General features: G+C 28.2%; 207 protein-coding genes, 2 tRNA genes and 1 pseudogene (2 of these 210 only partly in view). 72 read left to right on the top strand and 138 right to left on the bottom strand.

Annotation, left to right across the window (positions count from 1 at the left end; genetic code table 11):
• The 3 genes in view from ABIV_RS05875 to ABIV_RS05865 are tightly spaced (at most 12 nt apart) and all read right to left on the bottom strand, a layout consistent with a single transcriptional unit that may run on beyond the window.
• Positions 1-320 carry the 5' portion of a response regulator gene (locus ABIV_RS05875; RefSeq protein WP_114838976.1) on the bottom strand. It extends 253 nt beyond the left edge of the window, so only the first 320 of its 573 coding nucleotides appear in the window; its start codon is at positions 318-320; its stop codon lies off the left edge, out of view.
• Positions 317-2,110 carry a sensor histidine kinase gene (locus ABIV_RS05870; RefSeq protein WP_114838975.1) on the bottom strand — a complete coding sequence of 598 codons (1,794 nt, stop codon included), beginning with the start codon at positions 2,108-2,110 and terminating at the stop codon, positions 317-319. The genes ABIV_RS05875 and ABIV_RS05870 overlap by 4 nt, the downstream gene beginning before the upstream one ends.
• Positions 2,111-2,122: 12 nt before the next feature.
• Positions 2,123-2,908: a phosphate/phosphite/phosphonate ABC transporter substrate-binding protein gene (locus tag ABIV_RS05865; RefSeq protein ID WP_114838974.1), complete on the bottom strand. Its 786-nt coding sequence runs from the start codon at positions 2,906-2,908 to the stop codon at positions 2,123-2,125.
• Between the two features lie 208 nt (positions 2,909-3,116).
• Here ABIV_RS05865 and ABIV_RS05860 point away from each other — a divergent pair, with 208 nt between their 5' ends.
• On the top strand, positions 3,117-3,590 hold the full coding sequence (locus tag ABIV_RS05860; RefSeq protein ID WP_114838973.1) for an acyl-CoA thioesterase: 474 nt from the start codon (positions 3,117-3,119) through the stop codon (positions 3,588-3,590).
• A 24-nt stretch (positions 3,591-3,614) separates the two neighbouring features.
• Here the strand turns inward: ABIV_RS05860 and ABIV_RS05855 are convergent, their stop codons facing one another.
• The 3 genes and pseudogenes from ABIV_RS05855 to ABIV_RS05845 form a co-directional block, all read right to left on the bottom strand.
• Positions 3,615-5,207: an ABC-F family ATP-binding cassette domain-containing protein gene (locus tag ABIV_RS05855; protein WP_114838972.1), complete on the bottom strand. Its 1,593-nt coding sequence runs from the start codon at positions 5,205-5,207 to the stop codon at positions 3,615-3,617.
• 105 nt (positions 5,208-5,312) lie between these two features.
• Positions 5,313-6,122: pseudogene (locus tag ABIV_RS13785) on the bottom strand (methyl-accepting chemotaxis protein); the annotation flags it as partial.
• Between the two features lie 1,526 nt (positions 6,123-7,648).
• Positions 7,649-9,721, bottom strand: a complete 2,073-nt coding sequence (locus ABIV_RS05845) for an EAL domain-containing protein (protein WP_114838970.1) — start codon at positions 9,719-9,721, stop codon at positions 7,649-7,651.
• Positions 9,722-9,882: 161 nt separating this feature from the next.
• Here ABIV_RS05845 and ABIV_RS05840 point away from each other — a divergent pair, with 161 nt between their 5' ends.
• The 18 genes from ABIV_RS05840 (at position 9,883) to ABIV_RS05755 (ending at position 24,222) form a co-directional block, all read left to right on the top strand.
• Positions 9,883-10,647 (top strand): SDR family NAD(P)-dependent oxidoreductase, encoded by a 765-nt coding sequence (locus ABIV_RS05840; protein ID WP_114838969.1) that lies wholly within the window; start codon positions 9,883-9,885, stop codon positions 10,645-10,647.
• The gene (locus ABIV_RS05835; protein ID WP_114838968.1) at positions 10,644-11,063 is read left to right on the top strand and encodes a nuclear transport factor 2 family protein; all 420 of its coding nucleotides are present in this window, start codon (positions 10,644-10,646) and stop codon (positions 11,061-11,063) included. The genes ABIV_RS05840 and ABIV_RS05835 overlap by 4 nt, the downstream gene beginning before the upstream one ends.
• Positions 11,056-12,312 carry an MFS transporter gene (locus tag ABIV_RS05830; RefSeq protein WP_114838967.1) on the top strand — a complete coding sequence of 419 codons (1,257 nt, stop codon included), beginning with the start codon at positions 11,056-11,058 and terminating at the stop codon, positions 12,310-12,312. The genes ABIV_RS05835 and ABIV_RS05830 overlap by 8 nt, the downstream gene beginning before the upstream one ends.
• Positions 12,313-12,385: 73 nt before the next feature.
• Positions 12,386-12,916, top strand: coding sequence for a lipocalin family protein (locus ABIV_RS05825; RefSeq protein WP_114838966.1), 531 nt, complete (start codon positions 12,386-12,388; stop codon positions 12,914-12,916).
• A complete protein-coding gene (locus ABIV_RS05820; protein ID WP_114838965.1) occupies positions 12,913-14,163 on the top strand; it encodes an NAD(P)/FAD-dependent oxidoreductase in 1,251 nt (416 codons plus the stop codon). The genes ABIV_RS05825 and ABIV_RS05820 overlap by 4 nt, the downstream gene beginning before the upstream one ends.
• Positions 14,160-14,900, top strand: a complete 741-nt coding sequence (locus ABIV_RS05815) for a DUF1365 domain-containing protein (protein ID WP_114840462.1) — start codon at positions 14,160-14,162, stop codon at positions 14,898-14,900. The genes ABIV_RS05820 and ABIV_RS05815 overlap by 4 nt, the downstream gene beginning before the upstream one ends.
• On the top strand, positions 14,900-16,126 hold the full coding sequence (locus ABIV_RS05810; RefSeq protein ID WP_114838964.1) for an SAM-dependent methyltransferase: 1,227 nt from the start codon (positions 14,900-14,902) through the stop codon (positions 16,124-16,126). Before ABIV_RS05815 ends, ABIV_RS05810 begins: the two co-directional genes overlap by 1 nt.
• Positions 16,123-16,680, top strand: a complete 558-nt coding sequence (locus tag ABIV_RS05805; RefSeq protein ID WP_114838963.1) for a DUF3833 domain-containing protein — start codon at positions 16,123-16,125, stop codon at positions 16,678-16,680. The genes ABIV_RS05810 and ABIV_RS05805 overlap by 4 nt, the downstream gene beginning before the upstream one ends.
• Before the next feature lie 72 nt (positions 16,681-16,752).
• Complete coding sequence (gene thiD, locus ABIV_RS05800) at positions 16,753-17,532, top strand: bifunctional hydroxymethylpyrimidine kinase/phosphomethylpyrimidine kinase (RefSeq protein WP_114838962.1); 780 nt, start codon at positions 16,753-16,755, stop codon at positions 17,530-17,532.
• The gene (gene thiE, locus ABIV_RS05795; RefSeq protein ID WP_114838961.1) at positions 17,523-18,152 is read left to right on the top strand and encodes a thiamine phosphate synthase; all 630 of its coding nucleotides are present in this window, start codon (positions 17,523-17,525) and stop codon (positions 18,150-18,152) included. Before thiD ends, thiE begins: the two co-directional genes overlap by 10 nt.
• A complete protein-coding gene (locus ABIV_RS05790) occupies positions 18,149-18,517 on the top strand; it encodes a sirohydrochlorin chelatase (RefSeq protein ID WP_114838960.1) in 369 nt (122 codons plus the stop codon). Before thiE ends, ABIV_RS05790 begins: the two co-directional genes overlap by 4 nt.
• 84 nt (positions 18,518-18,601) lie before the next feature.
• Positions 18,602-18,868 carry a hypothetical protein gene (locus ABIV_RS05785; RefSeq protein ID WP_114838959.1) on the top strand — a complete coding sequence of 89 codons (267 nt, stop codon included), beginning with the start codon at positions 18,602-18,604 and terminating at the stop codon, positions 18,866-18,868.
• 10 nt (positions 18,869-18,878) lie between these two features.
• Positions 18,879-19,520, top strand: a complete 642-nt coding sequence (pdxH, locus tag ABIV_RS05780) for a pyridoxamine 5'-phosphate oxidase (protein WP_114838958.1) — start codon at positions 18,879-18,881, stop codon at positions 19,518-19,520.
• Between the two features lie 9 nt (positions 19,521-19,529).
• Positions 19,530-20,594 (top strand): EAL domain-containing protein, encoded by a 1,065-nt coding sequence (locus ABIV_RS05775; protein ID WP_114838957.1) that lies wholly within the window; start codon positions 19,530-19,532, stop codon positions 20,592-20,594.
• 257 nt (positions 20,595-20,851) lie between these two features.
• Positions 20,852-22,144 (top strand): ABC1 kinase family protein, encoded by a 1,293-nt coding sequence (locus ABIV_RS05770; RefSeq protein ID WP_237673229.1) that lies wholly within the window; start codon positions 20,852-20,854, stop codon positions 22,142-22,144.
• A complete protein-coding gene (locus ABIV_RS05765; protein WP_114838955.1) occupies positions 22,141-22,386 on the top strand; it encodes a TIGR03643 family protein in 246 nt (81 codons plus the stop codon). Before ABIV_RS05770 ends, ABIV_RS05765 begins: the two co-directional genes overlap by 4 nt.
• Complete coding sequence (gene uvsE / locus ABIV_RS05760) at positions 22,386-23,243, top strand: UV DNA damage repair endonuclease UvsE (RefSeq protein WP_162917980.1); 858 nt, start codon at positions 22,386-22,388, stop codon at positions 23,241-23,243. The genes ABIV_RS05765 and uvsE overlap by 1 nt, the downstream gene beginning before the upstream one ends.
• Positions 23,244-23,322: 79 nt before the next feature.
• Positions 23,323-24,222 carry an SPFH domain-containing protein gene (locus ABIV_RS05755; protein ID WP_114838953.1) on the top strand — a complete coding sequence of 300 codons (900 nt, stop codon included), beginning with the start codon at positions 23,323-23,325 and terminating at the stop codon, positions 24,220-24,222.
• Between the two features lie 31 nt (positions 24,223-24,253).
• Here the strand turns inward: ABIV_RS05755 and ABIV_RS05750 are convergent, their stop codons facing one another.
• A complete protein-coding gene (locus tag ABIV_RS05750; protein ID WP_114838952.1) occupies positions 24,254-25,795 on the bottom strand; it encodes a methyl-accepting chemotaxis protein in 1,542 nt (513 codons plus the stop codon).
• A gap of 179 nt (positions 25,796-25,974) precedes the next feature.
• On the opposite strand from ABIV_RS05750, the gene ABIV_RS05745 reads away from it, so the two are divergent.
• The 3 genes from ABIV_RS05745 to ABIV_RS05735 all read left to right on the top strand — a co-directional run bounded on the left by ABIV_RS05745 (position 25,975) and on the right by ABIV_RS05735 (position 28,517).
• The gene (locus ABIV_RS05745) at positions 25,975-27,216 is read left to right on the top strand and encodes a putative DNA modification/repair radical SAM protein (RefSeq protein ID WP_114838951.1); all 1,242 of its coding nucleotides are present in this window, start codon (positions 25,975-25,977) and stop codon (positions 27,214-27,216) included.
• The gene (locus tag ABIV_RS05740; protein WP_114838950.1) at positions 27,213-27,941 is read left to right on the top strand and encodes a TIGR03915 family putative DNA repair protein; all 729 of its coding nucleotides are present in this window, start codon (positions 27,213-27,215) and stop codon (positions 27,939-27,941) included. The genes ABIV_RS05745 and ABIV_RS05740 overlap by 4 nt, the downstream gene beginning before the upstream one ends.
• A gap of 63 nt (positions 27,942-28,004) precedes the next feature.
• On the top strand, positions 28,005-28,517 hold the full coding sequence (locus ABIV_RS05735; protein ID WP_114838949.1) for a lipocalin family protein: 513 nt from the start codon (positions 28,005-28,007) through the stop codon (positions 28,515-28,517).
• 18 nt (positions 28,518-28,535) lie between these two features.
• On the opposite strand, the gene thiI is transcribed toward ABIV_RS05735, so the two are convergent.
• Complete coding sequence (gene thiI, locus ABIV_RS05730) at positions 28,536-30,002, bottom strand: tRNA uracil 4-sulfurtransferase ThiI (RefSeq protein WP_114838948.1); 1,467 nt, start codon at positions 30,000-30,002, stop codon at positions 28,536-28,538.
• Between the two features lie 142 nt (positions 30,003-30,144).
• Between thiI and ABIV_RS05725 the strand changes: the two genes are divergently transcribed.
• Positions 30,145-31,254, top strand: a complete 1,110-nt coding sequence (locus ABIV_RS05725) for an MFS transporter (RefSeq protein WP_114838947.1) — start codon at positions 30,145-30,147, stop codon at positions 31,252-31,254.
• Between the two features lie 11 nt (positions 31,255-31,265).
• Here the strand turns inward: ABIV_RS05725 and ABIV_RS05720 are convergent, their stop codons facing one another.
• The 4 genes from ABIV_RS05720 to ABIV_RS05705 form a co-directional block, all read right to left on the bottom strand.
• Positions 31,266-32,297, bottom strand: a complete 1,032-nt coding sequence (locus ABIV_RS05720; RefSeq protein WP_114838946.1) for an NADH:flavin oxidoreductase/NADH oxidase — start codon at positions 32,295-32,297, stop codon at positions 31,266-31,268.
• Between the two features lie 17 nt (positions 32,298-32,314).
• Positions 32,315-32,944, bottom strand: a complete 630-nt coding sequence (locus tag ABIV_RS05715) for an NAD(P)H-dependent oxidoreductase (protein ID WP_114838945.1) — start codon at positions 32,942-32,944, stop codon at positions 32,315-32,317.
• A 9-nt stretch (positions 32,945-32,953) separates the two neighbouring features.
• Entirely contained in the window at positions 32,954-33,250 is a 297-nt protein-coding gene (locus ABIV_RS05710; protein WP_114838944.1) for a putative quinol monooxygenase, read from the bottom strand.
• 98 nt (positions 33,251-33,348) lie between these two features.
• On the bottom strand, positions 33,349-33,933 hold the full coding sequence (locus ABIV_RS05705) for an NAD(P)H-dependent oxidoreductase (protein WP_114838943.1): 585 nt from the start codon (positions 33,931-33,933) through the stop codon (positions 33,349-33,351).
• Between the two features lie 124 nt (positions 33,934-34,057).
• Here ABIV_RS05705 and ABIV_RS05700 point away from each other — a divergent pair, with 124 nt between their 5' ends.
• The 3 genes from ABIV_RS05700 to ABIV_RS05690 all read left to right on the top strand — a co-directional run bounded on the left by ABIV_RS05700 (position 34,058) and on the right by ABIV_RS05690 (position 36,157).
• Entirely contained in the window at positions 34,058-34,435 is a 378-nt protein-coding gene (locus tag ABIV_RS05700) for a winged helix-turn-helix transcriptional regulator (RefSeq protein WP_114838942.1), read from the top strand.
• Positions 34,436-35,335 (top strand): AEC family transporter, encoded by a 900-nt coding sequence (locus ABIV_RS05695; protein WP_114838941.1) that lies wholly within the window; start codon positions 34,436-34,438, stop codon positions 35,333-35,335.
• A 93-nt stretch (positions 35,336-35,428) separates the two neighbouring features.
• Positions 35,429-36,157, top strand: coding sequence for a DsbC family protein (locus ABIV_RS05690; RefSeq protein WP_114838940.1), 729 nt, complete (start codon positions 35,429-35,431; stop codon positions 36,155-36,157).
• Positions 36,158-36,183: 26 nt separating this feature from the next.
• On the opposite strand, the gene ABIV_RS05685 is transcribed toward ABIV_RS05690, so the two are convergent.
• On the bottom strand, positions 36,184-36,747 hold the full coding sequence (locus ABIV_RS05685; RefSeq protein ID WP_114838939.1) for a GNAT family N-acetyltransferase: 564 nt from the start codon (positions 36,745-36,747) through the stop codon (positions 36,184-36,186).
• Positions 36,748-36,764: 17 nt separating this feature from the next.
• Entirely contained in the window at positions 36,765-37,397 is a 633-nt protein-coding gene (locus ABIV_RS05680; protein ID WP_114838938.1) for a hypothetical protein, read from the bottom strand.
• Between the two features lie 126 nt (positions 37,398-37,523).
• Here ABIV_RS05680 and ABIV_RS05675 point away from each other — a divergent pair, with 126 nt between their 5' ends.
• Positions 37,524-37,943, top strand: a complete 420-nt coding sequence (locus ABIV_RS05675) for a DoxX family protein (RefSeq protein ID WP_114838937.1) — start codon at positions 37,524-37,526, stop codon at positions 37,941-37,943.
• A 21-nt stretch (positions 37,944-37,964) separates the two neighbouring features.
• On the opposite strand, the gene ABIV_RS05670 is transcribed toward ABIV_RS05675, so the two are convergent.
• The 4 genes from ABIV_RS05670 to ABIV_RS05655 are packed head-to-tail and all read right to left on the bottom strand — an operon-like array spanning position 37,965 to position 40,927.
• Positions 37,965-38,552 (bottom strand): transglutaminase-like domain-containing protein, encoded by a 588-nt coding sequence (locus ABIV_RS05670; RefSeq protein ID WP_114838936.1) that lies wholly within the window; start codon positions 38,550-38,552, stop codon positions 37,965-37,967.
• An 11-nt stretch (positions 38,553-38,563) separates the two neighbouring features.
• On the bottom strand, positions 38,564-39,037 hold the full coding sequence (locus tag ABIV_RS05665; RefSeq protein ID WP_114838935.1) for a pyridoxamine 5'-phosphate oxidase family protein: 474 nt from the start codon (positions 39,035-39,037) through the stop codon (positions 38,564-38,566).
• The gene (locus ABIV_RS05660) at positions 39,034-40,218 is read right to left on the bottom strand and encodes an acetylornithine/succinylornithine family transaminase (RefSeq protein WP_114838934.1); all 1,185 of its coding nucleotides are present in this window, start codon (positions 40,216-40,218) and stop codon (positions 39,034-39,036) included. The genes ABIV_RS05665 and ABIV_RS05660 overlap by 4 nt, the downstream gene beginning before the upstream one ends.
• 10 nt (positions 40,219-40,228) lie before the next feature.
• Positions 40,229-40,927, bottom strand: coding sequence for an MOSC domain-containing protein (locus tag ABIV_RS05655; protein ID WP_205526962.1), 699 nt, complete (start codon positions 40,925-40,927; stop codon positions 40,229-40,231).
• A gap of 95 nt (positions 40,928-41,022) precedes the next feature.
• Between ABIV_RS05655 and pdxR the strand changes: the two genes are divergently transcribed.
• Positions 41,023-42,399, top strand: a complete 1,377-nt coding sequence (gene pdxR, locus ABIV_RS05650) for a MocR-like pyridoxine biosynthesis transcription factor PdxR (RefSeq protein ID WP_114838932.1) — start codon at positions 41,023-41,025, stop codon at positions 42,397-42,399.
• Here pdxR and ABIV_RS05645 read toward each other — a convergent pair.
• Positions 42,382-43,266, bottom strand: coding sequence for a DMT family transporter (locus ABIV_RS05645; protein ID WP_114838931.1), 885 nt, complete (start codon positions 43,264-43,266; stop codon positions 42,382-42,384). The genes pdxR and ABIV_RS05645 overlap by 18 nt on opposite strands.
• 110 nt (positions 43,267-43,376) lie before the next feature.
• Here ABIV_RS05645 and ABIV_RS05640 point away from each other — a divergent pair, with 110 nt between their 5' ends.
• The 4 genes from ABIV_RS05640 (at position 43,377) to ABIV_RS05625 (ending at position 46,636) form a co-directional block, all read left to right on the top strand.
• Positions 43,377-43,982 (top strand): Crp/Fnr family transcriptional regulator, encoded by a 606-nt coding sequence (locus ABIV_RS05640; protein WP_114838930.1) that lies wholly within the window; start codon positions 43,377-43,379, stop codon positions 43,980-43,982.
• Positions 43,979-44,788, top strand: coding sequence for an AraC family transcriptional regulator (locus tag ABIV_RS05635; protein WP_114838929.1), 810 nt, complete (start codon positions 43,979-43,981; stop codon positions 44,786-44,788). The genes ABIV_RS05640 and ABIV_RS05635 overlap by 4 nt, the downstream gene beginning before the upstream one ends.
• A 71-nt stretch (positions 44,789-44,859) precedes the next feature.
• Positions 44,860-46,206, top strand: coding sequence for an SLC13 family permease (locus ABIV_RS05630; protein ID WP_114838928.1), 1,347 nt, complete (start codon positions 44,860-44,862; stop codon positions 46,204-46,206).
• 88 nt (positions 46,207-46,294) lie between these two features.
• The gene (locus ABIV_RS05625; RefSeq protein WP_114838927.1) at positions 46,295-46,636 is read left to right on the top strand and encodes a YnfA family protein; all 342 of its coding nucleotides are present in this window, start codon (positions 46,295-46,297) and stop codon (positions 46,634-46,636) included.
• Positions 46,637-46,663: 27 nt separating this feature from the next.
• On the opposite strand, the gene ABIV_RS05620 is transcribed toward ABIV_RS05625, so the two are convergent.
• The 9 genes from ABIV_RS05620 to dapE form a co-directional block, all read right to left on the bottom strand.
• On the bottom strand, positions 46,664-47,011 hold the full coding sequence (locus ABIV_RS05620; RefSeq protein WP_114838926.1) for a zinc ribbon domain-containing protein YjdM: 348 nt from the start codon (positions 47,009-47,011) through the stop codon (positions 46,664-46,666).
• Positions 47,012-47,077: 66 nt separating this feature from the next.
• Complete coding sequence (locus tag ABIV_RS05615) at positions 47,078-47,881, bottom strand: aldo/keto reductase family protein (RefSeq protein WP_228254340.1); 804 nt, start codon at positions 47,879-47,881, stop codon at positions 47,078-47,080.
• A 10-nt stretch (positions 47,882-47,891) separates the two neighbouring features.
• Positions 47,892-48,584: an aspartate/glutamate racemase family protein gene (locus tag ABIV_RS05610; RefSeq protein ID WP_114838924.1), complete on the bottom strand. Its 693-nt coding sequence runs from the start codon at positions 48,582-48,584 to the stop codon at positions 47,892-47,894.
• Between the two features lie 8 nt (positions 48,585-48,592).
• Positions 48,593-49,039, bottom strand: a complete 447-nt coding sequence (locus tag ABIV_RS05605) for a GyrI-like domain-containing protein (RefSeq protein WP_114838923.1) — start codon at positions 49,037-49,039, stop codon at positions 48,593-48,595.
• A gap of 104 nt (positions 49,040-49,143) precedes the next feature.
• Complete coding sequence (locus ABIV_RS05600) at positions 49,144-49,668, bottom strand: YbhB/YbcL family Raf kinase inhibitor-like protein (RefSeq protein ID WP_114838922.1); 525 nt, start codon at positions 49,666-49,668, stop codon at positions 49,144-49,146.
• Between the two features lie 70 nt (positions 49,669-49,738).
• Complete coding sequence (locus tag ABIV_RS05595) at positions 49,739-50,548, bottom strand: helix-turn-helix transcriptional regulator (RefSeq protein WP_205526961.1); 810 nt, start codon at positions 50,546-50,548, stop codon at positions 49,739-49,741.
• The gene (locus tag ABIV_RS05590) at positions 50,541-50,789 is read right to left on the bottom strand and encodes a helix-hairpin-helix domain-containing protein (RefSeq protein WP_114838921.1); all 249 of its coding nucleotides are present in this window, start codon (positions 50,787-50,789) and stop codon (positions 50,541-50,543) included. The genes ABIV_RS05595 and ABIV_RS05590 overlap by 8 nt, the downstream gene beginning before the upstream one ends.
• 57 nt (positions 50,790-50,846) lie before the next feature.
• The gene (locus tag ABIV_RS05585; RefSeq protein WP_114838920.1) at positions 50,847-51,386 is read right to left on the bottom strand and encodes an ORF6N domain-containing protein; all 540 of its coding nucleotides are present in this window, start codon (positions 51,384-51,386) and stop codon (positions 50,847-50,849) included.
• Between the two features lie 81 nt (positions 51,387-51,467).
• A complete protein-coding gene (dapE, locus tag ABIV_RS05580) occupies positions 51,468-52,568 on the bottom strand; it encodes a succinyl-diaminopimelate desuccinylase (protein ID WP_114838919.1) in 1,101 nt (366 codons plus the stop codon).
• Positions 52,569-52,643: 75 nt separating this feature from the next.
• On the opposite strand from dapE, the gene ABIV_RS05575 reads away from it, so the two are divergent.
• Both ABIV_RS05575 and ABIV_RS05570 read left to right on the top strand, forming a co-directional pair.
• On the top strand, positions 52,644-55,541 hold the full coding sequence (locus tag ABIV_RS05575; RefSeq protein WP_114838918.1) for a DUF748 domain-containing protein: 2,898 nt from the start codon (positions 52,644-52,646) through the stop codon (positions 55,539-55,541).
• A gap of 82 nt (positions 55,542-55,623) precedes the next feature.
• A complete protein-coding gene (locus ABIV_RS05570; RefSeq protein ID WP_114838917.1) occupies positions 55,624-56,163 on the top strand; it encodes a hypothetical protein in 540 nt (179 codons plus the stop codon).
• Positions 56,164-56,173: 10 nt separating this feature from the next.
• Here ABIV_RS05570 and ABIV_RS05565 read toward each other — a convergent pair whose 3' ends face one another.
• Together ABIV_RS05565 and ABIV_RS05560 are read right to left on the bottom strand one after the other, a co-directional pair.
• The gene (locus ABIV_RS05565; protein WP_114838916.1) at positions 56,174-57,004 is read right to left on the bottom strand and encodes a mechanosensitive ion channel family protein; all 831 of its coding nucleotides are present in this window, start codon (positions 57,002-57,004) and stop codon (positions 56,174-56,176) included.
• Positions 57,005-57,013: 9 nt separating this feature from the next.
• On the bottom strand, positions 57,014-59,218 hold the full coding sequence (locus ABIV_RS05560; protein WP_114838915.1) for an endonuclease MutS2: 2,205 nt from the start codon (positions 59,216-59,218) through the stop codon (positions 57,014-57,016).
• Positions 59,219-59,367: 149 nt separating this feature from the next.
• On the opposite strand from ABIV_RS05560, the gene ABIV_RS05555 reads away from it, so the two are divergent.
• The 3 genes from ABIV_RS05555 to ABIV_RS05545 all read left to right on the top strand — a co-directional run bounded on the left by ABIV_RS05555 (position 59,368) and on the right by ABIV_RS05545 (position 62,101).
• Positions 59,368-59,751: a PAS domain-containing protein gene (locus ABIV_RS05555; protein ID WP_114838914.1), complete on the top strand. Its 384-nt coding sequence runs from the start codon at positions 59,368-59,370 to the stop codon at positions 59,749-59,751.
• 9 nt (positions 59,752-59,760) lie between these two features.
• Complete coding sequence (locus ABIV_RS05550) at positions 59,761-61,053, top strand: methyl-accepting chemotaxis protein (protein WP_114838913.1); 1,293 nt, start codon at positions 59,761-59,763, stop codon at positions 61,051-61,053.
• A gap of 73 nt (positions 61,054-61,126) precedes the next feature.
• A complete protein-coding gene (locus ABIV_RS05545) occupies positions 61,127-62,101 on the top strand; it encodes an aldolase catalytic domain-containing protein (protein WP_114838912.1) in 975 nt (324 codons plus the stop codon).
• A gap of 232 nt (positions 62,102-62,333) precedes the next feature.
• Here ABIV_RS05545 and ABIV_RS05540 read toward each other — a convergent pair whose 3' ends face one another.
• The 10 genes from ABIV_RS05540 to ABIV_RS05495 all read right to left on the bottom strand — a co-directional run bounded on the left by ABIV_RS05540 (position 62,334) and on the right by ABIV_RS05495 (position 72,732).
• Positions 62,334-63,569, bottom strand: coding sequence for a molybdopterin molybdotransferase MoeA (locus ABIV_RS05540; RefSeq protein WP_114840460.1), 1,236 nt, complete (start codon positions 63,567-63,569; stop codon positions 62,334-62,336).
• Positions 63,562-64,542, bottom strand: coding sequence for a cysteine desulfurase (locus tag ABIV_RS05535; protein WP_114838911.1), 981 nt, complete (start codon positions 64,540-64,542; stop codon positions 63,562-63,564). Before ABIV_RS05535 ends, ABIV_RS05540 begins: the two co-directional genes overlap by 8 nt.
• On the bottom strand, positions 64,526-64,951 hold the full coding sequence (locus ABIV_RS05530) for a ModE family transcriptional regulator (protein WP_114838910.1): 426 nt from the start codon (positions 64,949-64,951) through the stop codon (positions 64,526-64,528). The genes ABIV_RS05535 and ABIV_RS05530 overlap by 17 nt, the downstream gene beginning before the upstream one ends.
• Positions 64,944-65,774, bottom strand: a complete 831-nt coding sequence (fdhD, locus tag ABIV_RS05525) for a formate dehydrogenase accessory sulfurtransferase FdhD (RefSeq protein ID WP_114838909.1) — start codon at positions 65,772-65,774, stop codon at positions 64,944-64,946. Before fdhD ends, ABIV_RS05530 begins: the two co-directional genes overlap by 8 nt.
• Before the next feature lies 1 nt (position 65,775).
• Complete coding sequence (locus tag ABIV_RS05520; RefSeq protein ID WP_114838908.1) at positions 65,776-66,726, bottom strand: cytochrome b/b6 domain-containing protein; 951 nt, start codon at positions 66,724-66,726, stop codon at positions 65,776-65,778.
• 5 nt (positions 66,727-66,731) lie between these two features.
• Entirely contained in the window at positions 66,732-67,325 is a 594-nt protein-coding gene (gene fdh3B, locus ABIV_RS05515) for a formate dehydrogenase FDH3 subunit beta (RefSeq protein ID WP_114838907.1), read from the bottom strand.
• A 9-nt stretch (positions 67,326-67,334) separates the two neighbouring features.
• Positions 67,335-70,136, bottom strand: coding sequence for a molybdopterin-dependent oxidoreductase (locus tag ABIV_RS05510; protein ID WP_114838906.1), 2,802 nt, complete (start codon positions 70,134-70,136; stop codon positions 67,335-67,337).
• Between the two features lie 18 nt (positions 70,137-70,154).
• The gene (locus ABIV_RS05505) at positions 70,155-70,379 is read right to left on the bottom strand and encodes a formate dehydrogenase (protein WP_114838905.1); all 225 of its coding nucleotides are present in this window, start codon (positions 70,377-70,379) and stop codon (positions 70,155-70,157) included.
• Between the two features lie 81 nt (positions 70,380-70,460).
• Positions 70,461-71,069 (bottom strand): TorD/DmsD family molecular chaperone, encoded by a 609-nt coding sequence (locus ABIV_RS05500; protein ID WP_114838904.1) that lies wholly within the window; start codon positions 71,067-71,069, stop codon positions 70,461-70,463.
• Positions 71,062-72,732 carry a 4Fe-4S dicluster domain-containing protein gene (locus ABIV_RS05495; RefSeq protein ID WP_114838903.1) on the bottom strand — a complete coding sequence of 557 codons (1,671 nt, stop codon included), beginning with the start codon at positions 72,730-72,732 and terminating at the stop codon, positions 71,062-71,064. Before ABIV_RS05495 ends, ABIV_RS05500 begins: the two co-directional genes overlap by 8 nt.
• A 166-nt stretch (positions 72,733-72,898) precedes the next feature.
• Here ABIV_RS05495 and ABIV_RS05490 point away from each other — a divergent pair, with 166 nt between their 5' ends.
• Genes ABIV_RS05490 through ABIV_RS05475 form a run of 4 tightly spaced genes read left to right on the top strand, consistent with a single transcriptional unit; the run spans position 72,899 to position 76,798 of the window.
• On the top strand, positions 72,899-74,044 hold the full coding sequence (locus tag ABIV_RS05490) for an ABC transporter substrate-binding protein (protein WP_114838902.1): 1,146 nt from the start codon (positions 72,899-72,901) through the stop codon (positions 74,042-74,044).
• Complete coding sequence (locus tag ABIV_RS05485; RefSeq protein ID WP_228254339.1) at positions 74,037-75,629, top strand: sensor histidine kinase; 1,593 nt, start codon at positions 74,037-74,039, stop codon at positions 75,627-75,629. The genes ABIV_RS05490 and ABIV_RS05485 overlap by 8 nt, the downstream gene beginning before the upstream one ends.
• Positions 75,629-76,294, top strand: coding sequence for a response regulator (locus ABIV_RS05480; RefSeq protein ID WP_114838901.1), 666 nt, complete (start codon positions 75,629-75,631; stop codon positions 76,292-76,294). Before ABIV_RS05485 ends, ABIV_RS05480 begins: the two co-directional genes overlap by 1 nt.
• A 9-nt stretch (positions 76,295-76,303) precedes the next feature.
• Positions 76,304-76,798 carry a Panacea domain-containing protein gene (locus ABIV_RS05475; RefSeq protein WP_114838900.1) on the top strand — a complete coding sequence of 165 codons (495 nt, stop codon included), beginning with the start codon at positions 76,304-76,306 and terminating at the stop codon, positions 76,796-76,798.
• Positions 76,799-76,813: 15 nt separating this feature from the next.
• On the opposite strand, the gene ABIV_RS05470 is transcribed toward ABIV_RS05475, so the two are convergent.
• Genes ABIV_RS05470 through ABIV_RS05460 form a run of 3 tightly spaced genes read right to left on the bottom strand, consistent with a single transcriptional unit; the run spans position 76,814 to position 79,788 of the window.
• Positions 76,814-78,295 carry a PhnE/PtxC family ABC transporter permease gene (locus ABIV_RS05470; protein ID WP_114838899.1) on the bottom strand — a complete coding sequence of 494 codons (1,482 nt, stop codon included), beginning with the start codon at positions 78,293-78,295 and terminating at the stop codon, positions 76,814-76,816.
• Positions 78,282-78,941 (bottom strand): ATP-binding cassette domain-containing protein, encoded by a 660-nt coding sequence (locus ABIV_RS05465; RefSeq protein WP_129088490.1) that lies wholly within the window; start codon positions 78,939-78,941, stop codon positions 78,282-78,284. Before ABIV_RS05465 ends, ABIV_RS05470 begins: the two co-directional genes overlap by 14 nt.
• A 1-nt stretch (position 78,942) precedes the next feature.
• Positions 78,943-79,788: a putative selenate ABC transporter substrate-binding protein gene (locus ABIV_RS05460; RefSeq protein WP_114838897.1), complete on the bottom strand. Its 846-nt coding sequence runs from the start codon at positions 79,786-79,788 to the stop codon at positions 78,943-78,945.
• A 309-nt stretch (positions 79,789-80,097) separates the two neighbouring features.
• Between ABIV_RS05460 and selD the strand changes: the two genes are divergently transcribed.
• Positions 80,098-81,132, top strand: coding sequence for a selenide, water dikinase SelD (gene selD / locus ABIV_RS05455; RefSeq protein WP_205526960.1), 1,035 nt, complete (start codon positions 80,098-80,100; stop codon positions 81,130-81,132).
• Positions 81,133-81,136: 4 nt separating this feature from the next.
• On the opposite strand, the gene ABIV_RS13600 is transcribed toward selD, so the two are convergent.
• Positions 81,137-81,235 (bottom strand) — tRNA-Sec (locus ABIV_RS13600).
• Positions 81,236-81,294: 59 nt separating this feature from the next.
• Between ABIV_RS13600 and selA the strand changes: the two genes are divergently transcribed.
• The 3 genes from selA to ABIV_RS05440 all read left to right on the top strand — a co-directional run bounded on the left by selA (position 81,295) and on the right by ABIV_RS05440 (position 87,030).
• Positions 81,295-82,644 carry an L-seryl-tRNA(Sec) selenium transferase gene (gene selA / locus ABIV_RS05450; RefSeq protein ID WP_114838895.1) on the top strand — a complete coding sequence of 450 codons (1,350 nt, stop codon included), beginning with the start codon at positions 81,295-81,297 and terminating at the stop codon, positions 82,642-82,644.
• A complete protein-coding gene (gene selB, locus ABIV_RS05445) occupies positions 82,637-84,478 on the top strand; it encodes a selenocysteine-specific translation elongation factor (RefSeq protein WP_114838894.1) in 1,842 nt (613 codons plus the stop codon). The genes selA and selB overlap by 8 nt, the downstream gene beginning before the upstream one ends.
• Before the next feature lie 95 nt (positions 84,479-84,573).
• Positions 84,574-87,030 carry a methyl-accepting chemotaxis protein gene (locus tag ABIV_RS05440; protein ID WP_228254338.1) on the top strand — a complete coding sequence of 819 codons (2,457 nt, stop codon included), beginning with the start codon at positions 84,574-84,576 and terminating at the stop codon, positions 87,028-87,030.
• A gap of 25 nt (positions 87,031-87,055) precedes the next feature.
• Here the strand turns inward: ABIV_RS05440 and ABIV_RS05435 are convergent, their stop codons facing one another.
• The 10 genes from ABIV_RS05435 to ABIV_RS05390 form a co-directional block, all read right to left on the bottom strand.
• Complete coding sequence (locus tag ABIV_RS05435) at positions 87,056-88,390, bottom strand: SLC13 family permease (protein WP_114838893.1); 1,335 nt, start codon at positions 88,388-88,390, stop codon at positions 87,056-87,058.
• An 84-nt stretch (positions 88,391-88,474) separates the two neighbouring features.
• Entirely contained in the window at positions 88,475-89,014 is a 540-nt protein-coding gene (gene mog / locus ABIV_RS05430) for a molybdopterin adenylyltransferase (protein ID WP_114838892.1), read from the bottom strand.
• Positions 89,011-89,526, bottom strand: a complete 516-nt coding sequence (gene bioV, locus ABIV_RS05425; RefSeq protein WP_114838891.1) for a pimelyl-ACP methyl ester esterase BioV — start codon at positions 89,524-89,526, stop codon at positions 89,011-89,013. The genes mog and bioV overlap by 4 nt, the downstream gene beginning before the upstream one ends.
• Positions 89,516-91,033 carry an AAA family ATPase gene (locus tag ABIV_RS05420; protein WP_228254337.1) on the bottom strand — a complete coding sequence of 506 codons (1,518 nt, stop codon included), beginning with the start codon at positions 91,031-91,033 and terminating at the stop codon, positions 89,516-89,518. Before ABIV_RS05420 ends, bioV begins: the two co-directional genes overlap by 11 nt.
• Entirely contained in the window at positions 90,987-92,252 is a 1,266-nt protein-coding gene (mtaB, locus tag ABIV_RS05415) for a tRNA (N(6)-L-threonylcarbamoyladenosine(37)-C(2))-methylthiotransferase MtaB (RefSeq protein ID WP_114838889.1), read from the bottom strand. Before mtaB ends, ABIV_RS05420 begins: the two co-directional genes overlap by 47 nt.
• 2 nt (positions 92,253-92,254) lie before the next feature.
• Positions 92,255-93,913, bottom strand: coding sequence for a mechanosensitive ion channel domain-containing protein (locus tag ABIV_RS05410; RefSeq protein ID WP_114838888.1), 1,659 nt, complete (start codon positions 93,911-93,913; stop codon positions 92,255-92,257).
• Complete coding sequence (aroB, locus tag ABIV_RS05405; protein WP_114838887.1) at positions 93,910-94,950, bottom strand: 3-dehydroquinate synthase; 1,041 nt, start codon at positions 94,948-94,950, stop codon at positions 93,910-93,912. Before aroB ends, ABIV_RS05410 begins: the two co-directional genes overlap by 4 nt.
• 132 nt (positions 94,951-95,082) lie before the next feature.
• Positions 95,083-95,727, bottom strand: a complete 645-nt coding sequence (locus ABIV_RS05400) for a DsbA family protein (RefSeq protein ID WP_162917977.1) — start codon at positions 95,725-95,727, stop codon at positions 95,083-95,085.
• 54 nt (positions 95,728-95,781) lie between these two features.
• Positions 95,782-97,392 (bottom strand): GGDEF domain-containing response regulator, encoded by a 1,611-nt coding sequence (locus tag ABIV_RS05395; protein ID WP_114838885.1) that lies wholly within the window; start codon positions 97,390-97,392, stop codon positions 95,782-95,784.
• Between the two features lie 63 nt (positions 97,393-97,455).
• Positions 97,456-98,166 carry an SIMPL domain-containing protein gene (locus ABIV_RS05390; protein WP_114838884.1) on the bottom strand — a complete coding sequence of 237 codons (711 nt, stop codon included), beginning with the start codon at positions 98,164-98,166 and terminating at the stop codon, positions 97,456-97,458.
• A gap of 120 nt (positions 98,167-98,286) precedes the next feature.
• On the opposite strand from ABIV_RS05390, the gene ABIV_RS05385 reads away from it, so the two are divergent.
• Together ABIV_RS05385 and ABIV_RS05380 are read left to right on the top strand one after the other, a co-directional pair.
• Positions 98,287-99,906, top strand: coding sequence for an EAL domain-containing protein (locus tag ABIV_RS05385; RefSeq protein ID WP_114838883.1), 1,620 nt, complete (start codon positions 98,287-98,289; stop codon positions 99,904-99,906).
• On the top strand, positions 99,906-102,089 hold the full coding sequence (locus ABIV_RS05380; RefSeq protein ID WP_114838882.1) for a sensor histidine kinase: 2,184 nt from the start codon (positions 99,906-99,908) through the stop codon (positions 102,087-102,089). The genes ABIV_RS05385 and ABIV_RS05380 overlap by 1 nt, the downstream gene beginning before the upstream one ends.
• A gap of 7 nt (positions 102,090-102,096) precedes the next feature.
• Here ABIV_RS05380 and ABIV_RS05375 read toward each other — a convergent pair whose 3' ends face one another.
• From ABIV_RS05375 to ABIV_RS05295, 17 genes are all read right to left on the bottom strand, one after another.
• The gene (locus tag ABIV_RS05375) at positions 102,097-102,447 is read right to left on the bottom strand and encodes a response regulator transcription factor (RefSeq protein ID WP_114838881.1); all 351 of its coding nucleotides are present in this window, start codon (positions 102,445-102,447) and stop codon (positions 102,097-102,099) included.
• 52 nt (positions 102,448-102,499) lie between these two features.
• Positions 102,500-104,131, bottom strand: a complete 1,632-nt coding sequence (locus ABIV_RS05370; protein ID WP_114838880.1) for a sensor histidine kinase — start codon at positions 104,129-104,131, stop codon at positions 102,500-102,502.
• Between the two features lie 58 nt (positions 104,132-104,189).
• A complete protein-coding gene (locus ABIV_RS05365; protein WP_114838879.1) occupies positions 104,190-106,295 on the bottom strand; it encodes a TonB-dependent receptor plug domain-containing protein in 2,106 nt (701 codons plus the stop codon).
• A 3-nt stretch (positions 106,296-106,298) separates the two neighbouring features.
• Positions 106,299-107,282, bottom strand: a complete 984-nt coding sequence (locus tag ABIV_RS05360) for an ABC transporter substrate-binding protein (protein ID WP_114838878.1) — start codon at positions 107,280-107,282, stop codon at positions 106,299-106,301.
• Positions 107,283-107,293: 11 nt separating this feature from the next.
• Complete coding sequence (locus ABIV_RS05355) at positions 107,294-108,529, bottom strand: NnrS family protein (RefSeq protein ID WP_228254336.1); 1,236 nt, start codon at positions 108,527-108,529, stop codon at positions 107,294-107,296.
• Positions 108,529-109,269, bottom strand: a complete 741-nt coding sequence (locus tag ABIV_RS05350; RefSeq protein ID WP_114838876.1) for an ABC transporter ATP-binding protein — start codon at positions 109,267-109,269, stop codon at positions 108,529-108,531. Before ABIV_RS05350 ends, ABIV_RS05355 begins: the two co-directional genes overlap by 1 nt.
• A complete protein-coding gene (locus ABIV_RS05345; RefSeq protein WP_114838875.1) occupies positions 109,257-110,039 on the bottom strand; it encodes an ABC transporter permease in 783 nt (260 codons plus the stop codon). The genes ABIV_RS05350 and ABIV_RS05345 overlap by 13 nt, the downstream gene beginning before the upstream one ends.
• Before the next feature lie 129 nt (positions 110,040-110,168).
• Entirely contained in the window at positions 110,169-111,617 is a 1,449-nt protein-coding gene (dgt, locus tag ABIV_RS05340) for a dGTPase (RefSeq protein ID WP_114838874.1), read from the bottom strand.
• Between the two features lie 15 nt (positions 111,618-111,632).
• Positions 111,633-112,163 carry a 3'-5' exonuclease gene (locus ABIV_RS05335; protein ID WP_114838873.1) on the bottom strand — a complete coding sequence of 177 codons (531 nt, stop codon included), beginning with the start codon at positions 112,161-112,163 and terminating at the stop codon, positions 111,633-111,635.
• A 47-nt stretch (positions 112,164-112,210) separates the two neighbouring features.
• Positions 112,211-112,570 (bottom strand): hypothetical protein, encoded by a 360-nt coding sequence (locus ABIV_RS05330; RefSeq protein WP_114838872.1) that lies wholly within the window; start codon positions 112,568-112,570, stop codon positions 112,211-112,213.
• A gap of 14 nt (positions 112,571-112,584) precedes the next feature.
• A complete protein-coding gene (locus ABIV_RS05325) occupies positions 112,585-112,890 on the bottom strand; it encodes a hypothetical protein (RefSeq protein ID WP_114838871.1) in 306 nt (101 codons plus the stop codon).
• 52 nt (positions 112,891-112,942) lie between these two features.
• The gene (locus tag ABIV_RS05320) at positions 112,943-113,224 is read right to left on the bottom strand and encodes a peptidylprolyl isomerase (protein WP_114838870.1); all 282 of its coding nucleotides are present in this window, start codon (positions 113,222-113,224) and stop codon (positions 112,943-112,945) included.
• Between the two features lie 563 nt (positions 113,225-113,787).
• The gene (locus ABIV_RS05315; protein ID WP_114838869.1) at positions 113,788-118,584 is read right to left on the bottom strand and encodes a RecQ family ATP-dependent DNA helicase; all 4,797 of its coding nucleotides are present in this window, start codon (positions 118,582-118,584) and stop codon (positions 113,788-113,790) included.
• Positions 118,581-120,062, bottom strand: a complete 1,482-nt coding sequence (locus ABIV_RS05310) for a DUF2779 domain-containing protein (RefSeq protein ID WP_114838868.1) — start codon at positions 120,060-120,062, stop codon at positions 118,581-118,583. The genes ABIV_RS05315 and ABIV_RS05310 overlap by 4 nt, the downstream gene beginning before the upstream one ends.
• A gap of 36 nt (positions 120,063-120,098) precedes the next feature.
• A complete protein-coding gene (locus ABIV_RS05305; protein ID WP_129088489.1) occupies positions 120,099-122,777 on the bottom strand; it encodes a TrlF family AAA-like ATPase in 2,679 nt (892 codons plus the stop codon).
• A gap of 16 nt (positions 122,778-122,793) precedes the next feature.
• Positions 122,794-125,955: an AAA family ATPase gene (locus ABIV_RS05300; protein ID WP_114838866.1), complete on the bottom strand. Its 3,162-nt coding sequence runs from the start codon at positions 125,953-125,955 to the stop codon at positions 122,794-122,796.
• Positions 125,955-127,145, bottom strand: coding sequence for an exonuclease SbcCD subunit D C-terminal domain-containing protein (locus tag ABIV_RS05295; protein ID WP_114840457.1), 1,191 nt, complete (start codon positions 127,143-127,145; stop codon positions 125,955-125,957). Before ABIV_RS05295 ends, ABIV_RS05300 begins: the two co-directional genes overlap by 1 nt.
• A gap of 347 nt (positions 127,146-127,492) precedes the next feature.
• On the opposite strand from ABIV_RS05295, the gene ABIV_RS05290 reads away from it, so the two are divergent.
• The 3 genes from ABIV_RS05290 to ABIV_RS05280 all read left to right on the top strand — a co-directional run bounded on the left by ABIV_RS05290 (position 127,493) and on the right by ABIV_RS05280 (position 129,838).
• Positions 127,493-128,605 carry a tyrosine-type recombinase/integrase gene (locus ABIV_RS05290; protein WP_205526959.1) on the top strand — a complete coding sequence of 371 codons (1,113 nt, stop codon included), beginning with the start codon at positions 127,493-127,495 and terminating at the stop codon, positions 128,603-128,605.
• 35 nt (positions 128,606-128,640) lie between these two features.
• Positions 128,641-129,075, top strand: coding sequence for a hypothetical protein (locus ABIV_RS05285; protein ID WP_114838865.1), 435 nt, complete (start codon positions 128,641-128,643; stop codon positions 129,073-129,075).
• 229 nt (positions 129,076-129,304) lie between these two features.
• The gene (locus ABIV_RS05280) at positions 129,305-129,838 is read left to right on the top strand and encodes a hypothetical protein (RefSeq protein ID WP_114838864.1); all 534 of its coding nucleotides are present in this window, start codon (positions 129,305-129,307) and stop codon (positions 129,836-129,838) included.
• Between the two features lie 60 nt (positions 129,839-129,898).
• Here the strand turns inward: ABIV_RS05280 and ABIV_RS05275 are convergent, their stop codons facing one another.
• The 10 genes from ABIV_RS05275 to ABIV_RS05235 form a co-directional block, all read right to left on the bottom strand.
• Complete coding sequence (locus tag ABIV_RS05275; protein ID WP_114838863.1) at positions 129,899-131,161, bottom strand: deoxyguanosinetriphosphate triphosphohydrolase family protein; 1,263 nt, start codon at positions 131,159-131,161, stop codon at positions 129,899-129,901.
• Between the two features lie 17 nt (positions 131,162-131,178).
• On the bottom strand, positions 131,179-131,622 hold the full coding sequence (locus ABIV_RS05270) for a PH domain-containing protein (protein WP_205526958.1): 444 nt from the start codon (positions 131,620-131,622) through the stop codon (positions 131,179-131,181).
• 92 nt (positions 131,623-131,714) lie between these two features.
• On the bottom strand, positions 131,715-132,023 hold the full coding sequence (locus tag ABIV_RS05265; RefSeq protein ID WP_114838862.1) for a hypothetical protein: 309 nt from the start codon (positions 132,021-132,023) through the stop codon (positions 131,715-131,717).
• A 38-nt stretch (positions 132,024-132,061) separates the two neighbouring features.
• Positions 132,062-133,510, bottom strand: a complete 1,449-nt coding sequence (locus tag ABIV_RS05260) for a hypothetical protein (protein ID WP_114838861.1) — start codon at positions 133,508-133,510, stop codon at positions 132,062-132,064.
• 145 nt (positions 133,511-133,655) lie between these two features.
• The gene (locus ABIV_RS05255; RefSeq protein WP_114838860.1) at positions 133,656-133,895 is read right to left on the bottom strand and encodes a hypothetical protein; all 240 of its coding nucleotides are present in this window, start codon (positions 133,893-133,895) and stop codon (positions 133,656-133,658) included.
• Between the two features lie 33 nt (positions 133,896-133,928).
• Positions 133,929-134,948 carry a type IV secretion system protein gene (locus ABIV_RS05250; RefSeq protein WP_114838859.1) on the bottom strand — a complete coding sequence of 340 codons (1,020 nt, stop codon included), beginning with the start codon at positions 134,946-134,948 and terminating at the stop codon, positions 133,929-133,931.
• The gene (locus ABIV_RS05245) at positions 134,938-135,186 is read right to left on the bottom strand and encodes a hypothetical protein (RefSeq protein ID WP_114838858.1); all 249 of its coding nucleotides are present in this window, start codon (positions 135,184-135,186) and stop codon (positions 134,938-134,940) included. Before ABIV_RS05245 ends, ABIV_RS05250 begins: the two co-directional genes overlap by 11 nt.
• Positions 135,179-135,325: a hypothetical protein gene (locus ABIV_RS13595; RefSeq protein WP_162917976.1), complete on the bottom strand. Its 147-nt coding sequence runs from the start codon at positions 135,323-135,325 to the stop codon at positions 135,179-135,181. The genes ABIV_RS05245 and ABIV_RS13595 overlap by 8 nt, the downstream gene beginning before the upstream one ends.
• Positions 135,326-135,426: 101 nt before the next feature.
• Positions 135,427-136,092, bottom strand: coding sequence for a helix-turn-helix domain-containing protein (locus ABIV_RS05240; protein ID WP_114838857.1), 666 nt, complete (start codon positions 136,090-136,092; stop codon positions 135,427-135,429).
• 117 nt (positions 136,093-136,209) lie between these two features.
• Positions 136,210-136,443, bottom strand: a complete 234-nt coding sequence (locus ABIV_RS05235; RefSeq protein ID WP_205526957.1) for a DNA-binding protein — start codon at positions 136,441-136,443, stop codon at positions 136,210-136,212.
• A gap of 197 nt (positions 136,444-136,640) precedes the next feature.
• Between ABIV_RS05235 and ABIV_RS05230 the strand changes: the two genes are divergently transcribed.
• Complete coding sequence (locus ABIV_RS05230) at positions 136,641-137,387, top strand: hypothetical protein (RefSeq protein WP_114838856.1); 747 nt, start codon at positions 136,641-136,643, stop codon at positions 137,385-137,387.
• 68 nt (positions 137,388-137,455) lie between these two features.
• Here the strand turns inward: ABIV_RS05230 and ABIV_RS13590 are convergent.
• From ABIV_RS13590 to ABIV_RS04910, 17 genes are all read right to left on the bottom strand, one after another.
• A tRNA-Glu gene (locus ABIV_RS13590) sits at positions 137,456-137,531 on the bottom strand.
• Between the two features lie 48 nt (positions 137,532-137,579).
• Positions 137,580-138,521, bottom strand: coding sequence for a tetratricopeptide repeat protein (locus tag ABIV_RS05225; protein WP_114838855.1), 942 nt, complete (start codon positions 138,519-138,521; stop codon positions 137,580-137,582).
• Positions 138,505-139,305, bottom strand: a complete 801-nt coding sequence (locus ABIV_RS05220) for a hypothetical protein (RefSeq protein WP_114838854.1) — start codon at positions 139,303-139,305, stop codon at positions 138,505-138,507. Before ABIV_RS05220 ends, ABIV_RS05225 begins: the two co-directional genes overlap by 17 nt.
• 8 nt (positions 139,306-139,313) lie before the next feature.
• Positions 139,314-141,533, bottom strand: a complete 2,220-nt coding sequence (locus ABIV_RS05215) for an EAL domain-containing protein (RefSeq protein ID WP_114838853.1) — start codon at positions 141,531-141,533, stop codon at positions 139,314-139,316.
• Positions 141,530-144,508: a TolC family protein gene (locus ABIV_RS05210; protein ID WP_114838852.1), complete on the bottom strand. Its 2,979-nt coding sequence runs from the start codon at positions 144,506-144,508 to the stop codon at positions 141,530-141,532. The genes ABIV_RS05215 and ABIV_RS05210 overlap by 4 nt, the downstream gene beginning before the upstream one ends.
• Positions 144,508-145,239, bottom strand: a complete 732-nt coding sequence (locus ABIV_RS05205) for a hypothetical protein (RefSeq protein ID WP_114838851.1) — start codon at positions 145,237-145,239, stop codon at positions 144,508-144,510. Before ABIV_RS05205 ends, ABIV_RS05210 begins: the two co-directional genes overlap by 1 nt.
• Before the next feature lie 15 nt (positions 145,240-145,254).
• Positions 145,255-146,400 carry a hypothetical protein gene (locus ABIV_RS05200; RefSeq protein WP_114838850.1) on the bottom strand — a complete coding sequence of 382 codons (1,146 nt, stop codon included), beginning with the start codon at positions 146,398-146,400 and terminating at the stop codon, positions 145,255-145,257.
• Positions 146,401-146,414: 14 nt separating this feature from the next.
• Positions 146,415-147,368, bottom strand: coding sequence for a hypothetical protein (locus ABIV_RS05195; protein ID WP_114838849.1), 954 nt, complete (start codon positions 147,366-147,368; stop codon positions 146,415-146,417).
• A 110-nt stretch (positions 147,369-147,478) separates the two neighbouring features.
• Entirely contained in the window at positions 147,479-148,753 is a 1,275-nt protein-coding gene (locus ABIV_RS05190; protein ID WP_114838848.1) for an HlyD family type I secretion periplasmic adaptor subunit, read from the bottom strand.
• A 3-nt stretch (positions 148,754-148,756) separates the two neighbouring features.
• Entirely contained in the window at positions 148,757-150,844 is a 2,088-nt protein-coding gene (locus ABIV_RS05185) for a type I secretion system permease/ATPase (protein WP_114838847.1), read from the bottom strand.
• Positions 150,845-150,856: 12 nt separating this feature from the next.
• Entirely contained in the window at positions 150,857-152,653 is a 1,797-nt protein-coding gene (locus ABIV_RS05180) for a tetratricopeptide repeat protein (protein WP_114838846.1), read from the bottom strand.
• Positions 152,654-152,664: 11 nt separating this feature from the next.
• Positions 152,665-179,658, bottom strand: coding sequence for a hypothetical protein (locus tag ABIV_RS13585; protein WP_129088488.1), 26,994 nt, complete (start codon positions 179,656-179,658; stop codon positions 152,665-152,667).
• 175 nt (positions 179,659-179,833) lie between these two features.
• Positions 179,834-181,147 (bottom strand): ATP-binding protein, encoded by a 1,314-nt coding sequence (locus tag ABIV_RS04930; RefSeq protein ID WP_114838845.1) that lies wholly within the window; start codon positions 181,145-181,147, stop codon positions 179,834-179,836.
• A gap of 3 nt (positions 181,148-181,150) precedes the next feature.
• On the bottom strand, positions 181,151-181,594 hold the full coding sequence (locus tag ABIV_RS04925; RefSeq protein WP_114838844.1) for a Sua5 YciO YrdC YwlC family protein: 444 nt from the start codon (positions 181,592-181,594) through the stop codon (positions 181,151-181,153).
• A complete protein-coding gene (carB, locus tag ABIV_RS04920; RefSeq protein ID WP_114838843.1) occupies positions 181,594-184,833 on the bottom strand; it encodes a carbamoyl-phosphate synthase large subunit in 3,240 nt (1,079 codons plus the stop codon). The genes ABIV_RS04925 and carB overlap by 1 nt, the downstream gene beginning before the upstream one ends.
• Positions 184,834-184,927: 94 nt before the next feature.
• Positions 184,928-185,608 carry a HesA/MoeB/ThiF family protein gene (locus tag ABIV_RS04915; protein WP_205526956.1) on the bottom strand — a complete coding sequence of 227 codons (681 nt, stop codon included), beginning with the start codon at positions 185,606-185,608 and terminating at the stop codon, positions 184,928-184,930.
• A gap of 111 nt (positions 185,609-185,719) precedes the next feature.
• Positions 185,720-186,754, bottom strand: coding sequence for a sensor histidine kinase (locus ABIV_RS04910; protein ID WP_114838842.1), 1,035 nt, complete (start codon positions 186,752-186,754; stop codon positions 185,720-185,722).
• Between the two features lie 118 nt (positions 186,755-186,872).
• On the opposite strand from ABIV_RS04910, the gene ABIV_RS04905 reads away from it, so the two are divergent.
• A complete protein-coding gene (locus ABIV_RS04905) occupies positions 186,873-187,355 on the top strand; it encodes a hypothetical protein (protein ID WP_114838841.1) in 483 nt (160 codons plus the stop codon).
• Here ABIV_RS04905 and radC read toward each other — a convergent pair.
• From radC to ABIV_RS04880, 5 genes are all read right to left on the bottom strand, one after another.
• Positions 187,352-188,014 (bottom strand): RadC family protein, encoded by a 663-nt coding sequence (radC, locus tag ABIV_RS04900; RefSeq protein WP_114838840.1) that lies wholly within the window; start codon positions 188,012-188,014, stop codon positions 187,352-187,354. The two genes, ABIV_RS04905 and radC, sit on opposite strands and share 4 nt — an antisense overlap.
• Before the next feature lie 79 nt (positions 188,015-188,093).
• The gene (xseB, locus tag ABIV_RS04895; RefSeq protein ID WP_114838839.1) at positions 188,094-188,312 is read right to left on the bottom strand and encodes an exodeoxyribonuclease VII small subunit; all 219 of its coding nucleotides are present in this window, start codon (positions 188,310-188,312) and stop codon (positions 188,094-188,096) included.
• Positions 188,312-189,418 carry a homoserine O-acetyltransferase MetX gene (gene metX / locus ABIV_RS04890; protein ID WP_114838838.1) on the bottom strand — a complete coding sequence of 369 codons (1,107 nt, stop codon included), beginning with the start codon at positions 189,416-189,418 and terminating at the stop codon, positions 188,312-188,314. Before metX ends, xseB begins: the two co-directional genes overlap by 1 nt.
• Positions 189,419-189,493: 75 nt before the next feature.
• Complete coding sequence (locus ABIV_RS04885; RefSeq protein WP_114838837.1) at positions 189,494-189,943, bottom strand: protein tyrosine phosphatase family protein; 450 nt, start codon at positions 189,941-189,943, stop codon at positions 189,494-189,496.
• Entirely contained in the window at positions 189,936-190,943 is a 1,008-nt protein-coding gene (locus ABIV_RS04880; protein WP_114838836.1) for an adenosine deaminase, read from the bottom strand. The genes ABIV_RS04885 and ABIV_RS04880 overlap by 8 nt, the downstream gene beginning before the upstream one ends.
• 99 nt (positions 190,944-191,042) lie before the next feature.
• On the opposite strand from ABIV_RS04880, the gene ABIV_RS04875 reads away from it, so the two are divergent.
• Together ABIV_RS04875 and ABIV_RS04870 are read left to right on the top strand one after the other, a co-directional pair.
• Positions 191,043-191,303, top strand: a complete 261-nt coding sequence (locus ABIV_RS04875; protein ID WP_114838835.1) for a hypothetical protein — start codon at positions 191,043-191,045, stop codon at positions 191,301-191,303.
• Positions 191,304-191,432: 129 nt separating this feature from the next.
• Positions 191,433-192,509, top strand: a complete 1,077-nt coding sequence (locus ABIV_RS04870; RefSeq protein WP_114838834.1) for a YeeE/YedE family protein — start codon at positions 191,433-191,435, stop codon at positions 192,507-192,509.
• A gap of 29 nt (positions 192,510-192,538) precedes the next feature.
• Here the strand turns inward: ABIV_RS04870 and ABIV_RS04865 are convergent, their stop codons facing one another.
• Complete coding sequence (locus ABIV_RS04865) at positions 192,539-192,895, bottom strand: DCC1-like thiol-disulfide oxidoreductase family protein (protein ID WP_114838833.1); 357 nt, start codon at positions 192,893-192,895, stop codon at positions 192,539-192,541.
• A 46-nt stretch (positions 192,896-192,941) separates the two neighbouring features.
• On the opposite strand from ABIV_RS04865, the gene ABIV_RS04860 reads away from it, so the two are divergent.
• Positions 192,942-193,556: an acyl carrier protein phosphodiesterase gene (locus ABIV_RS04860; protein WP_114840451.1), complete on the top strand. Its 615-nt coding sequence runs from the start codon at positions 192,942-192,944 to the stop codon at positions 193,554-193,556.
• Positions 193,557-193,611: 55 nt separating this feature from the next.
• A complete protein-coding gene (locus ABIV_RS04855; RefSeq protein WP_114838832.1) occupies positions 193,612-194,106 on the top strand; it encodes a flavodoxin in 495 nt (164 codons plus the stop codon).
• 14 nt (positions 194,107-194,120) lie between these two features.
• Here the strand turns inward: ABIV_RS04855 and ABIV_RS04850 are convergent, their stop codons facing one another.
• Positions 194,121-194,681, bottom strand: coding sequence for an LOG family protein (locus ABIV_RS04850; RefSeq protein WP_114838831.1), 561 nt, complete (start codon positions 194,679-194,681; stop codon positions 194,121-194,123).
• 148 nt (positions 194,682-194,829) lie between these two features.
• Here ABIV_RS04850 and ABIV_RS04845 point away from each other — a divergent pair, with 148 nt between their 5' ends.
• On the top strand, positions 194,830-195,249 hold the full coding sequence (locus ABIV_RS04845; RefSeq protein WP_114838830.1) for an FKBP-type peptidyl-prolyl cis-trans isomerase: 420 nt from the start codon (positions 194,830-194,832) through the stop codon (positions 195,247-195,249).
• A 106-nt stretch (positions 195,250-195,355) separates the two neighbouring features.
• On the top strand, positions 195,356-196,258 hold the full coding sequence (locus ABIV_RS04840) for an MBL fold metallo-hydrolase (RefSeq protein WP_114838829.1): 903 nt from the start codon (positions 195,356-195,358) through the stop codon (positions 196,256-196,258).
• 26 nt (positions 196,259-196,284) lie between these two features.
• Here the strand turns inward: ABIV_RS04840 and ABIV_RS04835 are convergent, their stop codons facing one another.
• Both ABIV_RS04835 and ABIV_RS04830 read right to left on the bottom strand, forming a co-directional pair.
• Positions 196,285-196,809 carry a hypothetical protein gene (locus ABIV_RS04835; RefSeq protein ID WP_129088487.1) on the bottom strand — a complete coding sequence of 175 codons (525 nt, stop codon included), beginning with the start codon at positions 196,807-196,809 and terminating at the stop codon, positions 196,285-196,287.
• A 74-nt stretch (positions 196,810-196,883) separates the two neighbouring features.
• On the bottom strand, positions 196,884-197,195 hold the full coding sequence (locus ABIV_RS04830) for a cupin domain-containing protein (protein WP_114838827.1): 312 nt from the start codon (positions 197,193-197,195) through the stop codon (positions 196,884-196,886).
• A gap of 84 nt (positions 197,196-197,279) precedes the next feature.
• Between ABIV_RS04830 and ABIV_RS04825 the strand changes: the two genes are divergently transcribed.
• The gene (locus tag ABIV_RS04825; protein ID WP_114838826.1) at positions 197,280-197,726 is read left to right on the top strand and encodes a hypothetical protein; all 447 of its coding nucleotides are present in this window, start codon (positions 197,280-197,282) and stop codon (positions 197,724-197,726) included.
• 42 nt (positions 197,727-197,768) lie between these two features.
• Here ABIV_RS04825 and ABIV_RS13745 read toward each other — a convergent pair whose 3' ends face one another.
• A complete protein-coding gene (locus tag ABIV_RS13745; protein ID WP_267284856.1) occupies positions 197,769-197,891 on the bottom strand; it encodes a hypothetical protein in 123 nt (40 codons plus the stop codon).
• 99 nt (positions 197,892-197,990) lie between these two features.
• On the opposite strand from ABIV_RS13745, the gene ABIV_RS04820 reads away from it, so the two are divergent.
• Positions 197,991-198,365 (top strand): hypothetical protein, encoded by a 375-nt coding sequence (locus ABIV_RS04820; RefSeq protein WP_114838825.1) that lies wholly within the window; start codon positions 197,991-197,993, stop codon positions 198,363-198,365.
• Between the two features lie 53 nt (positions 198,366-198,418).
• Here ABIV_RS04820 and ABIV_RS04815 read toward each other — a convergent pair whose 3' ends face one another.
• The 3 genes from ABIV_RS04815 to ABIV_RS04810 all read right to left on the bottom strand — a co-directional run bounded on the left by ABIV_RS04815 (position 198,419) and on the right by ABIV_RS04810 (position 200,130).
• The gene (locus ABIV_RS04815; protein ID WP_114838824.1) at positions 198,419-199,300 is read right to left on the bottom strand and encodes a sensor domain-containing diguanylate cyclase; all 882 of its coding nucleotides are present in this window, start codon (positions 199,298-199,300) and stop codon (positions 198,419-198,421) included.
• Positions 199,301-199,583: 283 nt separating this feature from the next.
• Positions 199,584-199,724 carry a hypothetical protein gene (locus ABIV_RS13580; protein ID WP_162917975.1) on the bottom strand — a complete coding sequence of 47 codons (141 nt, stop codon included), beginning with the start codon at positions 199,722-199,724 and terminating at the stop codon, positions 199,584-199,586.
• A 187-nt stretch (positions 199,725-199,911) separates the two neighbouring features.
• A complete protein-coding gene (locus ABIV_RS04810; RefSeq protein ID WP_114838823.1) occupies positions 199,912-200,130 on the bottom strand; it encodes a cold-shock protein in 219 nt (72 codons plus the stop codon).
• A 727-nt stretch (positions 200,131-200,857) separates the two neighbouring features.
• On the opposite strand from ABIV_RS04810, the gene ABIV_RS04805 reads away from it, so the two are divergent.
• Positions 200,858-201,892 (top strand): D-alanine--D-alanine ligase family protein, encoded by a 1,035-nt coding sequence (locus tag ABIV_RS04805; protein WP_114838822.1) that lies wholly within the window; start codon positions 200,858-200,860, stop codon positions 201,890-201,892.
• A 50-nt stretch (positions 201,893-201,942) separates the two neighbouring features.
• On the opposite strand, the gene ABIV_RS04800 is transcribed toward ABIV_RS04805, so the two are convergent.
• From ABIV_RS04800 to ABIV_RS04765, 8 genes are all read right to left on the bottom strand, one after another.
• Positions 201,943-202,587 carry an adenylate kinase gene (locus ABIV_RS04800; RefSeq protein WP_114838821.1) on the bottom strand — a complete coding sequence of 215 codons (645 nt, stop codon included), beginning with the start codon at positions 202,585-202,587 and terminating at the stop codon, positions 201,943-201,945.
• A 95-nt stretch (positions 202,588-202,682) separates the two neighbouring features.
• Complete coding sequence (locus ABIV_RS04795; protein WP_114838820.1) at positions 202,683-202,943, bottom strand: hypothetical protein; 261 nt, start codon at positions 202,941-202,943, stop codon at positions 202,683-202,685.
• Between the two features lie 81 nt (positions 202,944-203,024).
• Positions 203,025-204,038 (bottom strand): PQQ-binding-like beta-propeller repeat protein, encoded by a 1,014-nt coding sequence (locus tag ABIV_RS04790; protein ID WP_114838819.1) that lies wholly within the window; start codon positions 204,036-204,038, stop codon positions 203,025-203,027.
• 247 nt (positions 204,039-204,285) lie between these two features.
• Positions 204,286-205,284: a HEAT repeat domain-containing protein gene (locus tag ABIV_RS04785; protein ID WP_114838818.1), complete on the bottom strand. Its 999-nt coding sequence runs from the start codon at positions 205,282-205,284 to the stop codon at positions 204,286-204,288.
• A gap of 166 nt (positions 205,285-205,450) precedes the next feature.
• The gene (locus ABIV_RS04780) at positions 205,451-206,227 is read right to left on the bottom strand and encodes a transglutaminase domain-containing protein (protein WP_205526955.1); all 777 of its coding nucleotides are present in this window, start codon (positions 206,225-206,227) and stop codon (positions 205,451-205,453) included.
• 44 nt (positions 206,228-206,271) lie between these two features.
• Entirely contained in the window at positions 206,272-206,502 is a 231-nt protein-coding gene (locus ABIV_RS04775; RefSeq protein WP_114838816.1) for a DUF350 domain-containing protein, read from the bottom strand.
• A 65-nt stretch (positions 206,503-206,567) separates the two neighbouring features.
• Positions 206,568-206,897 (bottom strand): hypothetical protein, encoded by a 330-nt coding sequence (locus ABIV_RS04770; protein WP_114838815.1) that lies wholly within the window; start codon positions 206,895-206,897, stop codon positions 206,568-206,570.
• 113 nt (positions 206,898-207,010) lie between these two features.
• Positions 207,011-207,217 (bottom strand): hypothetical protein, encoded by a 207-nt coding sequence (locus ABIV_RS04765; RefSeq protein WP_114838814.1) that lies wholly within the window; start codon positions 207,215-207,217, stop codon positions 207,011-207,013.
• A gap of 164 nt (positions 207,218-207,381) precedes the next feature.
• Here ABIV_RS04765 and ABIV_RS04760 point away from each other — a divergent pair, with 164 nt between their 5' ends.
• Positions 207,382-207,885 carry a hypothetical protein gene (locus ABIV_RS04760; protein ID WP_114838813.1) on the top strand — a complete coding sequence of 168 codons (504 nt, stop codon included), beginning with the start codon at positions 207,382-207,384 and terminating at the stop codon, positions 207,883-207,885.
• A gap of 18 nt (positions 207,886-207,903) precedes the next feature.
• On the opposite strand, the gene ABIV_RS04755 is transcribed toward ABIV_RS04760, so the two are convergent.
• Positions 207,904-208,251 carry a rhodanese-like domain-containing protein gene (locus tag ABIV_RS04755; protein WP_114838812.1) on the bottom strand — a complete coding sequence of 116 codons (348 nt, stop codon included), beginning with the start codon at positions 208,249-208,251 and terminating at the stop codon, positions 207,904-207,906.
• Between the two features lie 128 nt (positions 208,252-208,379).
• On the opposite strand from ABIV_RS04755, the gene ABIV_RS04750 reads away from it, so the two are divergent.
• Together ABIV_RS04750 and ABIV_RS04745 are read left to right on the top strand one after the other, a co-directional pair.
• A complete protein-coding gene (locus tag ABIV_RS04750) occupies positions 208,380-208,625 on the top strand; it encodes an AbrB/MazE/SpoVT family DNA-binding domain-containing protein (RefSeq protein WP_114838811.1) in 246 nt (81 codons plus the stop codon).
• Positions 208,619-208,954: a type II toxin-antitoxin system PemK/MazF family toxin gene (locus ABIV_RS04745; protein ID WP_114838810.1), complete on the top strand. Its 336-nt coding sequence runs from the start codon at positions 208,619-208,621 to the stop codon at positions 208,952-208,954. The genes ABIV_RS04750 and ABIV_RS04745 overlap by 7 nt, the downstream gene beginning before the upstream one ends.
• 176 nt (positions 208,955-209,130) lie before the next feature.
• Here ABIV_RS04745 and ABIV_RS04740 read toward each other — a convergent pair whose 3' ends face one another.
• The 9 genes from ABIV_RS04740 to rpmJ all read right to left on the bottom strand — a co-directional run bounded on the left by ABIV_RS04740 (position 209,131) and on the right by rpmJ (position 216,063).
• Positions 209,131-209,967, bottom strand: a complete 837-nt coding sequence (locus tag ABIV_RS04740) for a hypothetical protein (protein ID WP_114838809.1) — start codon at positions 209,965-209,967, stop codon at positions 209,131-209,133.
• 190 nt (positions 209,968-210,157) lie between these two features.
• The gene (guaB, locus tag ABIV_RS04735) at positions 210,158-211,603 is read right to left on the bottom strand and encodes an IMP dehydrogenase (RefSeq protein ID WP_114838808.1); all 1,446 of its coding nucleotides are present in this window, start codon (positions 211,601-211,603) and stop codon (positions 210,158-210,160) included.
• A 22-nt stretch (positions 211,604-211,625) separates the two neighbouring features.
• Positions 211,626-212,987 carry an Asp-tRNA(Asn)/Glu-tRNA(Gln) amidotransferase subunit GatA gene (gene gatA, locus ABIV_RS04730; RefSeq protein WP_162917974.1) on the bottom strand — a complete coding sequence of 454 codons (1,362 nt, stop codon included), beginning with the start codon at positions 212,985-212,987 and terminating at the stop codon, positions 211,626-211,628.
• A gap of 173 nt (positions 212,988-213,160) precedes the next feature.
• Positions 213,161-213,511 carry a 50S ribosomal protein L17 gene (rplQ, locus tag ABIV_RS04725; protein ID WP_114838807.1) on the bottom strand — a complete coding sequence of 117 codons (351 nt, stop codon included), beginning with the start codon at positions 213,509-213,511 and terminating at the stop codon, positions 213,161-213,163.
• 14 nt (positions 213,512-213,525) lie between these two features.
• The gene (locus ABIV_RS04720; RefSeq protein WP_114838806.1) at positions 213,526-214,524 is read right to left on the bottom strand and encodes a DNA-directed RNA polymerase subunit alpha; all 999 of its coding nucleotides are present in this window, start codon (positions 214,522-214,524) and stop codon (positions 213,526-213,528) included.
• 15 nt (positions 214,525-214,539) lie between these two features.
• Positions 214,540-215,166, bottom strand: coding sequence for a 30S ribosomal protein S4 (gene rpsD / locus ABIV_RS04715; protein ID WP_114838805.1), 627 nt, complete (start codon positions 215,164-215,166; stop codon positions 214,540-214,542).
• A gap of 11 nt (positions 215,167-215,177) precedes the next feature.
• Positions 215,178-215,570, bottom strand: coding sequence for a 30S ribosomal protein S11 (gene rpsK / locus ABIV_RS04710; protein ID WP_114838804.1), 393 nt, complete (start codon positions 215,568-215,570; stop codon positions 215,178-215,180).
• A gap of 13 nt (positions 215,571-215,583) precedes the next feature.
• A complete protein-coding gene (rpsM, locus tag ABIV_RS04705; RefSeq protein ID WP_114838803.1) occupies positions 215,584-215,946 on the bottom strand; it encodes a 30S ribosomal protein S13 in 363 nt (120 codons plus the stop codon).
• A gap of 3 nt (positions 215,947-215,949) precedes the next feature.
• Positions 215,950-216,063: a 50S ribosomal protein L36 gene (gene rpmJ / locus ABIV_RS04700; protein WP_114838802.1), complete on the bottom strand. Its 114-nt coding sequence runs from the start codon at positions 216,061-216,063 to the stop codon at positions 215,950-215,952.
• 343 nt (positions 216,064-216,406) lie between these two features.
• Between rpmJ and ABIV_RS04695 the strand changes: the two genes are divergently transcribed.
• A complete protein-coding gene (locus tag ABIV_RS04695; protein ID WP_114838801.1) occupies positions 216,407-216,763 on the top strand; it encodes an HIT family protein in 357 nt (118 codons plus the stop codon).
• 8 nt (positions 216,764-216,771) lie between these two features.
• Here ABIV_RS04695 and ABIV_RS04690 read toward each other — a convergent pair whose 3' ends face one another.
• The 3 genes from ABIV_RS04690 to ABIV_RS04680 are packed head-to-tail and all read right to left on the bottom strand — an operon-like array spanning position 216,772 to position 219,280.
• Positions 216,772-217,698 carry a DHHA1 domain-containing protein gene (locus tag ABIV_RS04690; RefSeq protein ID WP_205526954.1) on the bottom strand — a complete coding sequence of 309 codons (927 nt, stop codon included), beginning with the start codon at positions 217,696-217,698 and terminating at the stop codon, positions 216,772-216,774.
• 17 nt (positions 217,699-217,715) lie between these two features.
• The gene (leuB, locus tag ABIV_RS04685; protein ID WP_114838799.1) at positions 217,716-218,780 is read right to left on the bottom strand and encodes a 3-isopropylmalate dehydrogenase; all 1,065 of its coding nucleotides are present in this window, start codon (positions 218,778-218,780) and stop codon (positions 217,716-217,718) included.
• Positions 218,780-219,280 carry a 3-isopropylmalate dehydratase small subunit gene (locus tag ABIV_RS04680; RefSeq protein ID WP_114838798.1) on the bottom strand — a complete coding sequence of 167 codons (501 nt, stop codon included), beginning with the start codon at positions 219,278-219,280 and terminating at the stop codon, positions 218,780-218,782. Before ABIV_RS04680 ends, leuB begins: the two co-directional genes overlap by 1 nt.
• Before the next feature lie 181 nt (positions 219,281-219,461).
• Between ABIV_RS04680 and rpoD the strand changes: the two genes are divergently transcribed.
• Together rpoD and ABIV_RS04670 are read left to right on the top strand one after the other, a co-directional pair.
• Positions 219,462-221,327, top strand: coding sequence for an RNA polymerase sigma factor RpoD (gene rpoD, locus ABIV_RS04675; RefSeq protein ID WP_114838797.1), 1,866 nt, complete (start codon positions 219,462-219,464; stop codon positions 221,325-221,327).
• A 9-nt stretch (positions 221,328-221,336) separates the two neighbouring features.
• The gene (locus ABIV_RS04670) at positions 221,337-222,023 is read left to right on the top strand and encodes a hypothetical protein (RefSeq protein ID WP_114838796.1); all 687 of its coding nucleotides are present in this window, start codon (positions 221,337-221,339) and stop codon (positions 222,021-222,023) included.
• Between the two features lie 10 nt (positions 222,024-222,033).
• Here ABIV_RS04670 and ABIV_RS04665 read toward each other — a convergent pair whose 3' ends face one another.
• From ABIV_RS04665 to hemL, 4 genes are read right to left on the bottom strand one after another with little or no spacing between them, the layout of a single operon-like run.
• A complete protein-coding gene (locus ABIV_RS04665) occupies positions 222,034-222,594 on the bottom strand; it encodes a hypothetical protein (protein ID WP_114838795.1) in 561 nt (186 codons plus the stop codon).
• Positions 222,584-222,889: an AtpZ/AtpI family protein gene (locus tag ABIV_RS04660; RefSeq protein WP_114838794.1), complete on the bottom strand. Its 306-nt coding sequence runs from the start codon at positions 222,887-222,889 to the stop codon at positions 222,584-222,586. The genes ABIV_RS04665 and ABIV_RS04660 overlap by 11 nt, the downstream gene beginning before the upstream one ends.
• An 8-nt stretch (positions 222,890-222,897) precedes the next feature.
• Positions 222,898-223,212, bottom strand: a complete 315-nt coding sequence (gene ppnP / locus ABIV_RS04655; protein ID WP_114838793.1) for a pyrimidine/purine nucleoside phosphorylase — start codon at positions 223,210-223,212, stop codon at positions 222,898-222,900.
• Between the two features lie 19 nt (positions 223,213-223,231).
• Entirely contained in the window at positions 223,232-224,515 is a 1,284-nt protein-coding gene (hemL, locus tag ABIV_RS04650) for a glutamate-1-semialdehyde 2,1-aminomutase (RefSeq protein WP_114838792.1), read from the bottom strand.
• 61 nt (positions 224,516-224,576) lie between these two features.
• Between hemL and ABIV_RS04645 the strand changes: the two genes are divergently transcribed.
• The 3 genes from ABIV_RS04645 to ABIV_RS04635 are packed head-to-tail and all read left to right on the top strand — an operon-like array spanning position 224,577 to position 227,066.
• Positions 224,577-225,362, top strand: a complete 786-nt coding sequence (locus tag ABIV_RS04645; protein ID WP_114838791.1) for an energy transducer TonB — start codon at positions 224,577-224,579, stop codon at positions 225,360-225,362.
• Positions 225,363-225,414: 52 nt separating this feature from the next.
• Positions 225,415-226,338: a methylenetetrahydrofolate reductase gene (locus tag ABIV_RS04640; RefSeq protein WP_114838790.1), complete on the top strand. Its 924-nt coding sequence runs from the start codon at positions 225,415-225,417 to the stop codon at positions 226,336-226,338.
• 41 nt (positions 226,339-226,379) lie between these two features.
• A complete protein-coding gene (locus ABIV_RS04635; protein WP_114838789.1) occupies positions 226,380-227,066 on the top strand; it encodes an SOS response-associated peptidase in 687 nt (228 codons plus the stop codon).
• Positions 227,067-227,084: 18 nt separating this feature from the next.
• On the opposite strand, the gene speB is transcribed toward ABIV_RS04635, so the two are convergent.
• Together speB and ABIV_RS04625 are read right to left on the bottom strand one after the other, a co-directional pair.
• On the bottom strand, positions 227,085-227,936 hold the full coding sequence (gene speB / locus ABIV_RS04630; RefSeq protein ID WP_114838788.1) for an agmatinase: 852 nt from the start codon (positions 227,934-227,936) through the stop codon (positions 227,085-227,087).
• A 5-nt stretch (positions 227,937-227,941) separates the two neighbouring features.
• On the bottom strand, positions 227,942-229,048 hold the full coding sequence (locus ABIV_RS04625) for an FtsW/RodA/SpoVE family cell cycle protein (RefSeq protein ID WP_114838787.1): 1,107 nt from the start codon (positions 229,046-229,048) through the stop codon (positions 227,942-227,944).
• A 19-nt stretch (positions 229,049-229,067) separates the two neighbouring features.
• On the opposite strand from ABIV_RS04625, the gene ABIV_RS04620 reads away from it, so the two are divergent.
• Together ABIV_RS04620 and ABIV_RS04615 are read left to right on the top strand one after the other, a co-directional pair.
• Entirely contained in the window at positions 229,068-230,054 is a 987-nt protein-coding gene (locus ABIV_RS04620) for an RluA family pseudouridine synthase (RefSeq protein ID WP_114838786.1), read from the top strand.
• Positions 230,002-230,686 carry the 5' portion of a fibronectin type III domain-containing protein gene (locus ABIV_RS04615; RefSeq protein WP_228254335.1) on the top strand. It continues 590 nt past the right edge of the window, so the window shows 685 of its 1,275 coding nt (coding positions 1-685); the start codon lies at positions 230,002-230,004; the stop codon falls past the right edge of the window. The genes ABIV_RS04620 and ABIV_RS04615 overlap by 53 nt, the downstream gene beginning before the upstream one ends.

Raw genomic sequence — 230,686 nt, 5'->3', positions numbered from 1 at the left:
TCTATTACTTTAGAAGAACTTCCATAAGCTTTTTTTTGATGTTCTATGTCATTATAGATTCCAGTTATTAACATAATTGGAATATCCTTAGTTGATTCAACTTCAGAAAGATATTTCACAAATTCAAAGCCATCAATTCCAGGCATTTGAATATCACTTAAAATTAAATCAATATCATTTTTCATTATATGAAGTAAAGCTTCTTGAACACTTAAGGCTTCTAATATTTCTATATTTTCAAAACTATCTTCAAGTAAAAGTCTTAAAGAGTAAATATTCTCTTGAATATCATCAAGAATTAAAATTGTAAAGTTTTTCATAACTTATCCTTTATAAGTTTGCAAATCTCCGTACTATCTAAAGATTTATCAATAATAATAAATTTATTCAATATCTCAGTATCTATTAGCTCTTTTCTAATTAGTAGTACAACATTTTTATTATTTAATTTTTTAATTTCATTTAAATCATTTTTATCTACATCAAGAATATATAAAACATACTCCTTATTTAAAATTCTATTTTTATAATCTTTTATTGTTGAGACTTGTTCTATTTCTATAGTTTTATTAAGCTCAATAATTGTCTTAAATAGATGAATAGGATTTTTATTTAAAAAAAGAATAGTTTTACTCTGCGTTTTCTTTTCTATAAAACTCTTTTTATTCTCTAATTCTTCTTCATTTTTTGCAATAAATACCCTAAAAGTTGTACCTTTATTAAAAATACTTTCAACTTTTATATCTCCTCCAAGAAGAGTACTTAACTCTTTACAAATTGATAAACCTAAACCTGTTCCACCATATTTTCTTGTAGTACTTTCATCAGCTTGTTTAAACCTATCAAAGATATCATCTAACTTCTCTTTTTTTATTCCTATTCCTTCATCCTTTACAATTAATTCAACAAATTTATTTCTATCTTTTACAAGTAATGTAATTTTTCCTTTTGAAGTAAATTTCAAAGCATTACTTAATAGATTTTCAACAATTTGTTTTATTCTTGTTTTATCACTATATATAAAAGTTATAGATTCATCATACTCTACAAAAAGTTGAAGTTTTTTATTTACAACTTGAGGATTAAAAGTTTCATAAATATCTCTTATTAAAAATTTTAAATCTACATTCTCTTTATTTAGAGTCAATTCTCTTGCTTCTAATTTAGAAATATCTAAGACATCATTTATTAAATAAAGTAGATCATGTCCGCATTTATTAATTACTTTTAAATTATAAATATCTTTTTCACTAAGATTTTTATTTTTATTTTTAGACATAACTGAACTAATAATATTTATTGAGTTTAGGGGTGTTTTTAGTTCATGACTCATATTAGCTAAAAAAATATCTTTTGATTTATTTGCAATAAGCAATTCTTCTTTTTGCTCTTGTAAATCTTTTGTTAGGCTATTTAAACTCTCTCTTCTTGCTTTTAAATCATGTTGCATTTTATTTAAAGAGTTAGCAAGAATCCCTATTTCATCTTTACTATTTTTATAAGGAATATCTGCTATTTTAGTCTCTCCAATCTCTTCTGCTACAGTAGATAAATTAGTAAGCATTCTTGTTAATTTTGAACCAATTAAATAAGATAATAAAGTAGAAAGAAGAATTTCAACAATAATAATAGCAATAGTATTTCTCATATTTTGTTTAATAAATAATCTATTTTCAGAAGTATCAAATACTACATATAAACTACCTAAAAAAGTCTCATCTTCTTCTATTTTTTTATATCTAATCTCATAATTCTCATCAGCAAACTCATGATTAAAACTTTTTTGATATTTGATTAATTCATTTAAAGTAAAATGTTTGAAACTATAATTTTCTGAAAGAAGTTTTCCATTTGTATCTAAAACAGCAATAGAATTTACATGGTGTAACTGTTTTGTTTTATAAAGTAGATTATCAATAGTTGCTAAATCATATATACTTAAAGGTACTTTGAGCATCTCATTTAAAAAAGTTAAATTAGATTCAATTTGTTCTTTAATAAGTTTATTAGAAGAGTTATTTATGGCAATAAAATTAATTGAAACAATTAAAATTATAAAAAAAACTTCTAACAGTACAAAAGATACAATAAATCTATATTTAAATGACATTTCGACTCTTTTTTAGTTTGCTTTTACTTTTTTTATTACTTCATACTCTTTTGAATCTGTAATAATAAAGTTTTTTATACTTAATATCTTTTTTAACTCATCTGGCATATTTAAAAATGCCTTTTGTAATTTTAAAACTACTTCATTATCTAATCTTGGATGTGCAGCAATAGGATGACTTGGATAAGCTTTTGTTTTATAAACAATAAAGATTTTATCTTTATCATTTTTATCTTGGAAATTATTATAAGTTCTAACAATTCCTCCTCCAATATCCCCAACACCTCTTGCTACACCTTTATATACAGAATCATGTGAATTTACATATAAAACTTTTGCCTTTTTGTCAATATCAAAGTTATATAAAGTTCTAAACTCAAATTTTGTTAGAAGTGTTGCTGCAAAAGCATTTGGAGCAGGAAACAAAAAAGTTTTACCCTCTAAGTAAGTTGCATCTAAACTAAAATTTTTATCTTTACTAAGTAAGATTCCCTCTATATTTTTATCTGCTCTTGTAAAAGCTTGATACTTTTGTTCTTTATTTGCAACAATAAAATGGTATGGATTCATATACGCTATGTCATAAGCACCAGAATATAATACTCTTTCAAAATCTGGTATAGATTTTTCAGTTTTAAATACAATATTTATTCCTGTCTCTTCTTGTAAATACTTTGTAATTTGATTCCATTTTTTAGAGAGTTTTAAAGGGCTTTGTTGAGGAACCACACCTAACGTAATCTCCTTTGCAAAAGTACTAATGGCAAATATAAACAATAAAAAAGCTATTTTTTTCATAGAAAATCCTTTCTTTATAAAAAGTATTATAACTGTGAAAAGTATTCAAAAAGTATCACAAGATAAGAGTTTTAGTGAGTTTTTAGAAAAACAATATGTTACTTTTTTATATAGCTTTTAATATATGATAAGAAAAATTTATAAATATGTCTTAATTTTTCTCTTTTATTACATATAATAAAATTAGAAAAATATTAAGGGCTATACGATGAGTAATAAAATAGATAAATCATTAACAATGACAATGCTTATGACACCAGACAAAGCAAATTTCACAGGAAATACAGTTCATGGTGGAGAGATTTTAAAAATGCTTGATCATGTAGCTTATGCCTGTGCTGCAAGATATTGTGGTACATATGTTGTAACTCTATCTGTAGATATGGTTTTATTTAAAGACCCTATTAAAATTGGTTCATTAGTTACTTTCCATGCTTCTGTAAACTATACAGGAAGAACTTCAATGGAAATTGGTATTAAAGTTATTTCAGAAGATATTAAAGACCATACACTTAAAAATACGAATGTTTGTTATTTTACTATGGTTGCAGTCGATGAGAAAGGTAGTCCACTACCTGTGCCAAAATTAGAACCTACAACAGAAGATGAAAAAAGAAGATATAACGACGCTATAAAAAGAAGAGAAATTAGAATGTCTTCAAGACACTCTAAACATCATTAATTAAAATCTTAAATCAAAAGAAGCTTATGCTCCTTTTGACTCAATATATTCCTCATAAGAACCTTTGAAATCTACAATAGAACCATCTGGTTGAATCTCAATAATTCTATTTGCATAAGCATCAAGTAATTCCCTATCGTGAGAAACACAAATCACAGATCCTGGATACTCTAATAATCCCTCTCCAAGTGCAATAATAGCTTCAAGGTCTAAGTGGTTTGTTGGCTCATCAAGTACCATAAAGTTTGGTTGTTCTAACATAATTTTAGATAACCACATTCTATGTTTTTCTCCCCCTGAACAAGACTCAACTTTTTTCTCTTGCTCTTGACCATTGAATAACATTCTTCCAAGACAGTTTCTGATTTCATTAATATCAGCATCTCTATCAAAACTTCTTAACCAATCATATAAAGTCATATCACCTTTAATAATATCAGTTGCATTTTGAGGGAAATAACCATTTTGGATAGTTGCACCCCAGTGAACTTCACCAGCATCAGCTTGTACATTTCCAACAAGGATTTCACAAAGAGTTGTTTTACCAATACCATTTGGACCTATTAAAGCAATTTTGTCACCTTTTTCAACTAAGAAAGAGATATCATTTAGTACTGTTTGACCATCATAAGATTTGCAAATTCCTTTAACTGTTAATAACTCTTTACCAACTTCTCTTTTTTGTCTAAAGATAATAGAAGGGTCTCTTCTACTTGAAATCTCAATTGCTCCAATATCTAACTTATCTAATTGCTTTTGTCTTGATGTTGCTTGTTTTGCTTTAGAAGCATTTGCTGAGAATCTAGCGATGAATTTTTCTAATTCTTCTTTCTCTTTTTGCTTTTTATTCATATCAGCTTGTTTTTGTTTAGCTAATACTGTTGAAGCAATATACCAATCATCATAAGTACCTGTAAACTCTCTAATTTGTTTATAGTCAACATCTAAGATATGTGTACAAACTGCATTTAAGAAGTGTCTATCGTGAGAGATTACAACCATTGTACCATCATGGTGTTGTAACTGATTCTCTAACCAACCAATTGTTTCAATATCTAAGTTATTCGTAGGCTCATCTAGGAATAATACATCTGGTTTTGGATATAAAACTTGTGCTAATAAAACCTTGAATTTATCTCCACCTGTTAATGAAGACATTAAGTTTTGATGTTCAGAAGAAGGAAAACCTAAATCTTCTAAGATTTTAGTAATCTTTACATCATACTCATAAGTTGGGTCTTCTTCAACACAAATAATCTCTAACTCTGCAAGTCTATTATTTACTTCATCAGTAAATTCTGGACTCATATATAATTCTTCTTTCTCTTTGATGGCATTATATAATCTTTTATTTCCTAATAAAACCGTATCAAAAAGAGTATACCCTTCATAAGCAAATTGGTTTTGGCTTAATGTTCCAACTTTTTTACCATTTTGAATTTGAATCTCACCTTCTGTAGCATCTTCTTCTCCAGAAAGGATTTTAAGAAAAGTAGATTTACCAGCACCATTTGCACCAATAAGACCATATCTTTTCCCTTGATCTAATTTTAAATTAATATCTTGAAATAACACTCTAGGTCCGAATGCTTTTTTAAGATTTACTACTTGAACCATAAATTAACCTTTTTGTTCTTATTTTTGGGCGATTATACCTAAAGTAAGCTATAAATAGAGTTAGAGATTTTTATAATGTAAGTTTATAATATTTTATGGAAAAGCTTAAAAGCTTTCCCATTGGTCATCATTTGTATTATTTGCAGTAATTGTCTTATTTTTTATTTCTGTTTTTAATTGTTTTACAGTAACTGTTTTAGGAGTTGATACTTCCTTTTCAGAAGTTTTATTCTCTTTTCTACCTTTTTTAATAGAATCAATATTTATACTATCTTTTCCATCAAACTCTTTTTTATCTGCATCTTCTACAATCTCTTCTGAGATTTTTGTAGTTTGAGTTGCAATTTCATATGTCTGAGAAGCAACAGAAGCATTCTCTTGTGTCTGTTTATCTAAAGAGTTAACGGCATCATTGATTTGAGAAATTCCAACTTGTTGCTCTTTTGAAGCAGATGAAACTTCATTGATTAATTCAATTGTTTTAGAGATATTACTATTTAATTGAGAATAACCATTTATCATCTCATTTGAGATTGTTTTACCTTCATTTGCTTTTATATTTGCATCTTCAACTAAATCTTTTATTTCTTTAGCAGCTTCAGCAGATCTACTTGCAAGATTTCTTACTTCTTGTGCAACAACTGCAAACCCTCTTCCGGCTTCTCCTGCTGTTGCTGCTTCTACTGCTGCATTTAGTGAAAGAATATTTGTTTGAAAAGCTATTTGGTCAATTACTGTAATTGCTTCATTAATTGCTGTAACTTTATCATTTATTTCATCCATTGAAGCAGTAGTTTTATTTGCTAATCTCTCTCCTGTAGAAACAGAAGAAGTTACATCACTTGCTAAGGTTGACATTTGGTGCATTTTTTCAGAATTATTATTAACTGTAGAAGTAATCTCTTCTAAGGCTGCTGCTGTCTCTTCTAATGAAGCTGCCGCCGTATTTGAAGCATTATTTAGATTATTAACATTTGATAATAATAAAGATGAAGAACTTTGTAAAATAAGTCCATTTCTTTTATTATCTTGTAACATTTTAGTTGTAGAATCTCCTAAATTATTTACTCCAATTGATAATTTTTCTAGATGTGCTTTAATTCCATCAATACTAACTTTTGCTCTATAATCATAATTTGAGAAGCTCTCTAATACATCTAAAACTTTATTAATATTACTCTCTAATGTTGCTCCCATTTTATTTACAACACTGATAAGTTCATTTAAACCTTTATTTGAAGTGTTAACATTTATTCTTTGAGATAAGTCACCTTTTTCAAACTCAGTCATCACATCAACAACTTGAGTTATTGCACTCTTTTCATTTTCAAGCTCTTTCTCAATGTTTTTAATATTTTGATTGATTACTTTAGACATAGTTCCAACTTCATCTTTTGAATCATTTTTTAATAACTCAATTGAATCTGTCTCTTTATTTAAATATTTAAAGAAGTTTTCTAAACCTGTTTGAAACTCTAAAATACTTTTATTTAATCCATTACTAATGTAATAACTAAAAAATAGAACTAAAAGAATAGAGATGATAATTAATGTAAAAATCATAATCTTAATTTTTGCAAACTTATCTTCAATTGCAGTTAAAATGTCAGTAATCATCTTTGCATGCATTTTTTCTGTTTTTTGAATGGTTTCTCTCATAGTTTTCATAACACCATCATTTGAAGTTAAGCCTTTTTTAACTTCTGCTTCAACTAAAGCTAAAAAATCTCTTTTATAAACTTTAAGAGCGGTAACTCTCTCTTCTGTCATCAAAGAAGAGTTTATTAAAGCATCAATTTTCTTTTTAAAGTTTTCAACATATTTTAAATCTCTTCTTAACATGAAGTCTTTTTCTTGTTTTCTTAAATCATAAACAATTGCTAATAGCTCTGTATTATTTGCTTCTTTTGCACTCTCTTGTACTTTATGTACTGAAGCTCTTAAACTACCATAAAGACCATCTTTAGGGTTTAGTCCAATTTCTTGTTGAACTGTAACAAGCTCTAAAAATATTGATTCATACTCTTTTACATAAGTTAAAAATTTTTCTACATCAGAAGTTGAGATATCTTCTTTTATTAAATCCTCAATAAGTGTTTTTTCATTTGATTCTAAATCTTTAACAGTTTTTATAAAACTATCTCTATATTTCAAATCTTTTCTAGCTAAAAAGTCTTTTTCATGTTTTCTTAATTCATAAGAGTTTGAACTTAGTCTTTCAACTAGAAGTTGACTCTCAGCTAAGATATGAAAATCATAGATTATTTTATTTATAAAAAATGCCGTTAAAAGAAATCCAAAGGTAGATACTAAAGCTATAATTACAAGCTTTAATTTTATTGTTAAGTTTTTCATGTATTCTCCTGAAATACTATTTAATAATAAAAGTTTACTAATAAATAATATCACAAAAGTAATAAAATAAAAATTTAAATAAAAAATTAGTTCAGTAATTCAGGTTCGTGGTGATAAAAGCCTTGAGAGTAGTCTATTTTTAGGGATTTAACAATATTATCAACCTCTTCATTATGAATAAATTCTGCAACAGTTTGAATATTTAAAACCTTAGCAAAATTAACTATTGTTGATACAGTTAGTTTTAAATTATCATTAATATGAATATTTTTAATTAAAGAACCATCTATTTTTAAAATATCAACTTTTAATTTAATAATATATTCAAAGTTAGAGTATCCTGTTCCAAAATCATCAATTGCAACTTTACAACCAAGTTTATGAACTTTTTGAATAAATTGTCTTACTTCATCAAATCTATCAATCCCTTCAGATTCAACGATTTCAAGAATTACTCTATTTGCAGTATTTGTCTCTTTTAGTTTTTCAATTAAATAATCAATTGTTTTTTTATCTTTTAAATCTTCAATCATAAGGTTAATAGAAAATTCAAAATCTTTATCTTTAAAATAGTTACACGCTTTTTCTATTACTGCTTTTGTCATCAGAGGGTAAAGTCTTGCTTTTTTTGCATGATTTAAAAATTTAAAAGGAGATACAATAGTTCCATCTTCTAACTCTAATCTCATCAAAGTTTCATATTTAAACTCACCTGTAAGATTATTAATAATCTTTTGCCCATATATTAAAATTTTGTCATTTTCTATTGCTTTTTTAATCTGTTTTGTTAATTCAATATTCTCTTTTAAATCTTTATAAATAGGCATATTTTCATCAAATATAACTATATCTTTATGGATTTGCTTAGCCCATTGTAATGCAACTTCTGCTTGAGTTAAAAGTTTTTCTCCCTCTCCTGCTAAACCTACACTATATGAAATATCAAACTCATATTCAGCTATTTTATATTTTTGAATTAAAGGGTTATGTATAATTGTGTCTGTAGTTTTTAATAACTCTTCTTCAGATAAATTACCAAATGCTAATAATGCAAAAACATCACCAGAAAGTCTATATACTTTTAGATTAGTTGAACGATATTTAATTAATCTTTTTGAAAGAGTTTTAAGAATTTCATCCCCTACTTCAAAGCCATATGCATCATTAATATCTTTAAATCTATCTATGTTTATTAAAGCTAATTTTGGTTTTATAAACTTCTTAATATCATCTAATAATCTTTGTCTATTTGGTAAGGAAGTTAAATCATCAGTAAACTGCTCATAAATTACTTTATCTTTTTCAAAAACTTCTGTAAGGTCATTTCTAATTCCAATAAACTCAACTATTTCATCATTTTTATCTAAAATAGGAACAATAGTAGTATCTACAAAGTATGAATCTCCATTTTTCTTTTTGTTTTCAATAACACCTTTGAAAACTTCTTTATTCATAACTTTTCGCCAAAGAGTTTTAAAGAACTCTTTTTTTGTATTTGGATGTCTAATAATATTATGACTTTGACCTATTAACTCTTCTCTTCTATATCCTGAGATTTCACAAAAGTTATCATTTACATAAGTAATAATACCTCTTTTATCAGTTTTAGAAACAATAGAACTTTCATCTAATGCTTTTCTAAACTCTTCAAGTAAAAAGATTTTGTCAATTAATTGTTCCCATTGATGGTCAGTTTTTAAGATTCTATTTATCTCTTTAAAATACTTATTTTTATTTTTTAATTTTTCATTTTGTTTTTCTAAATTTAGCTCATATGCTTTTTCTTTTTCAATACTTCTAAAAGTAGTAAAAAGCATCTGCTTTTGTTTAATAGTTACAGTTTTTAAAGTAATTTCTACTAAAAACTCTTTTCCTTCTAAATCTTTATGTAACCATTCAAATTGAATAAATCCTTCTTCTAAACACTCTTTTAATAAAGAGTTTGCTTTCTTTTCTGAATTACTACCATCTGGTTGTTCTTTAGGAGATAATTGATAAGGATGTAGTTTATAAATATCTTCTTTTGAATTTACTTTAAATATTTCTATCATTGCATTATTTGCTTCGACAATTAATCCATTATCTATCAAAAACATTGGCAGAGGAGAATTGTCAAAAAGATCTTTATAATAAGAATCTTCGATATGAGAGTAATTCAAAAATATTCCTTAATATTTAGCTATAAAGATATCCATTATACAGCTATTTTGTTTATAAGCTAGTTAAAGATAACTCTTCTATTTATTTTTCCTATAATCTAACAAAATACTCCTATTAAAAACACAAAAGAAGATATATAATAAATAAAAAAGAGTATATCATGGAAACTTCAAACAAAAAAATCTGGTTAGTTGGTGGAAGTAGTGGTATAGGTTTAGAACTTAGTAAAATTCTTTTAAAAAATAGTTTTAAACTAATAGTTAGTTCAAGAGAAACGAATAAAAATATTGAACTATTAAAACTAAAAGAAGAGTACAAAGAGAATTTATATCTACTTGATTTTGATGTATCAAACAATGAAGATACAAATAAAAAAGTGAAAGAGGCTTGGGAAGCTTTTGATGGCTTAGATATTTGGTTTTATAATGCAGGAGCATATGAAGTTATGGATATGAAAGCTTGGGATTATAATAAATTTGCTCAAATGAATAGTATTAACTATTTGGGTGCTGTAAATATTATGACAGAAGTTTCAAAATATTTTTTACAACAAAAAAGAGGTAAATGGGTTTGGAACTTAAGTCTTTCTACATATTTTGGATTACCAAAAGGTGGTGGATATTCTGCTCCTAAAACTGCTTTATTAAATCTTGCTCAATCAATTTATCCAGAATTAAAACAAGAAAATATTGATTTACAAATCATAAATCATGGTTTTGTAAAGACCAGACTTACAAGTAAAAATAGTTTTGAAATGCCTCAACTTATGGAAGCAGATTTTGCTGCACAAGAGATTTATAAAGCAATTGTAAAAGATAACTCTTTTGAGATAAGATTTCCTACTAAACTTAGACTCTTTCTACAGTTTTTAAGTATTATTCCATATAAGTTTTCCTTAGCTATCACAAAAAGGATGTTAAAATGAAAGCTCAAAATTATACCTCTTTTTTTGAATCCATAAATAAATATACTCCTTTAAAAGAGTATGCAAAATATTTTGATTTAAATGCTAAATTTAAAGACCCTTTCCATGAAGTAGAAGGGTTACAAAATATTTTTAGAATTTTTTTAAATATGTACAAAAAACTTGAAGAACCAAAATTTAAAATCGATGAAATAGTTGAAAATAGAAACATCGCTTATATCAAATGGACTTTTACTTTTAGATTTAAAAAAGACAAAGAGATTCAAAGTTTTGAAGGAGTTAGTAGAGTTGTTTTTAATGAAGAAAATAAAGTAGTCTTACATGAAGATTTTTGGGATGCAGCATCAAATCTTTATGAAAAGCTCCCTTTTGTTTCCTTACTAATAAGATTTGTAAAAAGAAAGATAAATGACTAAATTAACCCAAATATATTATAGTCTTCTTGCTATTCCACTGGCAATACTTGGACTTCCTTTATATATTTATTTACCAACTTTTTATGCTAAAGATATTGGTATTGATATGGCAATAATTGGTATAACACTTTTTTTAGCAAGATTGTTTGATGTATTTTTAGACCCTTATTTAGGTTATTTAAGTGATAAGAGTAAAGAGATTTTTAATTCAAGAAAACCTTTAATAACTATAGGTGCTATTTTATTAACTATTAGTTTTTATCTACTTATTAACCCAAAGGAAGAGTATGCAAATCTTTGGTTATTTTCTTTCTCATTTTTAGTCTATGTTGCTTGGAGTATGGTTAATATTCCTTATCTTACTTGGTCAGCTGAAATAAGTAGTGATTATCACTTTAAAACAAAACTAAATAGTGTAAGAGAGATAGGTACAATCATTGGTGTACTAATAGCTTTACTTCTTCCTTTTTTATTCTCTATTTCCAATAATACAAAAGAGGTTTTAGATTTATTATTTGTTGTTTTTCTTATACTTTTTACTTATTTTACTATTGTTTCCTTACTTAAAATAAAAACAGTTATTACAAAAGATAGTGAAAAGTTTAAACTCTCTTATATAAAAGTTGTTTACAAAAAACTACCTAAAATTAAAACCTTACAAATAGGATATTTTTTTAATAATCTTGCAAATGCAATTCCTGCGACACTATTTTTGCTTTTTGTAGAATTTGTAATAAAAGAGCCTCAATCAAGTGGTATTCTTTTGATAGTATATTTCTTAGCAGGAGTTTTAGCATTACCTATTTGGACAATTATTTCTAAAAGATTTTCTAAAAAAAGAGTCTGGATTTACTCTATTATTTTAGCTTCAAGCTCATTTATTTTTGTTCCTTTTTTAGATGAAAATAGTTTTATTGCTTTTTTAATAATCTGTATAGTTTCAGGTTTTTCTTTAGGAGCTGATTTAGCTTTTCCAACAGCAATCTATTCTGATTTGACACAAAAAGCAGAAGAAGTAAAAAAGAATTGCTCTGGTTTACTCTTTGGAATTTGGGCTATGATTACTAAATTATCACTTGCTCTAAGTGTTGCCATATCTTTTGGTATTTTAGGTTTAATTGAGTTTGACAAAAGTAACCCTAGTTCTGAATCTATTTTAACCCTTGCCTTACTTTATGGTTTAGCTCCTGTAATTTTAAAAGCCCTTGCAATTATTTTTATAAATAAATACAAAGAAGATAAACAATAGTTTATTAACTGACATTTTTTATATACAAAAATCCTTTCAATATATATAAAATAGCTATTGAAAGGAGTTTGAGATGAAAATGTTATTTCTAATAATTTTATTTACCCTACTATCATTTTCCCAAGCTTCAATTATTTCACCAAAGCCCGTTGAATATGTCAGTCCTAAAAGTTTTGCTGGGCTTTGGTATGAAATAGCAAGAACATATAATAAATTTGAAGAAAATTGTGTTGCTGCTACAGTTGAATATAAAAATATAAATGAAAATAGACTAAAAGTTTTCAATAGATGTTTTGAATATGAGATTGGAGGAAAGTTAATCTCTTATACAGGTATTGTAAAACCACTTTTAGAGAACAACTTAGCACAGCTAGATAAAACATATTATTGGATTTTTTCTAAAGAGTATAAAATTATCTATTTAGACAAATCTTACCAAACAGCAATTATGAGTGATGAATCTATGGAAAATCTATGGATTATGCATAGAAAACCTTTTATGAAAAAAGAGAATTTAGAGGAATTGCTTTTCTTTATAAAAAACTACATGGATACATCAAAATTAATATTTACAAAACAAGATAAAAATGGAAGATACAAATGAAACAAAATAGATTAAAAATAGCTGTTTTAGGAGCAGGAATTAGTGGTTTAGGCTCTGCTTATTTATTAAGTAAAAAACATCATGTAGACCTTTATGAAAAAAGTTCACGACTTGGTGGGCATGCTAGAACTACTTTTGTGAAAGAAGATAATGAAGAGTTTGGTGTAGATACTGGCTTTTTAGTATTTAACCATGAAACTTATCCATTGTTAACTAAACTATTTAGACAACTAAACGTTGAGATAGAAAATTCTGATATGAGTTTTGCATTTTGGGATACAAAGTCAAACACTGCTTATAATGGTCAAAACCTAAAAGGTATGTTCTTTCAAAAGAAAAACCTATTTAATCCAAGTCATTATATTATGATTAAAGATATTTTAAAATTTAACAAAAAAGCAAATGAAGATTTAGAAAACGATACTAAAGATTTAGACTTAAGTTTGGGTGAATATCTAAAACCTTATTCAAACTACTTCAAAGATAGATATATTATTCCTATGGGTGCTTCTATTTGGTCAACACCAACTAAAAAAATGAATGAGTTTCCAGCTAGAGCTTTTTTAAATTTCTTTAAAAACCATGGTTTATTAGGGGTTGATACTCACCATCAATGGCTAACAGTAAGTGGTGGTTCTATAAACTATGTTAATAAAATTGCCCTTGAAGTATCGGGGAAAATATATACTAACTCTACAGTTAAAAGTATAAAAAGAGAGAATGGTAAAGTAATTTTAATACATGAAGATTTAAGTGAATCAATTTATGACAAAGTAATTTTAGCTATGCATGCACCAGATGCACTTAGTATGCTAGATGACCCAAGTAATGATGAAATGAATATTCTTTCGAGCTTTAAATACAAAGATAATGATGCTGTTTTACATACTGATACAAAAGCTTTATTCCCAAATAAAAAAGCCTATGCAGCTTGGAATTATAAAACAGATGGAAAAGAAGAGAGTGTAACCCTTTCTTATTGGCTAAATACTTTACAAAACCTAAAAAAGAAAAAAGAGTATTTTGTCTCTTTAAATGAAACTCAATCTTTAGATAATGTAATTGAAAAAATAAACTATTCTCACCCTCAATTTGATTTAAAAGCTATAAAAGCTCAAGAAAAAAGAGAGCTTATAAATGGAAAAAACAATACTTATTATGCGGGAGCATATTGGAGATATGGTTTCCATGAAGATGGATTATATAGTGCAAATACTATTGCAAAAGAGTTTGGATGCCAGTTATGAAACACTTAATTTTTGATGGAATGATTTATCATAAGAGATTCCTGCCTAAAGAGCATAGTTTTAAATACAAATTTTTTATGCTTGATATTGATTTATCTTCTATTGAAAATTTAGAAAATAGACTATTTTCATATAACAAATTCAATCTATTCTCTTTTTATTCAAAAGACCATTTTGGAAATAAAAAAGAGTTTTTAGAAAATGTAGATTTTTTATTAAAAAGTTTTGCAATAAAACCTACAAAAAAGATGAGATTTCTAACTCTTCCACGAATTACTGGTTTTGTTTTTAACCCAATAAGTGTCTTAATCCTTTTTGAAAATGACAAGCCTAGCTTTCTTATTGCAGAAGTTCATAATTATAATGGAGGAAGAGTTATCTATCCTGTGAAACTAACTTCATGGAATGGCAAAATATTCCAAGGAAAAACAAAAAAAGATATGTATGTTTCTCCATTTTTTAAAAGAGATGGAGATTATGAATTTTCACTAATTTATGATGAAAGATATTTAAGTCTTGATGTAATACTTTTTGAAGATGAAAAGAAAAAATTAACTTCAACTTTTACAGCAAAATCAAAAGAGTTTACAACTCAAAACTTAACAAATCTATTTTTTAAACATACGTTTTTAACTTTTTGGGTTGTAACAAGAACAATATATCAAAGTATTAAACTAAAACTATTAGGTTTAAAATGGAATAAACCTATTCAAAAAGATACAGTAAGGAGATACTAATGGAAACTTTCTGGAATAAAATCGGAGATAAATTTTTATCTAAAATAAAAAGAGGTGACTTAGAAGTTCACTTTAGTAATGGAAATATTAAAACTTATGGTGATAAAACTTATCCTAAAGCAAAACTTATTTTAAATAATGCAAAGCTTTTTAAAAGATTAACCTTTTATGGAGATATTGGTTTTGCAGAAAGTTATATGGATAAGGATTTTGAGTGTGAGGATTTAACTTCTTTAATCAAAATTGCCCTTTTAAACTCAAATGAACTTCAAACAAAAAGTGAAGATGAAAAGAGTTTAAGCCTTTATAATCTATTTCCATTTTTTAATAAAATCAAACATTTTCTTAGAAAAAACTCTAAAACAAGAGCACAAAAGAATATTCAAGAACACTATGATTTATCAAATGACTTCTTTAAACTAATGCTTGACGATACGATGATGTATTCAGCTGCTGTTTTTCAACATGAAAATGAAGACTTATTTGAAGCCCAAAATAGAAAACTTGATGTTTTAGCAAAAAAACTAAATCTAAAAAAAGGTTCAAAAGTACTTGAAATAGGTTCTGGTTGGGGAGCTATGGCTATGCATTTAGTAAAAAAATATGAGTGTGAAGTAACCACTTTAACCCTATCAAAAGAGCAAAAGAAACTTTGTGAGGATAGATTTAAAGAGCATAAAATAGAAGAATCAATAAATATTATGCTGAAAGATTATAGAGATATGCAAGGAGAGTTTGATGCAATCATTGCAGTAGAGATGTTTGAAGCAGTAGGACGTGAGTACTTTGATATCTTCTTTAAAAAGTGTCAAAGCTTATTAAAACCCCATGGTGTTTTAGTTATGCAGATAATTACAATGCCTGATCAAAGATATAATTCATATTGCAAAGGAACAGACTTTATTCAAAAGTATATTTTTCCAGGAGGACATCTTCCAAGTGTAGGAAAAATACTTGAAACAACAACAAAACATACGAAACTAAACTTGCTTCATATGGAAGAGTTTACAGAACACTATGCAAAAACTCTAAATATTTGGCATAAAAACTTTTTAGACAATCTTGAAGAAGTGCAAAAATTAGGTTTTGATGAATACTTTATTAGAATGTGGAAAATGTACCTTTGTTATTGTGAAGCTGGGTTTTTAACAAGAAATATCAATCTTGTACAACTTGTATTTACAAGGTATGAAAATATGCATTTAAATGAAGGACTTGTAGCATGAAAAATTTAAATAGATTTTTTAGCACTATTTTTATTGCTTTAGCAATTTTATTTTTTACAGGATGTAGCAAAATGCAAATAGAAGATTTCAAAGATAAAACTCCTGAGTTTATTCCCCAAGAGTATTTTAATGGGAAATTAACTGCTTATGGTTTAGTAAAAGATAGATCAGGGAAAATTATTAGAACTTTCAAAGGAGTTCTTATTGGTTCTTGGGATGAAAATGGTGTAGGAACTTTAGATGAAGAGTTTGTTTATGACGATGGTGAAGAGCTTACAAGAGTTTGGAAGCTAGTTCCAACAGGAGATAAAACCTTTGATGCAACAGCAGGAGATATTGTAGGAACTGCAAAGATGCAAGCTTTAGGAAATACTGTTATGATTGATTATGTGATGAGAGTTCCATATAACAATAGTACTATTGATATTAGTGTAAAAGATTGGCTTCACTTACAAAAAGATGGAGTAATCATAAATCACTCAAAAATGAAAAAGTTTGGCTTTACAGTTGGTGAACTTGTAATTACTATAATAAAAGATTTTCCTAAAAAGTAATATTTAATAGATATTTTAAATTGCTTTAAAGTCAAACTTTAAGACAATAAGCAAAAAAGATGAAGGACTTTTATGAAAGTAGTACTTACAATTGCTGGAAGTGATAGTAGTGGTGGAGCTGGTATTCAAGCAGATTTAAAAACCTTTGAAGCCTTTGATACTTTTGGTTGTAGTGCCCTTACTGTTTTAACTGCTCAAAACACTCAAGGAGTAACAAATATTCAAGAGATTTCTCCTTCATTTGTGCAAGAACAGATATTAAGAGTTTTAGAGGATTTTGAAGTAAGTGCTATAAAAATAGGAATGCTTTTTTCAAATGAGATTATTGATATTGTAAGAGAAACAATTAAAGATTTAGATATTCCTATTGTTTTTGACCCTGTATTTATCTCAAAAGCTGGTTCAAAACTTCTAAATGATGATGCAATTGAGAACTTAAAAACTCTATTTCCTTATGTAAATATCATTACGCCTAATCTATATGAAGCAAAAGCTTTATTTGATTATGATGTCTTAAATGAAAAAGCAATTGAAGAAATTTCAAAACTTCCTTGCAAAGTAGTTATCAAAAATGATATTGTAAAAAAAGAAAATGAAGAGTTTAGTATGGATACTTTCTTTGATAATAAGAAAAAAAAAGTATTTTATACAAAACTAATAGAAACTACAAATAACCATGGTACAGGTTGTAGTTTTTCAAGTGCCATTACAGCAAATATAGCCCTTGGAAAAAGCTTAGAAGAAGCAATCAAAATCTCAAAAGAGTTTATCTATCAAGCAATTTTAAATGCACCAAATATAGGTCATGGAAAAGGACCAATTGCACATAAAAAAGGAAAAGAATGTCTATAAATTTAACTGGTTTATATGTAATAAGTGATGATACTTTAACTCCTAAAGAGACTATTTTAACTCAAATAAAAGAAGCCTTAGAAGGTGGAGCAACAATAGTTCAACTAAGAGATAAAATATCTTCTGATGAAGAGATTGAAAAATTAGCTTTAGAGCTACAAGAACTTTGTAGAGAGTATAAAGCTTTATTTGTATTAAATGATAGAGTTGAATTAGCCATAAAACTAAAAATAGATGGTCTTCATGTGGGAAAAAGTGATCACCATAGAGTAAAAGAAATCAGAAATAACTTTAAAGGTATTTTAGGTATCTCTTGTTATGATAGTTTAGATATTGCAAGAGAAATGGAAAAACTAAAAGTAGATTATTTAGCTTTTGGTGCTTTTTTTGCTTCAAGTACAAAACCAAATGCACCACTTGCAAATCAAGAAACTATAACAAAAGCTAAAAAAGAGTTTTCCCTTCCTATTTGTGTTATTGGTGGTATTACAAGTAAAAATGCAGAGATACTAATAAACAAAGGTGCTCATATGCTTGCAGTTATAAGTGATGTTTGGAAAAGCAAAAATATCAAGAAGAAGTGCCAAGAGTTTACAACTCTTTTTAAAGGAGAAAAATGAAAGCGATAATCTTTATAGCACATGGTAGTAAAAAAGAGAAATCAAATGAAGAGTTTTTAGCACTTGTTGATAAAATCATAGAAGAAGATAAAATCTACGATTTAAAAAAAGCTGCTTTTTTAGAACTTGCAACTCCTGATATAAAAAGTGTTGTTACTGAATTCATAATCAAAGGAGCTAATGATATTAGCTTTTATCCATACTTCTTAAATTCAGGAAGACATGTTTTATCAGATATTCCTGAAATTGTTGAAGAGTTAAAAAAAGAGCATTTAAATATTAAGTTTAGATTATTACCTCACTTTGGGGAATCAAAAAAAATAGAAAAAATCATTCTACATGATATAAGTAAACCTTTTTTATAAACTTACATTTTTTTACTACTAATATTTTCTTTTATCTAATACAATTCATTATAAAATTGTTTTATATTAAAAAAGGAGAAAGCTATGATTAAAGAATTAATTTATTCTGGTCTTGGAGCTGCCGTAATTGTTAGACAAAAAGTTGAAAATGAAATCAAAACCCTAGAAAAAAAAGGCAAAATCAAAAAAGCTGATGCAAAAGAGTTTTTAAAGACCTTAGAAAAAAAAGGGAAAATTGAAGATAAAAAAATCAAAAAGCAGATTAAGTCTTTAATCAAGGAAGTTATCAATGATTTAGATTTAGTTACTAAAAAAGATTTAAAAAAACTAAAAGAAGAGCTAGAAAAATAAAGGAATTTTAATGCCTGATTTATCGAAAATGAGACAAGAGTATGTTTCAAAAGGTTTACATAGAGAGGATTTAGAAGAAACACCTTTTAAACAATTTGAAAAATGGTTTAAGCAAGCACTTGAAGCCCAACTTATAGAGCCAAATGCTTTTACTCTTTGTACAGTTGGAAAAGATTTAAAACCTACGCAAAGAACCGTTTTACTTAAAATGTATGATGAAAAAGGTTTTGTATTTTTCTCAAATTACAATAGTAAAAAATCAAAACATATTGATGAAAATCCAAATATCTCTGCTCATTTTGCTTGGTTAGGATTAGAAAGACAAGTAAGAATTGAAGGAACTATAAAAAAGATTTCTAAAGCTGCTTCAATGAAATATTTTCTTTCAAGACCAAAAGGTAGTCAGCTGGGAGCTTGGGTTTCACACCAAAGTCAAGTTGTAAACTCAAGAAGTATTTTAGAAACTAAATTTGATGAAATGAGAAAAAAGTTTTCAAATGGAGAGATACCTTTTCCCTCTTTTTGGGGAGGTTATCAAATAGTACCTACATATTTTGAGTTTTGGCAAGGTGGATTAAATAGACTACATGATAGATTTGTTTATGAATTAAAAGATGATAATTCTTGGGATATTTACAGATTAGAACCATAAAGGAAAATTATGCCTTGTAATAGATGTGATATAAAATATGAGTTTAGTAATAAAGACTCAAAAATATACTTTATAAGTGAATTTGATGAACTTATAACTAAAGTACAAATCTTCTTAAAGAAACTAAATATCCACTTTGAAAAAATTGAAAATATAGTCTATATAGATATTGAAAATACAAAAGAGTTTTTCTATGAAAATATAGATGCTATTGAGACAACTTTTAACTCTTTAGAAAAAGAAGATATAAAAGTTTTTATTGATTATAACAATGAAGGACTATCATATAAAGCAGTTTTAAATTCAAAACCACTTCAAAGATATATAAATATGATTGAAGATGAGGAGTTCTTTGATGTAATAAAAAATCAATCTTTAACTTCACATTTTCAAGCAATAATTGATGTAAAAACTGACCAAATTTATGGATATGAAACACTAGTAAGAGGGGTAAGAGCTGATGGAACTTTAATTTACCCAAATGAACTATTTGAAAAATCCACTAGAAATGATATGAACTTTAACCTTGATAGACTTTGTAGAGAGAGTGCTTTAAAAACAGCAGCTACAAAAAAAGTTAAACAAAAAGTTTTTATTAACTTTCTTCCTACATCTATTTATGACCCAGAGTTTTGTTTAAGCTCAACGGTTAAATGGGCAAAACAACTAGAGTTTGATACTTCGAATATTGTTTTTGAAGTAGTTGAAACAGAGAGTATTAAAGATCAAAAACATTTAAAAAGAATATTAGAATTTTATAGAGAGCAAGGCTTTAAAATAGCTCTTGATGATGTAGGAGAAGGATACTCTAGTTTAAATATGATTATAGAGTTAAAGCCTGATATTATTAAAGTTGATAGAAATATCATTTCAAATATCAATAATGATGAACTAAAGCGTTCAGTTTATAAAGCTTTGTTTAATCTTGCTAGAGAAAATGGTATTGAGATATTAGCTGAAGGAATTGAAACACCCTATGAGTTAAATACTATAAAAGAGATTGGCGTTGATTATATGCAAGGATATTATTTCAATAAACCAATGCCAGAACCTATTAGAATGATATATCATTAAAAGGATTTACTATAAAATTTTATTCACCACTTAGAGTTTATAGGGTTTTTATATTTTTACTAACAGTTTATTTAGTAATAAAAAGAAAAGATAGCTTTTTATTTATTAAACCACTAAAACCTAAAAAGTTAAAACATACAATTGTTAAATTAGGTGCTTCATTTATAAAACTAGCACAAGTATTAGCTACTAGGTCTGATTTTTTTAGTGAAGAGTATTTAGCTGAATTAAAAAACTTACATGACCAGATACCTCCTATGAAAGAAAAAGATTTTGAAGAGGTTTATAATAAAGCCTTTAAAAATAAAGAAATTTTTAAAGAGTTTGATAAAACACCAATTGCTTCAGCTTCTATTGGACAAGTTCATAAAGCAACACTACAAAACAATAAAAAAGTAGCAGTAAAATTAAGACGTAAAGGAATAAAACAGCAAGTTTTAGCTGATATAAAAATTATAAATATTTTTAATTCATTATTTAAACCTCTATTTTCAAGTTATACTAAAAACTCTATTGAGGCTGTAATCTCAGAGTTTTCAAAGATGATTGTTGAGGAAGTTAGTTTAAACCAAGAACTACAAAACCTAAAAAACTTCAAAAAAGTATATAAAAAACAAAAGGTTAAGTTTCCAAAAGCATATAAAAAATATTCTTGTGATGATGCTTTAGTTATGAGTTTTGAAGAGGGATTTAGATTTGATGATAAAGAAAATATCTTTAAGCATAAAATTGACTTTAAAAAGATTATTTCAAATCTTGTTGACTTTTATACAACTCAAATGCTTATAAAGGGATATTTCCATGCAGACCCACACCCAGGAAATCTTCTTGTAAACAAAAAAGGTGAATTGATACTACTTGATTTTGGAATGGTTAAAACAGTTCCAAATGATAAAAGAATAGCAATAATAGAACTTATTAAAGCTGCAAATGAGCAAGACTTTGAGACTTATATAAATGCAAGTAAAAGATTGGGAACAGTTGCCTATGAAGCTCCAATGGGAGAGCTTACTGAGTTTACTTCAAAAATGTTTAATATCTTTTCAAATGAAAATCTAAATAGTGAATCAATGCAAAAACTAGCTTTTGAAGTTTTAGAAAGTACTAGAAATTTACCCTTTAAACTTCCAAGTGATGCAATTTATATCCTTAGAGTTAGTGCAATTATAGAAGGCTTAGGAACTACATATATTGAAAACTTCAATGGAATAAAAGATATCTTACCAATTCTAAAGAAAAACCTTCCAAAAGCTTTAGGTGCAAAAAATAGCATATATGAAACCATAATAGATGAGATAAAAGAGCTTCCTTTTATTACTAAAGATTTTAAGACTATGGTAAAAAGAGCAAGTGAAGGAAACCTTGAAGTTGAATTATCAAAAAATCAATTGGAGTATATTCAAGAGAGTGCAAAAAAGCAGTTAAAAGCCTATGGAGTTTCATTTGCTTTCTTCTTTGCTGCAATTTTCTATTTACTTTATGGCTTTGAGCCTAAAGAGATTTCCCTAGCCCTATTTCTTTTTGGTTTTATTAGGATTTTATATAAATGAAAAAAATAGATTTAAATATAGAAGATAAAAATCGTTTAATACAGATGGCTTGGCAAGATAGAACTACTTTTGAAGGAATTCAAAAAGAGTTTAATCTAAGTGAAAACCAAGTAAAAAATCTAATGAGAGAGCTTATCTCTTCACAAGCTTATAAAAGATGGCGAAAAAGAGTTCAAGGAAGAGCGACCAAACATGAAAAAAAAGTTGATTTTAAACCAATTAGATTCAAAGGACCATGGTAATGTATAGATTTGGATTTTTTTGTTCAAAAAGTGATAATAGTTTATCTACAAATAGAACTATAAATTTAAATAATTTAAACTATGAAAATGTTGAAAAAAAAGTAAAACAAAATGCAAAAGAGTTAATTGAGCTTTTAGAGTATTCAAAAACTAATAACTACCCTATTTTTAGACTTGGAAACTCTTTTGTTCCTTTTATTTCCCATAAACTTTTTGATATGGCTTGGCTTGATAAGTTAGCACCTATTTTTGATGAGACAAAAGAGAGATTAAAAGATTTTGATACAAGAATTACAATACACCCTGGACAATATACTGTTTTAAACTCTCCTAAAGAGAATGTTATAGAAAACTCATTAAGAGAATTAGAGATGTTTTTTTGGCTTTTTGATAGATTGGGAATAGATGATAATGGAACAGTTTTAATTCATGGTAGAGGAGCTTATGGAGATAAAAACTCTGCTTTAGAAAAACTTGTTGAAACCATTGAAAAAGAAGATTGGCTAAAACAAAGACTTGCTTTAGAAAATGATGAAAGAGTTTATACAGCTAAAGAAATACTTGAAGTATGCCAAACAACAAAAATACCGATGGTCTTTGATATTTATCATCACAGTCTAAATTTAAGTGAGTTTGAGCCAAAAGATATTTTAAAAACTTGGCAAAAAAAAAGACCTAAAGTTCATCTTTCTTCAAAAGGAGATGGGAAATTTGGAAATCATGCTGACTTTATTGAAGCAAAAGATTTCTTTGAACTTGAAAAAATGTTTGAAGAAGAGAGTAAAAGTATTGATATTATGGTAGAAGCAAAAAAGAAAGAACTTGCCATAGAAAAATTAAGAGATGAGATTAAATAATATTATATTACTCATTATTTTGTTAAGCTGTGTTATTATCTAATAATTTTGAATAGAAGTAAACATAGAAGGATTTATCATGTTAAATGGAATAAATAATTTTGACTTTCTAAGAATTATCTCTTTAGATAGTGCTTTTCAAGTATCGCAACAAACAGTAAGTATAATTGAAAGATTTGGTAAGTTTACAAAAATTGCCAATGCAGGTATTAATTTTAAAATACCTTTTATAGATCAAATCGTTACAACACAATCTCTTAGAATCCAGCAACTTGATGTAAGAGTTTCTACAAAAACAAAAGATAATGTATTTGTAGATGTGGTAGTATCTGCACAATATAGAATTTTAGATGATAAAAATCAAATCTATAAATCTTATTATGAACTTGAGGATGTAAAAGAGCAGATAAATAGTTACTTGTTTGATGTTGTTAGAGCTGAAGTTCCAAAAATGAAACTTGATGAAGTGTTTGAAAAAAAAGATGAAATTGCAAATGCCATAAAAATAGAACTTGGTGAGGCTATTGATGGCTTTGGATATGAGATTGTTAAGACTTTAGTAACAGATATTGATGTAGATGATAGAATTATCCAAGCAATGAATGAAATTGTTGCTAGTGAGAGGGAAAAATTAGCAGCAATTGAAAAAGCTGAGGCAGAAAAAATACTTATGGTTAAAAGAGCTGAAGCTGAAGCTGAAAGTAAAAAACTACAAGGTGAAGGTATAGCAAATCAAAGAATCGCCATAATAAATGGATTTAAAGAGAGTATTGATGAAATGAAAAAAATTGAAGGAATTCAATCAACAGAAATATTAAATTTAATTTTAATTACTCAATACTTTGATACACTAAAAGATGTAGCTGCCTCTGATTCAAATACTATTATGATGCCAAATAGCCCATCAAACTTTAGTGAAATAGGTACTCAAATTAGAGAAGCTATAATTAGTGGAAACTTAGTTGCGAAAAAAGACTAAGATTAAAAAAGATAAAAATAGAAAACTATTTTTATCTTAATTTTGTAAGTGTCTCTATTAAATCATTTGAAACTTCAATTAGCTCATTTGAAACATTTAAATTATCATTTGATTCAACATCTGTCTCTTTTGCATTAGTAGATAAAGAAGAAATATTATTTGTTACTTGATTTAGTTTATCACTATTTTGTAAAGTTAAATTTGCCACATCATTTGATAAAGATTTTTGCTCTATCATAGAATCAGAAATTTGATTTGACATAATATTCATCTGCTTTATTGTTTCATCAATATTTGTAATTGATTCTAAAGATTCTCGTACAAGATTTTGAATATATTCAATTGCAGTAGTTATCTCTTTTGTTGCTTCATCACTTCTGTTTGCTAAGTTTCTAACTTCTTGTGCAACTACCGCAAAACCTTTCCCTGCTTCTCCAGCTGTTGCTGCTTCAACTGCTGCATTTAAAGAAAGAATATTTGTTTGAAATGCAATTTGAGAAATCATTCCTATTGTTTCATCAATTTTTTCTGATTCATTATTTAATTTTTTAATAGCTTCAATTATTCTTCCCGTTTTTTCTTGTGCTTCATCAGCAACTTTTTTACTCTTTTGAGTTGATTCTGATATTTCAATAATAGATTTTTGCATTGTTTGAATTTTTTGTGAAACTTCTGAAGTTGAACTATTAACTTCAATAACAGAAGAAGATACCTCTTGTGCTTCTGTCATAGTCTCTTTTGCTCTTTGTGTTAAAGAGTATGAAGTTGTAGATAGATTATTTAAAGATGTTCCTAGTTTATTTACATCTTTATCAATTTGAATCATCATCTTTTTTCTTTCACTTATATCTGTAGCAAATTTTATAACTCGATAAGGTCTTCCATCTAAATCAAGAATCGGGTTATATGAAGCCATAATCCAAATATCTTTTCCACTTTTTGAAACCCTTTTATATTGTCCTGAATCAAATTCTCCTCTTTTTAGTTTTTCCCAAAACTTTTCATAAGCATTTGAATCAACATAACTTTTTTCACAAAAAATACTATGATGTTTTCCTACAATCTCTTCTAATCTATAACCTAAAGTATTTAAAAAGTTTTCATTTGCTGTTTGAATTATTCCATTAATATCAAACTCAATAATTGCTTGTGATTTACTTATTGCATCAATTTGACTTTGAATATATAAATTCTTTAATTTTTGCTCTGTAATATCTTGGGCAAATTTTATTACCTCATATACTTTTCCAGATGAATCTTTTACAGGACTATAAGAGGCTTGAATAAAAATAGACTCCCCATTTTTTTTAACTCTTTTGAATTCTGAAGTATTAACTTTTCCTAAAGCAAGATCACTCCAAAATTTTGTATATGAAGAACTATTTACATAGTTTTTGTCACAGAAAATACTATGATGCTTTCCAACTACTTCATTAAGTTCATAACCCATAGCATCTAAAAAAGCCCTGTTTGCCTCTTTGATAACTCCTTCAGGAGTAAAAGATATTACGGCAAAGTTTTGATTAATCGTTTCTAATTGCGCTTTTTGTTTTTTTGAAATAAAAATCGACATTAACTTCCTTCTTTAACTTACATAATATAATAAAAACCAACTCTAATATTTTAGCTATAAATGTAATAAAAAAAGTTAAGTTATTTTGTCAATTATAAGATTAATCTTTAGCTAAGAAATAATTATTGCATTTTGCAATAAAAAAAATATCAATAAATTTTTAATAGTAAAATATCTTTATGAGAAAAGATATTTATGAAAAGATGCAAATACTTGCAGATAGTGCAAAATATGATGTAAGTTGCAGTTCTAGTGGAAGTGATAACAACCATAAAACGGGGGAACTTGGAGCAACACATAATAGTGGAATTTGTCACACCTTTACTGCTGATGGAAGATGTGTTTCACTTTTAAAAGTATTACTTACAAATTTTTGTATTTATGATTGTGCTTATTGTATTAATAGAAAAAGTAATGAGATAAAAAGAGCTGCTTTTTCTCCTCGAGAACTTGCAGATATTACAATAAATTTTTACAAAAGAAATTATATAGAGGGTCTTTTTTTAAGTTCAGGAATAATTGATAGTGAAGACCATACTACAAATCTAATCTTAAGAGCTTTAAAAATATTAAGACATGAATATCATTTTAATGGATACATTCATGTAAAACTAATTCCAGGAGCAGATGAAAGACTTATAGCACAAGTAGTCTCTTTAGCAAATAGAGTTAGCTCAAATATTGAACTTCCAAGTGATAAATCACTTAAACTACTTGCTCCAAATAAAACTAAAGAAAAGGTATTGCAACCACTTAAATATGCAAGAGATATTAGCTTAGAGAAAAATAGTAAACCAATTGGAATGAGCACTCAACTAATAGTTGGAGCAACTCCAGAGAGTGATAAAGATATCTTAAAATTAAGTTCAGTTTTATATGATAAAGCTCTTTTAAAAAGAGTCTATTATAGTGCTTATATTCCTGTAAATGATGATAAAAATCTTCCAGCCATAATAAATAAACCACCTCTTTTAAGAGAACATAGGCTTTATCAAGCTGATTGGCTTTTAAGATTTTATGATTTTTCTTATGATGAGATTGTAAGTGATGAGTTTCCAAATCTTGATGAAGATGTTGACCCTAAAACTTCTTGGGCTTTAAACAACTTGCAATATTTTCCTATGGAAATAAACAAAGCTAGTAAGGATGAACTTCTTAGAATACCAGGAGTAGGAGTTAGAGGTGTATTTAAAATATTAAAAGCTAGACGCTTTAAATCTTTAGATTTTAGTGATTTAAAAAAATTAAAAATCTCACTAAAAAGAGCTCAATATTTTATAACTTGCAAAGGGAAATACCATAGTAAAATCTCTTTTTATAAAGAGAATATCAAAGAAGCAATAATAGCTCCACCAAAAAAGAAGATAATACAACCCTCACTATTTGATATAAACTATAGTCATATTACAGGTGAATTATGATTTTAATATATGATAAAAGTTTTGAAGGTTTTTTAACTTTAGTTTATGAAGTTTATTATAAAAGTTTACGCCCTTCTAAGATAGCAGATAAAATGCCAAATACCCTACTTTTAGAAGAAATAGTTGAAATTAAAACAACAAAAGAGAAGAGTTTAAAAGTTTTGGAAGCTATAAAAAAGAAGTTTCCTAAAAAATGTTTTGAACTTATATTAAACTCTTTTATGTGTGATACAAAGGAGTTTGAGCTAGCTCTTTTAAAATATATTATTTTAGGTTTTAAAGATACAAATGAACTTTTTAATATAAATAATCCTGAAGTCTTCTATTTAGAAAACCTACAAAAAGAGCTTTTTCATCATGTACATAAGATGACAGGTTTTGCTAGATTTGAAGAACTTGAAGATGGAACACTTTATGCAAAAATAGAAACTAAATTTAATGTTGTTTATTTTTTAGGTAAGCATTTTTTCAAAAGGCTAAATAATCAAAAATATATTATCCATGATATTAATAGAAAAATTGCCTTTATCAAAAATGATGATTTTATTGGAATACAAAATATTGCTTCCTTTGAAGAGCCAAAACTATCTCAAGATGAACAAAAGTTTAAAAAACTTTGGACAACTTTTTTTAAAGCAATAGTAATAGAAACAAGGGAAAATAAAAAATGTCAACAAAATTTTGTACCACTATTATATAGAACTTATATGACAGAATTTTTATAAACTACTAATTTAAAGCTACTAAAAAACAATATTTTTTTATATACTAAATAAAAAAGGAGAGTTATGAAAAATATATTTCTTAGTATTGTAGTTCTATTTTTATTTACTGCTTGTTCATACAAAGACCCAAATATCAAAAGTGTGCAAAAAGTTGATTTAGATAGATATCTTGGTTCTTGGCATGAGATAGCAAGATATGAGCATCGCTTTGAAAAAGATTGTAAAAATGTAACTGCAACTTATAGTATTAAAGAGAATAAAAAAATAAAAGTTATTAATAGCTGTACTAAAATAACAACTAACAATAAAACAGAAGCTATTGGCGAAGCCTATGCAGTTGATAATACAAACTCAAAACTAAAGGTATCTTTCTTTTGGCCTTTTTATGGAGACTATTGGATTATAATGCTTGATGAAGATTATTCTTATGCAGTAATTAGTGAGCCAAGTAAGAAATATCTTTGGATTTTATCAAGAGATAAAAGATTAACTGAAAATATAAAAGAGAAGATTTTAAAAAGATTAAAGTCTTTAGATTATGATTTATCTAAACTTATTTGGACAATTCAAGAGTAAGTTAAAAGAAGTATAGACCTACTGTGGTCTATACACTTTAATATTTTTATATCCCTTAGAATCAATTAAATATTGAGCATGTAATTGACTTAAGATACCTTTGTCACAATAAAAAAGATATTGTTTCTCTTGTGGTAATTTTTCAAACTCTGTTTTTAGCTTAAAAAATGGTAATTTGATTGTTTCACAAGAAGTTTCAATACAATCATCACTTTGTCTAATATCAATAATAGTATATTCTCCACTTGAGATATCACTTATAATATCAATCTGCCCTATACTATTTACATCGGCATCAATCTCATCTACATTGATTGTGATTGCATCTTCAACTGCTTTATCTAAAACTTCATAATTAAACTTTTTAGCCTCTTTTTCTATTCTTGAAAAAGAACCATGAGTAACTGGATTTTTAGAGATAACTCCACAATATTCTGGCATAGATTCAGCAAATCTTCTTGTTCCTATTTGATTTGCCATTTCCATAATATCTGGTTTATTCATAGTTGATAAAGGTCTTAAAACTAATTTATTTGTAACTTCATCAATTAAAGCTAAATTTCTTAGTGTTTGACTTGATACTTGAGCAACACTCTCTCCTGTAAGAAGAGCATCTATTCCCATTTTATCAGCAATTTTTTCTGAAGCCATAAGCATAAGTCTTTTTAGTGTAACACCCATATATGATTGACTTGTAGAGTTAAAGATTTCTGTTACAACATCTTCAAAAGGAACAGAAGTAAAAGTAACCCTATGAGAACTTCCAAACTTATTCCAAAGATAATATGCAACTTGTTTTACACCTATTTCATGAGCGATTCCACCAAGGTTAAAGAAAACAAAGTGTGTTTTAATTCCTCTTTTCATAGTTAAATATGAAGCGATTGTTGAGTCAAATCCACCTGACATAAGAGATAAAATATCCCCTTGTGTTCCAATAGGAAAACCTGATAAACCTTGATATTTTTGAGTGATGATATTTAACTGTTTATGAACAAGTTCAATATTTATAGTAACATCAGCATTTTTTAAAGCAACACCTTTTGTTTCTGGATTATTTGCTAACATAAATCCACCGATATTTCTCTCCATATCAGTAGATTTAAATTCATGTTCTCCACTTCTTTTTGCTCTTACTACAAAAGTTTTTCCTTGAATCTCTTTTGCTGAATATTTATTTACAATCTCTTTCATTTCATCAATTGTAGAGATATTATCAAATTGTAATGCTTCTAAAACTAATTCAATTCCTGAAGTATCTAATAATTTTTGTCTAACTTCAACTACTACTTCAATAGGAGATACTATTTCAATCTTATCAAAAAACTTTTTGTACTCAATCTCTTTGCTAATTCGCCCAAGTATTGTTTTTATGTTACTATAAAGCTGGTCAATCATTTGCCTTTTTGCTTTACTCCCTTTTACCATCACTTCTGGAAAAAATTTAACAATAAACTTTTGCGTCTTTGCTTTTGATTCGCTCATTATTCAAATACCTTATAATTTTATAAAAGCGCCATTATAACATAATAAAAGTAATTGAATATAAAACTATTTGTGCTAAAATTACAATCTCTCTTAAAATCTACTAAAAGGTTATATTATTAAAAAAACAGCGATTATTACATTGCTATTTTTGTCTATGACAACTATGATGTCAAATGTTGCTATCGTAACAGCACTTCCTAGATTTCAAGACTATTTTAGCAATATCAAAGATATTGAATTTTATTCAAGGTTAATGCTTACTTTACCTTCAGTTATTATTGCTTTATTCTCTCTTTTTTTAGGTCATCTAATATTTAAAATAGGAAAAAAGAGATCAGCAACTATTGCATTAACTATTTTTGCACTTACTGGAAGTGCAGGTTTATATTTAGAAAGTGTTGAGATGTTTCTATTTTCAAGAGCACTTTTTGGAATAGCTATTGCAACACTTATGATTGTAACTACTTCTTTAGTGGGAGATTATTTTCAAGGGGAAGCCAGACATAAATTTATGGGTTATCAAAGTGCATTTATGTCTATAGGTGGAGTGGTGTTTGTAGTTGGTGGAGGTTTTTTATCTGATTTAAATTGGAGATTTCCTTTTGGAATATATTTAGTTGGATTTTTACTTCTTCCTATGGTTCTTTATTTTTTAGTTGAAAAAGAACAAGAAGAGTTAAAACAAGATGAAATAAGAGTTGTACCCACAAATCTTATAGGGGTATATTTCTTAGGCTTTTTTTATATGATAATATTTTTTATCTTACCTACACAACTTCCATTTTTAATGATAAATGAATTTCATGCAAGTGGTAAATTAACTGGCTCTATAATTGGTGTTGCTTTTTTAGCAAATGGAGTTGGAGCTATCTATTTTTCAAAGTTTAAAAAAAGATATAGCTTTTCAACTATTTATTTAATAGCACTGACTATTATAGCAACAGGACTTACTGCTATCTCTTTTGTTTATAATGTTTACTTTTTCTTTCTTACTGGTATTTTATTAGGTTTTGGTGGAGGTCTTATGATGACAAATATCTCTGCTTGGATGTTAAGTAAAACTACTTTTGAAAAAAGAGTTAAAGCTTCAGGTTATCTGACAAGTTCAGTTTTTATGGGACAATTTGCTTCACCAATTCTATTTTATCCAGTAGTTAGAAGTTTAGGAATTCATAACTTCTTTTTAGCAGTTGGAAGTTCTTTATTTATAGTTGTTTTATTGGGAAGTTTATATAAAAAGCTAGCTTAATTACTAGCTTTTTATAGATATGCTCGAAGATAAGAGTTATCTATTAACTCTTTTTGATTTAGTTCTTTTGCTAATTTGAAAACTAAATTTGCATCTCTTAAAAGTTCTCTTCCATAGGCTACAAAATCACAAGTTTTCTCCGCTAAAAGAGTTTCTCCTTGTTTTGCCGTAGTTATTAAACCTACAGCAATTACAGGTATATTTATATTTTCTTTTATCTTTTTTGCATAATCACATTGATATAAAGGTAAAAGTTCTGGCATTAAATCTGGCTCTTTTTGATTTCCACCTGCTGAAACATGAATAGAATCTACTCCAAGTTTTTCTAACTCTTTTGATAAATAAATAGAATCTTCTATATCCCAACCAGCTGTTTTCCATTCACTTGCAGAAATACGAACAATTAGAGGTAAAGCTATTTGCTCTTTTAAAAGCTTTGCAATTTCTAGGGTTAATCTACATCTATTTTCTAAGCTTCCACCATAAATATCATCTCTTTTATTTGTTAAAGGGGACAAAAATTCACAAAGTAAATATCCATGGGCAGCATGAAGTTCTAAGATATCATAACCAGCTTCTTGTGCTCTTTTTGCTGAATCTAAAAACTGCTGTTTTATTAAAGCTATTTGCTCTAAACTTAAAGCTTCTGGAGTTTTAAAACCACCACTCGTATCAAAAGCTATTGAAGAAGGAGCAACAGGAGTTGTCTCTTTTACTAAACTCTTTCTTCCTGCATGAGCCAGTTGAATAGCTATTTTTGAACCAAATTCATGAGCTTGCTCTACAAGTAGTTTATGCCCTGCAAGTTGAGAGTCTTGCCATAAACCTAAGTCATTATTAGAGATTCTTCCTCTTGACTCTACAGCTGTTGCTTCAACAATTATCAAAGCAACTTTACCTATTGCTCTTGAAGTATAATGAAAGGAGTGAAAAGGTTTAACTTCTGCACTATTATCACTTTTATACATACACATAGGAGCCATAATAACTCTATTTTGTAAGTGGCAAGTTCCTATTTTACTAGGACTTAAAAGTAAACTCATATTTATTCCTTATATAATTAGTTTATATACTCTACAATATCTTCTAATTTTTCTCTTAACTGCTCTGATTGTGGATTAACTCTATATCCAAATGGTAATACTAAAGATAATTGATATTTTGAAGTATCAAGTTCTAAGATTTTTTCTACATTCTCTTTTTCAAAACCTTCAATAGGACAAGAATCAATTCCTCTTACTGCTGCTGCTGTCATCATATTTGAAGCTGCAATATAAGACTGTTTTGAAGTCCAAGCATAGATATTCTCATCAGTAGATAGAGTCTCTTTTAAATGCTCTGCATAAAGATTTAAATAAAAATCATATTTCTCTTGAGGCATATCTCTTCTTCCAAATTTTTTTCTTGGTACACCAGACTCTGGTTTTACATCTTCAATAGCTGCAAGAATAATAACAAGATGAGAACAAGTAGTAACTTGTGGTTGATCCCAACACACTTTTTTTAACTTCTCTCTTAATTCATTATTAGTGATAACTAAAAACTTCCAAGGTTCCATACCAAAAGAAGAACAAGATTTTCTACCAGCTTCTAAAATATACTCTAACTCTTCATTTGAGATTTTTTTAGTCTCATCAAAAATTTTACAAGCATGTCTAAAATCCATAGCTTCCATAAATGTTTTTTCCATATTTTTCCTTTATATTAATATCTTTTCTAGCTTATTTATTTCAACACTCTCAAGTTTGTTTTCAATATTTGTTAAAAACTCTTCAAAATGTGATTTGCCCTCATGCTGAGTTAAAAACTCTTGATTTTCCCAAGTTTCAATAAAAGTATAAGAGTTTTCTTCATTTAAACTTTTATGTAACTCATAATAAATACAACCTAAATCATATTGATGAGTATTTTTATGAAGTTTAACTAGTTCATTATAAACTTCTTCTTTAAACTCTGGTTTTATTTTTATATTTGCAACTACAATAATATTTTTCATTTTTAGCCTTTTAAATAATTTTTTTAATAGTATACAAATTTTAGTAATTCTTAAATAGAGTAGAAAAACTAAATATTTTTTGTTTCACTGAATGAAACTTAATCAAGTAAAAAATTATCTTTTAAAACTTTTTCAAATTTTTCAAGCTCAAAATCAAGATTTAAATCTCCTTTAAAAATATCATGAACAGCATAACTTTTTAAGGGTGTCATTCCACAAAATTGAAAAATCTTATGTACTGCAATATGGGCTTCATCTAATGATAAACCGTCAAAGAAACCTTTTTCATTATCAAACTCAGATACTGGACAGTTATATGTTAAAGATAACATATATTTACCTTTTAATAAACCTCCACTTCCATAAGTTTTAGAAGCATCTTCTCTACTTCTTCCATCACTTGCATAGTGTTTTCCTTGAGTTAAAACTTCATCAAAATATTTTTTTGCAAGCCAAGGCATACTCATCCAATAAACTGGATATTGAAATATTACATAATCTGCCCAAACTAATTTTTGAACTTCTTCCTCAATCTCATACCCTTTTTCTATATGAGTAGTTTTTACAGTAAAACTATTTTCTTCTAAAAAATTAGTTGCAGTATCTATATATGAAGCTGTTAATTCTCCTTTTGCTACTACATCATAATATTGATGACCATTTATAATCAATACATTTTTCATGAAACTCCTTTCATTTTTGAAAATTATATACCTTACAAACTTAAATTTCTCTTACTTTACTTTAGGTAAGTAATAGAGGTTTATATTACTTATGATATAATAAGTTTAATCTAAAAGGATAGAAATGTATTTTATAAATAATAAAGAGTTTAAGTGTTCAATCAATGTAACTTTAGATATTTTCAATGATAGATGGAAACTATCAATTATTTGGCATCTTCTTCAAGGTGAAAAAAGATTTAAAGATTTAAATGAAGATATTTCAGAAATAACTCAAAAAACTTTAACTATTAAATTAAAAGAATTAGAAGAAAAAAACATTATAAATAGAGAGGTTTTTCCAGAAGTTCCTCCAAAAGTTGTCTACTCTTTGACAGAAGCTGGATTAAGATTAAAACCAGTTCTTGATGAGATGTATGACTGGGGAGTAAAATATGTAAGTGAATATGGAAAAATCACTGAAGATAATATGTGCTATACAGAGTTAAATAGAAAAAAATAGATGGAAAACTTTGCACTTATTGCCATTGCTATTATAGTAGGTTATGCTCTTCAAAAGTTCAAAATCTTTCCAGAAGAGACTTCAATAATTTTAAATAAATATATAATCTATATCTCTCTTCCTGCTATAATTTTATTACAAGTACCTAAATTAACATTCTCTTTTGATGTGTTAATTCCTACAATTATTGCTTGGCTTGTAATGGGAATATCTGCACTTATAGTTTTATTCTTTTCTAAAATATTTTCTTGGTCAAAAGAGATAACTGGAAGTTTACTCTTAGTATCAATCTTAACAAACAGTTCTATTATGGGTATTCCAATTATCGAGTTATATCTTGGAGAAGAGGCTTTACCTTATGTTTTAATTTATGACCAACTAGGAACTTTTTTAGCTCTTGCTGCTTATGGTACTTTTATTACTGCTTATTACAGTACAAGTGGAAATATAAAACCAAGAGTGATAGTTCAAAAAATCCTTACTTTTCCCTCTTTTATAGCTTTAGTTATTGCCCTGCTTCTTTTAGGGCAAAGTTTCCCTCCTATTATTACTGATGTTTTAACAAAATTTGCAAATACTTTAGTTCCAGTTGCACTTGTAGCAGTTGGTTTACAACTACAATTTAAACTTCCAAAGGATGATTTACTTCCTTTAAGTATCGGTCTTTTAATAAAATTAGTTCTTGCACCTTTTATTGCTTTTGGAATCTGTATTATTTTTGACTGGTACAATTTAGCTGGTAAAACCTCTATTTTTGAAGCAGGTATGGCTCCAATGATTACAGCAGGAGCAGTAGCCTCAATGGCAAACCTTGCACCAAGACTAAGTACAGCAATTGTAGGATATGGTATTATCTTCTCTTTTATAACTACTTATATCTTATCTCTTATTATTTTGTAACTATAAGTAAAAATTATTAAAAAAAATAAAAAACTACATGTAAACTAAACATTAATATTGTATTATCTGTAAAATTTTTATTTAGGAAATTAGATGATAAAAACAACAAGAAATATTTTATTAGCACTTTGTTTAACTACAGGATTAAGTGCAGCAGATAAACTATCACAAAAAGAGTTAAAAGAAATCCAAGCTTTACCACTTTTAAATATGGCAAAGGTTCAAGTACAAGATGGTACTGATTTTGGTTCTTTATATGGACTGAATGTAAAAGTTCAAGGAAGAATGGATACAGTATTTTTAACAAAAGATAAAAAATATCTACTTCCAGGAGATGCAATTAGTACTCAAAATGGTCAACCATTAGAGTTACCAATTGATATTTCGCCAACATTAGGGAAAGAGGCATTTACTTTTGGAAAAGGGAAAGATGAATATGTATTATTTACAGACCCGGAATGTCCATATTGTAAAAAATTTGAATCATATTTTTCTCAAATTGAAGATAAAGTTAAAATCAGAGTATTTTTCTTCCCTTTATCATTTCATGAAAATGCAAAAGATATTTCACTTTATATTATGAGTCAAAACTCATATAAAGATAAAGTAAATGCAATGATTAATACTACAAAAGATAGTGAAGAGTTTAAAAACAGAAAAATTGATTCTACTAAACTTGCAAAACTAGAAAAATCTTTAGAAGAACAAATGACTATTGCTACTGATTTAGGTATTAGTGGAACACCTACTTTATTTGATAAAAATGGAAATAGAATTGTTTGGGCACAAATGCTACAAGATTTTGGAATTGAAGTAAAATAAAAAGTATTAGGAATTTTCCTAATGCTTTATATTTTTACCTCTTTTGAAGTATCATAAACTAACTCATAATATTGGTTATTGTTAAATTCAAATTCTTGAATCACTTCTAAACCTAACTTTCTTGTATGAGCCTCATAAGACCTAGGATTTATCTTATTAATAAAAGTTACTAAAATAGGATATTTTTTTGCCATATGAACTCTTGCATATTCAAAAATTCTTTCTAGTACTTGTTTTCCTCTAACACTTTTATCTATACAAACTGGTCCATATTGATAAGAGTTTTCAGCACTTAATGTTTGTCCTAAATATTCAAGATTTGGCAAATCCTTTTTCATATGAATAAACATAGGCCAAGCAGACCAATACTTCCAAGAAGCACACATCACATAAGCAACTACTTGTTCTCCAAGTTTTGCGATAAAAAGCCCCTGCTCTTTGTTTATTAATCGAGTTAATTGCTCTTTTGTAAAAGCAGTTGTAACAAAACCATCTTTTTTATCTTCTTCTTTTATAGAATCAACTTGATATTTATAATGAAGTTCTAAAACATCATCAATATCACTCAACTCTGCTACTTTCAACAACATATTATATTCCTTAATAATTATTCAACTTCACATATTTGAATTGCTAATCTTAAAAAAGCTGTTAGACAAATATTATCTTCTGACAGATTTTTTGGGACACTCTTTTTAATCTTATCCAAGGCTTTTTTAAAACCAACATAAAATTCATAACTTGGCTTTGGTTTATACTCTAAACCTTTTATTTCTAAATAGCTTATAATACTTTTTGCCGTAGTAGGTTTTACAAAATAGTCACTTTTTCTATTCATATAATATGGAACTAAAGAGATAATAGTCCATTTTGCTAGTTTATGTTCACTTAATATCTCAACTAAAGAGTTATATCCTTCTTTCTTATCTCCATGTAGTAAATCAAAAAGAGCAAGGCTAAACATATCCTTTTGATACATTCCCATCTCAGCAAAAGCATCTTTTAGTTTTAACTTATCATAAAAAGAGATTACTACAGATTTATAAATTACTTTAAAAAAGTTTTCACAAACAACTTCAGGAATAGAAAAATTATCTTTATGAAAAAACTCTTTAGACATCTCTTCAAGTTTTGAAGGATTGAATTTTTTCATAATCTTCAAAAGTCTTTCATCGTCAAAGCCTAAAGGATACTCATCTAAAAACTCTGCTTCTAAATCTTTTAATTTCTCATTATTCATTTTCTTTCCATTTCTATAATTTTTTCTATTACATAATCTTTGATTATTAAAGCTTTCGCTAAAATCATAACTTATAAATTCTATCTAATAATTTATAAAACATTTAATTTTCTAGGAGAAAATATTATGAGGACGTTAGAAAACTTTTTAGCTAGAGTTTTAAGTGATGACATTGGTAAATTAATACTTAGATTAACTCTTGGTATTTTAATGCTTTTTCATGGAATCAGCAAACTTGAAAAAGGAATTGATGGTATTAAATTCCTTGTAACTAAAAATGGTTTACCAGAGTTTTTAGCTTATGGAGTTTATCTAGGAGAACTTATTGTACCTGTTTTATTAATCATTGGACTATATACTAGAATTAGTAGTTTTATTTATACAGTAACAATGGCTTTTGCTATCTATTTAGCTCATGCTTCTTATATTTTAGGAACAAGTGCTAAAACAGGAGCTCTTTTAATAGAAACACCTCTTTTATTTATGTTAGGTGCACTTGCACTTATGTTTTTAGGTGCTGGTAAAATCAGTGTAGATAAAAGATAAGCTAAAGTACTATTTGATTTTTCAAATAGTACTTTTTAAATCTGGAATATTACTAATCATCTCTTCATAAGTTCTATTTTTATTTAAAGCTTCTACTACCACATCTAAAGGTCTTGAATAATAGACACCTAAATCATACTCATTTTCACAAAGAGAAAAAGCTAACTTTTCTTGCGGTGGTATAAATTGTGCATCAACCCCTGTTTTATTTCCTCTTGCATCAATTTTTATCCAACCATAATTTTCTAAATAAACAGCATTTAAACCATGTAAAGAAAATGAATCTTTTTTATATTCAGAAAGAGCTAACCTTTGATAACAAAAAGCAGTAGGAATCTTATTCGCTCGTAATAGTGCTGCTAATAGATGTGACTTAGCAAAACACCAACCACTTTTAAAATCTAAGACTTCACTTGCTTTACAAGTTGGAATATCTAGTTTATAATCTCCACTATGTTTAATTTCATCTCTTACATATTCAAAACAGTTTTTAACTATCTCTTCTTTTGAAAAAATATTTTCAGATAATTGTTTTGCTAAGGTTTGTATTTTTTCATTTGAGTAATCAATTATATTACTCTCTTCTAAATAGTTTTTTGTATTAATCATTTTAAAAATCCTTATTTATAATATCTTCCTACATAATCAAATATCTCTATTTTTATAACTGCTGTTCCTTTTATCATATTTATAGGTAGTTCTTTATTCATTAAATGTGGGGTAAATTTTTCTACAATTTTTGATAAAGCAATACTTTTTTCTTCAAGATTGTTTACTAAACTAGCTTGACCTCTAAGAATAATACTATTAAACTCAGTATTTACATCACATGGATTTTCAACACCATCATATAATAAAGAAAGCATTTCATCTATTTCAAAACATACATTAGAATTAAATTTAATATTGTCTATTTTTTTACCTTTTGGTAAACCATGCATATATATTTTATTATCATAATAAACAAAATGCATAGGTAAAACATAAGGATAACCATCTTCACTATGTGTTCCTAAACGCCCAATTTCTGCCCTTTGAAACAGCTTTTCAATCTCTTCATTTGTTAATAAATAAGTTTTTGTTCGATGTCTCATTTTTTATCCTTATTATTTAACTTAATAATTGATTTTTGAAGCTTACGAAAGCCTTCTTTTATCTCTTTTTCCAAGATAAGTAAAGAAGGCAAAAATCTTATAATATCTTTTCCTGATTTTAAAACTAAAAGCTTATGTTTTAAAGCTTCCTCAAATACCTTTGATAAATTATTTTCATCTTTTAGCTTAAGTCCCAACATCAAACCTATTCCTGTTTTACAAACAAAATACTCTTTATTTTTGAGATAAAATTTATCTAGCTCTTTTTGGAAAATTTCTACTGTTTTTTGAAGTTTTTTTGTTTTATATCTTTTTTCTAAAATAGTTAAAACCTCTAAAGCTACTTTTGTGCATAAAGGATTTCCTCCAAAGGTTGAACCATGATTTCCTAAAGTAAAAACATCTTCTATATCACTCATCATTACACCAATTGGTAAACCACCAGCAAGACCTTTTGCTAAAGTTATAATATCTGGTTTGATTTCATAATAGTTTGAAGCTAAAAACTCGCCTGTTCTATAAACTCCTGTTTGTACCTCATCGATGGCTAGTAATATTTTTTTGTTTTTTAACTCTTTGGCTAAAGTTTGTATCTGTTTTTTATCAAAAGCATTTATTCCACCTTCTCCTTGAACAAGTTCAAGCATTACAGCAACAGTATTTTCATCTATCTTATTTTTTATATCTTCTATATCTTTAGCATAAATAAATTCATCAGTAAAAGGACCAAAGCCTTTTTGTTTATCCTCTTGGGCTGTTGCTTTTAAAGTTGTTAAAGTTCTACCATGAAAAGAGTTATTTATAGTTATGATTTTATGATTTTTAATCTCATTTAAATAAGCATACTTTCTAATAAACTTTATCGCTGCTTCATTAGCTTCTGCTCCACTATTACAAAAGAAACATTTCATCTTTTCATAAGTACTTAACTTAACTATCTTCTTTGCACACTCTTTTTGAACTTTTATAGAGTATATATTTGATAAATGAATTAATTTATTTGCTTGTTTATTTATCGTTTTAATAACTTTTGGATGTGCATGTCCTAAACTATTTACTCCAATACCTGAAGTGAAGTCTATATATTTATTACTCTTCTTATCATAAAGTGATGAGCCTTTTCCATACTCAAATTCAATATTTATTTGTTTGTATACAGGAAATAGATAATTATTATTCATTTTTTACTTCTTAGCTATGATAGATTTCAAATTGTTTATCTTCATCTTTATTTTTATATCTTTTTTCAAGTGAAGTTAAAAATTGTTTTCCCAATACTTCTGAAGCTAAAGCTTTCTTGCTTAGAGTCTCATTTTCATATGGATTTAATATTAGTTTATTTAAAACAGATATTGTTAGTTCATCTTCTACTCTTTGTTCTAATACTAACTTATCATGTTTAGAGATTACTCCCTCTTTTATAACCTTTGCATACCAACCTGTTAAGCCACTATTAAAAATAAATTTAGTCATCTCTTTTTTATTTGTATTTGCACTTAATTTCCAACAAGGTTGTCTTGGTTGTGTAATTTGAATAATAGCTTCCCCTACTTTATATATATCTCCTATACATACAGTTTTCTCATCTATATTAGATAAGATTAGATTTTCTCCAAAATGTGAAACTCCATCTATTTTAAACTCAGTATTACACTCTTTGTTTATTTTCTCATATGTAGTTTTTGCAAATAAAAACAAAGCTTTGTTTTCTCCACCATGATGTCTTAAGTCTGCTTGTTCATCCTCTTTAAAACCTGTTTTTGTTAGATAAGCATTTTGAACTGGATATTTTTTTATTGCTGAAACTAGCTCTTCTCTTTTTTGATTTTCTAGTTTTGTAGTAGTTACTTTTCCTACTTTTATAAAAAGTACTTCTGCTTCTATTTGCATCGATATAATCCTTTAGTAAGTTTTTCAAAAGTATAATAGCAATAAATTGTACTTTTTAAAAGATACAGATTTTATATTTTGTAAAAGGTCAGTTAATGTACAAACTTCAAAAATCTTCTACTGCTTTATATATACAGTTATATACTCAAATAAAAGAGGATATAAAAAATAATATCTTAGCTTCAGGGGTAAAACTTCCTTCTATAAGAAAGATGTCAAATGATTATAAAATAAGTAAAACAACTGTTGAATCTGCTTATAGTCAATTATATGCCGAAGGGTATATAGAGAGTCTTCCTCAAAGTGGTTATTTTGTAAGTAAAGATATTGTACAAAACTTTAATACCCAAGAGATAAAAGAAGAGAAACCACTAGTTTCTAAAGAGTATAAATATAATTTCTATCAAGCAAGGCATAGCAAAGATATTTTTCCTAAAAAGCTTTGGGCTAAATTGCATAATAAAGTTATTAACTCTATTAACTTTGGTTCTTATCCAAATAAACAAGGAACATTAGGACTTAGAAAAGAGCTTGCAAAATATCTTTCAACTTCAAGAGCTTTAATTTGTGAGGAAGAGCAGATTATTATTTGTAGTGGCTTTTCTGATTCTATGTTTATTATAGCTACTATATTAAAAGAGTTTAGTTCTTCTATTGCTATTGAGTATCCAGGATATAAGGTTGTAGAAAGAGTTTTTAAACTACAAAACTATAGTATAGATAATATAGCTATTTTAAAAGAAGGGATTGATTTAAAAAGCTTAGAAAAAAGTAACAATAAACTTCTATATGTAACTCCTTCACATCAATATCCTACTGGTATAACAATACCTATCTCAAATAGAATAAAACTAATATCTTGGGCAATGAAAAACAATGCTTATATTATAGAAGATGATTATGATAGTGAGCTAAGTTATAACAATAGACCTATTCCTTCTTTACAAGGAATAAACAATAATCAAAGGGTAATCTACTCAGGTACATTTTCAAAAGCTTTATCTCCTGCACTTAGAGTAAGTTATATAGTTCTTCCTAAAGAATTGGTATCTATATATAAAGAGATTTTTCAATTCTCTTATTCAGGAGTACCTTTAGATACACAAAAAACTTTAGAAGTTTTTATGAAAGAAGGTCATTGGGAAAAACATATAAGAAAGATGAGAACTTTAAATAAAAGAAAACATGACCTAATGAAAAAAGCCATAAAGAGTTATCTAAAAAATAGTGTCAAAATAGTTAGAGAAGGTAGTGGTTTAGCTCTTTTGATTAAAGCTTGTGTAGAAATAGATTGGGAAAAACTAAATAGACTTTTAGAAGAGGAGTCTATTAAGATATACTCAACAAAGAGTGATTCAACTTTGGATGATAATACTATTTATTTAGGTTTTGGCTGCTTTAAGGAGGAGGAAATCCTTAAAGCAGTAGAAGCCTTCTCTAAAGTCTGGTATAAATCAATTCTTACTTCTTAATAAAATTACTGTAGCAAAAGAAGAGATTACAATACCTAATACCATCCAAATATTTATAAATCTAAACTCAAATACCATTAAGAGTATGGCAATAGCTGCTGGGTTTAAATAGACATAAGACATCACTTTCTTAGGACCTAAATGAATAGTTCCTTTTTGATAAAGATATGAAGTTACTAAAGTAGCAGCAATACTTAGATAAGCCATCGATAAAAACTGCGAGCTATTTATTTTATTCCACTCTAAAGGAATATCAAAAGCTATTAAAGCAATACTCATCCAAATACTTCCACCCACAAGAGTTAAGAATACTAATACTACTAACTTATCCTCTTCTTTATGGAAATATTTTGCACAAACAGAATATAAAGCCATACATACAATTGAAGCAATAAAAAGGAAGTCTCCTCTATTTAAAGATAGAGATAAAAATAGTTCTAACTCTCCTTTAAAAACAACAATACAAGTTCCAACTATTCCTAAAAAGTAAACTAAATATTGTTTTGTAGGTATTCTTTGTTTAAAAACAAAAATTGAAAAAATAGCAGTAAGTAGAGGAACTAGTGTAAATAGTGTTCCAGTATTAAGTGCTGTTGTGTATTCTAAAGACTTAAATAGTCCAATAAAATATAAAGAGTAAAAAAAGCTAATAATCATAGCTCTTTTAAAAGTAAATGTTATTAGTTTTCTAAACTCTTTATTCAATAAAACAATTGGAGCTAAAATAACTGAAGCAATCACAAATCTAAGAAGAGTAATTGAAATAGGGTCAATTATTCCAGATAACTTTTGAGATACGATAAATGAACCAGCAACTAAAAAAGTTGCAAACAAAATAATAAGATGTGAATTTAATTCTTTTGACATATTCTTCCTTTCATAGGTGGAAGATTATTAAAATAATCTCTTTTTGTCATTTACATATGTTGATTTTTTAATAAATATATACTATTCTTTGCAAAAAATAACAGGTCAATATGAAAATAGATGAAAATGAGATTTTTACTTCATTGAAAAATACTATGGACTCTTATACTAAGATTTCAGAGACGACATGGAATGACTTTAAAAATATATGCACTATAAAAGAGATTAAGAAAAATGACTATGCCTTTGAACTATATGATAAAGTTGATGCTATCTCTTTTGTTTATAAAGGACTATTTAGAACTTTTGCTACAAATGAACATGGAGAAGAGTACACAAAAAACTTCTTTTGGGAGACTAGATTTTATGGTCCTATGGTTGCACTACTTTCAAATACTCAAAACACCTCATCAGTTCAAGCGATAGAAGACTCTATTGTTGTAGATATAAATCATACAAAATATAGAGAGCTTTTAGCAAAATATGAAGATTTAAAGATGTATCATATTTTATATTTAGAAAAACATTGGATACTACAAAAAGATCATAATACTTATGCCCTAGTTTTAGAAGATGCCCAAGTTAGATATCAAAGATTTTTAAAAGAGTTTGAGCATATTTTATCAAGACTATCTCAACACCATATTGCTTCATACTTAGGTATTTCACCTACTCATCTTAGTAGAATAAGAAAATCACTAAAGAGTAAAAAATGACAAAACACTCTATTATGAAAGAGATAGCTTTCAATGAACATAAACTTATCTTTAAACATATAAATAAAAAACACTCCTTTGCTAAACATATACATGAAGATAACTATATGGTTGGACTTTGTATAGAAGGTAAAGGAATATTTTCAATGGACAATAAAGAAAACGAAGTAAAAGAGAAAATGCTTTTTATTGTACCACCTAATACTGTTCATGCTTGTAACTCTTATAATGTTGATGGAAAATGGAGCTTTTTAACTTGTTTCATTCCAAAGGAGTTTTTTGAAAGTATTGCTAGTAGTATTTGCTCTAAAAGTAACTATACTTTTAAAGAGTATTTCATAAAAGATGAGATGTTATTTGAGTATTTAGAAGAGCTTATAAAAACAACTTTACACTCTGAAAAACTAGTTTCAGAAGAGATAATAAACTTTATATCGTTACTTTGTGAAAAGTATATGACATATAAAGAAAAAATCAAAACAATAGAAAATGAAAAGTTTGAACTACTATTTAAATATCTAAAAGAAGAGAGTTATGAACTAAAAAAGTTAAACTTTTACAAAATGGCTGAGGTTGTGCAAATGAACCCTTACTATTTTCATAGAACCTTTTCTAAAACAATTGGTCTTACACCACAAAGTTTTATAAACTTTTTAAGAGTTTCAAAGGCAACCAAACTTTTAAAAGAGCATGAGTCTTTAGCTTCTATTGCACAGGAGTGTGGGTTTTATGACCAAGCACACTTTACAAAAGAGTTTAAAAAATATCATGGAATCACACCAACAAATTTTAAAAATATTTCTTAATTGTTCAAAATATTACAATACAAAAATTTCTATACTTGATAAAATCCTATAAAACAAAAGGATAAACTCTTATGATAAAAAATATTGCTTTTATTTGTATTCCCTTATTTTTATATTTTATTTTAAATAGTTTTATTGGGGAAACAAAAGATTTAATACTAATTACTTTGATTCTTTCTACTATTGCTTATTGGGCAACAAACATAATACCTTTGTATTTTTCATCACTTATATTTTTATTTACTTGTTTAGTATTTGCACTAAGCCCTAAAGAGATAATTTTTTCTGGTTTCTCTTCTTCTGCTTTTTGGTTAGTTTTTTCTGGTATGTTAATTGCAACAGCAATAAAAAATGTAAACCTAAACAATAGATTCTCTAACTTCTTTTCTATAATCAAGAATATTAGCTATCTAAAGCTTCTTATTTATATTTCTATATTCAGTGTGGCATTTAGCTTTTTGATGCCTTCTAGTGTAGTTAGAGTTGTTTTATTAGTACCGTTAGCTATTACTATTGCAAAAGCTTTAGGCTTTGAAGAAAACGACAAAGGATATATTGGAATACTGCTTACTTTTATACTTTGTACTTCTATTCCAGCCTTTACTGTTTTACCTGCAAATGTCCCAAATATGATATTAGGTGGACTTACAAAAGAGATTTATGATTTTGAGCTTTTATTTTCTCACTATTTATTATCAAACTTCTTTGTTTTAGGTTTTTTAAAAAACATTATAATTGTTGTTTTAATATACCTATTTTTCAAAGATGAAATAAAACATAACAAACTAGAAAAAGAGAATAGTTCTTTTAGTAAAAATGAAAAAGTAGTTATGATAACTTTATCTATCATGCTTCTATTTTGGTTGACTGATTTTATTCATAAAATCTCACCTAGTGTGATAGCTATGATTGGAGTTTTATTTTTAGCATATCCAAGTATAAATATCATTAAAAGCAAAGATATAAATAGTATTAACTTCTCTTCATTGATTTTTGTAGCTGCTATTATTAGTCTTGGAAGTATAGTTGCAAATAATGAGTTTATAAAAGAGAGTTTACTTAGTATCATAAACCTATACACACCATCAGAATATGAGTTGTTTGACTATATAAAAATCACTACCTTGATGTCTTTAAGTGGGGTTATTATCACGCAACCAACTATTCCAGCTATTTTTACTCCAATGGCAGAACACCTAAGTAGTATAAGTAGCTTTTCATTAAATGAAATCTTTATGATGCAAGTTGCTGCTTTTTCTAATGTTTATTTTCCATTTCAAGCTCCACCTTTAGCAGTTGGACTTGCTTTATCTGGTATGAAACAAAAACATATGTTAAAAGTAGTACTTGTGTTAGCTATTATCTCTATTGTGTTTTTATATCCTTTAGAGTTTTATTGGATGAAATTTATAGCTTAACTGTTTTAGTAGCTTTTAAAAGGTTTTTAACTAAAGTTCAATTTAGTAATGATATTCAATACTAATAATAAAATCTTTTGGAGTTACTTTGGGTTTAGAGTTTGCAATATATTTTTTAGCAGCATTTTTTGAAATATTAGGGTGTTATAGTTTTTGGATGGTTTTTAAACTTCAAAAATCTTCTTTTTGGCTTTTTTCAGGTGTTATATCTTTAATTTTATTTGCTTATTTACTTACAAAGGTAAATTTAGAGTTTGCTGGAAGAGCTTATGCTATTTATGGAGGTATTTATATTATTTCTTCTTTGGCTTGGTTATTTTTAGTAGAAAAACAAGTTTTTAATAAATGGGATATTATAGGTTCTTTAGTTGTATTTGCAGGGATTTGTATTATTCTTTTTGGAAATCAAAAAGTTATAAGTAGTATATAAATGAGAGTTTTAAACTCTCATTTTATATTAAGATTTTTTTACAAATTCTTGTTTTAATTTAATAGCACCTACACCAGGGATTTTACAGTCAATATTGTGACCATCATTTCCTTCTACAAGTCTGATACCTTTTACTTTTGTACCTACTTTAATACCAGAAGAGCTTCCTTTTACTTTTAAATCTTTGATAACAGTTACATCATCTCCATCTTGTAAAATCGTACCATTTGCATCTTTTACTACTAAAGTATCTTCATCTTCTGTTTGACTTGCATCTTTTGACCATTCGTGTGCACACTCTGGACAAATAAATAGACTTCCATCTTCATATGTGTATTCACTATTACACTTAGGACAATTTGGTAATTGCTCCATTTCTTTCCTTTAACTTAATATAATTATAAGTGTATGTTATCATAAGTTTGGTTACATATGGGTTAATTATAAATAGCGAAGTATTGAGTTTACCTCATCTTCTTCTAAGGAGAAGTTCTTAATATCTAAGTCTTCAAGCATATGAGTTTTAGAAGTAGTTCCATTAAGTGGAGTTATTCCTAAATGGTTTAAAAACTTATAAAAAATTTGAGGAACTGTTCTTTTATAGTTTTTTGCTAATGTTTGTACCTCATCAAGTTTTAGTAAATGAGGATTTGCAGTTAATGACCAAAAACATTGATACATAATACCTTTTTGTCTTGCAAACTCTCTTATTTCTTTATCATAATCACTTTGGGCATAAAATCTATTTTGTATTACCCTTGGTTTTACTTTTGCAATATCATAAAGATATGAGAGTAAATTTATATCATAACAGTTTGAAATACCTATTTGTCCCACCTCTTTTGAAGTTACAAACTCTTCCATAGTTCTATATACTTTTATTAAGTCTTCTAAAGGAGCAAAAGGAGAATGAATAAGATAAGAATCAATAAAATCTACTTTTAGATTTTGTTTTGATTTATAAAAAGATTTTTCAAGTTGAATTAAAATATCATCGCTAACTTCATAGGGCATATTAGCTCTATCTTGCCCACTTAGTGGAGTGAATTTTGTTTGAAGAAATATCTCTTCTCTTTTTATACCTTTTTTTATAGCATTTTCTAAACCTACTCCAACTAAATCTTCTCTATAGTGTTTTGGTTGACAAGCAGTATCTATAGCTTTGAAACCACATAAAAGAGCCTCTTCAACTAAAGAAGCTGTATCTTCTTGTTTCCAAGCTGTTCCATAAATCATATTTGGCATAATCAATCCTTTAATTAAGGGCTTTATTTACAGCCTCAATTGCATGTATATAAGTTGTATCAAAAAGTTTTATATTTGTATCTTCTTGAGATACTAACATTCCTATTTCTGTACAACCTAAAATAACTCCTTGTGCCCCGTAAGAACTTAGTGAGTCTATAATTCTTAAATACTCTTTTTTTGATGACTCTTTTATTGTACCCAAACATAACTCTTCATAGATAATTTTATGAACTATTTTTATATCTTCTTCTGAAGGCACGATTACTTCAATATCAAAGTTAGTTTGGATTGTATCTTTATAGAAGTCTTGTTGCATAGTAAAAGCAGTACCTAAAAGCCCAACTCTTTTTATACTCTCTTCTTGAAGTTTTTTACCTGTTGCATTTGCAATATGTAAAATAGGAATATCAATATGTTCTTGTATAGTAGGAGCTACTTTATGCATAGTGTTTGTACATATAACTAAAAAGTCAGCACTTGCATTTTGGATATTTTTAGCAGCTTCGCTTAATATCTTTGCAGTTTCATCCCACTTCCCCTCGTGTTGAAGTTTTTCTATCTCATCAAAATCTACACTATAGATGACTACTTTAGCACTATGTAATCCACCAAGTTGTTTTTTTACCTCTTCGTTGATTTGTTTATAGTATAAAGCTGTACTTTCCCAACTCATTCCACCAAGTAATCCTATAGTTTTCATCTAATTCCTTATTTTATAGAGATATAAATCTCTATCTCATCTTCTTTTGCATATTTTTCAAAGTCATAATTATATGCTCTTTCATACTCACAAGCTTCAGAAGCAAAATAATCCCAAACATCTTTCCATGCTTCAATTACAACTTCTGGAAACTCTCCATTTTTTGTAAATACTAAATATCTATCTTTTTCTATAGTAATTGCATTTTTAGGTTTTGTAACTTCTACACCTATAGTATAATCATAATCAGAGTTTACATCACTTTCATATTTATTATAAACACCATACATAGCCATAGACTTTGCTTTATTAAAAGTTTTACCTTCTATGTTTTCCTCTGCATATTTATCCCATAAGGCTGGAATCTGTGCAGTTTCTTCGTTTAGTTCTGTTTCATTGTTTGTTCTTGTTGTAATACCTGATACATAAAATTTTTCTAAATATTTTACTTTCATTTGTCTCTTTCTATTTTATTTATATTTATTATATTATCAAAAGAAAATAAAAGCAATTTGAGAAGGTGAAGAAAAGATAAAATACATTGCCAAAAGGCAATGTATTATTTTTTATAGTAAGAGATTAAAGAAGCTTTTGCTAGAGCATGAGCATTTAAATAGTAACCTACAATTGCAGGGTTTGTATTTTTATCTAATCCTAGTTTATCAGTATCTAAAGCATATACTGTAAAAATATATCTATGTGCTTTATCACCTTTTGGAGGACAAGCTCCACCAAAACCAGTTTTACCATAGTTCGTAACACTTTGAATTATCTTTTTATCTTCTTTAGAACCAAAGCCTTTTTCTAAACTAAATTTATCTTTGGGAATATCAAATACTACCCAATGCCACCAACCAGAACCAGTAGGAGCATCTGGGTCATAAACTGTAACAGCAAAAGATTTTGTTTCTTTTGGAGCATTCTCCCAAGATAAATCAGGTGAAATATTTTCACCACTACAACCAAAACCGTTAAATTCTTGGGCTTTTGTTAGTTGTCCCTTTAAAGAACTACTTTTTAAAGTGAAGTTTTCTGCAAATAGACTAAGAGCTATAAAAGATATAGCAAACAATATTTTTCTCATATATTTCCTTTTATATTTTGAAGATAAAAGATTATAAAAGAAAATAAAAATTTAAGATATTAGAAAAACTCTAATTTTTGTTGTTTTTTATTTGTTTTGGAGTTAAATTGTATTGTTTTTTGAAAGCTTGTATAAACCATGATAAGTTATCAAAGCCACACTCAATACAAACTTCACTTACATTTTTAGATGTATTTTCTAAAAGTACTTTTGCTTTTTCTAGTCTCTTTAGAACTTGCCATTTTTTAGGAGTTGTATTATAAACTTCTTTAAATTTCTGCCTAAAAGCTAAAGGAGTCATTTTTAACTCATCTGCTAAATCTAAGATATTATCTTCATAAGAGAAGTGTTTTTCAAAAAGAATTTTAAAAGAGTTGTTTTTATAAATAGAGTATAAAAAACCTTTAAACTCTTTTGCAAGAGAACTATTCAAAATATTTAAAAAAGCCTCTTCTAATTTTAGTTTTATTAGTTGGTCATTTTGTATTGCTGTATTTCTCATATAGTCACAAGTTGAACCAATAAGTATTTTTAACTCTGCTGTTTTCTTTAACTTTAAAATATCTATTTCTTCTATAAGCTCTTTTGAGAAAGTGATATTATATTTAGAGATAAACTCTAACAATACTGAATCATCATAATTGAAAATCATCGCTTCGTAATACTCATCTAAAACTTCGCTCATAAGATATGAACCACTTTTTAAAAATAAAAAATGATTTTCATCCACATTGATATTTTCATTTTCTAAATGCAATATCTTAGTACCCTTAGTTACTAAAATTAAACTATTTGAAGAAAGGATAATTTCATTTTTATATTGTGGCTCTTTTTGTATATAAGTAAAAAAAGAAAAGTTTTCTGACATAAGTTTATTCATATTTATTTTGGTACTCTTTTGCGAAATTTATTGCATTTTGAACAGCTTTTCTAGCTTGGGGAGAATTTTTCCAACAACTACTTCCCAAAATATCTGAAACAATATCTGTAATCTCTTCTACACTACTTTTACTCAAAGTTTCTAAAGAATCAATTCCAATTTGCTCAAACCTTGAAATAACAGTTTCTCCTACAAACTTTACTTTTAATAACATCTCTTTTTCATCTTTTGAAAATGCCACCGTTATCCTTTTACTCTATAAAAATTACATATTTTATAGATCATATCTAATATATTATTATTTTCTTTCAACCTTAAAGCCCATAACCTTTTCTTCTGTACTTTTTGTATCTTCAAGTATTTGAGAAAGTAATTCAAAGGCTGTTTTAATATGTTTAGTATTTTGAGTTGTTTGATTTTTATTTAGTTTCAAATCTTCTCTTAGATTTTTTAACTCAATTACTATATCTTTGTAAGTTATTGCAAACTCTCTAAGCTTTGTAAAGGTACGCAAGATGTTTATAGTTACATCTGTGGCAACTTTACTTTTCAGTACAGTTGCTAACATATAAACACCCTGTTCAGTAAAAACTTTTGGTAAAGTTCTTGTTTTGGAAAATTTTGTGGTCGAAAATTTCGACCGCAAAACTTCAAATTCTTCTTTTGTCAATTCAAAATAAAAATCTTTTGGAAATTTTTCAGGGTTGTTTTTAACAGCTTCATTTATTCTTTTAGTTTCAACTTCATAAAGTGAAGCCAAATCACTATCTAACATCACTTTTAAACCTCTTATCTCATATATCTTATTTTCTATAAAATTAGTTGGTAGGTTTTCCATAGAACTACTCCATAATGAATATAAAGTAATTCTATTAATATTTTTTAGAAATAATAAAAAATATTACATAATAAAATTAAATTAAAAGTTTTTAATTAAATCCACATAAACATCAGTTAAACCTTCTACTTCTTTAACTGTTGTTCTCTCACCTACAGAGTGGATAGTGTCATTGATTACACCAAACTCGATAGCTTCTATTCCAAATGCTCCAAAATATCTAGCATCAGAAGTTCCACCGTGTGTTGAGTGTTTTGTCGTTACGCCTAAAACTTCTTTTATAGAGTTTTCCATAGCCTTCACCACTTTTGATTCTTTATTGGTTACAAATGGAAATGAGCCTTGTGTAGTTCTAAAATCATACTCTAAACCTTCAAGGTTTTTATGGATAAATTCTTCTACTGACTCTCTTGTTGTATTTGTTGAGTTTCTTACATTGAACATAAGTTTTAACTCGTTTGGAGTTACATTTGTAACTTCCATTCCAGCTCTTATATCAGTAATTACCATTTTAGAAGGAGCAAAATACTCATCTCCATTATCAAGATTATGACCTGCTATTTTAGGAAGTACATGGGCAAAGTTATGTACTGGGTTTATACACTTTTCAGGATAAGCAGCATGACCTTGCTTTCCTTTGATAGTGATATATCCATTGATACTTCCTCTTCTTCCTACTTTGATAGCATCTCCAAAAACCTCTTCACAAGTTGGCTCTGCTACAACTGCATATTGAGGTATAAAATCAATCTCTTTTAAGTGTTCTAAGGCTTTGATAGTTCCATAAGTTCCCTCACCTTCTTCATCACTTGTCATTAGAATTGAAAGTGTTCCATCAAAATTTTGGGCATGTTTACAAGCATATAAAAAAGCAGCGTCTCCACTTTTCATATCTTGTGTTCCTCTTGCTGTTATTACACCATCTACTATATCAGCAGCAAATGGATCTACTTCCCAACCTTGTCCAGGAGGTACTACATCAATATGTCCTGCAAAACATAAATGTTGTGGATTATCATTAAATTTTTTATAATAAAATCTATTTTTTGTATCTTCTCTATCAATATTTATGCAAGTCCATTCCTCACCTAAATACTCTTCAATAAAATCGAATGCTCCGTCATCATTAGGAGTAATTGATTTAAACCTTAATAATTTTTGAAATAATTCTATCACTGTCATTTTGTTCCTTTATTGTAAACGGATTGTAGCTAATATTTAGTTATAATTATATTGAATACAAAAAAAGGCTATTTCATGAAAAAAAATAAATTAGCTTTAATACTATCTTCTATACTAATCATCTATTCAATTCTAGGATTTGTAGCAATACCAAAGATAGTAAAGCCTATTATTGTCGATAATATTAATGCAAATATTACTCAAGAAGCAAGTTTAGAAAAAGTAGAATTTAATCCATTCTTATTAACTTTTTCTCTTAACAACCTGAAGATACAAGATAAAGAGGACATTACTTTTTCAATAGATTCTTTATCAATTGATTTTAATCTTTTTAGAACTATTAGTGAAAAACATTTAGCTTTTCAAGATTTACAACTGATTAATCCATATATTCATATTATTGAAAATGAGGATAAAAGTTTTAATCTAGAAAAACTACTTAAACCAACTACAAAAGAAGAGAAACAAGTAAGGGTTGAGGAAGAACAAAGCGAGCCTATTAAGTTTCAAATCTATAAAACTGTATTAGAAAAAGCTAAAATAAAATTTACAAAATTAGCAAAAGATAAAAAACCTTTTGAAGTTAATATAAATGAGCTTAACTATACTTTTTATGATATGGGAACATTTAGAAATATCTTAGCTTCTCATAGTCTTAATATCCTAATCAATGAACATACAAAACTTATAATAAATGGTGGATTAAAAGTGCATCCTTTCCATATGTATGGAAATGTAAAACTTACAAATCTAAGACCAAATGAGTTTTTAGCATATAAAGATGAACTATTTAATTTTCAACTTACAAATGAGACAAATATTGATTTAAATTTTGGTTATAAAGTTGATACTAAAAAAGAGCTAGATATTAAAGTTGAGAAGTTAAACTTTAAACTAAGCAATTTAAATATCTTACAAGATGCACATTCTGTTTTATATTTAAAGAGTTTAGATATTGAAGATTTAAATCTATTTTATCCTCAAAATGAGATAAAAATAAATCAATTTAGTTTAGAAAACCTAAATGGAAAAATCATAAACTCAAAAGATGAAACTATTAACTTAGCTAAATTAGTAAATCTTCCAAAAGAACAAAAAAAAGAAGAAGTACAACAAAACTCTACACAAGAAGAAACAAACTGGAAAATTCTATTAGCTAATTTTAAAATTGCTAATTCAAAACTTTCATTTAAAGATGAAAAAAACTCTTTTGCTACTCTTGCCGAAGAGGTAAATCTGAATGCAAAAAACCTTAATATAGAAAATCAAAATATCTCATTAGAGCAAGTTTTATTTGAAAACAAAAACTTTGTTTTTAATGATAAGAAAAATAATCTTGATGTAAAAGTTAAAAATAGTAGTCTTATAATTGAAGATTTAAAACTTAATGATAAAAACAGAACAATAAAACAAGTAGCTCTTAAATCTTCTATAAACATTAATGATAAAAAACAAAAAAAAGATATAAATGCCCAAAACTTAGAGCTTAAAATCAAAGATATTATAAATCAAAATAGTGATATTCAAATTGCAAATTTAAATCTTATTGAGCCAGATTTTAAACTAAATGATAAAGTGTCAAAAACTAATATTCAAGCTAAAGATATTAATCTTTTAGTAAATAAAATCTCACATAAAAATAGTGAATTAAAAATTGACTCTTCTAAGCTAAATAAACCTTTTATAGCTATTACTTTAGGAAAACAAGAAAAGAAAAAAGTTGAAGAAAAAGAAGCAGAAAAAATCGAGAAAAAAGTTGAAAAAAAAGCTAATAGTAACTTCTCTTTTGATATAGGTCCTCTTATTATAAAAGATGCAAGAATGGTATTTGAAGATAAAAACTTACCAATTCCATTTAAAACAAATATCACTCAATTACATGGAGACTTTTCAAGACTACACTCAAGTTCTTCAAAACCTACAAAACTTGAACTAGAAGGGAAAGTAGATAAATATGGTTTCACAAAAATAACTGGAACTGTAGATATAAATGATATAAAACTACTAACAAATACAACTATTTTATTTAAAAATATTGCAATCAAAAACTTCACACCTTATTCTGGAAAATTTGTAGGAAGAGAGATAGATAGTGGAAAACTTGATTTAAATCTAAAATATAATATAAAAGAGTCAAATTTAGATGCAAACAACTCAATTATAATTAGTGATATTAGATTAGGAGAAACAGTACAGAGTGAAGATGCAACAAATCTACCTCTTGATTTAGCTATCGCTCTTTTAGAAAATAGTGATGGAATTATTGATTTAGAACTTCCTATTTCAGGAAATGTAGATGATCCTCAATTTGCAATAGCTCCTATTGTATGGAAAGTATTTACAAATTTAATAGTTAAAGCTATCTCTTCTCCATTTACTCTTTTAGCTTCTGTTTTAGGTATTGAAGCAGATGAAATCAAAACAATTGATTTTGAATATGGAAACAGTACAATAATAGCTTCAGAGAAAGAGGCTTTAGATAATATTGCAAAAATCTTAGCTACTAAGAAAAGGCTTGCTATAAATGTAACTCCTTCATACCACCAAGTTTTTGATACAATTGCTTTACAAGATATAAAGTTTGATAAGTTCTTAGAAAAAAGAATGAAAAAAATTGTAAAAGGTGATGAATATAAAAAAGCTTTAGAAAACCTTTTTGAAGAGAGTTTCAAAGACAAAGACTTAGATGATATTAAAGAAACTTTTGTAAAAAAAGATAAAAGTGGTAAAGAGTATTTTGATACTAAAGAGTATGTGGAAAGTTTAAGAAAAACTCTAGCTTCAAAACAAGAAGTGACTACTAAAGAGCTTGAAGAACTAGCAAATAGTAGAAGTAAAAATATTTTAGACTATTTAATTGTAAAGAAAAAAGTAGATAAAAAAGCTGTTGTTATTACAGAAAAAATCAATGTACAAATTGATGAAAAAGATAAATGGTCAACTTTTAATCTAAGTGTTTCTGTTAAAAAATAAGATAACTCAAACTTATATTTAAATTATTTTATTTACTTATAATTATTATAATAGTAATATTCTTTTTTAAAAGGATATTACTATGAAAAAACTACTACTTATAATCTTTGCTCTTATACTTTTTTTTGGATATGGAATCTATGAACAAGTAAATAAAAAAACTATAAAATCTAAAAGAGTATCTTGCCAAGAAAAAACAATTACCTTTGAAAAAATAGTTGATATAAATAAGATTCAAGAAGCAATAAAATTACTTCAATCACAAAATATAAAAACTACTTCAAACATTGAATACTCAAAAATAATGAACTCTTTTCTTATAAAACACTATTCAAACAAAGAGCTGCAAAAAGAGTTTCAAGAAGTAATTAGCCAATACTTTACACAAAAAATTGAAAATAAAAAACAAGTAGAAATAAACTATTATGTATATGAAAATGATAAAGAAGATACAAATAAAAAGAATAAAAAAGCAAAACTTTATGCAGGATATTTAGTATTTGAATTTAAACTTGAAGATAAATTAATTTACAAAATACAAACTGATTATATGAAAGAAGATGGAAGTGATATAAAACAGAGAATTGAGTGTGTATTTAAATCATTTGTTAGCATAAAATAGAAAAACTATTTTATGCTTTTTTTTCATGGATAAAAACATCTCTTATAGGATATGGTATCTCTATAGAGTTTGCTTTTAGTGCCTCAAATATTGCAAGATTTACTTTGTATTGAACCTCAAAATAGCTATTTGTTTTAGCCCAATATCTATACTCAATATTTACAGAAGAGTCTGCAAACTCTTTAATTCCCACTTGAGGTTTTGCCTCTTTTGAGATGAACTCTTCAAACTTATTTAACTCTTCTAAGATTAAAGAGATAGCCTTTTTCATATCACTATTATACGAAATACCAATAGTTGCTTCAACGATTCTATACTCAAAAGAGTTGACAAGGACTTCTCCAATAATATACTTATTTGGAACAGTAATCTGCTCTCCATCTTCTGTTCTAAGAATTGTATGTCCTAATTTTATCTCTTCTACTACTCCAAATACATCTTGTACAGTGATTGTATTTCCAACTATAAAAGGTCTAGTAATAATTATAGAAAGCCCTGCTCCATAATTTGATAAAGTACCTTGTAAGGCAAGTCCAGCACCCAATGATGCAGCACCAATACCTGCAATAAATGGAGTTAAAGTGATACCTAATTTACCAACTGCAATAATTACAGCCCCAATAACAATCCCAAATCTAACAATATTTACAATAAACTTTGTAAGTGTTACATCTAAATTATTTCTATCACATAATCTTTGTACAGCTTCTGATACCTTTTTACCTATATAAAGACCAAGTATAAAGATAATTATAGCTCCAAGAATTTGGAAACTATAATTCATAAAAAATTCAATTAAAAGATTATAAACCTTCTGTATTGATTGGATTTCTTGTTCCATCTATTTTCCTTATAGTTTTATAACTTTTGCACCAAAGCCACCAGAACTTGGATGTGCATCTTCGTATGATTTTACTTTTGGATGTTTATCAAGATATTTTTTTGTAGCTCCTGCTAATTTTCCAGTTCCAATACCATGATAAACTAATACTTCATCAAAACCTGCTATTAAAGCATCAGAAATAAATTTATCTAAGTTCTCTAAAGCCTCTTCAACTCTTTGACCATGTAAATCTAATTTTATATGTCCTGAATCTGGTTTTGCAACTGTAACAGTTGCTTTTGGTTTTGTTTTTATTTTTGGTGGATTTCCACTTCTTGAAAGCTCTATCATAGGAACTTGAAGTCTCATTCCTAAATCATTTTCAATATAAGCTTTTTTACCTTTAATTGAGATAATTACACCTTTTGAGTTTCTATATTTAACTCTATCACCCTCTTTTAAATTCTCTTCAACTTCTTTTACTTTTTCTGTTTTAATTGAAGAAGCTTTTTGATGAGCAGTATTTAAATGTCTATGTCCTTCTTGTGAAATTTTTGCTTTGATGGCTTTTTTAGCTTCATCTCTCGCATCTTTATACTCTCTATGAAGTTTTGACTTTTCCAAAAAGATATGAGTATCTAAACTCTCTTTTGTCTCTTTTAGATTTCTTGTTAATCTCTCATGCTCTTTTATCTCTTCATCAAGTTTTGCTATTTTTTGTTTTAACTCAATCTCCAAAGCAGAACTTCTTTCAATAAGTTCATTTAATCTATCTTTATCTTCTCCATAAACCTCTTTTGCTCTTTTGATTACATTATGAGGAATTCCATATCTACTTGCTGTTTCAAAGGCATATGATTTTCCAATTGTTCCTTGTAAAAATTCATAAGTTGGCTTTTGATTCTCTTCATCATAAAGAGCTGCTATTAATTCTACTTCTTCATTTGAAGCCATAAGTGCAGCCAATCTTTTATGGTGAGTTGTAATGATAATTTTCATATCTTTTTGGATTAAATCTTCAATTATCACTTTAAACAGACTTGCTGCTTCATCAGAGTCTGTACCAAGTTCTATTTCATCAACTCCTACAATTGCCTGTTTTGTAGAAAAAAGTTTAGAAAATTCAACCATTCTTCCTGCAAAAGTAGAGATATCATTTTTTACACTTTGTGGGTCATCAAGTACAGCTTGAATTGATTTAAAGTTACTTATTTGTGTCTCATGGTGTGCAAAATATGGAAGTAAATATTTCGATAAAAATACGGCACTTAAAATAGATTTTAACATCATTGTTTTACCACCAGCATTTACCCCTGTAATCATAATAACTGATTTTGAAAAATCAATTGTTATAGGTTTTGGATCATGTAAGGCTGGATGTTTAAATTCTACAAGTCTATTTTTACCATTTTTATTTGGAAGAATAAAGTTTTTATCTCCAATTTTTGCAAAATATAGTCTTGCTTGATAGTGGTCAAATCTATCAAACTCTTTATTTATAAATTTTAAAAATAATAAATTTTTCTCAAAAAGAGAAGTTATCTGTTTACAAACTTTTAATAAAATCTCTTCTTGCTTATTTTGTAAATCATTTTGTTTTTGCTTTAAAGTACTTACACTATGAGGTAAAACATAGAAAAATCCAGAATTTGAACGGTCTAATACTTGTGCTTTTAAAACATGGTTAAAACCACCTCTTACAAGTAGACACTCCTCACCATTTATATAATGAACTTGAGAATCAACCATATAAGTTCTTATTTTGCTTGAATTAATAATCTTATAAAGGCTTTGTTTTATCTCTTCTTTATTTTGCTTTATGGCTTCATTAACCCTGTCATAATCTTCATCAATACCATGTTTTAATTTTGCTTTATCATCAAAATACTCACAAATTGATATTATCTCTTGTGGAATAATAATTTTTTCAATCCACTCTGCTAACTTACCTTCAAAAGAGAACTTTTTCAAATAAGAAAAGTAATTAATAATTTTAATAAACTCATATATTTCATAAGACTTTAATACACCTTGTTTTTGAATATGCATTATTTGTGTATCTAAGTTTTTTACTTTTGCTGGTTGTTTTATTTCAAATTTTGAAAGCTCATTTATTAATCTATAATGAAGATTAATATCCCCTTCTAAAACTACAGATTTTTCCCTTGCAAAAAGTTTTGTAAAGGAATCTATATAATCTAATAAATCTAATTTTTTTAATATTTCATTCATGGCCGAATTATATCTTAAAAGCATTGATTATTTTATAAATAATATTTTAATAGACTAAATTATGATTAGAAAAATTAATAATTCCTTATAACTAAATTCACAGATTTGTTATTATATAATCGCGCCCTTAATTATTAGTAGGAATTAAAATGGGACGAGAAATAACTTTACAAAAGGACACAATGATCGTGTCCGAAACGGATGAAAAAGGTATAATAATTTATGCCAATGAGGATTTTTGCAAAATTGCTGGTTATTCAAAAGATGAGTTAATAGGACAAGCTCATAATTTTGTAAGACATCAAGATATGCCAAAAGCTGCTTTTAAAGATATGTGGGAAACTATTCAAAAAGGTAAGACTTGGAAAGGTATAGTAAAAAATAGAACAAAAGATGGTGGCTATTATTGGGTTAATGCAACTGCTTTTCCATCTCAAAGTGCAAATGGAGAAAAAAGGTATCTATCTGTAAGAGTTAAACCAACTTTAGAAGAGATATTAAGTGCTGAAAAACTATATAAGACATTGAGATAAAGGTGCTTTATGTTTTTTAAATCAAATAATACAAATGAAATAATTGAAGCCATTGATAAGATTGAGAGCTTTATCAAAGGTGAAACAAATAGCATAGAAATTGAAAGCCAAAAAAATAATAAAGTTTTAACAAGAATTCAAGATTTAGCAAAACTTATTGAACAAAAACAAGAAGAAGATTTAACTATTTATGGTGAGATAATGATTTGTGCAGAAAAACTTTCTGATGGTTTTATAAATGATAGAATCACAAAGAATACTTCAAATCAAAAACTAAATTATATTGCTAAAACATTTAATAAAATGTCAGATAAATTAGAAGAGTCTTTAATTGAAATAGATAGTGTTCTTGAAGAGTACTCTAAACAAAACTTCCTAAGAAGTATAAATGAAAATTTATTCCGTGGAGGAGAGTTAAAAAACCTTTCAATTGGTGTAAACTATCTAAAAGATGAAATTACAAAAAATCTAATGTATACATATAGAACAAGTCTTGTAATGCAAAAAGAGTCAAAAGTACTTCTTGAAAATAGTACTAATCTTTCAGAAGCTACTTCTTCACAAGCTGCTTCATTAGAGGAAACTTCAGCTGCAATTGAAGAGATTACAACTAGAATTGTAGCTACTTCACAAACTGCGAAAGAGATGTCAATTTATGGTAAAAATGTAAAAGAAGAGATTGAAGAAGGTATGAATTTAACTTCTCAAACAGTTAATGCAATGGATGAGATAAATAACTCAACAAATGCAGTACATGAAGCTGTTGAAATGATTGACCAAATTGCTTTCCAAACAAATATTCTTTCACTAAATGCAGCAGTTGAAGCTGCTACTGCTGGAGAAGCAGGAAAAGGGTTTGCAGTTGTTGCACAAGAAGTTAGAAATTTAGCAAATAGGTCTGCTGAAGCTGCTAAACAGATAAAAAACTTAGTAGAAAATGCAACTTCAAAAGCAAATGAAGGTAAAAATATTGCAGATAAAATGATTGAAGGGTATGAATTATTAAATAAAAATATCAATGAAACAACAAAGTTAATTCAAAATGTTGTTGAAGCTTCAATTGAACAAGAAAGAGGTATTTCTCAGATTAATTCAACAGTTTCTAATATTGATGTATTAACTCAAAGAAATGCAGATATTGCTGAGAATGTAAAACTTATATCTGTAAGTTTAAGTAAGATTGCAGATAAGAATGTAGAGAATACAAAACACATACAATTTGAAGGTAAAGATAACTTAAAAATAAGAGATGCCTTAGCTTCAAAAACTTATCAAGGGCAGGAAAGACGACAAAATAGATAATGCTTAATAATTTTTTTTATAACTTTAAGGTATTATTCTTGTCACATTTAATTAATAAAAATAGGGATATATTATGTTAGAAAGAAAAGGTTCAATACTTTCAGTAAGAAAAGACATTAAAGTTTTTGACTGTACTATAAGAGATGGTGGACTTGTAAATAATTACCACTTTACAGATGAATTCGTAAAAGCTCACTATGAAATGTGTGTAGCGGCTGGAATTGATTATATGGAAATTGGTAAAAATGTATCACCAACTGTTATGAGTGAAGATGAGTATGGAACATGGAATTTCTGTAAAGAAGAAGATATAAGAAGAATTGTAGGTGAAAATAATACAAACATGAAGATTGCTACAATGGCAGATGTTGGAAGAACTATCAAAGAAGAGATTCCTCCAAAATCTGAATCAGTAGTAGATATGATTAGAGTTGCTACTTATATTCATCAATTACCTGAAGCAATTGAATTAATTGAAGATTTCCATGCAAAAGGTTATGAAACTACATGTAATATCATGGCTATTTCAAAATCATTTGATGATGAACTAACAGAAGTTTTAACACAATTAGCTGAAACAAATGTAGATGTAATTTATATTGCAGATAGCTTTGGTTCTTTTTATCCAGAACAGATTAATAAACTAACAGCAAAATATTTATCATTTGCTAAACCAGCTGGAAAAAAAGTTGGTATTCACGCACACAACAACCTAACACTTGCATATGCTAATACTTTAGAAGCTATGATTTATGGAACAAGCTATTTAGATGTTACAGTTAGTGGATTAGGAAGAGGTGCAGGAAACTGTGCAATGGAACTATTACTTGGATTTTTAAAGAATCCAAAATATAAATTAAAACCTGTATTAAAATTTATTGAAGAACATATGGTTGCAATCGAAAAAGAATTAGATTGGGGACCAAGTGTGCCATATATTATTACAGGACATTTAAATGAGCACCCAAGACCTGCCATGAAAGCAAGAGATGAAGGTGATACTCAATATGTTAAATTTTATGACAAATTAACTGAAGAGTACAGTTGAAATTTTAAAGAACAAGAGTTAGCCTCAAATCTTTAAGAAGCCAGCTTCTATAGCTGGCTTTTTTTATACTCATAAATTAATATTTAATCTAACTAACAAATCCTATATAAAAAACATAATATAAACATGGATACATAACTAAGCATGACCCAAGTACTAATAAGTCTTCTTTCATAAGGTAATTGTAGCTATAAAAAATACTAAAAAAGTATCAAAACTACTATAGTTTTTTTTAATTAAAAATATATGACTCTTTTTCTATTAAATCACTATCAAATTTTATAAGATGAGCCTCTTCCCCTACTTCTAAAGAGGCTCTCTCTTCTTTTGTTACAAGTAAGGCATTGCTCTCATAAAGTGCTGTAATCATAGCAGCTCCATATTTGTTATCTCTTGTAACTTTAAAGTTTCCATTTTCTACTTTTCCAAGTACTATATTTACTTTACCTTGTTTTACTTCAAATCTTTGAGTATTCATAGAAAAAGTTGTATCGTGATAAAAAGCTTTACTTCCTTGTTTTTTACTAAGAACTGGCAAAATAAAAAGATAGGTATTAATTAAAGCTGGCAGAGGATTTCCTGGTAAAGAGATAACTACAGTATTATCCATTTTACCCATCATAATTGGTTTTCCAGGTTTAATATTTACTCCATGAAAAGCAACTTCTAATCCATTCTCTTTAAAAGCTTGTGAAACAAAATCAGCATCTCCCATAGAGATACCACCTGTAGTTATTACCACATCATATTTTTTTAGATTTGAGATACATTTTGAAGACTCTTCTAAATTATCAGAGATTACTCCACAATACGAAGCTTCAAAACCTTTTTGATTTAACAAAGAGATTATTCCATATGAATTACAATTATAAATCTCCTCTTCATCAGAAGACTCCCAAGGCTCTTTTAATTCATTTCCAGTTGAAATTACTGCAATAGAGATTTTCTTTACAACTTCTACCATTGTAATTCCTTGAGAAGCTAAAAGAGTTATATGAGAGAAGTTTATAGTTTCAGCTTTACTTATAAGAGTATTGCCCTCTTTTTGCTCTTCCCCTTTAAGTCTTAAATGATTTCCTTTTTTTACTTCATTTGGAATTGTTACAGAAGTTTCACTAACATTAGTACAAAGTTCAAAAGGAATAATGGTATCAACATCAGCTGGAACTTTTGCCCCTGTCATAATTTTATAACACTCATCTTTTTCTAAAGGGCTTACTTCTCCTTTATCTCCTGCAAAGATTTTCTTTTTGATTGTTAAAGTTTTTCCTGCATCACTAGCTTTAATAGCAAAGCCATCCATTGCTGAATTATTAAAAGCAGGTAAGTTTTTAATACAAATAATATCTTTAGATAAAACTCTTCCTAAAGCTTTTTCTAAAGGAATTGATTCTATTAAAGTTGATGCTTCAACTAACTCTAAACTCTTTTTGATTGCTTCTTCTAAGCTAATAAATATTTTACTCATCATTTAAAGCCTTAATCTGTCTATATTTTAAATAGATAGTTTTTACTATATTTTTAACATCTATTTTTTCATCACTTTTATAAAATGATAAGCTTATAGAATTTCTACTTGTAAGCTCATCATAACCCATTTGCTGAATTATTTGTGATGGCTTTGAAAGTCCTAAAGAACACCCTTCTCCATTTGAAATAAAGATTTTATTTAAAGCAAGGGTACGGATTAACTCTCTTGCTTTTATTCCTTTTAATCCAAAATGTAAAGAGTACTCTAAGGTCGTATTTGGTTCTACAAAAAAATAGATATCATCTTTGAATAATACTATTAATTCTTCTAAAAACTCTTGCTTTAAGTCATAATCAAAGTTTTGTTTTTTTATTGCTTCAAGAGTATATTTTACAGCAAGGGTATCAGTTTGCCCTATTGATAGCTGTTCAAACTCTTCATTATCAAATAATAAAACAGAAGCTGTACAGAATCCAAAAAGTTTATAAGAGTCAAAATAGATAATATCACTTAAATTGTCTTTGTGTGCTGTTGCATTTGAGATGATTTTTGCTTTGGTTTTACTTTTAACTTCTTTTAGTGAAGTCTTTACAAAAGTATCCATTACATAAGAAGATAAAAAAAGGAAATCTATATCTTTATTTTCTAAATCATATAAATTTACTTTTCCATCTTTATTTAAAGAAAGCCATTGAACTTGAAAGCCTAGCTTTTCATATAATTTAGCTCCATCAATTATTGCTTTACTTTCACCTAAACTTACTGCAATTTTTGAATTAAGCTCTAAAAAAAGACCTAAAAAGCCCTCTTTTGAAAAAGAAAAAGTTCTAAACTTTTTAAAGCCAAAACTCTTTTTATACTCTTTTGATAACTCATCAAAAAAGTCATTAGAAACCAAAGCATCTAAAGATAAACAATTTAAACTATTATCTTCTAATTTATGGTATTGAAGACTATTTAGTTTTGGCAACTTTACCCTTTCTTTCTCTAAAACATCCTAACTGACAATTTGTAACTTCAATGTCAGAATTTTTAACTGTAGAACCTACTGTTTTTAAACTACTATTTCTAGCCTCTTCAAATAGAATTTTACACTCTAATTGTTTTGCTCCATTGTAGCTCTCTTTTAAGTTTTTATAAACTTCAATATTAGGATCAAAGAATTTTAATTTTCCAAAAACTCCCAATTCACAATTTGTGATTTTAATTCCTAAACTTTTTGTCACGGCTGACATCTCTTTTGGTTTTTTACCAATTAATCTTGCAACTTTAAAAGCTTTAAGACATGATAATCTACCATCAGCATCAAGATTATTTAATAATAACTCTTTTTGTGTATTATCTAATTGTATATTTACATTATCGTCTATACTAGACATGAACTCTTCCTGTATGAGTATAAAGGTTCATTTTACTGTTTCTTGCAAAACCAATTAAAGTGATACCATGTTCGTTTGCACTTTTAATACCTTGAAATGTTACTGCTGCTTTTGAAACAACAATTGGTATTTTATGCATAACACACTTTACAACCATTTCCATTGATAATCTTCCACTAGCATAAAGAACTGACCTTTTTACATCTTTTCTATCTAAACTAGCTTGACCAATAACTTTATCAATTGCGTTGTGTCTTCCAATATCTTCTGAAATATATACTGTACCATCTTCAAGCACTAATTCTGCTTTATGAACACAACCTGTATTATCAAAAAGTTCACTTGGTTTATTAAACTTTTTCATATGAGATAAAATATCTTTTGCTTTAATAGTATAATCAGTACTTACAAAAGCACAATCAAAAGTCTTCTCTGCATTTCCTGTTACACCAACACAACAACCTGAAGTTAGAGTTTTTTCTTTAAATAGGTTTTCAAATCCTTCTTGACTAACATTTGCTATAACTTCTACTTTTAAACCATCTTCACTTACATTTATTGATTGAATATCATCCACAGTTTTAATAACTGCTTCACTTAATAAAAATCCAACAATATGTGCATCTTGGTTTTTTGCAATTGTCATTACAGATAAAAACTTTTCACCATTTAAAAAGAATTCAACTTTTTCTTCTTTTATTACATAATCTTCTAAAACTTCAGACCCATCTTCATAGATTCTATCAATTATTACTTCTTTGCAATATTGAGAAGAATTAGTATGAAAAGGGGAGAAGTTTTCACTTCTGTATGGCTTAGTCATACTACTTCCCTTTTCCTTCAATATCAGCTAAAACATCTGGTGCTAATTGCTCTAAATGTTCTCTTGGATATTTTCCAGTAATAATACCTTGAATATTTCCTTTTACAGCTACTGCTACAGAATATACAAAATCCATCATAAAGAACATAATCATTACAGATGAACCAAAGTGAACATATAATAATAATCTCTTAAATTGTATAAACTCTCCATGAGTAAATGCATCTGGATGTAAAAACCAGATTAAAAATCCACTTACAAGTAAACCACCACCCATAATAACAAAGAAGAAATAAATAATTCTTTTCATAGGTTTATATTTACCTGGTAAGATAAATTTATTTGTTAAACTATTTTTAACTAATAATTTAGCATCTTTAAATGCAATAATACTCATTAGTAACCAAATTGGGAACCACGCGATTCCAGTTACTTCATGAAGTCCTCTTAAGAAAAATGCGATATCTCCACCACCTGATCTTAATCCCCATGTAATGTTAAAACCAGTAATAATAAGTGTAATTACGATTAAAACATTTGCAATCATTACAAATCTTTGAAATAAAGAGAATACTTGAACTTGGTCATCTGGTCTTGTAATTACTGCTTCTTGTCTTCCATATTTTACATACATAAAACAGAAAAGTGCAATTTCAGCAACAAATACCCACCAAATAAAAAGTTGTCTCTCATTACTTGCTCTAATAATCTCTGGGGCAAAAGCTTCATATCCTGGACCAAAGGCTTTATTAACCATAGCTTCATAAGTAGAACTTGGAGGAGTTAAAACTCCATCCAGATTCCCTGTTAATAGGATTGCTAACTTATATCTCATAAAGTAATCCCAATCAATTACCATTAAGAATTCTAAGAAAATAAATCCTACTAATGATAGCCCTAAAAATGTTAAAATATATGCCTTATTTCTTTCATAAAACGAGCTATTGTTCATTTATATTACCATCCATAAGATTCAGTTGCGATACCTTTTCCTTTATGCGTAGCTCTATATGTTTTAATTAAAGCAACCTCGTCAGAATCACCAACAAGAAGCGCTTTAGTAGAACACATTGAAGCACACATAGGAACCTTACCTTCTGAAATTCTATTTTGTCCATATTTATGGAACTCTTCAGCAGAGTTAGTCTCTTCAGGACCTCCCGCACACATAGTACATTTGTCCATTTTTCCTTTTGTTCCAAATGCACCATCTTTAGGGAACTGAGGAGCTCCAAAAGGACAAGCAAATAGACAATAACCACAACCGATACATTTGTCTTTATCATGTAAAACAATTCCATCAGTTCTGATATAGAAACAATCTACTGGACAAACTTGTTGACAAGGAGCATCACTACAGTGCATACAAGCCATAGATACAGAAATCTCTTTCCCTACTACACCTTCATTTACTGTAACAACTTTTCTTCTGTTAACTCCTACTGGAACTTCGTGTGCCTCTTTACAAGCAACTACACATCCGTTACAATCGATACATAGGTTTTCATCACAATAAAATTTCATTCTTGCAAATTCTGGTTGTTTTCCCATTTTATTCTCCTATGCTCTTTCTAATCTTACTAGAGAACATTTAGTCTCTGGACAAGATGTTTCTTGATCGTAACCATAACTTGTAACTTGGTTAGAACTCTCACCAAATGCATATGGTGCTGTAGCTGATGGATATCTCTTACCTAAATGCTCACCACTCCAGATACCAGAGAAGTTTTGAGGTAAGAATACTGAGTTTTCATCTACTCTTAAACTGTGTACACATTTAATTTTGATTTTTCCTCCACCTGTTCCATGAACCCACATCATTTCACCATCTCTAAGTCCAAGTTTTGCAGCTAATTCTGGGTGTACTTCACCGTACATTTCAGGAGATAATTCAGCTAAATATTTAGAAGCTCTTGTCTCTGTACCTGTTCCCATGTGCTCAACAACTCTTCCTGAAACAATATTTACTGGATAATCATTTACCCATACTTGTGCATTTTGCTCAGATTTATATCTAACATTTGTTCTATAATGGCTCTTTAAGTCATCAATAGCTGGATATTTTTTAACTAAATCAGGTCTAAATGAGTGTAATGGCTCTCTATGTTTAGGAATATTATCTTTAAAGTTCCAAACAATAGTTCTAGCTCTTGCATTTCCATAAGGAGCAAGTCCTGCTTGTAATGCATATTTAACTAAAATACCACTATCATCAGTTTTCCAGTTTTTACCTTCAACTGCTTTTCTCTCTTCATCAGTTAATTTGATACCTGCAAGTTCTTCAATATTTTTAGAAGTGATTTCTGCATAACCACCTTTAACTTTAGAACCAACTGGTGCAACACCATTAGCTGCTAATAAACTTTCACCATTTCTTTCTGTACCGAATCTAGCTCTAAATCCTAATCCACCTTGAGATACTGGTAAGTTTACATTATATAATACTGGACTTCCAGGGTGTTTTTCATCCCAACAAGGCCATGGTAAACCATAGTACTCTTTAGTAACTGGACCTCTACCTTTTAAAGATGTAGAGTTAAATAAGTGCCAATTATCAGTATGTTTTTTAATTCTTTCAGCCGTTCTACCTTGCATTCCAATAGTTTTTAAACTTCTTGCAATTTCATTAGTAGCATCTTCTGGCCATTTAAAGTTTTCACCTTTACCCATACCAGCAACAAACTCTTTATAGAATCCCATTCTCTTAGCAAAGTCAAATAAGATATCGTGGTCTGTTCTTGCTTCATATAAAGGATCAACAACTTTATATCTCCATTGAGCAGTTCTTGCAGTATTTACAACTGTACCTTCAGTCTCAACTTGTGAAGCTGCTGGTAATAAGAACATATTATCACCTCTTGTAGTAATAACTGCTGCATCATTTACATATGGATCAATAAATACAACTAAATCTAAGTTGTCTAATGCTTCTTTTACTTTATGTGTTTGAGTAATTGTTGAAATACCGTTACCAATACAAACAAGTGCTTTTAAAGGAGCTCCAGCATTATTAGCTTCATTCTCTTTTTCATTTACACCGTGAATCCATAATGATAAACTGTATCCTGGTTTTTGCATCATTTCTTGAGATTTGAATCTCATTTTTAACCAGTCATAATCTACGTTCCATTGTTTAGCAAAGTATTTCCAAGAACCTTCACTTAAACCATAATATCCTGGTAATGTGTGTGATAAACAACCTAAGTCAGTAGAACCTTGTACGTTATCGTGACCTCTTAGAATGTTACATCCACCACCTGGTTTACCCATGTTACCAAGTACTAATTGTAAAATAGAACCTAATCTTGTATTTGAAGAACCGATAGTATGTTGTGTCCAACCTTGATTCCAAATTAATGCACCTGGGTCAGCTGCTGCAAATGCAGTAGTAGCCTGAATAAGCATCTCTTTAGGACATCCAGTAATATCTTCAACTACTTCAGGAGTATATTGTTCACACTCTTTGAAGATTTCATCCATACCATAAACTCTATCTGCAATAAATGATTTGTCATACCAACCATTCTCTTTGATTAGTCTGATCATACCATACATAAATGCGATATCTGTACCTGTTCTAATTCTACAATAGATATCAGATTTAGCAGCAGTTTTAGTAAATCTTGGATCAACAACAATAATTTTTGCCCCGTTTTGTTCCTTTGCTTTTAAAATATGTTGCATAGAAATCGGGTGGTTAGAAGCTGGGTTTGCTCCGAAAATAATAATAGCTTTTGAATTTTGCATATCACCTAAGTGATTAGTCATAGCTCCATAACCCCATGTATTTGCCACACCGGCAACTGTTGGACTATGTCAAATTCTAGCTTGGTGATCTATATTATTCGTTCCAAACATAGCAGCAAATTTTCTAATATAGAAAGCTTGCTCATTACTAACTTTAGCAGATCCTAAAAATTGTACTGAATCAGGACCATATTGTTCTCTTAGAGCCATAAGTTTATCAGAGATTTTGCTCATAGCATCATCCCATTTTAATCTTTTCCAAGCTCCATTAACTTTTTCAATTGGATATTGTAATCTATTAGTTGCTCTAATTTTATCAATCATATCAGCACCTTTACAACAGTGACCTCCATGACTAATAGGGTGATCTTGAGCAACTTCTTGTCTTACCCATACACCGTTTTGAACTTCAGCAATTACACCACAACCTACTGAACAATGCGTACAAATTGTCTTTACAAGCTTTGACCCAGGGAATGGATTTTTAATCTCTTCCTCAGTCGCATCTCTAAGTACCGTTTTTGTACTAGCAAAGGCAGAAGTTGCTGTAACAGCTGTTGCAAGTGAAGCCATCTTTAAGAAGCTTCTTCTTCCAAAGCTTTTAAGCATATTCATCTTCTTCTCCTATGTAATCTATTTTGCAGCGCTATAAAATTCGCTCCAAGCCGCAGTCTTTTTATAAAGAATCTCTTTTTTGTTAGAAGTTCCCGTTACAACACCGTTACCAACGTTGCTTCCAGCTCCTCTATCTTTACTTTCAGAAGTCGCAGCAGTTGCTACAACAGAACCAGCTAAAACAGTAGCTGCAATCCCTGCTCTTTTAATAAAGCCTCTTCTTTGAGTTAACTCATCAGCCATATTAAACTCCTTATTTTGTTAGTGGGTGAAAAACCCTCTAAAGACTCTTTAAGTCCTTAGAGGGAGTTTCACTCCCATAGCCTAAGCTACTTTTTCAAGCTCTAAATATGATCTTTCAAAATTAAAGAAAATATTTAATAAAGAACCAACATGAGAATAAACATCAGAACCACTTGATACAAGTTGAAATGAGAATTTCTCAACAAATGGATTTATTACCTCTTTAAATAACTCTTTTTGAAGGTTTTCTTTTATCTCTCCTTCAACTTGTTGCTCAATTAAATAAGCACAAAGAGTAAAGATAAAACCAAAATTATCTTCAGGAGCTGTAAAAGCTTTTTCATCTCTTCTAATTTTTGTTTTACCTAAAATATCTCTAACTTTTAAAAGCATTAATCCAGCTTCTCTTTCATCATAATGCCATGAAGCACTAAGAGAAACAGATGTTCCAAATGGAACTAAAAATAGTTCTTGGTATTGCACATAAAACTCATCTTTTTTATATGATTCTATAAGAGCAATAATATTATTAACTGAATCTGCAAAATCACTGTCAAAAGGATTTTCTGATAATATTTTTAAACTTTCTAAAATTTGTTCTTGATTACTTTTTACTTCATCTTCTAAAAAAAGCATTGCTAAAACATTATAAATAAACATTCTAGCTTTATCAATTTCTTTACTATGCATCTAATAATCCTTGTTTAATCATTAATTTTGCTTTACAATCTTCACAGCAATATAGAGTTCTTTGTTTTGTAGGGTTTGAAGCAAAGATTGGTCCCATCATATTAGCTATCTTTTCAACTGCTTTTGTAGTAGCAAACTCTTTACCACACTCAACACAGGCAAAAAGAGTATCTTTTGCTAAGATTTCTTCTTTAAACCAAGTAGGTTTTAATTCAATTACATCTCTTTCGATTGTTAAACAATCTGCTTCTGGACATGAAGCTTCACAATATCCACAAGCTGTACAGATTGAAGCATTTAATCTTAATGTATTATCTTCAGCATTTGCTGTTAAAGCAGAAACATTACATGCTCCAACACAAGATAAACATAAAGTACAAGTAGCTTCATTTACTTTTACTTTTCCATAATGAACAAATTCACCAGTTTTAACTGTTCCAAAATCATTATCACCAACAAGTTTCTCTAATCTACTAGAAAAAATCTCTCTTTTTCTTTGTCCTTGTTGGTTATAGTTTACATATGAGTTCTCTACAAAAGATACCTCTTCTAATCTTAGCTTTAATTCCTCTTCATCTTTTGCAATTAAAATTGCATCTTTTTGGAATTTAGCTTGATAAATATCATTTATTATTTGAATAGAGTTTGTAACTGAATCTGAAAAATCACTGTTGTAAATTACAACTTGAGAACCTGACATTTGAACAATTGTAAGTAATGAGCTTTCATCTAAGAATAGTGAAGTATCTAAAACAAAAGGAAGAACTTTTTCTTTAGTTGAAACATTAAGGTTTTTAATATCCATTTTTGAAGGAATAATTAAAGGGTGTATATCTTTATAAAAATCACTTGTATAATATATTGATTCTTTCCCTTGAGGTGTATATTCTAAAGAACCCGAAGGACATACAGAGAAACACTCTCCACAATTTGTACAATCTACATGAGAGAACTCTAAATGTTTTGAAGAGTCAATTTTAGTAATTGCATTTGTAGGACACACAGCCTCACATCTTCCACAAACTTCTTCTCTTCTTTCATGGTATTGACAAATAGAAGAATCATAAGCAATAACTTTTCTATATTCATAATTAGTTATATTTATTCTAACTTGTGCTAAAACATCATTTAATTCTATTTCAGTTGGATCAAAAATTCCAGAGAATTTACAGGCAATATCTTTTTTGTTATACCAAATAATTTGGCTAACATTTAATTGAACATCTTCTTCGCCATCTTCAATAGTAACTGTTAAGTTTCCAATTTTTCCTTCTAAATCTTTAATAATATCTGCTGTGATATGAAAAAGATCAAATTCATCTGGAACCATTGCTTTTAAAACTTCACTTTTTTGTTCATTTTCACAAACTAATAAAACGCTATTTGAAATCTCTTCTTTAAAAAACATATCTTTTGCATTATCAAATTTTGTTGCATTGATTTCATAAAGTTTTTCTACATTTTTAATTTTATCAGCTAAAGAGTCTTGGCTATTTTTAATATAAAAGTCGATTTCATCAGCAATTAACTCTGCATTTGCAGCTTTTGCATTTGAAACAATATATTCATTGTGTGGGATATCTGTAAGTGTTTGAGTTACAAAAATAGTTTCAGGTAATGGAAAATCTATTCCATCTTTGTTATAATATATAAATTCCTGCATAACCTATGCCTTTTGGTAAAAAATATTTTACTTTATTTTATAAGGTATAAACTTAATTGAAACTTAAAAAGTTAAATTTTGTTTACCACTTGTTAGGAATCTGTTACTTTTTGGTAAAAAAAGTTTAACTTTTATTTTCTAAACTTAAATTATTATAGGATTTTAATTGATAAAATATATTTTAATCTTTATTTTAGTCTTTTTTTTAAGCTATGTAAAGTTAAATCAAAATAATTTTAATGAAGATACTTTGTATCTTGGAACATCTCTACCTAAAACAGGTATTATGAAAGCTATGGGGCATAATGTCTATGTGGGAGCAAATGCATATTTTTCTTATGCAAATGAGGTTGGGTTACTTCCTGATGGAAAAAACATTAAGCTTCTTTGGTATGATGATAAATATGAGCCAGAACTTACAAAAGAGAATTTAATAAAACTTGTAGAACAAAATAGATTGTTTGCTCTTTTTGGTTTAGTTGGTACACCTACTGTTAAAAATATTCTACCTGAACTAACAAAATTAGAGATTCCTTTTATTGCTCCTTTTACAGGTGCTTCATTTTTAAGAAATGAAAAACTCTCTACTTTTATTAACTTTAGAAGTTCATATCAAGAAGAGATAGATAAACTTGTAAACTATTTGAATGAAAAAAAAGGAATTAAAAAATTTGCAGTTTTTTATCAAAATGACACTTTTGGAGAAGAAGGTTATGTCTCTTTAATCAAATCTCTTAGAAAAAAGAATTTATCTATTCAAGGGGAAGGAATGTATAAAAGAAATACACTTTCTATAAGACATGCTTTTTTAGAGATAAAATCACATAATCCTGAAGCTATTATTATGATTGGTGCATACGAAGCAAATACTCATTTTATAAAAAAAGCAAAAGAAGACCCTAATTTCAAAGATGTGATTTTTTGTAATATCTCTTTTGGAGATGCAAATGAGATGGTAAATGAGTTAGGAGAGGATACTTCAAATATTATTTTCTCTCAAGTTGTACCTGCATATTATGATAATACCATTAGAATAGTTGCAGAATATAGAAATATTATGAAAAAATATTTTCCAAATGAGCCTTTAGGTTTTATCTCTTTAGAATCTTTTCTTGCAGCAAAAACAACAGTTGAAGCAATTAGAAAAATAGAGGGAAATATTACTCAAGAAAAATTCCTTGAAGCTATTAAAAATCTTCCAAGTGATATTTTACAAGGAATAAAAATAGAGTATAAAAATAAACAACTTTTAAATAGAGTATATTTATATGAATATGAAAATAAAAATTTTAAAGAGATAGAATATGATTAAGAAAATTTGGTCTTATTTTGAAGAGTTGCCTTTCTCTTATAAAACTTCTATTTTAATTTTTATTATTACAGGAGGAATGGTTTCTATAATTATTCTTTCTCAAATTTCAATTTATACTTTAAAAAATGACTTTGATATTCTTTTTGAGAAAAGAACTAAACCTATTATCAAATTAGAAAAGATAAAAGATACATACAAAATTAATATTTATGATACTCTTTATGATATACAAAAAAACAATATCACGATAAAACAATCAAAAGAGATAATCTTTTTAGGTCAACAGCTAATCAATAAAAACTGGAATAGTTATCTAAAAACTTCAAAAGATGCAAATTTTGAAAAGTCATATGTAACAAGAAAGATAAATGAACTATTTGGAGTAACTTATCACTCTACAAGTCAAATTTTACAAGAGAGCATTATCTCAAATATTGATAATAAAATTTTAGAGCTTCATAGAAAGATACAAAGAGCTGTAAAACTTCTTGAAGATGGAAAAGTAGAAGAGACTTCTTCTTTGATAAATGAAATCTATTTTGAAATCAACTCTATAAATATTTATATTACAAATCTTTCAAACTATGACTTAAATCTAGCAATTAGTGAAAGAAGAGAGACATTAAAAACTTTTAGTACCTTAACTACAATTTTAAATATCTCAATTGTTTTTGTATTTTTATTTTCTATTATTTTATCAATTCTATTAATCAATAACTTTAGAAAACTTCACTTTAGACTAGAAGATGCTGTTGATGAAAAAACAAAAGAGTTACAAGAGCTTAATGATTATCTTGAAATTAAGATTCAAAAAGAAGTTGCAAACTCAAGAAAAAAAGATTTAATTATGTTCCAGCAATCTAAACTTGCCTCTTTAGGAGAAATGCTAGGAAATATAGCTCATCAATGGAGACAACCTCTTGGTTCTCTTATGATGATTATTCAATCTTTTCAAACTAAAATGGAACTTGGTAAACTCTCATTTGAGTTTGTAGAACAAAAAACAAATGATGCTATTTTATTAGCTGAAAATATGTCAAATACTTTAGAAGATTTTCAAAACTTTTTTAGCCCAAATAAAGATAAATCTAATTTTGGTGTAAAAGATTGTGTTAAACACTCTATTGAACTTTCAAAATATATTTTGGAAAAAGAGAGTATAAATCTTAGACTTATTGTTGAAAAAGATTTACAAATTTATGGTTTTTATAATGAGTTATCTCATGTAATTTTAAATATAATCTCAAACTCAAAAGATGCTTTAAAAAATAAAGAAAAAGAGAGATTTATTAAAATTGTAATAAAAGAGCATAATAACAATGCTAGAATCAATATTTATGATAATGGAGGAGGAATTGATGAAACAATTCTTCCTCAAATTTTTGAGCCTTATTATACTACTAAATATAAAAGTGCTGGAACTGGTATTGGACTTTATATGTCAAAGCAAATTATTGAAAGACATATGAATGGAAATATAAAGTGTAAGAATGTTTTTAATAAAATAGATGGTTACAATTTAGAACATGGGGCACTATTTATTATAGATATACCTTTAGATAAAAATATAGAAGGAATAGACTAATGTCAGAAAGAAATCTAAACATTTTAAATAGATTTAATATTCTTTATTTAGAAGATGATAAATCATTATTAACACACACTAAAGATATTTTAGATGATTTTGTTGCAAAGGTGTATGCTGTAAATACTTCAAAGGAAGCTTTAGAGATATTAAAAACTAAAAAAGTTGATGTTATTATTTCAGATATTTTACTTGAAAATGAAAATGGAATTGACTTTTTAAGAAACCTAAAAGATAGTGAACATTTAAATATTCCAGCTATTTTAACAACTGCACATACAGATACAAAATATCTTTTAGATGCTATTAAATTAAAAGTAGAAAATTATATTGTAAAACCTATTAATATAAAAGAGTTACTTAATACTTTACATGATGTTTTATTTCCTATTATTCAATCAGAACAAATAGAAAAAAACTCAAATATTATTAAAACCATCTCAGCTATTACAGATAGTAAACAAGTTGAAGTTGTAAAATATATTATTGGAAATTTAGATGATGAGAACCTTCTTCACGCTTCTTATAGTGAGATTATGAGTGAAATCTCTATTTCTAAACCGACATTGATTAAACTTTTTAAAGATTTAGCTTCTAAAGAGATACTTGTAAAAGTTGCACACAAAACTTATAGATTTAATGAAAAAGCATTAGACTTAATTTAAAGGAAGAAATTGAAAATTGATATAACAAAGATTGCAAATGCTATTTTGCTTATGCTTGAAAATGATGTAAAACATTTAAGTGATAGAAAAGTAGCTATTTTACTTTTTTTATGTGATTATTTATACCAAGAGAAAACTGGTGAAAAAATATTTAATGAGACTTATATAAAAAATAAAAGAAATCCTGAGCCAGTAGTTTTAAGTGAGATTTTTGACATAATTGCAAATGGTGTAGATTTAGATGAAGAGGATGAAAGATTATATATTATTCAAGAACTACTTGATTATTTAGATATTGAAATTCTTACAAAAGATAGTTTTATAGAGTTAAATTTTTTAAAAATGGAAGAGGAATTTGATAAATCTTTTTTCTCTAAAGATGAATTAAAAATCTTAAAAGAAGTGATTGAAAAATATAAAGAAGATACTCCAAGAAAAGTTGCAAATGCAACATTTAAAATAGAGAAAGTTAGAGATACTAACTTAGATGAAATAATTATTTAAAATAGAAGTTTTCTTCTATTTTAAATCACAGCCACAAGAGGTAATACTCTTTTCAACTTTTAAATACTCCCTACTCTTTTTAGAGATTAAATCAATAAAGATATTTAATAAAGCAGTTACTACTAGAAGTAACATCATCTTATCAAGTCTAAAATCAGCAATAGCAGAATCTATATAAAATCCTAAAGTAGCAACTCCAAGGATTCCTAAAATAGCTGATTCTCTCATAATTATTTCCCATCTATAAAATAAAAAAGCTAAGAATTGAGAATAAATACGTGGTAATACCTCATATAAATAAAGTTCATTTCTCTTTTTTGTTACATCTAATCTAAACTCTAATTCATCTGTTTGTTGCCCCATTAAAAATCCAATAATAGCTCCATTGTGAAGCATTAGAGCAAGTGCTGCTGGAAGCATAGATGGTCCAAAAATTTGTAAAAATAAATAGGCTAAGATATATTCAGGAGTAGACCTAAGAACTACTAAGAAAATATGAGAAAGAGTTCTAAAAAACTTATTAGTAAATTTTTTTGAAACAAGAGGAAAAGTAATTAAAGCTAAGATAGCTGTTAATACAAGTGAGATTTGAGTTAACAAAATAGTATTAAAAACCCCTACTAAAATCTCATCTCTAAAAATAGCTTCAAACCAAGATACAACTTCTGAAAAAGGTTTATCGGTTTTGATAGGATGAGGAATTATATCACTAGTAATAAATCTAATAAAATTATCCATATTTACATTACCAAAATCATCTAAGTAAAAAAATGAAGCCAAAATTGCAGGTATTACTGTATATTTATTTATCCACCATCTAATCGTTGCAATGATGATATAAAACATAATCAATAATAACCAAACCTCATTATAATAACCTTGCATAAAAGATGAAGATAGATAATAACCTAAAGTAGTAATCCCTACAAATCCTAAGATTGCAGTTGACCTTAAAGCACACTCAAATCTATAAAAAGTATAAGCAACTAAATGAGGTAAAGCATCTGGGATTTTTGTATAAAGATAATAAGAGGCTTTTGCTTTTCCTTTTAACTCTTTTGGAAAAGTATCATGCTCTTGCAATATCTCTGCATAAACCTTTGCTAAAATAGCACTATAAGGAATTATAATTGCTAAAAGAGCTGTTAAAGTATTTAATCCAAAGATTTGTAAAAAAATCAAAGCCCAAAAAAGTTCATGTATTGCTCTTGTGAAAGCTAAGGTAGTTCGTACAAAAAAGTTTTCAAAAACTAAAGCTAAAATAAAACCTAAAATTGAAGAGATAAGCATAGCAACAATAGCAATAGAAACTGTTGTAAAAAGTGCTGGAATTAACTTAGGTGTTTGAGAAATATCTATTTGAAAAAGGGCTAAAGAAAAGTTTTTTAACTCCATAAAAGGGTCAATCGTTGAGATAGAAAAATCTGCAAAAATAAATGAAACAAGTGCAACAGCTATAAAAATAACTGAAACATTTAAGCTCTTACTTTGTAGCATAATATAATCTGTTTCTATCTTCGCTTGTAAGGGCAGATGAAGCTTTATCTACTAAAACCTCTCCATCTTTTAAACCTATTACTCTATCAAAGTTTTCTATTGCTAAATCTACATTGTGCATTGTACATACAACTGTTTCAAAAGAGCTATTTAACTTTTCAATCACTCTTTTTGACAAAAATTCATCTAAAGCTGAAACTGGTTCATCAGCTAACAAAATCTCATTTTGTCCATACATAGCTCTTGCAATTGCAACTCTTTGTCTTTGACCACCAGAAAGATTTAGAGATTTTGTAAAAAGCTTATCTTCAAGTAATAACTCTTTTAGAATATTAGAAATTCCACTTACTTGCGTTTTACATGGATAAATAAAATTTCTAATATTATAAAAAAATGAATTTGTATCAAGTTTTGAAATATATACATTGTGAAAAACTGATAGATTATTTACTAAGCCTAACTCTTGAGGAATATAAGAAGAAGAGTCTTTTTGTAACTCAAACATTCTTTTTAAAAGTGTTGATTTTCCACTTCCACTTTTACCCAAAAGAGCTACTTTTTCGCCCTTTTGAATATTTAGTGTTAAAGAGTCAATAGCCTTAAAACTATCATAGTATATTGATTCATTAACAAGATTAAATGCCATTTTAGTCAATAATCCCTATTTTTCTTCCAGTCTCTAATACTGGTTCAAAATCTTTATTTGAAGCTTTGATAAATCCACTTCTAGGGAAAGCATTTAAGATTTTTTCATCTTTAATAGCAATTAATGCTTCTTGTAATTTTTTAGTAAAACCTTCACCATAAGTTGCGTCTAAATCACCTCTTGCAGTGAATTGATAATCAGGATAACCAGGAGTTTGATAAATAATTTTTACTTTTGAAGTATCAATTTTACCCTCTTTTAATTCTCTATGCCAAACTTTATAGTTAACAGCACCAACTTCATAAGCTCCACTTTGAACTAATGCAATTGTTTTAGAGTGATTTCCAGAGAATCCAACTTTTGAGAAAATATCTTCAGGTGCTTTATTAAATGCTTGTCTAATAAAATATTCTGGCATTAATCTTCCAGAAGTAGAACCTTTTGAACCAAAAGTAAAAGTTTTACCTTCAATTGCTGCAGGAACATTTTCAGATTTTTCTAAACCAGTTGAAGTATTTGCAATTAAAAATGAGTGGAAGTTTGGATCTTCAACACCTTGTGCAATTGCAACTGCATTAGGAACAATTAATCTTGCTCTAACACCAGATAATCCACCAAACCAAGCTAATTGAACTTGATTATTTCTAAAAGCTGCAATTGATGCAGAATATGATTTAACAGGGATAAATTTAGCATTTACACCTAACTCTTTTGACAGATAGTCAGCTAATAAAGAGAATCTCTCTTTTAATTTAGTTTCGTCTTGATCAGGAATTGCAGTAAATGCAAAATCTTTCGCAAAAAGTGAGCTTACACATAATAGTGCAATAAACAGTAGTTTCTTCATTTGTACTCCAAAATTTTTATTGTTTTGAAGCATATGTAGTCATAAATTAATTTGCATGCATTTTTTAATTTTAATGTCCAACCTAAACCTTAGGTTATGCTTTTTATTCTTGTAACTATAATAAAGAGTAAATAAATATCAACTTAAATAGTAAAAAAAATTTTACCTTACTTAAACTATCTTTAAATAATATGTTTGTAAAATCTCTATAATTAACCTATGGAATAGGTATACATAAATATTATCTTTACTCTGCTTTAGACACTTCTATTTATTATACCTTTTCCATAAATCAAATTAGGATTTTTTATGAATGAAGAATATAAATTAACTAAATTCGTTCAAGCTGCTGGTTGAGCTGCAAAAATGGGTCCGGGTGACCTTAAACAAACTATTTGCAGTTTAGTACCGTGTGATGACAAAGTACTTGTTGGATTTGAAAATAACGATGATGCTTCAGTATATAAACTAAATGATGAAGAGGCTTTAGTACAAACTTTAGATTTTATTACTCCAGTTGTTGATGACCCGTATGTATATGGGAAAATAGCTGCTGCAAACTCTTTATCAGATGCTTTTGCAATGGGAGCAGATGTAAAAACAGCTTTAAATATTGTTGGCTTCGATAGAAAAAACCATGGAATTGAAGTATTAAGAGAGATACTTAGAGGTGGTAATGAAAAAATCCAAGAGTGTGGTGGATTATTAATGGGTGGACATACAATTGAAGCACCTGAAATGTATTATGGTTTATCTGTTACAGGATTAGTACATCCAGATAAAATATTAAGAAACAATACTGCAAAAATTGGTCATGTTCTTGTACTAACAAAACCAATAGGTATTGGGATTTTAACAACAGCTATTAAAAGAGATTTATTAGGTGAAAGTTCAAAAAGTGAAGCAGTAAGAGTAATGGAAGCATTAAACTATTTACCAGCAAAGCTTTTAAGAGATTATGATGTTAGTGCTTGTACTGATATTACAGGTTTTGGTTTATTAGGTCATGCTTTAGAAGCAGTTGGTCCTTTTAACTCTTTTGCAATTCATTGTGGGATTGTTCCTGTTTTACCAGAAGCTCAAGATTTTGCAGACCAAGGTGTTGTTCCTGGTGGTACAAAAAGAAATATGAAATATCTTGAAGATAAAACAACAATTATGTGTGCTACAGATAAGTGTTATCAACTATATTGTGATGCACAAACTTCTGGTGGTCTATTAATTGCTATGGATAAAGATGATGCAAAAGAGTATATCAAAAGAGTTGAAGATTTAACTTTCGGATATGCAACTATTATGGGAGAAGTAATTCCAAGAGGGGCTACGCCAATAATTATTTATTAAAATTTGGCGAGAAGGTGTAGGAATCGAACCTACCGCGGCGTTTACACAAAAACCGCCGATCAGGGTTGAAGCCTGCGGTGCCCACCAGGGTCACATACCCCCCAAATTTTTGTAGAATGAAATTCTACAATAAAAAGATTAAAAATTTCTAAAAGGGTAAAAATGTCTTTACTAAAATCTATTCCTAAAGTAGATAAATTAGCCTCAAATGAAGCTTTTAAAGATTTATCAAACTCTTTAATAATTTCTATTATAAAAAATAAAATAGAAGAGTTAAGAAGTGATATTTTAGATAAAAAAATTGATTTAATTGATGAAAATGAGCTAATTTCTAAAGTTCTAACTGAATATGAAAACATTATTAAGCCTTCACTTCAAAAAGTTATAAATGCTACTGGTGTAATTGTTCATACAAATTTAGGAAGAAGTCTTATTGATAAAAATGTTTTTGAAAAAGCAAGAGATATTGCAACTTCATACAATAATTTAGAATATGATTTAGAAAAAGGAAAAAGAGGAGAGAGATATTCTCATATTAGTAAAGTTTTTTGTGAACTTCTTGGATGTGAAGATGTTTTAATAGTAAATAACAATGCCAGTGCAGTTTTTTTAATCCTTAATACTTTTGCAAAAGGAAAAGAAGTTGCAGTAAGTAGAGGTGAACTTGTAGAGATTGGTGGAAGCTTTAGAGTTCCAGATGTTATGAGTAATAGTGGAGCTATTTTAAAAGAAATAGGTACAACTAATAAAACACACCTAAGAGATTATGAAAATGCTATAAATGAAAACACTTCAATGCTTATGAAAGTTCATAAGTCAAACTACTCTATTGAAGGTTTTTCACAAGAGGTTTCTTTTAAAGAGATTATTGAAGTAGCACAAAAAAATGAAGTAATAGACTATTATGATATGGGAAGTGGGCATCTAATTGATTTACCCTATGGACTTAAAGAATCTGAGCCTTCTGTATTAGAGTATATGAAACAAAAGCCTAGTTTACTTAGCTTTTCAGGAGACAAACTTTTAGGTTCTGTTCAAGCTGGAATTATAGTTGGAAAGAAAAAATATATTGAACAACTAAAAAAGAATCAACTTTTAAGAATGTTAAGGGTTGATAAACTAACTCTTGCTATTTTAGAAGAGAATGTAAAATCGATTCTTTTAAAAGATTTTGATTCAATTCCTACTTTAAAAATGCTTTTCAAAACAGTTGAAGAATTAACAATAAATGCACAAAAAGTAGAAGAAAAAATCTCTTCTTTTTGTACTTGTAATCTCCTTGAAACAAAAACTGTAATTGGAGGAGGAACAACTCCAAATAAAAAGATTCCTACAATAGCTCTTAGCATAGAGTTTAAAAATTATAAACCAAATAAAATAGAAAAAATATTTAGACAAAACAATATTATTGGAAGAATTGAAAATGAAAAATTCTTATTAGATTTTAGAACAATTTTAGAAGATGATATAAATATTTTAATTGAGAAAATAGGACAGATTATAAATGAATAACTATATTATTGGAACTTGTGGACATATTGACCATGGTAAAACTGCATTAATTCATGCTTTAAATGGTTATGAAGGTGACACAACAAAAGAGGAAAAACAAAGAGGAATCACTATTGATTTAAGTTTTTCAAACTTAAGTAAGGGTGAAAAAAATGTTGCTTTTATTGATGTTCCAGGACATGAAAAATTAGTTAAAAATATGATTGCAGGAGCATTCTCTTTTGATTGTGTGATGATTGTTGTAAGTGCTGTTGAAAAGATTATGCCACAAACAATTGAACACTTAGAAATCTTAAATCTTCTTGGAGTTAAAAATGCTATTTTAACTATTACTAAAAAAGATTTAGTAGAGGAAGAAACACTTAAAAAAAACAAACAAGAAATAGAAGATTTTATTAAAAATGAATATGATTTTAATCTTCTATTTTCAAAAGCAGTCTCTATTTATGATGAGGCTTCAATTAATGAATTAAAAGAGAAACTATTTACTCTAGATGCAAATACAAAAGTGGAAGAAAACTTCTTTAGATATTATATAGATAGAGTTTTCTCTTCTTCTGGAAGTGGTACTATTGTAACAGGAACAGTATTAGGAAAGCCATTACAAAAAGATGATAAAGTTTTTATTTGTGATATTAAAAAAGAAGCAAAAGTAAAAAATCTTCAAGTACATGGAGAAAATAGTGAAATATCAAATATCTCAAATAGAACAGCAATAAATTTAAGTAATGTAAATACAAGTGATTTAAAAAAAGGTTTTTTGATCTCTAAAAAGGGTTATTTAAGAGGTTTTGATAAAATTGATATCTCATTTAGTACTCTTAAAAATAAAAAATTAAAACATAACCAAAAATACTCTATTTTTATTGGTACAAAAAAAGTAGAAGGAAGAGTTTTACTTTATAACTCAACAGAATCTTTAGAACTTGAAAGTGGTTTTGCTCAATTAAGTTTAGATGAACCTATTTTTTCTATCTATAAAGAGAAAATCATTATTAGACAAGCAAATGATACTATTGCAGGGGCAACTGTTTTAAATCCAATTATAGACCCTATGAAAAAGAGTCAGAAAATAAAACTTTTAGAAGCTTTAGAAAAAGAAGAAATAGAAAAAGCCTATAGAATTTTACTTGATGCACATAAAAAAGGTTTAGGTCTTGTTTCATCTGCTCAAAGATTTGCTCTTAGCCATGAAAATGCTCTTGAATATGCAAAAGATTTGTCTGATGTTTTTATTGATGAGGAGTCACTTGTTTTATATCCAATAGAGACAAAACATCTAATCAAAGATACGATTACAAATATTTATAAAAAAAATCAATATGCCCTACTCTCTGTAGCTTCTATTGCACTAAGACTAAAATGGGCTAGTGAGAATTTTATAAAATTAGTAATGGATGAACTTGTAAATGAGAAGTTTTTAGTACAAGAGGGAAAACTGTATAAAAATTCTACAATTAAAGAGGATTTTAAACAAAGTTTAGAGAAAGTAATATTAGAAAGACTAGAAAAAGAAGATATTACACCAACAGCTCCTTATAATATATATGATGATTTAGATATTGATAGAAAAATGGGAGATAATATTTTAAAAGCTCTTTGTGCTAAAAAAAGTGTAATAAGGCTTCAACATAACATTTTTATACATGCTCAAAGTCTTAGTAAAATAGTTAATGAAATGAGAAGAATCATTAAAAATGACGGTTATATCGATATTTCTAATCTAAAAGAAAAATATCCTTTAAGTAGGAAGTATCTAATCAGCTATTTAGATTATTTAGATAATTTCTCTGAAATAAAAAAAGAGGAAAATAAAAGAGTTTTCATTTCTTAATATTTTCTTCATTGTATTATTTCTTGTTACACTTTAACTAATTTGTAATCAAATTATCCTATAATTATTAGTAGACTGGTAATATAGGAGATATTATGTTAAAAAAATTTACCATTAAAGCGAAAATTATCATTTTAATAATTTTCGCACTGAGTTTTCTTACAATTGTTCTAACTTCATTTTCTGTAAAAGAAGTTAAAGAGAGCCTGTTAAATCAAAACTATGCAATGCTTACTGCTGCTAGAGATTCTAAAGCCAATCAGATTGAAACATTTTTCAATGAAAGAATTGGAGATATAAATGTTTTAGCTAAAAGTTATAATATAGTTGAACTAGTTTATGATTTAAAAAATACTTACAGCATGTTAGATATAGATGAGAAAGGGAAATTTCCTGTAGATTCTTCTATTATAAAAGATGCAACACAAAAACATGAAGCTTTTTTACAATACTATTTAAAAGAGTATGGATATTATGATATCTTTTTAATTGATACAGAAACTTCTCATGTAATATATACTGCTGCTAAAGAGTCAGATTATGGTGCAAACCTAAAATATGGTTCTTTAAAGGATAGTGGTTTAGGTCAAGCTTACGCAAAAACTCTAAAAAACAATAGAGCTACTTTTATTGATATGGAACCTTATGCTCCAAGCAATAATGCTCCTGCAATGTTTATAGGTAATCCTATAGTTGATGAAGGAAAAGTTATTGCTATTTTAGTATTTCAAATTAGTGATAGAGCAATCAACAAAATAATGCAGTTTAGAGAAGGATATGGTACTTCTCAAGAGGACTATTTAGTTGGTGAAGATTTATTAATGAGAAGTGATAGTTATTTAAACCCAAAACAATACTCATTAGTTACTTCTTTTTCAAATAATGCAAAAGTAGATACAACTGCTACAAAAAATGCTTTATCAGGAAAAGAGAATACTGAAATTATTATTGATTATAATGGAAATCCTGTATTATCTGCATATTCACAAGTTAATATTGGAGAAGATTTTAAATGGGCCATTCTTTCTGAAATTGATGAAGCAGAAGTTTTAATAACTCCTAATGCAATTAGAAACATTATCATTATAATTTCTCTTGTAGTACTTGCTTTTGTAATCGTAGGAACTATTTTCGTTATTAATAATGTAATTGTTAAAAAACTTAAAGCTTTCCAAGAAGGACTTATTGGTTTCTTTAATTATGTTAATAGAGAAGCAGATAATGTTAAAGAGCTTGAAAATGATAGCTTAGATGAAATTGGTCTTATGTCTAAAGTAGTAAATGAGAATATCATTAAAGCAAAAACAGGGATAGAAGAAGATAGAGCAATTATTGATGAAACAATTAAAGTTCTAGGAGAGTTTGAACAAGGTGATTTAAAACAAAGAATTACTACAAAAGTAAATAATCCTGCTTTAAATGAGTTAAGAGATGTTCTTAATAAAATGGGAGATAATTTAGAGAATAATATTGATAATATCTTAGAAGTATTAGGTCAATTCTCTAATTATAACTATACTTCAAGAGTAAATACAGATGGTATAAAAGAGCATTTAGAAAAATTAAGTTTAGGAGTAAACTCTTTAGGAGACTCTATTACTCAAATGCTTATTGAGAATAAAAGAAATGGTCTTATTGTAGATAACTCTTCGACAATTCTTTTAAGAAATGTTGATATTTTAAATCAAGCTTCAAATGAGGCTGCTGCTTCTTTAGAAGAGACTGCTGCTGCTTTAGAAGAGATTACTGGAAATGTAAAATCTACAAGTCTTAAAGTAACAGAGATGTCTACTTTTGCAACTGAAGTTACAAACTCAGCAAGTGAAGGTCAAGAACTTGCTACTAAAACTACTTCTGCAATGGATGATATTAATGAACAAGTAACAGCGATTAATGAAGCAATTACAGTAATTGACCAAATTGCTTTCCAAACAAATATTCTTTCATTAAATGCAGCTGTTGAAGCAGCTACTGCTGGTGAAGCTGGAAAAGGATTTGCGGTTGTTGCACAAGAAGTTAGAAACCTTGCAAGTAGATCAGCCGAAGCAGCTAAAGAGATTAAAGCTTTAGTTGAAAATGCAAATCTTAAAGCAAATGAAGGTAAAAATATTGCTGATGAGATGATTAAAGGATATGCTAGTTTAAATACTAATATTGATAAAACTATTGAATTAATAGCTGATGTTTCAAATGCTGCAAAAGAGCAAGAGACAGGTATTATCCAAATAAATGATGCTATTAACTCATTAGACCAACAAACACAAAAAAATGCAGCAGTAGCAACAGAAACACAAGAGATTGCAACAAATACTTCTGCTTTAGCTAAAGAGATTGTTTCTGAAGTTGATAAAAAAGAGTTTGATGGTAAAAACAATATTAATATTGCAAGAGAGTCAAATAACTCAAAAGAGACAAAAAATATCTCATCACCAGTAAAACAAGTTGAAGTAAAAAGTAGTAAAGTAGCACCACAACAAGTTCATAAAAAACCTGTAGAAAAAAATGCTACATTTAAAGATTCAAGCCCAGATGATGAATGGGAAACATTTTAAAAAGTAAGACTTTAAAGTCTTACTTTTAAATAACAAACTGCCAATAAATCAATGCAATTAATGTAATTGATAAAATACCTAAAATATTAAATACAAATCCATATTTTGCCATATCTTTAACTTTTACAGCTCCACTACTCATTGCAATAGCATTTGGTGGTGTTGCAATTGGAAGCATAAAGGCATAAGAAGCACAAATTGTAGCCACAAAAAGTATTAACTGAATATCAATTTTTGCTGCTTCTCCAAGTGAATAGATAATTGGTAAAGCAATTGAAATTAAAGCAGTATTTGAAGTAACCTCTGTTGTAAAAGTTACTAAAGCTGCAACTAAAAGAATAAGTAAAAATACAGGTAAAGAAGTTAATGCTAAAAGATAACTTGCTATTTGCTCTGCAAGACCTGTTTCTGAAAAGGCCATTGCAATTGAAAAACCTGCACCAAATAAAAAGATAATCTCATATGGAATCTTTCGTGCATCTTCCCACTCTAAAAAACCAAGTTTAGGAACAAACATTAAAAGACCATAACCTAATAAAATACCCTTTTCATTTATTCCAAGACCAGAATAAAAAGGTTCTATCTTTGAGTTTACAAAAAGAACAATAATAAGTGTAATTAAAATAAGCCCTAATCTTTTTTGTTCACCACTTAAAGATACCGGTTTTCCTATATCTTTATCCAATACAATCTCTTTTGCTCCTAAAGATAAAATAAAAGGAATAAAAATTAACATAACTACTGCAAGTGGTGCTGCTAAGAAAATCCAATTTACAAAAGAGATTGTCTCTATTCCTTTTTGCTCTAAAAAGCCTAATAAAATAAGATTTGGTGGAGTACCAATTGGAGTCACAATTCCTCCAACACTTGCTCCATATGCAATAGCAAGAACAAATCTTAATTTTAAAGATAAATCATTTGTCAAAAACATTGCTATAGGAATAAGTAAAAGTGCCGTAGTTGTATTTGAAATAAGTGAACTTAAAAAAGCTGATGTAATAGCAAGAGAGAAGATAATTCCTCTTGTAGTACTTGGAAAAATACTCAAAAGCTTATTTGCTATATACTTATGTAGTTCAGTTTTTTGAGTTGCAATTGCTATCATAAACCCACCTAAAAATAGGAATATAATAGATTTTGAATAATTTGAAGCAGTTTCATTTGTACTTAAAATATCAAAACTAGGAAAAAGAATGATAGGTAAAAGAGAAACTACACCTAAAGGTAAACCTTCATTTGTCCAAAGGGCAACTAAAAGTACTAAAATCCCAATTAAAAATGAGTGTTGTAAATTAAAAACTGTAGAACTTAAAGCAAAACCAATAATTGCAAAAAGAACAGAAAGTGCTATTTTTTTCATAAAAACTCCCTAAAAATTTTACAATTATACAGTATTGCTCTTAAAATAGTTTTTTATCTTGACTTAAGAACTTAAAAGAAAGACCTATTTTGCCTTTGGTCTAAAAGGTTTAATAACCTCTTCATTACACTCTAAAAATGGTCCTTCCATTAAATCAATACAATAAGGAACTGCAGGAAAAACTGCATCTAAACACTCTCTTATTGATTTTGGTTTTCCAGGAAGATTGATAATAAGTGAACTTCCTCTTAAACCTGCTGTTTGTCTTGAAAGAATTGCAGTTGGTACAAACTTTAAAGACTCTGCTCTCATAAGTTCTCCAAAACCTGGCATCATTCTATCACATACAGCTTCTGTTGCTTCAGGAGTTACATCTCTTTTAGCTGGTCCTGTTCCACCAGTTGTTACTACTAAACAACATTTTTCTGTATCTACAAGCTCTTTTAATGTATTTTCTATTGTTTCTTGGTCATCCTCAATACATCTATATACAGGTTCCCAAGGTGAAGTTAAATAATCATTCATAGTCTCTTCAATTGCACGCCCAGAAATATCTTCATAAATACCTTTACTTGCTCTATCTGAAGTTGTAATAATTCCAATTTTTGCTATTTCTTTACTCATTTTAAAATATGTCCTTTCTCTTTTATATAATATAATGTTGCAAATTTTTCAAAAAAATCTTTCGCACTTGTAGTATCAATGATTTTATCTTTTTGTCCTAAATAAACCTCTATTTTAGTCCCTTTAGCTAAAAGAGTCTCTAAATCTTTTTCATCCCATTTATAAGAAAGAAGTTCATTTAACTCTTCACTTGTTGCTTCTTTATAGTAGTTTTTCATATCAGTTTTAGAAGGGAAAGATACATTTTGCAAAAAAGTATTACTATAAGCTTCTTTATCTTTTTTATAATACATTAATTGTGTTCGTTTAAATTTCTCATCACGAACTTGGAAAAAAGCAGGAGAGAAAAGTTGTAATAAATCAACCCTTGCTTTTGTAGTTAAAGCATACTCAAAAGCTTTTATAGCACCATAAGAGAAGCCTGCAACAGTAAAATCATTTTCGATTAAGTACTCTTCAAAAAGTTCTTTTTCATTTTCTAAAGAGAAACCTGAAAAGTATTTAAATCTCATCTTCTAAAATTACCTCATTTTTTAAAATAAGCTCTTTTAATCTCTGTATTTCATTTACATTTTGAGAAATAATTGACCGTAAAGAGTTAGATACTTCATCAATTATATTTTGAGGTGTAGCTACCATCTTATAATCATCTTTCATCTTTTGAGCAATTTCATATGCCTTTTTTAAATCCTCTGAATTAATTGCATACTTCTCATTTTTGATAACTTCTACTGCAATTGAACCACAAAGATATCTTTTTATATTTTCAATTAACTCATTATATGAAGGATAAATAGAGTCTAAAGTTTGTACTTTTTCATCAAATAAAGCTACCTTTGTTTTAGTGATATAGGCTTTACTTGCTTGATAGATTGCTAGAATTTCTTTTTGCTTTTCATCTAAAAGAAGAGTCTGTTTTTTCCCAAACTCAATTTTAGTTTTTGCAGTATCAATATCTACTTGCTCTACAACTTTTGATTCTCTTTTTATCATATTTAATAAAGCTTCATTTATAAGTGTAGAAAGTGCAGCAGAAGAGAAACCTGAAGTCTCTTGAGCTAGATTATCTAAATTGAATTCATAATGTTTTTTATTTAAATATAGTTCTAAAATCTTTTTTCTATCTTCAATATTAGGTAAGTTTACAAATACTCTTCTATCAAATCTTCCTGCTCTTAAAAGAGCTTCATCTAATACTTCTATCTTATTTGTAGCAGCAATAACAATTACTCCTGAATCTCCTTCAAAACCATCCATTTGTGTTAGAAGTTCATTTAAAGTTGATTCTCTTTCATCATTGTTTTTACCATCTCTTTTTTTACCAATTGCATCTATCTCATCAATAAAAACAATTGAAGGAGCATTTAATTTAGCTTGCATAAAAAGTTCACGAACTTTCTTTGCTCCCATTCCCACATAAATTTGAACAAAACTAGCTCCACTTTGATAAAAAAATGGAACATCAGCTTCTCCAGCTACTGCTCTTGCAATCAGAGTTTTTCCAACGCCTGGAGGTCCTACAAGTAAAACACCCTTTGGAAGTTTAACTCCATGTTTTAAATATTTGCTTGGTTTATTTAAAAAATCAACTATCTCTTCAAGTTCAGCTTTTACCTCTTTAATACCTGCAACATCATTAAAACTTACATTTGAAGTAACTGCTTTAATTGAACTTGCCTCTGGTACTTCATTGTTTGATGAAGTCTGCTTTGCTTGTTCTAACTCAGAAGAGAAACTATTTTCATTCTCTTTTCTATTTTTATTTAAAAACTTTTGGATTTTATCTTGTTTAATTCTTGCAAATACTGCAAAGGCTAATAAAAATAGTAAAAAGATTATTCCAAAATAGTAAGAACCTGATTCTATATGCGCACTACTTTTATATAAAGTATATAAAAAAAGTACAATTAAAACAACGGCAGAAATTGCCATCAACTTAATATTTTTATCTAGTAGATTATTTTTTTTATTATTAGAATTTTGCCACATTTTTATCTTCTTTTGCTTCGTAGTTTTCAATTGTTATCCAATCACCAACTAAATCTGCATTACTTTCAACCTCTATTTGGTTGAAGTGTTGATCAAGCCCATGATATTTTCCATCTTTATATGATTCAATTAAGACATCTAAAGGCTCTTTATTATTTAGTCTAAAGTCTAAATTCTTCTGTTTTATAATTTGAGTTAATTCATTATATCTTTGTTTAGCAATATTACCATGAACTTCCCCACTCATTGTTGCACTTGGTGTTCCATCTCTTTTTGAATAAGTAAAAGCATGTACATGAGTTAAAGGAAATCTATGTAAGTTTTCAACTGCTTCTTTCCATATCTCTTCTGTTTCTCCAGGATGACCTACAATAAAATCTGTTCCTAAAGCATAACCATTATCTTTTAAAAATTCAAAAAGTTCTAAATCTGATAAAACTTTATTTCTTCTATTCATAATTTTTAACATCGTTTTAGAAGTGTGTTGTAAGGCAATATGTAGATGCTTTGCCATAAAAGGTTCATTGATAAGTTCTTTAAATTCATCATCAATTTGAATAGGTTCAATACTTCCCATTCTAATTCTTCTAACACCTTTAATCTGTGCCATTTTTTTAAGAAGTTTTGCTAAAGAAGTGTGTTGTTTTTTTCCATAAGAACCAACATTAGTTCCAGTAAGAATAAACTCTCCAAAACCATTAGAAGCTAGTGTTGAAACTTGTTCTAAAATTTTATCTTCTTTGTAAGACCTAGCATCTCCTCTAACATAAGGAATAATACAATAAGAGCATCTAAAATCACAGCCTTCTTGTATTTTTATAAATGCCCTACTTTTTCCAATAAACTCTTCAACTATAGTATCATCAATATGGTCTAAATCTCCAGCATCAAAGAATCTCTCTTCTTTTTTTAGAAGTTCATTGATATTCTCTTTTTCACTATGCCCAAAAAGTGAATCAATTTTATTGTCTTTAAATAGATTTTCACCCTTTGTCCAAACTCCACAACCTGTAAAAATAACCCTTGGTGGTTTTTCAAACTTGTTTAAAGAGTTTATATAACCTCTTGCTGTTGAGTCTGCACTATTTGTAACTGTACAAGAGTTAATAACTACAATATCTGCTTGCTTTTCATCTTGAGTAATTTCAAAATCTTTTAATCTACTCATCATAACTTGAGTATCAAAAACATTTGTTCTACATCCAAAAGTTTTGAAATATACTTTTTGTTTATTTGTACTAAACTGCATCATTAAATACTCGGTAAATCAATTGGTGGAGTTCTTGTTCCAGTACTTGAATTAACTGTTTGAGTAGGATATGCAATATGAATATCATCCTCTTTCATAAAGGCTTCAAGTATCTCAGGAGACATTGTACTTCTTAAAACTAAAGCTGCATATGAGTTAGTTAAATACCAAGCAGAAATTACAATACCGTAAGATTCAACAAAAGTATAAACTCTAGGTTCAACTCCAGTTGCTCTTAGCTGATATTTACTTCTCATTTTTGATAACTGTTTTCTTGTAATATCAGTATATCCTTTTGAGTAGTGTTTTAAAATCTCTTTTGCAATATGCTGAGCTTTTTTATGGTTTGAATCAAAAGTAATTGTAATATCAATACCATCCCAAACTGTTCTAAGTCCTGAGTGAGTATAGTTTGCAATCATTTCAGAGAAAATATAGTTATTTGGAATAAAGAAAATTCTTCCTGTTCTTCTATTTGTTGTATATGAAGTTAAAGTAATATCTTCTCTAATAGTGATTTTAAATAAAGAGATATCTAATACATCTCCAACCACTTCAAGTCCATTTCTTGTAACTTTAATTCTATCTCCTACATGAATCGAACCAGATGTAACAATTACCATCCATCCAAAAATTGACATAAACCAATCTTTTAAAGCAATAGCAATACCCGCAGATGCAAATCCTAAGATTGTCACTACATAAGATACATTGTCAATATATGAGAATAAAATAACAATCACAACAAAAAATACAACAAAGAAGTTGATTACTTTATTTGTCATATAATAGTTTTCATTTTGTGAGAAATATTTTTTAAGTGCAAGTTTAATTAAAAATGTAATGATAAATAAAGAAACAATAATCATTGCGATATTAAATATCTTTTCTACTTGATTAGAGATTTGTGATTTTGTCTCTAAAATAACTTGCTCAATCTTTCTTGTATAAACCTCTTCTGTTGTAGATACAATTTCAAGTACCATATGGAAATCTTTTTTCTCTTTATCTAAAAAGTTTATTTCCTCTTTATATTCAGGTTTTGGGTCAAGATTATATAACTCAACATAAGCATAAAGCTTTTCATCAAGTAAATTTGTTAATTCAGTGATTCTATCTTCAATTGATAAAAATTGTTTTTTATTATTTTCAAGTTTTTTAATATATGAAAGAGCATTAATAATTCCAAAAGGATTAGAAATAGATTCATAACTCTCTATTTCTGGTGGGTTTATAAGTGCACCAATAGGAGAACCTCTATATTCAGAAATTAATTCAAGCTCATTTTCTTTAATTCTTATTTTGTTGTTTAATTGGTAAAGTCTATCTTCATCTTTAGGATTTACTTTAATTACACTCTCTTTTAAATCATCTAATTCTGTAGAAATTCTTCTATAAGCATCGTAGTTACTATATCTTTTTAATAAAATATTATTTCTTAATTCAGAATCAATAGAGTCAATCTTATTTTTAATCTCAGTAATCTTAGCTCTTTTTTCCTCTTCTAACTTTTGCTTTTGTTTCTCTTCTTCAATCTCTTTTAATCTTTTCTCTTCAATTGCTTCAATATCGGCTAATTTATTTGCAACAGGCTTTTTTTCTTGTGCACAAGCAAAAGATAAAACTAAAGTTACTAATAGTAGTTTTAGTATATTTTTCAATTTGAAAACCCTTTTAATACTTCAATTACATTCTCTTTTGAAATCAAATCTGTGATTTCACAATCCCCTATTCCCTTTGGAACTATAAATTTAATTCTATTATCTAATGATTTTTTATCTAAGAAAAAATGTTCATAAAAATCTTCTACATCTTCTATTTTATAGCTAGTTGGAATATCATATTTTTCTAATAGATGTTTTACTCTTAAAGTTTCACCTTCACTCATATATCCAATTTTCTTAGCTAACTCATTAGCCATAACCATTCCAATACCTACAGCTTCGCCGTGTAAATAAGTATTATAGTTTGTTTCATTTTCAATAACATGCCCAAAAGTGTGTCCATAATTAAGAGCTGCCCTTAAGCCTCTCTCTTTTTCATCTTGAGATACAACCCAAGCTTTAGTCTCTACAGATTTTGCAATTGCAGTTTTTATATTTTTTTCATCATTTAGATTATTTTTCTCCAGCCATTGGAAGAAATCTTTATTAAAAGTTACTGCCATCTTAACAATCTCAGCAATTCCCGCACCAAACTCTCTTTTAGGAAGAGTAGTTAAAAAATGTGGGTCAATATTTACCGCAATTGGTTGATGAAATGCACCAATTAGGTTTTTCCCATATTTATTATTTACTCCTGTTTTACCACCAACACTTGCATCAACTTGTGAAAGAAGAGTTGTTGGAACTTGAATAAAATCAATTCCTCTTTGATAAATTGAAGCAGCAAAACCTGTCATATCACCAATAACTCCACCACCAAAAGCTATAAGAAGTGAGTTTCTATTTAATTTATGTTCAAAGCAGTGTTCTAAAATAGCTTCAATAGTCTCCATATTCTTATACTGTTCTCCATCTGGAACAGTTACAACAGATAACTCTTTTGCTGAAATTTTTTCTTTTAAATAATCTAAATGCAAAGAGCTTACAGTAGGGTTAGTTACAATAACAACTTTTCTGTCAAAATATTGTTTTTTTAAGGTATCAATAGTAATATCATACTTTGTATTATCTGGTAGGGAAATATTTACAATCATTAAAAATCCATAGTTTATAGTTTTTTAAATATATTATCTAAAATTTATTGAAAATGGGTTAAAGAAGCCAAGTCATAGAAGTTTTCTAAATACTTTATGATTTAGAATCATAAAGTATTTGAAATAGTAGTTTTATAGTTCAGAATTGATTAGTTTTTTTAAGTTCTCTAATCCAAACTCTTGTAAAGGTTTCCCATTTACAAAATATGATGGAGTCTTATCAGCTTTTAAAGTCTCTGCATCTTTTAAATCTTGTGCGATTATCTCATCAGCTGTTTTATTATTATTCATAAAAGCAGCTAATTTTTCCATATCTAAACCTTTTACATTTGCTAATAATGCCCATAATTGTTTAGGATTTACAACATGATTTTTTATCCAATAAACTTGTGTAGCAAACATAAACTCTAAAGCTTCCATAAATAAACCTTGCTCTCTAGCACCTTCAAGCATTTTTACTGCATAATCTGAATTTTGATGAAAAGGTGCATATCTTAATACTAATTTGATTTTCCCTTCATTCTCTTTCATAATATCTTTTACATAAGGATGAAATTGTGCACAAGTACCACAAGCTGGGTCAAAGAACTCTACAAGTTGAACTTTTGCATCTTCATTTCCAATAACAACAGAATAAGGTCGTTGGAAAACTAAGGCTTCACTTTTTGAAATATTTGCATACTCTTCAGATTGCTTATTTTTATAAACATATCCAGCAACTAAAAATAGTGCTAATAGAGCAACTATCGTAATTAATACAACTTTTTTATTTTGCATCAAAAAAACTCCAATTTTATATTTTTGCAATTTTAGCATAGTTTTGTGTAGAGTTTATGGAGCAAAAAAAACTTGATTTCTTCCTCTTTCTTTTGCTTTATATAGTAATTCATCACTTAAACTATAAACTTCATCAATATGCTTATTTACATCTTTTAAAATTGTTAATCCAAATGAAGCAGTTACAACAGAATAAGGTTTATTATTTTTATGCTCAATTCCTAAAGACTCTATACTTTTTCTAGCTTTTTCAGCAAGTAGTTTTATATCATCTTCTTTCTTAGCACTAATTAAAATACCGAACTCTTCTCCACCTAATCTAAAGACTAAATCCTCTTCTCTTTTAAAGACTTCTTTTATAGCATCGGCAACTTTTTTTAAGACTGTATCACCTTTTTGATGCCCGTAAGTATCATTATATTTTTTAAAATTATCAATATCTAAAATTAAAAAACCGAAATAGGCATTATCTCTTAAACAATTTTGCATATAAACTGTAGCACTATCATTGAAATATCGTCTATTAAAAAGAGAAGTTAAACCATCAGTAATTGATAGTTCATAAATTTTTTTCTTATCTGTAATATCTTCTCTTATTGAAGTAAATCCTGAGATATTACCTTTATTATCAAAAACTGGTTCAATTACTACATATACCCAATATGATTCTTTATTTTTTGAAATATTTTTAATTTCACCTTTCCATACTTTTCCAGAAGTAATTGTATTCCATAACTCATCATAAAATTTAGTAGACATACTTGGATGTCTAACTATTTTATGATTTTGTCCAATTAGTTCTTCTTTTGTATAACCAGAGATTTTACAAAAAGCTTCTGAGACTTTTGTTATTGTTCCATTTGCATCAGTTGAAGAAATAATTACATTTTTATCAATAATTTCTGTAAATTTTTGAATATCTGTTATCTGCTTCATATTTAAAAAAATATCAAAAATTTTAGCTTTTAACTCCTCTACTAATAAAGGTTTTACTAAAAAATCTGTTGCTCCATTTTTATATAAATCAACTTTTAATTCGTTACTATTATCAGAAGTCATCACTAAGATTGGAAGAGTATTATTTATATTTCCTTTTCTTACTTTTTTTATAAATTCTAAACCATTCATTTCATCCATATGATAGTCTGTAATTATTAAAGAGATTTTTTGATTTTTTTCTAGCTCTTTTAAAGCAGATTTTCCACTATTTGCAATATTTACATTTAAAAGTAAAGTTTCCAAACTATTTTTTAATTGAGAAATTACTGTGGCAGAATCATCTACAATAAGAACTTCCATATTTTTTATATATAAAAGTAGATTTGCTAAACGATAAGCTTTTTGTAGTTCATAGATTGATTCTTTAGAAATGTAATCAATAACTTCATTTCTTTTAATTTTTGAAATAGTCTCAGAATCAATTTTTGAAGTTAGTACAATTGTTGGGATTTGGTTAGCTTTCAAAAGACTTAGTAATTCCCCATTTAAAGCATCAGGCAATACTAAATTTGAAATAGAAACAAAAAATTTATGAAAATTCATTAAATTTTTTGCCTCTTCTAAACTTTTTGCAACAAAAACTTCATAATCATTTTTTTTTGCAAATAAGTCTTTTAAAACATTTATTATAACTATAGAATTATCAATTAATAGTAGTTTTTGCATTGGGTCTCCATTTAAAAATGTGACACAATGGTATAATATCTACTATTAAAGTCAGGAATAAAATTAATCTACTAAATAATACTCAACTGTTGAAACAACTCTAATTCTTTTAATATGCTCTGTATTTTTATCTCTTGAACTAATTGAGAATTGTCCTTGTGAGGCTTTTTTTATTTTTCCTAAATTACTACTTGAATCTTGTGCAAACTTAAGAGCTGTATCTCTAGCACTTTGTGTTGCTTTTTCAACCATTTTAGGTTTAATTTCATTAAGTTTTGTAAACATATACTCAACTCTTGTATCATAATCATCTTGTAAAAAAGTGATTCCCTCTTTTCCAAGTTTACTAAGTTTTTTCATCGCATCTCTTGCTAAATCTATATTATTAGAATATACAACTACTTTATTAAAACCACTATATCTAAATTTAATTCTGTCACTTCCTCCATAACTTTGTGCAAACTTATCATTTACGGAAGGAGCTAATACTGTTAATTCACTATCATTAAAACCAATACCTTTTAAAAATTCTAAAATCTTTTTTGTGTCATCTTCTAACTCTTTATAAAGCTCTGTATTATCATTTGAAGCTTTTATAAATTTTATTGGCCAAATAACTAAATCAGCTTTAACCTCTTCTTGTGCTAAACCTTTTACTGTAACTGTACGGTCTAACTCTTTATATGAGATAAAACCTTTACTTAAAATCAATGCCATAATTGATAATCCTATTATAAAACCAATTGAGATTAGTACACTATTTTTTGTTGACATTTATATTTTCCTTTTATAATTTTTTATTTTATGTATTGTATATAAACATTGATAATAAAATAAAATTTCTATTATCATTTTTAATACTATTTAGATACTTTTTTAGTATATAATATAATTATGAAAGAAATGTGTAATATAAATGAACTAATAAAGTTATGCGAAAACTTAAAAGTGCTTTATGTTGAAGATGACGAAAAGTTAAATGAGGTAAATACTTCAATCTTAAACAGTATCTTTAAAAAGGTTGATGCATATACTAATAGTAAAAAAGCTTTTGAAAAATATGTGGAAGAGAATAACTGTAATCAAACTTATGATTTAGTTATTTCTGATATAAACATGCCATATATGAGTGGAATTGAACTTTCAAAAGAGATTTTGAAAATCAATAAAAAGCAAATGATACTAATTATTTCAGCTTATAATGATTCTGAAAAATTAGAGTCATTGATTGAATTAGGTATTAAATATTTTATTCAAAAACCAGTTAGTACCGATAGATTTTTTGAAGTTTTAGAAAAAACTGCAAAAGAGATACATGAAAAAATAGATTTAGAAAAGACACATTTACAACTAAGTGAAATAGATAATATTACAAAATTAAAAAATATTCATGCTCTTCATAAAGATATAAAAGAGACAAATCACAAAAATCTACTAATAATTGAACTTACAAACTTAGAAAATATTCAATCAATTTATGGGATTGATAAAAGTGATGAGATCTTAAAAGAGTTAATAGACACAATTAAAAATAAAATTAGTGAAAAAAATTCTCTTTATAGAAAAGGAACAAATAAATTTGCATATTTATTTAGCCAAAATTTAGAAAAAGAAAAAAATAATTTAATTGAAAAACTTGATGAAAGTATTTTTTCATATAGCATTGGAGCAAGTTGTGAACAACAAGAAAACCTTATTTCAACTGCAAAAATGGCTTTAAAATATGCAAAAAACCATAATCAAAAATATAAAATTTATACAAAAGAGATAGATACAAAAGATAATGACCTTGTAAATCTTAAAATTAAAGAAGTTATTTCAATGGCAATAAAAGAGAACAGTGTTTTTCCTGTTTATCAGCCAATTTATAATAGAAATAAAGAGATTATAAAATATGAAATCTTAATGAGAATAAAATCAAATGCTGAAGATAAAATCTACTACCCAAATGAGTTTATAGATATTGCTATTAGTATAAATGAATTTGATAGATTAAATTTCTTAATGCTTGAAAAAGTATTTAAAGTAATGGAAAAATGTGATAAGAAATTTTCATTTAATATCTCATATGAAGATATTTTAAGTAAAACATTTTGTGATTATTTAGAAGATAAATTTATAAAAGATGCCTCTTTAGGAAAAAGATTTGTTTTTGAACTATTAGAAACATATGAAATTGAAGACTATACTATTATTGATAGGTTTATTAAAAGATTTAGAAAATATGGTGTTTCAATCGCTTTAGATGATTTTGGAACAGGTTATTCAAACTTAAGTCAAATAATCAATATGGATTTTGATTATGTAAAAATTGATGGCTCTTTAATTAAAGAGATAAATTATAACTATAAATCTTTTGCCATTGTTAAAGCTGTAATTACTTTTGCTAAAGAGACCAATATAAAAACTGTAGCTGAATTTGTCTTATCTGAAAGTATTTATGAAAAACTTTTAAAAATAGGAATTGATGAATTTCAAGGTTATTATTTAAGTAAACCCTTAGAAGAGATTTAATGAAAAAAGTATCAACTCTAAAATCTATTCTTTATAATACATATTTTAAGACAGCTTTAGTACCTCTTATCGTAATTGAAGTTACTCTTTTAGTTTTATATTTTGGTATTAGCAAGTATATGGTTAATAATAGTAAAACACTTCTTTCTGAAGAGATAAAAACAAATTTGATTACTAGATCAAAAAAAGAGACTCAAGAGATTAACTATCAATTAAGAGAGATAAGTGACTTTGCTTATATGGCACAATATAAACAACAACTGATATTTAAAAATAAAGAGAGATTTTTAAAAAATAGTATTGCTCCTGAATTTGCATTTGCTGATAATAATACTTTTTATAAAGTAAATAATAATGGTGGAGCAAGTCTTTTATATGGTGCAACTACTAAAATAGGCAAAGAGCAAAGAGAAAAAGCCATTTTTACAGAGGCTTTTGATGAACAACTAAAATATTTAGTTGATAGTAATGAACTAATTGTTGCTGCATATTTTAATAGTTATGACCAAATGAATAGACTTTATCCTTTCATAGAAAATGTATATTCTCAATATCCTGCTGATATAAAAATGCAAAACTATAATTTCTATTATGAAGCAGATGAAAAACATAATCCCCAACGAAAAACAAAATGGACAAGTGCTTATTTAGACCCAGCAGGTCAAGGTTGGATGGTAAGTTGTATTGTTCCTATTTATAACAATGATTTTTTAGAAGGTGTTACAGGGCTTGATGTAACTATTGATAAGTTTGTTAAAAATGTTTTAAATTTAAATCTTCCTTGGAATGCTTCTGCTATGTTAGTGGGAGAAGATGGCTTAATCCTTGCTATGCCTAAAGAGATTGAAAAAATCTTAAATATAAAAGAACTTACTTCTCATAATTATGAAAAAGTGATAAATGATACAAATCTAAAACCAGATGAATTTAATATTTATAAAAATGAAAAACTAAAAAAATATTTTCAAGAGTTTAAAAATGATGAACAAAATTTAGCTTTTACAACTATAAATGAACATGAATATATTATTACTCAATCTAAAATTGAACAAACAAACTGGAAACTATTTATTTTTGTAGATAAAGAAAAAGTTTTTGAACCAGTAAATGAATTAGACCAAATATCAAAAAAAATTGGTTTTATAGCTATCTTTGGGATGATATTATTTTATTTACTGTTTTTTATGTTTTTAAGTAGAAAAATAAAAGAGATAACTAATCTAATTGCAAATCCTATCTCTTTATTAGCAAAAGAAACTCATCATTTTGATGCAGAAAAAAGAATCAGCAAACCTGAGGAAACAAATATCAAAGAGATAGATACTTTAGCTAATAACTTCTATAAGATGACAAATGAGCTTTATGAAAGAAGAAATCAACTAAAAGAACTTAATAACTCACTTGAAGAAAGAGTTGAAGAAGAAGTATTAAAAAATAGAGAAAAAGATCAATTAATGCTTCACCAATCAAAACTTGCCCAAATGGGAGAGATGATTTCGATGATTGCACATCAATGGAGACAACCTCTTGCAACAATAAACTCTATGGTAACAGATATAAAGTTAAAAATTCTTTTAAATAAATTCAACTTAGAAATAAAAAAAGAGCAAGAAGAGTTTAAAAATTTTCTAAAAGAAAACTTTGAGAATATTGAAGATTTAATTAATGTTTTATCTACAACAATTGATGATTTTAGAAACTTTTATAAGCCAGTAAAAAATAAAAAAGAGATTTCTGTAAAAACAATATGTGAAAAAACAATCTCTATTTTAAAGCCCGTAATAAGAAATAAAAAGATTGAATTAATTGAAAAATATGATTCAAATGATACTTTTAGACTTTATGAAAATGAGCTTATTCAAGTACTCTTAAATATCATAAAAAATGCAATCGATAACTTTGAGATTAATAATATAGAGAATAAAACAATTGAGATTGAAACTATTAATAGTGAAAAAAGTTTTAAAATAATTATTACAGATAATGGTGGTGGAATAGCTAGTTCTATTAAAGATAAGATTTTTGAACCATATTTTTCAACAAAAGATGATAAAAATGGAACAGGACTTGGACTCTATATGTCTAAAATTATTATAGAGCAATACCAAAAAAGCAAACTATATTTTGAAAATAAAAAAGATGGTGTAAGCTTTATTATAGAGTTAAATAAAAGTAAGCTATAAATTAAATTTATAGCTTATCAAAGAACTTTTGAAGTTCAGAAAAATCAATAGGCTTATTTAAATAGCCAAATACACCTAACTCTTTTGCCTTTGATTGATAGTTTAATTCATTATCTGCTGTTGTAAGAATGATTTTTGCATCTTTATTTATAGAGTAAATCTCTTTTACTAACTCAAGTCCATCCATTCTTGGCATTAGAATATCACTGATTACTAAATCAGGATTATACTCTTTATATTTATCTAATCCTTCAACTCCATCATATGCTACATATACTTCATCAAAAAACATACCTAACATATCTTTCATTATCTCAGAAACATCTAAATCATCTTCAACGTATAATACTCTTGCCATGACTAACTCTTTATTTTTTTTGAATTATACTTTTTTGTTACTTTCAATAAAATTATTTATACTTTAATTCTATAGTAAAAGTAGCTCCTTCTTTATTATTTTTTACAGTAAGGGTACCATTCATATATTGTTCAATAATCATTTTAGACATATATAAACCTATCCCTGTACCTTGTGATTTAAACTTTGTAGTAAAATATGGTTCAAAAATTCTATTAAAAATCTCTTTTTTTATTCCATCTCCATAATCTCTTACTATTATAAAAATTGAATTTTTATCCTCTTTAATTATTAAATCAATTTGACAAAATGGTTTATCTTTCATACTATCGCAAGCATTTGTTAGAAGATTTAAAATCACTTGAATAAGTCCATTTTTAGAGCCACTTAACTCTTTTTTAGAACTTACTTCATTTATAAGTTTTATCTCACATTTCATATCTTTTGAATCAAAAAGATTTAATGCTTTATTTAAAATATCATCAATAAAAAAAGTTTCATCATTTAATCCAGGATTAAAAAAGTTCATAAAATCATCAATTGTTTCTGACATATTGTTTGTAAGAAGTTTACTTCTTGTCACAATATCTTCAAGACTCTCTTTATCTAAACTATTTGTATGATATTTTATTTCAATTTTTTGAATTAAAAGACCTAGTGAGTTTAAAGGCTGTCTCCATTGATGAGCAATATTTCCTATCATTTCTCCCATTTGGGCTAATTTTGATTGTTGAAAAAGGATTTGATCTTTTTCCCTTAAAGAAGAGACAACCTCATGAACTCTTTTTTCTAATTTTTTATTATCTTTTTCTAAACTTCTTTGATTTCTAAAAATTAAAAACAGTACAATAAATAGAAAAATAGAGATAATAATATTGTAATAAAGAATTGTCTCTTTTCCTTTATTTATTAAATCTCTTTGAGATTGGGTAATAAGAGAAAAAACATAGTTTTTATTCTTATCATACAGTTGAATTACATTTTCAAGACAATTACAATTTTTACTTTCTAAAGATTTAACTGATACATTTTTTAAATATTTTGAATCAAAAACTAAATCATTTTCTTTATAAACTCTATCTTCAAGACTTACTCGGTGAAATACTTTTTTTATACTTGTAAGTGTAGGTTTAGATACAAGTTTACCTGCATAAATAAAGCCATTTTTAGGAGCTGTATCATCACTATTTGAAACATATTTTTTTATAAGATAAAAGTTATTTGATCCACTTTTAAACAATGTTGTAAGATCTTCTTCCCCTTTAAATTTTTCTAAAATATTTTGAATAAAAGCTCCATCAAATTTATAAGCTTCTTTTTCTACATTTGAAGTATAGAAAATTTCATTTTCTAAATTAATAAATATTGCAAAATCTAGACCTATGTCACCTAAAGTATTTGTACCTTCTCTAAAATTTTCATAGATATACTCTTCATTTTTGTCTTTTAAAAAATTATAAGTATCATCCCATTTAGCATAGTCATTTACTATACCTTCCATATAAGAAAGCTTTTTGTTCATAATATCTAAAGCAGAATAGATATTTTTAGTATTTTGTTCTTTTTCTATGCTCTCAAAGTTTTGCATAAAAAAGTTATAACTTATAAGAGATAAAACTAAAACAATTGAAATTGATACTGCAATAGTAATAAAACTATTTGATTTAATATATTTTTCTTTCATAGTAAAATCTTATCATAATCTAAATATAAAGACAAAATAGTTAGAAAAATGTAATATTTTAAAACTTTATTCTAAGTCCCGTAAAATAAAACACACCTACATTTGAACCTAAAACATCATCAACTTTTTCATCAAAAATATTATTGGCTCCTGCATATAATGAAAAGTTCTTATCTATTTTATAATCTAAATTAAAATCTACAAAAGTTTGAGAATTAGTTGTTAATGTTTTAAAGTTCTCACTATAATATTGCTTACCTATATATCTTAATGTAGGAGAAAGAGTTAAAGTTTCAATTGGTGAATATGAAAAACTTATTGAAGCTGTTTTATCAGGATTAAATTCTAAATCCTTATCAGTACTTTTATCTTTTGTTTTTAAATACATAAAATTAAAATTTGTTGATAAATTATTTAAAATATCATATGAAAGATTTAACTCTAAACCCTTTGTTTGTGCTTCATTTATGTTTTCAAAAGTATAATAACCATTTCTTTGAACTTGTGATATTCTATCTTCTATATCATTTAAAAATAGTGCAATATCATATCTAAAATTAGAATTTCTACCAGATAATCCTAGTTCATATGTATTTGTAAACTCTGGCTTTAAATCATAACCTACTACTTGTGCACCTTGCTGTAAACCGTTTGGAGTTTGTTTATTTATATACATTTCTCGAAGGTCAGGAGTTCTATATCCTTGTGCAAAAATTGCTCTAAGATTTGCTAAATCTGAAAACTTATTTACAACTCCTATTTTAAAAGTAGCTTTATTATCTGCATTTGATACCTCATCATATCTTGTACCTAAAGTTGCATTTAAAGTTTCAGTAATTTGCCACTCATCTTGTAAATAAATAGATTTATAGTCAACTTTTTTTGTAGTCATTTTAGGTGTATTATCAAAAACAGTTGCATCTCTTTCTTCTTCTCTATACTCTGTACCTACTGTTAATAAATGTGAATTATTTAAAACATAATTTAACATTGCTTCATAACTTCTTACATCTACATTTGCATTCATTCCATTACTTGCAGAATCTTTTTTTGAAAGATATCCTAATTCTTTATAATATACTGCTGTTGTACTATTTCTTTTTTCATAGCTAGAGTTATATACTCTTAATTTAAGTAATAAATCCTTTGTTAAAGAACTTTCAAAATCTAAGCCTAAGTCTAATCTCTCATTTTCATCTTTAGAGTCTACTGGAATATTAAAAACTGGTATCTTACCACCTAAAGGTGTTTTATAATTTGAAGGATGAAAATAACCTATATATGACCCTTCTCTATCTTCTTCAAAAAAGTTAAAATCAAAACCTATTGTTGAATTATCAGAAAGGCTATAATCAAATCTTCCTCCTACAGTTGTAATCTCACTATCTTCTCTATATGTAACATCATGCTTATAAATATCATTTAAATTTGAAAGTGCATAAGAAGGGGTTGCAGGTGTCAAATTACTTGGTTTTTGATTTGTTTGAGAGTTTGGTCCTCCTACTTGTTTTACTAAGACATTTGCTTTTTCTTTTTGAGTATAAGGAGTAGTATCTGTTTGATTTGCATAAATTGAATATTTAAATTTATCTTTTGTTCCTCTAATTGAGACTGAGGCATTTTTATTTTTTGCATTTCCTTTAGAGTTTTGTCCATATCTTAGATTAATATCTATTTGTGGTGTAGAACTTGGTTTTTTTGTAATAATATTTATAATTCCACCTGTAGCATCTGCTCCATAAAGTGAAGACATTGGTCCTTTTACTATCTCTATTCTTTCTACTGAACTTGCTGGAATTCTATCCAAGTCATAAGGATTTCTAACTTCTCCTGCTAATCTTCTTCCATCTAATAAAAACAGAGTACCATTTGCACTCATTCCTCTAATTGATATTGAAGATTTTGATTTTGAACTAGCACTAGGGAAAGTTCCATACTGTACTGTAAGTCCTGCCGTTTTATTTATAATATCTTTTAAAGACTCTGCTCCCATTTTCTCTATCTCTTCTTGAGTAATTACAAGAATTGAAGCAGTCACTCCATCAATTGATTTTTCTGTTTTTGTAGCTGTTGTAACTAAAACCTCTCCTAAATTTGTATCTGCATACATACTCTTTGATAAAGCTAAAACTGTAATAGCTGATAATACTACTTCTCTTTTCATTTTTTACCTTTCATTGGGATTATAATATAAGTCATTTGTTGGCAGTTTGCCACCTATTAATTTTGAGTTACTCTCTTTTAATACTCCAAAGAAAAACTCTAACTCTTCTTTTGCACTAAAAGCAGATACTTCTTCTAAAGTCACATGATTAATTGAATCAGCTAAACCTTTTTCTTCTAACATAGGAAGAGTTTTTACTACTAAAGTTGCTGCTTCTTTAGGATTGTTTTTATACCAAATCAAAGACTTTCTATACTCTTCTAAAAATCTATTTATAAGTTTCTCTTTCCCTTTTGTATTACCTAAAAAAGCTATTCCTGCTTGGGGTATTTTTGCTTTAGTATTAAAAACTCTACCCCACTCTTCTTGTAAATCTACACTTCTATATAAATCTGGTGCTACGACCTTTATTGGAAAAGAGTCTGTTTTTCTAAGTGCAATGGAGATTGCTGGTTCTGCTAAAAGAGCATGATTAACTCTTCTTAATATCAACATTTGCATTGCATCAATTGGGTTTGCTACATATTGAATTTCAAAATCTTTTTTTGGGTCTAATCCCTGTTGTTTAGCTAATTCTTGAAAAATAATATCAGGCATATCTGCTCTAAAAGGAAGAGCTATTTTCTTTCCTTTAAAATCTTTTAGAGTTTTTAAATTGGACTCCCTACTTATCATTGCTAAAATACCCCAAACAGAGACATTTAAAAGTTTTATATCAATTCCTTTATTATGTAGATTTGCTGCTACATTTGTAGGAAGAGCTATAAAATCAATATCTGAATTTAAAACTAAAGCTCTTAGTTCATCTGGGTTTTTCCACAATCTAAACTCTATTTTTTTATTTAAGTCCTTTAAAGCATCAGTTTTTAACATATGTATTATTGGATGAGACACTGAAGCAAAAGGACCTGCCACAACTATTTTATTTCCATCTTTTGCATATAAAGAATATATAAATAGTAAACTAAGTAATAAAATCTTTTTCATTTTTTCCTTTCTTAACCTTTAATTCCATCTTCTCTTTTAGAGAGTAAAAAGGGAAAAAAGATTTTCATATAAATTAAAAAAGCCAAAGCCCAAAATAAAGAAGAAACAAGATAAGCTAAACTTGAATACTCTTGATAAAAAGGGATTAATGCTCTTATAAAAGTGGCTAAAACAATTAAAACCACACCCAAGTTTGTCCAAATATTTGTGAAGAGTTTTCTTCCAGTATGAATAGTTGAAACAACTACCATTACTACATAAAAAACTAAACCAAAAGTACCAGTAGTAAGAAAATGTCTAAAATGATTTAAAGCATAAAGTTCTTCATCAAAATAGTCATATGCCAAAAAAGCATAAGCTATTGCTGTAAGAAAAATAATTGTAAGCATATATAAAACAAAGGGCTTAAATAAAATATTATTATCTTTTAAAATAAAATCATTTGTAATTGCCAAAATTGAAGCAAAACAAGCAAGAGCCAAATAGGCTAAAATTGAGTTTGCAGGAAAGAAAAACTCTACGAAGCTATATAATAAAACACAAAAAATCGCAAGGTTGTATCTAAAAGGCTTAGAGTAAAAAGTTTCATCAATATTTTCATCTTCTAATAATTCATTTATAGCTTCCATATTTACTCTTCTTAATGCCAATAAAATTAAAACTATAAAAAAACCTAAAGCAAAAATTAAAATTGAAGAAGAATCAATTTTGATATAAGCTTCAATACTTAGAAAAAACATTGTTTGAATAAAGAGTAAGGCTAAAAGATTAAAGATAAAAGAAATATGCCTTTTGTGTTTATCTTGGAAAATCGGTTTAGTCACAAGTAAAATAATATATAGACTCAAAAATAAGTTTATAGTGGCAACAAAAGGTACTCCTAAAAAGTCTATAAACCAAAAACTAACTCTACACAAAAACCATAAAAGAACAATAAACAATAATCTCTTCCCTACTATAGGAACTGCTCCTGGAAACATCTCTGGAACTGCAGTTAAAAAAAAAGCAATTATCCCTGCACTTCCTATTCCATAAATCATTTCATACATATGCCAAGTTACAAGATTATCAATAAAAGAAAGAGAAAAAACTCCAGAAAAGGTAAGAGTCCATAAAATTATTGAAACTACTATATAAGGAGCAAGTAACAAAAATATTGGTCTAAAAGCATAAGCTAAATAAATAGGTACTTCTCCTTTGGGATAATATTCATAATGTTTTGTTGCATACTGTTTTTTATTTTCCATTATCTTAATTCCAATTCAAAAGTATTTATAATATATTTATCATTTAACAGCCTTGCTGTTTGTTCATAAATAAAAGCCTCATCTCTTTGAGCTCTTGGTGTTTTAATTTTAAAACTCTTTACAAAATGTCCTACAGGTTCAGCTTTTAAAAGAAGTATTTCATCGCTTAGTTTTATTGCTTCCATTAAATCATGAGTAATAAATAAGATACTTAATTGCTCTTCTTCTATAGTATTAATAAGCAAAGTCTGCAACTCCTTTTTCAAGCCTATATCCAAAGCTGAAAAAGGTTCATCTAAAAAGAGTAAAGAGGGTTTAACAACTAAGGCTCTGGCAAAAGAGACTCTTTGTTTCATTCCCCCACTTAAATCTTTTGGGAATTTATAAAAATCCTCTTCTTCTAAACCAAATTTTAAAGCTATCTCTTTTGCTAACTCTAATGCTTTTTCTTTTTTAATTTTCTTCGCAAGTAAACCTAAAGAGATATTGTCAAGAACATTTTTCCAAGGAAGTAGTCTAGCTTCTTGAAAAGCAAAAGCAGAACTGCTAAAACTATTATCTATTTTCCCTTCTTCTAAAAGAAGTAAGTTTGCACAAAGATGAAGTAATGTAGTTTTTCCACCACCACTTGGACCAACAATAGATACTACTTCTGCTTTTTCTAATCTAAAATTTATATCTTTTAAAATCTGTTTAAAACCAAAAGAGTGAGAAAGATTTATAACTTCTAATTTCTCCATGCTTCAACCTCTCTTTTTATAGGTTCTAAAAAAAGATACTCTATTAGAAGTAGACTTGCTATCATAATTACAACTAAAGCCAAAGCTAGTGAAGTATCAAGCTGACTTCTTGCTATAGCCAAAGAAGCGCCTATACCATCATTTGAAGAGAGAAGTTCTGCCATAACAACAATTTTCCAAGACATTCCTAAAGCACTTATCCAAGAAGGAAAAACATAAGAAAAAATATGAGGGAAATAAAGATCAAATATTTTCATTTTCAAAGGAAGATTAAAACTCTCTGCCATCTCTTTTAGGTCTCCTTCTAGAGTCCTTGTTCCTTGTAAAGCACCAATAAATATAATAGGAAAAGAAGCCAGTACCACAGTAAAAATAACTGTTGTATCACTCATCCCAAACCATATCATTGCTAAAACAATCCAAGCAATAGGAGGCATACCCATAAGAATTGTAATTATTGGTCTACTCATCATAGAAGCCGTAATAAAAAATCCAGCTAGTAAACCTAAAAAAGAACCAAAAAGTAAAGAGATAGAAAAACCTAGGAAAGCTCTTTTGATTGTTATTAATATATTATTGAAAATAGTTTCATCATTAAAAGCTGAAAAAAGAGTTGAAAAAGTCTCTTTTGGTGAGGGAAGAATTAAGTTACCATATACTTGATTTCCAAAATCCCAAAGTGCAAGAAATAAAAAGATTGAGGCAAGAGAACCCCAACCACTCCAAAGATAAAGAGGAAAATCTTTAACTATTTTTATTATATTTTTCATTATAATCCTAAACTTTTTTCAGATTATAATGAAAATGATATTAATTATCATTGATTAAAATCAATAAAATTAATTATTTTGTTAAATTATATATACTTTTTTAATATTATAAGCTTGGATTATATTTATTTACTTATTTAAAGCAGATAAAACTTTATACTCCTCTAGGGCATAGTCATCAGTCATACCACTAATATAATCAATAATAAGCCTAACTCTATGATACCATTCTAAGATTTTAAAAGCTTCTTTGTCCTCTTTATCTAAAGCATTTATATCATTTTCATAGGCAACAATTTGTTTTGAAGAGATTCTTTTTATCAGTCTCATAGAGATAAAACAATCTATTTTTTTATCTTCTAAAAGAGCTAAAAAATCTTCAGTTTTTAGTTCTAAAAGAGGCTTATAATTGTCAAATAAAGAGTTGATAATCTTATAACTTTGTAACTCTAAAGTCTGTACATCTTTATTTTGATAGATATATTTAGTAGAGATAGTTTGAAGTACCTTTATAGCCTTATAATATTTACTTTGCTCATCATACTCCAATAGTGCACTATTAAAACTTCCTTCAAAAACCTTTTCATGATTTTGAATATATACTTCTGCCACATGACGAACTAAAGAGCCAACTAATCTAGCTCTCATAATTGTAAAAAACATATTAAATTGATAAGGTTTTTCTCCGGCTTGAGCCTTTGTATACTCTTCTTCTACAATCTTAAGTAAATACTCTTCTTCTTGTTTTTTACACTCTTCAGTAATAAGTCTATATATTTTTTTAAGACTTAAAATACCCTTTTCATGAGAATCTTCTAAATCAGCAGTAAGATAAGAGATATCATCAGCAGCTTCCATTATATATGTGATTGGGAATCTATGCCCTGCTTTAATCCCAAGCTTTTCTTGTATCTTTAAGATAGAGTCTTTTTCACTATAATAAAAACCAGGCTTTTTCATAACATATGATAGATTTGAATCTTTTTTTGGTTTCTCTTCATATGCCCCTCTTGTATACTTTAAGACTGAGATAATCTGAGTATAAGATAGATTCATCCTTTGTAATTTCATTATCACTCTTAAGGCTTGTGCATTTCCATCATAATTGCAAAGGTCAAAAGAGAGCATCTCTTTAAGCTTTTTATTTTCATCTTTTAAAGCTTCAAACTCTTCAAAAATAGGTAGAGCATTTTTGCTCATCCATTTGTTTATAGTCTGTTCTGCAAAATGACCAAAGGGAGGATTTCCTATATCATGAAGTAAACTTGTCATCTCAGCAGTAGAAATAAAAGCATTTTCTAACTCTTCTAAACCATATTTATCTAAACCTTCATCTTTTAATTTAGCTAAAATAGTTTTTGCTATAAATCTAGCATTTTGAGCTACTTCTATCGAGTGAGTAAGCCTAGAACGAATTGAAGCATTTAACTCAAGAGCAAAAACCTGAGTTCTTTTTTGAAGCCTTCTTAAAGCAGCAGAAGAGAGAATCCTTCCTCTATCACTCTCTATTGAGTAATCTATTATATCAATCTCATTCATCTGCCTAAAAGTAGTAAGTCTTTTTTTATAATCAATCATCTTTTTTTACCTTTACTAATTGTTGAAAAGATTTTTCATATTCTTTAATATCTCGTAAGTTTTACTTACATCATATGTAGCACTATGATATGAAAGTGGGTCAAAATCTATTCCATAAAAAAGACAAGTCTCATCTAGTTTTGGATTTTTGATATTGCCATTTTTATTTAATGCTTTTACAATATGCTTGTTTTCTTTCATCGTACAAAAGTGATTTTCAAAGCTTACTAGCTTATCAAGATGTCTAAGTTCAAAGTTTATATTGTGAGCTATTAAAGTTCTTGCAGAGCTACAAAACTCAATAAACTCTTCATCTTCATTAAAAAAAGAACTATAAGTAGCGCCATTTCTATGGGCAATAATTTTCTCAGGAGTAAGCCTGTGAACCTCATAAGAGTAAGGGTTTACAGGATAACGTGAAAGATAATATCTATGGAATTTATCAATAACTTTAAAGTTACCATCTATAAACTCTAACTTTACAGCAGCAGCTTCTATTACATCTTGAGCAGTCATTGTATTTGTTTCAAAATCTAAAATAATCATAGATGGATTATAGTGTAAAGTTATAAAAATTATCCTGTTAGATTTATCTATTTGATAAATCTATTTTCTATTTCTTCAGCTGATAACTCAATATTATCTTCATTTAAAAAACCAAACCAATAAGTATCATCATTGTCTTGGATTTCAATAACTAAAATATTCTCTTCTTTGTGATTTTCTACAAACTTTTCAATAGCTTCAAGAGCAGAATCTTTCCAATAATTTTCAATTTCATCATTGTTTCCTGCATCAAAGAAAAGACAATCTTCACATATAGAAAAAAGATAGTTTCCAGCACCTTCATAAATTTCAAAGGAACTATCATCGTTGTATAGTTTTTCATTTGTAAATGGGCAGTATAAGCTAAACTTTTTTTGACTTTTTGGTTTTATAACTATTTTATTCATAATTATCCTTAATATTAAAGTTCTTTATCATCAAAATCAAGTATCTCTTTTATCTCATTTTCATCTTCGATAACAGATACTTTTCCATCAGCCATAACCAAACCTAAACCTTTACTTTGAAATTCAAGGTATTCTTCTGGTAATAACATCATCTCTTCATCAGATTCTAAAGAAGGTGAACAATAAGGAATAGACCCAAAGTCATAAAATTCATTTTCTGATACTTTTATTTTAGTTATTCCTTCTTTATTTGTAACAAGTTCCCATTCATTTGGGATTTGGTAAGTCTCTTCAAGTTTTAGTTTTATAAATTTTGCCATAAAATACTCCTAAATTTTTTTGTATGTTATCAAAATATACTATATTTTATGATTAGTATCTAGCTAAAATCTCAATCAGATGAAACCCAAACTCAGTTCTAATAGGTCCATGAACTCTATGTAAATCCTCTTTGAAAACAATATTATCAAACTCTTTTACCATCTCACCTTTTGAAAAAGTACCTAGATTACCACCACTTTTTTTAGAAGGACATTTTGAAAACTTTTTAGCAGTTTTTTCAAAAGTGATTTCGTTTTTGATAATCTCTTTTTTTAGTTTTCTAGCTAACTTTTCGTTGTTTACTAAGATATGCCTAGCTATTGCTTTTGCCATGTAGTTCCTTTTTTATATTGAGAGAATTATATCGATTTTATCTTTAGTATATCAAAGTGAAAATCACCTCTAATTTTACTATCCTAATCTACATTTGTTCTTATATTTGTTTTAAAGGTATCACATTTTGTGATACCTTAATTTCAAGTTTATTATCAAAGTTTTCTAGTTAAAATTCAAGTATAATATCTTTTAATAAATAATTTTTAGTGCCGAAGTTATTGGACTAAAACAACATCTTGACTTAATATCATATTTTTGACAATATAATATTACAAATTCATTCGGGACTCTCCCTAATAACTATTAGGGTGTTACTATGTCTTTTGGTTCTATTACATTTATTAGCTTAAAATGTAAATGAGTAAAATCATTTTTTCTAATTATTCCTAGTCTAAATTTTACTTTTTTTGTATCAAATGCTTTTATTTGAGATAATATTGCACTACTCTTACTTGCGATAAGAACAAATAAAAAGGATTTAGAGAAATGTAGTTGTATCCACTATGGCAGAACAAGGAGTTTATTCAACTTATTTATCAGGTACATTAGGTCATTCTAATTTAATTCTTTTTCATTATAATTTTACATAAAGGATGTTTTACTTTATTTTTAAAATCTTTACCTTCCCATAAAACTACATATTCTAAAATGCATGTTTCAAATACAAAATTTTCTTCAATCTTCTTTTCAATAAAAGATTGAAAGTTATTTGAAAATACTCCAATGACTTTATTATTATCTAATAAACAAAAATTATCAAAATTTTGCTTTCTATCAATTTTTAGAATAGAACCTGAATATAGATTATTGTAGTTACCATACTTTTCATAATCAAATCCTAACTTTATATCACTAAGTGACATAATATACGTAAATGTTTTACTCTCTGAAAAATACTCTTTTTCATCAAAAAGATATTTTACATAATTTTTTTTATTTTCTATATTATTACCATATCTTATTATATTGAGTTGACTTTTTGCCCGAGTCATACCCACATAAAAAAGTCTTTTATCTACATCTTTATTTGGATTTTGATTAACTAACAAATAAACCTTATCAAACTCCATTCCTTTTGATTTATGTATTGTTGATACAACAATCTTATTTTTTGTATTTTCAAAATCTTCAAGTTTTATTTCTTCAAGATATGATAACCATTGAGAAATATAATAATTGTCACTTTCGCTTAAAAACTTATCAACTACTTTATAAACCAAACTCAAATTTTCTGATTGTTTATATTTTGATTCAATCATATTTAATGCATTTTCAAAATAACTATCTTTATAAGATATTTCATCTTCCAATAAATAACTATTTAACGCATTATCAAAATCAACTAATTCAATTATATTTTTTAATTCAAACTTATCTCTATCTATTAAATATTTAACATTTAAATTATTTTCTTGTAAAAGTGAGTAAATATCCATAACCATTTCATTTGTATGTGCTAAAACTGCAATTTCATTTATTAACTCTTCTTCTTTAATTAATTCAACTAAAGGTAAAGCTAGATTTGAAGATATACATGAGTAAATCTTTACCGTACCATTTTCAGAACTATTAGCATGTAAAGGTTGTAATTTATATCTTTTACTTACTCCTGTAATAAATGTATTAGAATATTTTACAATGTTTTGCTTACTTCTAAAATTTGTACTCAACTCATATTGTTGAAATAAGTTTTTTCCTTCATCATCATTACCAAACTCATTTCTAAACCTATCTACAAAATCTACTTTAGCACCAATGTGTTCCATAATACATTGATCATCATCTCCTACTGCAATTATCCGTATATCATTATTTTGTGCTTTGTATATAGCTTTAACAAACTCAAAACTTTTTTCATTTATATCCTGAAATTCATCAAGCACCAAAACAGTAATATGTGGCAATAATATTTCATTTTCATTTATCTGTCTTGTTGCTTCTTCAATAGCATTTTCAAGGATATCTTTATTTTCCTTTTTTACAAGCCTAGCTATTAACTTTAAAGCATAAGAATGGAAGGTTTGAATCTCAACATCATAAGACAAAGCACCCATTAAGCTATTTAGCCTACTTTTAAATTCCAATTTTGCAGTTTTAGAAAAAGTGAGCATCATAAATTGTTCAGGCTTTATATCTTCTGTTAAAATCATTGAAGCAATTTTATGAACTAATACTTTTGTTTTTCCACTTCCTGGACCTGCTAAAATCATCATAGCTTTTGTTTTTGTATCATTAATGATTATTTTTTGTTCTTCTGACATTTTTTCAAATATCTTATTGTAACGATTTTGTGTAATAGGTTTAGAAATCTTCTCTTTTAATAATTTATATTTATCTTTAAATTTTTCATATGATAATGTAAAATAATCCTTTAGAAACAATATTGCTTTATGATCATCATATTTAAGCCTTTTTGCATATTCTCCCATAATATGTATAGATTCAATTTTTGTCAAATAATGATTTTCAAGTCTTTGTTTATATTCATTTTTTGTATATTTTCTTTTTGTTTCAATTTTGTCTTCTTTATAAATATTCATTGGACTATAATTAATAAATCTACCTGTTAACAATTCTAAAATATTTAAATGGTGTAAATAAAGTAGTGTTTTGTCTATATCTTCAATAGTATATTTTTCATCCAAGTTTTTATGTAATTCTTTGAGTGAAAATACAATTTCTTCTTTCTTTTTAGAATCTAAATCTTTTGTCAGCAAAAATATAACTTCTTCAGCTATTTTATGTCTTTTTTCAATTGTATCTTTGATATTTTCAAGATTTTCAAATTTAAAATACCATAAATCATGTTCTCTATTTCTTCTGTTAAATATAAAGTTTGATTTACTTCTCCAGTTTTTTATTATTGATTTTATCAACTCTGTTTCATTTTTAGTTATAAGTTTACTTGTATGTAACTCTTCATTTAGTTCTCTTATTTTTATTTTGTTGGTGTTTAAAGAAGATAAATATTCAAACAATAAAATTTCAATATCTCTAACTTTTTTAAATTGATTAATACTAAATATACTAATTTCCAAACTTAAATCTTTACTATCACCTAATATTTCCATCTGTTTTAGCTGATTTATAACTAAAGAGATTACATGCTTTGGATAACCTAATGTATGTGCTAATTCATCTACTTGAATCGATTCAGGTTTTCCTCTTCCAATTATACTTTTAAGAATAAATCTTATTCTGTCTTTTTCTTCTTCATTAAAATTGGATTTTTCCAATTTTAGAGTAAGTTTTTCCATACATTTTGAAGCAATAGAATCTGCAAAAAAGCTTGTTTTGTTTCTCTTTCGACTAATATATCCTTCTCTTTCTAGTTCTAGTAATGCTGTTTTGACTTTTGTCTTATAATCTAAAGAGCTGTCTTCAACATCCCATCCCGCTTCTTTTGCTATTTCAAAAGCAGTTTTGTTTAAAACTTGACCTTTAGATTTCTTTATCACCAAAAAAATTGAATTTACTTCACTGGCAGTTAATTTACTTCTATTTAATGAATTAAAATGTTTATCTAAATCGTCTTCATCAAAAAGTATAGGACAAAAGGCTTCAAGACTTTCATCTCTTGCTCCTCTACCAGCTTCTTGAGCATAGTTTTCCAAAGAATCAGATATTTCATAATGTATAACATTTGTAATATTTGATTTATCAACCCCCATACCAAATGCAGTTGTTGCTACAATAATTTCAATATCATTTTCTATATATTGTTTTAATATTTGCATCTTTTCTTGAGAATCTATTTTTGAATGAAAAGATTTTACTACTTTTTGAGTATCCAAGGCTAAACGTTTTGCAACATCATCACAATCTTTTGTTGATGATGGTATATAAACCAAAGTAGAACCATCATGTTCATTTATAAGTTTTAAAAGCTCAATATATTTATCTTTACTTTTTGAAGGAATTGATTTATATTTTAAGTTTTTTCTCTCAGGGATTGCCAAATATTTATCAAGCTTTATATTTAAACCTTCTAAAAAATATTTTTCTATATCTTGTATAACACTTGGTTTCGCTGTTGCTGTAAAACATGATATAGGTATATGCTCTTGAAAGTTTTTTTCCTTAGTTAACTCTTTTATATACTCACAAATATAATAATAATCTTGTCGAAAATCATTTCCCCAGGTAGATAAGCAATGTGCTTCATCAATAACAAATCTTTCAATCAATCTATTTTTTAATATATTAAAAATAGTATTTGAACGTAAAGATTCAGGAGCAATGTATAAAATATCAGCTTCACCATTAATCACTTGCTCAACTGCTTCACTTCGTTCTAATGGACTCATAAACCCACTAATTGCTACAGCTTTATAATTTGCAACTTTTGAATTAAAACTTTTAATATGGTCTTCTATCAAAGCTTGTAATGGAGAAATAACAACTGTCAAACTTTTATATGATTTAGCTTTGCAAATAGCAGGTAGCCAAAAGGTAAAAGTTTTTCCACCACCAGTAGGTAATACTGTTAAAAAAGACTCATCCCTTAAAGAAGCTTCAACCATATCTCGTTGTGAAATGGTTGGATCATCCAATACACCGGCATTTAATCTGGGGAAGGGTCTAAATGTACCAAATCCAAAAACTTCTTTTGAAAAATCTGCAAGTTCATCTTGTGCTTTCTCTATATCAAAACACAACTTTTTTTGTATTTCAACAATTTCAGGATATGAATATAGTATTTTAGGAGGATGTGATTTTATCTCAATATATGGAGTTAAAAGAGCCAAGATATATGCTAATTGTACTTTTTTATTAATTAAGACAGCATCTTTTAAATAATCAAAATTAACAATAACCTTATTATGTAAACTAACTATTAAATCATACAATTCATCTTCATCTAAATATTCTAAATTTATATCTTTATTTATATACTGAAAAAACCCACCAAAATATTTATCATCTTTTAAAAGTGAATAAAAAATATTTTGGGCCTGACTAGGTAAAGATTTAAATCTATCAACTAATTTTTCAAATAATACTTTAGAAAGTTTAGAATCTTCTACTGGATTATTCTGGAAATCATCTTCTGTTTTATAATTCTTTGGTAGACTATGAATCGTTTTCTCATTAAAAAGAAGAAGAGATAAAGGTAAGGTGTCTATAATTTTATAATCTTTAATACTTTGATATAAACTTGACTCTTTTATAAATCGCATATCAAAATCAATAAAATTATGCCCTGAAATATATGTTGCTTCGCAAGACTCAATAAATCCTTTACACTCTTCTACAGAAGTTGTTTTTAATTCTCTATCTTGATAGATTATTCCTATTTCATTTATTTTTTTAGTTTTGATACTTGCTTCAAGATCACAAAAAATTATGTTTTTCAAGTTTTTATTACCTTTAAAGATTCCAACACCTTCACCATAGCCAAAGTATCAAGTTTACAATACTCTAAAAGAGAAGTTCTCATCTTTTGTTTTTCTTCTTTATTTAGTTTACTAAGATTCGCAAAGGTATTCATAGCTTGGCTTCCATTTTGTACACCTTCTAACTCTTTGTAGGCTTTTTCAAACTCTGGTACAAGTGCTGGCAATACATACTTGATAGAGTAACCTCCTTGCATACTTGGTGTTACATACCATTTCTTTTGGAAAGGTGTCATTAAGTCTTGCATATTTTCATTTATCGCTAGTAGGTGTGAGCTAAGGTCTGGGAAAAGGTTGGCTAATCTTTTTATCACACCTTTTTCAAAACTCATATTGTAAGCCAATACTGTAACATCACTTGGGATATCTTCAAATAACTTTAATGCTAACTCATATCTGCTATCTATGCTATCTTTACTCAAATACTCTTTATGCTCCAAAGTTCCATCTTCATACTCTATATGAAGTGAATATTGAAAAGGGATTTGCTCGAAGGGTTTTATACCTTTGTATTGTGGTATGGCTTGTTGGTAGGTTTCAAAGTCTAAGTGATAGATTGGGTATATGAGGTTTTCTAAAAAGGCTTTGATATTTTCTTTGTCTATATAGTTTGCTTTTGATTTGTAGTTTTCTACTGCTTGAGCTTGATTTGCAGTCATATCAAAATCTGCTGGGATATCTTCTATATCTATGATACCTTGATTGTATAACTCAACTTGCTTTTTACTTCCTAGATTGAAAATATTAAAGATAGAGTACTCAGGTATCTGTTTTTGAACTTTCCAACAATAGTTTTTAGCATCACACTCATAAGGTTTGTTACAATGTTTTCCTATATCTATATCAGGTTCATTTACTTTATCTTCTAAATAGGTTTCAAACTCTTTTAATATGATTGGGATATTTAATTGTAAGCTTTGCACTTCACTAGTGACATCAACTATTTTAAATAGTTTATCTAGTTCTAAAGACTCACCTCTGACATACTCATTGTTTATGTGTACTACACTTGCATTTTTTATGCTAAAGCCTAAGTTTTGTAAAACATAATACTGAATAGATACATCATGTAGATATATATCTTTTACTTCAGTTGAACTTTTAACCTCATAGATAGATACTCCATCATCTTCTACTTTTAAAATATCTACCATGATAAGTATGCCCTCATAGCTAAAAGTAGCTTCGTAGATATTTGATACACCATCTTCCACCCACTCTTTTGTAGTAGCCATCATCTCATCATAATTTGTAGTGTATGGCACTTCTTTTCCATCAGGGAAAAGCTGGCAAGCTAAGTCTCCTACTATATTTCCAGTTTCAAATATAGCCTGTGCTTGCTCATCGGGTGGGGTTAAAACACAGCTCTTTACTTTTTTAAGCCAAAGTGCTTTGGGGCATTGGATGCCTTTTGTGTAGAGGGATTTAGAGAGAGTCATCTATTTTACCCCATAAGTAGTAATTATTAATGACATTTATATTTTCCTAATATTATATTTCTTTTCTCTTTTTTCAAAAGCATCTAAACCACCTTCTAGATTTAATAAACTATTTCTATGTTCTAAATCTTCAATTGTGAAAGACTCACTAGTTGTAATTCCATTTTCATTATTTAATTTAATTATTAAGTCAGCATCAGCATTTATTACAAAATTTGCATTATGAGTAGCAAAAATTATTTGTCTGTTTTGTTTCTGTTCTTTTATTAAACTAACCAAATAATTTGCAATTAAAGAACTGTCAAGATGAGCCTCTGGCTCATCTAAAATAATAGGATTATTTCCTAAAGATAAAAGAATAACTATTGCAGCAGTACATCTTTGTCCAAAAGATGAATCTTCTAAACTTTTATTATCATATAAAACTTTTAACACTTTATTGGACTTAAAATCATACTGACAATATTTAATACACAATTTATAAATCTCAAATGCTTTTTCATTTGTAAAAATTGTCTCCAGTTCTTGATATGCATTTGTATTTGTATTACAGTTTTCACCCACCTGAGATATAAAATCTTCACAATTTTCAATTAAAAGAACTTCTGAAAATGACACTCTAAAAAGATAATCGTAAAATGGACTTCTTGAATTATAATTTAATTCTAAAGATTTATTTAATTTATTAATTAATTGCTCTTTTATTTCAGTAGATACAAGATATTCAATCTTTATCTCTTTTATGTCATCAGGATTTGATTCTTTAATTTTAAGAAATTTTTCATTTACTAGAATTAATTGTTCATTAATTTTCGAAGAAAAGCTTTCTCTTAATTTATCTAAATTATCATATTTATATTCTTCAATTTGTTTAATAACTTTTGCTAATTTAACGTTGATATTATCTTTTTCAGATGTTAACTTTGCAATATCGATATTAGCATTTGTCACATCTTTAATATTTTCATCACTTAAATTTTTACTTTTTAAAAATGTTTTTATATTTTCAGCGATTTCATCTTGATTTGTTACTAACTTTTCATAACCTTTAACTTCATTATAAAAAGTATTTACACTAAATATATTTACTAAGCTTTCAATTTTTGTTAAAAGTAAATTATATTTCTCATCATACTTATTTTTTATAATCTTTTCTTCATTTTCATTAAGAATCTTTTTCAATGCTACTAAAAGATTATTATAATCAGTCTTTGAATTATTTATTATTTCAATGTCTTTTGAAATTTTAGTTACTTTTTCTTTATTCTGAAGATATTCTTTATCACTGAAAGCTTTGACTAACTCTTCTTTTGTTTGTATATCATTCTTTATTTCGTCAAGTTTAATTGATAAATTATCCCTATCATCTAATAATGCAATTTGACTATCTAATTTTTCAAGCTCTTTTTCTAGTTCTTTTTCAATACTTATTAATTCATTATCAGATTCTCTATCTAACCTTTCAAAAATAGATGCAGTAAATTTAGGACTATCCTTTGCAAAATCTTCAATTCTATTTTGAGGAATATATTCTAAATTTGACAAGCTTAATGGATAAAAACCAATTGATTCATCTATCGATTTATTACTCTTTAATTGTTTTAATGAATCTTGTTTTTGCCCATTTTTCTCAGCAACTAAATTTACTAAAGTACTCTTTCCAGAACCTCTTCCTCCGATAATGCAAGTAAAATAAGGACTAAAAGAAACTTCATGTTTTCCTGAAAAACAAAATTTTTCATTTCCAATCAATATATCATTATCGAAATCTATAATTACTTTATCTAATTTATGTACTGCTTTCGGTGGTATATTTTCACCTAAATAAATTCTAGAATCAGATTCATATAAAACTTGTTTTAAACCTTCAAATGTACAATCAGCTTTTAACCATGTAAAACAATGTCCTAAAACTTTACTATCATATTTACCAATATAAAATTTATGAGAATCACTACAATGTAATAATCTATTATTCACACCTTGGTCAATTAAACTTTGTTTTGATTTTTTAGCATTTTCAATCGTAGGTGAAGCACTAAACACAAAATCACAATTATTAATAATAGATTTTTTATCTCCAGCACTTGATTCCCATCTGAAATCATCCCATTCACTTTTACCTATAATTCTTAAAAACTTACCTTTTAAATAATCATTTTTCAATAATTCATCTAACTTATTTAAATCAATAGTAAAGTTATTAAAACCTATTTCTTTATGAGAAGGTAATCCTTGTCTTTTATTTGCTGGAGTAGTTCTTTCAATTTCTTTTCCAAGCTTTTCAAAATTGTCATCACATAAATGACCAAATGCCATTTCATTTCCATCTAAATTCGTTTTTATATCAATTCTATTTAAAAAATGAGTTTCAATTTCATTCACAGTTAATTCATTAGAAAATAGGATATGATAATTAATTTTATTAAGAGATTTATTACCAACAAATTCTTTTAACCGAACTTCAACCACAGGTAAAATCAGTTCAATATTTTCAAGCCTGCCTGCATTTTTATATTCTAATACTTTTTTATAACCATCTAAAAACCAATAATCGTTTATACCTAATACTTTTATATCTGATGGTAGTTTTTCTAATGCATCAATATATTCATCCCATCTATTTTCTTGTTCAACAAACTTATAATCATGAACAATCGAATCAGGGGTATGTACATGTAAATCCCATTTATTCCAATTTGAACCTATAGACATTTTTAAACCACTCCTTTTAATATAATTCCAATCCACTCGTCCCATCACCTTTAGGCTCAACCTTTATCTGCAATGGGATTCGTTCTTTTAATGCTTCCACATGGGAAATCACACCTACCATTTTCCCTGAACTTTGTAGTTGGTTTAGTGCATTTAGTGCTAGTTCTAGGCTATCGCTGTCTAGTGTTCCAAACCCTTCATCTAGGAAAAGTGAGTCAATACTTATCTTTTGACTTGCTAGGCTTGATAGTCCTAAAGCTAAAGATAGACTTACTATAAAGCTTTCTCCTCCTGAGAGTGTGTTTACACCTCTTACCACGTCTCCTTGGAAGCCGTCAATTATCTCTATATCTAGGAGTTTGTTTGATTCTGTGTTTCTTTGGAGTTCATATCTTGGACTTAGTACACTTAAGTGTTTGTTTGCTAGGTAGATTAGTTGGTCTAGGGTTATACCTTGGGCAAATTTGGCGAACTTATCCCCTTGGCTTGAGCCTATCATATCATTTAGTTTTACCCATACTTGGAAGGCTTGTTTTTTCTTTTCTAGTTGTTTGATTTTGTCTTCGGATTTTTTTATATTTTGTGTATTTATCTCTAACTCTTTTGAGATACTTCCTATGGTTTCTTGTAGTTGGTCTATTGTGTTTTGTAGGTTTTGTAACTCTTTGTTTATATCATCTTTGTTTTGATTTGTAGGGTTTATCTCTTTTTCTAAAAGTTTATATTCCTTTAGTTTTTTGTTTGTGTCTGTTTTTAGAGTTTGTATTTGTGTGTATTTCTCTTCTATGGTTTTCCATAGATTTGTTAAGGTTTCAAACTCTTCTTTTGGTAGGTTTGCTTTTTCAAACTCCTCTTGCGAGTTGAAGCCATACTCTACTAAAGCTTTTTCAAACTTCTCTTTTATAAGTACTAAGTTTAGTTTGTCATCTTCTTGTTTTTTGTTTAGTTGTATTATCTGTTTTGATAGGGATTCATCTTTTGATTTTAGGCTTGAAAGATGGTTTTGCAAACTGTTATAATGTTTTGAAACAGTGTCTAGACTCTCTTGAATATTTTTCTCAAAAGCTTCTAAATCTTCTATATCTAAGATACTTTTGCTTTGGGTTTGAAGCTTTGTTATCTCCTCTTTTAGTTTTGATTGTTCCTCTTTTAGCTCTTTTATTGTGTTTATACTTGTGTTTATCTGCTGTTGTTTTTGCTCTTCTTTGTTTACAGATGTTTGTAGAGACTCTTTTTTTGCTTGTAAAGACTCTTTTTGCTCTCTTAAAGTTATATACTCTTTTAGCTCCTTTTCGCAAAATTGCATTTGCTCTTGCAGTGTGGCTTTTGAGTCTTCTTGTAGTTTGAAATCGTTTGATTTAAAGTACTCTTCTATTTGCTCTTTTGTAGTTTGTTGTTTTTGTATTTCTAGGTTTGAGCTTTCTAGTTTTGAGCTAAGTTTTGCTAGGTTTATTTGAGCATTGTTTAGTTCACTATTTTGCTCTTGTAGGTAGTTTTCTTGCTCTTTTATTTTAGCTAGTGTTTGACTTATCTCTGTGTCTATATTTAAAGAGTGGTTTATATATGGATGCTCTTTTGAACCACATAAAAAGCACTCTTGCCCATCTTTTAGTTTGGCTCTGTCTTGCTCGTAGTTTTTGATAAGAAGCTCTTTTTCTCTTGTTTGTTTTAGTGAAGTTAGAGTTTCGTTTATTTGGTTTATTAGTTTTGTTTTTTCTTGGTTTAGTTTTGTTTGAACTTCTATTTGTGTGTTGTACTCTTTTATCTTGTTTTGCTCTTGTGTAATTTGCTCTTTTAGTGTCTCATAATCACTTAGTGCTTTTAGAAGGGCTTCTATCTCTTTTAGTTTGGCTCTTGTGTTTTGCTCTTTTTGGTTTATATCTTTTGTTTGGGTTTCTAGGGCTTTGTATTGTTCTACTAAAGTTTCTAATTGCTCTTTTTTTGTGTCTAGATTTGATGAGAAGTTTTTGTATAGATTGTCTATTTGTGTTTCATCATTTAGAAGTGTTTCAAAAGCTATCTCAAAATGATTTGCCAACTCTTGTAGGTGTTGTGAGATTTTTTTACTTTTTTCTATGAAAAGCTGGTTTTTACCATCACTTTGTGTTTTTATAGTTCTTAACTCTTTTAGTTTTTTGTAGTTTTCATTGTATGTTGTTTGCTCTTTTTCAAGGCTTTGTTTTGAGAGTTTTAACTCTTGCTCTTTTGTTTGGATTTGTTCTTTTAACTCTTTGTATTCTTTTTGTAGAGATTCTAAGCTTTGTTTATCACTTGTGATTGTGTTTGTTAGTTGGTTTTTCTCTTGGTTTAAGGCTTGTATTCTTATGGCTTTGTTTGCTAGTTCTAGCTTTGTAAACTGCTCTTTGTTATCCTCTTTCTCTTTGCTTATTTGCTCGAACTCTTGGTTGTATTTTTGGCTATCTGCTTCTAGTTTAGTTAGAGTTTCTAGGTAGTTTGATAGTTTTTTTAGTTCGCTTTCTTTTTTATCTAAGTTTTGCTTTTCTTTTTTGTTTGTTTCTAGTTGTTTTGTTTTCTCTTCTACTATGTTTGGTTCTAGAAGTTCTATACTTCCTAGTGATATCTCATCAGCTTCTATCTCTTTTTTCTTTGACGAGTATGTTTCATAGATACTTTGTGAGATTTGTTTGTAGATATATGTTCCAGTAATCTTTTCTAGTAGGTTTGAACGCTCGTTTTCTTTGGCTTTTAAAAAGGCATCAAAAGAACCTTGGGCTAACATCATAGATTGAACAAATCTATCAAAATCAAGCCCTGAGATTTCCTCTACTACTTTTGGAACTTTTGAAAGGTATGATTCTAGTATTTTATTTGTTTCAAGTTCTACTATCTCCATCTTTGCAGATTGGAAGTTTCCATTTGGATTTTTTCTGGCTCTTTTTTGAGCCCAAGAACTTCTATATATTTTGCCTTTTATCTCAAACTCCACCTCACATAAACACTCACCTGTGTGTCTACTCATCAGGTCATTTGGGTTTGTTAGTCTGGCTGTTCTTCCATATAAAGCACAAGTGATTACATCAAGAATTGTACTTTTTCCTGCTCCTGTTGGTCCTGTTATGGCAAAAAGAGATTCATCTTTTAGAAACTCTTGAAAGTCTATTTCAAACTCACCTTTTAGGGAGTTTATATTTAGTAGTCTTACTTTTAGTATCTTCATTAGATTTGTTCCTCTTGATGAAGATTTGAGACCACTTCATTAAAAGTTTGAGATAACTGTTTTTTAAACTCTTTATTTTCTATATTTTCATCTTTTAGTCTTTTTTCAAAAACCTCTTGCACACTTAATTCATCTAGGCTTATAGCTTTTAACTCTTTTGCTCGAAGGGCTTTTTCACTTTTTTCTATTTTAACTGCTAGGATTGTAAGCTCTAATTTTGTAGCTAGTTCTCTTATTTCTGTGTTTGCAAACATTGGGTTATCATCTTTGATATGAACTTCTATCCAAGTAGATTTATCTTCGATAGCTTTTAGCTCTTTTTTGATAGTTTCCAAATCACCTTTGATAACTTGTAGTTTTTTTGTAAGTGGTACTTCTAACTCTTCTACTTTTACATCTTCATCTATAGTTACTAGATTTACTTTTTGAGTGTTTTTAGATTCAGAAAAACTAAGAGGTATTGGAGAGCCTGAGTATCTTACATGTTCGTTTCCTACAGTTTGATTGATATGCAAGTGTCCTAAAGCTACATAGTCAAACATACTAGCTAAATAATCTCCACCTATATCAAGTGTTCCACCTATATAAATATCTCTTTCACTTTCACTACTTCTACTTCCAACTGTAGTCAAATGTCCCATAGCTATGATTGGAGAGTTTTCATTTAACTCTTTTGCTTTGTTGTAGGCTTTTTCATAGTAAGCTTTAATACCATCAGTTGCTAGTTTTTCTTTTTGGCTTACTGTTTGGCCACCAAGTGATTGTCTGATGACACTATCTCTTAAAAAAGGTACTGCACAAACTATTGCTTTAGTAATATCATCCTCTTTTATAGGAATGATTATGTTTTCATCTTCATCACCATTTACTATTACATGAACATTTAGTGCTTCAAGTAGTTGCTTTGGTGCTTTTAGTGTAGAAACACTGTCGTGGTTTCCAGCTGTTATGATTGTAGTAGTTAAACTCTTTATACTTGATAGTTGTTTCAAAAAGTTGTAGTAAAGTTCTAATGCATAGTTTGGTGGTGTTCCTGTATCAAAAATATCTCCTGAAACAAGAAGCAAATCTATTTGATTTTCTTTTATTATTTCAAGTAACCAAGAAAAAAAAGCTTTATGCTCTTCTTCTCTACTTTTTCCCATAAAATTTTGACCTAAGTGCCAATCAGATGTGTGTAAGACCTTCATACTTTTCATGGAGAAATTATAATATTATTTTGTCACATCCCTGTCACAGATGTAAGATTTTATAATATTTTTTAACTTTTTTTTGATAAATAATTTTTTTTACTAATAAATAATGTGATTTTAAAATAAAAAGTAGTTTGATTTATTTTTGAAAAATAATGGTTGGCGACCCCAGCAAGATTCGAACTTGCGTCTACAGGAGGAAATCCTTATCTGATATATTTTCCAATAATCCTTAAATATTAAAATACTATCTTAAACAGCCTATTTATAAGCCTTGTGTTAAATTGACTTTTTACAATAAAACCTATAATATTCTATATTAATTAATTTTAGGTGGGAAATAAGTGGGAATATCAAAGAGAGTTCAAACTAAATTTAGTGGTGTATTTTATAGAGAATCTTTTACTAATGATAAGAAAGATAAAACCTATTATATCAGATATAAAGATACTAATGGAAAAGATGTCGAAAAAAAGATTGGTAAATATTCGGAAGGCTTTAGAGAGAACTATTGTAATCAAATAAGAAATGAAATAATTACAAAGCAACGAATAGGAGAAGAACCACCTGCAATTTCAAATAAAAAAAAGAAATCAATATTAAGTATAGAAAAAATTGCAGAATCTTATTTTGAGCAAAGAGATAACACAAGAAGTACATTAACAGATAAATCAAATTATAACAAATATATTAAAGTATATTTCAATGATATAGATATTGATAACTTAAATAAAACAAACATTGATAGCTTTTCAAAATACTTACAAAACATAACCTACTCTAAAGATAATAAAAAACTTGCAGAAAAGACTATAAATAATATTCTAAACCTATTTAAAACAATTATCAAATATGGAGTAAAGAATGACTTCATTAAAAATGATGTATCAAAGTATGTAAAACTCTTTTCAATCGATAATGCAAGGGAAAGATTTTTATCAAAAGGAGAGATAAATACTTTATTTGAAAGTTCTAAGGATGATGATGTTTTATACCTAATATATAAAATTGCATTGAATACAGGAGCTAGACTATCATCAATATTAAATATACAAAAAAATGATATTGATTTTACCCATGAACTATTAACAATTAAAGACTTTAAAAATAAAAGTACTTATAAAGCTTTTTTAACAGAGGAATTAAGCCAATTACTTGAGAACTACATCATAAACAATGATATTAAGAATAAACTCTTTATTTCAAATCCTGAGCGAAGATTAAGAGCATTACTTAATGATTTATTTAATAAAGGTATTGAAGAGAACGATAGAAAGAATAAAATAGTATTTCATACACTAAGACATACATTTGCAAGCCATTTAGCAATAAATGGTACACCTATCTTTACAATCCAAAAACTTATGAATCATAAAGATATAAAAATGACTTTAAGATATGCTAAATTGAGTCCTGACAGTGGAAGAGATGCAGTTAAGGATTTATATAATATATGATAAAATCATTTTTCAATATGGAATAAAGGTATTTAGTGAGTCAATTGTATCAACAAAGATTAGCAAAATTAAAAAGGGAACTTTCTATAGAGGTAACTAAAAGAAAAAAGAAAAAGAAAAAGTTCACGCCTAATCAAGAAATTATGATCAACTTCATTAATAATGTCACTAAAAATGCAACTTTCTATATAAAAGATATGAAAATAATATTAAGAAAAGGACATACTGGAGCAGGATTTCAACATATATTAGAAAAACACTATTGTAATGAATGCCCTGGAAGAATCACATTAAGTGATATTTTAAATATGGATTTAATAATACAAAGAGGCTTGAAACTAAATAGTGTAGGTGTAACAAATCCTGATAATATAGTAATCAATTATAAAAATAGAGATAAAGAACATAATATTATATTGAAATCTGAAAATGAGAATGAATTAGTAGTTTCTTTTTACAGTATTGATTAAATTGGAAGAGAGACGATATATCTTTAAACCTCCACGGGTAAACTAACGCAGACTATCGTAACCCCTCTTCACTACTAGAAGACATTTCTGTCATCAAATACATAAACTATGTACTCTGTGATAGAAATGTTGTAATAAAATTATAATAAAATATTTATTAATTGTCAATGGGATAATACTCAATCAAGAATTAATCTATATCTTTACTAAAACTAAGGAAAAAAATAAAATGAAACAAACTGAACAAATTACTAAACTACGAGAAGAGCTTATAAATTTAAAAGAAAACAATCAAATATCTGTTAATGTAGATGATTTACTAGACTATATAGACTATTCAAACAAACAAATTCCTAATGAAAAAAAAGATAATTTATTAAAAGAAAGATTACAACACCAATCAAATATATCTATTGAAATGCTTAAATCTGTTATTCAAAGTGGACAAAATGTTATGAAAACTGCTCTTTTTATAAATGCTGGTGCAGCAATAAGTATGTTAACTCTAATATCAAATTTGATTGGGAAAAATGAAAAAATATATGTAAATGCACTATCAACTCCACTTCTCATATTTGTATTAGGTGTACTATTATCAGCATGTGCCTATGGTACAACATATTTTACACAAGCATTTTATAGTAATCAAAAAATCACAAAGGGTAATGTATCAAATGCGATTTCAATAATTCTTACAATAACTTCTCTTAGTGCTTTTACAATAGCCTCATACTGTATTTATACAGTATTAATAAAAATATAATTTTATAAAATCTTTTTTTATCCATTTTTTCTATTTTCTCAATTTATGACATTTTGTTCATTAAATTACAACTTTTAAGTTACTTGATTTAGGTTCATATATATTTGACAATGAATTATTACCATAAAATTCTTTATATTTTAATATTGCATATTCATCCATCATTCCTGATATATAATCAAAAACATTTCTTTCCCATTCATTTTCATCTCTATACTCTTTAGGTAGTAAATACATATCTTTATTAAATTCTTTATCCATATAAACATTATATAAACCTTTTATAATTTTCTCACCTTTTAATTCATACTGTTTATTTATTGGAGAACGCGATACAGCACTATATGTCAATCTTTTTAATCCTTCAGATAATAAATCATAATCATCACTATATGCTAATTTATCATCTTTAACACATATACTACTTACTAATGAATCAACAATTCTTGATGTTAGCTCTTTTTTAAATAATATCATATACTCCTCAGAACTATTATATGTATATGCTTTACTAGCAAACTCTTTTGCCTGTTCAACTATATCATTTAAAATTGAATGGGCTATTGAGTATTCTTTACTAATTTTAAATTCATATAATAGCTCATCAATTGTAAACCATTTGAAATAAAATGCATCCTCTAAATCATGAGCAGCATATGCAATTTCATCTGCAATATCCATTATTTCTGCATCTATTGTTTTTAAAGTTATATTATACTTATCAGCATATTCTTTTACTAATGTATAATCTTCATCATAAAGGAACTTATCTTGATTCATTTCATAATTTTGAAAATATTTCACTATTCCAAATAATGTTCTTAAAGTTAAATTTAATCCATTAAAAGAATAGTGTTTCTCTTCTAAATGATTTAATATTCTAAATGTTTGAGCATTTCCCTCAAATCTTATTTTATGGGATAATGAATTTAATATTTTTTCTCCAGAGTGACCAAAGGGAGGATGTCCTATATCATGTGCTAAAGAAACACTTTGAACTGTTGTTATGTCATCTAATTCTAGTTTCTTTGCAATTACTCTTGCAATTTGTGCTACTTCTAAACTATGAGTTAATCTATTCCTATTAAATCTATTTGTATAAGGAATAAACAATTGCATTTTACCCTGTAGTCTACGGAAAGAAGAAGAATAAAGAATCCTTGCATAATCTCTTTCTTGATTATCTCTTGCTTTACTAACTCTACTATCTAAATCTTTTCCTTCATTTTTCTCTATTCTTATATTTGAAATTTCAAATAATTCATTTTCTCTTTCTTTTGCATACTCAATTAATGTTTTACCTATTTGTCTATTTTTTTTCATTTTATCAAGTATCCTATTTATTTTTTATCATTCTCTACAATAGAAAAATACTCTTTTCTAAACTCTAAAGGTCTAACAATTTGAGGAATTGGTGTGCTACTTCCTCCTGTTCCTTGAATTAAAATTGTTCCTGCATTTACTAATCTATCAATAATACTTTGGTCGACCATTAAGCTTTCTACCTGAGTGTGATTAAGTTCTACTGTATTTCTTCGTATCAATCCAAACTTTGCAATAACTCTTTTTGAAGTAATTACAAGCTCTGTAGTTTTTGCAAAAATAAAAGCTTTAACTAAGGAATAAAGTCCTATCAAACATATAATTATCTTTAATTCGTTAGCTATTGGTAAAACCCCTCCTGCTAAAATTAAAATAACTCCAAATAAATAAATTATCCAATGAATCTTTGCCTTAAACAAAACTTTTTCATCTGGCATTAAATTATTTTCTACATAACTCACTTTTAGCTCCTAATTTTTTTTATTATTTTAGTATAATCTTGTCACATATGGTGTCACAAAAATATCATTGAATATATATTTATAATATATTATTACCTTTTATTGTTCTTTTTGTGCATATATGAAAAAAACTCTTCTTCTGTTTTAAAGTCATTAATTGCTTTAGTAAGTGGCTCTGTAAACTCTAATATCTCTAGTTTTAAATCATTCTCTTTACAAAAAGTTTCTATTTTTAAATCAAACTTTTTTGTATATATGTTGTTTGGAACTTCTAAAGACCAAGATTTAAAATCTTTATTAAACTTCCACCAGTTTATAAAATCTTTTCTTTCTGGCTTTAGCTGTTTAATGTCTTCTTTTAATGCAAAAGTATTACTTCCACTAATATAATAAAAATACATAATAAATTCCTTTCTTTATTATTTTACTATACTTATTATTAACGTTCAATGTCTTTATTTAAAGACTTATGTAGATTATTTATATTCTTCGTTGTCTTTGGGATGTTACTTTTTATAGTTTCTTTTAGATTGTCTAAATCAAATATTTTGAGGTGACTTCGCAACTCATGAACAAAGTTAGTAAGTTTTTGATTATTCTCCTCTAATTTTTTATTTTTTTCTTCTAAAAACTTCTGTTTTTGTTCACTTTCTATTACAAAGCCTTCAACTGATTTAGTATCAAAAACCTTAACTTCCTTAGACTTGAGTAAACCCTCTTTTAGCTTTACAGTTTTAGTTTTTATTTTTCCATCTATAAAAGTTCTTCTCTTTTCATTCTCAGCTCTATATTTATCTAACTGACTTCTTAAATCTTCTATAGTTAATTCTTTTGCTTTTACTTTCTCTGTCAAAGTTTTTTTCAATTGCTCCAATACGGCATAGCTTTTTCTGTCAAACTCATTTCCTTGTAATTCTTGTCTTAGCTCAGACACTTCTTTATTTAAATCTTTTAATCTAGCTAGAGATTCTTTAGTTTTTAGATTTGAATCTCTTTTTGAATCTATAGCTCTTTTTAACTGCCAATGATTCATTCTCTTAGTTTTAGAATATCTTTGCCCTCTTCTCATCCCTAAAGAATCTGCTACTATTGTTTGAAGATTTCTTAAGTCAGTTCTGTCAAGCCTTGCAGTTTTTCCAGTTTGCTTATCAAAATTAGAATATAAAACATGAGCATGATAATTGATTTTTTTTTGAAATTTTGAAGTATCTGCTTTATTTTTAAACTCCTTATCAAAGTACCAGTTGCTATTTTCACTATTAAAAAATATATTCCTATTAGGTGCATAATCTACTACTTCAGTAGTAACATCTTCATTCGTACTTCTTAACTTCCAAGATAGGTTACTTGAAACATATTCTAAATCTTTTAAATCATATTTACTATCAATAAAAACGCCTTCATCCCTATGAATAGAAGTAGCTAAAATAAAATGTCCTCCAAACTTTTCATGTAAGTTTTTAAAAGTTTTTTCTATATCTTCAAGTGTAGTATCAGGCTTTACATTAATTACTGCTTCCTTTATTAGGTTAGCCTTTGAAGTAGCCTGCATTTTTTGAGAAATCTTTTCTTTATAAATTTGTGGAGCTTCTTTTTTAAACTTTTCTACATCTTCATATATTATATTATCATTCACACTTGAGTCATGTTCTAAAAGATAAGTGACTTTTGATTCTCTTTCCATATGTTCTAATGAATGTTTAGTTGCTTTTTGACTATGAAAAGATGATTTATAAATAGATACATTTCCACTTGCATATTTACTTTTACCACTACTATTTGAATAACTACTATTAAAGTTTTTTTCTTCTTTTAATTTAAATATTTTTTCATTTGGTTTGGACGTTGCCCTTAATTTTTCTTCTAATAAATTTTTTTCTTGTTCCATATAAAACCCCTCCCCTTTTTATAAGAAATCTAAGCCCTTGTGGGTAGATTTTAAATTTAAATCCTGAAAGGGTGCTAGTATGCAAACTAACACCTTATCAGGTTATGGTTATAAAGTTGAAGCATAAAGCTTTCAATTTATAATATTAAAAAGGGGAAGTACTCCTTTCATTTTCTACATCTTGACTTGTCAAGTTCATTATTTTAATATCTCTTTTTAACCTATTTTCTATATCTTCAATATCCTCTACTCGTCCACCTTTAAACTCCATATATACTTCTTGTAGTTCGATATATAATCCAACTAATTCATTCAGCATTGCCTGGTATTCTTTTACTTCTTTTATTAAACTACTTCTTTTCATTTTTCCATAATTTTTATTCATAATATTTTCCTTTTTATTTCGCTCGCGAAATTATTAATCTCTTCCACCAGCTTTAATATCATTCCACTTTTGACCTGTTTTATTTACAGCTGCTTTACTCATCTTTTTTGCTCCTTTGTTTACCCCTGCACCAACAAAACTCATCCCAGTTGCTTTAGAGAAACCATCCATTATAGTTGCACCTGCACTTACTGTTCCAACTCCACTAGTTAAAGAGGTACCTTCATTTGAACTTCCTATAATTTGATTGATAATATTAGGTATTTTAAAAATGCCAAGAGCTGTTAAGACTTGAGCTAATGCTAAAACTAAAATCATATTGAAATTATTTTCAAAATCATTCTCTAATAATTTAGTGATGTGCATAGTTAAATTTGTTGTCTCAACTGAAACCAATCCAAAAAGGATTGTGAAAGGTGCATATAAAGAAACTGATATATATAGCTTACACCAATTGTAGAAAATATATTCTGTCTTTTTAATAATCATAAAAGGAATTACAAAAACAGCGAGAGACAATATAATCTCTGATAAAAATGTACTAAATACAGTTGTTAATAAAATAACTATCATTAAAAAGCTTGATGTTAACCATAAAATAATTGCAAATATGTATGCAACAATATTATCCCAACCTGCTTTGCTTAATATTGCTGATAATAAACTATCATTTGTACTATTTAAAACATTTATAATATTTTGAATACTTGCATCATTTGAAGCTACCCTAACTATTTTTGAAATAAGCTCTGTAAAAACAAGTCTTGGTAAATCTAAAAATGATATTAATGACTCATAATAATAACTATCCCACATAAAAGCTTTTACTAAAGAAAATATAAAAATAGTCCATGTTAATTTATAAGCTAGTTCTTCGGATTGTATCTTTTTAAATGCAATTAATACACCTACATAAACAATAAATAAAGCAAAGATACTAGTAAAAAAAGTATGATTGAATATTCCTGCTCCTGCTCCATACATACCCTTAGTTATTGTTGTAGTTGCTTTAGAAAAGATACCATTTAATATGCTATAAACATCAATCATCATCTAACTCCAATATTTGCCTCTCTATTGAAAGCTTTCCATCTACAATATTTCCTTTAAAATCAGTAGTTGCTATTTGATACTCAACTGTTATTTTATGTATAAAATCTTCCATTGTTTCGTTATAACATTCTTCATAAAGGTCTAAATACATCTCTGATAGATCAGATAAACTTCCTTCTAATGTTCTAACCCTAAGAATAAGTTCTTTTTTTGAAAAGTCTTCATATCTATTAAACATCAATTGCCTCCTTTTCTATGACTATTTTTACAACTACTTCATCTATTAGCCCTAAATCTAATAATGCTTTTTCATAAGTATCTGAAGTTGAGATTAGTTTTTCAAACATTGTGTATAAAATAAATATTGTTTTTTTCATAATTTAACCTTTAAAATTCAATTTCATTTAGTTTTATTTTTATTTGACTGTAAGCCAACTGTTTTTTCTTTGTAGAAGCACTTTTAGAGTTATACCTCTCACTACTTCTCCCCTTTTATTTTCTTTTCTTGTTTAATGCCACGTGCTACTTGAAAATCATTAAAATTTTGCATTGTAGTTTTATGACCTTTTAATAAATTTGCCTTAATCCTATTCATATGCATTTGTTTAGATTTTTTAGCTACTACTCCAATAGAATTCAAGTAGGAATAGAAATCTGCGAAATATTTAGCTACTTCTTCTTCATCTAATGATTGGTGGTTAATATATGATGATTCAAGACCGTCACAATTTGACTTTTGGATAGTCACTTTAGGTAGATTTTTATTCTCTTTCTTTTGCCCATTCATTGGGATAGTCACATTGTGACTTTTCTTTTGTTCTTTGCTTTTTCTACACTCTTGATAGGCAGCTTCTACTTTTGACTTTTCTAAGTTTTTGGATTCAATATTTATTTTATATAAAAGAGATGATTTACTACCGTTATTTCGATAAAGTTGCTCAGTTTTTATTATTCCTAGATTCTCAAATGCTCTAAGATAATACTTCATTGTAGATATTGATACACTTGCTTTTTCAGCAAGTTTACTTTGAGAAGGAAAACATTCTCCATCATCGTTTGCAAAGTCTGCAATTGCAACATATATTAGTTTTGCAGTTGGTTTTAAGTTAGATTCAAAACCTATACTCATTATTTTTAAAGACATTCATATCCCTTATTTATTTTCAATTGTAAATAAGGACATACTGACTATAATTCAGTTGTCCAACACGATTGGATTCGTCCACTTTTGACTGTTCGCCAAAACCTTAAAAGTGGACGACTATGCAGTTTTTGTAGTTTTATTTAACCACTCTACTAAAGCAGTTTTAGGATAAATAACTCTTCCCTTTTTTCCATTATCTATTTTAATAAACTCAGGTCCCAATCCATTCTTTCTATACGTTGCTAATGAGGAAGCACTAATTCCTAATACTTGAGCAGAAAAAGATTCATTCAAACAAGCAGAGTTTTGTTTATTCTCTGGTAACAGTATATTTAAATCTTTAAGTGTCATTTTATTCCTTTCTATAATTATTAGATTACTTTTTCAATTTTTATCTAATTTTCAAATATAATCTAAATAAAACTATAATAAATATATTCTTAGTTTTTTCTTATGAAATTATAATTATTATTGTATTTATACTTAATATAGTTTTTTTTGCAATAAAAATTGATTTTTGATATAATAATTATATTTTAGGAGTTTAAATGAAAACAGATGAACTTATGTCAAAACTTTTTGGTTTTTCTATTCCAACTTACTATAATTGGAAAAAAGAAAATAGACCTATAATTAAACTAATTAATAAATATTTAGAAAATGAAGAATTAATTGAATTTCTAGAAAAAGATTCAATATTTAGCCAAGAACTTTTATTATCTATAAAAGAACAGTTTAAAGAGGATTATGAAAAATTCACTTCTAATAGTCCATCCCATTTTACTTTTCCTACAAAATTTTATTATGATTTTTTACAAAGATTTAAAAAAGATATTTGTAATATAAGTAATGATGTGAAAAATAATTTTATATCTTTGCTATTAGAATATCAATTAATTTTAATTACTATTGCAAAAGAAATAGGTTACCCAGAAATAAATATAGTAAAAGAAATAAACTATTTTATTAACTTATTTAATAAAAAAGAAGAAACATTCTTTATTTATATAGTAATGCTAGTAAAGAGCAATACTATTACTATTCCTCACTATATGAGGAAGTTTGTATTATTTGGAGATGTAGATTATCCTAATAATCAAATAGTTAACTATAAAACAAAAGATTTAATTAATATAGGTCTTGAGTCTATAAAAAAAATTAATCTACATACTTCATATGGAGAAGAAGTAAAATTCTTTTCAGAATATGACGAACAACATTTTAATCAACAAAGAGAAAAAGATTTTTTTGAAGTTTATGAAAAATATTTAATAGAACAAGAAATTCCATTCTAAGTGGGAAATAGGTGGGAAACAATAGGTTTTAATAAAACTTAAATTAGCTAGAAAGTCCATAAAATAGTTGGCGACCCCAGGATGATTCGAACATCCGTCTTCAGGAGGAAATCCTGACGTCCTTGGCCACTAGACGACGGGGTCAAAAGAAGATAAAATTATATAAAAAAGGTGTTTAAAAAAACCTTTTAACTATAATTGATTTTGTTCAAGAAAATTTTGTGACCTTTTATGCCCTTTTTCTGCAGCTTTTTTCATCCATAGTTTTGCTTTCCCATCATCTTTTGGAACTCCATATCCTTTATGATAAAAAAAACCTAGATAATACATCGCTTTTAAACTATCTTGTTTTGCTGCTTTTTCATATAAAGAAAAGGCTTTTTTATAATCTTGGCTTACGATATTACCTTCTCTATAGATATCAGCAAGTTTTAGTATAGCTGTTTTATACTCTTTTTGAGCAGACTTTTCTAGTAAAAGTATTGCTTTTTCATAATCTCTTACGACATACTCTCCTGTTAAGTACATCATTGATAAATTATATAAAGCAATTTTATTATTTGCATTTGAAGCTTTGTTATACCACATAAAAGCTTCTTTCAAATCTTTTTTAACTCCTTTTCCATAATAGTACATTGAAGCAAGATTATTTTGAGCTATTATTACCCCTTGATTTGCTGCTTTTAAATAATATTCAAAGGCTTTTTCAAGATTCTCTTTTGTTGGATTTTTTTCATAAAACATTGCAGTATTTAATTGAGCTAAAGCATAACCTTGATTTGCTGCTTCTTCATATAGTTCTCTTGCTTTTTTTATATTTTTTTCTACTACTTCACCAATAGAATACATATAGGCTAAATTGTTTGTTGCTTCTGCATTTCCATTATTTGAAGCTTGTTCATACCAAAAAAAAGCCAGCTGTTTATTTATATTTGTACCTAAACCTTTATAATTCATCAGTCCAAGATTATATTGGGCTTTTGCATTCTCTTCATGTAAAGCCAAATCAGTAAATTGCTCTATGGCTTTTGTATAATTTTTGTCATTAAGACTTTTTTGTGCATCTTCAAAGGTAGTTGCAAACAGAGTTGTTGCAAATAAAAAAAAGAAAAAAGGTTTAATTAATACTCTCATTTGCTTCTTCTTTATCTTCAGGACTATCTTCTATTTTATCTAAAGTTTTATCTAAATTATTATTAATTTTTTTATCTAATTCTAAAATTTCTGCATCAAATTCTCTAGTCTCTGAGTCTGCATCAATATCATCTTTTTGTGAAAGGATATCTTCACTTTGTTCATCAACAGAGAAAGAGATATCTTCTGATAAAATATCTTTTGTATCTATTAGCTTTTTACTTGGTTTTCTTTGAGAGATATAAATATCTTTAAGTACATCTTCTTTAGTAGGTGTAGCATATGTTTTTAAATCAATTACATCACAAAGAGCATCATCTAAAGAGAAATCAACTAAACAGCTACTCCAACTATCTTTTAAACCTAAATAAAACTCTATTCTTTCAAATAGTAGTTCATGTAGGCTACTACTTAAATAAGAGGGATTTTTTTCATCAAAGTTATTTACTCTTTTAGCTAAAATTTTTACATATGATGAGTTCTCTTTTTCTTCTATTGAGATTTGCCATTTATCTTCAGAAACATGAGAATAAAAAGGATAATAAGATAGTTTTGTTTTTGATACAATTAAAGAGTCTCTATATGAATCAATCCTAAATTCAGAGCCTCCTGTTAAGATAAATATCTTTTTTGCAGCTTCAAAGATTGCATCTTTTGAGATATCTTTATATACTCTTTTTGTACTATTTTTATCATCTAATTTCTCTATATTGTTTGAAAGATTTTTACTACTAAAACAACCTGTAAAAAAAACTAATACAAAAACCAATAAATATTTATACATTACTCTTCCTATCTACTTGTAGCATATGTTCCTAATCTTTCTAATAAATCATAATCAGAATCTAGTTTAACACTATCTGCAATTACATTTATTCCATTTAACTCTGCAAAAATTAAAATATTTTTAACTTTATGTTTTTTAACCATATCATTTGTAAAATTAGAAGTATAATCTTGATGCATTCTTATATAATCAATTTGTAGACCTTCTAACTCTTCTAATGGATACTCATCTGTTTTATATCTTTTTAATATAATTCCTGCACCTATTTCATGTATATTTCTAATAAACATTACAAAAATCTCTTTATTTAAATATGCTGTATATGAAGTTATACTAAAGACTATTTTATCTAGAATATCTTTATTTGCTTGAAGTACTGTTTCAAGCCATTTCATAAAACTTGAGTCACTTATAGAACTCATTGAAAGATTTATTGCAACTGCATGTTGTAAATCATTTCCTCTTATATGAGCAATAGTTTTAACAATAACTAGCTTATCAAACTTATGTGCTATTTGAAGTTTTTCAGCAACAGAGATAACTGAACCAATTGCTAACTTCTCCCCTTCTCTATCATATAATTGAGGAGCAGCTTCATTCATAACTATTTTATCAGGTTCATCAAAAGAGTATGAATCTAATACAAAGGCTAGATTAAAATCTGCTCTTTCTATAATATCTACTACTGTTGCATCCAATTTAGAGAAGTTTTTTTCTAACTCTTCTTCTGCAATTATATGATAAGAGTTTTTACCTTTTTTCTTAGAGATTTCATAAGCTTTATCTGTCGATTTTAATAGAGAATCAAGACTTCCATAAATATCAAAAAATGTACCTGCAAGCTGAACTAAATCTTCTGGGATATCATAAATATCTTTTAGATTTTGATGTAATTCATAGATAATTTTTTCACATAATTTTTGTGCTTCTTGCATCTCAAGGTTTTTTGCAATAATTGCAAATTTAGAGCCATAAAATCTATATAATGTAATATCAGTTTTATGAATAGAAGAGATTACTCTTTTTACAATACTTACATAACTTTGAATAAAATTATTAATATAACTAGTATCATACTTTTCACTAATTTGAGTTAATTTCTCAATTCTTAAAATAAAAACATACCCTGAGATAGAAGAGACATACATACTTTTAATCTCAAAATCAAAAATATTTTTATTTGGTAAACCAGTTAAAGTATCCATTGAAGCTTTTAGTTCTAAAGTCTCTTTATTCATATTTAATTCATTTTTTAAAGAGGCAATTTTTCCAGAAATTTTTGCTACTTTTGAAGTAAGTTCTTTTAGCTCTTTTGTACCTTCATACTCTTTTTTATCAAGCATTGAAAATTTATCTTCTAAAATATTATCAAGATATTTATTTAAGTTATTTACAGGATTAGTAACATGTTTTTTAAATAGAAATCTATGATAAAAACCAATAACAAAAAGAATAGGTAAAAACATAACTATATTAAAAAGAATAAGATTAAAAAGAAAATTCTTTATTTCAAGTTGTAAAGCTTGAAGATTAAATTTATAAGTTATTATTGCAATTACTTGATTTTCTACTTTTATTTCATGCTCTATAGTCTCATTTTCTATTGGCAGTTTAAAGTCTAAACTTATAAAAGAGCTTTCACTTTTATAGTTTTTTTCAATGTTAAAGTTTGAAAAATTTAACTCTGTTACAAAACTTCTAATCTGTTTATTTTTGTAAAGTTGATATCTGATTTTCACCACTTGTTCTATATCATAGGTAGCCGAAGGATAAAATCTATATAAAGAAGTGTTTTCTATCTTTCTTATAGAACCATTTCTTATATCTACTATAACATCTGCTAAATTCCATGATTTATCATCAAAACCAGCTGTATTGTTTATTAGAGTATTTTTATCAAAGATATATTTTTCATTTTGAAGAACTATTGATTCAAAAAGACCTGTTTTATATAGATTTTGAATCTCTTCTTCAATTTTTGTAATATTATGGTTTAATATATTTTTTTCTAATTTTGAATTAAGATAATTAATATTTAAATGATATGCTGTAATCTTTTCTTCTGCTAATTTTGCTTTATGCTCTTTAAAAAATATATATGAAGTTATAAAAAAAATAAAAGCAAAAAAACTTAAGATAACAATTGTATTAGATGAGCCTGTATCAATAAGTTTATTTAAGTTTTTAACTTTTTGTTTATCAAACTTATTTAAAACATTTTTCATCTAATATTTCCTATTTTTTTAGCTTTTGGATTAGCTTCAAAAATTTTAGGATGAAGATAGTTTATTTTATTAATAGCTTCTTCTTCCGTATCAAAAATCCCAAAATAAATCTTTGTTTTATTTCCTTCTGTAATTGCAATATGAGATGGTTCTAAAGTAAATCTTTTTCTATACCAAGTTATTTCATCAGGTTTAATCGTTGTAAGATGCAAAGTATATTTATTCCCATCTGCTTGGGCAAACTCTTTTTCAAAAAGTTCTACTCTTTTAGTATAAGGGATTATCTCTTTTTGCTCTTTCTTTTTTCCTGATAAATCAATCTCTTCTATTGCTAATTTATTTTCTATATTATTAACTTTTTCTTCTACTTCATCAACTTGTTTTAGAGTTTCTTGTTCTGCTTTTTCTTCTGCAAGTTTTTTTTCTTGAACTATTTTTTCCTGCTTTTCTAAAAGTTTTTGCTTTGCTAGTCTCTCTTCTTCTAATCTTTGAGCTTCTTGTTTTTCTTTCTCTTCTTTAATTAAGATTTCATTTTTTAAAGCTTCTTCTTTTTTCTTCTGTTTTTCTAAATCTTTTAATGAAATATATTCATACTCTTTTGGTTTTCTCTTTTCAATATTTAAATCAAGATTATCTTTAAATTGCTCTTTTATATTTCCTATTTTTTCTACAATTGGGAAAATACCATTATTTTTTAAAGCTAATTCATTAATATCATTTTCGATATTTTCATAATTTGAATAAACTCCAAAAACTAACTTATATAGTTCTACTGAACTAAAGTATTTAAAGAAAAATACATTTTCATAAATACCATTTGAAACAACGAAGTTTTCTAACTCTTTTTTAGTAGTAAAAGAAGAGACATTTATAGTATAAAACTCTTCATTTGAACTAAAGAATTTCTCTTTAAATTGTTTATTTGGTAAAAACTCTTCTTTTTGTTTCTCTTGTCTTATTTTCTCTACAATTTTTACTTTTGCTTTTGGTTTTTCAATTTCTAAACCAGCTAAATAACTATTATATAAAGACTTAACTTCTTTAACTTTAATTGCAGATAACTCTTCTTTAATATTATTCTCTATTCTAAATTTTTCAATATACTCTTGTGCAAGTTTTTCATCTTTGAAATTATTATGAACTATGATATTCTTAATTTTAAGTTTATCAAGAGTATCAAAAGAGAAAGAGTTTTTATCTATTTTTTTATCTTTTATAAAAGCAAAGGCGTCATAAATATTTCTGAAACTATCAACTTTTATCATATAACTTTCATCATTGAAAGAGTTAAACTCTTTTATAAAGTTATTGATTTTTTCTTCTAAAGAGAGTTCAGGAATAACTATCTGCTTTACCTCTTCTTTTTCTATCTCTTTTTTCTTTGGTTTATCCTCTTCTAAATTTAAAGAGATTTTTTCTCCATCTTTTGCAACTACTGTTTTTTTATAATCACTCTTAGAAAAATCTATAAATTTAGGATTTTCTGGGTCAACATCAAAAAAGGCAGATAAATCACCTGTATATTCTAAAATAGAGAAGAAATCATTAACTTGATTTTTCTCAAAATTAACAACTTCTGTTTCTGCTGCATTTAACTGCTTTTGTCCTTGAAGTAAAGCTTGTAGGTCTTGTTCTCCTAATTTAAAAGCTTCCCAATATGAAGAAACCATTTTTCTTGAAGCAACTACCTCTTCTATGGTACTTTTTAAAGCGTCACTAACTGTTGTGATTGAAGTATGAGTTTTTGATAAATTCCACTTTAACTTCTTTTTCTCTTCTTCAAGTCTATAGTTTAAATCTCTAATCGTACTATTAACTTCTAAAACTCTATTTTTATCTCTTCCACCATTAAAAAGATTATATGAAACTCTGATTTTTCCATTTATATCTTGTTCTTGTTCATCATTTACAATATCTTCACTATCAAAAGTCTCTTGATAAGATAGCTCAAAATCAATTTTAGGCTCAAATTTTCCTCTTATACTTTTGTGCTTGAACTTTTCAGCATCAATACTTTTATAGTAATTTATTAGATTTTTGTTATTCTCTAAAGCTCTTTCATAAAGTTTATCAAACTCATCTATTTTAATATCAAAATTCTTTTCAAAGGGAAGAGTTTTTTCAAAGCTTGTTCCAACGATATATTCATAATATCGTAAAGACTCTATAAATTTAGATTTAACTTTCACAAGTTTTGTCATTGCATTTGCAACATTTGCTTTTATTGATGTTAAATCTCCTATTGAAGCTGCACCATTATCATATTTAATAGTTACAATCTCTAATATTCTATTTAATTTTTTCATATTTCGTTCATTTACCATTACTGAACGATTTGCAAATACTACATCAAAATAAGCTTTTATAGCTTTTTTTATCTCTGCATCTAATTTTATTTTATATTGATTTTTTGCTACTTCAAGTTTTTTTGCAACACTTTTAACCATATAGTTTGTAGAGCCACCAGAATATAAATTTTGTCTCAATACAAATTTATAGTATTCATCATTATAAAATTTGAATTTAGTCTCTTCATCATCTCCTGGTTTACTTCGTGTTCTACCTCTTACATATTCAAAATCAATAGTAGGATAATATTCAGCCATTGCATTTTTTAGTTTCAATTCATACTGTATTACATTTTCTCTTGAAGATTTTAAAATTTCACTTTGAGAAAGAGTCTCTAACACTGCATCTATTAATTTTACTTTTTTATAAACAGAAGTATCTAAACCCTGTAATTTTTTATTACTTTTTTTTTCTGTTATACTTGTTATTGTGTTTAAGTTATCTTTACTTATTGCATCTAAAGAGTCTTCTTGTCCCTCTATCTGATTAAGTTTGTTCTCTTGTAAAAGTTTTTTATTTTCATTTACTAAAAGTTTTGGATCAATTTCAACTTGCTCAACTTGTGCAAGTAAAGAAGAAGTAACAAAAGATAAAGCTATAAAAGATTTAATCAAAATTTTCTTCATTATCTTTTTATCCTAATTACAAGATAACCATTTTGTTTGTCAATCTCTTCTTTTATTTCTGTACTTGCCAATAAATCAATCCTTACATCTTTTTTCTCATAACCAAATTTTCTAATTAGATTTCTTGCACCAATTGACCTTGCTAAAGAGATCTGTTTTGCTACTGTTGCACTAGCTTGTCCTTGAACATCTGCAGCAGTAATTAAAATTTGATGTTTTTTATATTTCTTTTTAATATCTTCAATAAAGGTTTTAAGCTCTTTAATAATTGCTGTATCAAAGAAAATTTCATTACCTTTAAAAGTAACAATATAATAATCCTCAGTGCTAATCAAAGTCTGTTTTGATGGTTTATCACTATCATCTCTATCTGCAACATCTATTCCACCATGTTCTATTTTTGACTCTTCTTTCTCTTTTGCTTTTACTACTTTTTCTTCAACAATTTTTCTAAGTCTAATAATCTCTTGTTGCATCATTGATATATTTTTATTAGGTTGAGCTTGGCTTTCTTGATATAACTTTGTTGTACCACTACTTGGATTATCATTAACTATTAAATCATCTGTTGCAATAGTTCCTGTATATGATACTTTATATTTAAATTGAGCGTAATACCCTAAATTTACTAGTACAACTAATAAAAATAGAAGCATTACTAGAATAACCGATGAAAAAATATCAACGAATGATGGCCATGGGTTAAACTCGTCTTCACATCTTTTTGCCATTTATACTAAACCTAACTATTTTTTATCATTTATTTCAAGTTTTTCAATTCTATTGATTAACTCTTTTAATAACTTATTATTCTCTTCTTGTAAAGCTAAATTCTTTTTAACAGATCTATGCTCTGCTAAAATTACATTTGAAATTTCTTGTAAAGACTCTTCCATCATAGAAGCATTTGAAAACTGATTTACATTTAATTCTCTTAAGTTATTTACAATACTTTCTAATAAAACTGACTCTTTTTCTGAAGTTCTACTTGCTTGAGCAATATTTTGACTAATAAGTTTATGTAAATCTTCAGAAGCTTTATTTGATTTATCAAGTTTTTCTGTAAAATCACCCATTGTATCAATAAAAACATCTAAGAATCCAGCACTTAGTAAACCTTGTTCTGAACTTGTTCGAGAAGTAGTTCTTAATCCAGCTAAATCTGCACCTTGTAAACTCTCAAGCATTTCTGAACTTTGAGTTTCAATAATTTTACCTTTCATCCAATCTTCAACATCATGCATAAAAGCAGCTTGGTTTCTAGTAAGAATATATTGCATAACATTTAAAATAACAGCAGAAGCAACCCCAAATAATGAAGAAGCAAATCCAATAGACATACCACCTAATGGTCCAGAAAACTTAGTCATTACTTCACCAATGTCAATATCATCTCCACCAAAAGATAAAATAATTGCTCCCATTTCATCAATTGCAACTAAAAGACCTGTAAATGTTCCAAAAAGTCCTAACATAAGAGAAGTTCCAACGAAAAAGTTTGTATACCCTTTTTGATTGAAAAATTGTTCTCCTAACCATTCACTTACATCTTTTGCTTCATTTTGAGTAAAATATAATACCCCTTTCTTAGCTCTTTTATTAAACATATGAGCAATTGTTGCAGGGAATATTCCAGTAATACCATTTAAATAAAACTCTAAAGCTTTACCTTTTTTATAAGCTAAAATACCAAAAGTACCAGAAAGCATAGTAAGTTTTATTGCAGCTTGATAAAGTATTAATAAACCAATTGAAAATATTGTCAAAATAGCGATATTAAAAGTTAATGTCGCCATAAAGAAAGTAGTAATTAATTGAATATTTGAAAAAACTAAAAATACTAAGAATAGAATAAAGATAAAATAAATCTTTAATATTTTAATCCGTCTCATTTAGTCCCTTCACTCTAAAACATAAATAGTAAGATTGAAATTACTAAACCAAGTGCAACTGTTGTAACTGTTTTTGTCATATTATCAACAATATTAACAAAAGCTCCACTTCCTTCTACTGTTTCCCCTATTAAAACAACACCTACAATATTTCCATTTATATCAGATACCTTTTGTGCTGAACGGAAATAAGTATCATCTACTGAATAACCTCTCTCTAACATTAAAGTATATTCATCTTTTCCAGCTTCAATAATTTTTGCAAAAAATTGACTATCATATTTTGAAGCTTCAACATAAACAGAGTCAATAACTTCTTTGTAATTATCTCCTCTTGTTTGTATTGATAATTTATTTAACATTCTCTCTTCAAGTAAGAACATATAAATTAAATCATCTTTTAAATACTCATTTTTGAAAATATGTACTTCTTCTTTTAATTCTAAGACACCAATTAGTCTATCATCTTTAAGAATTGGTTCAATATAAACATAAAAAATACCATCTAATAATATTTCTAATCCAAAGATTTTATTCTTTGAATTTATTACAGTATTAATACTATTTCTATATTGATTAACTTGATTTATAACAGGATAAAAGCTTAACTGAGTTTTTGTAAAACCTGTTTTCTTGAAAGTATCATTAAATAAAGCAACCTCTTCTCCAACAACAACAAGGTTGTTATTTTCAATATTAGTTATTAACTCTTCATTTGATTTTAATGATAGAATAATCTTTTGTAAGTTCTCTTCTTTTTTAAGAACTCTATTTTTATAGTTTTTATTATAATTTTTTGAGATATTTTCATATACCTCTTTTGAAACTGATTCTGTCATGTTTGTAAGAATATATAAACACAAAAAAATACCTGTAACTGAAACAAAAGCTAAAGTTGTAAACCATAAACCTTTATTACTTTTTAAATCTTTAAAAAATTTCTGCAAGAACTTAAAAAAACTAAACATTAACTAGCCCTTAAAATATATAATTAAATTACGACTATATAATAGTTAATTTATGCTTTTAAATAATTGAATAATAACTAATAATATATCTTTTTTTCTTACTTTTTGAACTATTGTTCACTTAATGCATTTTTACTTACATCTTTTAAAGGTTTAATTATGTATTGTAAAATAGTTTTTTTACCAGTTAAAATATTAATATTTGCAATCATCCCTGGTAAAATAGGTAAATCTGGAGCAAATTGATCATGATTTGCTTTTACTTTTACTAAATAAAAAATATTACCATTTCTATCTTCAAAAGAGTCAGGTGAGATTGATATTAACTTCCCTTTTAATAAACCAAATTTAGAAAAATCATAAGCTGTAATTTCTACAGAAACATCTTGTCCTTCCCAAATTTGTGCCCTATCTGAAGTATTTACTCTTGCTTCAATTGTTAAAGAGTCATCAAGTGGAGTAATTTCAGCCATTTTATCACCAGGTTTTACAATTCCACCAACAGTATAAAAATATAATTTATTTATAATTCCATTTACAGGAGAAGTAACCTCTTTTCTAAGTTCTCTATCTTCATTTGCTTTATTTTTTTCTGTTAATTTACTTATTTCTGCTTTTAAAGCTGAATATTTTTGAAGATGTTTTGTTCTTATTTCAGATCTTACTGTTTGTATCTTCTTTTTAGCCTCTTCAATCTCTTCTTTTATAATTGGAATAGAGTTTCTTGTCTCTGAAAGTTTTGTTACAATATTTTGTTTTTTTGATAATTCAGCTAAATACTCTTTTTTAGAAACAACTTTTTTAATATATAAAGATTCTAAAATTTTCATATTTGCTTGTGCAAGATTTAATTCTAAAGTTAAATTCTCAAATTTACTTTGAGCTTCTTTTAACTTATACTCTTTTTGTTTTAATTGATCTTTTGATATTTCTATTTTTGTAATAGAACTGTTAAAATCTTCATAAAAAATTCTTCTTTCATTTTCTACAATATCTGGAATTTTTTCTAAAAGTTCTTGGGGAAATTCTATTGAGCTTTTCTCATCAATTAAAGCTTCAAGTCTTATAATATTTGCTCTATAAGCTAATAAATCTATCTCTTTTGATTTTAAATCAGCTTTAAAAAACTCATTTGAAAGAGTGTAAATCACATCTCCTTTAGAGACTTTTTGACCTTCACTTACTTTTATACTAGAGATAATTCCACCCTCTAGGTTTTGTAATACTTTAGTTTGAGAAGAGGGAACAACTTTACCAGCACCTCTTACAACTTCATCTATTTCACTAAAAAAAGACCAAGTAATAAAAGCAAGAAAAAATAACATTATAGGAACAACTGATACATAGTAGTTCCATTTAGTCTCTTCAAAAAACTTATTATTCATCTATTACCTTTTTCCTTGAAGTGCTGCTAATACTTTATTTTTGGGTCCATCTGCAACAATTTGACCATTATTTAAAACAATAACTCTATCTACTAAATCTAAAGCTGCAAACCTATGTGTAATTACAAATAGTGTTTTATCTTTCATTAATTGTTTTAAATGACTAATTAGTTTTTTCTCTAATCCAACATCAAGTCCAGTTGTAGGTTCATCTAAAATAAGTACTGGAGGATTATTCAAAATTGCCCTTGCAAGAGCTACAAGATGTCTTTGCCCTACAGAGAGATTACTTCCTCTTTCCCCTACTTGTAAAGCGTCTCCTTGTCCACTTTTTTTAACTAATTCTTCTAAACCAGTTAATCTAATAAGCTCCATCATTCTTTCTTTACTTATTGGATTTGATAACTCAATATTCTCTTTTAAAGTTCCTGAGAATAAAAATGGCTCTTGAGTCATTACTCCAATATTTTGTCTTATCTCAATTGGGTGCATTGTTGAAATCTCATGCCCATCTAAGAATATATTTCCACTTGTTGCACTATCAAGACCAGAGAGAAGTCTTAAAAAAGTTGTTTTTCCAGCACCAGTTTGTCCAATAATTCCAATTTTTTCACCTGGTTTTATTTTTAGATTACAATCTTTTAAAGATGGATATTTACTATTTTTATAGAAAAACTCCACATTAGAAAACTCTATTTCACCTTTTATTTTTCCAATACCTATTTCCATATTATTATCATTTTCTAAAGGTAGATGCCAGAACTCATTTATATTATTTAAAGACTCTTTTATCTCTTTAAATCTAATTACCATCATTGAAGTTTGTATTACTGGAACCATTGCACGACTAGAAAGAATAGTTACTGCAATAAGTCCTCCAACTGTAAGATTATTAGAAGCAATTTCAAATACTCCAACAACAATAACCATCATCGTCACAAACTGAACAACTGTTTGAGAAAGATTCATTGAAAATACATTTAAAGATTGAATTCTTTGACTTATAGAGTCTGTTTTAGCAATTATATTTCTCCAATTAAATAGTTTTGTTGAAGAGGCATTTGTAAGTTTTATTATCTCACTTCCTTGAATTGTTTCAACTAAATATGAATTTTTAGCTTGTACATTTTCAACATTCTTTTTACTAAGATTTTCAATTGGTTTCTGCATTAGATAATTAAAAAGTACAATAACTATAGCAACTATAAATGGTACAGCAGCAACTGCTGGAGAGATAAGATATATTACAAGTAAAGCAATAAAGAAAAATGGTAAATCAATTACTTGTAAAATAGATTTTGTGGCAAAAAAATCTCTTATTTGATGTAGTTCTCTAAAAAGATTAGCCTTTGAACCAATAAGCATATTATCATACTCAGATTTGATTTTAAGCATTCTTTTCATTAGTTCTTCTTCTAAATAAACACCTAATTTTTTGCCAACATTTTCAATAATATGGTTTCTTACACTTTTAAAATAAACATCAAAAAGTAAAATTATAATAACTCCACTTGCAAGTACAAAAAGTGTTTCCGTAGCATTATTTGGAACTACTCTATCATATACACTCATAGTAAAAAGAGGAACTGCAAGGGCAAACATATTAATAAAAATAGTTAAAAATCCTATCTCAACATATGAACGCCAAAAAGTTTTAACAGGAGACCAAAACCAATCTTTTGTTCTACTTGATTCTACTAACTTCTCTTTTTTGGGGTCTCTGAATATAAGAATTGCTTTTTTGAAATTACCTAAAAAACTCTTATTTTCTTTTATTTCTTTATTTGCAATAGGATCAAATAGATATACATCTCTATCTTTTTTTAAAAGAATAAAAGGCTTATCATGTTTATCAAAAATAATACAAGGGAAAAAGTGAGCAGGGATATCTCCTGCTTCTATATTTTTAGAAACTGCAGTAAGTCCAACCTCATTTGCAACATCAATGGCAAGCTCTTCTGTAAAACCTTCCCTTGAAGAAGCACTAATATTTAATATTGTTTCTAAAGAAATATCCCCAAAATAAAAGTCTAGCACATATTTTAATGAATATATTAAGGGATATTCGTCTCTACTAATAGTCTCTTCCAAGAAATTCCTATCTTATTTTTTTATTTTTATCTTAAAATTCGAAAATAGTTTATCATAAACAGACTGAAATACGTTATCCCATACCCCTAAACTCTTCTGTCTAAAAATTTTAACACTTTTATACCAAGTTGAATTTACACCTTTGTTTTGCCAACGCCAATCTGGAACTTTTGGAACTAATACCCAAGTTGGAACATCAAGAGCTCCACAAAGATGTACTACTGAAGTATCAGAAGAAATAACTAAATCAAGCTCTTTTACTAAAGATGCTGTTTTTGAAAAATCTTTTAACTTATCACTATAATCAATGATTTTATCTTGTAACCCTAATTTTTCAATCTCTTTTCTATCTTCTCCTATTTGAAGATTATAAACATTTACTTTATCACTATTTATTATTGGTAAAAACTTTTCAAGTCCTAAAACTCTCTCTTCATAACTCTCTGAAGTAGTTGAGGCAGACCAACAAATACCAATATTTATTTTTCCTTTTTCTTCTTTAACTTCTAAATCTTTATCTTTTGTAGCAAAAAGATATGGAGTATTTGTTATAAGTTCTTTTGTTGAAGAGATACCCAAAATATAAGGTATACTCATAATTGATAAATGATAGTCAAAAGCAGGCGTTGGCTCACTTCTATGTCTTAAAATATCAATTTCATCTATACATTTAAATAGCTCTTTTAATTCGTCTCTACATTTAACTGCAATTTTACATCCAAACTTCTCTTTAAATTGTGGTAAAAATCTTATTAACTGAATTGAATCACCAAAACCTTGCTCTGAATGAAGTAAAATAGTTTTACCCTTTAGCTCTTCATCTCCTTTAAACATTGGCTTTGAAAAGATATCTCTATTATTTAGAATATGACCTTTCATCTCATCTTTTCTAAATCTATACTCATACTCTTTAAAACCCTCTTTTAACTCCCCTTTTCCTAAAAGAATTGTTGCTAAGTCAAAATGTGCATTTTCAAAAGTAGGATTTAACTCAATAGCTTTTTTATATGAATCAATTGCCTTTGAAAGTTGACCTAAATATTTGTATGAAGTTCCTACATTACTATAAGCATTTGCACCTTTTGGGTCAAGTTCTATAGCCTTTTCATGAAGTTTTGCTGCTTTTTTATAATCTTTTAGTTTATTGTATACATTACCTAAGTTTGTATAAGCACCTGCATTTTTAGGATTTAATTCAATTGCTTTATCTAAGTTTTCAATAGCTTCATCATACATTTTTAATTTGTTATAGCAAGCTCCAATATTTGCAAATAATTCTACATATTTAGGATTGATATTTAGGGCTATTTTAAATATCTCTATTGCCTCTTTATACTTTTTTTGTTTGTATAAAACTACACCTATATTATTTACTGCTTTATCAAATTTTGGATTTACTCTTACTGCATCTTTATAAGCTTGTATCGCTTTTTCATTATCATTTAGGTTTTCAAAAACCATTCCAATATTATTATAAGCATGATAATTTTTTGGATTTACTTTTATTCCATCAGCATAAACTTTTAAAGCAGCTTTATAGTTTTTTGTATCTTTTAAGAGATTCCCAAGATTATTATATGTCATTGAATTTTTAGGATTTGTATTTATAGCTTTAATATAATAATCATAGGCTTTTTTATTCTCTCCTAAAGCTTTAAAAATAACTCCTAAATTACCTAAGGCTTCACTATTTTTTTCATCAAGTTTTAAAACCTCTAAATAGTGATTTTTAGAAGATTCTAAATCACTTTTAGAGTAAGCTTCATAGGCTTTTTTTAATAATGCTTTTATATTTTCATTTTTGCTCATAATATTCCTATTTATTGAATTTCAATATCTAATGTTACGGTTGTACCATTATCATTTAAGGTATATGTTCCTGCACTTATTGAACTTGCTCCATCACCTTGCACTGTATTACTTGAATCAGTAAATTTTAATTTAGAAGCATCATCTGCATCTAAAATAAGTTTCAGACTTGTTGAACTATCGCCAGCCCAAGAGTTAAGTAAATCTGCTGTTAACTCAAACTCTGCACTTCCAGCTGTTCCATCTAAGTTTAAGTTTGTAAAGTCTATCTCTTCCATATTTGTAAATGAATTTGCATGACCAAATACTGTATCACTTGTAATATTTTGAGTTGTTCCAGTTAAAGAAACTCTATCCGCTGTAGTATCACTTCCACCATCAATAGTGAAGTTATCAATATTTGCAAAGTCTAAAGTGAAATTATCATTTCCTGCACCTCCATTTATATTTGAAGGTTCATCCCCACTTAAAGTAATATTGTCATCATTTGATGAAAGATTTAAGTTCTCAAACTCACTTAATTTACTAAAATCCAAATCTCCTGAGATAGAACTACTTCCAAATGATAAAGTATCATTTCCTCCTGAATCAACAATATCAGTAAACTCATTGATAAAGTTATTAAACTCTGTTAGATTATCAAAAGAGATATTATCATCTCCACTATATAAATTAAGATTTTCAAAACCACTAACATCAATTAAATTTGCAGAATCAATATTTCCAGAACTTGTTATATTTAGAGTATCTGTTCCTACTGTTCCACTATCTGTAATATTATCATTTATATCAAGATTTGTATGAGAGATATTAACTCTATCACTTCCCTCGCCTAACTCAACACTATCATTTCCATTACTTAAATTAACAGTATCATTTCCACTTCCAGTAGTTATAGATAGATTATTACCTGCTGTTTCATTTATAGTGATATTTCCAGTTGAACTAGAAGCATTTATATCTATACCTAAGTTATTAAAAGTAGTATTTCCTGTCATATCTGCTGTTAAATTTACAGAGCTGATATTTGACATATCAATTACCCCTCCTGCTCCATCTAAAGCTAAAGTACCACTACCATTAATTGTATGTCCATTAATTAAAGTTGCATTAGCACTTAAAGTATTTGAAGCTGTAATTTCAATAGAGTTTGAACTATTATTTACTGAACTAATTTCGAAATCACTACTTACTTTTATATCATTTGAAATATTTGATAAATCAATTAAAGAAGCAGACCCACTTGTAATATCAACAATACCATTTCCAATTACTGTTTTAGAAGAGATTACATCAGCATCTACACTAATTGTTTTTGATGCAGTTGTAGTAATAGTTCCAACAGAAGCATGTAAAGAAGTTACAGTAACACTTCCATCAAGAATTATATTTGTAGAGATATTACTTAAATTTAAACTTCCACTTGCATCTGTTATTTGAACTGTTGCTATTCCTGTTTCAGCAACTGCGATAGTTCCAAGAGCTGCAATTGTTGTAGTTAATATAACGGCATTATTTAAAGAGATATTTTCTACATTTGTTAAATTACCAGTTAAAGTTGTACTTGAAGTATAAACTACAGTGTCATTTCCACTTCCAGTTGAGATGTTTAAACTTCCATCTGCTGTTTGTATTTCTATATTAGCAGATGAAGCAGAAGCATCTAAATTTACACCTAAATTTTGTAAAGTTGTAGCTGACGAATCAAAATCACCATTTAAAGTCGAAACTGTAATATTTCCTAAATCTACAGTTCCTGCTCCTTTAAGAGTTAAAGTCCCTGTTCCATCAATTGTTTTATCACTTACATCAGTAGCATTATCTATTGAAATATCTCCATTAATAGTAATATCATTTGAAATATTAGTTAAATCAAAACTTGTTGCTGTTCCAGTTACTACTACATTTCCAGCTCCATTAATTGTAAGCCCATTTAAAACACTTGCATCTGCTGTTAAAGTTTGTCCAGCATTTACAGTAATATTTCCTATTCCTGCATCACTTAGTGTAATACTAGAATTAAGAATTAAATTGTTTGAAATATTACTTGCATCTAATGTTCCAGCTGAGTTGATAGTTAAAGTTCCAGTTCCATTTACAGTAGCACCTGAAACATTTGAAACATTTGAAGTTAAGTTGCTTCCATTGATTGTAATTGTTTCAATAGAAGTTAATGTTCCTGTTAAAGTAGTATTTGCAGTATAAACTACAGTATCATTTCCACTTCCACCATCAATATCTGTTGAACCATTTGCAGTATTGATAATATCATTACCACTTCCAGTTTGAATAGATGAAACACTATTTTGTGCATTTATTGTAATATTTGCACTTGAAGCTGAAGCATCAATATCAATATATAATCCATTTAATGTTGTAGCTGTTGTAAAGTTACCCGTTAAAGTAGAGATATTTATATTAGATAAATCAACTGTTCCACCACCTTGTAAATTTAAAATACCTGTTCCAGTTATTGTTTTTGAACTAATATCTAGTGCATCTTCAATTGTAAGATTTGCACTATTTCCTAAAGCAATATCTCCTTGGCTTACTTTGTTATTTCCTAAGGTTACAGCTCCATCAAAAGAGATATTATTTGATACTCCACTTAAATCAACTGTAGTAGAACTTCCTGTTGCTACAATATTTCCAGCACCCGAAACCTCTATTAAATCAAGTTTATCAATTGCTGTTGTTAAAGTAAACCCTGTACCAACCTCAACATTAGAGTCTCCAAAACTTCCTGTGAAAGTAGAACTTCCTGTAAACTTAATAGTCTCATTTGCTGGATTTGTCAGTTTTAAAATCCCATCAAAATCACTTGAGCTATTTGCACTAACTTCTACAATAACACTTCCTGTTCCATTTACCTCATCTAAAGTTGTAGCTTGTGATTCTAAAATAGTTGTTGTTCCACTATTAACTGAAATTACATCTAAAATATTATTTGTACCATTTATATTTTTTGATGTTAAATTAATAGTGCTATCTAACTCTAAAGTAACAAGACCATTTGCAGTTCCAGTTTTATTTATAGTTATATTATCAAAATCAAAATCTGCATTGTTTAATGTACCTTCAATAATTAAATTTGCATTACCTTGAAGTTCAATATTTAAAGTTTGGTTATCTAAATCTTTTGCACTTAAAGTTAGAGTATCACCAGTTGCTACTACAATATTTTCAAAGTTTAAAAGTGTTACAGAAGATAGATCTAAGTTACCACTTAATTGTAAAGTATCTGTTCCATTTCCTGCATCTAAAGTATTAAGTCCACTTGTTGATGTTACAACAAAAGTATCATCTCCTAAACCAGTTTTGATAATCTCTACATTAGTTAAACTATCATCAGCTGCACCAACAGTTAAAGTTGCAGAACTATTTCCATTTACATCAACTGTAATATTTTGTGTTGAAGCAGAATAATCAGCAGTATCAATACCACCTTTTCCATCAAATAATTCAAATATTGTATCATCCTTTACAGAGTCATTTATTAAAATATCCCCTTGATTTGAACCAATAAGTCTTTCAAATTCTGAAAAAGTATCATCCCCATCTCCACTTACAGTTCCTGCATCTAAATCTATTGTAACACTTATAGTAGAGCCATCATAAGATAGTGTATCTTCTATTCCAGTTCCTGCTTTAAAGATATTATCATTAGCATCCCCTTGTACAATATTCCCATTTTGATTATTTGAAACATCAATATTCTCAATATATCTTATTTGGTCAACACCTTCTCCTGTTGCATGATCTGCATCAGCTCTAAGATTGATATTAATGGCATTTGTACTTCCTGAGTAATCTACCCAGTCACCATTTGCTCCATCATTTCCACCATCAATAATGTCATTTCCAGTTCCACCACTTAGAGTATCATCTCCATCTCCACCAAGTAAAGTATCATCTCCTGCATTTCCAATTAAAGTATCAGAACCAGCTCTTCCTTCAAATACATTGTTTTCGTCATTACCAACCATATTATCATTTGAAGAAGTACCAATAAAACCTTCAATATTTAAAAGAGTATCATTTCCTGCAATTGTAATAAGACTGTCAGTTCCTCCTGCTGCATTTAAAGTTACATCTAAAGGTCCTGTTACACTACTATAATCAACAATATCAATGTCATCTCCACCATCAATATTATCATCTCCATCATTTGTAGAAGCAACAAAAACATCATTTCCAGTGCTTCCTCTTAAAGTATCATTTCCTACTCCACCAGTAATAGTATCATCATCAGCTCCACCATCAATATAATCGTTTCCTGCCTCACCATTTAAAGTATCATTTCCGGCATTTCCTAATAGAGTATTTGCACTACTATTACCAGACAGTTCATCTCCAACTGCACTTCCAGTTAAGTTTTCAATTTCAAATAATCTATCATTTCCATTAGAGATTGAAGCTATTGCATTTCCTGATTCATCAAGGTTAATAACTACTTTATTACCTATATCAGTATAATCAGCAGTATCTCCTGTGTGTGTACTTCCATCTGTATAAGCACTATTTGTTCCTCCATATAAGTAGTCAACACCTATTCCACCTATTAAAGTATCATCTCCATCATCTCCATAAAGAGTATCGTTAGAAGCTCCTCCATCTAAAGTATCATTAGAGTCTCCTCCCCATAGAGTATTTACACCAGAGTCTCCTATTATTTCATCATCATATTGGCTTCCTCTAGCATTTTCTATACTAGTGATTGTTTGATTATCAAGTCCTATTCTTGCATTATCTCCAAGTTGTAAAATAACTCCATTACCACCATTTAAGTTTGAATAATCTAAAAGGTCTATTCCACCTTCTCCATTTATATTATCATCTCCAACTGAACCAAAAATAGTATCATTAGCATTTCCAGCTTTTATAACATTTGTAGAGCTATTTGTTGTAATAGTATCTTCATAATCTGTTGAAGTTACATTTTCAATCTCTCTTACATTTTGAAGATTTCCATATGAATCTGTAGCATTATTTGTAGTTGCAGTTAAATCTATAGAGATTCCATTTCCTCCATCTTTAAAGATAATTGTGTCACTTCCACCATCTCCATCAATAGAGTCTATACCTTCATCATCATAGATGATATCATTTCCACTTCCACCGTTGATTACATCGTTTCCTAGTCCACCCACAATAGTATCCTGGTCATTTCCACCATTAATTATATCATTACCTGTTCCACCATAAAGCTTATCATTTCCATTATGTCCATTGATTATGTCATCTCCACCCATTCCTAGAATAGTGTCATTTCCTTCATAAGCATTTACAATATTAGAAGCTTCATCTCCTACAAAAGTATCACTTGCAGTTCCTAATCTAAACTCTTCTATATCTGTATTTCCAGAAGCATTAACATAAAGATAGTCTGTATTTCCTGTAGCATCAGTAATCTCTACAAAAGTTTGATCTCCTGAATAACTATCTAAACCAGATAAATTTATAGTAGTTGTAGTAGCTGTTAAGTTTGTATCTCCTACAAAATCGAAGTTTGTATCTATAGAAACATCTTGCAGAATAATTTTAGAACTTACTCCTCCTGCTATATCATTTCGAAGCTCTAAAATATCATTTCCACTTCCACCAATAATAGTATCTATTCCTGTTCCTATTTGATTTGAAGCTGTTCTTTCATTTGAATAGATAATATCATTTCCAGCACCCCCATCATATAAATCATCGCCATCTCTACCATATAATCTATCAGCCCCATCATAAGCAATAAAAGTATTTGCTCCATGTGTACCCCACATATATCTTGTAGCTGTACTTGTTGTTGAATCAATTATATTTTCTATATTTTGGATTGTTGTATTATCATTAACTGCATAAGTGTGTGTATTATTTAATAAATCAATATTTACTTGATTATTCTCTAAAGATATCCAGTCTGAACCATTATTTCCATTTAAGGTATCTAAACCAGATGAAAGAAGTAAAGTATCATCTCCTTCTCCTGCATCTATTGAGTTATCATTTGAATCTCCACCTAAAGTATCAGCATAATTAGTTCCAATAATATCTTCAATATTTAATACATAATCTTTATATCCAAAACCATCATCTTGAACGGCATAACTATTTTCATCTGCTAAATTTTGTGTAACACTTAAATCTACATCTACTCCATGTTGAGCATTTGTGAAAATTAGAGTATCTTTATCATATCCACCATCTAAATAGTCATTTCCTTTTCCACCACTAAAAGTATCTCTTCCTTCTAAGCCTTTAAATGTATCTACATAATCTCCTGCATCTGAACCTGTATATCCATTAAAGTTATCAGCAACTCCTGTACCAATAATAGTTTCTATATGGTCTGTTAAGGTATCTAAGCCATCAGCTCCCACATCAATTTGACCACTATTTGCTTCAAGATTTACAGTAATTCCAGAGCTTGTAATTATCTGTTCTTCATAAGTTAAAGTATCAGCTCCTGTTCCACCAGTAATATTATCATTACCTTTATCGAAATAGATAGTATCATCACCTGCTTCACCATTTAAGATGTCATTACCTTCTCCACCATAAATGAAGTCTCCATCAGCTCCACCTAAAATAGTATCTGCTCCTTCATCTCCTTTAAGAGTATCTGCTCCTATACCACCTTGAATATTATCATCTCCACTTCCACCAGAAATAGAGTCATCACCACTATTTCCTATAAGTGTATTATTTGCACTATCCCCTTTGATAATATCATTATTTGTACTACCGATTATTACTTCAATATCATTTGCAATATAATCTTCATAACCAAATCCATCATCTATAGTTTTATCTTGGTCTAAATCAACATTTACACTTACATTTCCATTTGTAGAGAAATCTAAAGTATCAACTCCTTCTCCACCGATGAAACTATCTTTTCCATTTGAAGAGTAGAATGTATCATCACCTTTATTTCCATCTAAAGTGTTTATTTCTGTTGCAATATCACTTCCTTTGATAATATCATCATTTTGAGTACCAATAATATTCTCAATTCCTTCTAAATTATCAAATTTAGTATTATCACCTACTAGTTGAACTTCTTGTTCATTATTAGTTGTAGCATCATTATCATCCCTTGATAAGTCTACATTTATAGCCCTACCATCATTTGAATCAATTGCACTATAATCAACAGTATCATTCCCACTATCAGTATGAGTTCCAGTATTTACACTTCCTCCATAAATGAAATCTCCATCTAATGTTGCATGGAAAGTGTCATCTCCATCTTGTCCAAATAGTGAGTTTACTTCTCCTGTTTTTCCTGTAATCTTATCATTTGCACTTGAACCTAATACATCTTGAATATCATAAAGAGTATCTACACCTTGTCCTACTCCATTTGCTTGATTTGCTTGAAGATTTATTGTCATATCAACATTTACATCAGAGTAATCAATAACATCTCTTGAAGCATCAAAACTTGAACTATTTTGTTCATTTCCATAGATAATATCATTTCCAGCACCAGCTCTAAATGTATCTGCTCCTGTACCACCTACTAAAGTATCATCTCCTGCATTTCCATAAAGAGTATCATCTGATTGTCCACCAAAGAATTCATTATCAGCACTATCTCCAATAATTGTATCCGCAGAGTTTGTACCAATAATATTCTCAATTCCATCAAGATATTCACTATGTCCAAAGCCATCATTAATAACTCTATTATTTGGGTCTGCTTGTGTTAAATCAATATTAATCTCTTGTGTACCATCTGAGAAATCAACTGTATCATCAAGTCCTGCTCCACCATCAATATAATCTTTTCCATCAAGACCTTTGATAGTATCATTACCATCACCTGCAATAATTGTATTATTTCTATTATCACCTGTGATAATATCATCTTTAGAAGTTCCAATTACATTCTCTATATTTACTAAAGTATCAGTATCAACACCTGAGATTGCAGAACCAGTGCCAGTTCCATTTAATGTTACAGTAACAGAAGAGTTTAAATCAGAGAAATCAACTGTATCTCCATTTGCACCTTCACTTCCACCATCAATATAATCGCTTCCTGCTCCACCTCTAATGATATCATCACCAGCTGCTGTAATTAAAGAGTTTCCTTGTGCATCACCATAAACTGTATCATCTCCACTTCCAGTTATAATATGTTCAATTCCATCAATATACTCTTTATTTCCATAACCATCATCTTGAACTCTATAAGAATTACTATCTCCTACAGTCTGCTCTTTTGTCATATCAACTACAACATTTTGAGACCCAGCAGAGAAATCAATAGTATCTTGTCCATCTCCACCTTTGAAAGTATCAGCTCCATCTAAACCTATAAGGTAGTCATTTCCACTTCTACCCTCTATTAAGTTATCAGCATCATTACCTTTTATATAATCTGCTTTTCCAGTACCAATTACATTTTCTATATTTGAAATTGTATCTGTACCAAATTCAGAATGAATTCTTTGAGAAGAAGTATCTGAAAGGTCAATCTCTATACCTGTAAAATCACCACCATTATAAGTTTCAGCATCTACAACTCTTGTATCACCTGTATCATCATTGATTAATACTTTTGTAAAATCTAAAGTATCTGAAGTTCCATCTGGTGTTCCTACATCACTATCATCACCATCAATGATATCATCACCAGTTCCAGCATAGATATAATCATTTCCAGCTCCACCTTCTACAATATCAGAACCTGCTCCTTCAGTAATAGTATCATCACCAGCTAAACCATAAAAAGCATTTGAAGTTGCATTTGAGTCAATATCAACAATAATATCACCACTTCCACTAATATCAGAACCAATAATATTTTCTATACTATTTCTGTAGTCTCTTTCTGTTCCTACAAAAATGAAGTTTCCATCTGTTTCTATAGTTGATGTAGCATTAGAATAATCAGCTGTATCTGAACCTTCACCACCATAAAGGTCATCATCACCAGTTCCACCCTCTAAGGTATCATCATCGTCTCCACCTTCAAGTCTATCGTTACCAGCTCCACCTTTTAAAATATCTTCTCCAATTCCACCTTTTAAAGTATCTTCACCATCTAAACCAGAGATTGTATCATTTCCAGCATTACCTTCTAAAATATTATTTTGATTATTTCCTGTGATATCATCAGCTTGTTCAGTTCCTTTAATATTTTCAATATTACTTACAGTGTGAGTATTTCCATTTATAGATACATTATCTCCATCAGTGTCTGTTAAGTCAACAGTTACGCCATGAGTAAGTACTTGTGAATAATCAACTGTATCTCCAGCACTTGTATTAGTTCCTCCATCGATGTTATCCCCATCAAAAGAGTCACCAACAAAAGTGTCATCACCTTCATTACCTTTTAAAATATCAGCTCCACTTCCACCATCAATGATATCGTTTCCAGCTCCACCTTCTACACTATCAGCTCCAGTTCCTGCATAGATTGTATCTGCCCCATCATTTCCAAGGATTGTGTTAACTTCTGCATTTCCTGTAATTGTATCGTTTCCAGAAGTTCCAATTACATTTTCTATATCTTTTAATTTATCTTGTTTTGAGTTTGAATTTACTTGTGCAGTTGCAAAACCAGAACCATCAAGAGTACTTAAATCTAATACTAAATCAGAAGAAGAATTAGAACTATAATCTATCCAATCTCCTGTAAGTTCTGAAGTTTCTATTCCACCTTCTATAGTGTTATTTACTCCTGCTTGTGTTACAAAAGTATCATCAAAATTTGAACCTACTACATACTCTATTGAACTTAAGGTATCTCCATCACTAGCAGTTCCAGCATGTAAATTAACCGTAACTCCAGAACTTAAAGCTGCATAATTATAGTTTACTTTATCTACTCCATCTCCACCAATTAAAATATTTGCACTTGTATTTCCAGTAAAAGTATCATCTCCACTAGTTCCAGTTATATTTTCAATATTTCTAATAGTATCTGTGTGTTGTAAAGTTCCTGTATTATCATAAACTTCAACACTTGAATTAGTATCAATATTTTCATCTAAAGTAGCTACAATTTTATTATTTGAATCTGTTAAAGCACTATAATCTATAGTATCACTATCATTTGCATTTGTTCCACCATCAATAGTATCTGCTCCATCATCTTGTGAACTTGCATAGAAAGTATCGTTTCCAGTTCCACCACTTAAAGTATCACTATCTTCTCCACCATAGATATTGTCATTTCCTTCATCACCTGAGATATTATCTGCACCAGTTCCACCATAAAGAGTATCGTTGTCATTTCCACCTAATAAAGTATCATTTCCTGCTTCACCCCAAATTGTATCATCACCACTTCTACCCTCTAAGATATTATTTTCATTACTTCCTTTAATAGTGTCATTCTCTTCTGAACCAATTACATTTTCTATATCATAAAGTTCGTCTGTTCCTTGATCATTTAAGTTTGAACTATAAGCTTCACCTTTTGAAGCTAAATCTGTAGTATCATCAGTTTCTAAATCAACAGTCATACTTGTAAGAGCACCACTGTAATCAACTGTATCAGACTCTCCATCATCAACACTTGCCGTAACTTTTCCTCCACTTATAGTAACAGTTCCACCTGCGATGATATCATCACCTTTATCACCTCTTATAGTATCATTTCCAGCTTCACCAATAATTGTATCAGCATCATCTCCACCTTCAATATAATCATCATCGGCTCCACCATAAATTTGGTCAGCATCAGCTCCACCATAGATACTATCAGCTCCAGCATCACCTTTTAAAATATCAAAACCTGAACCACCTCTTATGATGTCATCACCTGTTCCACCTTCTAAAAGGTCACTTCCTTCTTCACCCCAAAGTTCATCATTATCAGCTCCACCATATAAAGTGTCACTTAACGCATTTCCTCTTAAAGTATCATCTCCACCCATACCAGAAATAGTATTTGCTTGATTATCACCTGTAATATTATCTTTTAGATTTGTACCTATTACATTTTCTACATTTGTGATTGTATGGTGTACGTTTGTTGTATCCCCATCAACATAAACATTTGCAGGGCTTCCTGCTTGAAGTACAATATCTACTCCTCTATCAGTAGAAAATCCTGATGTATCAATAGTACTATAATCGATAGTATCTATTTCACTTCCACCATCAATTACATCTCCACTGTATTCTGAGATATCTGTAGAGCCTACATTAAAGCTGTCATTTCCTGCATTTCCATATAAGTAGTCTGCATCAGCACCACCTATAATAGTATCTGCTCCCTCTCCTCCATAAAGCTCATCACTTCCGGCCATACCAGAGAGAGTATCGTCTCCTCTTTGTCCATAAATAGTATTTGAAGCACTATTTCCAGTAATTGTATCAGCTCCATTTATAGCTGAATCAGAACCTTTAATATTTTCAATTCCATATAATGAATCTTGTTCTTCACTTCCCGTTGCAAAATTTCCATCATCATCACTATCTATTGTTACTGTTGAAACTGTATTTTCATCATCTTCTAAAGTTACAGATATTTTATTTTGATTTGTATAATCAACTGTATCACTACCACTATCTGTATGAGTTATGCCATTATAAGAACCACCATAAATAGTATCATCTCCACCAAGACCTACAAAAGTATCATCTCCTGCATTTCCACCTTGTAAGATATTTGCATCATTTGTACCTTGCATACTATCATTTCCAGCTCCACCTATAGCATTTTCTATACTATAAATAGTATCATCATCAAGTGAATCTCCTAGAACTGTTGAGCTATCATTTAATAAGTCTAATCTTAAATCTTTTGAACTATCTAAATACTCATAACTAATAGTGTCATTACCTGTTGAACCATTAATTGTATCAGCACCTGCTCCACCTAAAAGTGTATCTGCACCTGCTCCACCAAAGATTGAGTTATCATTTGAGTCAGCATAGATTGTATCATCTCCACTTCCACCAATAATATTTTCAAATCCTTTGATAATATCGTTATCTCCACTTGCAACCTCTACTTGCCAAGCATCATTAGTACCACTTCCACTTTCAAACTCAGCTGTTGCATTTTGTCCAATATTTACAGAGATGTTTTCACTTAAATTAGAGTAGTCTAAAGTATCGCTATTTCCAGCTCCACCATCATAATAATCAGCTCCATCTGTAGCACTTGTAGCTTTAACGATATCATTTCCTTCTCCTGCAAGAACAGTATCTGCTCCACCTCTAGCTTCAATATAGTCATCTCCTCTTTGAGCATTGATAATATTATTACTATTACTTCCATAAATAGAGTCTGATCTTACCTCATCATTTGAACCAATAACATTTTCTATTCCGTATAAAATATCATCACCCTGACCTTGTTCAGAGTTATTTCCATCTGATTTTCCATAAGTTTCAGTTCCAGAGATTCCACCAGCTAAAGATACATCTAAGTCAATGATTAATGACTCAATTGCATTTGAATAATCAACTGTATCATTTCCAGTATCACTTCCTTCATCTCCACCATAAATAGTATCGTTTCCAACTCCACCTGTTAAAGTATCATCTCCATCTCCACCTCTTAAAATGTCGTCTCCACTTCCACCATCTATTATGTCATTTCCAGCTTCACCTCTTAAGTCATCAGCTCCATCTTCTCCGAATAATTGGTCATTTCCACCTTGTCCAAAGAAAGTATTGTTTTGAACATCCCCTTTAATATAATCATCATCTTGAGTACCAACAACATTCTCTACATTTAAGATTTCATCATTGTTTGTATGGCTATGAACTGTTACAGTTTTTTTATTTGCACCATCAAGGGTTACAGTTATACCTTGTGCATTTGCTGTTGCACTATCAATTGCAGAGTAATCAATTGTATCGTTTGTTCCTATTCCACCATCAAAATAGTCAGCTCCATCTTCTGCACCAGTTAAAGTATCATTTGTATCATCATAAGCTCCAGCAATAAAAGTATCATCGCCTTTTCCACCTTCAATACTATTATCTGCAGTTGAACCAATAATTGTGTCATCATTTGAAGAACCAATTAAATGTTCTATATTTAAGATTGTATCAGTATCTAAAGTTGAAACTATTTGAGAATCTGTTGTTCCTAAGTTTACATTTACAGAGTTTGTATAGTTTTCATAAGAAATTGTGTCATTTAAATCTCCTGCACCCATTCCACCATTTATAGTATTTGTTTTTTGGTCTTCATTCATAATGAACATATCATTTGATGTTCCACCAATTGCATTTTCTATACTAATAATAGTATCAACTTCAGGGGCATTTGTAGAGGCTTGATTATTTTTAAAGTCTACTGTTACAGAAAGAGTTTCATCGCTATAATCAACAGTGTCACTTCCTTCTCCACCATCGATATAATCATTTCCACCTTTTCCACTTATTAAATCATCTCCATCAAGACCTCTTAAAGTATTAACATCATCATCTCCTGTAATTGTATCATTACCATTACTTCCTGTGATATTTTCCATATCTTTTAAATAATCACTAACAGTTGATGTACCACCTTGATAAATATCAGCACTATAATATCCATCTGCATCTGCACCACTTGATAAATCAATTACAACTTTATCTTGTGTTGCATCATTTACTGTAATCCCTTCATAAGAGATACTATCTCCATTTGTTTCTCCTGACTCATCATCATTTCCATCAAATCTATTTGAAACATCAAGTTTTGAAACAAAAGTATCGTCATATTTAGAACCAATTGCATTCTCTATATTATAAAGTTCATCAATACCTTCACCAGTACCTCTATTATTTACAAAATCAACAGTTACTCCATTTGTAGCATTTGAATAATCAACTGTATCAACTCCTTCATCTCCATGAAGAATATCATCATTTGCTCCACCTAATAGAGTATCATCTCCATATCCTGCATAAATAGTATCTGAACCATCTCCACCATAAAGAGTATCATTTCCACCAGTTACATCAGTTCTAGCTTCATCATCTCCATAGATAATATCTGATTCACTTCCACCTTTGATTTCATCATTTCCAAGTCCCCCTACAAGTAAGTCTTCTCCTGCTTCTCCTAAAATAGAATCATCATCAGCTCCACCATAAACTCTATCTACTCCCGCACCTGCATAGATAGTATCATTTCCAGCTTCTCCATAAAGAGTATCTTTTCCATCTCCTATACCACCTAAGATATAATCATTACCAGTTCCACCATAAATAGTATCAGCACCTTCTCCACCATCTAAATATTCATACTGCGTAGAGCTTGTACTATTATCAGTATTATCTCCACCATGGATTACATCATCCCCTGCTTCACCTCTTATAGTATCAGTTCCAGACTCACCTTTTAAGGTGTTATTTGAGCTATCTCCAGTAATGGTATCTTCATTTTGAGTTCCAACTATATTTTCAATTCCAGAAACACTATCACTTCTTACTGTTGTATTTGAAGAGTTTTTAAGAAGTAAATTTTGAGAACTTAAATCAACATCTACATATAAAGTTGTATCACTTACTTGGCTAAAATCAACTGTATCTCCAAGACTTGAGTTATTTCCTCCAACTATAATATCTGCTTCACTACCTAATGCTGCTTCTTTTACAAAGAAAGTATCATTTCCATCTCCCCCTTGGAAAGAGTTACTATCAGAGTTACCAGTAAAAGTATCATCTCCTGCTGTACCAATTACATTTTCTATATTTATTAAAGTATCACTACCTTGTGCTACACCTGCTTGTATTACATCTACATTTGCACTTGAACTATTTGATAAATCAACTATAATTTTATCATTTGCACCTGTTAAAGATGAATAATCAACTGTATCATTTTCATCATTTGTATGTTCAGAGTTTGGATTAGCTAAATTTGTTATACCACCATTAAAAGTATTTGATTCACTATTATTACCTCTAAACATATCCGCATAAGCTGAACCTATAACATTTTCAATATCAGTTAAGGTATCATTTCCTTGCCCACCGCCAACATTTTGAGAAACTCCATCAATTCCTAAATCAACTGTTACCCCACTTGTTGCATCAGAATAGTTTACTGTATCTCCATTTGTATCTGTTCCACCATCAATGATATCATCTCCTGCACCACCTGCAATAATATCATCTCCTGCTAAACCTTTAAGAGTGTTTTTATTTCCATCTCCTGTGATAGTATCATTACCATGACTTCCTGTAATATTTTCAATATTTTCTAAAGTATCAACTACATCAGCACCTGAACTTTTTATAATAACTGTATCACTTGCACCTGATAAATCAGCAATAATATAATCTACATTTTCAGTTCCAGTATAGTTTGAACCAGCTTTATCATTTTGTAAATTTGTATAATCTACGGTATCACCATTAATATGAGCTAAACCATTAAAGTTATTTGCTTTTGTATGGTCTGAATAGAAAGTATCATCTAAAGAAGAACCTATAACATTTTCAATATCAATTAAAGTATCACTTCCTTGTGAAGTTGAGATAAATTGAGAAGAAGATAATCCTAAGTCAACAGTAACTCCATCACTTGAGTTTTTATAACTTGCAGTATCACTTCCTATTCCACCATCAAGAATATCATTTCCACCTTCACCTTCTAAGATATCATCTCCTACATTACCTTTTAAAGTATTTGCTAGATTATTTCCAGAAATAGTATCTGCTAGATTTGAACCAGAGATATTTTCAATATTTGAGATAGTGTCATCATTTACAGTATCACTTACATCTACTGTTGTACTAGCTCCATTATCTTCTAAATTAACAGTAATTGAATGATTTGTGTCTAAACTTGAGTAATCTAAAGTATCACTTCCATTTGCGCCATTAATTACATTTGTTTCATCAAATTTAGTAATGAAAGTATCATTACCTTCTCCACCTTTTATATTTTCAATATCATAAAGAGCATCAGTTTCTAATAGATTTGAACTATTATCATATACCTTTGCATTTTCATTTTCTAAATCTACAACTACATGTTTTGTACCATCTGATAAATATTCATATGTTACTAAATCAGAGAAGTTATCAGTTCTATCTTCACTTCCACCATAAATAGTGTCATCTCCACCTCTACCCATAAAAGTATCAGAAGCATCTCCTCCAATAAATAGTTCATTGGCACTATCTGCTCCATAAATAGTATCACTTGCATTACTTCCTACTATTTGCTGAATAGAGATTAAATCATCAGATGAACCATCTCCATCATTTGAAACTTCTGTAGCGTTTTCCATATCAACTACAATTTTTCCAGCTGCATTTGAGTAATCTGCTCTATTTATACCAGTTCCACCATCTAAAGTATCAGCTCCAGCACCACCACTTAAAGTATCATCTCCTGCATCACCTCTAAGTGTATTTGCATTTGCATCACCTTTGATAATATCATTAACAGATGAACCAGTAATATTTTCTATCTCTTTTATATAATCATTTGAAGAGCCATCTATATTTACTGTTACATAATTATTATTTCCTGCATCTATATTTGAAAGATCTACATTAATAGCTGAATCTAAAGCTGAGTAGTCAACAGTATCTCCACCATTGTTTTCATCAACTTCTCCACCAATTATATAATCAACTCCATCATCTCCATTCTCTAATATACCATCACCATTATCATCAAGTCCAGCTTTAAAAGTGTCATCTCCATCTCCACCAAGTAAAGTATCACTTCCACCTGCTCCTACTAAAGTATCATCCCCTTGAAATCCATCTAAAAGGTTTGAGTCATTATCTCCAGAGATATTATCGTTTTTAACTGTTCCTTTAATATTCTCAATATTTTTTAATTTATCTGTTTCTGCTCCAATTACAGCATCTGCATATCCATTTGTTGTAGCATTTAGATTTACATCTAAATAATCTCCTACTTTTGAAGAGTAATCAACAGTATCTCCACCATTTTCCTCTTCTCCTTCTCCTCCATCTATAGTGTCATTTCCATCTCCACCACTTAGATTATCACTTCCTAATCCACCAAATAAGGTATCATCATCAGCTCCACCATCTAAAGTGTCATCTCCATCTCTACCATAGATAATATCTTCACCTGCTTCACCTTTAATATCATCATTTCCAGTTCCTGATTCTGTAGTGTTTTCATCATAATCTTGGCTTCCACCATAAAGGATATCATCATCAGCTCCACCCTTTATAATATCATCACCTGCTCCACCTAAAATAGTATCATCAGAAGCTCCACCATCAATAATATCTCTACCAGCATTACCTTCTAGTCTATTTTTAAGGGCATCTCCTGTAATTGTGTCATTTCCTGCTCCACCAATTACATTTTCTATATTTTTAACTCCAGTATCATTTGTACCATTTTCAATAATAACTTGATTACTTGTATCCTGGTCTAAAGTTATTGTAATACCTTGATTTGAAGCTAGATTTTCATAAGAGATAGTATCAGAACTTCCACTTCCTCCATCAACACTATCAGCTCCATCATCTGCACCCATGATAAACAGATCATTTCCAGCTTCACCTTCTAAAGTGTCATTTCCACCTAAACCATTTATTGTATCGCCTTCATCTCCACCTTTAATAATATTTGCATTGTTATTTCCAGTTAAGATGTCAACTCCACTTGAACCTATTAAATTATCAAAATTTGAAACTGTATCCGTATCATTTGTACCATTTCCATCAGTATCAACATTTGAAACAGCACTTCCAGTAGATAAGTTTACATTTACACCTGAACTAATACTTGCATAAGATAAAGTATTTGTTCCAGTTCCTCCATCTAAAGAGTCATCTCCATGTCCACCATCTATTGTATCATTACCACCAAGACCTAAAATAGTATTGTTTTCACTATTTCCAGTGATAGTATCATCTTGTGTATTTGAACCAATTACATTTTCAATATTTGCTATTTTATGGTCAGATAAGTCAGTTCCAACTTGAACATCAGCATATGAACCACTCTCTGCTAAAGTTAAAGTAACTTTGTTATTTAAGTTTGTGTAATCAATAGTATCACCATTACCATCAAGTCCTGTTCCACCATCTATAAGGTCTCCAGTAAAGTTGTCACCCTTGAAAATATCTTCGCCAGTTCCACCTTTTAAAGTATCAGCTCCAAGGTTTCCAGTGATTATATCATTTCCTGCACCAGCATCTATTATATTTACCTCATCATTTCCAATGATAATATCATTTTGTGCTGTACCTATTACATTTTCAATATTTGATAAAGTATCAGTTTGGTCTATTGTTGTTCCATTTGTAACTACTGCATTGTTCGTAGTTTGTAAATCAATTTCCACATGATAGCCAGAACCTATTGAACTAAAATCTATTGTATCTTTATTTGAACTATCATCTATATCAGCTGAAGCAGTTTCATCAAAACCATCAATTATGTCATTTCCATCACCAAGATTAACTTTAAATGTATCGTTTCCTGCTCCCCCATAAAGTTCATCTGAATTTGCTCCACCATCTAGTGTGTCATTTCCACCAAGACCTTTAATAATATTTACTTCATCATTACCTGTAAGATTATCTGATTGAGTTTTTGAACCAATTAAATTCTGGAAATTTCTAATTGTATCAGTTCCATCACTTCCCGTATTATTTACTTCTTGAGATAGGTTTACAGTTACTCCACCTACAGTTACATTTTCATAAGTTAATGTATCATTTCCACCTGCTCCATCAAGAGTATTATCTCCGGCATCACCTTCTATAGTATCATCGTGATTAGAACCTATAATATTTTCAATATTATTAAAAGTATCTGTATTATTCCACCCATCATTTGCAGTTGCACTTCTTAAACTTGCATTTACTCCTGCTTTGTCATCATTTGAAGACTTATCTAGTAAATATGAAACGGTATCATTTCCTATTCCACCATCAAACTTATCAGCTCCATTAAGTCCAAGTAGTAAATCATCTCCTGTTCCACCACTTAGAGTATTACTTAAAACATTTCCAATAATTGTGTCATTTCCTATACCACCAACAACATTTTCAAAATTAGTAATAGTATCAACACCTATTTCACTATTATCTACAACGCCCTGTGCTGTGTTTTGATTAATCTCATCATTTACATTATCACCAGAAATATCTGTTGTAATTTGAGAATCACTTAAGTTTACATAAACACCATTTGAAGAGTCTGAATAAGATAAAGTATCTATTCCAGTATGTCCATTTAGTATATTGTTTGCACTATCACCTTGGATTATATCACTTTCACTTGAACCAATTACATTCTCTATATTTGCTACTTTATGGTGAAAAGAGCCAGATAATTTAACATCAGTAATTCCAGTATCATTTAAGTTTATATCTATACCTGTATTTAATGCTTTATAATCAACAGTATCACTTCCTCTTGCACCATTTAATTCACTTCCACCATCAATAAAATCATTAAATCCATTTGAAGTATCTCTAACTTCAAAAGTATCATTTCCAGCACCACCTTTTAAAGTGTTATTAGATGAATTTCCAATAAAAGTATCATCATTAGACCCACCTGTAATATTTTCAATTCCAGTTAAAGTATCTGTTTCATCTGCACCATTAAATTCATGTGAAAGATTTCCATCACTTGCGGCGTCATTTGTATCTACTATTACTTCTGGTGTAGCATTTGAAAGATCAGCATAAATAGCTTCATTTCTTAAAGAGTAATCAGCAGTGTCTCCATAAGAACCATTATCACCACCAATTAAACTATCATTTCCAGTTCCACCTCTTAAGATGTCATCATCAGCTCCACCATCTAAAGTATCATCACCCGCTCTACCTTCTAAAGTATCATTTCCAGCTCCACCTTCAAAAGTATTATTATTACTATCACCTCTCATCACATCATTTTCAGAAGAACCAATAATTTTTTCAATTCCAAAAATAGTATCTGAACCATTAGTTTTTACTACTTGGTTATTAGCTTTTTCTAAATCTACATCTATTTTTGAACCACTTGAATAATCTACGGTATCATTTCCACTATCTGTAGCCTCATTTCCACCATAAATAGTGTCACTTCCAGAACTTGAAAAGAAGGTATCATCTCCTGCTAAACCTTTTAAAATATTATTTGATGAATTACCTGTTAATTTATCATTTCCTATACTTCCTTCAAGATTCTCAATATTTCTGATTATTAAATCATCAACATTATTACCATCAATATCTTGTGCAGAAGCATCTGATAAATCTACTGTTACACCATTTGCACCAGCATAATTAAAACTTACAAAATCTCCATTAGTTTCATTTCCACTTCCACCATCAATATAATCAATTCCATTTGAAGCACCATTTCCTAAAAGAGTATCATCTCCTTCTCCACCAATTAAAGTATTAGCTTCAGTAGTTCCAATTATAGTATCATTTCCGGCTCCACCAATAGCACCTTCTATTCCACTAAAAGTAGTTTCATTAATATTATTACCATTTAAAGTAAATGTTCCATCTTGTAAGTTTACAAATACTTTATCAGAAGATTGACTTGCAACTTGAGAAAAATCTACAGTATCAATAAAGTTTAATCCTTGGTCTGTTGTTCCATCATAAAGAGTATATCCTCTATCATTTACAATAAAAGTATCATTTCCTGCTCCACCAATAAGAGTATCTAAATGTGAAGCATCAACTCCACCTTCTCCATCTAAAATATCATCTCCTGCTCCACCATTGATAATATTTTGACTACTATTTCCAGAAATATTATCATTAAAAGCAGTTCCAGTTATATTTTCTACATTTTCAATTTGATGGTCTATTGTATTTGAACCAACTTTTACATAAGTAGAGCCATTATTCTCTTCGTTTAAATCTACTTCTATATTTGAAGTTAAATTACTATAGTCAGCTGTATCAATACCTGCTCCACCATTGATATAATCCCCTGTTGATTCTCCTACTGTAGTTGAGAAATTAAAAGTATCATCTCCATCTTCTCCATATAAATCATCAGCTCCAGCTCCTCCAAAAATAGTATCATTTTGAGCTCCTGCTTTGATTATATTATCACTATCATTTCCTTTTATTGTATCTGCAAAGTTTGAACCAATAATATTTTCTATATCAACCAGGGTATCAGAGCCTAAGTTTCCACCTACTGCTTGACTTCCAGTTTGAGATAAGTCTACATTTACACCACTTCCTGTAGCATCTGAGAAATCTGCTGTATCACTTCCACCAATTCCTCCATGTAAATAGTCATCTCCAGCTCCACCTCTTAAGGTATCATCACCATCTTCTCCATATAAAGAGTCATCTCCTAAATTACCAATAAGAGTATCTGAATTATCTCCACCTTTAAAAATATCATCCCTTGAAGAGGTGTTATCTCCAATCATAGTATCTTTAAAATCACTACCTTGAACTTCTTCTATATTTGTTAAAGTATCACTATTCCCATCTGGCTTTAATACTGAATAATCATTTCCACTTCCTGTTACAACTACTTTTGCAGTCATATTAGAATAATCTGCTATATCAGTATCATTTGTACCATCACTATCAACTCCACCATTGATAATATCAGTTCCATTTGAACCATAGAATCTATCACTACCTTCATTTCCATCAAGACTATTGTTTGCATCTGAACCTGTTATTGTGTCATTTTTTGTTCCACCAATTAGATTCTCTACATTTTTTATTGTATCTTTATCAGATGTAGCTGATACAACTGTTTGTTCATTTTCATTTCCTAAATCAACAGTTATTCCATTTGAAGTGTAATTTGAATAATCTAATACATCAACTCCATCTCGTCCATCAATTGTATTTGTATCAGTAGTTTTAGAACTATCCATAATAAAACTATCAGCATTATCACTTCCTATTGCACTTTCAATAGAATCTAAAGTATCAATATCTGTTCCATCATCTGTAGTAGAAGTTATAAAATTTACACTTGCACCAGTTGTTGTAGTATTTAAATATGAAAGGTTTACACTATCATTTCCAGCTCCACCATAAAGAGTATCTACCCCTTCATCTCCACTTAAAATATCATTTCCTGTTTGACCATAAAGGGTATCATTACCACTTCCACCACTTAAAATATCGGCTAAGTCATTATTTGAGTCAGTATTTGTTTTATTATTTCCATAAATAATATCATCACCAGCTCCACCACTTATAGTATCAGCTCCACCCATTCCTTCAAATAAATTATTTACATTATCATCAATATCACCTATTATCTGGTCATCATTTTTAGAAGCTCTTATATTTTCAATATCTTTAAGTGTATCAACAAACTCTGAATTATATTCCACTTCTCCAAACTGACTTGTTCCATCAATTCCAGCATTCATATTAGCTTTAATACCAACACCTGAGCTAATTGCAGAATAATCAGCCGTATCACCTACTGCTGTATTTGTACCTCCATCAAGGAAATTATTACTTGATTTCCCACTTAGCCAATCATCTCCTGCTCCACCAGCTAAAGTATTTGAAGAGTTATTTCCAATAAAAGTATCATTTCCATCTCCACCTTGAAGATTTTCTACATTTTTTATTTGAAGATTTCCTGCTGCTCCACCATCTTGATAGTTATAAACAGAGTTATCACTATCCATAAAATCATGTCCATCTGAAGAATCATTTGAGTAAGTAAGACCTAAATTAACAGTTACATCACCAGCAACTCCATCAAAACTTACAAAATCCTCTTCTCCTGCTCCACCATCAAGATAATCATATGTACCAGCGATTGTTAAAGAAGAAGTTCCATTTCCTAAAAGGGTATCATTCCCAGCTCCACCAATAAGAGTATTTGCATCAGCAGTTCCCTTTAAAGTATCATCATAATTTCCACCAATAGCACCTTCGATAGAGTTAAAAGTATCACTACCTAATCCAGCACCAATATCTATTGAACCACTATTTGATAAATCAACATTTATTTTATCATTAGCATCTGAGAAATCAGCAGTATCAATACCATCTCCACCATTTAGAACATCATCACCTGTTCCACCTTTTAAGATATCATTACCAGTTCCACCATTTAAAGTATCATTTCCCGCTCCACCTGAAATAAAATCATTTCCTGCTTCACCAAAAAGAGTATTTACATTACTGTCTCCAAGTAAGGAATCATCATGTTTAGAACCCTTTGCATTTTCAATATCTATTAAAGTATCAGTACCAACAAGGTTTTCAAGGCTTCCACTCATATCTGTTGCTCTATTATTAGCTAAATCAACAACTACACCTTTTGTATTTGTTCCTACACTATCAATATAAGTATAATCAGCGGTATCTATATCAGCTCCACCGTTTAAATAATCATCCCCTTTTCCACCTGATAAGGTATCATTTCCTGCGTTTGATATAAAGGTATTATTATTATCATCACCAACTAGAGTATCATTTCCTGCACCTGTAATTACATTTTCTATATTTTTTATGTGGTCTTCATCTGTTCCACCAATTTTTACTCTACTCTCAGATGCACCAGCTAAAGAAATAGAAATATCTCCATCAGAACTTGTATATGATGAATAGTCTAAAGTATCACTTCCTTCACCACCATCAACTGTATCTATTCCATCATTTACAAAAGCGATAAAAGTATCATCACCTTTTCCACCATATAAGCTATCTATACCTGTTCCACCATCTATAATATCATTTCCATCTTGACCATAAATAGTATCATTTCCAGCTGCTCCAAATAGAGTATCTGCTCCTTTTCCACCTTCAAAGATATTATCTTGACTATTTCCATTCATAATATCATTTGAAGAAGAACCAACTACCCTTTCAATATCTATTAAAATGTCTGTTGAACCATCACTTACATCAACAGTAGAATCACCCACATCTTGCATATTTACTTCAATTGATTCTGCACCAATATTTGAGTAATCAGCAGTATCAATAAAAGTGAAACTATTATCAATAGTTACATTTGTAGAAGAAGTAATTGTTTCAGAACTATCGATAAAGATATTAGTACCATCAGTGTAGATATCCCCTAAAGGTGCTTGTCCATTTAATATTTTAGTAGCATTTTCTTCTTTAAACTCTTTTAAAAAGTTTGTTATTAATTCATTTGCATTTGCACCCGTTGCAGAGATAAGTATTCCCCCAATAGTTATAGCCATTGAAGTAGTAGAGTTTAGAGATAACCTTGAGTAGTCACTATTTTTACCACCATCTAAAGTATCATTTCCTATTCCACCAATTAGTGTATCGTTACCTGCTCCACCATAAAGAGTATCATTATTCTCTTTTCCATCTAAAACATCATTACCAAAATTTCCGAAAAGCTTATTATTTTGAGAAGAACCAAATAAAGTATCACCCAAAATAGTTCCTTTTACATTTTCAATACTTGAAATTGTAATTTTTCCATTATTTGTTGTCTGTTCACTTCCTAATGATAAATCAAAAGTAACTGAGTTGCTAAACTCTTCAAAACTTAGAGTATCATTTCCTACTCCCCCATTGATATAGTCATTTCCACCTTTTACAAGGATGTAGTCATCTCCGCCTTCTGCTAAAATAGTATTTTTACTAGCTGCATCATCAATAAGAATATCAGTACTATTTGTACCAATTACATTTTCAATATTTAATAAAGTATCTTCACCTGCATTAATTGTATTTTGTGAAGTTGTTCCATCTTGAATAGATAAGTCTATTCTAATACCACCAGCTGTTACATCAGAATAATCAACAAAATCTCCTACAGTCTCTAAGGCATCATCTCCACCATCAATGAAGTCATTTCCTGCTCCACCACTTATCGTGTCATTTCCTTCATTTCCATATAAAAAGTCATCTCCTCCAAGACCTTTTATAGTGTCATCACCTTCTCCACCTTGTAAAGTATTTTTAACACTACTTCCTGAAATAAAGTCATTATTACTTGAACCAACTACATTTTCTATACCATAGGCTTTAGAAGTTCCTTCCCCAATAACTTGTCCACCTTCTAAATCTATTCTATGTGCAACACTAGAGTTAGATGCATTTAAAGTATCTCCATAAATATCATTTGCACCACTTCCACCATAAATAGTATCACTACCACCACTTACAAAGAAAGTATCATCTCCACCAAGACCCTCTAAAATATTACTATTATTATCTCCTGTAATAATATCAGCATATGCAGAACCTCTTACATTTTCAATTTCAAATAAAGTATCATTTCCATCTGCTCCTGAAACTACCCCTTTACCATTACCATCATCTAAATCAACACTTACAGAACCACTTGCATTTTCATAACTTGCAGTATCATTTCCTGAACCACCTTTTATAATATCAGCATCAGCTCCACCCTCTAAAACATCATTTCCAATTCCACCATCTAAAGTATCACTTCCAGCCATACCTCTTAAAGTATCATTTCCTGCAAGACCTTGAAGAGTATTAACTTCAGAATTTCCAGTTATAGTATCATTATCTTGTGTACCTGTAACATTTTCAATATTTGAGATAGTATCTGTATTGTTTGAAGCATATTTTTTAGTTACACTTCCAGTTGTTAAATCAGCTACAATTCCTAAGTCATTGTCTATATTGTTATATGTTGAGTAATCTAAAGTATCATTTCCAATATTTCCATCTACAATGTCATTTTCAATACCAGTAGTAATCGTATCATTTGCTAAACCACCAGTTATGGTATTTGAAACATTCTCTTTTTGAGAACCATAAATTATATTATCATTGATATTTGTAGAGATAACAAAACCTGACTCAATAGGTTGTCCAGCTCCATCTAAAAACTGTTCAAAAAGGTATTGATTTGGATCACTCAAATTATCAATTTCTCTTACATTTACACCATAAATCTGAAAATAATCAAGTGTTGTTTCAACTGGTGTTTCAACACCATCTCTTAGCTCTTCAGAAATATTTTCAATATTAAATTCTGAAGTTGCTTCTATTTTCATCTCAAAATTTGTTTCTTGATTTTTATCCATTGAAATTTTAATTTCAATATTTCCATTTGCATCAAGAGTAAAACCTTCTACAGCAGTTGTGTTTGGGTCATCTTTTGTTATAGTCCAAGAATCTCCATTCGCAGTTGCATTTAAAATACTAAATCCTTCTGGAAAATCTGCACTAGAGATTGTAATACTCTCAACAGCAAAACCTATTGGTTGATTTGGAGAAAGTTTAATTGTTCTTGAAATAGTATTTGCATTAAAATAGTTTGAATCATCACCATTTATCACTAAACTACTTGCTTCTGTACTAGATACATGTCTATAATCAAGTATTTCTGCATTAGTTTGTCGTACTATTCCAGCTCTATCTGCACTTGCATTTGTTCCAGGATGGATGTTATCATAAGTAGTTCCACCTCCACCTTCTACAGTCATAACTCCTGTAGTTGTGCTTTCACTAGAATCTAAATGTTGAATATCTATATCAAAAGTAAGTAAAGGTTTAGTACCTTCCGTTATAGATTGTTCTTCTTCTGTTTTTGAACTTGAATTGTCACTTGTAGAATCATCATAACTTGTAAAATCATTTTCAACTAATTCAGGTACTTCAACTGGTGGGATTTCAAATTCATTATCGTTTAAGAAATCTTCTTGTTGTTCTTGTTCTTGTGTTACTTCAATTTCTTGGATAATTATTTGAGGATTTTGCTCGGGATTTTGTTGTGTAGCATCACCCTCTTCATTCTCTTTTGCTGTATTATCAGGGATATTTATGTCAATATTTGAAACTAGAGAATCAATAGGCAACGCATTAATTTCTTCAATTTCAGATAAGATATCTCCAAGGCTTAACTCTTTTCCTGAACTACTGGCAAATTTAGGAGGAGTATCATTGTATCCCATTAAGGCCATAGATACAAAAGTAAAAGTACCGTTTCCTGGTATATTAATTACGATATCACCACCTACAAGTTCATACTCTAAATCTTCTAAGTTAATTCCAGGAATTTTAAAATCTACTAAATCCCCTGGTCTTACATAAACTGAAATATTTTCGTTTACTTTTGGTTTATCTATAATCTTAACGCTTTTATCTAAATACTTAACATATTTATTATCTGTTGCCATAATTTACCCTTGAAGTATTAAATTAGATAAATTATAGCTAAAAGTTCATATGTAATTTATAATTTTTTATATTTATTTATTTTTATTATGTTTTAAAACATAAAGTAGCAATAGATAGCTTAATATAGGGACTTTAAAGAAAAAATTTATTTCAAATATTTTTGAATATAATCACTTATTTCATATTAAAAAAGGTGTTTTTTGTAACAATAATATATTTTTTTTCAAGGGAAGTTTCAAATTTATCAGAAGTGTTTTTTAATTTTCCGTAAGCAATTTTTGCAATATCTTTATCTTCCCATAAAATTTGTATAAAGGTTACAATTTTATTATTATGAGCAACTACATCTATAGTATTATCACTATTATCCCACCATGAACCTATCGCTTTAGGTAGATAACCAAAGATTGTCTCTTGTTTATCAAAGATAATCTCTTTTATGCATTTTTTATAACTTTGAAATACTGTTTTTTTAATAAACTCTTCTTGAATTATTTGACTAACTCTTTCAAGTTCATTTTGCTGTAGTAATTGAAGATTTGGATAGATATATAAAAACCAAAAAATCAAAGTGTTGTCACTAATCTCATATCTTCCATACTTTGAGTTCTTATTTTTTTCTTCCCCTAAAGGAATCACTTTTTTAATAATCATCATATCATTGAGTTTTAAAAGATACCTAGAAAGATAAGTAGATTTTAAATCTAACTCTTTTGCTATCTCTCCTATTTTTTTATGACCTTTTGCTATTGCATATAAAATTGAACAATAAGTACCTATTTCTGAAATTTCATTTTTTAAAATTCTTACCCCATATTCAAAAAGATAAGCATTTGAAGAGATAAAAAGATTTACAATATTTTCTGTAAAGTCTATTTTTGGATTATAATATTTTAAATTAGCAGGAGTAGTTCCTAATAAAGAGTATATATATAATTGGTCAAGTTTACTTAGATTTGGGAAAAACTCTTTTATTGCAAAGAAGTCTAGGTATTCTAGCTTTATAATATTATTTGTTAAACTTTCGATTTCATTTTTTGCAGGATATTCTAAAAACTGTAAAGAACTTAGTACAACAATATGAATATTTTTCTTTTTTAAATCTTTTTTCCAATATTTGCATAAAATATCAAGAGCTTGTTTATCTGTTTTTAAAATAGCTTGAAAATCATCTAATATAAATAGAAGCTTCTCTTCAATATTTTGTTCAAATAAAAAAAGAAGTACTTCCTCAAAGGAGTTAAAAGGTTTACCTACAGTATTAACTCCAAAAAAATGTTTAGAGATAGTATTTGCCATATTTGTAAAAAAATGGCTAGAAATCATTTCATAGCTAGAAAAATAGATATAAGATTTATCTTTAGCAAACTCATTTACTAAAGCAGTTTTTCCAACATTTTTTACTCCATAGATTATATCTAAAGCTGAATTTGCACTTGAATAACTACTATTTAATTTTTCAAGTTCTGCTTTTCTATGAATAAACATTTTTTATCTTATTCTCTTTAATTTTCTTTTTTTTAAAAGATATATTGAAGAAGAGATTTTTTCACTAAAACCATCTTTTGTTGAAACTATTACATCACAATTTGCTAAGGCAAAATCTTTTTCAAAACTCTTTTTTGTATGATTTGCAGAAGTTGAATATTGAGCTTTAAATTTTTTAATAAAACTATGAAATTTATCATTTCTATCTACTACTCTAAATGAATCTAGATTTGGATAAATAAAAGTGGTCTTTTTTGCATTTCTAACTCTTTTTCTATGCTCTTTAGGTATTCTTGTATTTTTCTTTAAAGTAGCAAAAGAGTCTAGTGTTTGAAGTATTTTTTGAGAAGCTGGTCTTCTTTTTACAGTAGAAAGTTTTTCATCATTTGCTGATGAAAAACCTACTGTAGTATCAGTTTGTACTAAATATATTAAATTAGTATCCATTAGTCATTTAAAAATTCTTGGATAGATTTAACACCTAATCCATCTTTTTTTCTTAAAGCTTTCATAGCTTCAATACAAGCTAGTGCTGTTGCAGCTGTTGTACCATAAGGAATGTTTTCTTTTAAAACTGATCTTCTGATATTTTTACCATCATCTTTAGATGACTCTTTTCCATCTGAAGTATTAAATGCTAAAGCAATTTCGCCATTTGTAATTGAGTCAATGATATTTGGTCTACCCTCAGAAATCTTAAGTACTTTTTCACACTCAATTCCAGCTTCTGATATAACTTTATGAGTTCCACCTGTTGCAACAATTGAGAAACCTTCTTCCACTAATCCTTGTGCAATTTTGGGAGCATACTCTTTATCTAAATCACATAAAGAGATAAATACTTTACCTGAAACTGGTAAACCATTTTTAGCTGCACTTTGTGCTTTAGCATATGCTTCACCAAAGTTATCAGAGATACCCATAACTTCACCTGTTGATTTCATTTCTGGTGTTAAAAGTGGGTCTGAACCGCTTAATTTAGTAAATGGGAAAACAGCCTCTTTAACTGCAATGTGACCTTTTAAAATTGGTTTTAATACACCATTATCTTCATATACAATATCAGAATTATATGTATCAAGAGCAGATCTTAAAGATTCTCCCCACATAACTCTAGTAGCTACTTTTGCTAAAGGCATACCAGTTGCTTTTGATACAAAAGGAACAGTTCTTGAAGCTCTTGGGTTAACTTCGATTAAATAGATTTGTCCTTTATGAATTGCATATTGAGTATTCATAAGACCAACAACACCAAGTCCTAGTGCCATTGCTTTTGTTTTCTCTTCAAGCTCTTTGATTAATTCATCTGAAATTGAAACTGGTGGTAAAGAACAAGCTGAGTCTCCTGAGTGAACTCCTGCTTCTTCAATATGTTGCATAATTCCACCAATATAAACCTCTTTTCCATCACAAATACAATCTACATCAAGCTCGATTGCTCTATCAAGGAATTTATCAATAAGTACTGGTGCATCATTTGAAACAGAAACTGCCTCATCCATATATTGTTTTAATTCATCAACAGAATAAACAATTTTCATACCTCTTCCACCAAGTACAAATGATGGTCTTACAAGTACTGGGAATCCAATTCTTTGGGCAATTGCAATTGCCTCTTCAACTTTTACAGCTGTACCATTATCTGGTTGTAAAAGTCCTGCTTTTTCAACAAATGATGAGAACTTCTCTCTATCTTCTGCTAAATCAATTACTTCTGCAGTTGTACCAATAATTTTTCCACCTGCATCATGGATTGCATTTGCAAGTTTAAGTGGAGTTTGCCCACCGAAATGAACAATAATTCCATCTGGATTTTCTTGCTCAATTACTGCTCTTACGTGTTCAAAATCAATTGGTTCAAAATATAAAATATCTGAAGTATCATAATCTGTTGATACTGTTTCTGGGTTACAGTTATACATAATTGTTTTAATACCCATTTCATTTAAAGCAAATGAAGCATGTACACAACAATAGTCAAACTCAATACCTTGACCAATTCTATTTGGACCACCACCGATGATAAGAACTTTTTTATCCTCATCTTTTTTCTCTACTTTTGGTAGTTTTGTAATATTTGTTGTAGAGTAAAGGTATGGAGTTAAAGCTTTAAACTCAGCAGAACAAGTATCTACTTCATTGTATTCAAACTCTACATTAAGTGCTTTTCTTGCTTGATAAACTTCTTCTTCACTTTTACCAATTAAGTTTGCAATCATTTTATCTGAGAAACCATTTGTTTTAATCTTTCTCATCTTAAGTTCATCAGTTAAAATTGAGTCATCAATTGTTTTCTCTAATTCATAAATTTCTCTAAATTTAGTTAAGAACCATGGGTCTACTTTACATAATTCAAAAATCTCTTCATTTGTAAGACCATGTCTCATACCATCCATTAAGTATCTTAATCTATCAGCATTTGGTCTTCTAATTTCTGCTTTGATTTTTTCTAAATCGCTACAAATTGGGTCAAAACCTACAATTCCTGTTTCCATAGAACAAAGTGCTTTTTGGATTGATTCATTGAATGTTCTACCAATAGCCATTACTTCACCAACTGATTTCATTCCAGTTGTAAGTGTAGAGTCTGCTTTTGGAAATTTTTCAAAAGTAAATCTTGGAACTTTTGTAACAATATAATCGATTACTGGCTCAAATGATGCAGCTGTACCTGTAATATCATTTGTGATTTCATCAAGTGTAAATCCAACTGCAAGTAGTGTTGCAACTTTTGCAATAGGATAACCAGTTGCTTTAGATGCAAGGGCAGAAGATCTTGAAACTCTTGGGTTCATTTCAATAACAATCATTCTTCCAGTATCTGGACAAATTGAGAATTGAACATTTGAACCACCAGTATCTACACCAATTTCTCTAAGAATTGCAAAAGAAGCATTTCTCATATCTTGGTACTCTTTATCTGTTAAAGTTAAGGCAGGAGCAATAGTAACTGAGTCTCCTGTATGAACTCCCATTGGGTCTAAGTTTTCGATTGAACATACGATAATACAGTTATCTTTGTGGTCTCTGATAACTTCCATTTCGTACTCTTTCCAACCAAGCATTGATTCCATAATCTCAATTTCATTGATTGGAGATGCTTCAATACCAGCTTCTGCAAGAGCTTTAAACTCTTCCATGTTATAAGCAACACCAGAACCACCACCTGCAAGAGTAAAAGATGCTCTTGAGATTACAGGAAATCCAATCTCTTTTGCTACTCTCATAGCTTCTTCAACACTATAAGCATTTGCACTTTTTGGTAAGTCCATACCAATTTTAATCATTGCTTCATTGAATAACTGTCTATCTTCACCTTTTTTAATAGCATCAGGATGTGCTCCAAGGAATTTTACTCCTTCTAACATACCTTTTTCATACATTGAAGTTGCAACGTTAAGTGCTGTTTGTCCACCCATAGTTGGTAAAATAGCATCAATATTTTCTTTTTCAATTATCTTTGCAACAACTTCTTCTGTGATTGGTTCAATATAAGTTTTATCAGCAAATTCCGGATCTGTCATAATAGTAGCTGGGTTTGAGTTAATTAAAACAACTCTATATCCTAACTCTTTTAATGTTTTTGTAGCTTGTGTTCCTGAGTAGTCAAACTCACACGCTTGTCCAATAACAATAGGTCCAGAACCTATAAGTAAAATAGATTTAATATCTTCTCTTTTTGGCATAAAGTTCCCCGTAGTGTAGTTAAAAATTTGGATAGTATATCGAAGAAGTGCTTAAAAAGACGTTAGGCTATCTAGTACCTATAAAGATACTAGATTAGTTTTTAGGAAGATTGAACTTTTGGTTTTGTAAAATACCCTCTTCATCAAAAGATAGATAGTATAAAATATCTTTTTTCACTGGAAGTCCAGCTAAGTGTCTAATTGCTAAGTTTGCTTGTAATGAACCTATATGCATTACAATAGGACAAGCAATTCCATTTGGTTTTCTATCATTTATTTTAAATACTGCTTCATATGATGCCTCTTCAAAAAAGCATACTTGTCCATGAAACTCTTCAACTGTACCATAAATCCATGGTTGTTTTCTTTCTAAACAATATTTATTAATAGCAGCTCTACTTGGTAAGTTATCAGTTGCATCAATTATTAAATCAAACTCTAAATCTCTTTTTGCAAACTCATCAAAACTCTCTACATATGCAGTAGCTTTAGTATATGGACATCTTGATTCTAAAAGCTCTTTTAAAACTTCTGCTTTATATTTTCCATCATCTCCAACTTTAAATCCAATTTGCCTATGAATATTGTGAACTCCAACATCATCAAAATCAACAAGAGCAAACTCTCCTATTCCAGAAGCTCCTAAAGCTATACCTAAAGTACAACCTAAACCACCACTTCCTATGATAGCTACTTTCTTATTTTGTAGTGAATCTTGTACTTCTTCACCCCAAAGTTTTATTTGTCTGTTAAAATATTCATGAATTTCACTCATCTCAATCCTTAGTAAATAAGTATAGTTTATTTTTATTATTTGTTATAATAATAGCAGATTTACTTTAAATTACTTTGACTTTTATCAATTAGTAATCTTGATAAAATTACTCTACAAATGAGCTAAACTTCTAGGTATTTTAATAATAAAATGTGCCCCTTTATGCTCTTCTTTTGTATTTGTATCTATAAAGATAGTATTTTCAACTATTATTGTTCCTTTTAGCTGTTCTGTAATTATCATATAACTTAAATATAATCCCAGGCCCACATCTTTGGTTTTAAATTTTGTAGTCATATACGGTTCAAAAACATTATTTAAAATTTCATGTTCAATTCCACCTGCTGTATCTTTGATTTTTATAATAATATTTTTATCAACTTGAAAAACGTTTATAAATATTTTTTTATCTTTTATTTTTCTTTCATTTAATTTCTCTTTTGAATTATTGATTATGTTATACAAAGCTTTAAACAGCTCATTTTTATAAGTATATAAAGAGTATGTATCTAACATCTCTAGTTTTACTTCAATATCAAAGAAATCATTATTTACAACAAACTCATTTAAGATAAAATCTAAACGAAAAACTTCTTTCTTTATGTTTGAATTCTCAGTTAAATTCTTTGAAAACTCATCTATAATACTTGAAAGATATTGAACATTTTCATTTATAGTTTTAGAGTTTTTAAGTATTTCTTCTAAAACTAAATCCTCTTCTTCATATAATTGCATTGAAGTTGCAATAATTGAAACCACAGAAAGGGGTTGTCTCCAATGATGTGCTATATTTGAAATCAAACTATTTAAAGATTTCTGTTTTGATTGTTCAAAGATAACTCTATCTTTTAATTTTGAACGTGCTGTTAACTCTCTAAATTTTTTTCTATATTGATAATAGTTTTTTCTTAATTCTTTTCTATATCTTTTTATTTTACTTATCAATATCATCTTATTTATTGATTGAATAATCACAATAAACAATAATATTAAAATGATATTTGCAAAAATAATAAAAATAAAAAATAATTCTTTTTTCTCAAGTGAAAGTTCAATAAAGTCACTATCAAATGTTTTCAAATAAAAAAAATAATTTAAAGAACAAAATAAGAAAAATAGAATAAAATTCGCATATTTTTTTTCCATAATGGGCCTTTAATTCTCTGAAATAAATAAATTCTAACAATATTCTACATTTTAGAGAATTATAGTTCTATTAAATAAATAATTTTTTTAAATACAATTATCTAAAAAGGGAACTTAGGTGGATATAAACGAGAGAATAAATAGTTTAATTCAAAGTAAAAACTTCACTAAAAGAGAATTTGCTAAAAGATTAAGAGATTTAGAACCTAAACTTAAATCAACAGGTGAAACTCCTACTGAAAAAACTATTTATAAATATCTTGATGGTAGTAATGCCATTAAAATAGAACTTATTCCTTATATTGCCGAAGCTCTTCAAATAACAGAACAAGAACTATTTACATATGATAAAAAGAGTAGAAAAAAATATTTTGAAAATCTTATGCGAAATATTAGTACAGATGAACTTGAAATATTAAGAGAGAGATTTAACCTTGTAGCCTATGAAAACTCTTCAGTGAAAGAGCCTACAAATAATTATAATGAAAACGATGAATTAAAAAAAGAGATTATCGAACTACTTCCATATGCTCCAAAACCTTTACTTGAAAATCTAAAAATAAAACTAAAAGAACTAAAAGAGTTTAATAAAACTATTTAAAAAACTCCCTTTTCTTGAAAAGAGTAAAAGCCTTCTTTTGTAAAAATCACATGATCGAGTAATTCAATTCCTAATATCTTTGCTGATTCTTTTAATCTTTTTGTCACTTTTATATCTTCTTCACTTGGTATCAAAATTCCACTTGGATGATTATGTGCTACGATGATGCTGGCACATCTTTTTTCTATTGCATAAGAGAAAACTTCTCTTGGGTGAACCAAACTTTGATTTAATATTCCTATTGTGATGATTTTTGTCTCTAAAAGATGATTTGCTCCATCAAGGTATAAAGCTAGAAAATACTCTTGTTGTTTGTTTTTATAAGAACTTAACTCTTCATAAACATCATAAGCACTATTTATTTTATAGTGTTGAGTATCTATTAAATATCTTTTTGAAAGTTCAATTGCACTTATAAGTTGAGAGGCTTTTGCTCTACCTAATCCATGTATTTTAAGAAGTTTCTCTAAGTTTAGGTTTTCAAAATTAGAGTTAAAGAAGTTTTCAATTTCACGGGAGAGTTTTATTATATCTTTTCCCTTTACTCCACTTCCAAGAAGTATTGCTATTAATTCATAGTTTTTTAAAGCAGTTAAACCATATTTGAAAAGTCGTTCTCTTGGTTTATCTATTGTTTGTAGTTGATTTATTGTTCGCATAAACTCCTCCCAATATTTGAAAGAAGTTTATCAAAAATAGAAGTCTATTATTTAAAATATAACATTTTGCAATATTTTTTTAGAAAGGTTCGCTATTATCTTTCTCTTTTGTAGTAAATATTAGTTTTGCTTCATCTAAAAGCTTTTGTGCTTCATCAAGCTCTTTTATACCTTTTTTGTAAACATCTAGTGAATCACTTAATGTTATATCAGGGCTTGAAAGTTTTTCTAATAACTCTTTTGCTTTTTCTATCTTTTTTTCAAAAGCAACTTCTTCTTTTGCTTCAATTTCACTCATTAGTTATTCTCCAATAAATTTATTATATGCTCATCAAATTTTTCTACTTCTACTAAAAATGAATCATGTCCAGATTCACTTTCAACCATTTTATAAGTGATTTGATCGCCTTTTCCTATTTTAATCATAATATCTCTAATCTCTTCCATCTCATCAGGAAAAAACAGCATATCATCAGAAAAAGAGATTAAGTGTAGTTTACAATTAACTTTTTTAAAGGAATTTTCTAAGGTATCTTCATTTCTTCCTGCATCAAAAATATTCATAGTTTTACAAATATATAAATATGATAAAGGGTCAAATATTTTAGGGAAAGAGTATGCGTTATATTCTAAATATCTTTCAACTTCAAATCTACCAAATAGCTCATACAAACCATCTGTTCTAGCATAATCTCTACCAAATTTTTTATTAAATAGTTCAGGACTTAAATAAGCTATTAATCCTGCCATTCTTCCTATTGCAAGACCTGGTAAACCTTGAGCTTCTAAATCATCTTTACTATAAAAACCATCTTTAAAAGCTGGGTCATGTCTTATTGATTCAATTGCGATTTTATTTATTGCAATTGCCCAAGGTCTTGTATATGCAGTTGTTGCAAGGGCAAATACATGTTCAGCGAAGTTTGGAAACTCTATAGAATAACAAAGTGCTTGCATTCCTCCCATACTTCCACCAACAACTGCTTTTGCTTTTTCGATACCAAGGCTTTTATAAAGTTTCATTTGTGCTTTTACAATATCTGAAATAGTAAGAATTGGAAATTTTAATCTATACTCTTTTTTTGTTGTAGGGTCAATACTTAAAGCATTTGTTGAACCAAAAGTACTACCTAGGTTGTTTGAACAAATTACAAAATATTTTCTAGTGTCAATTGCTTTTCCATCGCCAATTAGCTTATCCCACCATCCAGGTTTTGCTTCATCTGCATATCTTCCTGCTGCGTGATGACTTCCTGCTAAAGCATGGCAAACTACAATAACATTTGATTTATCTTCATTTAACTCACCATAAGTTTCATAAATTAGCTCATAAGATTCTAAAATCCTACCACTTTCTAAATATAAAGGTTCATTAAATTTTGCAACTTTTGTTTCTATTTTCAAACTTAATCCATTTAGTGTAATCTTGCCTTTTATAGTAGCAAAAAATATCTAAGAAGATGATTTATTGGTGCTTTATTAAGCTAAATCTAAATCTTGAAAACTACTTTTCATTAGATTTTGCCAATTTTTATTGGGAGACCATTCTTCAAATATAGATAAATCAATATTATCAAAATGTGTATTTAAAATATGCTTATGGTATAAATAGATAAAAGCAGTAACTCTATAGTTTTTTGCACAATGTACAAAAACTTTTTTCCCATAAAAGGCTTGAAGCAGAAGTAAAAACTGTTTAGCATCACTTAATTTAGGTTTTTCAAAATCTACTGGAATATGAATATAAGTCATTCCTAACTCTGTCACAACCTTATCTTCATTTTCTAAAGCATTTGTAGCACTACTTAGAGCAAGGTTTATAACTATCTCAAAGTTTTCATCTTTGATTAGTTGAAACTGCTCTTTTGTTGGTTGTCCTGCTGTTGAAATATTTTCATTTATTTTTATGTAGTTTAAAATATTATTCATACTCTTTTACAACCTTATCAACTCTTTTTAGATACTCATTTTTTAACTCTTCACTAAGAAAAGAGGCTTTAAAAGAGTTTTTTACTAAAGTAATTATATCTTTTTTTTCTAAAGGTAAATTCTCTATTAGATTAAAAAAATTTTGATTTAGATAACCTTTGAAATAAGCTGGGTCGTCAGAGTTTACAGTTATATTTAACCCATAATCTAAAAGTTTTTTAATATTATGCTCTTTATAACTATCAAATACTTTTAACTCTATATTTGAGTTTGGGCAAACAGTTAAAGGGATTTGTTTCTCCTTTAATCTTTGCATTAAAGTTTCTGAATGTATAGCTTGTACTCCATGGTCTATTCTTTCAATGTGTAGAAGATTTAAAGCCTCATTTATATAAGAGACATCGGCTTCTTCTCCTGCATGAGCTACAAGTTTATATCCATACTCTTTTGCTTTATTAAATACTTTTTCAAACTTTTTAGGTGGATTTCCAAGTTCAGAAGAATCTAGTCCAACACCTATAATATCTTCTTTAAAGTCAAGGGATTGTTCTAAAGTCTCAAAAGCCTCTTTCTCAGATAGATGTCTTAAAAAACACATAATTATTTCAGAGCTTATTCCAAACTCTTTTTTTGCATCTACTAAGGCTTCTTTGATTCCACTTATTACTGTTTTAAATGCGATTCCTCTTTGAGTATGAGTTTGTGGGTCAAAAAATATCTCTGCATGAATTATATTATTTTCTTTACACTTTAAAATATAATCCCAAGTTAAAGCATAGAAATCCTCTTTTGTAATCAATACTTTTGCACCAGCATAATAGATATCTAAAAAGCTTTGTAAATTTGTAAAATTATAGGCTTCTTTTACTTCTTCTACTGTTTTATATGGTATTTCAATACTATTTTTCTTTGCAAGTTTAAACATAAGTTCTGGCTCTAAAGAGCCTTCAATATGTAAATGTAACTCTGCTTTTGGAAGTTGTTTTATAAACTCTTTCATAATTCAAACCTAAATATTTATATTTCAATAAAATTATAGCTAACTCTTTACCTCAACAAGATATAATATTACTATTAATAAAGATTATAAAGGTAAATAATGGATTATATTAAACAATTAGAAGAGCTAGTAAAAAACGATATTTCAGTAGAAATAAATGAAACTATTAAAGAGATAGAAGCTGAGCTTGCAAAGAAAAAAGATAAAGACTTAAAAGAAGAACTACAATATATGAAACAAGTAAAACAATATTTTGATGAAGTACTTGTAGATATTGAAAACAACACAATTTCTCAAGAGGAAGCCTTAGATATCCTTGAAGGTTTAGAGGATATGAGAATAGAAAATCAAGAAGTTTAATCTTTACTAAAAAAGTAAAGATTTAATCTTCCTTAATTTTTTTATTAATAAATTGCGTTAATATAGTATTTAAATATTTATAGATAATATTTGATTAATTTAAACTATATTAATTAACTAAGGATTTAAATGTCTTTTGAAGTGTATGAACTTGTAAATATTCTAGGCTTTATTTTAGGTCTAGCATTGGGAGCTGTAGGACAAAAAAACCAATTTTGTTTTAGTGGTTCAATTAAAGACTATATATTAACTAAGTCTACTAAAAGAGGTGCTTCTGTTATCATGGCAATGATAATTGCTGTTATCTCTACTGCTTTAGTAGCAAACAATTTTCAAATCGATTTAACTCAATCAAACTACTATAGAGAAAATATCAACTATTTTAGTATAGTTTTAGGTGGATTAATTTTTGGGGTAGGAATGATGCTTGCTGATGGATGTAGTAATAGACATCTTATTAAGTTTGCGCAAGGAGATATCCACTCTTTAATAGTTATTGTATTTACAGGAATTTTTGCATTTGCTACAGCAAAAGGTTTTATAAATGGATTTTTTGCTCCTATAACAACAAATGAAACACTTCTTGAGTGGTCAAGCTTTATTGGTAATATAACTATGAATATCTATTTTGTAGTTGGAGTATTAGTTATTTTATTAGCTATTTTAGTAAGAAAACTTAATAGAGTTATCAGCCTATGGGATGGTGTATTAGTTGGTCTTTTTGTAGCTGCTGCTTGGTATATAACAGGAGTTATTGGAGCAGATACTATTGAAAGAGTTGTTGATTTAGAGGCTTTATCTTTTGTATATCCAACAGGAAGAGCTATTGAGTTATTTATGTATTATGATGCATTTAATTTAGTATTCCCTATTTGTTTAGTTTTAGGTGTTATTATTGGAGCATTTTTAATGTCTAAAATCAATAGAAGATATAGTTTCGGATGTACTGCTTCAAAAGGGCAAAAGAAAGTAAGATACAATATGATTGGTGGAGCTTTAATGGGTACAGGTGGAGTTTTATCAATAGGTTGTACTGTGGGGCAAGGTCTATCTGGACTTTCAACTTTAGCTTTTGCTTCATTTTTAGCTATTGTATCAATATTTATATCAGCTACAATTACAGCTATACTTTTAAATAAAAAAGATGAACTACCAATGTGTTTTATCTTTGAGTGGAAAGATAATAGAGCTGACTATCAAATCTAAACTTTAAGTCATACTTCTAAAGTATGGCTTCACTCTTCAAAATTTATCTTTGAATTTCTTCCTAAAATAAAAAGAGTAATCTTTCTAATAATTTTTAAAATTGGATATAAAAAGTTTTGAAAAAGTTTCGTTTTATAAAAGAAATTACTCTGTTCACTTAGATTATCTAACATAGCAATTGCTTTAGCTCCTTGATAGATATTATCTTCTATTTGAACTATTATTCCATTATTAATATCATAACCATAAGAGTAAAAGTATCTAAGCTTTTGTAAATCTTCTCTAGCATTTTTTATAATTACATCATGCTCTTTTCTTAAATTTAAGATTTGAGTATATTTATTACAGAAAGGACACTCTTTATCATAATATATTTCTATTTTCATAGATTTCCTCCAAATACTTATTATAACAAATATGTTAAAATATATAATGAATTGGTTAGCACATATTTTTTTATCAGAATATAATATTGAGTTTCAAGTTGCAAACTATCTTGCTGATCCTCTTAAAGGAAAGGTTTGGGATAATGCCAGTATTCATATAAAAAATGGTATGGCAATACATAAACGTATAGACTCTTTTACAGATTCCCATGAACTTTTTAAAAAAAGCAAAAATAGATTAGGAGATAAAGGTTTATTAAAATCTGTAGTAATAGACTTGACTTATGATTATTTACTCACTAAAAATTGGAATAGATACTCTTCTATAGAGTTAGAAAGCTTTTTAAAGCAGTTTTATAATAACTCTTATGAACTACTTCCAAAACTTCCTTCCCATGCTTCCACACCTCTTAAAAGAATGATTGATTTTGAACTATTAAATAAATATCAAACCTTAGAGCAACTAAATGAAGGCTTATTAAGAATCGATAAAAGACTCTCTGCTAAACTTGCTTCAAGGGATAAAACCTCTTTATATTTTGAAAGGGTTTGTGAAAATATAGAAGAGATAGAGAAAGATTTTCTAGAGTTCTTTCCCCTACTTTGTTCTATAGTAAAAAACGAGACTGATAGTAATCAATTAATTCATTGGAAAAACTAATTTTTAATCTAATAATGTTATATTTGTAATATAAATATATTTAAAGGAAATTATCATGGAAGCAATTGGATTATTTTATGGTAGTGATACTGGAACAACTGAAGATATTGTTGAAAAAATAAAAAATACTTTCTCAAAAGAGATTGAAGTTCATAATATTGCAAACTCTTCAAAAGAAGACCTTGAAAAATATGAAAAGTTAATTCTAGCTTCACCTACTTGGGGAAGTGGAGACTTACAAGCTGATTGGGAAGACTTTGAAAACAACTTAAGTAAAATAGACTTTTCAAATAAAACTATTGCTTTAGTTGGATTAGGAGACCAAGAGAGTTATTCAGATACTTTTTGTAACTCTTTATCACATCTTTATGAATATGTAAAAAAAGGAAAGGTTGTAGGTAAAACTTCAGCAGAGGGTTATTATTTTGAAGATAGTGACTCTGTTATAGATGGGGAGTTTGTAGGTTTAGCTATTGACGATGTTAATCAAGATGAATTAACTAATGAGAGAATTGAAGCTTGGGTAAAACAAATTGAAGGTTCATTTTAATTGAACCTTCTTTGTTAGTTCCACTTTTCATTTGGAGCTTTATAGTTTTTAATTGAATCAATTAAATTTCTTAAATCAGAAGTATTAATAAGCATATCTAAATACTCTTCTTTTAAAAAGCCTGTTTTTGTCATCTTTTCTATCATATTAAATAAATCATCATAGAAGCCACCTATATTATAAAAAGCACAAGGCTTATTGTGATAACCAAGTTGTGCCCATGTCCATGCTTCAAAAATCTCTTCTAAAGTCCCTGCACCACCAGGAAGGGTGATAAAAGCATCTGCCATTTCTGCCATCTTTGCTTTTCTCTCATGCATATCTTTTACAATTGTTAATTCTGTAATTCCAGTATGAGCTAACTCTTTTTCCTTTAATTTCTCAGGAATAACACCATATACATTTCCACCATTTAACATTATAGTATCTGCTATAATTCCCATAAGTCCAACTTTTCCACCACCATAAACAACATCAATGTTATTTTGTGCTAGAAATTCACCTAAAGCTTTAGTCTCTTCTACATACATAGAACATTCACCACTACTTGAGCCACAATATACTGCAACTTTCATATTATTTTGTCCTTCAAAAGATATAAACAATGATTATATATAAAGTAGTTTAAAAAGTAATAAACGTTTTATACTCACTTTTTATTTTACTTTAAAATTAGTCTATTAGGGTATAGTTAGCTTTTAGAAAACTCTTATAAGGATTATTATGGCTATAACTAAAAACCAAGTAGTATCTATGTCGTATGAAGTAAGATTAAATGATGAAGTAATTGATAGCAATATAGATAAAGAACCTATTAGATTTATTTATGGAACTGGAGAAATTATCAAAGGTCTTGAAAAAGGTATCGTTGATATGGATGCAGGAGAAACAAAAGATATAAAAGTAGCAGCAGTTGATGCTTATGGGGAACATGACCCAAAACTAACAGAAACACTACCTATTTCTGAATTTGAAGGTATTGACTTAGAGATAGGTTTAGTACTTGAAGCTGATGACGAGAATGGAGATATTCTTAAAGCAACTGTTACAGAAGTAACAAAAGATGAAGTTACAGTTGATTATAACCACCCTTTAGCAGGATGTGATTTAGACTTTAGAGTAACAATTCACTCAGTAATGTAAAACCTCCTTTTGGAGGTTTCCTCTTCTTTAGACTAATTTTTTCTTTTAAAGTTTATCTTTTTTATTTTGGTTAATATTATTTATTATTTTATGAAAAGGATTAACAATGAAACTCTTTAAAGCCTTATTTCTCTTTCTTTTTTCAACTAGTTTATTAATAGCTGGTAATCACGAAGTAAAAGAAGAAGTAAAAATCACTACAACAAAACTTGCAACTGGAGTTTATATGCTTCAAGGTAAAGGTGGAAATATTGGTTTAAGTATTGGAGAAGATGGCATACTTATGATTGATAGTCAATTTGCTCCTTTAAGTGAAAAAATAAAAGCCTCTATTAAAGAACTCTCTACAAAACCAATTAAATATTTAGTAAATACTCATTGGCACTTTGACCATACAAATGGGAATGAAAATATTGCAAAAGATGGAGTAATAATCGTATCTCATGAAAATGTAAAAAAAAGACTTAGTGAAGATAGTTTTATAAAAGCTTTTAATAAAACAGTTCCAGCTTTACCAAAGATTGCCCTTCCTACAATAACTTTTACAGATAAGATTGATTTTGATTTAAATAATGAAAATATTGAAGTTATTTATCAAAAAAATGCACATACAGATGGAGATAGTGTGATCTTTTTCAAAAATGCAAATGTAGTTCATGCAGGAGATATCTATTTTAATGGGTTTTATCCTTTTATAGATGAATCAAGCAAAGGAGATGTTGAAGGGGTAATCAAAGCTGTTGAATATATCTTAAGTAGAGTTGATGATAATACTAAAATTATTCCAGGGCATGGTAAGCTCTCAAATAAAAAAGAACTTACATACTATAAAGAGACTCTAATTGAGTTAAATAAAAGAATGAAAAAACTAATTACTGAGGGTAAAACTTTAGAAGAGATTGTAGCTTTAAAACCTTTTGCTGATTATGATAAAAAATTAGGTGGAGGATTTTTACCACCAGAGAAGTTTTTAAAAATCTTCTATGGTGTTGTAAAAGCAAAGCAATAAAAATATTCCCAAAAGTTTTGGGAATATTAAAACTCTTTTCTAAAAGAGTCTAACTCCTCTATTTTGGGTAAACTTTCAAGAATAATTTTAGATTCACACCAAGGATAAGCTAAAGAAGAGATCCAAGTTAAAAGCTCATCTGCAAACTTCTCTTCTAAGATAATCATATTTTCAATAGTGATATTTAAATACTCTGCTAAATTGTTATTATGAAAAGACCAATAATAAGAGCCATAACCAAATCTTACTTTACCACTTTGTTTTTCTGTCATTACAACAAGCCAAATAGATTTTAAAGAGTTCTCTTCTAAAACTAAAGTATCTTCCAAACATAAAGTATAAACATTGTCGTAAGTATTGTTAAAACTACTGATTAAAACCTCAGTAATCTCTTTAAGACCTTTTGTGGTTGCAGGAAAAGAGATATTTTGAGATTTTAGCTTTACATCAAGTTTTGAAACTTCTGTAAAAACTGATTTCATAAGGTGAGGTTTATTATTATCTTTTGCATAAATATATTTTGAAACTATATCTTTATAAGCATTATTCATTAAAAGTTTTCCTTTTTTTGTAATCATATAAATTATCAAAATAAAATGAGTTTTTAGTGAGCTTTTTACAAAAACTAATAAAAAACTGCTAACCAAATAGTAGTTCTATCTTTAGAGGTATATTTTACTCTATGTTTTTGTTTTGAATCTATATTTATATAAGTTCCCTCTGTCAAAAGAACTTCCTTATCTTCAAACTCTAAAATGGCCTCTCCTTTTAGTAAAACAACAAATTCATTCTCTTCTTGTTCATACCAAAAATCTATAGCTGAAGCTTGTCCATTTGAAACTATTTTTTCTATTCTTACTTTATCATTTTTTATTAAATCAAAAAATTGTTCTTTCTTTTTATCTACGATAAGATTTTCAAAAAGATTACCCAACATTTAAGACCTTTTTCAATATTTTTATTTTATATCTAAATAATATTATTTTTTATATAATATAACATATTATTATAAAGGTCTTAAATGGAAGGTAAAATTTTAGGTGTTGATAAAAATGGTAGTCTATATACTATAAAAGCACAAAATGGTGAAAGATATACATTTGTTAAAAATGAATGGCGAAGTGAAGGTACTCCATATGTAGGACAAACAGTTGATTTTAATATCTCAGAAGAGAATAAGGCTATTGAAGTATTTAATATTACAAAACCTGTATTTGAAGAGAAAAAAGATAATACACCAAGAGCTATTATCGCACTTTTATTAACACTATTTTTTGGTTTTATAGGAACTGCTGTTACAAGATTTGCAATTATGGAAGAGGATAAAGAAAAAGAGTATGGAAAACTAACACCTACTTTAATACACCTAGTATGTGATGTTCTGTTTTTCATTCCGGTTATTGGATGGATTATTGCAATTATTGCAAATATTTATTTTGCAATTCAAAACTATAAAGCTTGTAAATAATAAAATTAAAAGAGATTTATCTAATCTCTTTTAATCCCATCTTTAACTCTTTTGTTGAGCTATCTTTGCATTTGTCTCTTGAATACTATCATACTTATCTTTCATAAGTACAAACATATATGCAATAGCTACAACTACCATGCTTATTATTAAGATATTTCTCATTGTTTTTCCCTAAATTTTAATAGCAATTATTATAAAGGAAGTTTCTTAAATTTAGTTTTTTTATGATAAAAACTAAACAACAATATAGTAAGGGAAAATATGTATACTGATGAGATAGTAATCGTAGATAAAAAAATAGAAGAATTAATCAAAGATAAAACACAATACAACTTTAATAGTTTAAAAGAAAAAGTTGAAGAGATATTAGCCAATATCGAGATGTTTATGCTTGAAGGAGAACTTGATTCAAAAGCAGTTGATTTATATCTTAAAAGAGTGATTACTAAAAGAAATGAGATACAAAAAGAGAAAGAGAAATCAAAACTTGATGAAAGTCCTCAAACTAAATATGCGTTAATAGAAGCCATTTGTCAAAAATGTGAATTTCAAACACAAGAAGAGCTTATCAAAAAAATAGAAGAGTTAGAGAAAAAAACTAACTTTGAATTAAGTAAGATAAATAGTTCTATTTAGAATAATATTTCGAAATATTTAAGTTCAACTATAACTTTATTGTTAATTAATAATCAAATTACTTTTACTACATCATTACGCTTTACTTTTGCAAGATATAAAGCTTTATCTACCCGTTCTAAACATGTTTTTGTAGTATCAAAATCATTAACTTCAGTTACACCAATACTTATTGTAATAGAAGGAAGCTCTTTATCAACATGAGACTCAACTAATGCTCTTATCTCTTGAGCTTTAGTATATGCTATATCAATTTCTGTTCTTGGTAAAAGTATAATAAATTCTTCTCCACCCCATCTTGCAAAAATATCATTAATACGTAAATCTTTATTAATAAGCTTAGTTAATACAATGAGTGTTAAATCTCCAATATAATGTCCATAATTATCATTGACCTTTTTAAAGTAATCTATATCTAATAAAAGAATAGAAAAAGGATCGTTATATCTTTTTTTATTTTCAATCTCTTTTAAGAACAACTCATCAAATATTTGTCTATTATATATTTTTGTTAAATGATCATGATATGCAAAATACTTATATTCATTTTTTTCAGAAATAAATTGAGTAATATCATTAAATACAATAATATATTCAGATTCATTTTCTATTTTTTTAATTGTTAGTTCAAAATCAATCATTTGATTATCTGAGTTTATAATAGATACAATACGATTGACTTCTGGATGTATAAATAGATAGTCAGTCCAATATTGACTTTTAGGTACATTAGAAAGTGTAAAAGAATTATTATTTTCTACAAAAAGTTTTGCTAAACAATCATGAACATTATTAAACTCTTCGATAAACTGAACATCAAAAAATTCTAAAAAAGCACTATTTACACTTTGTAGTTTATCACAACTAATGACAATTATAGGATTAGGAATAGCATTAATAACAGCAAATAGTTTATTTTCAATAATATGTTTCATATTAAAGTATATCTTATTTTACTTACATTTTCAAATCAAGTAGATGTATAAGAAAATAGTCCAGTAATGTAATATATATAAAATGCTTACTTTTATTTAATCATATCAATCACTAGTATAAAACTTAATTTAGTAATTAGTAAGATATTTATATAAATAAGAGGTAGAACAAAAATAGTTATTAGTATCATTGAAGTTTAAAATTTTAGAGACAGTTTTGCTTAAAAGATATTATTAATCCCTGGGTTAATAGTATTAATAATAAATTTAAATGTTTAATAAATTAAAGTGAGTTTGTAGCTAGAAATTTTTTTGCTTGCTTCACAGTAAGTCCAGATTTTGAACATGCATCTTTAAAACTTTCTTTAGCTTTTAGAAGTCTTTGAAATACTTCATGTTTATATTTTTTTGTAAGAATATACATTCTTTTCCTTTGATTTTATTATTATGTTGAACAATATATTCGTTCACAGTTGTAGTTATTTAATAAGTAGATTTTTTATTATAAAAAGTATACTAAAGTTAAATATAGTAGATAAAGTTCATAAGACTATATTTAATAGTCTTATACTAAACTTTATAATTATTTTAGAATAAGTATTTGAATATGATTATATGATTTCTACACTTTGTGCAAAATCACCTTTTTCGTTATTTCCAATTAAGAAACTTACTTTTTGATCTTCATCCAATGAAACTTTTCCATATCCAGTATTGTTAATTTCTCTATAATGTACAAAAATATCTTTTGTTCCATCTTCTAATTGGATAAATCCAAAACCTTTTTCACTATTGAACCATTTTACAGTTCCATTATATCTATTTGACATAAAATTCCTTTTATATATATTACTTCATATATGAAGTATTTAGTAAAGCTAAACCAGATTGTAATTTTTTTGAGAGATAAGTGTTAACATTGAAGTCAATAAAAAGCAAACATTGAATAAATACTAATTTTCTTTAAGTGCATACATCATATCTAAAAATAATAAAAATAGCAAATTTTTTGTCTAAAGTTTATAATGCTACTAAATATCATAAGATAAAATACTTATTTTTAATTAAATTTTAATTATGGAATTATATTCACTTTTTTCAGATATACTGTAATATAAAACATATAAAGGAGATGAAATAGATAAAGGTAAAAACATTTAATAATAGTAGAAATAATACCTTCAAAATAATAAAAAAAGAGCTGAAAAAAATTAAAAAAACTAAAATTAAAATAGTAGAACCATAATTTAATTCATATTAAGCTATTTAATAATCATTATATAACTTAATCTATAATAACAAATATTTCAATTATTTGTTCAAACACTCATACTAGTAATACACTTTTATTTACAGGGTATTCCTAATAGCAATAATACTCACGTATAGCGTGCTTAATAAATAGCTAAATTCCATTAAAACTGTAAATATATATTAACTAATATCATTACAAGATAATAATGTAATTACATTAGAGATTGATACATTATAATCTTTGTAGTTTTACATATAAATATTGAGAATAATCATTTGTTTATATGAAAAAAAGGAAAACCTATGAAAATAGAAATAATAACAACACCAAACAGACACTTAAAAGAGAGTGGATTTGGTACAGAATTTGCCTGTAAAAGTATTTTAAAATCTTTAAGATTATTAAAATATAACGTAAGATTAAGTATCTGCGAAGATAAGTCTGATTTAGAAAAAATACTAATAAGAAAACCTGACTTAGTAATATTAGCTGTAAAATATATACCATTAATTAATGAACCAAATATATGGTTAAGTGACTATTTTAAAAAACATAATATTAATTATACTGGCTCAAATAAAGAAACATTAAAATTTGATTCAAATAAAATTCTTGCAAAATCATATTTAAAAAGAAAAGGCATACCAACAGCAAATTTTTTTACTGCAATTCCAAAAGAATATAAAGAAAATGAACTTCCATTAAAGTTTCCTCTTTTTTTAAAACCAATGGATGCAGCTAATGGAAATGGAATTGATAATGAATCTTTTGTAAATACATTTAAAGAGTATGAAAGTAAACTATTATCTCTTTATACACAGTTTAAAGAACCCGTTTTAGTTGAAGAATATCTAGAGGGAAGAGAATTTACTGTTTCAATAATAAAAACTAAAAACAATAACCTAGGTATCTATGCCATTGAGATCATTGCACCATTATCAAAAAATGGTTTAAGAATTCTTGGTAAAAAAGTAAAAAAAGAAAATAGTGAAATATTAAAACCTATTGCTGAGTATGATTTAAAACAAAGAGTTGAAAAACTTGCCTATGATTCTTTTACAAATTTAGGAGTAAGAGATTTTGGAAGAATTGATATAAAAACAGATAAAGAAGGAAAATGTTTTTTCCTTGAAGCTAACTTAGTCCCTGGAATGACTGAAGGTTCAAGCTATTTTCCCAAAGCTTGTGAATTAGCAAAAGATATAAGTTACACAAATGTAGTTGAATTGATGATTGAAAATGCAATAAATAGGATTAATACTCCTTTTTTAGCTTTAGAGAAAGACTTTATAAATACAGTACCTGTAAATAATATTTATCTAAACAAAATATTATAAAATGAAATAAATAAAAGAAGTTGAAAACTCAACTTCTTTTATATGAAAGATTATCCTTCGATAGATGCGAACATATCAGCAGTTACTTCTGATACATCTTTTGTACCATCAAGTTCTACCATAACACCCATGTCAGTATAGAATTTGATTAGTGGTGCAGTTTGCTCATGGTATGCACCAAGTCTACTTTTTACAGTTTCAGCATTGTCATCTTTTCTGATAACTAGTTCTCCACCACAGTAGTCACATTTACCCTCTTCTTTTGATGGGTTAAATTCAACGTGAAATGAAGCTCCACAGTCTGGACAAACTCTTCTTCCTGTAATTCTTCCTACGATTAATTCATCTGGAACATTTAAAGAAATAACTTTATCTAAAGAGATTTCCATTTTTTCCATTAATTCATTTAAAGCTTCTGCTTGAGCTAGAGTTCTTGGGAAACCATCAAGGATAAAACCTTTTTTACAATCTTCTTGGGCAAGTCTATCTTTGATAATACCAATGATTGTTGAATCAGGAACTAATTTTCCCTCATCCATAAACTTCTTAGCTTCCATACCCATTTCAGTTTTATCAGCGATTGCTGCTCTTAAAATATCACCTGTAGAGATTTGTGGGATATCATACTTTTCAATTAAAAATTTAGCTTGTGTACCTTTTCCTGCACCAGGTGCACCAAATACCATTAAATTCATAGTCAATTTCCTTAGTGTGTTTCTATTGTTGTGATTGTATAAAAAAAGTCGTTAAGAACAGATAATATGGAAAGATATCTATTATTTAAAGTCTACTATTTCTTTGGTGGAGGTGGTAATAAACTATTAAAATCATAAGGAATAATATCTCGCTCTATCTTTTCTGTAAAATCATATAATTTTATAAAAATACCAAATAGAATAAACCAAGCAAATATTTTATTTATAATTGCGATTGAGAAATATAAACCAATGATAACTCCTAAAACTCCTGCTAAAATCAGATAGGTGTCAATCTTTTTTGCTTTTGTTAGTTTGTAGTAATATTTAGTTTTATCAATAAAATTTTTTAACATGATATTTCCATTTTTGTTTAATAGTAAATACTACTATTAAAGAAATTAGATTAATCTAAAATTTTTTAAATAGTTATGCTTCTATTTATCTTCATACTTAAAAATATAATCTGTATTATAAGTATTTACATAAAGTTGCTTATCTTTTTCAACTAAATAACTAGGACCAGATTTAATTTGTATTTTTTGAACAACTCTTCCATCACTTTTATTTAATATATATAAGTAATCTTTTTCTTTAGTAAATCCATAACCTGTAATAATTGCATCATTTTTTACAATAAAATTACTAGAGTTACTTACTAATGGTTTTGAACGCCAAAGAATAGTATTTGAACTAGTATCTATAGCAGTTATATAAGCATTATTTCCAAAAGAAGAGCTCGCATAAGTTTGATGACTATGAGATACATAAAGAGTATTTTCTTCAACATATGCCCAAACTGTAGCCATAGAAACAAAAGGTTTATCTTCTTGTTTAAAAGAGCTTGGCCATTCGTATAGATCAAAATCAAATGAAAATAGTTTTTTTCCAGTACTAGGGTCAATTGCTAATAAATACCTACCCTGTGAAAAATCCTTTCCATAAATTGCAATTATAGGATTTCCACGAATAGCTTTAACTATTATTGAATTCTTAAATTTTTGAGGAATAAAAGAGGGCAAATTATTACCTACATCTCTAAAAGGTTTTGGAACAATATATGTAAGTGAAGCTAAGTTATTTTTTGTAAACCAATCTTCATCACTATTGAATTGGCTTGGCTTTTCAGAAACCTTAGTTAAACGAAGCATACTATTTTCTTCTTTTTCAATTGTAGGTATTACATAATATTGTGAAGGAGGAGAAGAAGCTTCTAAAAGAGGAAATTCTTCTATAATTTTTGATATTTTTTCACTTTTTTTTAAAGTTTTCATCTCTACTTCATCAACTATATCATTATATATACTTTTAAAAAGAAAATAGATAAAAACTGTAGCAATAAGAGTTGCCAAGATAAAAAGTAATTTATGTTTTCTAAAATATACTATAAAAATAGCACCAGCCATAAAAATAAAAATTGATGCTAAAATAATTAATTTAACTGTTGTCATCTCTTGTGCCTATATAAGATTATTGTATTAGATAGTTTATCTGCACACTTATAGCTAAATACGATTAATAATAGTATTAATCAAAGTTGTATTCTTAATTAATACTAATAATTCTTCATTCATTTTAGTTTTTCTAAATTAAGAGTATGTATTAGCAAGTAAAATAGATTGTTGCACTACAAAACTAGATAAAAAAATACTTTAATTTTAAAAAGTAAGGTAAATAATTTTTTTACCTTACTAAATTTTAATCATTAACTTTTAAAATATCAAGAAGCATTACATTCCATATTGCTTCTTTTGAATCTTGAGATTTCCAAAGTTTATATTCATTTTGTAAAAATTTTTTTGTTTTTTCAGTGTTAATATCTGCAATAGCTTTCATTGATAAAGCTCTATCTTGCCATATTTTTGAATTCCTATATTTAGATACTAAATAGTCAAATTCAGATTCTCCACCTAAAAAACCAAGCATTGACAAAGATGCTAACCTTAAATATTCATCTGCATTGTTTGTATATTGTTTTAGAAGTTCAAGTGCTTTTGGATTATTAGAAAAACCTAATTCATATATATTTAAATAATTAAGTTTATCATCATTGTTTACTCCCTTATCAATTTTTAACATTATCTCTGAAACTTTTTCATCACTAATTTTATAGTTAAAATATGCTTTATTAATTTTTGCAACAATCTCTTTTATCATTAAAGAAATAGGTTCGTTAAAACAAGGATCAAAAATTTCATCTACAACCCATACAGGGACTTTTCCTCTTTTAACAATAGAAACAAAAGTTTCTTTTTTATCTCCAATCTGTACAGTTACTCTAAGAGAAGAAAATGTGACAACAGGAGAAAAACCACTACTTCTATAAACAAATATTTCAAAGTTTTCTAAATTTAATGAATCTAGTGAGGTATCAATAATTGATATAGGTAAAGCTCTTGCTTTAAACTCTTCTTGTAATGCATTTTTAATAAAAGAACTAGCTTCTAGTTTCTCTTTTTTATATTCTAAATGAATATTTTCTTTAAATTCACCAGTTATAATAGTTGCTTCTTTATCTAATGCATTAATAAATGAAATTTCTTTAATAGCTTTACTCTCTACATCTAAACTTGGTTCATATTTATTTTCAGATTTTTCAGTTGATTTGATTGGTACTTTTAATGAACAAGCCTGAAAAAACAGTACAACTGCAAATATAGTAAATATTTGAGTAATTGATTTTATTCCTTTTTTCATATAACTCCTAAATAGTTTTATTAATAACAAAAAAACAAATATATCATTTAAATAGTTATAATTTACTTTAAAAAAATAAAAATTATATATTTATATTATTCAAATATAAAAAAGTTATTAAAATATTCTTATCAGTTTTATTCAATAGTTTTTATATCAACAAATACTAAAAATCATTTTTTTCTATTCTATGATAAATAGTCTTTTTCAACCAATTCTCAGAAGAGTAACTTGTAGTATTGATTGAACCTTTATTAAACCAAAAATATTCTCTATTAAACATTATTTGAGGTCTATAACTAGTTTGATATTTTGCTAAAGGATATGGATTTGTAAAGTTTCCTTTACTTGTAGCTTCTAAAATATATTCATTACCATCTTTAAATAAAACAACCCAAGCATGACCTTCTTTTTTATAAAAACCAGCAACAACTCTTGCATCCTCTCCCATTTCAATTAACCAATCAGCTAAAGCTATTGCATGGTCTTCACAATCTCCTCTTGTATATTTAAATGCCTGAGAACTAGTTTGCCAAATTTCTTTATATCCAGTATATTGTAGACTATCTAATTCATAAGTTTTTTTCTGTGCTAAAGTTTGTAAAGGTACCCATAATTTATTTGTTTCAAAAGGAGCATATCCTTCTAAATAAAAATTTGAGAGATGAAATTTTTTATCAATACCTAATGCTAAAATATTTTTGACATCATTTGATTTTTTGAAAGATAAATAATGTAGATTATCTTTATAATATTTATCAAAATGCTCTGTTATTTTCGACTCTGGAATATTCTTATTCTCTTTTATTAAGTGCAAATAATTACTATTTTCTAACTGTTTTTTTGATTCTTTTCTTTTTTCAACAATATTTGCAATATCATTTTTATAGTCTCTATCTGAATTAGAAAGACTAATTAAATATTCTCCTAAAATATACAACAAAAATAAACCCAAATATATCAATGTTGTAAATTTTTTTGAAAATATCACCCTTTAAATCCAAATGTTACAATAAGTGCAACAAAAATTAAAATTGAAGAAGCAAAAATTGATACTGCTATATTTCCTTTTTTTATTTCTTCTTGTAAATCTATTGATTTTAACAATTTATCATCAACAAATAAAAGTGCCTTTACTCCTATAAAAAGAGCTATTAAAGTAAAAATTATATTTATTGTTAAATTAACAATAGTTGCACCTAAAAAATCAAATTCCATTATTTTCCTTTATTTCTGAAAAGTTTATTATAAGTAAACTTAGTAATATTTAAAATTATATTAATCTATTCTATTGTTTTTATATCAACAAGCTCAATAAAACAATCTTTTTTAAGTAGTTTTTTTGTAGTAGCATCATCTTCTGCAAGTGCAAGAATATCAGCAAAATCATTTTTTGAAACAGTAAAATTATGATGTTCTTTTATAGTTTCAAGTTTAAATTTATCAGTAAGTGGTAAATCTGCTTTAATATCAATATTTCTATGTCCTTTTGCAAATTCACTTTTAATCAGTTTAACTACTTTTTCATTTGTGAAAAGCTCTTCTAAACTAAGAGTTAGGTTTAAATCATTTTTATTTACTATTTTATATGTAACTTCTATATTACCATTCACTATTTTTTCCTTCATAAGGTAAAACCTCTATTTTATTTTATGAAGTATATAGGAAAAAGAAGTATGAACTTAAAAATATTGCAGATTGTAATTTTGTAGAGTAAAAAAAGCTATTATCTAGCTTTTTTTCTAGAAGCCTTTGCCATTTTAGCTTTTTTCTTTGCTTTTGCTTTATTTTGACTAGCTGCTTTTCTTGCATTTACAACTTGTTCTTTTACTGATGTATCTTTTGAAAATGCTTTTGGTGTAGAATTACTTCCTAATTTGATAAGGTCAACTTTTGAGTTTTTTACACTGTTATTGTTTAAACTTTTTGACATTTGTAGCCTTAATTTTTTTGAAATAATAGTTATTTAAATATTAATACAAGCTTATATAAAAGAGATTAATTATTCTTATGAATATTTATTCATTTTCACTTGTTTTTTTATTTTCATTGTGATAATATTCGCAAAAATTAAGCCAAGACCATAAGGAATAAAAAGTGGCAGAAACTTCTAAAAAAAATCTTCTTGAGAAAGTTTTCACTCAATTAAATCAGTTTGATAAAATTTTAGAAAATAAAATCGATATCATATTTTTGCGTATTATAAATTTACTAAAACATCTATTTATCTTAAGCATGATACTTTATCTCGCAATTTGTATAGTAAGCCTATCTCATAAAATGATTTCATTAACACTTTCTCAAGGAGCATTAGATTTTGCCTCTATAAAGATGATTTTGACAGATGGTTTATTTACATTGATTGTACTTGCAATTGTAAAAACCCTATTTATAAAAAATGGTTTTGAATATGCTCTTACTTTTTTAGAAATAGCCTTTGTAGTTATTATAAGAAAACTTATATTACTTGAAACTATACCAGAAGAGACAAGTTTATTATTAGTATTAGGTGTAACATCATCAATATTTTTTATCTTGATAGTTTATATTCATAATCTAAAAAGAACTTGGCAAAAAGAGGAAAAGCAAGAGAAAGGCTAAACCTCTTTAAGTAAAGAGTTAAAACTTTAAAAGAGAACTCCATACTCCTGCATTATGAACATTCTCAAAACCATTTGTGATTAGAAGTCGTCTTGCTAAAGCACTTCTACTCCCACTAGCACAACAAACGATTATAGGCTTTGTATTATCTAATTCATTCATTTTAGCTTTTAAAGAGTCCAAAGGAATATTAATACTTCCTTCTTTGCTACCTTGTGTAAACTCACCTTTTGTTCGCACATCAATAATCTGCCCACCCTCTTCTAAAAGAGATGGTACAAGTTTTAGAACCTTGTATTGAGTATATTTTTTATAAAGTATGAAAGCTATTATTGCAAGAATTGGATAGATTATTGTTTCATTCATAAATTTTCCTGATTAAAATTTTGAAAAGTGATTATATCTATTTTGGTTTAATTTCAGACAGTATAGATTTACATATTGACATTATCTAGTATAAAAGATATACTTAGGATATACATAAAGGAGTTAAAATGACTGCTAAAATTTCAAAATGGGGTAACTCTCAAGGGCTTAGAGTACCAAAAGATATAATGGAAAGTTTACAACTTCATATTGGCGATAATGTAAATATTACAATAGTAGATGGTAAAGCAATTATTGAGCCAGTAAGACAAGATATTCCTGACTATGATTTAAATGAACTAGTATCTAAAGTACCAGAAGACTATAAAGCAAATGAAGAGTTTGATACAACAATAGGAAAAGAGGAATGGTAAAAAATTATATTCCTAAAAAAGGAGATTTAGTAATACTTACTTTTGACCCACAAGCTGGACACGAACAAAAAGGAAGAAGACCAGCACTAATTATTAGTAATGAAGCTTTTAATAAAGCATTAGGATTAGCAATAGCTTGCCCAATCACTAATACAAATAGAGACTTCCCTTTTCATGTAAAACTTGAAAGTGAAAATCTAACAGGCTTTATAATGACTGAACAGATTAAATCTATTGATTTTAATGCTAGAAAAGTAAAGTTTGTAGAAAAAGTAGATGAAGAGACTTTAAATAAAGTTCTTGGAATTACTAAAAGTGTGATTTTTTAAGAATATGAAAGTGGTGATTCATTCTCTCAGGTGTTATTCTATACTCAGGGAGTATTAGTTTTGTTGATGATTATTGTTATAACTGACCCCTATATTTCAAAACATTTTGCAATTAAAAACATCTTCTTAAGGGAAAAGGTGCCTGTCCATTTTTTCATATTATTTTATTTGCTATGTTAATCAATTTTATTATTAACTCTAACTAAAACATATTCAAAAAATTCTTTTAATTTTTTATTAAAGATATCTTGATAATTTTCTATTGCAATATCATATTCATTATCTATTACTTTTAATTTATCAGAAATAATAGAAACTTTTATATCATTATTAGAGTTGACAATAAATAAAAAATTCAAATGAGCACTATTAAGTTTATACAGGTCATCTTTATCAAAAATATATAAAGTTATTAAAAAACTATTAGTTGAAATATTTGAAGATTTAAGATTTAAACTTACAAAAACTTCTTCATTATAAAATATTTCTACCTCAGTATTAGTATTAAATAAATTTGCATCTAAAACTGGTTTATTCCAATAACATTTATTATTAGAATTATTAAAACTTAATATAATATCATTAATTAAATCTAAACAATATATAACATACTCTCTTATAATATTTGAATTTTTATATTCTTCTTGTAAGCGTTCATTTAATTTCATTTTTAATTTAGTTTCTGTCTTACTTATATCACTACTTAAATCTTTAGCCCACTTAGATATTTCTGAACGAATGGTGATAATCTCTGTCTTTTCCTTTTCTGGTAGTTTTGAAGTATCTATTTTTTTTACTTGCTCATTTAAAACTTTAAATTCTTCCTTTATTATTTTTAAATTTATTTCATTATTCTCTTTTATTCTTTTTACTTTTTCTTCGCTATCTTTTTTTTGTTTAGCCAAAGTTTTTTCATTTTCTTTATAAGAATCTTTTTGTGCTTTTTTATAATAAAAATGGGTAATTAATAAACCAATTAATCCTCCACCTAATATTCCTAATATCATATCCATATCTATTTTCCTATTATAATAATAATTTTATAATATCAAAAAGAGGTTTAGAATAGACTATTTTTGTAAAGTTCAAGGCCAGAGCAAAATTTTTTGTGGGAGCTTACTGAAGTAAGTGAGTAAAAAAATTTCTGCGATAACGCAGAAATTTGAGAAAAGAGGCTGTTATAAACCTCTTTTCACTTTTATATTATACGTGGTAGTTAGGAGCTTCGTTCGTAATCGTTACATCATGAACGTGAGACTCTTTAAGCCCAGCAGATGTAATCTCTACAAATTCAGCTTTCTCTTGGAATGTAGGAATATCTTTAGACCCTAGGTAACCCATAGAAGCTCTTAATCCACCAACCATTTGGTGAATTATATCTGCAATAGCTCCTCTATATGCAACTCTACCTTCAATTCCTTCTGGTACTAGTTTATCAGCAGCTGTTCCTTCTTGGAAATATCTATCATTACTTCCTTTAGTCATAGCTCCAATAGAACCCATTCCTCTATATGATTTGAATTTTCTTCCTTGGAATAAAATAACTTCACCTGGAGACTCTTCAGTTCCAGCTAATGCAGAACCCATCATACAAGAAGATGCACCAACTGCAAGTGCTTTTGCAACATCACCTGAGTATTTGATACCACCATCAGCGATAACAGGTACACCATGTTTAGCACCTTCAGCAGCACACTCATCAATAGCAGAAATTTGAGGAACTCCAACACCTGCAACAATTCTTGTAGTACAAATAGAACCAGGTCCAATACCTACTTTAACAGCATCAGCACCTACTGCAATTAAATCTGCAGTTGCTTCAGCAGTTGCTACATTTCCAGCAATAATATCTACATTTAATTCAGCTTTGATAGCTTTAACTGTATCTAAAATACCTTTTGAGTGTCCATGAGCTGAATCTAAAACTAAAACATCAACACCTGCATCAACAAGTGCTTTTGCTCTATCCATTTGTCCTACACCAATTGCAGCACCAACTCTTAATCTTCCAAACTCATCTTTATTTGCAGTTGGATATTCTCTTTTTTTGTTGATATCTTTAATTGTAATAAGACCTTTTAAGAAACCATCTTCATCAATAATAGGTAATTTCTCAATCTTATTTTGGTGCATTACATCAGCAGCTTCTTCTAAAGTAGTACCTTCTTTTCCAGTAATTAAAGGAATATTAGTCATTTTTTCTTTTACTAACTCACTATAATCTTTAGTAAATCTCATATCTCTATTTGTTAAAATACCTAATAATTTATTATTTTCATCTACAACAGGAACTCCTGAGATTTTATAAGATGCCATAATATCTTCAGCATCTTGTAAAGTTTGATTTGGAGTAATTGTAACAGGGTCAATAATCATTCCAGACTCAGATTTCTTAACTTTTTTACATTGTAGAACTTGAGATTCAATATCCATGTTTTTATGAATAATTCCAATACCACCAAGTCTAGCCATAGCAATTGCAGCTTGATATTCAGTAACTGTATCCATTGCAGCAGATACGAATGGAATATTTAATTCAATATTTTTTGTTAATTTTGTTTTAATACAAACTTCTTTTGGTAGTACTTCAGATTTTGCAGGTACTAATAACACATCTTCGAATGTTAACGCTCTTTTTCTAATTTTCATAATAAACCTTTTATAACTTATTCTATTTTGTATAATTAACAGCTTTTTCTAACGCTAAAGCACCATCAAACACAGTTTGCTCATCATAAGCTTTTCCAATTAATTGTAATCCAACTGGCATACCATTTTCATCTTTTGAAACTGGTAATGAGATTGCAGGTAATCCTGCAAGATTTACAGAAATTGTATAAATATCACTTAAATACATTTCAAGTGAAGTTTTAAAGCTTCCAAACTCTGGAGCTGTAGTTGGAGCTACAGGAGAAAGGATTAAGTCAGCATCTTTAAAAATTGTTTCATATTCATCTTTGATTAGATGTCTAACTTTTTGAGCTTTAATATAATACGCATCATAATAACCAGAACTTAAAACAAAAGAACCAAGCATGATTCTTTTTTGTACTTCCTCTCCAAAACCTTGCGATTTTGTTTGTGTGTACATATCTTTAAGTCCACCCTCACCTTTTCTATTTCCATATCTTACCCCATCAAATCTTGAAAGGTTTGCACTAGCTTCTGCTGTTGCAACAATATAGTAAGATGAAAGGATTTTATCAGTATCTAACATATTTTTGTGAACTATTGTATGTCCTGCATCTTCAAAAGCTTTAATAGCTTTTTTATATCCCTCTTGAATTGCTGGACTTGCTTGTTCTACAAAACTATCAATAACAGCAATTGTTAATTTTCTATCAGCATTTAAATTTGGAGTAACTGCAGGATAATCTACATTTGCAGAAGTTGAATCCATTGGGTCATTCCCAGAAATGATATCATATAAAATAGCAGCATCTTCAACATTTTGAGTGATAGGTCCACATTGATCCAAAGATGAAGAATATGCAGTGATTCCATATCTTGAAACTCTTCCATAAGTAGGTTTCATACCAACAACACCACAATAAGCAGCTGGTTGTCTAATACTTCCACCTGTATCTGTTCCTAAAGCAGCAATAGCAATTCCACCTGCAACAGCAGCAGCTGAACCACCAGAACTTCCACCTGGAACTTTTGTATTATCAATAGGATTTAAAGTCTTTCCATAACAAGAAGATTCAGTAGAACTTCCCATTGCAAACTCATCCATATTTGTTCTACCAAACGCACATAAACCTGCTTCTTCAAGTTTATTGATTACAGTTGCATTATAAGGAGATTTATACCCTTTTAAGATATTACTTGAGCAAGTAATTTCCCAATTTTTAACGTTAATATTATCTTTAATTGCAATTGGAACACCATTGCATGAATCTGTTATATCAGTATTTGTTAGCTGTTCCACATAAGCACCAATGTTACTCTCTTTTATTTTTGAAGCTAGTTCCTCTTTTAATTTTTTAATCTCATCACTATTTAATTTTAGTGCTTCTTTTAGAGTTATCAAATGTTTCTCCTAGGATTTACAAATATATAGTATAACGCGCCATTATATAAAAAAAATGATTAAAAACTAGTAAATGAAATTTTATTATTTAAAAAGTGTAATTTTTTAGAAAGAAAAAAAGGCAGAAGTCAAATGACTTCTACCTTTTGAAGAGTATAAATTATTGTAAACTATTATACAAAAGAAATGAATGCCATTGGTGTAGCATCACCTCTTCTAATTCTTGTTTTTACAATAGAAGTATATCCACCAGTTCTACCTTCGTATTTTGGTGCGATTTCATTGATTAGTTTTTTAGTTGCCTCTTTGTGTTGTAATGCAGCGAAAACAGCTCTGTGAGTGTTAAAATCAGCATTTCTAGCAGTTGTAACTAGTCTTTCAATATATCTTCTTAACTCTTTTGCTTTTGGTACAGTTGTTTCAATCTTCTCTCTTTCGATTAAAGCAATTGCTAAGTTTTTTAGTAACGCTTTTCTATGAGAAGATGTTCTGTTTAATCTTCTATATCCGTGCTTATGTCTCATATCAAACCCTTAAATTATGCTTTAAGTTGCTCAAGCTTTCTTCTTAAAGCTGATGCAACATTTTCTGGAAGTGTATTTTCAATTGGGAAACCTAAAGATTCTAATTTCTCTGAGATTTCATCAAAAGATTTTTTTCCAAGATTTTTAATATTTTTTACTTCTACTTCACTCATAAGTACTAGTTCACCTAAGAATTTTAATCCAGCTCTATCTAAAGAGTTGAACGATCTAGCACTTAGATTTAAATCATCAATTTTTACAATTAAATCTTTTAATTCTACTGGTTCTTCACCAGCATCATTAACAGTTACTTCAGATAAATCAAATACTTTGTTAAATACTGACATTTGTGAATACATAACAGATACTGCTTCTTTAAAAGCAGCGATTGGAGTAATTTGTCCATTTGTTTGTACATTAAATACAGCTTTTTCAAAGTTAGGATTATCTTCAACTAACATTTTTTCAATATCATAAACAACTTTTTTTACAGGTGTAAAGAAAGCGTCAATTGGAATATAATCTGATCCAACTATTTCTCTGATATCTTCAGAAGGCATATAACCAATACCTCTTTGGATAATTACAGAGAATGTTAAATTACAATCAGAGTTAATAGTTGCTAAGTGAACATCTGGAGAAACTACTTCTACATCAGAGTTCACTAAGTCTTCACCTTTGATTTCCTTTGGTCCATCAAAAGAGTATTCAACTACAACTTGGTCTTCATCACCATTGATTTTAAATTTAATATTTTTTAGATTAATTATAAAAATAGCTATATCTTCAAGCATTCCTCTTAATGAGTCAAACTCATGCGAAGCTCCTTCTATTTTAACTGCAATTGGAGCGTATCCAACTGAAGAACTTAAAAGAAGTCTTCTTAAAGGGTGCGCTAAAGTAATTGCAAAACCACTTTCAAATGGATATGCTGATATTTTAGCTTCATTATCACTGATAGCCTCGATCTCAACCTCAGTTGGTAAAAACGGTGTGTCTGCAAATTTTTTCATAGCTAACCTTATTTATTATTTAGAATATAACTCTACGATTAATCTTTCTTCAACAGGAATAACAACTTCTTCTCTTGTTGGGATTCTTGTGAAAATTCCGAATACTTTATCTTTATCAACATCTACCCATTCAACCATACCAGTTTGGTTAGTTAATTCTAAAGCTCTAACAACTTGTGGGTTAGATTTTGATTTTTCTTTAATTTCGATTTTTTGACCTGGTTTTACTACGTATGATGGAATATTTACTTTTTTACCATCTACTAAGATATGACCATGAGTTGTAAATTGTCTAGCACTTGCTCTAGTTGTAGCAAATCCCATTCTATATACAACGTTATCTAATCTTTGCTCGATTAATGAAATAAGGTTTGCCCCTGTATTTCCATCTCTTCTTGCAGCTTCTTTAAAGTATTTTCTGAATTGTTTTTCAGATACACCGTAAAGGTATTTAGCTTTTTGCTTTTCTCTTAATTGTAAACCATACTCAGAGATTTTAGCTCTTCTTTGTCCATGTTGTCCTGGAGCATATGGTCTTTTTTCTAATGCAGATTTTCCGTTAAGTCTTCTTTCACCTTTTAATCCAAGGTCTGCATCTAATCTTCTTTCAATCTTTTCTCTTGGTCCTCTATATCTTGCCATACCTATACTCCTTACACTCTTCTTCTTTTAGGAGGTCTACAACCGTTGTGTGGTAAAGGTGTTACATCTTTGAACCACTTAACAGAAATACCTTCAATAGCTCCAACAGATTTAACTGCTGTATCTCTACCTGAACCTGGTCCTTGGATTTTAATACCAACATTTTTGATACCATGTTCCATAGCTTTTATCATTGCATCTTCAACTGCTTGTTGAGCTGCAAATGGAGTAGATTTTTTAGAACCTTTAAAACCTAAGTTACCTGCACTTGACCATGCGATTGCATTACCTGCATTGTCAGTTACTGTTACCATAGTGTTATTGAATGTTGCTGCAATGTGTACGATACCGTCAGCAATATTCTTTTTTACTATCTTTTTTCTAGTTACTTTTCTTTTTGCCATTCGTTATCCCTTATTATGCTGCACCAACAGTTTTCTTTTTACCTTTTCTTGTTCTGGCATTAGTTTTAGTTTTTTGCCCTCTACAAGGTAAACCTTTTCTATGTCTTAAACCTCTGTATGAACCTAAGTCCATTAAAGCTTTAATATCCATCGCAACTTTCTTTCTAAGATCACCTTCAACCATATAGTTTTCTTGGATCTCTTTTCTAATTGCCGCTGCTTCGTCTTCTGTTAATTCGTGTGCTCTTTTATCATAAGAAATACCAGTAGCATCTAAGATTAATCTTGAGTTATGTAAACCAATTCCGTAGATATACGTTAAAGCGTATTCCATTCTTTTTTTGTTTGGTAAATCAACACCTGCAATTCTTGCCATCGATTATCCTTGTCTCTGTTTATGTTTTTTGTTTTCGCAGATTACTCTAACGATACCTTTTCTTTTGATAACTTTACATTTATCACACATTTTTTTTACTGAAGCTCTAACTTTCATCAGTCAATTCCTCTTTTGTGTTTATTACCACATTCCAACAGGGAAGAACTACTATTGAAAAAAGCAAACTGCTTTGCTTTTTCGTAGTTCGCCCCGATTTTTTAATATTGCATTGCAATAAAAATCGGCCTAGCCAAGACAAAACAACCATTGTATCTCATTTGAGACAAGGGTTATTTGCTTTTTTCTGGTTCTGCCCAACTCTTTATAAAACACAAAAATTTTATAAAAAATTCCTCAATGGTTGGAAAAATGGAAGTGGATTATAATTAATTCTTGCTTAAATATAGTTTAATTAGGACTGTGATACTATTTCTTATACAAATTAATAATAAGAGATTTTATGATTTACAAAAATGAACTAATACATATAAAAAAAGAAAAGAGTGAAATTCCTTGGTTTATCATTTTTACAAATGAAAATATAAAAGAGTTTTCTCAATGTAGTTTTGAGATTAAAACAGAGATATTAAGATGTCTTGATATTATAGAAAAAGAGATGCTTACTTATTATAAGCCTGAAAAAATAAACATTGCCTCTTTTGGAAATTATGTTCCCCATGTACATTTTCATATTATGGCTAGATTTAAAGAGGATTCATTTTTCCCTGAACCAATGTGGGGAAAAAAACAAAGAGAAGCAAATTTAGATTTACCCTCTTTTGAAAGTTTTTGTGAAAAGTTAAAAGATAAATTTTAATTTATCTTTTAACCATCAGCATTAATTTGAGAAATTAATTCTTCTAATACTTGTTCAGCTTTATCATGGTCTATTTGACAACCACCCGCAGCTTTGTGACCTCCGCCACCATATTTAAGCATTAATTCTCCAACATTTGTTTCTGAACTTTTATTTAAAATTGATTTTCCTGGAGAAAATACAACATTTTGTTTTTCTCTTCCCCATACAACATGCATAGAGATATTAATTTCAGGATGTAAAGCATATACTAAAAATCTATTACCTGGATAAATTGTCTCTTCATCTCTATAATCAATAATTGCAAGATTATCTTTTATAGTTGTGCATCTTTTTAATTGCTCTTCAAACTCTTTTTCATATTTAAAATATAAATCAACTCTCTCTTTTACATCTGATAGTTTTAAAATATCTTCTATAGTATGGTCTTTACAATAATCAATTAAATCCATCATTAATTGATAGTTTGAAACTGTAAACTCTCTAAATCTTCCTAATCCTGTTCTTGAGTCCATTAAGAAACTTAATAACTCCCAACCTTTAGGATCTAAAATATCTTCTCTTGTAAAAGCTGCACTATCTGCTTTATTTGCTGCATTCATCATATCTTGAAAAGATGAAGGAAATTTTGAATCTCCTCCATAATATTGATAAACAACTTCTGCCGCACTTGGAGCATTTGGGTCTATTATATGGTTATGTTTTTCTTCATTTCTTAGTGTTTCAGAAAAATGGTGGTCAAATGCAAGATATACACCTTCTACATATGGTAAGTTAGTTGTAATATCATTTTCATCTATTTCTATTTTTCCATCTTGCATATCTTTTGGATGTACAAAAGTTATTTCATCAATAATTCCTAAATACTTCATTAGTGTTCCACACACTAAACCATCCATATCACTTCTTGTAACTAATCTATACTTCTTAGACATAACCATAAACTCCTAAATTATTTAATATTATTAGCGATTACATCACCCATTTCTGCTGTAGAAACAACTTCTTTAGCATCAAATGAAGCAATATCTTTTGTTCTGTATCCATCTTTTAAAGCTTTTTTAATTGCTGCTTCAATTTTATCTGCTGCTTCAATTTCACCAAGAGAGTATCTTAACATCATTGCTGCTGATTCAATTGTAGCGATTGGATTTGCAATTCCTTGTCCTGCAATATCAGGAGCAGAACCATGAATTGGCTCATAAATTGCTGTTTTATCACCAGTTGAAGCTGATGGTAATAATCCAATAGAACCTACTACCATTGAAGCTGTATCTGATAAAATATCTCCAAAAATATTTCCAGTAACAATTACATCAAACTGCTTTGGATTTCTTACAAGTTGCATAGCTGCATTATCTACATACATATGAGATAATTCAACTTCTGGATAATCTTTAGCAATCTCTTCCATTGTATCTCTCCATAATTGAGATACTTCAAGTACATTTGCCTTATCAACAGAACATACTCTTTTATTTCTTTTCATTGCTAAATCAAAAGCTTGTTTACCAATTCTTATAATTTCTGGTTTTGTATAAACCATTGTATTATATGCTTTTTCACCATCATTTGCTCTTGGTTTACCAAAATAGATTCCACCAATAAGCTCTCTTACGATCATAATGTCAACACCTTCAATAACTTCAGGTTTTAGTGTTGAAGCATTTACTAACTCATCATAAATGATTGCTGGTCTTAAGTTTGCATAAACTTCCATTGCTTCTCTGAATTTTAAAAGTCCTGTTTCTGGTCTTTTTTCTCTTGGTAAGTTATCCCACTTTTCTCCACCAATAGAACCAAATAGGCAAGCATCAGAATTTAATACTCCTGTTACTGTCTCTTCTGGTAAGGGGTCACCTGTTACATCAATTGCAATTCCACCCATTAAATACTCTTTGTATTCTAAAGAGAAACCACAAGAATAAGATACTGCATCTAAAACTTTAATAGCCTCATCTACAATTTCAGGACCAATTCCGTCACCTTTAATAATTGAAATATTATATTTTTTCATTATTTGTTAACTCCCATTTCAGCTTTAGCATAATTGATTAATCCACCAGTAGCAATTAACTCTTGCATAAACTCTGGAATAGCTATAAATTTGTATGTTTTATTTGTAGTATTATTAGTAATAATTCCCTCATCTAAATCAATAGAAATCTCTTCACCTTCTTTAATCTCTAATGATTCAGGTAGTTCAAAAATAGGTAATCCCATATTGAATGCATTTCTATAAAAAATTCTTGCAAATGATGGAGCAACAACAGCTGCAACTCCAGCAGCTTTTAAAGCGATTGGTGCATGTTCTCTTGATGAACCACAACCAAAATTTTCTCCAGCAACAATAATATCACCTTTTTGTAACTTTTTTGGAAAATCAGGATCAGCATCTTCCATTACATATTTTGCTAAATGTTCTGGATCTGAACTATTAAGATACCTAGCTGCAATGATTACATCTGTATCGATATTCGACCCAAAATTCCAAACTTTTCCCGTAATTTTACTCATTTTAAACTTCCTTACTTACCATAAATTTTTATATTTAAATTTGTTGGATTTTTTTATAAAGTCCGTTATTTTATCTAAAAATTAAAAAATAATAGATTAAATAAATAAAATTAATCCTATTTTCAACTAGTTTCGGTATAATATATACCTTATCTTTAAAACTAATGAGGAATTTCCATTTATGAGCGCAAAAGATTTAAATAAAGAGATTGAACAGACTGTAAAAGAATACAAAGATTCTGTTCTTACGTATGAAAAACTTATTAAAATCTTTCCAAAAGCTCCTTCAGGTGCAAATGTAAAAAAACTTTTAGCTTTTATCCAACTATACAGTGTAACACTGATTAGTTCTCAAGAACAAGCAAAAAGAATGAATGCTGAAGAGGCAAAAAAGAAAGAAGACTTAAGAAATAAAATGAAAGAAAACGATGAAGATGTTTTCGACTTACTAAAAAACAAAGAACTTTTAGAATGGTCAAGATCAGATTCACCTGTTAGAATGTACTTAAGAGAGATGGGACAAATCCCACTACTTACAAAAGAAGAAGAGATTGAAATCTCTAAAAAAATTGAAATGGGTGAAGATATCATTCTTGATGCAATCTGTTATGTTCCATACTTAATTGATTTCATTTTAGAATATAAAGAACCTTTAGTAAATAGAGAAAGAAAAGTTAAAGAGTTATTTAGAAACTTCGATGATGAAGATTCAGATGATGATGCTGATGATTCTGAGGAAGAAGAAGTTGAAGAGGCTGAAGAAGAAACTGAAGATGAAAAATCTTCAAAGAAAAACAAAAAACTTGATAAAAGAGCAGAAACAATTATTGCTGCTTTTAAAGTTTTAGAAAAAGCTAAAAAAGATTGGCTTAAATTCCAAGCAAAAGAAGAAGCTAAATCTGATGATGAAGTTGACCAAATGCAATTTAATCTTTCAGCTGCATACAAAAAAAGAGTAGTAAAAGATGCTTTAACTGATTTAGGACCAACTTCTAAATTAATTAGTGAAATTGTAAAAGCAATGGAAACTGCACTAAAATCAGATACTGGTTTTGAAACAGAATTAAAAAAACTAGAGTATAAACTACCTCTATTTAATGATATTTTATTAAAAAACCACCAAAAGATTTTAGATAATATTTTAAATCTTTCTAAAGCTCAAATTACTTCAATGGTACCTGAAGCAACAATGGTTTCAACATATATGGAAATTAAAAAACTTTTCCAAACTGCTGAAGCTTCAAAAGGTGGATTTGATTTAGAGCCTGAAGAACTACTAGATGTTCTTGAGCAAATTAAAAGAGGTAAAAAGATAACTGACCAAGCTAAAACTAGAATGGCAAAATCTAACCTTAGACTTGTTGTATCTATTGCAAAAAGATATACAAACAGAGGTTTACCTTTCTTAGATTTAATTCAAGAAGGAAATATTGGTCTTATGAAGGCAGTTGATAAGTTTGAGTATAAAAAAGGTTATAAATTCTCTACTTATGCAACTTGGTGGATTAGACAAGCAATTTCAAGAGCAATTGCTGACCAAGCTAGAACTATTAGAATTCCAATTCATATGATTGAAACTATTAATAGAATTAATAAGATCATCAGAAAAGGTATTCAAGAAAATGGTAAAGAGCCAGATGTAGAAGAGATTGCAAAAGAGGTTGGATTACCTGTTGATAAAGTAAAACAAGTAATTAAAATCACTAAAGAGCCAGTATCATTAGAAGCTCCTATTGGATCTGATGATGATGGTAAATTTGGAGATTTTGTACCTGATGAAAAAGCACCAACTCCTATTGATAATATTATGAAAGATGACTTACAAGGTCAAATCGATCAAATATTAGCACAACTAAATGAAAGAGAACAAGCAGTTGTTAGAATGAGATTTGGACTTATGGAAGATGCAAGTGATAGAACACTAGAAGAGATTGGTAAAGAGCTAAACGTAACAAGAGAAAGAGTTAGACAAATTGAATCAAGTGCTATTAAAAAACTTAAGCATCCAAAAGTAGGTAAAAACCTTAAGAACTACGTAGAAAGCTAAGAAGAGACAATGAATTTTTTTGAAGAATGGGTTGAGCTAGATTTAAATCCGGTTATTTCCTTTTCCTCAAGTGGAAAACTTCTGTTTTCAAATCATGAAGCTCAATTTTTGTTTAATAGAATTAAACAAAAAGAGCTTTTTGATTTAACTTTAAAATATGCACCTAAAACTTTTGGTGTAGAAACTACATATATTGATTTATCTATAGAAAACTACACCTTTTATGCCATCACTGTAAAATATGATAATGAAGATGAAATTCATATGAAATTATATAAAAGTGCTATGGTAAAAAAAGACTCACAATTAAGTACGAAAAATACAAATATTACAAATATATTTACTCTTGTAGATTTAGCAATTTCAAGTAAAAAAATTAAATCTAAAAGCAAATTCTTAAAGAATTATGACCCTTCAATTCCAGAATTTAAAATAAATGCAAAAGAGTTTATTAAAACTTTAAATCTTATCTATGATGCTTTTATAGATAGTGAAATTCTTACAACTTCAGTAATATTAAAAATTGGTGAATATATTAAAATTGATGGAAAAAAATACTCAATTATAAGTGTTGAAATAAGTTCAAGTAATGAGATTGATTTAGACTCATTTAATTATGAAGATGAAAATGCTTCATTTATTCTAACTATATTAAAAGATAGAATCTCTATTGACCTTCCTTTGATAACAAAGTAAGGTCAATACCTTAATCTTCTAACTCTTTTTTAAAAACTAATTTTGAAAGTAAAGTTCCAAAAGGAACAATTGCAAGACCAATTAAAAATGGAATTGCTAAAAATATACCATTATTATTTAAAGCAAAGAATCCAAAAATTAAAGAACCATAGCCAAGTATTCTATAAATAGATACAAAACCACCAGCTGAAGTAAAAGCATTTTTGATTGAGTGTTTTTTTACCTTTGATTTTTCTTCATTTATAATCTCTTTAATTTTTTCAGTTGTTAATTCCTCTTGGGGAATCTCTTCATACTCACTATATAAATCAAAAGGATCATCTATTTCATCAATTTTATCTCTATCTTCTAAACTCTTCTCTTCCTTTTTCTTTTCAAATGTAGCTAATCTGTTTGTCACATTTTTTCTATATGAAAGAAAAGAGGCAAGAGTTACAAATAAAGAACCTAAAAATGCAACTTGAGTATTTAAAAGCCAAGTTGCATTTTGAAAAATCAATGAATATACTATTAAAAGTAAATCAACTAATAAAAAAACTTTTGCAAAATTGATTATATATCTATTTATCATCTAATTTTGCACTATCTCCATGTTTTGCTCTATGTGCATATCTAGGGTCATTTTCAAGACCTTCAAACTCTTTTTGAGCTCTTTTATATGCTTTATAAATATTAAGTCCTGCTGCTGCAACACCCCAAAAAATACCAAGCCATAAAGTCCACTCATAACCAGTTAAAGATTTTAAACCAACACCAATACCAAAACCAATAGCAATTGCAGCTACAATTGAGATACCTAAAGATAAGTTATCTAAAGCTCTAAGTTTTTCTTGGTGTTTTGGTGTTTCGTTTGTTTTTTTATCCATAAAAAAGCCTATTTAAGATATGAACAACAATAATCAGTTATTGTTTTAACTTTAATATCAAAACTTGAATTTGCAGGAACATCAAATGAAGTATCTGCTGTATATGTATTCCAAGTATCAGAATCTTTTAACTTAACTTCTACTTCTCCATCAAGAATTTCCATTAACTCTGCTTGATTTGTACCAAAAGTATATGAACCAGGCATCATAATTCCTAAAGATTTACTCTCACCATTTTCATCAAGAAAAGACCTACTTGTAACATTTCCATCAAAATAAACATTTGCTTTTTTTGTTAATTCAACATTTTTAAAAGTTGACATATTTTTTATTTTCCTTTTTTTATAAATTTTGCATTACTTCATCAGCTGCAGCAATACACTCATCAATCATAGAGTCTGAAATAACTGTTGAAATAAATCCAGCTTCATATTGAGAACAAGCAAAATAGAAACCTTTTTTAATCATTTCATGATGGAATTTACCAAATCTTTTAAAATCACAAAAATCAGTTACTTCTTTGAAGTTTGTTGGTACTTTATCTGCAAAGAAAAATCCAAACATACTTCCTCTTGTATCAACTTGAAGTCCAATACCATTTTTAGTTGCAACTTCTTTTAAACCTTCAACTAATTTAACAGCTTTTCTATTTAATTCAGTATGTAAGTTTGGTATTGATTTTAATTTTCTTAAACTTGTAAGACCTGCTGCCATTGCAACTGGGTTTCCACTTAAAGTTCCTGCTTGATATACTGCACCATCTGGACTTAAATGAGCCATAATATCTTTACTTGCTGCAAAAGCACCTACAGGCATTCCTGCACCAATAACTTTTCCAAAAGTAATAATATCAGCTTCTACATCAACTATTCCACTTGCACCTTTTAATGAAGCTCTAAATCCACTCATAACTTCATCAAAAATTAATAAAGCTCCATGTTTATCACAAAGTTCTCTACACTCTTTTAAGAACTCTTCACTTGCTGGAACTAATCCCATATTTCCTGCAATTGGTTCAATAATGATACAAGCTATATCACTTGAATCTTCAAAACATTTTCTTAGATTTTCAATATTATTGTATTCACAAAGAAGAGTATGTTTTGTTAAATCAGCTGGTACTCCAGGAGAACTTGGGCTTCCAAAAGTAGCCATTCCTGAACCTGCTTGAACTAAAAGTGAATCAGAGTGTCCATGATAACAACCTTCAAACTTAACAATATCATTTCTTCCAGTAACACCTCTTGCTAATCTAATTGCAGACATAGTAGCTTCAGTTCCAGAACTTACAAATCTTACTTTATCAATATTCTCATACATCTCAACAATTTCTATTGCTAATTCAGTTTCTAAAAGAGTTGGTGCACCAAAAGATAGACCATTTTTAACTGTTTCAATTACAGACTCTTCAATCTCTTCATCACAATGTCCAAAAATCAATGGTCCCCAACTTTGTACAAAATCTAAGTACTTGTTTCCATCTATATCAATTAAATAAGCACCCTCACCTTTTGCTATAAATGGTGGTGTTCCCCCTACACTTTTAAATGCTCTAACTGGTGAATCTACACCACCAGGGATTACTTGGCAAGCTTCTTCATAAGCTTTTATCGATTTTTCAAACATTATGTATCCTATTTATCATTATTTTTTATAATTAAAAGCAACATTCTACTATAATTGCGTTATGAAACTTATTATACTAGCGTTTATTTTATCAATAACTCTTCACTTTTTATTTTTAGCTAAATTCAAAGCGCCTAAAGAACAGTTTTTAGACAAACCTTCAACTACAAAAAAAATTGATAAATCTTCTGTATATTTTGTAAAATTACAACCCAAACCTACTCCTAAAACTGAAAAAAAAGAGGAAAAGAAAAGCGAAGTAAAAAAAGTACAAAGACCTAAAGAGTTTAAAGAGGTAAAACCTCCTAAAAAAGAAGTAGTAAAAAGAGAGGTAATAAAAAAACCTAAAGCAGTTGAAAAACTACCAAATACTAAAGTAGAAGCAAAACCTACTTTTACAAAAAATATTCCAAAAACACAAAGAGAAAAAGATATTGAAAAAAGATCTCTAGAAAACTTTTTATTAGCAGAACCTGTACCACTTGATAAAGAGATGTTAGATGATATTACAAAAAGCTATATCTCTTTATATGGAGAAGAGTACAACTCTTTTACAAAAGTTCAAAAAGTATTTTTACAAAAAAACTTAAAAGATATAGGAAGAATTACACAAAGATATTTAAGATATCCTCATATTGCAGTCCGTACTGGTCAACAAGGAATGAATATTGTAGAGTTTGTTCTTCATCCAAATGGAGATATAAGTGATTTAAAACTTAGCAACTCTTCTGGATATACAAGTTTAGATGAAAATACAGTAGAGACAATTGAAATAGCATATAAAGATTACCCAAGACCTAAAACACCCACAAAAATCAAAATATATGTTTATTACAAGTTGTATTAAATGTTTAACTTTGTAAAATACGAAAAAATAATAATTAGTATCAAGGTTATTAATGTTAACAGACAAGATTAGAAATAAAGAAAACGGTATCTTACTTTATGGAATTACACCACCTAAAATAAACCATACTGAAGAAGAGATAAAGGAAATTGCTAAAAAACATGTAGAGAGAATCTCTATGTTAAATGTAGATGGTCTTGTATTATATGATATTCAAGATGAGTCTGATAGAACAGATGAAAAAAGACCTTTTCCTTTTATTAAAACAATAAACCCTTGCGAATACTCTAAAAACTATCTACAAGAGTTAAAAACTCCAAGAATAGTTTATAGAGCAGTAGGTAACTATACTGCAAAGCAATTTGCAACTTGGCTTGAAAGTACAAAAGCAACACAAGTGCACTCTGTATTTGTAGGAGCTGCAAGTCATGAACAACAAACAAATATTACTTTAAAAGAAGCCTACTCAATTAAAAAAGAAGTAAATGATAATCTTTGCCTTGGTGGTATTGCTATTCCAGAAAGACATATGAAAAAACATGATGAACATTTAAGAGTATTTTCTAAACAAAATAGTTCTTGTGAATATTTTATTACTCAATGTGTTTATGATGTACATGCAGCAAAAACATTTTTAACTGATTATGCTAAATATGCAAAAGAAAACAATATCGAGCCTGTGCCAATTATTTTTACACTAACTCCTTGTGGAAGTTCAAAAACACTTGATTTTATGAAATGGTTAGGAATTAATATTCCAAACTATTTAGAAGAAGATTTAAAAGAGTCTGGTGATATTTTAACAGATTCAGTAAAACTATCAAGAGATATTTTTGAAGACTTATTTATCTATGGTAAAAAAAGAGGTATTCCAGTTGGTTGTAATATTGAAAGTGTTGCAATAAGAAAAGCTGAGATTGATGCTTCTGTTGAATTATTAGAAGAGATACGAGAAATAATCAATAAAAATAAATAAGAGATAGTTTTACTATTTCTTATTAGAAAATAGGATAATTTTTGCCTGGTCGCTTAGCTATTTTTGATGATATATCTTTTAAAGAAGATGCTAAATCTCTTATAAAAAATGATATGATTCAAAAATTAAATCCAAAATATAACCTTCCACCTACTCTTCCAATTCCTGCACTTTTAAATAATGGAAACTATTTATATACTCACTTTGGATATTTACCTTCTTGGGCAAAAGATAAAAAAAGTATGAATATAAATGCAAGAAGTGAATCAATCTTTGAAAAGCAAACCTTTAGAGACTCCTTTAGATTTAGAAGATGTATTATTCCTATAAATGGTTTTTATGAGTGGAAAGTAGAAGATAAAGAGAAAACTCCTTATTTTGTAAAAGATATAAAAAATGAGTATCTAGCACTTGCAGGCATTTGGGATGAGTATTTTGATATTGAATTAAATATGAAAATAGTAACTACTGCTATAATCACTTGTGATGCAAATGAAAAACTAGGAGAAATCCACCATCGTATGCCAGTAGTTTTAGAAAAAAAAGATTTTGCACCTTGGCTTTATAGTGATAACCTTCAAGAAGTAAATAGTTTGCTTAAAATATATGCAAATGAAAAACTAGAGCTTTATGAAGTTAGTTCAAATGTAAATAAAGTACTTTTTAATGAAAAATCTTGTGTTGAAAAAATAGAAAAAACTCAAGTAGGACAACAGACTCTTTTTTAAAGAGTCTGCTTCTTTTAATTATTTAATTGTAGCTAATACTAATTCTCTTAGAGTTTTACAGGCAACTGCTGTAGACACTCCACTTGCATCATATTTAGGACTTAATTCAACAACATCTAGCCCTACTACATTTTGAAGTCTTCCTAAAATAGAGATAATCTCTAACATATCATGGAAATCAATTCCCCCTGGCTCAGGAGTACCAGTTCCTGGAAAAACAGAAGGGTCAAAAACATCTAAATCAACTGTAATATAAACAGGCTTATTTATTAATGTTTCTACTCTTTGCTCTAAAGTAGTATAAGTGAATTTTTCTAAATGAACATGCTCTTTTGCCCATTCAAACTCCTCTTTTAATCCACTCCTAATACAGAATTGATTAATTTTTCCATCTCCAACTTGGTCATAAATTCTTCTTAATACAGTTGCATGACTTAAAGACTCACCTAAGTAATCTTTTCTTAAATCTGTATGAGCATCAAAATGAATAATATGTAAATCCTCATACTTTTTAGATAAAGCTTTTACAGGTCCTAAAGATACTAAATGCTCTCCACCAATCATAACAGGAATTTTACCTGCATCAATGATTTCTTGAGTCATTTCTTGAATCATTCTTAATGCTTTTTTCTTATCTCCAAAAGGAACTTCTAAATTTCCATAATCAAAAAGTTTTAAATCTTCTAAATCTTTATCTTGATAAGGGCTATAACTCTCTAATCCCCATGAATCTTCTCTCATCGCACTTGGAGCAAATCTTGTTCCTGGTTTAAACGATGTTGTACCATCAAAAGGTACTCCAAATAAAACTGCTTTTGACTCTTCAAATGAGTCATCAAATCCTATAAAAGTAGAACCTTGTGCTTCCATCTTTTTTATAATCGCCTTTCAAAATTATACATATCCATATACCTAAATGCTAATAGATTTTCTAAAATAGCAAATAGAGCAATAAAATTAATAAAAGAACTTCCCCCATATGAAAACAGAGGTAAAGGAAGTCCAACAACCGGAGCATAACCAATAACCATTAAAATATTTATACTCATATTTAAAAATATAAGCAAGCCTAAACCGGAGGCAAATGAACGAATTACATAATCATCATGAAAATAGTAATTAAATGATAAAAGATGATAAATTAGTAACCCATAAATAAAGATTAATCCAATGGCACCTAAAAATCCATATCTTTCAACAAAATATGCAAAAATAAAGTCACTTGTTGCAATAGGTAAAAACTTTAATTGTGTTTGAGTTGCATCTTCAGCATCTTTTCCAACAAGACCACCATTTCCAATAGCAATAATTGATTGTTGTACTTGATAACTTGGTTTTTCTGATAAAAAATCTTTAATTCTTTTTTTCTGATAATCTTTGATTAAATTAGTATATATAAAAGGCGAAGCTAGAGCTATCGTTACAAAAATTGAAGCCCAGATTTTCCAATTCACACCTACTATAAATAAAATTCCATACCCTACAAGAAGTAGTACTAAAGCAGTACCTAAATCAGGCTCTTTTGCAATTAAAACAAAAGGCAGAAGAATATAAAAAGAGAAATATAAAAAGTCTTTTATATTATATCCTCTATCTTCTGGCGGTTTGCTATGAATTAAATGTCCAAGCATTAAAATAAATACTGGTTTAAAAAGTTCACTTGGCTGAATTGTCATATTTATAAATGGAATACTAAGCCATCTTTTTGCACCCAATTTAGTAACACCCCAAAACTCAACTGCTAAAAGTAAAAATATTCCAAGCCAATATAAAATTGGTATAAGCCTTATATTTCTTCTAATAGGAAGAATAAATATTATGAAAAAAACAATTAGAGCTACTGTAAAGTAAATTAATTGTTTATTCGCTAATATACGGTTTGTTTCACTAATAAGATTGTATGACAACAATATTAATGGCAATACAAATATAACTATTAAATAATCAAAATGTGAAATAATTCTTTTATCAAATAAACGCATAGTGAAAGAGTACCCAAATATGGATAAAAATTTTATTGTTCAAGAGACAAATAGATTAGATAAATTTTTAAGTTCTAAAATTGATGCTTCTAGAAATCAAATAGAACAGTTAATAAATAAAGAATATGTAAAAGTAGATGGTAAAATCTGCACCAAACGAGGACTAAAACTAAAATTAGAACAAGAAATAGAAGTTCATTTTCCAGAGGCTGAAATAAATCCCATTAAAGATGAGGAATTTATCAAAGAGTCATTAAGTGATAAAAATATTGAAATAATATATGAAGATGACTATATTTTAGTAATAAACAAACCTTATAATCTAACAGTGCATGATGCTCCAAGTGTAAAAGATGCTACTTTAGTGGACTGGTTAAAACTAAATAATATCTCTTTATCTACTATTTCAGGAGAAGAAAGACACGGGATAGTTCATAGATTAGACAAAGGAACTAGCGGTGTTATGGTTATTGCAAAAACAAATGAAGCCCATGCAGGTTTAGCAAAACAATTAGAAGATAAAAGTATGGGAAGATACTATTTAGCAATAATTGATTTACCTTTAAAAGAGAATACAATTATAGAAAAACCAATTGCTAGAAATCCTAATAATAGATTAAAAATGTCAATTGAAGAAAATGGGAAAAATGCTAAATCAGCTTTTTGTAAACTTGCAAACTCAAATAATGAGAAATATGATTTAATTGCTTGTAAATTATTTACTGGTAGAACACACCAAATAAGGGTACACTTAAGCTCTATCAATAGGCATATCTTAGGTGATAATTTATATGGATTTAAGGGCGAATTAAATAAAATAAATAGATTTTATTTACATGCATACAATCTATACTTAATTCATCCAATTACAAAAGAAAAAATGAGTTTTACTGCAAAACTTTCAAATGATATGCATGATTTTTTAATAAACAATTTTAATATGGAGATTGTAAATGACAAAATTGATGAAAGTAACATCATTAAGTGCTTTGCTTCTACTTCTTAGTGGATGTAGCTACAAAGACTTTAATAATACAAAACCTAAAATAAATGATACTCTGGAAGTAGTTGATTCTGCTTCTATTAGAAGTATTCCTGATATAAATGCTATTGCTTTTGAGTGGAGAAAAGTTGATGACCCTAGAGTTACTGGTTATCATTTTTATAGAGCAAACTTACAAAAAGATGGAACTAAATTAAAGTTAATTGATACAATTGATAATAGATATACTACTCATTATGTAGATGATAATGTTGAGCCTAATACAAAATATGTATATAAAATCTCTTCTGCAACACCTAGCGAAGTTGAGTCAAGAACTACAAGTGATTATATAGTTTCAACACTTCCACTAATGGAAGGGGTTAGTTTTATACAAGCAATTTCAAATCTTCCAAGACAAATAAAAATTGTATGGAGACCACACCAAAGTGAAAGAATTGAAAGTTATGAAGTTCAAAGAAAAACTCCAAACACAAGTGAATGGAAAAAAATTGAAGCAATTGATGGTAGACTTCAAGCTGAATATATTGATTTAGATTTAGAGGATAATGTTGTTTATCACTATAGAGTTATTGCTAAAACTTTTGATGGATTAGAAACACTTCCAAGTGCTTTAGTAAAAGCTCAGACAAAAC

The sequence above is a fragment of the Halarcobacter bivalviorum genome (genome assembly GCF_003346815.1).
In the GTDB taxonomy this organism is placed as follows: domain Bacteria; phylum Campylobacterota; class Campylobacteria; order Campylobacterales; family Arcobacteraceae; genus Halarcobacter; species Halarcobacter bivalviorum.
This window is presented reverse-complemented; position numbering and strand designations above follow the sequence as displayed.

Bases quoted from the DNA above. Each gene is read 5' to 3' on its own strand.
- ABIV_RS05870 (WP_114838975.1), bottom strand. From the start codon at position 2,110: ATGTCATTTAAATATAGATTTATTGTATCTTTTGTACTGTTAGAAGTT.
- ABIV_RS05865 (WP_114838974.1), bottom strand. From the start codon at position 2,908: ATGAAAAAAATAGCTTTTTTATTGTTTATATTTGCCATTAGTACTTTT.
- ABIV_RS05860 (WP_114838973.1), top strand. From the start codon at position 3,117: ATGAGTAATAAAATAGATAAATCATTAACAATGACAATGCTTATGACA.
- ABIV_RS05855 (WP_114838972.1), bottom strand. From the start codon at position 5,207: ATGGTTCAAGTAGTAAATCTTAAAAAAGCATTCGGACCTAGAGTGTTA.
- ABIV_RS05840 (WP_114838969.1), top strand. From the start codon at position 9,883: ATGGAAACTTCAAACAAAAAAATCTGGTTAGTTGGTGGAAGTAGTGGT.
- ABIV_RS05835 (WP_114838968.1), top strand. From the start codon at position 10,644: ATGAAAGCTCAAAATTATACCTCTTTTTTTGAATCCATAAATAAATAT.
- ABIV_RS05830 (WP_114838967.1), top strand. From the start codon at position 11,056: ATGACTAAATTAACCCAAATATATTATAGTCTTCTTGCTATTCCACTG.
- ABIV_RS05825 (WP_114838966.1), top strand. From the start codon at position 12,386: ATGAAAATGTTATTTCTAATAATTTTATTTACCCTACTATCATTTTCC.
- ABIV_RS05820 (WP_114838965.1), top strand. From the start codon at position 12,913: ATGAAACAAAATAGATTAAAAATAGCTGTTTTAGGAGCAGGAATTAGT.
- ABIV_RS05815 (WP_114840462.1), top strand. From the start codon at position 14,160: ATGAAACACTTAATTTTTGATGGAATGATTTATCATAAGAGATTCCTG.
- ABIV_RS05810 (WP_114838964.1), top strand. From the start codon at position 14,900: ATGGAAACTTTCTGGAATAAAATCGGAGATAAATTTTTATCTAAAATA.
- ABIV_RS05805 (WP_114838963.1), top strand. From the start codon at position 16,123: ATGAAAAATTTAAATAGATTTTTTAGCACTATTTTTATTGCTTTAGCA.
- thiD (WP_114838962.1), top strand. From the start codon at position 16,753: ATGAAAGTAGTACTTACAATTGCTGGAAGTGATAGTAGTGGTGGAGCT.
- thiE (WP_114838961.1), top strand. From the start codon at position 17,523: ATGTCTATAAATTTAACTGGTTTATATGTAATAAGTGATGATACTTTA.
- ABIV_RS05790 (WP_114838960.1), top strand. From the start codon at position 18,149: ATGAAAGCGATAATCTTTATAGCACATGGTAGTAAAAAAGAGAAATCA.
- ABIV_RS05785 (WP_114838959.1), top strand. From the start codon at position 18,602: ATGATTAAAGAATTAATTTATTCTGGTCTTGGAGCTGCCGTAATTGTT.
- pdxH (WP_114838958.1), top strand. From the start codon at position 18,879: ATGCCTGATTTATCGAAAATGAGACAAGAGTATGTTTCAAAAGGTTTA.
- ABIV_RS05775 (WP_114838957.1), top strand. From the start codon at position 19,530: ATGCCTTGTAATAGATGTGATATAAAATATGAGTTTAGTAATAAAGAC.
- ABIV_RS05770 (WP_237673229.1), top strand. From the start codon at position 20,852: ATGAAAGAAAAAGATTTTGAAGAGGTTTATAATAAAGCCTTTAAAAAT.
- ABIV_RS05765 (WP_114838955.1), top strand. From the start codon at position 22,141: ATGAAAAAAATAGATTTAAATATAGAAGATAAAAATCGTTTAATACAG.
- uvsE (WP_162917980.1), top strand. From the start codon at position 22,386: ATGTATAGATTTGGATTTTTTTGTTCAAAAAGTGATAATAGTTTATCT.
- ABIV_RS05755 (WP_114838953.1), top strand. From the start codon at position 23,323: ATGTTAAATGGAATAAATAATTTTGACTTTCTAAGAATTATCTCTTTA.
- ABIV_RS05750 (WP_114838952.1), bottom strand. From the start codon at position 25,795: ATGTCGATTTTTATTTCAAAAAAACAAAAAGCGCAATTAGAAACGATT.
- ABIV_RS05745 (WP_114838951.1), top strand. From the start codon at position 25,975: ATGAGAAAAGATATTTATGAAAAGATGCAAATACTTGCAGATAGTGCA.
- ABIV_RS05740 (WP_114838950.1), top strand. From the start codon at position 27,213: ATGATTTTAATATATGATAAAAGTTTTGAAGGTTTTTTAACTTTAGTT.
- ABIV_RS05735 (WP_114838949.1), top strand. From the start codon at position 28,005: ATGAAAAATATATTTCTTAGTATTGTAGTTCTATTTTTATTTACTGCT.
- thiI (WP_114838948.1), bottom strand. From the start codon at position 30,002: ATGAGCGAATCAAAAGCAAAGACGCAAAAGTTTATTGTTAAATTTTTT.
- ABIV_RS05720 (WP_114838946.1), bottom strand. From the start codon at position 32,297: ATGAGTTTACTTTTAAGTCCTAGTAAAATAGGAACTTGCCACTTACAA.
- ABIV_RS05715 (WP_114838945.1), bottom strand. From the start codon at position 32,944: ATGGAAAAAACATTTATGGAAGCTATGGATTTTAGACATGCTTGTAAA.
- ABIV_RS05710 (WP_114838944.1), bottom strand. From the start codon at position 33,250: ATGAAAAATATTATTGTAGTTGCAAATATAAAAATAAAACCAGAGTTT.
- ABIV_RS05705 (WP_114838943.1), bottom strand. From the start codon at position 33,933: ATGAAAAATGTATTGATTATAAATGGTCATCAATATTATGATGTAGTA.
- ABIV_RS05700 (WP_114838942.1), top strand. From the start codon at position 34,058: ATGTATTTTATAAATAATAAAGAGTTTAAGTGTTCAATCAATGTAACT.
- ABIV_RS05695 (WP_114838941.1), top strand. From the start codon at position 34,436: ATGGAAAACTTTGCACTTATTGCCATTGCTATTATAGTAGGTTATGCT.
- ABIV_RS05690 (WP_114838940.1), top strand. From the start codon at position 35,429: ATGATAAAAACAACAAGAAATATTTTATTAGCACTTTGTTTAACTACA.
- ABIV_RS05685 (WP_114838939.1), bottom strand. From the start codon at position 36,747: ATGTTGTTGAAAGTAGCAGAGTTGAGTGATATTGATGATGTTTTAGAA.
- ABIV_RS05680 (WP_114838938.1), bottom strand. From the start codon at position 37,397: ATGAATAATGAGAAATTAAAAGATTTAGAAGCAGAGTTTTTAGATGAG.
- ABIV_RS05675 (WP_114838937.1), top strand. From the start codon at position 37,524: ATGAGGACGTTAGAAAACTTTTTAGCTAGAGTTTTAAGTGATGACATT.
- ABIV_RS05670 (WP_114838936.1), bottom strand. From the start codon at position 38,552: ATGATTAATACAAAAAACTATTTAGAAGAGAGTAATATAATTGATTAC.
- ABIV_RS05665 (WP_114838935.1), bottom strand. From the start codon at position 39,037: ATGAGACATCGAACAAAAACTTATTTATTAACAAATGAAGAGATTGAA.
- ABIV_RS05660 (WP_114838934.1), bottom strand. From the start codon at position 40,218: ATGAATAATAATTATCTATTTCCTGTATACAAACAAATAAATATTGAA.
- ABIV_RS05655 (WP_205526962.1), bottom strand. From the start codon at position 40,927: ATGCAAATAGAAGCAGAAGTACTTTTTATAAAAGTAGGAAAAGTAACT.
- pdxR (WP_114838932.1), top strand. From the start codon at position 41,023: ATGTACAAACTTCAAAAATCTTCTACTGCTTTATATATACAGTTATAT.
- ABIV_RS05645 (WP_114838931.1), bottom strand. From the start codon at position 43,266: ATGTCAAAAGAATTAAATTCACATCTTATTATTTTGTTTGCAACTTTT.
- ABIV_RS05640 (WP_114838930.1), top strand. From the start codon at position 43,377: ATGAAAATAGATGAAAATGAGATTTTTACTTCATTGAAAAATACTATG.
- ABIV_RS05635 (WP_114838929.1), top strand. From the start codon at position 43,979: ATGACAAAACACTCTATTATGAAAGAGATAGCTTTCAATGAACATAAA.
- ABIV_RS05630 (WP_114838928.1), top strand. From the start codon at position 44,860: ATGATAAAAAATATTGCTTTTATTTGTATTCCCTTATTTTTATATTTT.
- ABIV_RS05620 (WP_114838926.1), bottom strand. From the start codon at position 47,011: ATGGAGCAATTACCAAATTGTCCTAAGTGTAATAGTGAATACACATAT.
- ABIV_RS05615 (WP_228254340.1), bottom strand. From the start codon at position 47,881: ATGCCAAATATGATTTATGGAACAGCTTGGAAACAAGAAGATACAGCT.
- ABIV_RS05610 (WP_114838924.1), bottom strand. From the start codon at position 48,584: ATGAAAACTATAGGATTACTTGGTGGAATGAGTTGGGAAAGTACAGCT.
- ABIV_RS05605 (WP_114838923.1), bottom strand. From the start codon at position 49,039: ATGAAAGTAAAATATTTAGAAAAATTTTATGTATCAGGTATTACAACA.
- ABIV_RS05600 (WP_114838922.1), bottom strand. From the start codon at position 49,668: ATGAGAAAAATATTGTTTGCTATATCTTTTATAGCTCTTAGTCTATTT.
- ABIV_RS05595 (WP_205526961.1), bottom strand. From the start codon at position 50,548: ATGAATAAACTTATGTCAGAAAACTTTTCTTTTTTTACTTATATACAA.
- ABIV_RS05585 (WP_114838920.1), bottom strand. From the start codon at position 51,386: ATGGAAAACCTACCAACTAATTTTATAGAAAATAAGATATATGAGATA.
- dapE (WP_114838919.1), bottom strand. From the start codon at position 52,568: ATGACAGTGATAGAATTATTTCAAAAATTATTAAGGTTTAAATCAATT.
- ABIV_RS05575 (WP_114838918.1), top strand. From the start codon at position 52,644: ATGAAAAAAAATAAATTAGCTTTAATACTATCTTCTATACTAATCATC.
- ABIV_RS05570 (WP_114838917.1), top strand. From the start codon at position 55,624: ATGAAAAAACTACTACTTATAATCTTTGCTCTTATACTTTTTTTTGGA.
- ABIV_RS05565 (WP_114838916.1), bottom strand. From the start codon at position 57,004: ATGGAACAAGAAATCCAATCAATACAGAAGGTTTATAATCTTTTAATT.
- ABIV_RS05560 (WP_114838915.1), bottom strand. From the start codon at position 59,218: ATGAATGAAATATTAAAAAAATTAGATTTATTAGATTATATAGATTCC.
- ABIV_RS05555 (WP_114838914.1), top strand. From the start codon at position 59,368: ATGGGACGAGAAATAACTTTACAAAAGGACACAATGATCGTGTCCGAA.
- ABIV_RS05550 (WP_114838913.1), top strand. From the start codon at position 59,761: ATGTTTTTTAAATCAAATAATACAAATGAAATAATTGAAGCCATTGAT.
- ABIV_RS05545 (WP_114838912.1), top strand. From the start codon at position 61,127: ATGTTAGAAAGAAAAGGTTCAATACTTTCAGTAAGAAAAGACATTAAA.
- ABIV_RS05540 (WP_114840460.1), bottom strand. From the start codon at position 63,569: ATGAGTAAAATATTTATTAGCTTAGAAGAAGCAATCAAAAAGAGTTTA.
- ABIV_RS05530 (WP_114838910.1), bottom strand. From the start codon at position 64,951: ATGTCTAGTATAGACGATAATGTAAATATACAATTAGATAATACACAA.
- fdhD (WP_114838909.1), bottom strand. From the start codon at position 65,774: ATGACTAAGCCATACAGAAGTGAAAACTTCTCCCCTTTTCATACTAAT.
- ABIV_RS05520 (WP_114838908.1), bottom strand. From the start codon at position 66,726: ATGAACAATAGCTCGTTTTATGAAAGAAATAAGGCATATATTTTAACA.
- fdh3B (WP_114838907.1), bottom strand. From the start codon at position 67,325: ATGGGAAAACAACCAGAATTTGCAAGAATGAAATTTTATTGTGATGAA.
- ABIV_RS05505 (WP_114838905.1), bottom strand. From the start codon at position 70,379: ATGGCTGATGAGTTAACTCAAAGAAGAGGCTTTATTAAAAGAGCAGGG.
- ABIV_RS05500 (WP_114838904.1), bottom strand. From the start codon at position 71,069: ATGCATAGTAAAGAAATTGATAAAGCTAGAATGTTTATTTATAATGTT.
- ABIV_RS05495 (WP_114838903.1), bottom strand. From the start codon at position 72,732: ATGCAGGAATTTATATATTATAACAAAGATGGAATAGATTTTCCATTA.
- ABIV_RS05485 (WP_228254339.1), top strand. From the start codon at position 74,037: ATGATTAAGAAAATTTGGTCTTATTTTGAAGAGTTGCCTTTCTCTTAT.
- ABIV_RS05480 (WP_114838901.1), top strand. From the start codon at position 75,629: ATGTCAGAAAGAAATCTAAACATTTTAAATAGATTTAATATTCTTTAT.
- ABIV_RS05470 (WP_114838899.1), bottom strand. From the start codon at position 78,295: ATGCTACAAAGTAAGAGCTTAAATGTTTCAGTTATTTTTATAGCTGTT.
- ABIV_RS05465 (WP_129088490.1), bottom strand. From the start codon at position 78,941: ATGGCATTTAATCTTGTTAATGAATCAATATACTATGATAGTTTTAAG.
- ABIV_RS05460 (WP_114838897.1), bottom strand. From the start codon at position 79,788: ATGAAGAAACTACTGTTTATTGCACTATTATGTGTAAGCTCACTTTTT.
- selA (WP_114838895.1), top strand. From the start codon at position 81,295: ATGTCTTTACTAAAATCTATTCCTAAAGTAGATAAATTAGCCTCAAAT.
- selB (WP_114838894.1), top strand. From the start codon at position 82,637: ATGAATAACTATATTATTGGAACTTGTGGACATATTGACCATGGTAAA.
- ABIV_RS05440 (WP_228254338.1), top strand. From the start codon at position 84,574: ATGTTAAAAAAATTTACCATTAAAGCGAAAATTATCATTTTAATAATT.
- ABIV_RS05435 (WP_114838893.1), bottom strand. From the start codon at position 88,390: ATGAAAAAAATAGCACTTTCTGTTCTTTTTGCAATTATTGGTTTTGCT.
- mog (WP_114838892.1), bottom strand. From the start codon at position 89,014: ATGAGTAAAGAAATAGCAAAAATTGGAATTATTACAACTTCAGATAGA.
- bioV (WP_114838891.1), bottom strand. From the start codon at position 89,526: ATGAGATTTAAATACTTTTCAGGTTTCTCTTTAGAAAATGAAAAAGAA.
- mtaB (WP_114838889.1), bottom strand. From the start codon at position 92,252: ATGCAGTTTAGTACAAATAAACAAAAAGTATATTTCAAAACTTTTGGA.
- aroB (WP_114838887.1), bottom strand. From the start codon at position 94,950: ATGATTGTAAATATTTCCCTACCAGATAATACAAAGTATGATATTACT.
- ABIV_RS05400 (WP_162917977.1), bottom strand. From the start codon at position 95,727: ATGCAAAATAAAAAAGTTGTATTAATTACGATAGTTGCTCTATTAGCA.
- ABIV_RS05395 (WP_114838885.1), bottom strand. From the start codon at position 97,392: ATGCAAAAACTACTATTAATTGATAATTCTATAGTTATAATAAATGTT.
- ABIV_RS05390 (WP_114838884.1), bottom strand. From the start codon at position 98,166: ATGTCAACAAAAAATAGTGTACTAATCTCAATTGGTTTTATAATAGGA.
- ABIV_RS05385 (WP_114838883.1), top strand. From the start codon at position 98,287: ATGAAAGAAATGTGTAATATAAATGAACTAATAAAGTTATGCGAAAAC.
- ABIV_RS05380 (WP_114838882.1), top strand. From the start codon at position 99,906: ATGAAAAAAGTATCAACTCTAAAATCTATTCTTTATAATACATATTTT.
- ABIV_RS05375 (WP_114838881.1), bottom strand. From the start codon at position 102,447: ATGGCAAGAGTATTATACGTTGAAGATGATTTAGATGTTTCTGAGATA.
- ABIV_RS05370 (WP_114838880.1), bottom strand. From the start codon at position 104,131: ATGAAAGAAAAATATATTAAATCAAATAGTTTTATTACTATTGCAGTA.
- ABIV_RS05365 (WP_114838879.1), bottom strand. From the start codon at position 106,295: ATGAAAAGAGAAGTAGTATTATCAGCTATTACAGTTTTAGCTTTATCA.
- ABIV_RS05360 (WP_114838878.1), bottom strand. From the start codon at position 107,282: ATGAAAAAGATTTTATTACTTAGTTTACTATTTATATATTCTTTATAT.
- ABIV_RS05355 (WP_228254336.1), bottom strand. From the start codon at position 108,529: ATGGAAAATAAAAAACAGTATGCAACAAAACATTATGAATATTATCCC.
- ABIV_RS05350 (WP_114838876.1), bottom strand. From the start codon at position 109,269: ATGGAGAAATTAGAAGTTATAAATCTTTCTCACTCTTTTGGTTTTAAA.
- ABIV_RS05345 (WP_114838875.1), bottom strand. From the start codon at position 110,039: ATGAAAAATATAATAAAAATAGTTAAAGATTTTCCTCTTTATCTTTGG.
- dgt (WP_114838874.1), bottom strand. From the start codon at position 111,617: ATGATTGATTATAAAAAAAGACTTACTACTTTTAGGCAGATGAATGAG.
- ABIV_RS05335 (WP_114838873.1), bottom strand. From the start codon at position 112,163: ATGATTATTTTAGATTTTGAAACAAATACAATGACTGCTCAAGATGTA.
- ABIV_RS05330 (WP_114838872.1), bottom strand. From the start codon at position 112,570: ATGAATAAAATAGTTATAAAACCAAAAAGTCAAAAAAAGTTTAGCTTA.
- ABIV_RS05325 (WP_114838871.1), bottom strand. From the start codon at position 112,890: ATGGCAAAATTTATAAAACTAAAACTTGAAGAGACTTACCAAATCCCA.
- ABIV_RS05320 (WP_114838870.1), bottom strand. From the start codon at position 113,224: ATGGCAAAAGCAATAGCTAGGCATATCTTAGTAAACAACGAAAAGTTA.
- ABIV_RS05310 (WP_114838868.1), bottom strand. From the start codon at position 120,062: ATGACTCTCTCTAAATCCCTCTACACAAAAGGCATCCAATGCCCCAAA.
- ABIV_RS05305 (WP_129088489.1), bottom strand. From the start codon at position 122,777: ATGTCTATAGGTTCAAATTGGAATAAATGGGATTTACATGTACATACC.
- ABIV_RS05300 (WP_114838866.1), bottom strand. From the start codon at position 125,955: ATGAAGATACTAAAAGTAAGACTACTAAATATAAACTCCCTAAAAGGT.
- ABIV_RS05295 (WP_114840457.1), bottom strand. From the start codon at position 127,145: ATGAAGGTCTTACACACATCTGATTGGCACTTAGGTCAAAATTTTATG.
- ABIV_RS05280 (WP_114838864.1), top strand. From the start codon at position 129,305: ATGAAACAAACTGAACAAATTACTAAACTACGAGAAGAGCTTATAAAT.
- ABIV_RS05275 (WP_114838863.1), bottom strand. From the start codon at position 131,161: ATGAAAAAAAATAGACAAATAGGTAAAACATTAATTGAGTATGCAAAA.
- ABIV_RS05265 (WP_114838862.1), bottom strand. From the start codon at position 132,023: ATGTATTTTTATTATATTAGTGGAAGTAATACTTTTGCATTAAAAGAA.
- ABIV_RS05260 (WP_114838861.1), bottom strand. From the start codon at position 133,510: ATGGAACAAGAAAAAAATTTATTAGAAGAAAAATTAAGGGCAACGTCC.
- ABIV_RS05255 (WP_114838860.1), bottom strand. From the start codon at position 133,895: ATGAATAAAAATTATGGAAAAATGAAAAGAAGTAGTTTAATAAAAGAA.
- ABIV_RS05250 (WP_114838859.1), bottom strand. From the start codon at position 134,948: ATGATGATTGATGTTTATAGCATATTAAATGGTATCTTTTCTAAAGCA.
- ABIV_RS05245 (WP_114838858.1), bottom strand. From the start codon at position 135,186: ATGTTTAATAGATATGAAGACTTTTCAAAAAAAGAACTTATTCTTAGG.
- ABIV_RS13595 (WP_162917976.1), bottom strand. From the start codon at position 135,325: ATGAAAAAAACAATATTTATTTTATACACAATGTTTGAAAAACTAATC.
- ABIV_RS05240 (WP_114838857.1), bottom strand. From the start codon at position 136,092: ATGTCTTTAAAAATAATGAGTATAGGTTTTGAATCTAACTTAAAACCA.
- ABIV_RS05235 (WP_205526957.1), bottom strand. From the start codon at position 136,443: ATGACACTTAAAGATTTAAATATACTGTTACCAGAGAATAAACAAAAC.
- ABIV_RS05230 (WP_114838856.1), top strand. From the start codon at position 136,641: ATGAAAACAGATGAACTTATGTCAAAACTTTTTGGTTTTTCTATTCCA.
- ABIV_RS05225 (WP_114838855.1), bottom strand. From the start codon at position 138,521: ATGAGAGTATTAATTAAACCTTTTTTCTTTTTTTTATTTGCAACAACT.
- ABIV_RS05220 (WP_114838854.1), bottom strand. From the start codon at position 139,305: ATGTATAAATATTTATTGGTTTTTGTATTAGTTTTTTTTACAGGTTGT.
- ABIV_RS05215 (WP_114838853.1), bottom strand. From the start codon at position 141,533: ATGAAAAATGTTTTAAATAAGTTTGATAAACAAAAAGTTAAAAACTTA.
- ABIV_RS05210 (WP_114838852.1), bottom strand. From the start codon at position 144,508: ATGAAGAAAATTTTGATTAAATCTTTTATAGCTTTATCTTTTGTTACT.
- ABIV_RS05205 (WP_114838851.1), bottom strand. From the start codon at position 145,239: ATGGCAAAAAGATGTGAAGACGAGTTTAACCCATGGCCATCATTCGTT.
- ABIV_RS05200 (WP_114838850.1), bottom strand. From the start codon at position 146,400: ATGAGACGGATTAAAATATTAAAGATTTATTTTATCTTTATTCTATTC.
- ABIV_RS05195 (WP_114838849.1), bottom strand. From the start codon at position 147,368: ATGTTTAGTTTTTTTAAGTTCTTGCAGAAATTTTTTAAAGATTTAAAA.
- ABIV_RS05190 (WP_114838848.1), bottom strand. From the start codon at position 148,753: ATGAATAATAAGTTTTTTGAAGAGACTAAATGGAACTACTATGTATCA.
- ABIV_RS05180 (WP_114838846.1), bottom strand. From the start codon at position 152,653: ATGAGCAAAAATGAAAATATAAAAGCATTATTAAAAAAAGCCTATGAA.
- ABIV_RS13585 (WP_129088488.1), bottom strand. From the start codon at position 179,658: ATGGCAACAGATAATAAATATGTTAAGTATTTAGATAAAAGCGTTAAG.
- ABIV_RS04930 (WP_114838845.1), bottom strand. From the start codon at position 181,147: ATGTTTATTCATAGAAAAGCAGAACTTGAAAAATTAAATAGTAGTTAT.
- ABIV_RS04925 (WP_114838844.1), bottom strand. From the start codon at position 181,594: ATGGATACTAATTTAATATATTTAGTACAAACTGATACTACAGTAGGT.
- carB (WP_114838843.1), bottom strand. From the start codon at position 184,833: ATGCCAAAAAGAGAAGATATTAAATCTATTTTACTTATAGGTTCTGGA.
- ABIV_RS04915 (WP_205526956.1), bottom strand. From the start codon at position 185,608: ATGAGTGAAATTCATGAATATTTTAACAGACAAATAAAACTTTGGGGT.
- ABIV_RS04910 (WP_114838842.1), bottom strand. From the start codon at position 186,754: ATGGAAAAAAAATATGCGAATTTTATTCTATTTTTCTTATTTTGTTCT.
- radC (WP_114838840.1), bottom strand. From the start codon at position 188,014: ATGCGAACAATAAATCAACTACAAACAATAGATAAACCAAGAGAACGA.
- xseB (WP_114838839.1), bottom strand. From the start codon at position 188,312: ATGAGTGAAATTGAAGCAAAAGAAGAAGTTGCTTTTGAAAAAAAGATA.
- ABIV_RS04885 (WP_114838837.1), bottom strand. From the start codon at position 189,943: ATGAATAATATTTTAAACTACATAAAAATAAATGAAAATATTTCAACA.
- ABIV_RS04880 (WP_114838836.1), bottom strand. From the start codon at position 190,943: ATGAAAGAGTTTATAAAACAACTTCCAAAAGCAGAGTTACATTTACAT.
- ABIV_RS04875 (WP_114838835.1), top strand. From the start codon at position 191,043: ATGGATTATATTAAACAATTAGAAGAGCTAGTAAAAAACGATATTTCA.
- ABIV_RS04870 (WP_114838834.1), top strand. From the start codon at position 191,433: ATGTCTTTTGAAGTGTATGAACTTGTAAATATTCTAGGCTTTATTTTA.
- ABIV_RS04865 (WP_114838833.1), bottom strand. From the start codon at position 192,895: ATGAAAATAGAAATATATTATGATAAAGAGTGTCCTTTCTGTAATAAA.
- ABIV_RS04860 (WP_114840451.1), top strand. From the start codon at position 192,942: ATGAATTGGTTAGCACATATTTTTTTATCAGAATATAATATTGAGTTT.
- ABIV_RS04855 (WP_114838832.1), top strand. From the start codon at position 193,612: ATGGAAGCAATTGGATTATTTTATGGTAGTGATACTGGAACAACTGAA.
- ABIV_RS04850 (WP_114838831.1), bottom strand. From the start codon at position 194,681: ATGAAAGTTGCAGTATATTGTGGCTCAAGTAGTGGTGAATGTTCTATG.
- ABIV_RS04845 (WP_114838830.1), top strand. From the start codon at position 194,830: ATGGCTATAACTAAAAACCAAGTAGTATCTATGTCGTATGAAGTAAGA.
- ABIV_RS04840 (WP_114838829.1), top strand. From the start codon at position 195,356: ATGAAACTCTTTAAAGCCTTATTTCTCTTTCTTTTTTCAACTAGTTTA.
- ABIV_RS04835 (WP_129088487.1), bottom strand. From the start codon at position 196,809: ATGAATAATGCTTATAAAGATATAGTTTCAAAATATATTTATGCAAAA.
- ABIV_RS04830 (WP_114838827.1), bottom strand. From the start codon at position 197,195: ATGTTGGGTAATCTTTTTGAAAATCTTATCGTAGATAAAAAGAAAGAA.
- ABIV_RS04825 (WP_114838826.1), top strand. From the start codon at position 197,280: ATGGAAGGTAAAATTTTAGGTGTTGATAAAAATGGTAGTCTATATACT.
- ABIV_RS13745 (WP_267284856.1), bottom strand. From the start codon at position 197,891: ATGAGAAATATCTTAATAATAAGCATGGTAGTTGTAGCTATTGCATAT.
- ABIV_RS04820 (WP_114838825.1), top strand. From the start codon at position 197,991: ATGTATACTGATGAGATAGTAATCGTAGATAAAAAAATAGAAGAATTA.
- ABIV_RS04815 (WP_114838824.1), bottom strand. From the start codon at position 199,300: ATGAAACATATTATTGAAAATAAACTATTTGCTGTTATTAATGCTATT.
- ABIV_RS13580 (WP_162917975.1), bottom strand. From the start codon at position 199,724: ATGTATATTCTTACAAAAAAATATAAACATGAAGTATTTCAAAGACTT.
- ABIV_RS04810 (WP_114838823.1), bottom strand. From the start codon at position 200,130: ATGTCAAATAGATATAATGGAACTGTAAAATGGTTCAATAGTGAAAAA.
- ABIV_RS04805 (WP_114838822.1), top strand. From the start codon at position 200,858: ATGAAAATAGAAATAATAACAACACCAAACAGACACTTAAAAGAGAGT.
- ABIV_RS04800 (WP_114838821.1), bottom strand. From the start codon at position 202,587: ATGAATTTAATGGTATTTGGTGCACCTGGTGCAGGAAAAGGTACACAA.
- ABIV_RS04795 (WP_114838820.1), bottom strand. From the start codon at position 202,943: ATGTTAAAAAATTTTATTGATAAAACTAAATATTACTACAAACTAACA.
- ABIV_RS04790 (WP_114838819.1), bottom strand. From the start codon at position 204,038: ATGACAACAGTTAAATTAATTATTTTAGCATCAATTTTTATTTTTATG.
- ABIV_RS04785 (WP_114838818.1), bottom strand. From the start codon at position 205,284: ATGAAAAAAGGAATAAAATCAATTACTCAAATATTTACTATATTTGCA.
- ABIV_RS04775 (WP_114838816.1), bottom strand. From the start codon at position 206,502: ATGGAATTTGATTTTTTAGGTGCAACTATTGTTAATTTAACAATAAAT.
- ABIV_RS04765 (WP_114838814.1), bottom strand. From the start codon at position 207,217: ATGTCAAAAAGTTTAAACAATAACAGTGTAAAAAACTCAAAAGTTGAC.
- ABIV_RS04755 (WP_114838812.1), bottom strand. From the start codon at position 208,251: ATGAATGAAACAATAATCTATCCAATTCTTGCAATAATAGCTTTCATA.
- ABIV_RS04750 (WP_114838811.1), top strand. From the start codon at position 208,380: ATGACTGCTAAAATTTCAAAATGGGGTAACTCTCAAGGGCTTAGAGTA.
- ABIV_RS04745 (WP_114838810.1), top strand. From the start codon at position 208,619: ATGGTAAAAAATTATATTCCTAAAAAAGGAGATTTAGTAATACTTACT.
- ABIV_RS04740 (WP_114838809.1), bottom strand. From the start codon at position 209,967: ATGGATATGATATTAGGAATATTAGGTGGAGGATTAATTGGTTTATTA.
- guaB (WP_114838808.1), bottom strand. From the start codon at position 211,603: ATGAAAATTAGAAAAAGAGCGTTAACATTCGAAGATGTGTTATTAGTA.
- rplQ (WP_114838807.1), bottom strand. From the start codon at position 213,511: ATGAGACATAAGCACGGATATAGAAGATTAAACAGAACATCTTCTCAT.
- ABIV_RS04720 (WP_114838806.1), bottom strand. From the start codon at position 214,524: ATGAAAAAATTTGCAGACACACCGTTTTTACCAACTGAGGTTGAGATC.
- rpsD (WP_114838805.1), bottom strand. From the start codon at position 215,166: ATGGCAAGATATAGAGGACCAAGAGAAAAGATTGAAAGAAGATTAGAT.
- rpsK (WP_114838804.1), bottom strand. From the start codon at position 215,570: ATGGCAAAAAGAAAAGTAACTAGAAAAAAGATAGTAAAAAAGAATATT.
- rpsM (WP_114838803.1), bottom strand. From the start codon at position 215,946: ATGGCAAGAATTGCAGGTGTTGATTTACCAAACAAAAAAAGAATGGAA.
- rpmJ (WP_114838802.1), bottom strand. From the start codon at position 216,063: ATGAAAGTTAGAGCTTCAGTAAAAAAAATGTGTGATAAATGTAAAGTT.
- ABIV_RS04695 (WP_114838801.1), top strand. From the start codon at position 216,407: ATGATTTACAAAAATGAACTAATACATATAAAAAAAGAAAAGAGTGAA.
- ABIV_RS04690 (WP_205526954.1), bottom strand. From the start codon at position 217,698: ATGTCTAAGAAGTATAGATTAGTTACAAGAAGTGATATGGATGGTTTA.
- leuB (WP_114838799.1), bottom strand. From the start codon at position 218,780: ATGAAAAAATATAATATTTCAATTATTAAAGGTGACGGAATTGGTCCT.
- ABIV_RS04680 (WP_114838798.1), bottom strand. From the start codon at position 219,280: ATGAGTAAAATTACGGGAAAAGTTTGGAATTTTGGGTCGAATATCGAT.
- rpoD (WP_114838797.1), top strand. From the start codon at position 219,462: ATGAGCGCAAAAGATTTAAATAAAGAGATTGAACAGACTGTAAAAGAA.
- ABIV_RS04670 (WP_114838796.1), top strand. From the start codon at position 221,337: ATGAATTTTTTTGAAGAATGGGTTGAGCTAGATTTAAATCCGGTTATT.
- ABIV_RS04665 (WP_114838795.1), bottom strand. From the start codon at position 222,594: ATGATAAATAGATATATAATCAATTTTGCAAAAGTTTTTTTATTAGTT.
- ABIV_RS04660 (WP_114838794.1), bottom strand. From the start codon at position 222,889: ATGGATAAAAAAACAAACGAAACACCAAAACACCAAGAAAAACTTAGA.
- ppnP (WP_114838793.1), bottom strand. From the start codon at position 223,212: ATGTCAACTTTTAAAAATGTTGAATTAACAAAAAAAGCAAATGTTTAT.
- hemL (WP_114838792.1), bottom strand. From the start codon at position 224,515: ATGTTTGAAAAATCGATAAAAGCTTATGAAGAAGCTTGCCAAGTAATC.
- ABIV_RS04645 (WP_114838791.1), top strand. From the start codon at position 224,577: ATGAAACTTATTATACTAGCGTTTATTTTATCAATAACTCTTCACTTT.
- ABIV_RS04640 (WP_114838790.1), top strand. From the start codon at position 225,415: ATGTTAACAGACAAGATTAGAAATAAAGAAAACGGTATCTTACTTTAT.
- speB (WP_114838788.1), bottom strand. From the start codon at position 227,936: ATGGAAGCACAAGGTTCTACTTTTATAGGATTTGATGACTCATTTGAA.
- ABIV_RS04625 (WP_114838787.1), bottom strand. From the start codon at position 229,048: ATGCGTTTATTTGATAAAAGAATTATTTCACATTTTGATTATTTAATA.
- ABIV_RS04620 (WP_114838786.1), top strand. From the start codon at position 229,068: ATGGATAAAAATTTTATTGTTCAAGAGACAAATAGATTAGATAAATTT.